Here is a 227,084-nt window from a genome sequence, read left to right on the forward strand (position 1 = left end):
GTGGTGGTGCCGGTGGCGACGGTATCGACACCGGGCATGTCATCGCCAGTCGTGGCGATGTCGCCCTTCTCGACTGCGACGTCACCGCCGGCGAATGCGGCCGCGCGCGGAGCCGCGATGGTCAGATCCGCGACCGGCGCCGGGGCACTTGCCACTGGTTGCACCCAGCTCGGGGTCCGCTGGATCTGGATCCCGCCGGTCGGCGCGACGATGGGGGGCGCCGAGAAGCGGTCGGCCGGAAGGCGGGTGAGATCCTGGGGGGCCGGCTCGTTCTGGCGGGCGTGGAAGCGGGTCGGGGGCGGCAGGAGCTGCGGTGCGGTGAGCGTGAGCGGCGAGCGGGCCGGAAGCTGCTGGGCCTGGGCAGGCGCGGCGGCGAGCAGGGCTGCGCCGGCACCCGAAAGGGCGGTGCCGAGTGCAAGCGCCCGGCGCAGGGCACCCCGGCGAGACAAGAGGGTAGGGGATGCGATCCGGGTTCGGCGATTCTGCTGCAAAATCTGGCTCCCTGTCATATATTTGAAGGGCGCTGCTGCTACCGGCCGATCCGTCGGAACTCGTTCTTCTCGCGTCCCGCCGGCACGGTTTCGGCGCGCCCTCATTGACTGGAGGACGTCACCGGAAAGCGGACACCTTATGGGCGGTTCGTTTTTTTCGTCGCGCCGTGGTGCGGCGCATCAAAATTTCGCGTCGAAGCCCAGGCGGACAGTGCGCGGCTGTTGCGGCGTCGCTTGCGGATCGTAGATCCGATAGGGCGTGCCGAGCGCGAACCGGTTGGCGTGGCCGTCCTGGAGGTTGGTCACCTGCAGGCTGAATCCGCGCCGGGCATTGCCCAGCCGCAGCAGCACCCGGTCATCGAGATAATTGCCCTGCGCGGCGTCGAGCAGCGGTCCGGCTCCGATGTGCGAGCCGCCGAAATAGCGCAGGTTCGCCGAGAAGCTCAGCGCAATGCCGGCCGCGACCGGCGCGGAATAGTCGAGATTCGCCTGGGCGCCGAGCCGCGCGACATTGGGCAGCGCCTGGCCGCGAACCACTACCGAGGCGACACGCGCATCGGTGAGCCGGCTGCGGTTGAGGAAGATGCCGGCCCCCAGCCGCAGCCCGGCATGCGGGCGCCAACCCAGTTGCCCCTCGGCTGAAAGAATATCGCCATCGCCGATATTCTGGGTGACCGGATCGCCGCCGAGCGACACCACTTCGGCCAGGATATCGTTCCAGCGGGTCCAGGCGCCGCTCAAGGCCATATCGAACGTGCCGCCGGGCGTGTGGTAGCGCAGCCCCCCTTCGATCGCGCCGATCCGGTCGCCGTCATAGGACCGGCCGCGGACTCCGCTGATCCCGAAGCCGCCCGGGCGAAAGCCATGCTGGTAGCGCGCGAACAGCAGGAGGCCGCGGGCAGGTTTCCAGGCGAGGGCGAGGCTGGGAAGCGCCCGCTTCTCGACATGCCGGCCGGCCACCGAAACCGGATCGCCGAAGATCGGGATCGTGCTCGGCCCGGTATAGGCCCGTGCGGCGCCCTTCACCTCGGCGATAGTCAGGCGCGCGCCGGCGGTGGCGACAAGGCCCGGTGCGAGCGGCAGATCGGCTTCGCCGAAGAACGTGGCCTCGCGCACGCGATTGTCCGCCTGTTCGCGCGGCGAGGTTCCGCCGTCCGGAGCCGCGCCGATGCGCCCCAGGCGGCTGCTATTGTCGAGCAGGCTGATGCCGAGCAGCCAGCCCGAGCCATCGGCATGGCGGGCGGAGAGCCTGGTCTCGTTGACCAGCATGGTCGTGCGTCCGCGCTGCGCCACCAGGAAGCCCATGCCGCCATTGCCGGCGTCATAATGTTCGGTGACGTGCTGGAGCACGCTTGCCGTCGAGGATATCAACGACAGATCTCCCCAGCGCCGGAGGAGCGTCAGGTCGGCGAGCCGGTAATCGTCGACATAGCCCAGCCGATCGGGTGTCGCCCTGCTGAGGGCCGAGGGGCCGCCAGCCGCATCGATCCACGGGCTGTCGTCGCCGCGGATCGTCTGCGCGACGCCGCCGATATCCACTGTCCAGTCGCCAAGCACGGCACGCACGGTGGCGCGGCCGCCCAGCGTGGTGATCCCGTTGATATCGTCCTTGTGCAGCAGTGGATTATCGACATAGCCGCCCTCGAGTTCGGCATAGCCGACCAGGCGCAGGCCGATGCGGCCGGGGACCAGCGGCAGGTTCAGCATCGCCGCGGCGTCGCCCCCGGGATCGCCGTGCCGCGTGCTGCTCAGGCCGGCCGCCGCGCTTCCCGCGATCCGGTCGAGTTCCGGGCGGGCCGTGACGATGTGGATCACACCGCCCAGCGAACCGGCGCCGTAGAGCGTGCCCTGCGGGCCTTCGAGCACCTCGATCGAGGCGATGTCATAGAGGCGGAGATCCGGATCCGGTGCGTTGTAGGTCAGGCGGGTTTCGTTGAGATACTGGCCGGTGGTCGCCTGGCTGGGGCCGGTGAAGCCGGAATCGATCACGCCGCGCACGAACAGCTTGTTGCGCCCCGGCCCGAAATGCGTCGTTCCCACACTGGCCAGCCGGTGGACCAGCGCCTCGCTGCCCTGTGCCGCGGTGTCGAGCCCGATCCTTTCGGGGGACAGCATCGCTACCGTGCCCGGATAGGCGTCGAGACGGGTGGCGCGCTTCGATCCAAGCACCAGGATCTCGGCCGGTGGCGCCGCTTCCGGCACCGGTGAGGGGGTGCGCGCCGGAGCGGGTGATTTCCGCGGTGCGGGGCGCCGCTCGATGCGCCACAATCCGCCGCGCCGGTGCGCTACCGCAATGCTGTCCCGCAGCAGCCGGTCGAGGGCCTCGGCGGCGGTCATGCGCCCGCGTATGCCCGGCACGCGCAGCGATTGCAGCGCCGGGTCTGCGGTGCCTATGTCGATATTTGCCTGTCGCGACAGCAGCGCGAGCGCCTGGCCCAGCGTGCCTGCCGGCAGATCGATCATCATCTGGCGGTCGCCGGCATGGGCGATGCCGGAGATGCAGAGGATCGGGACCAGCGGCGCGCCGAGCTTCACCGTTCGGAGAGTCTCCAGCCGGTGCCGTCGCGCCGTGCCCGCACGCCCATCAACGCGGCAGCGCGCGCAATCACGGCTTCTGGCGGTGCGTCGAGATGAAGGCCGCCGCTGAAGCGCCGTCCGGCCAGCCCGGTATCGAGCGTCACCGGCACGCCGGTTGCGCGTGCCAGGTCGGCGGCGACCAGCTCCAGGGGAACCTGGTCGTAGGTCAGCCGCCGGGCGCGCCAGGCTGCCACGTCCGCCGGCGCGATCCGGGCGGTACGGATCGTGCCGTTCGCCCCACGCGTCAGGCTGTCGCCCGGATTGAGCCGAAGCGAGGTCGCGTCTTCCCGATACTGCACGGCGCCTTCGGCCACGGCGACGCGCACCGCGGCGCCATCGCGAACCACATCGAACACCGTGCCGATATCGTGCAGTTGCGCCGCGCCTACGCTGACGACGAAGGGGGCATCGGCACGGTGGACGACCGCGAAGCGGGCCTCTCCCCGTTCCAGTCGGACCCGGCGCGGATCGGCGCCCTCGAGGACGAGCCGGGTGTCGCCGTTGAGCGCGACGCGGGTGCCGTCGGGCAGGCTTGCCTCGCGCGTCTCCCCGGCGCGCGTTTCGAACACCGTGTCCGGTATAGCGCCCGGCGCCAATGTCCACCAAAGCCCGACGGCAAGCGCGATCGATGCCGCAATCGGCAGCAGTGCCGCCGCCAGCCACCGCCGCTTCCGAACCGGCTCGAGCGCAATCACCTCGGCAGAGGGCAGGGGCTGGGCGAGGGCTGCGGCCACGTCCGCATCCGCCGTGGCGAGCGGCCAATAGGCATCGGCATGGGCGCTGTCCGCGCCCAGCCAGGCGTCGAACGCCGCCCAGTCCGCCGCATCGGCATGCCGCAGGCGGATCACCCAGTCGAGCGCCTCCTGCCGGATCCGGTTATTGGCGTCCGTCATGACCATGTCCTCAAGACGTCACCGAAACCGCTACGCCTCATCGCGCATGCTCCGCCAATCAAGGAGCGCGGCATAAGCGCGCCGCAGATGTTTTTCGACGGTGCTGACGCCCAGCCCGAGTTCCTCGGCGATGCGCCGCTGGACGATCCCGTCGATCCGGTGGCGGCGAAAGATGGTGGCGGTGGGCTCGCCCAGCGCCGTGACCGCGGCGTGGACCGCGCGGATCTCTTCCTCGGCGATCATCCGCCGGTCCGTGTCGGGTTCCTCGGACGTGCCGGGCACGCTCCCGCCGGAGATGTCGGCCCATTCCGTATCCCGCCTCGCCGAGCGCACTTCGCTCCGCCTGCGGTCGAGCATGAGATTGTGAAGCAGCCGGTAGAGATAGGAGAGGGGCTGATCCGGCTCCTCGCGGCCGCGCTGGCTTTCGATCCGAAGCCAGGCCTCCTGCATCAGGTCCTCCGCCTCGGCGCCGGCCCCGGCCCGCGCCAGAAAGCCGAGCAGCCGCGCGCGATCGCGGAGAAAAACGGCTTCCAGCGTTTCCGGAGCAGCATTCTTCGCGTTCATACGCAGTGGCACGACCGATTTGGGATTCCGCTTGCGCGAAGGTGAAGTCGGAAAGGCTAGTTGGACTGTTCGGTCTTGTCCACTGTGTGTCCGAATGCCCCTCGCCAGGTGCCGGGCGAAGTCGAGGCTCGTCATTTCGCCGGCATGCGATAAGAGGAGCCATGAAGCGGTCGATCAACATCGTCGGACTGGCGCGGCATCTGGGATTATCGGTTTCCACCGTTTCCAAGGCTCTCAACGCGCGATCGGATGTCAGCGAGGCGACGCGGAAACGCGTCCAGGAGGGCGCGGCGGCGCTGGGCTTCTCTCCTGACCCTGCCGCGCGACGCTTGCGCCGCCAGACATCGGAGACGATCGGCTTCGTGCTGTCCGCTCCCCAGTCGAACTTCGTGAACCCGTTCTTTCTCGACCTGCTGATGGGGATTGAGGACGGGTTGGAGGGCACGCCCTTCCAACTGGTCATGGTCACCGGCCGGAATCCCGAAGCCGAGATGGAGAGCTTCCGGCGCCTCGTGGAAGTCCAGCGCGTCGATGCGGTGATGTTCGGACGGACCCGCAGGGAGGATCCGCGGATCGCCTATCTCCAGGGACGAGGCGTGCCCTTCGTGACCCTGGGCAGGAGCGAGACCGGCGATCCCTTCCCCTATGTCGACATCGACCGGAGCGTTGCCGGGCGAGATGGGACGGCGCGTTTCGTCAGCCTGGGCCATCGCCGGATCGGGCTGATCTCGACCCCCGGTGCTCTCATGATGAGCAAATATCTGTTCCAGGGCTACCGCGCGGCGCTCGAGGCCGCGCATTTGCCGTTCGATCCCGACTTGGTCCTGGAGGCGGAACTCGCGGAGAAGGGCGGGCTGGATGCGGCGCGGCGCCTTCTGGCGCTGGAACAGCCGCCCACCGCCCTCATGTGCGGGCACGACCTGATCGCGACCGGTGCCATGCAGGCAATATCCGAAACCGGCAAAAGGCCGGGTAGCGATGTTGCGGTCATCGGCTGCGACGACCACCCGCTGGGCCCTTATCTGCGCCCGCCCCTGACCACCTTTTCCGCGCCTGCGCTCGAGGCGGGCCGTCGAATGGCCGAACTGCTTTTCGCGCACCTGGATGGCGCACCCGCGGAGACCCTGCAGGAAGTCTGGGCTCCCGAAATTATCCTGCGCGCCTCGGATGGGCTTCCGCTCGATTCCGGTGTGGCGGCTTGAACCTTCGCTTCCTCTAGCGCTCGGGGTGGCGGTCGTTCCTGAGCAAGGGCGCTTTCTCGTTGGTTCGAAAACGTTTTCGTTTTGCTGCCAGATTTGATGAGATTGGCGAGGGTGGATAGGTAAGAGCGGCTGTGCCGGCTTCTTGACAAGCTCGGGCCCGATACATAATTCACGAAAACGTTTTCGAATAAATGTCTACCATCCCCTGCGCCGGCGAATGCCGTCGCTGCGGATGACCCCTGGCGCTTTCCAGGCGTGGTTGCCTGTTCAGCGTGAACCAGACTCAAGGAAGCATATCATGACGAACCGAGAAGGCGGCTGCTTGTGTGGCGCCGTCCGCTACAGCCTGGCAGCGAAGCCAGGCTTCACCGCGATCTGCCACTGCCACCATTGCCAGAAGCAGAGCGGCGGAGCCTTCTCCGTCAATCTGTTCGTCTATGCAGGCGATTTCGAGATCAGCGGGACGACCCAGGTCGTCCGGACCGTGGGCGATAGCGGCCAGGCATCCGATCGCTTCTTCTGCCCGGCCTGCGGGTCCCCGATCATGACGCTCGCGCCGAATCTTCCCGGCGTCGTGCTGGTGAAGGCGGGGACGCTCGACAGCAGCGAGGGGATCGTACCCCAGGCCGAGATCTACACCGATTTCGCGGTGCCCTGGCACCTGCCGGTCGAAGGTGCCGCGCTCTCGGCGCGCGCGCCCGATCCCGCCGGGGCCGAGCTCTGACCAGCACGATCGCCACCGACATTCTATCTTCACAACCTTGTAAGTACAGGATCCCGCAGTGAGCTTTCAAAGCATCAACCCGGCGACGGGCGAACCCGGAACGCCCTATCCCTTCATCACCGATACCGAATTGTTCGACGCGCTCGGGACGGCGGATCGGACCTTCCACGACGACTGGCGCGGGCGCCCGATCGCCGAGCGTGCCGGAATCGTGGCGCGCGCCGCCCAGATCCTGCGCGAGAAGCGCGACGAGTATCAGGGCTATCTGACCCGCGAAATGGGCAAGGTCACCCGCTTCGGTTACGTGGAGGTCGATCTCGCCGCCGATATCCTCGACTATTACGCGAAGCACGGTGAGCGTTTCCTGGCGCCGCAGCCGCTGCCGGAGGCCCCGGGCGCGACGGTTTTCGCCGAGCCGATCGGCGCCATCCTTGCCATCGAGCCGTGGAACTTTCCCTATTACCAGCTCGCTCGCGTGGCGGGGCCGCAGCTCGTCGCCGGCAATGTCGTGCTGATGAAGCACGCGCCGAACGTCCCGGAATGCGCGCTTGCCTTTGCGCGGCTGTTCGAAGAGGCGGGCGCCCCGGCGGGCGCCTATACGAACCTCTTCTGCAGCGTCGAGCAGGTCGCCGCGCTGATCGACAACAGTCGCGTCCGCGGCGTCGCCCTGACCGGCAGCGATCGCGCCGGCGCCGCAGTGGCCGAGCGTGCCGGACGTAATCTCAAGAAGGTGATCCTCGAGCTCGGCGGAAGCGATCCCGCGCTCATCCTGCCGGGAGCGCCGCTCGACTATGCCGCCGACCAGGTGGTGATGGGCCGCACCTTCAATTCGGGCCAGGGCTGCGTCAACATCAAGCGCGTGATCGTCGTCGGCAAGGCGCGCGGCGCCGAGATGCTGGCCAAGCTCAAGGCGCGCTTCGACGCGCTCAAGGTGGGAGATCCGACGGACGAGGAGACCAATCTCGGCCCGCTGGTCAGCGAACGCCAGCTCGAGACCTTGCTGGGCCAGGTCGCTGCCGCCACCGCAGCGGGCGCCGAAATCGTGCGCGGCGGCACGCGGCTCGATCGTCCCGGCTTCTTCCTCGATCCGGCGATCATCACCAACATCACGCCGGACAATCCCCTGTTCAACCAGGAGGCGTTCGGCCCGGTGCTCTCCTTCTATGTGGTCGATACCGAGGAGGAGGCAATCGCGCTCGCCAATGCCACGCAGTTCGGCCTGGGCGGCTATGTCTTCGATGCCGACACCAGGCACGCGCAGGAAGTCGCAGCCCGGATCGACTCAGGCATGGTCTACATCAACACCTGTTTCAGCGACGCACCGGAAACGCCGTTCGGCGGTGTGAAGAATTCGGGCTTTGGTCGCGAGCTTTCGGAAATCGGGATCGGTGAGTTCCTGAACCGCAAGCTGGTCAGGACGACCGAAATCGCCTGATAGCGCGAGCGGGCAGGGCGATGCGCACAGCCATGGATCGACAGTGTCGCCCATGGCTGTGCGTGCGTGGCGACCCGTTCCGATGGCCGACGCGGCTCATGCCCGCTTCAGAAGATGGAACGGCAGGCGGTGCGAAATCCAGCCGGCGGTCGACCCGATGGCGCCGGCACCGAACAGATGTGCGACGCTTTCGAGCGAGGGCTCGAGATGCGCGGCGAACCACGCCACCAGGCCCAGGAAATAGCCCAGCAGATTGTTCAGGATGGGAAGGCCGCGCAGCGCCACGACCGACAGGGCGACAACGAAGACCACGACCGGAAGCGCCAGCCCCGCTCCCGCGACCGCCGCCAGCGGCGGAATGACCAGCGAGGCGAGCAATCCGATCGTCAGTCCGAAGCCTACACATGCAAGGTTCTCCAGGGCCCCGCGCGTGTCGAGGCCGCGGGTGAAGAAGGCGATCCAGCCGACGAACATCGCCCAGACAGGCACCGACAATGCAAGGCTGGCGGCGGCGGCGAGGGCGGCAGTGGTGGCTGCCACCATGGTGGTTATGACGAAACCGTACCGAGAGGGGGTGGCGGCCGGGTGGGCCGGATGGATGCTGCTACTCATGATGATCTCCTTGTGATGGCGGCTGCGTGCGCCAACCGGAGCATGACCTCTGAGGGGCCAGGGATAATCATGTATCCTTGGACATCACCATTCTGTCGCGGCGAACAATTGGGATATACGGAAGAGACACCGCCGCCCAGGGCTCGCTGTGCGTGCTCCTAGACGCCAAGGCTGCCCAGGAGAATCTCGGTCTGCTGCTCGAAGCGGCCGCGGTCATAGTCCACCAAGGCCATCCGCCACAGGCCCTGCACATAGGTTGTCAGGATCGCAGCGAGAGCGCCATCCTCGATGCGCGCCGACGGACTCTGCGGGTCCCGGGCGAGGCGCGAGGCGAACTGGGCTTCGAGATCCTTCAGTCCCTTCGCGGCCCGTTGCCGCAGTTCAGGATCGACCAGCACCTCCTCCTCGACGGTCGCCGCGATCATGCAGAGTTTGGATGGGGCCTTCGCGTCGTCGAGATAGTCGAACATATGCGTGAAGAAAGCCCTGATGCCGGCGCCCGCGTCCGGCGCCGACGCCATCAGCCGCATCCGCTTTGCAACCACTGTCTCATCATACCGCGCCAGGCACAGGAGGAAGAGGTGCCTCTTGCTCTTCAGGCTATGGTAGAAGGAGCCCTCGCCAATCTCCATCTCCTTCAGGAGATCGCGGATTCCGGTGCCCGCATAGCCCTTCCGCCAGAACAGCTCGGTGGCCCTGTCGAGGGCCTGATCATAGTCGAACGTCAGTTTGCGCGCCATTCCGCCGAGCTAGGACAACTGTAGCAGTCGTTAAAGAAAAATCTTGACCGCGACGCGGCTCGCTCGCAATTGTAGCGAGCGCTACAGAATCGCTGGGCAGCGACATGCCTGCGGGCGCTCCCGCTCATCCTTGTTTGGAGTTGAACATGACCGTTCCCGCCGATCCGTCCGTCCAGATAGAGGGGGCCGCGTCCTACGGGCTGCCTCCGGCGACCGAGGCGATCAGTCCCTTCCAGGTCGACGTGCCGCAAGCTGCGCTGGACGATCTGCGGGCGAGGCTGGCCCTGACCCGTTGGCCCGAGCGCGAAACCGTGAACGGCTGGTCGCAGGGGGTGCCGCTCGCCTCCGCGCGGGCACTGATCGACTATTGGCGCGAGGATTATGACTGGCGCGCATTCGAAGCGAGGATCAATCGCTTCCCTCAGTTCCGGACGCTGATCGATGGCGTGGGCATCCACTTCATCCATGCGCGTTCGCCGCACCCCGGCGCGTTGCCGATCCTGCTTTCGCATGGTTGGCCAGGGTCGGTCGTCGAGTTCCTCGACGTCATCGACCGGCTGACCGACCCGGTGCGCTTCGGCGGCAAGGCCACTGACGCCTTCGATGTCGTGGTGCCGTCGATGCCGGGCTATGGCTTCTCGGATCGCCCCTCGGGCACCGGATGGAATCCGGGCCGCATCGCGCAAGCCTGGACCACGCTCATGCGCGACAAGCTTGGATACAGGCGGTGGGTGGCCCAGGGCGGGGACTGGGGCTCCGCCGTGACGCACGCCCTGGCGAGCCAGCGCCCCGAGGGCCTGCTCGCCGCGCATGTGAACCTGCTCTTCGTGGTGCCGGAGGTCCCGCCCGCCAATCCGACTGCGGAGGAGCGGGCCGCACTTGATGCGATCGAGCGCTTCGTGAGCGACAAGGCCGGATATGCCGACCAGATGAATACGCGTCCCCAGACGATCGGCTATGGATTGACGGACTCTCCAGTGGCGCTCGCCACATGGATGTACGAAAAATTCCAGGAGTGGACCGACAATGAGGGGCGACCGGAGGATGCGCTGAGCATGGACCAGATGCTCGACGATATCTCGCTCTATTGGTTCACCGGGACGGGTGCTTCGAGTGCCCGGCTCTACTGGGAAGGTGTCGGGGCGACGATCCGCGATCACGGCTTCTTTTCCGCTGCGCGCGGCACCGGTGCACCCATAGAATTACCGATGGCCGCGACGATCTTTCCGGCCGAGACCTTCCTCCCGCCGCGCGCCTGGGCGGAAGCCGCGTGGCCCCAATTATTCTACTGGAATGAAGTGGAGAAGGGCGGCCATTTTGCTGCATTCGAGCAACCGGCGATTTTCGCTCAGGAGATGTGGAAGGTCTTCCGGGGTTTCCGGGGCTAGAAGCCAGATCAGGCGCGTGGTCTTTGCTTGCCCGTCGCTCAGTCGGCCGTGATCGTCATTCGGGCAATGCGCCCGTCATGCATCGAGAAGGCGAAGCGGCTCGGCCCGGTAAAGCCATTGCCGCCCACCTGAACGCGCATCCAGGCGGTATCCCCATGCTCCCCGGTATCTTCCAGGGTGAAGTTGGCGGCCACGCCGATCAGTTCGCGGTCCGACCAGGCCCGGATCGCTTCATGCCCGCGATAGATCGAACCCCAGTCATCGACCACGCCCATGGTATCGAACAGGTCGAGAAACCGCGAGACGTTTCCGTCGTTGACGGCGGCAATCACGGCGGAAACGATCGCGGGCGTGGTCATGACATTCCTTGCGGCGACTGAACTGCTCAGCCTCGATCTCGGGGCGTGACCAAGGGTGGACCATCACGCCGATCCTGTCGCGAATATACGGAACCACGCCCGCAAAAAAGCGGAGCCACGGGTGCGCGGAGGCGCGCAACAACAGCGAGAGTCGGAAATGGCAGGCCATCGTGGATGAAATTCGAACTTCGTTATGGGAACAGGCGGACGATATTGCGGCCCGAGTTCTCAGCTTACGGCTGATTGGCCTTTTATCCGGCGGCGCCACCAAAACTGCATGGCGATAGCTGAGCCGGCGCGCATCGCCGTTGGCTCGCAACCGCTGGGCGAAGCTGGCTCAGGCCAGGCTATGCACTGCGGGTTGGTCCCTGCGGTCGATGCAAAGCCATTGGCCCGTAGTCCGTCCAGCGCATTCGGAAAGCAGGAATGCGGCGACATTGGCGACTTCACCGGCGTCGGTCGGGTGCGGAAGGGGCGGCGTAGTAAAGCGGGTGTTGCGATCGGCTTGCTGGAGGGGAGCAGCAGCTACTCCACCTGGAATCACGGCGTTTACGCGGATATCATCTTTCGAGAGGAGGGCCGCCCATTCCTGCGTAAGTCCGATCATGCCTGCTTTGGCGGCGACATAGCTGGCCGATTCGTCGAACTCAAAGCCAACCCGTTTCGCGATGCTCACGATGGAGCCGCGCGTTCGGCGCAGATGCGGCAGGCAGGCCTGGGTCATCAGATGATGGTGCGCCAGGTTGCGGGTGACCGAGGCGAAGGCAGGTTCCATCTCTTCCGTTTCCGGCTCGCCGCGGGCGCCGTTCACCAGCGCATCGATGCGGCCGAACCGGCTTGCGACCCGCTGGACCGCCGCGGTGCAAGCGGCTGAATCCGCAAAGTCGACGATCTGTGCCGGAGCCCCGGTGCGCGCGAGCAGCTCGGCGGGGGGAAGGGTGCTGTCCAGAACGAACGGGATCGCGCCTTCGCCGGCGAGAACGCTCACCACCGCGGCGCCGATGCCGCTGGCACCGCCGGAGACGATCACCACCTTGTTGTCGAGGTCGAGGTTCATTGGGCACGTACCTGCGCCGCAGCCAATGCATCCGTCCTGGCCAGTCGGTTCAACGCGCATTTCCCCGTTGGAGGGCGGATATCACCCTCGCCGATTATATTGTAGGACTATTGAAACTAGTTTCAAGCGCGACCCTCGTCCCTGTTTCCTCATGCGTCTAGTGATGCTGCGTATGGCGACTCTGGCTTGACCGCTGATTTTGTCAGACTAAGATTCTGAGGAGGCTGTGTGCTGAGCACTTCGTCCAGCGTCCACTTTCGCCTGAGAACAGATCAGAACAGGGAGGATTAATGATCGACCTCGTCCGTCCGGGCGCCGCCGTTGCGCTCCTGCTGGCCTCCGCGTCGCCGGCTCTTGCGCAGACCGACGCGTCCGCGCCGGTGGAAATGGTGGTGGATACCGCCAAGCCCGGCAGCAAGATCGACCGCAACATCTTCGGCCAGTTCGCCGAACATCTCGGCACCGGCATCTATGGCGGCGTCTGGGTCGGCAAGGACTCCCCGATCCCCAATGTGCGCGGCATCCGCAAGGACGTGGTCGCGGCGCTCCGCGCGATCCGCGTGCCGAACGTGCGCTGGCCGGGCGGCTGCTTTGCCGACGAATATCACTGGCGCCACGGCATTGGCCCGGCGAAGGACCGCAGGGTTTCGATCAATTCGAACTGGGGAGGGGCGACGGAGCCAAACAGCTTCGGAACCGACGAATTCATGGACTTTGTCGACCAGATCGGCAGCGACGCCTATGTCTCGGTCAATATCGGCTCGGGTACGGTGGCGGAGGCCGCCGAGTGGCTCGAGTACATGACCGCCGATCCCGCGACGACGGCGGGCAGGGAGCGCGCTGGGAACGGACACGCCGCGCCGTACAAGGTGAAGTATCTCGGCATCGGCAACGAGAGCTGGTCGTGCGGCGGCGCGATGACCGCCGACCATTATGCCGATGTGATGAAGCCCTTCGCCCGCTTCGTGCGCAACTACAACCCGGCCCAGGCCGCCGACAGCCCCGGCGCGATGCAGCGTATCGCCGTGGGTCCGGGCGACGACAACCTGTCCTACACCGAAAGCGTGATGAAGGCATGGAAGGCACATGACTGGGCGTGGAGCATCGAGGGCCTCTCGCTCCACCGCTACACCACCGGCGGCGGCTGGCCGGTGACCCAGCCGAGCACCGGGTTCGACGAGGGCCGCTACGCGCGCATGCTCAAGGAAACGCTGGGCATGGACGAGACCATCGCGAAGAACGCCGCGATCATGGACAAGTACGATCCCGAGAAGAAGGTGGCGATCGCGGTCGACGAATGGGGCGCCTGGCTCGCGCCCAATCCGGGCAGCAACCCGGGCTTCCTGCAGCAGCAGAACTCGATGCGCGACGCGATCCTGGCGGCGCTCAACCTCAATATCTTCGCGCGCCATGCGGACCGGGTGCGGATCACCAACATCGCCCAGATGATCAATGTGCTCCAGGCGATGATCCTCACCGACAAGGAGAAGATGGTCCTCACCCCGACCTACCACATCTACAAGATGTACCTGCCGTTCCAGGATGCGACCTATATGCCGGTGAAGTTCGACGGCGGAACCTACACCCAGGGCGACATCAAGCTGCCGCGGGTCGATGCGGTCGCGGTGCGCGACACGGCGGGCAAGCTCTGGCTGGCCGTGACCAATCTCGATCCGAACCGGCCCGCGAAGATCGTAGCCCGCTTCCCCGGCGTACAGCCACGCGCCGCGCGGGGCGAGATGCTGACTGCTCCGCGGGTGGACTCGGTGAACAGCTTCGAGGCGCCCAATGCCGTGGTGCCCAAGCCGTTCACGGGCAAGGCCGGCAAGGCCGGCGTGGCGCTTGAGCTGCCGGGCAAGTCCGTGGCGGTGGTGCAGATCGATCTCTGAACGGGCAGCCGGGCGGGGACCAGCGTCCTCGCCCGGCCCACACTTGCGTCAAACGCAACTTGCAAGCGCGGTCCCGTGCACGGATAAGGATCCTTAACTCAGACAGGGGCGGTCATGGGATGGGATCACGGGAAGAGAAGGCTTCAACGGACGCGGGAGTCCCTGCAGAACGATTGACCTCCTCTCCCAGAGGGACCGGCCGCCGCTTGCGCGGCGCGGTCGCCCATTATCTCGGTACCGCGATCGTCTCCGGTGAAATCGCCCCCGGCGAACGACTGACCGGCGAAGTGGCCAGTTCCGAAGCACTCGACGTATCGCGTAGCGCCTATCGTGAAGCGGTGCAGGTGCTCACCGCGAAGGGACTGGTCGAGAGCCGGCCCAAGGCAGGCACGCGCGTATTGCCGCGAAGTCGCTGGAACATGCTCGATCCGGCGGTCCTGGCATGGGCGTTTTCGGGGGAGCCGGACCTCGATTTCGTCCGCGACCTATTCGAGCTGCGCGCCATCGTCGAACCCAATGCGGCGCGCCTGGCCGCGGAGCGCCGGGACAAGGCCGACATCAAGGTGATGAAGGACGCCTTGGCGGCGATGCGGCGCCATACGCTTGCGACCGAGGCTGGACGCGCCGCCGATCGCGATTTCCACGATGCGCTGCTGCGGGCGTCGCACAACAATGCGCTCATCGCGCTCAGCGCTAGCATCGTCGCGGCGGTGACTTGGACGACCCAGTTCAAGCAGCGCGCCCGTGCCCTGCCGCGCGATCCGCTGCCCGACCATGTCCGCGTGTTCGATGCGATCGCGGCAGGCGATGCCGAGGGAGCAAGCGAGGCGATGCGCGTGCTTGTCGACCTTGCGCTCGAGGACACGCGCTCGTCGATGTGACCGGGGGAGGGAGGTCAGTGCCGAAGCGCCGCCTCCGCCCAGGTCACGGGATCCGGGAAGCGCGGCTTGCCCGGGGTCCGCGCGACCAGCTCGATCAGCGCCTTGCCGGCGACATTCGCTTCGAGCGGAGCGGCGGCCTCGCCGAAGCGTATCGGGCGCGAGCGCGCGAGCAGCTTGCCGTCGCCATAGATCTCGAAGGTCACCGGCTGGCTGCGATCGCGCGCGGAATCGTCGACGCCCACCAAAGTGGTGAAGCGTGCATAGCCCTTGTTGCGTACTTCGAGCCGCGAGTTGGCGAGGATGCCGATCCCGGTGTCGAAGCGCTTGCCGGCGACGCCGATCTGCTCGGACCAGGGCGTGCTGTCCGGCTGCGCGCCGCCCCAGCCGCCATAGCGCGGCGGCTCGCGCGAGATGCGCGTGCCGGCCCAAGGAAGGATCGCCCGGTGGACGAGCGGATCGACTTCGGGGGCGACCACCCCGTCGATCGCCGGGTTCACGCTGCCCGGCATCTCGGAGAGATAGAGCCCGTCGGGCAGCACCCGCTTGCCGGTGGCACGGAACAGTAGGGTCTCGCGCGGCGCGAGCGTCAGGTCCTGCCGATCGCGGAATTTGGACTGGGCGCCGGTCCAGATGTCGGTCAGCGAGATATCGGCGTCCGCCGCATATTTCAGGTGCGACGCCATCAACGAGGCGGTGACCGGATCGGAGGTGCGGTTGAGCACCGCAACCGCCTTGTCGCCATTGGCGAGCGTCTTCACCAGGATGCTGACATCGTCGGAATCATAGGCGAGCACCGCCTGGTTGCCAGCTGGATCCTGATCGAGCGCGATGACTTCGCTCTTGCCGAGGATCGCCATCAGCGCCGGGTCTGCGCTCCGCAGGTCGTAGCCGATCATCAGCGGCGCGTTGAGCATCGCCCAGAGGCTGAAATGCGAGCGCGCCTCGGTCAGGTGCTTCGCGTCGAAATCGCCCGTGCCGATATAGAGCATGTCGGGATCGTTCCACGAGCCGGGATGCGCGTAGAGCGGGCGGCGGATCGAGGTGTCCATGTTGTGGAGCATGCGGCCCCAGATCGGGAAGATGTCCTCGCTGGTCCGCGAGATGCTGGCCATCTGCCGCGCCCAGGAGCGCACGTCCGCGGCGCCCCACAGGCAGAGCGAGAAGATGAAGTCATTGTCCGGATTGTTGCGCTCCAGCGCCTGGCGGACCCGGTCATAGAGCGCCTTGGTCGCGGCAATGTCCGTCGTGCCCAGCGAGCCGCTGTCGACCAGCGGGGTCAGCGCGCGGAACTCGCCGGACAATACCTTGGGCGAGTCGGGCCAGAGCCCGCGGATGCCGCAACCGTCGACCTTGATCAGGTCGAAGCCCCATTCGCCGAAATAGAGCGCGATGTCCTGGTCGACATGGCCGTACAGACCGACCTCGCGCTCGGCGACGGTGCCGCTCGGCTTGTTGGGGATGTCGTCGCTGTGGATCTGGCCGCAGCTGTTGCGGCCGATGTCCGAATAGATGCCGGCCTTGAAGCCCATGCCGTGCAGCTTGTCTGTGAGCGGGCGGAAGCTGGTCCGGCCGTCGGACAGCAGGGCGGAGGGGAATTTGTCAGTGCGGATTACCATCCGGCCATCGGCGGCGCGGCGCGCCCACCAGCCTTCGTCCAGATCGATATAGCGATAGCCCTTGGCGGCCAGACCCGACGAGGCGATGATCTGGGCGGAGCCGAGCAGCTTCGCCTCGCTGATGTCGAGCGCGAACGCGTTCCAGCTGTTCCAGCCCATCGGCGGCAGCTGGGCGGCGCCGCGCGTATAGGCGCTCCAGCGGCCGGTGGGCGCCAGCGGATCGGACTGGGCGGCCAGGGGCGGAGTCCAGAGCGCGGCGAGCGCGACCAGCGCGGTGGCGGCGGCGCGCTTCACCTGCTGGCCCCGAACGCGAGGTTCTTGCTGAAGAACGGGATCACATAATCCTGGAAGCGCATCGCCACCCCGCTGACATGGTCGCCGGAATATATCTCGAAGCTGTTGGCGATGCCGTGGCGATCGAGCGTTTCGTGCAGCTTGCGGGCATCGTCCTTCAGTCCGTCCCGGTTGCCGACATCGATGGCGATCGCGCGGTAGCGCCGCAGGTTGCCGATATATTGGTCGACAAAGGCAAGCGGGGCGTTCGCCGCCCATTTCGCCAGCACCTGCGGTTGCACGGCGCCGTCCTCCACCGGCAGGTCGAGGAAGAGCGGCGGTTTCTGCGGATTGGGCGACCAAGCCGCCGCGCTGGCGAGCTGCGCGCGCTCGCCCCAGCCGAGCTTCGTTGCCTCTTCGATCGACTTGAGCTTCTCCAGCGCCGCGCCGCTTGCCGCATTGAACTGGGAAGGATCGCGCGGCGACAGGCAGCAGGGGCTCATCATGTAGATGGCGCCGAACACGTCCGGATGTTTCATCCCGATCCGCGAGGTTCCGTAGCCGCCCATCGAATGACCGGCCAGGCCGCGGCTCTCACGTACCGGCAGCGTGCGGTAATGCGCGTCGATGTAACGGACCAGGTCGTGCGCCACGAAGCTCTCGAAATCGCCGGTGGTGACCGAGCTCGAATACATCGAGCCGTTGTGGACCGTCTTGCTGTCCGGGAAGACGACGATCATCTCGCGGGCGCCCTTGGCGAAGCCGCCCTCGACCGTCTGGGGCACGTGGATCTCCTTCGTCCACTGCTCTGCGCCGATTGAATAGCCGTGCAGCGCTTAGAGCACCGGATAGCGCTTGTGCGGATTCTTCGCATAGCCCGGTGGCAGGAGCACCAGCACATCCCGATCGGCTGATTCGCCTTCTAGATTGCCGGCGATCGCGGAGGAATGGACCTTGATCCACTGCGTGGTGGCGGGAAGTGCACCCTGCACCGGCGCCGGTGCGTTGGTGGTGACCTGCGCCGATGCCGGCAGGGCGGTACCCGTGGACGTTAGCGCTACCAAAACTGCCGCCGCACGGGCCGATATTCTTGCCATGATCCGGGATCCCCTCTTTGCGGATCGTTGTCCGCCTGGCTTATTAGTCAGCTTAATAATGCTGGAGTCAATTGCCGAAATCTCGGAGTGATGCGCCGATCCAGCAGCAATTGCGGGCGGGAATCGGCTGTTTAATCCAGCTATCCTTTTGGAAATAAGTACGAGTAATAGGCGGGCTAGCCACCGCGCAGGATCTGCATGATCGTCGCGCGGATCCGGCCGTAATTGGCGCGCAGCGGCCCGAGGATGCCGTGCCGTTCCTCAGGCAGGTGTGCGAGCGGATGGCCGTCAGGGCGGAACACATAGTGGTCGAAAAACGCCCGCCACGCCGCGCGTTCGGCGGCGGGGCGTTCGGCGATGGCGATCATCGCGAGCAGCATCGTCGTATAGGGTGCGTCCGGCCCGGCGTTGAACCCGTCCCACCAATAGTTGACGAGCAGGTTGACCGGTTCGGTCGCCTCGACCTGGTGCCACCAGAGTTTCGGGACGTAGAGCGCGTCTCCCGGCTCGAGTTCGACGACCAGCGCGCGTTCGCGTGCCGCCTCGAAGCGCGGATAGCGCGGATCGTCGGGACCGGAGCCGGCGGCCAGGCTCGTCGGCTGGCCGGCCATGGTGTGGTCGATCGGGCCGACATAGAGGTCACCGATCGCGTCGGGTGGGTAGAGGGTGAAGCGGCGCCTGCCGGCAACGACGACCGCGAGATTGTCATAGGTGTCGTAGTGGCAGGCCACCCGCGAGGCATTTCCGAGCCAGATGCGCGGCTGCACGCCGGGGCGGAGGAGGAGGGTGGTATTTTCTTCCGCGAAGCCCGGGAAGTGCAGCTCCGCTGGCAGGGAGCCGAGGTAGAGCGAGGGGAGGTCGGGTCGGTCTGCGGCGGCGGTGATGCGTGCCAGCGCCGCGGGTAGGGTCAGCGTCTCCCGGTCGAAATTGAACCCGCCGGCGCCGTCGCCATAGTCGTAGCGGCCGCCGATCGCAGGCGCGCCGACAAAGGCCTGGGCGGTGCGTCCGCTGTCGAAGCGGAGCAGATAGGTGAAGAGCGCTTGTCGTGACTCGCGCGCCGCTGCGACGGCGGGCCAATCCCTTGCGAGGCCGCGGAGAACCAGCGGTGCGCAGGGTTGCGCAACGGTGCGGGCGAAGGCTTCGGCATCGAGCGAGCTGGCCGAGCCTATCTCAGGAACGCTTGCGGGCATTAGTCTGAGTTTATTGTCAGGAGTCGATTGCGCAGATGTGCCAGCGCCGAGACCTGCTTGAGGGAATCGACCATACAATAGGCGAGCTGGAGATAGCCGTTGCGGAACAGCGCGAGGGCGGCGCCGTCATCGAGCTCGCCGAGGCTGTCCAGGCTGATCGTGTACAGCCCCTGCAGCGTGACGGTTTCGCCGTCGTCGAAGCGCAGCGATATGTCGATCGGCTCGACCAGGCGATGGTCGAGCATCGCCTTGATGAAGCGGTCGGTTTCCTCGACTCCGTGCTTGAGCTGTCCGAGCACCTTCTGGATGTAGCGGAGGCGCTCCGCCGGCTGGCCATCGGCTTCAAAGAGCGGCTGCCCTTCCTGGTCACTAAAGCGCGGACTTTCACGGTCAATCGCGATGTTCTCGCCCGAAATGAAGAAGCCCTGGCGTTCCAGATCAAGCGGCCGATAGGGGGCAGGGCCGTCCGGCTCGTCCAGCAGGTTCTCGCCCGGCCTGAAGCCGTACATCGCGCCCGTGTAGAACTGGCCGGTCTCGGCGCTCTTGGTCAGCAGGATCGGGCAGCGTGTCGCCGCCGTCGAGAATTCCGCCGCAACGACTTGCACGAAATGCGGCGTCTCCAGTCCGCTGGTCCGCACACGTAGGGTGCGGTGCGCTTCCAGGTCGAGCAGTTCCAGTTCGCGTGCCATTCCCATCCCACTCCAGGGCTTGCTGCGCCGGCGCATTCGATGATGCGCGCGTCCGCAGGTCAAGTCGCCATATTTGCCTGATAATTACACCGACAAAATATTCTTGATAGCGCTAACTTTATATGATTAGTTATTGTCAGATTCGCAGAAGATGAATCGGGAGGATAGCCATGCCACCTTGGTGCAAGCCAAGGGTCGTTGAGCCCTGTTCCGGATAAAATAGCGGTATTTCAACCGCCTGACTGCGGATCACGCGTCGAGGATGCTCGGCGTGACAACGAGCCCATACTCTGGAGGGGGTATCGAAATGAAGGCTTTTAATAAACAGACAAATACTGTCCGGGCGCGCAATGTGGCCAGATTGGCGCTCGTCGGCGCAACAAGTTTGTTAGCGCTAACGGCTGCTTCTCCTGCCTTTGCGCAGGACCAGGGTGGTTCCGCGCAGACCGGCGAGATCAGCGAGGCACAGGGCCAGGAGATCATCGTCACCGGTATCCGCGGTTCGCTCCAGCGCAACCTCGACGCCAAGCGTGAAGCCTCGGGCGTCGTCGACGTGATCTCGTCGGAAGACATCGGCAAGTTCCCCGATTCGAACGTCGCCGCGTCGCTGCAGCGCCTGCCGGGCGTCTCGATCCAGCGTGACGGTACGCGCGGCGAGGCCAATGGCGTCACCATCCGCGGCTTCGGCGGCGACTTCAACGAGACGCTGATCGACGGGCGCCGCCTGTCGACCGCGACCGGTGGCCGCTCGATCGACTTCAGCACCGTCGGCTCCGACTTTGTCGGCGCACTGACCGTCTACAAGACGCCGGACGTCTCGGTCGGCGCCAACTCGATCGGCGCGACGATCAACATCTCCTATCCCAAGCCGCTCGACCGGCCGGGCTTCCACATCGCGGCCTCGGCCTCGGGCTCGTACCAGGACGAATCCAAGCGCGTCGTGCCGACCGGCGGCCTGCTGATCAGCCACACCTTTGCCGATGACACCTTCGGCATCCTCGCGGACGTGATCTACACACGTCACGACACGCGGGTGAACAACGTCTTCGTGCACGGCTTCCCGGGTGGCCGCTACGCGCCGTGCCAGCAGGCCGGAAATGCTTCGGCCGCGACCTGCTCGCCGACCAGCGATCCGACCAGCGCTGCCTGGGCCGACGTGAACAACCGCCAGAGCGTGGTCGGCTTCTTCGAGCAGCAATATGGCGCGCAGCAGTCCTACACCAAGGATGAGCGCATCGACGGCCGCATCGCGCTTCAGTGGAAGCCGACCGACGGCCTGCTGCTCACCCTCGACAACAATTATTCCGACCAGCGCATCAACGCAGACACTTTCGGCTTCGGCATCTGGTTCAACCAGGGCTCGCTGCGCAATGTGAAGCTGGACGCCAATGGCGTGCCGCTCGACTTCACCCAGGCAGGCTCGCAGACCGACTTCACCGCGGCGCGCGACAGCAACTGGCGCAAGACCAACCAGACCGGCCTCAACGTGAAGTGGAATGCCACCGAACATCTCGAGATCGAGGCTGACGGCAGCATCTCGACCAGCTGGCTGAACCCGGACGGCCGCGTCAACTCGCGCGGCGCCGATATCGGCTATGGCTTCGGCATCGGCCCGTCGCTCGGCATTCAGATCAACGGTGACAGCGACAAGGTGCTTCCGTCGCTGGTGAACTATGGCGCCGGCGGCAACGCCAGCCGCTGGGCGGACCCGACAGTGATTGGGTCGCACGTGACCGTCAACATCGCCAACAAGAACACCGACTCGATCAAGCAGGGCAAGCTGCAGGCGAAGTGGTCGCAGGACGACCTGACGCTCACCGTCGGCGGCACCTATCTCGACGACAATTTCAAGTTCCGCAGCGCGAACACCTTCGCCAACAATTACTGGCAGGCCTATTCCGGCTATGGTCCGGCGTCGGGCACCAGCGGTGGCGTGGCAATCCCGGCCAGCCTGTACAAGGGCATGGTGAGCACGTCGAACTTCATCCCGGGTTATACCGGGGCGCTGCCGCCGACGCTGATCAACTTCTCGGCGATCGACTATCAGAACTATCTGACCGGCCTGGGCAATCCCCAGACCGCGGTGATCCCGGGCTACAATACCGGCTGCTGCACGGGCTTCACCGGCACGTTCGACGTGATGAACGATGTCGGCAGCTATCGGAACATCAGCGAGAAGACCTGGGCGCTCTACCTGTCGGCGCAGTTCAAGACCGAAGTGGCGGGCATGCCCTTCCACTTCAACGCCGGCGTCCGCCAGGAATCGACCGACATCTCATCGACCGGCATCGGCCGTCTGCCGACGTCGATCACCCCGAGTCTGACCGACCCGACGCTGCTCACGGTGAATTTCGGTCCGTCGCAGCAGGTCACCACCAAGAGCAACTACAGCTTCCTGCTGCCTGCGGTGGACGCCAAGCTCGAGCTGACCAAGAACCTGATCCTGCGCTTCGACGCGTCGCGCACGCTCACCCGTCCGACGCTCAACCTGCTGACCCCGGTGCTAAACATCGGCAGCGGCCAGCGCGTCGGCGCGCTGACTGCGGACGGCGGCAACCCCGCGCTGAAGCCGTACCTGGCGGACAATTTCGATATCGCCGCCGAATGGTACTATCAGCGCAATTCCTATCTGGCGGTGAACTTCTTCCTGAAGAACGTCTCCAACTTCATCGTGCAGGGCACGCAGCGCCAAACGATTAACAATGTGACCGATCCCTCGACGGGGCAGGCGGCACAGTTCGCGGTGTCACAGCGGATCAACGGTCCGGATGCGACGGTCCGTGGCGTCGAAGTTGCGCTGCAGCACACCTTTGGCAATACCGGCTTCGGCTTCATCGCCAACGGTACGATCGTGGGTACCAACAAGCCCTATGATCCGAAGGACATCAGCACGAGCGGCTTCGCCGTCACCGGCCTCGCCAATTCGGCCAACTTCGTCGGATTCTTCGACAAATACGGATTCGAGTTCCGTGCCGCGGTCAACTGGCGTGACGAATATCTGCTCCAGTTCGGCCAGGTGCAGAACACCGGTGCCTTCGGTTCGGAGCCGACCTTCGTCAATGCGAGCACCCAGGTCGATCTGAGCGCGAGCTATCAGATCACCAAGGAGTTCAACGTCTTCGGTGAAGCGCTCAACGTCAACAATGCGACGATGAGCACGCGTGGCCGGTTCAAGAACCAGCTGCTCGACGTCTATGGCTATGGCCGGCGCTTCACGGCTGGCATCCGCTACCGTTTCTGACCTTCCTCCTCACCTGGGGATGTCTTTTGACATCCCCAGTCCTTTTTTGCTGAAAATCGGAAATGATGCGCCCGGTCAAAAACATCGTGATCGTCGGCGGCGGCACCGCGGGGTGGCTGACGGCCGGCGTGATCGCGGCGAAGCATCGCAGCCGGATGGCGGCGGGCTTCACAGTTACTCTGGTCGAATCCCCGAACACGCCGATCATCGGCGTAGGCGAGGGGACCTGGCCGACGCTGCGCACGACGCTGGCCAAGATCGGCGTTTCCGAGACGGATTTCTTCCGGGAGTGCGATGCGGCCTTCAAGCAGGGCGCCAAGTTCGCGCGCTGGACCACGGGCGCCGAGGACGACGCCTATTACCACCCGCTGATGCTGCCGCAGGGCTTCCACCAGCTCAACCTGGTGCCGTACTGGCTTTCGGACAGCGGCGCGCGCAGCTTCTGCGACACGGTGACCCCGCAGGGGCGTATCTGCGACGACGGGCTGGCGCCCAAGACGATCGCGACGCCCGAATATGACGCGGTCGCCAACTATGCCTATCACCTCGATGCGGGGAAGTTCGCTCCCTTCCTGCAGCGCCATTGCTGCGAGAAGCTGGGCGTGCGGCATGTGCTTGCCGATGTGCGCCAGGTCCTGCTCTCCGAGGATGGCGACATCCGCGCGATCGATACCGAACAGGCGGGCGAGATCGAAGGCGATCTATTCGTCGACTGCACCGGCTTCCGCTCGCTGCTGCTCGGCGAGGCGCTGGGCGTACCGTTTAAGGACTGTAGCGACGTGCTGTTCTGCGACACCGCGCTCGCCGTGCAGATACCCTATGAGCAGGAGGACAGCCCGATCGCCTCGCACACCATCTCCACCGCCCAGTCGGCGGGATGGATCTGGGACATCGGGCTGCCGACGCGCCGCGGCACCGGCCATGTCTTCTCCAGCAACCATATCTCGGACGACGAGGCGGAGCGCGAGCTGCGCGCTTATCTCGGCGCGGCGGGCAAGGACCTGGCCGTCCGCAAGATCAAGATCCGCTCGGGGCACCGCGAGACCTTCTGGAAGCGCAACTGCGTCGCCGTCGGCCTGGCCGCGGGGTTCCTCGAGCCGCTCGAGGCGTCGGCGATCGTGCTCATCGAACTGTCGGCCAAGCTGATCGCCGAGCAGATGCCGCGCTGCCGCGAAGTGATGGACGTCGTTGCCTCGCGCTTCAACGCGACGACCCATTATCGCTGGGGCCGGATCATCGATTTCCTCAAGCTCCACTATGTCCTGACGAAGCGCACCGACAGCGCCTTCTGGCGCGACAATGTGCTGCCCGAGACGATCCCCGAGCGGCTGCAGGAGCTGATGCTGCTCTGGAAATACCAGTCGCCCTGGTTCCATGACGAGTTCGACCGGGTGGAGGAAGTCTTTCCCCCGGCCAGCTATCAATATGTCCTCTATGGCATGGGTTTCCGCACCGAAGTGGAGGCCGAGGCGCTCGCCGGCGACATGCGTCTGGCCGAGCGTGCGATGCGCGAGAATGCGGCGCAGACCGAGCGGCTGCGCGCGGGGCTTCCCCGCCACCGCGACCTGATCCGCAAGATCCAGGAACATGGCCTGCAGCCGGTCTGACCGGCAGGCCAACAGAAACTAGGAAAGGCACGACAATGACCCGTTCCGCGGCTGCTTTCGGCGCGCTCCTGCTTGCGGGCACCGCCTGCATTTCGCTTCCTGCGATGGCTCAAGACAGCGGCCCGTCGCCGGTGGTCGCGCAGGCGGACAAGCTGGCGGGCGATCTGGTCGGCCGGATGACGATCGACGAGAAGATCGACCAGCTGCTCAACACCGCGCCGGCGATCCCGCGGCTCCAGGTTCCGGCATATAATTGGTGGACCGAATCGCTGCACGGCGCGCTGGGCTCGCTGCCCACCACCAATTTCCCCGAGCCGATCGGTCTCGCTGCGACCTTCGACGCGCCGCTGGTCAAGCAGGTCGCCGGATCGATCAGCACCGAGGTGCAGGGACTGCACGCACTGGCCCGCCAGACCGGCCGGATGGGGCGGATCGGCACCGGGCTCGACACCTGGTCGCCCAACATCAACATCTTCCGCGATCCGCGCTGGGGGCGGGGCCAGGAAACCTATGGCGAGGATCCGTTCCTGACCGCGCATATGGGCGTGGCCTTCGTCACCGGCATGCAGGGTCCGAACCCGGACCTGCCCGCCGTGGTCGCCACACCCAAGCATTTCGCGGTGCATAGCGGGCCGGAATCGACGCGCCACAGCGCCAATGTCTTCGTCTCGCGCCACGACCTCGAGGACACCTATCTCCCCGCGTTCCGCGCGGCGATCGTCGAGGGCAAGGCGGGTTCGGTGATGTGCGCCTATAACCGCATCGACGGCCAACCCGCCTGCGCCAGTGACGAGCTGTTGAAGGAGCATCTGCGCGGCGCCTGGGGCTTTGACGGTTATGTCGTGTCGGACTGCGACGCCGTGAAGGACATCAGCGACAACCATCATTATGCGCCCGATCCCGCTTCGGCGGTCGCCGCGGCGCTGCGGGCCGGCGTCGACAATGAATGCCATACCGCGACGCTCTCAGACACCGACGGGCTGGGCGATCGCTACCGCGAGGCGCTGAAGCGCGGGCTGATCACCGAAGGGGACATCGACCGGACGCTCGTCCGCCTGTTTTCCGCCCGCTATCGCAATGGCGACCTGTCCGGGGTCCGCAAGGCGGCTGGCGATCCGGCTGCGGTCGGCGCGCCGGCGCATGGCGCGCTGGCGCTGTCGGCGGCCGAGAAGAGCCTGGTGCTGCTCAAGAATGACGGCATCCTGCCGTTCAAGCCCGGCCTGCGCGTCGCGGTGATCGGGCCGCTCGGCGATGCGACGCGCGTGCTGCGCGGCAATTATTCCTCCTCGCTCTCGGCGCCGCCGATCTCGGTGGTGGACGGCCTGCGCCGCGCGATGCCGGGCGCGCGGGTGGACTATGTGCCGTTCGGCGAGACCTATACCGATGGCGATCCGATCCCGACGAGCGCGCTGCGCTCGCCCGACGGCCGGCCGGGCCTGCTCGCCCGTTACTACAATGTGCTCGGCACGCTGCCGGCGCGTTTCGCACCGGGCGCGCTGGCCGACTATGTGCGCACCGCGAAGTTCGCCGACACGCCCGCCGCGAGCCGGATCGAGACGAGCGTCGACGGCCGCAGCCTCGATCTCGCGCAGGTCTCGGATCATCACCGCGTCGTCTGGACCGGCTTCATCGTGCCGCCGGAGAGCGGCAGCTACCGGCTCGGCTTGTCCGGCTTCATGAGCGGGACGATGAAGTTCGAGGGCAAGCCGTTCGTCGACCTCAAGGACGCCCCCTGGGGTAGCCTGCCGACAATGAAGACGGTTCGGCTGGAGAAGGGCAAGCGTTATCCGGTCGAGGTGAACGGCGACGCGCATACTGGCACTGCCGGTGTCGGGCTGGTGTGGAAGCGGGTCACGGCGACGCCGGAGCGGGACCTCAAGGCTGCTGCTGCCAATGCGGACGTGCTGGTCGCCGTGGTCGGCCTCACCTCCGATCTCGAGGCGGAGGAATCGCCGGTCCAGATCCCGGGCTTTAAGGGTGGCGACAAGACCACGCTCGACCTATCGCCCGACCAGCAGGCTCTGCTAGAACAGGCGAAGGCGACCGGCAAGCCGATTGTCCTGGTCGCGATGAACGGGAGTCCGATCAACCTCGCCTGGGCGAAAGACAATGCCGCGGCGGTCATCGAGGCCTGGTATCCCGGCCAGTCCGGCGGCCTCGCGATCGGCAATGTCCTGTCGGGCAAGACCAATCCCTCGGGTCGCCTGCCGCTGACCTTCTATCGCAGCATCGACGACCTGCCGCCCTTCGGCGACTATGCGATGCAGGGGCGTACCTATCGCTACTTCGCGGGCACCCCGGTCTACCCGTTCGGCTACGGGCTCAGCTACACCAGCTTCGATTATGCCCCGATCGAAGTGACGCCCACCGGCGGCAATGCGGCTAAGGGCATCCGCGTCGCCACCACGGTCCGCAATACCGGCGGCCGCGAGGGTGACGAGGTGGTGCAGCTCTACCTGAACTTCCCCAGTGACCCCGGCGCGCCGCGCGTCGCGCTGCGCGGCTTTCAGCGCGTCATGCTGAAGCCGGGCGAGGCGCGGACGATCCGCTTCGACCTATCGCCGCGCGACCTGAGCGCCGTGACGGTGGACGGGGTGCGCAAGGTGCTGGCCGGCGATTACCGCGTCACGGTCGGCTCGGGCCAGCCGGGCACCGGCGTGGCGGGCCAGAGCGCAGGTTTTGCCGTTCCGGCAGCGGTGGTGCTGCCGAAATGACCGCTTACCGACCCGGCTTCAGCGCCGGGCCGACAAGCCGCAAGGGCTGACCTGCCTTCAGCGTCACCGCGACGCGCTGCCCGCCGAGCCGCACGATGCGCCTGCCGCCCAGGGGGCTGGCCAGCGTTGCCTGGGCGAGCTGGCCATTCCGCCACTCCAGGTCGATGGTGCAGGCGCCGGGCGCACGCAGTCCGCGCACCGATCCCGTCGGCCAGGCGCTGGGCAGTGCGGGCAGCAGCAGGATCTGCTCGCCATGGCCCTGCAGCAGCATCTCGGCGACCGCCGCGGTGCCGCCGAAATTCCCGTCGATCTGGAAGGGGTTGGCGTTGAGCAGGTCGGGATAGACCCGCGCGCTGCCCAGCAGCAGCATCAGTTGGCGATGCGCGCGGTCGCCATCGCGCAGCCTTGCCCAGAGATTGGCTCGCCATGCGGTACCCCAGCCGCCGGTATCGTCCCCGCGTCGTTCGAGCGAGCGCCGTGCCGCGGCGGCCAGCTCCGGGGTTTCGTCGAGATCGATCTGGTGGCTGGGGAACACGCCATAGAGATGCGAGACGTGGCGGTGATTTTGCTCAGGTGCCGCGGCGTCCCAATCCGCCTGCCATTCCTGCAGCTGGCCCTGCGCGCCGACCTGGTTCGGCGCGAGCTTCGCGCGGGTCGCGAGCAGTTCGCGCGCGAAATCCGCGTCTAGGCCGAGGGTTCTCGCCGCCTGCGCAGTCTGGGCGAACAGGTCGCGCAGCAATTCCATGTCCATCGCCGGCCCGGCGCAGATGGTCGGTCCGTTGAGGCCGCCGGAATGCGAATTCTCGGGCGACATCGACGGGTTGGTGACGAGATGGCCGGTGTTCGGATCGGCTTGCAGCGTGTCGAGGAAGAACAGCGCCGCGCCGCGCATCAGCGGGTAGACGCTGCGCAGATAGGCGAGGTCGCGGCCATAATCGTAGCGTGCCCACAAATGCGTGCAGAGCCACGCCCCGCCCATCGCCCACATGCCCCATTGCGCGCCGTCGATCGGCGCCGTCACGCGCCACAGATCGGTGTTGTGATGCGCCACCCAGCCGCGCGCGCCGTACATCTCGCGCGCCGTCCGCGTGCCCGTTTCGGCGAGGTCGCGGACCAGCGCGATCAGCGGCGCGGTGCATTCGGCGAGGCCGGTTGGCTCGGCCGGCCAGTAGTTCATCTCGGTGTTGATGTTGATCGTGTATTTTGAGCCCCAGGGCGGCTGGCCGCTGTCGTTCCACAGCCCCTGTAGGTTGGCCGGCTGGCTGCCGGGCCGCGACGAGCCGATCAGCAGATAGCGGCCATAGTTGAAGTAGAGCGTGGCGAGCGCCGGATCCTCGGCCGTTCCTACCGCGGCGATGCGCGCGTCGGTTGGCTGCTCCGCCGCAGGGCTGGTGCCGAGGTCGAGCGCAACCGCACGGTAGAGGCGCCGGTGTTCCGCGGTGGCTGCCGCAGCGATGCCCGCGAAGCCGATCTTCGCCGCAGCGTCGATCTGCGCGTTGGTGATCACCAGCGGATCGCCGCGCAGATCGTCGTAGCGGCGATAGTTGGTGGCCATCGCGACCAATATCGTCACCGAATCCGCATCGCGAACCCCGATGCCGCCCGCACGCGGCTCAAGCCTGCCGCCTTCGTGCAGCACCTCCACCCGTCCGGCGAACCGGAGTGCAGCGGCAATGCCGTGCTCGTCGCGATTGGTGCCCGTCACGATCAGCGCGTTACGCTCCACCGCAAGCGAGCCCGGCTGGACCGCGCGCAGCGTGATACCGCAGTCGATACGCCCGGGTTTGTCGGCGCTGATCCGGACGGCGATCACCTGATGCACGGGGCAGGCGATCACCTCGCGCCGGAAGGTCGCGCCGCCCACGGTGAAGACCGTGGTCGCGATGGCAGAGTCGAGATCGAGCTCGCGTCGATACTCCCGCGCCCAGAAATCCGGGATCTCGGGCATGTCGATCAGCAGCTCGCCGAACGACTGGTAGCTCATCTGCGACAGCGGCTTGGCCATGAGCGTCGCATCGGCCAGCTTCTGCGCTTCGGAATAACGGCCCGCGAAGACCAGCCGGCGAACCTCGGGCAGCGCCGCGCGCGCCGCCGGGTTCACCGACTCATAGGGGCCGCCGGTCCAGAGCGTATCCTCGTTGAGCTGCAGCTTTTCGTTTGAGATGCCGCCGAACACCATCGCGCCGATGCGGCCATTGCCCACCGGCAGCGCCTCCACCCATTCGCGCGCCGGCTTGCGATACCAGAGGCGATGCGCACCGGTCATCTGCGCCTGTGCCTGGCTCGCGGAGGGCAGCGAAAGCCCGGCGGCTGCGGCCGCCGAACCCTGCAGAATCTGTCGCCGCGTAATGTGCAAGCCGTCCGACAAGGCCATTCCCCGGATCCTCCCCATGTCCCGCATTTTCAGCCGTTGCTCTTTGCTTTCTAGTCTGACTATTTAACCTATGTAGAGAGGTCAATGGCCGTAAAACCGTCATACAAATGGCGCGGTCGGGAGAGGGATGATCATGACCAAATGGATGCTGATGGCGCTTGCCGCCCTGCCGGTAACGCCCGCGCTGGCCGCGCCCCGGCTCGATGGGGTGCTGACGGATCATGCGGTGATCCAGCGCGACAAACCGATCCGCATTTCCGGCAGCGCCGAGCCTGGCGAGGCGGTGCGGATCAGCCTGGCCGGCCAGTTGGTCGCCGTGAAGGCGGACCGCGCGGGCCGCTTCAGCGCGACGCTGGCGCCGCTGCCCGCGGGTGGCCCCTATGAGATGCAAATCAGCGCGCGCAGCGGCCTCGCGATCGTCCGCGACCTGCTTATCGGCGACGTGTTCCTCTGCTCGGGTCAGAGCAACATGGAGATGTCGGTCGAGCGATCGCAGGACAGCTATTCCGTCTATGCCGCGACCGACGACCAGCTGCGCCTGCTCACCGTGCCCAAGGCGACTGCCTTCACGCCGCAGACCGGGTTCGCGGCACAGCCCGGCTGGGCAGCGACCACCCCGGCCACGGCCAGCCCCTTCTCAGCCGCTTGCTTCTACATGGCCCAGGCGCTGCGCAAGTCGGCGAAGGTGCCGATCGGCGCGATTCATTCGAGCTGCGGCGGGTCGCGCATCTCCGCCTGGATGGACGAGCCGGGGCTGCGCGCCGCCGACATGGGCGACGGCGTCGACGCGCTTCGTCTCTACGCTCGCGATGTCCCTACCGCGATTGCCCGGACCAGCGCCAAATGGGAACAATGGTGGCGCGACCAGTCGGGCAATCGGCCGGGCACCGAACCCTGGCAGTTCCAGGCCTCGCTAGACTGGCAACCCGTACCACGGATCGGCGCGTTCAATCGCTGGGGTATCCCCGCGCTCGCCGACTATGTCGGCATGCTGTGGTTCCGCAAGGAGGTGACCCTCACCGCCGGGCAGGCGCGCCAAGAAGCGGTGCTGTCGATCGGCGCGGTCGATGATGCAGACGTCACCTGGGTCAATGGCAAGCCGGTGGGCGGCAGCAGCAATGCCGCCACGCCGCGCAACTATCTGCTGCCGGCGGGCACGCTGGTTGCGGGCAGCAACGTGATCACGATCAACGACGACAATGTCTGGGCCGAAGGCGGGATGATCGGCCCGGCCGAGGCGATGCGGCTCAGCTTTGCCGATGGCACCAGTATCCCGCTCGATACGGGCTGGCGCTATGCCATTGCCGGCAAGCCGCGCACCAACGCCCCGCGCGCGCCCTGGGACGACATCAACGGCGCCGGCACGCTCTACAATGCGATGATCGCGCCGCTCGGCCCGATCGCACTGACCGGCGTCGCCTGGTACCAGGGCGAGTCCGACACCGATCTGGCCGGATATGACAAGCGCCTCGCCGCGATGATGCGCGACTGGCGCCGCCAGTTCGGCCTGCCCGAGCTTCCCTTCGCGATCGCCCAGCTTTCCGCCTATGGCGACACGGCGTCCCGGCCACGCGAAAGCGGCTGGGCAGGGCTGCGTGACACCCAGCGCCGGGTGGCCGAAAAGGACGGGCATGCCGCTGTGGCGGTGACGCTCGATCTGGGCGATTCGCTCGACATCCATCCCGGCGAGAAGCACGAGGTCGGGCGCCGGCTGGCCCGGGTAATGCGCAGCCTGGCCTATGGCGAGGCGGTCGCGTCGTCAGGGCCGCGCGTCGTGCGGGCGGGCAGGGGCGCGGACGGCGCGGTCACGCTCGGCTTTGCGGATGTGGGCGGCGAACTGGCAACGCGGGGTGCCGATCGGGCAATCGGGTTCGAGCTGTGCGCCGCGGAACAGGGAAGCTGCCGCTATGCCGATGCCCGAGTGAACGGCAATCAGGTGGTGATTACGGCAGATGGCCGTCCGGTGACCCGCGTCCGCTATGCCTGGGCGGACAGCCCCACCGTCAATCTGTTCGACCGGGACGGGCTGCCGGTCGGCAGCTTCGAGATATCCGTGCCCTGACCCAGCGGCCAGGGCACGGACGGGGCCTCGCTCAGTGCGCGCGCTTGAGCAGGCCGTGCATGCCGAGCCAGCGGGCATAGGCATCGAACCAGCCGGTGCTGGTGGTTTCCTTCGGATACATGCCGAAGCCGTGCCCGCCCTGTTCGTAGAGGTGGAACTCCACCGGCCGCTTCGCCGCCTTCCAGCTCTCGATCAGCCCGAAGCCGCTATTGGCGAAGAAGGGATCGTCCGCCGCCAGCGCGACAAAGGCGGGCGGGGCGTCGGCGGGCACCGTCACCGAGGCGAGCGGGCCATAGATCAGCCCGATAAAGGCGGGCTTGGCATCCTGCCCGGCGAGCGTGGTTGCCAGCGTGAGCATCGCGCCGGCCGAGAAGCCGACCATGCCGACCCGGTCGGCATCGACATGCCATTCGCCGGCACGCTTGCGGACGAGCGCGAACGCGGCGCGGGCGTCGGCGATCTGGGGCGCAAGGCCGGCCATCGCCTGTTGCGGGTCCATCCGCGGCGCGGTGCGCGCCACGCCCGAGAACATCTCGCGCATCGACTGTTCGAAGGCAGGCATTTCCTGCGGCGTCGGGTTCAGGCGATATTTGAGGACGAAGGCGGCCACGCCCCTGGCGGCGAGCGCCTTGGCGACGTCCCAGCCTTCATTCTCCATCGACAGGGTGCGGAAGCCGCCCCCGGGCGCCACGATCACCGCGGCGCCGGTCGCCTTGGCGGGATCGGGCAGGAACGGGGTGAGCGTCGCGACGGTGACGTTCCGCGCGAAGACGCTGCCATATTGGCTGTGCCATGCCTCGGGCGCGGTCGCGCCGGGCAGGGGGCCGGTATCGAGCGTGATGGCCCTGGGCTGGGCCGGAACGGGGATGGGGGTCATCTTGTCGTTCTGCGCCTGGGCTGGTGCGGCCAGCGCAAGACCGGCGGCGATGCTGGCCATGGCCAGGCTAAGTCGTGCCGGTTTCAGAGCCTCCGTGAAAAGCTTCATTGCACCTCTCCCTTTCATTTCCTCTCGGTCCAAATATAATTGTCTTACTAAATAGTGACTCGGATATGGCTATCCATGCCATAATTAGGAGAGGAAATGCCAATAGTATCGAGGAGGATTTGTAGATAAATTGTCTGTCTATTTATCTGCTGGAAACTGCGGCCTCGACGAGGCCTTGGTCCAGCACTCGGCCGCCCCTGCGTGCAGGTGCGAAATGTTGCGGCCGGCTGCCTAATGGGCTTGCCAAGCAACCCGCATTCTTCCAGTCTATGATAGCGCTACCATAAATGATCTTGTCAGTCTATATGGCTGCGTCGGTGCTTAGAAGAAATCGATAGGGCACTGTTTTCATTAAATAATAGCCTTGGCTTCCAATAGGAGGGGAGTTGCATGCACGAGATTCGCGGCATCGGACTATTCTTGGCCACCTGTTCGTCTCTGGCCGTCGCCGGCGCGCAGGCGCAGACGCTACGGGTCAGTCCTGATCAGACGCTCGAAACCCAGGGGTTGAGCGTGATCGTGGAGCAGAACCAGTTCAGCCCGATCTTCTTCGATGAGAAGAATGCGGGCATCCAGATCGTCCTGCACGGCGAACGGATCGCTACCGATGGCGAGATCCGGCTGAATCCGACGCCCGAACAATGGGATCCGGTGCCGACCTTCGGTGACCGCACGCTCGGGGAGCCCGGCCAGATCGTCGTGCGCTCGAGCTACCCCAAGGCCAATCTGAAATATCGCGTGAAGGTGACCGCGGAAGAGGGCGGGTTCCGGATCGCAGTCGATCTCGACGCACCGCTGCCGAAGGAACTGGTGGGCAAGGCCGGGTTCAATCTCGATTTCCTGCCGACCGCCTATTTCGGCAAGACCTATCTGATGGGCGAGCGTCCGGGCCTGTTTCCGCGCAATGCGAGCGGGCCGATGGCGACGGACGGTTCCGGCGATCCCCAGCCCCTGGCCTCGGGGGCGCAGACCGTCACGCTGTCGCCCGAAGATCCCGCTACCCGCGTCACCATCACCGCCAACGCGCCGCTTGCGCTCTATGACGCGCGCAACCGGGCGCAGAATGGCTGGTTCGTCGTGCGCTCGCTGATTGCCGAGGGCGCGAAGGACGATGCCATTGTCTGGCACGTCCGCCCGAACGTGATCCCGGGCTGGACGCGTGCGCCGGTCGTGTCGTTCAACCAGGCCGGCTACACGCCTGCGCGCGACAAGGTGGCGCTGATCGAGCTCGATCCCGCCTTCAAGGCGCCGAGTGAGGCGGTGCTGGTCAAGCTCACCGCCGATGGCGAGAAGCCCGTGTTCCGCGCGCCGGTCCAGCAGCGCGGCAAATGGCTGCGCTACAACTATGCCGCGTTCGATTTCTCGAGCGTGCGCGAGCCGGGGATCTACGCCATCTCCTATGCGGGACAGACGACCAATCCGTTCCCGATCGCAGCCGATGCCTATGCGCGGATCTGGCAGCCCTCGCTCGACACCTATCTGCCGGTGCAGATGGACCACATGACGGTGCGCGAGCAGTATCGTGTGTGGCAGCGCGCCTCGCATCTCGACGATGCGCGCCAGGCGCCGCCCAATATCACGCACTTCGACGGCTACCGCATGGGCCCGAACCTCGATTCTCCCTTCAAGCCGGGCGAGCATATCCCGGGCCTGGCGGTCGGCGGTTTCCAGGACGCGGGCGACTACGATATCCAGACGCCGCAGAACGCCGATGTGGTCCGAGATCTGGTCTGGGCGCGCGAGCTCTTCGGCCTCGACTGGGACGAGACCAGCGTCGACGAAAAGGCGCGCGAAGTGGAAATCCGCAAGCCGGACGGCGTGCCCGACGCGATCCAGCAGATACGCCACGGCACGTTGCAGCTGCTCGCCCAGTACAAGGTCTTCGGCCACGCGATCGTCGGCATCGTCGATCCGAAGCTCCGCCAATATGCGCATCTCGGCGACGCCGGGTCACAGACCGACGGCAAGCTCTACGACCCTGCCATGGCGCCGGACCAGAGCGATGCGGGCCGCTCGGGCATCGACGATGACCGCTGGGCATTCACCACCGCCTATCCGGCGAACGACCTGAGGGTGGCCGGAAGCCTCGCCGCCGCGAGCCGCGCGCTCAAGGACTCGGATCCCGCCATGGCTGCCGAGGCGCTGGCCGCGGCCAAGGCGCTCTGGACCGCACGTCAGGGCCAGACCGCCAATGCCAGCGATGGTCGTGACGACAACGGTTTCATGGCGCGCTTCCTCGATCTCGCCAAGGTCTCCGCGACGGTGGAACTGATCCTCACCACCAAGGGCGAGGCCGTCTATACCGATCGCCTGCGCACCCTGATGCCGGCGATCGAGGCGAATTTCGATCGGATCAGCGGCGCTGCAATCCTCGCGCTGCCCTATATGGATGCGGCCTATCGCGATCGGATCAAGGCGCTGGTGCGTGCCGCCAAGCCGAAGATCGACGCGGAGCTGACCAATCCCTTCGGCGTGCCGGTCGCCATGGGTTCCTGGGCGGGATCCGGAGAAGTCGCCAGCTTCGGCAGCAACATGTATCTGATGCACCGCGCCTTTCCGGACCTGATCGGATCGGAATACACGCTCCGTGCGCTCGATTACATGCTCGGTCGCCATCCGGCGAACAACCTGTCGCTTGTCTCGACCGTCGGCACACGCTCGAAGCTGATCGGCTATGGCCACAACCGCGCCGATTACGGCTTCATCGCCGGCGGGATGGTGCCAGGTGTGCTGATCATCAAGCCCGATTTCCCCGAGCTGAAGGCCGATTGGCCATTCCTGTGGTTCGAGAGCGAATATACGGTGAGCACCACCACGGCCTATATCCTGGCCGCCAAGGCTGCGTTGGCCGTGGCGGCGGAGCAGCATTAGTTATTGGCATTAAGTCCGCACCGGCACGGTGGGCACCAGCCTGCCGTGCCACTCCGGCCTGGCGTCGGGTAATTCAGGATTTGGCGCTTTGAGCGTGGTTACGAGATCAACCGGCTAGAGGTTCGATCCAATCAGGATTGGAACTGATGTGCTGAGTGATTCCGCACTATTTCAAAGAGTTACATTGATGGCGCAAAAATGGAGGCGCAACTCATGGCGTTCGAACCCTCCCGTAAGTTACTGAAATTATAGGGGGAGGTGGTGCGAAACGCGAAATGGCAGGCCATTATGCACGATATTCGAACTTGCCTTTGGGAAGACGCCGATATCATCGCGGCAAGTGTGCTCAGCCTTCGGTTAATCGGTTACTTGCCGCCAGCGGCGAGGCGGGATTGAGGGTGGCAGCGCTCTTACCATCAGCGCCGCCAATATCGTATTGGACGACGCTACCGCGCCGGAAGGCGTGCTTCCGGGGCAATATGTCGCGATTGCGGTCAAGGACAGCGGGTGCGGCATGTCAACGGAGACGGTGGTAAAGGTGTTCGACCCGTTCTTCACGACCAAGGAGGTAGGCAAGGGCACCGGGCTCTCGATGGTCTATGGCTTCGCCAAGCAATCGGACGGGCATGTCTAGATCGAATCGGCCGAAGGCGAGGGGACGACCGTCCGCCTGCTCCTCGGCCGCGAGTCCAGGCAGCTGGGCGCCGACGAATATGGGCTCGTGTAGTCGATGGAAGCTGAAGGCGGATCGGAGACGGTGCTCGTCGTCGAGGATGACGGCGAAGTTCGTGCCTACACCGTCGGCATCCTCCGCGAACTGGGCTATCGCGTGGTCGAGGCGCATGATGGGACACTCCGCGGTGCGCCTGCTCGAGCGCGACGATTTTTCGATCGATCTGCTGCTTACCGATGTCGTGATGCCCCAAATGTTCGGCGAGGAACTCGCGCATACCACGCGGTCCATGCATCCAGACCCGAAGGTCCTGTTCGCCTCGGGCTACACTCGCGACGCGATCATGCGGGACGATTGGCTCGAAGCCGGCTCAGATCTGATCACCAAGCCATTCACATACGCCGCGCTTGCGGCCGAGGCGCGCGAAGTGCTTAGACGCTAGAGTGCCGGCGCGCGATTACATCGTCGCCAGCGCGTCCCCGGCGACCTTCCGCACCAGCTCGACAACGGAGGTGGCGGCGAAGCGCTGCATGATCCGCGCGCGGTGAAATTCGACCGTTCGCGGGCTGATGGCCAGGCGCAATGCGATCGCCTTGTTGCTGGCGCCTTCCTGCAACGCGAGCATCACCTCGCGCTCGCGCGCCGTGAGCTTGCCGGACAGGGCGATAAGCTGGGCGTCGGTTAGCGAAACGGGTGCGGCGCGCTCGACGTACCTACGCGCAGTGATCAGCCAGCCGGCCGCGTTGTTGGCGCCATCGAACGGCTCGACCGTGACGTACAGCTCGACGTTACCGAGTGTGTCGACGTCGATCACCCCGGCCCAGCTGCCCTGCGAGGCGATCTCCGACATCGCCACGTCCACATCAACGCCAAGCACGCCCAGAATCGCCAGCCCATGGGTGGCGTCGGCCCCGCCACTAAGGAACCGGTTAATCGCGGGGTTGAGGAAATGTACGGTAAAGTCGCGGCCGCACACGGCGACACCGATAGACGAACGATCAATCGCGGCGAGGACGAGGTCATACGAGGAAGTTCCGAAATCGCGTTCCGTGGATAGTTGCGAAACTTTCAAAATATAAATTCCTCTTGCTGTGGAGCTATCGACTATATTTTCTTCAGTAGATCAATTGTTTGACCTGGTAGTCATACGAGTATCTACGTTGAAAGGTTGCGGCTAAGCGAAACTAATCCCGGGGGGCCTGATTCCAGGAGACCGGTTTAGATGTTCGTTTCGCACGTGATGGCGTCCGCCACCCCGGCTACCAAGTTGCGCCTCGCGCTTCTCGGCAGCGTATCCACCGCCGCAGCAATGCTGCTTCTGCCCACCAGCGCCGCTGCGCAGGCGACGACCTGCTCGCAGACCGGCACCACGATCACCTGCGTCGATGGCGCGGCCACCGTGCTGACCGGCACCACCACCGCCGGCAATGCAACGGTTGCGGGTCCCGGCCTGGTGACCGTCGATACGACCGGCCCGGCAACGACGACCTATACCGCCACTGGCCCGATCGCGACGACCGGCGTAACCGCGGTCCACCTCACCTCCACGGGCGGCGCACTCAGCCTTACCCCTGCCGGCGTCAGCGCGCCGGTGAACATCAACGTCACCGGCGGGGTCGCTGCCAATGGCGTCACGCTCAATACGCTCGCCCAGCCGGCCACCTTCACGGTCGGCAACATCGCGACCAGCGGCGCTAATTCCTTCGGCGTGCTGTCGACGGCCGGCGGCGACCTTACGCTGCGGACCGGCAACATCAACGTCACGGGTGCGAACAGCACCGCGATCGACGCGGGCGCCCAGACCGGCGCCATCTCGACCACTGCGGGCAACATCACCGCGACCGGCCGCGGCATCCGCACGGTTTCGGCGACCAACGGCGCGAACACCGTTGTCGCCGGCAATGTCGTGACGGGCGATCGCGCGATCCTCGCCAATGGAGGCACCGTGTCGGTCACCGCCGGCAACATCACCACCTCGACCAACGGCGCCACCACCCCCGGCGGCTACGGCATCGCGGCGCAGGGCTTCACCGGCAACGTCACGGTCCGCACCGGCACCGTCAGCACGGTTAACGGCGGCGGCATCATCGCCAATGCGTTCAGCCCGACCGGCGCGATCGACATCGGCGGCTGCCCAAGCGTCACCACGACTGGCGACAACGCAACCGCGGTCTCGGCACAGGCCGCTGGCACCGGATCGGTGACGGTTAATTGCGGCGCGCTCTCTACGACCGGCCTCAACAGCAATGGCGTGTTCGCGACATCGGTCGGCGGCAACATGGCGGTCAACATCGCCTCGGCGACCACCTCGGGCATCGGCTCCTATGGCGTCACCGCCAACACCATCGGCGCCGGCACGGTCACCACCAATGCGGGGGTGATCACCACCACCGGCAATGGCGGCACGGGCCTGTACATCCGCGCGGCCACCGGCGCGATCGATGCCGGCTACGGCAACATCACCACGTCGGGCATCGCGGCCGGCGTTAACAGCGCCAGTGCTCTAGATCTTGCCTCAACCGGCACGATCAACCTGCGCGGTAACGGCTCGACGCTTCGCACCAATGGCGCCGGCGTGACCGCCGCGCTCGTCACCGGCGCGGGCGTCACGGGCAATCTCGGCAACGTCACCACCACGGGTCTCGGCGCGCAGGGTGCGATCATCACCTCGACCGCGCCGATCAACCTGACCGTCGGCACCGTGGCGACGACCGGCAATGGTCTGATCGTCAACGCCGGCACCAACGCCGTCACGCTTACCACCGGTGCCGTAACCGCGACCGAGGCGGGCGCGACCGGCACGGTCGTCAATAGCACCGGCGCGGTGACCTTCACCGGCGGCAGGCATGCGGCCAATGGCGCGAACGCGCTTCGCATCACCGGTGGTGCTGGGGCGATCAACGCTTCTGTCGCCGGCGCCGGGACCACCGGCACCGGAACTGCGGTCGTCATCACCGGCACCGGCCCGGTGACGTTCGTCAACAGCGGTACGATCACCACCACCGGCGCCACGTCTGACGGCATCAACATCGTTACGCCGGGCACCATCGCCATCACCGGCGGACAGGTTGCCACCACCGGCGCCAACAGCCGAGGCATTGTCGCCAATGGCGGCGGGGCAGTCACCATTTCGGCGACCGGCGTCACCACCACGGGCGCGACGTCGAATGCGATCGTGGCGAACAGCACGGCAGGCTCGGTTGGCGTCTCGCTCAGCGGCACAAACAACTCGGCAAGCCTTGACGGCGTGAGCATCGCGGCGGCGACCACCGCCAATCTCGCCCTGACCTCAGGCACCCTCACCGGCCTCAACAACGGCGCAACGATCACGTCGGGCACGGGCACCACGGTGACCAACGCCGGTACGCTCGGCGGCGGCAACTATGCCCTCGCGGTCACCGGCGGCGCGGCGACGGTCAACAATAGCGGCACGATCAACGGCCGCATCCTGCTGACCGCCAATGGCGATACGGTGAACAACACCGGCACCTTCAACGCGAACAGCAACAGCGACTTCGGCGCGGGCGCGGACGTGTTCAACAACAGCGCCACGCTCCGCGTACTCGGCCTGGCGACGACCGCCGGAACGGTCACGCTCACCGGACTGGAGACGTTCAACAACAGCGGCTTGGTCGATCTGCGTAACGGCCATGTCGGCGATGTGCTGGTTCTGCCGGGCAGTTATGCCGGCAACGGCGCGGCGCAGCTCGGCGTCGATGTCGATCTTATTGCTTTCACCGGCGACCAACTGCGCATCGGCGGCGCGGCGACGGGCACAACGATCGTCTCGGTCGCCGCGCTCAATAATGTGCCGGCGGTGCTCAGCACCAGCGCAGGCGCAGTGGTGGCGCAGGCCGGCGCGGCCTCGTCTGCAACGGCGTTCACGCTCGACGGCGGCAGCGTCGATCAGGGCCTGATCCAGTATGGCATCGTCTACAACCCGACGACCTTTGCCTACAGCCTAGTCGCCACGCCCGGCGTCGGGGTCTATCGCGCATCGCTGTTCGCCGAAGGGGTGCGCAACCTCTGGCTGCAGTCGGGCGACAGCTGGTCGGGGCATATGCGCGAGTTGCGCGACAATGTCGCCGCCAATGGCCCCGGTGGTGCCGGCGGGCGCGTCTGGGCCCAGGTGCTTGGTCAGGTCGAGCATCGCGGCAGCAACCGCAGCTTCGCCTTCAACGGCGTCACTACCCCGGTCGATTTGAGCTACAAACAGGACTATTTCGGCGGCCAGATGGGCGTGGATCTGGGCGCTCCGGTGGGTGAGGGCGGCTTCGCCTTCGGCTTGACCGGCGGCTATCTCAACTCCAACCTGAACTTCGCCAACTCGCCTGACCGGATCAACTTCGATGTGGTCAATGGCGGCGTCTATGCCAGCCTCAACGCCGGCAGCTTCTTCGTCAACGCGCTCGCCAAGTACGACTATTATTGGGGTGACAATGTCAGCATCTCGGGTCGCTACACTCAGAAGCTGAAGGGTTCTATCTATGGCGGCAAAGCTGAGGTAGGCGTCCGCTTCGGCAGCAAGCTCTGGTTCGAGCCGGCGGCAAGCGTTTCCTACACGCATTCAGATTTCGACAATTTCGGCAATGCGTCGGGCAATTTCGCCTTCAACGACCAGGACGGCGTGCGCGGCCGTGGCGGCGCGCGGATAGGCTTCACCAGCGATATCGGTCCCGCCAAGATGACGCTCTATGGCGGCGGCAACTATGTCCATGAGTTCAAGGGCCAGGACCAGGTCACCTTCACCAGCGGCGGACAGACGGTGCGCTTCGGCAACCAGCGGCTGAGCGACTATGGCGAAGGGCTGCTGGGTCTGAACATCGGCTCGCAGCGCGGAGCGATCAGCGGCTTCTTCGAGGGCCGCTATGCCGATGGTGGCGATTATGAAGGCTATGGCGGCCGCGCCGGGGTTCGTTTCCGCTTCTGATCTTGCGAGGGGTGTTCATGGGTCGTCTCGCAAGAGACGGCCCATGCGCATTTGGACGTGTGTCGTTATGCCAACGCTGAAGCAGGGAAACCGCATCGGTCGCCCGGTTTCCATCTCAGTGGGGCTGAAACTCGAGCGCGCGGTGCCATGCCATGCCATGCACGGTGAATGCGTCACCCCCCAGGCGAAAAAGCTTTGCCATTGTGGCTTGCGACGATCGCGCCTTCGCGGCGAGCCTTCGAGTCAATCCACAAGCGCCGGCAGATCAGTATACGGCATCACGGAGATTGCCGAACATGGTAGCGATCCTTCGATCGCCGATGCGGTCCCGCAGAAGCCCGATTTCGCGGCCTGATCGAGGCTAAGGCGAACGCGGAGCCGACGGGCTGCGGCGCTACGCATTTCCCGGGTCAAGCGCGGCGTGCCTCGACGCGGCTTGCAGGTCGCGGGAGCCGCGGCCCTTGAGGCGCGTTCAATCGCGATGCCGCGCAAACTCAAGGTCTTCCGAACTGCAATCGGCTTTCACGATGCCTATGTTGCCGCCGCCAGCCAAAAGGCGGCGCTTGAGGCCTGGGGTGCTGCGGCAAACTTGTTCGCGCGCGGTGCCGCCGAGCTGGTGAGCGATGCCGAGTTGTCGAAGGAGCCGCTTGCCCATCCAGGCAAGGTCATCAAGCGCCTCCGAGGTAGCGAAGCCGAGCATTTCGCCGCCCTTGAACGGGCGAGTGCGGCAGATAGCCGGCGAGAACCCCGAGCATCGGCTGCGCCAAAGAGAAAGCCTCGCCCCCGGCCCGATCGTAAGCCGCTCGACGATGCCGAGGAAACCCTGGATGGCGCGCAGCGTGCGGCCGAGCAGCTAGAGCGGGACTTCCGCGAACGGGAGCGAAGGCTTGCACACGAGCGCCAGGCGGCCGAGCGCGCGGCAGGCGAGCTCGTGCGAAAAGCCCGATCGGCGCGCGATGCCGAGAAGCTGCGCTACGAAGAGATACTGGCGCGCTGGCGAGCGTAACCTCGTACGCGAGAAGCGCTAGGCGGCCCACCAAGGCGGGGAGGGAGGTTGTGATCCTTGCGATCAGGCGTCTCTGCCGAGACGCAGATCAACGGCGTCGCAGAATTTCACAGTCGTCAGCTTGAGGCCGTCCGCCGCTTCGATATCCACATGCCCTCTCAAGTCGAGCAAACCCTTGCTCGTCACTTCGTCCGCAAGGATGGCCCGGACGCTCGCGATGGCAACGCGTTCCGCCTCTGCGAGGCTGCCGCAACCTGGCCTTCTTCATCGAGGACAGTTCCGAAGCCGTTGTGCACATGCAGGTGATACCTTGGCATGCTGCCAAAACTTACCGGATCTCGAACAGTTTCCGGCGCTCTAGTGGTTGAGGTGTACCTTGGGCCACAATGAGTCCCATAGGCACATGAGCATCCTGACCTGCGGACAGCGCTCATCCCCGCCAATTCCGCTGCGCGCCACGTGGGGCGGAAGGAAGTGCGGGTTACCCGCCGCCCGTTGCAGGCAGCTTCGATGTCCAGAATGAACGACAGGGGCCGATCGCGCGCATCATGCTCGCGGACCGGGCTCGGCAACTATTCTGGATAGCGCAGGCCAGCGCGGCAGTCCGGGCGTAAGCCCAGCCACTAACTATCTTAGCCGCATACCGATGCCCGGACGGTTACCCGGTACTACAGCGGGCATGCAGCCGTTCGACACTCGGGCGCGGTTCTGGCTGTTCTGCGTCAGGAACACCGCAAAGAAGGGAGGCATTGTGGCCGCGGTGCATGATGGGGAAGGGCTGCCGAAGCTGAAATCGGTGGGGCGGAAGCGTTGCAGCCGCGGAACAAAGCCGACCAGTATGGATTGCTCTGTCAGGTCTTCAGACAGGGAGAATTGAAGTGGGTTGGATCATCGCACTGATAGTGGGCGGCATTGCCGGCTGGCTGGCCAGCATGGTGATGGGTCGCAACGCCTCTATGGGCATCGTCCTCAACATCATCGTAGGCTGTGTGGGCTCGATCATCGGCAATTGGCTTTCCGGTCCGCTCTTCGGCGTCCGCGGCAGCGTGCAGGAATTCTCGCTGACCGGGCTGATCATCGCATTCATCGGCGCCGTCGTGTTGCTCGGGATCTTCAATCTGGTGCAGCGCAGCCGCGTTCGGTGAGGTTTGACGTACCGTCTGCTGCACTGAGCAGCAGGCGGTACGCACCATCCAGGTAAGGGGCATTTGATGCGGACGAATATTCCTGACCTACGACCCGGGTCGTAGAGACGGCATCACGGAATGCCGGATCAGTTGATCTCCCGCTCGCGTGCTACAAGCCCATCCTCTTCAGCTTTGCTTCGATCTCTCCGGCCACGGCTTTGTTGCGGCTGACCTTGTTCAGAAGCGTCCAAAGCCGGGATGCGGCGTTGCGATAGGCTTGCCGCCTCGTGCGCCGCGCTGTGCGCGTGACATAAGGGGCGGGCAAATCGAGCTTGCGTTCTTCCGCTTCCAGGAGTGCCTCTACGACCGCCAAGGCGGCGCGAACGCCTTCGGCCCGACCGGCCCGAAACTCTGTGCTTTCCATCCTGCCCTTCACATCGATCCGCGAGAGACTCGCTTCAGCCCCCGCCTCGCCATGCAGGTTGGGGAAGCTTTCCGCCAGCGCCGCCCTGCGAAACGGCGAGATCAAACGCATGCGCCGATGATATGATGAGGCGCTGTCAGCTGGCCTCGTCGCGGGCTTCCGGAGGTCAGGGAGGAAGGTAGATTGGGCTGCGGCAGTGCCGCGGCCGCGGGAAAGCGCTTTGATGGCTTTGCCCCCGGGTGGGTTCGGCGCTAGAGCCGGCGGAATTCAGCAAGCGCCGCACCAGTTGGAAGCCAACCAAGCATGCAGATCATCGTTCGCGACAACAATGTCGATCAAGCGCTCCGCGCGTTGAAGAAGAAGCTGCAGCGGGAAGGCGTCTATCGTGAGATGAAGCTGCGCCGGCATTATGAGAAGCCTTCTGAAAAGCGGGCGCGTGAGCGCGCCGCGGCGATCAGCCGCGCGCGAAAGGCCGATCGCAAGCGGGCAGAGCGCGACAAGTAACAAGGGACGACACGCGCTGTCGTCTTCGACAAGAGGGTAGGGCACTGAATTGTCCGCTCTTCCCAGCGAAAGGATTTCCGTGTCGTTTGACGGCCCCCGCCTCGCTCCTCTCTCCGGTGCAAAACCGGATGCACTTGTCATTCTGATCCACGGATATGGGTCGAATGGGGACGACCTCATCTCCCTGGCTCGGATGATCCAGCCAGCGCTCCCCCACGCCGCCTTCGTGGCGCCCAACGCGCCAGCGCGGATGCCGGGGCTCGCCGAGGCCTATCAATGGTGGCCGATCGACACCTTTTCGATGGCGGAACGCGCCGCGGGGGCCGACGCGGCCGCGCCGGGGCTCGATGCCTTCATCACGCAGGAGTTGAAAGATGCCGGCCTGCCGAGCGGTCGGGTCCTCCTCATTGGTTTCAGCCAAGGGACAATGATGGCCTTGCATGTAGGGTTGCGTCGATCGGAGGCGCTGGCGGGGATCATCGGAATCTCGGGCATGCTCGTCGCGCCGGAGCGGCTTCCGTCGGACATTGCAAGCCGTCCGCCCGTGCTTCTCATTCACGGTACCGAGGATGACGTCGTACCGTTCCGCTCGATGAGCCTGGCATCAACGGCTCTTGCTGAGGCTAGCGTCCCGGTAGAGGCCCATGTTTCCCCAGGCGTGGCGCACAGCGTAGCGCAGGATGGCCTCGCGGCCGCAGCGGCATTCGCTAGCCGCCTCCTAGGCTAATGTCCCTGCGCGACGGGATCAATCCGGCCTGCGAACTATCGAGCCAAGTAGGCCGGGTGCGCCAATGTGAAACGCGCGCGCATGTCAGATGAAGCCACTGATATAAAGGAAAGCGGGTCAACTATGCTCGCCAACTATGGCGATACGGATCTTGGTCGTCGCTCGAGCATGGCACCTTGAAGGAAGCGGCACGTCCAACGACGTCACTATGAGCTTGAGCTACTCGCCCTCAAGCCAGATCGTCAGTCAGGTCCGCACCAACGACGCCTATGCGCGGGGTGGAGCATCTCAACGTCAATCGCCGCTATACGTCGAACGGCTTCAACCGGCTTGCCGCTTCCGGTGGCGTGGGCTTCAGCCGTGACTTGCGTGGCCATCTGACGTTCTCCCGGACTGATAGCTCGGATATTCCTCGGAGAATCTGCTGCTTATAATTTGTAGCCGCCCCGACGCGAATTGCTGTCCGTGGCCGGGGCGGCCCCTCACCGGTGTCGTCCGGGTGAGGACTTGCACCGGCATAGATGGAACCAGCGGGCGCGCTCATCGTTCCCTCCGCGTTCCGAAAGGGGCGCTGGGGCGCGCGCTGCTCTCGTCAAGTTTCTCGCGTCCCGGCTCTACCTTGACACGAATATGAGCTGCTTCCTGCACCTGTCAGCGAGATCGGCCGAGTTTCTGCGGTTGTGGCCGCCCGGTCCGCTATTATGGCTGGTCACTGCGGGCACCGGCGGACTCCTCATCTTATTTCCACGATAGGGAGACGGCACCGCAACTGGCCCGCCGTTGCCGAGCGCCCTCGGCGCCCAGCAGACAGCTTGCGGCGACGTTCCGGGCTCTACAGCGACTAGCGTGCCGCACGGCTCGCGGCTGCCAGGATCGCCGGCGCTGCCACGATCCTGCGCTGATGATAGCGAGTGAGCTGTCTGACGAGCAGGGCGGGCGGCTCAAGGCTGGGCGCGGCACGAGGAGCCGTTAGCCTCCGCTTGATCGGCTACTTGCCGAAGGCGTCAGAGCGAGACTGCCATCGACAGCAATAGGCCTATCCCAACGCCTTCCTGGTAGTGATTTTGGGACCCCCGCAAATCGTGCAGACATCGCTGAGTCGTTCAAAGTCGTCGCGCCCGACCAGCTCGCGCGCAGCCTGGTTTGCCTGGGATTTCCAAGAAAGGCTCAGCTTCTCGGAGATGCACTCGTCGCAGATCGGGGCCGGCGCCAGCCTCTCGATCAGGCTTCGGACGCGCTCCAAAATCGTGGGTGTTCCCTGCATTCCTCCCCCTATGAAGGGGATCCGACGCACGAGCAACGGACGCTCCGGAATGGACACACACAACCCGGAACCTGCGACGTCGCCGATGCGCGAACGCAGTTGGGCGATGACGGCGGGCTGACCCATGGATTGGCAAGACTCGGAAACGAGGTGATTCGTTCCTTGTTTGTTCCTAATGGGATGAACGAGTCAAGCGAGCGGCCGCCGGACGCTCGAAATCGGGCCTTGCAAGACGGGACGGTCAGGGGCCTTCGTGCAGCGGGTCGGTGCCGGGCTCGGGCGCGTCTCCCGGGCTCGAGCGCAGATCGTCGACGGGCTCGCCGAGCGCGGCCGCGATCATCCGCTGCCAGACCGCGATGTCGCCGGCGCGCTCCATCTCCGCATCGGGCTCGCGCAGCGTCTTGAGCACCGCGATCGCATCGCCCTCGAATTCGTGCCACCGGTCGTCGATCGCGCCTGCCGCATGGGCATCGTCGCCGTCGGCATTGGCGCTGAGACGCTGTCCGGCCAGCACCCGCGCGATCCGTTCGACCGCGCCCGTCGTTGCAATGTCCATATCCTGCTCCTCCACCGCGTTCCAACGATTGCCGCGCCCGGCGTTGCGGAGAGCCGGGCGCGCAAGCACGGGCCGCGATCTAGTCGCCGCCGCCCTGGCCGCGCAGATAGGTCTGGACCGCAGGATCGTGGAGCCGTCCAGCGAGAGGATGTTGCACCCGAGCTTGCGCGACTCCGCCTCCAGCGCCGGAAGGACCCGGATGCCGCGTGCCGCGAGCGCGGACAGGAACCCCTCCGGGAGCGCGTCGATGCATGCAAGCGCGGTATGCGCGTCGAGCATGCAGAAGATCGTATCGAGATGGAGGTGGTAGGCGTCGAACGGGCACAGCAGGACTTCCCAGCCATGGCCGCGAAACAACTTGCCCAGTACCTGTGCGCCGGCAAGGCTGGTCCGCTCGCCGGACCATCCGATGATCGCGAGCCCGTCGCGTGCGACACAGACGTCGCCGCCCTCGACGGTGCCGCCTTCGATCTGCAGCAGCGGCCCGCCGCCCCGATTGCCGAGATAGCGCGCTACATGGTCCACCTCGCGCTGCCGATGCGCCATCGCCGGATTGAGCAGCACCGGTCCCCACGGGGTAGCGACCGCGCAGTCGCGCGTGAAGCACAGGTCGGGAAGGTGGGGGAGCGGGTCGAGCACATGGCAACGCGTCCCGAGCTGCTCCAGCAACGCCTGCAACTGCCGGTGCTGCGCGAGCGCCTTGGCGGTATCGGTTTGATGGCCATCGCCCAGGCTGCCGCGCGTGACCGAGCAGCATGGCACCGGAGCGAGATAGGCGGGTCCGCACAGCAACACCTCGGATAGCGGATCGCTTTCGCTGCGGACCGACCAGCGCTCCGGATCGCGACGCGTGATCGCATGGGTTGGGTTGGTCAGGAATTCGGGTTTCATAGATCCTCGTCGAAGGCCCTCGCGGGTGCCTGCGCGCGCCGAAGCCGACGCGCGCCTGCGACCGGGGCCACCGTTCATAGGGCGGGCGCCCGCGCGCGATCGGGATCGTACGTGTTCGGCTACCCAACGTTCTGGTCACCGCCAACCCACAGGATCGCGCAAGGTTGCGGCCAAGCTCTGCAGTTTAACGTGCGTTAGGACGATTGGCTCGACGGAGCCGCATCGAGTATCATTTGCTTCGATGGTGAAGACCCCGAAGATCGACCAGAGACCTTTTCTACGCCCGATTTCATGTGGAAAATGCCGAGCAAAACAAAAGCTTGTTAAGGTGCGGCCTGTTCGAGGCTGCTAGTGTCGACGGTGATTGGAATATTGCCATGGACGACAAGCGAGTTTTGGTAGCGCAGGCCGCGCGCGGAGTCCCGGTTCGGCGCGCACAAGGCGATCGTGTACGATATTGGAACTTCTCTATGGGAAGCCGCCGACATAGTCGCGCGAGCGTGCTTAGCCTCCGATTGATCGGCTATCTACCGCAAGCTGGCGGAGGAGGCTAAACTGGCGGTGGCGCGTTGGTCCGGCGCCTGCTGCGCGTGGCCAGAAGCTAGTCCGCAGTCCGGCGGCCCAGTCGGCGGGTATCGAGCGGCCGTGCGCCCTGCACCTTGGAACTATGCTCTTTCATCCAGGTCTCGGCGAACAGGTCGCGCTTCGCGATATGGTCGCTCAAGTCCTTCGTAACCCGGGTGAAGGCGCCGATCAGCGTGCCGGGCTCGAGGAACGTGATGTCGTCGCCCAGCGTCTCGTTGAGCTCGCTCATCGCGATCATCAGAATCGTCATCAACTTATTGTCCGCGCAGCGCAGCGCAAATTCAGGGGACTTGAGCGCCAGCACTGCAATGATCGCGAATGGATCGCTGTTGGTGACTTCCGCGAACCGCACCAGCCGGTCGAAAGTGATGCGGCCGCGACCGGATTCAAAATGCTCATAGGAGCGGAGCGGCATGCCGAGCGCGCGGGCCACCTCGCTCGATCGCATGCGACGATCCATGCGGATCGCCTTGAGCGCAGTCGAAAGCAGGCTGATATCGGCGCGCTCCTCGGTGCTCTTCATATGCCTCCACGCTCTCCGTCTTCAATCGCGGTCGCGATTTCCGGAAGCCTAATTCTCGCACCCAATTGTTGCGTCGGGCTGTCGGCCAGTTCGCCCGGGAACAAGCGGGGTGGCATCAGGGAATGATACGCATTCTGCCAATATTTGTACGCTTTTCCATGCGGACGCGGCAACATTCCCGTAGAATTGGCGCACGCTGTGCCGATACAGGATCGGTTTTTGGTTCTTTGGCCGGAGCGGTGCAGCAGTTCTACCCATTTTGGAGGATATTGCTGGACGGGTTGTACTGCGAACCGATGCTGGCCAGGTGCAGGAGAAGTGGGGGATCGAACGAGGCGGGCGGGGCGATCCGTATGAACGTGCCTATCGCGGGCTGCGGCGGGATGTTGTCACCGGGGCAGTCCTGCCCGGCGACCAGATCGTCGTCATCGAGGCGGCGAAGCGGCTAGGCATCAGTCCGACGCCTGTGCGCGAGGCGCTCGCGCACCTGGCGGGCGAGCGCCTGATCGAGGACCGGCGCCGGCACGGCTATTTCGTGCCGCTGCCCTCCTGGTTCGACCTGGTCGAGCTCTATGATCTTTGCGAGCTGCATCTCGTCGCCGCGCTTCGCGAGGCTGGGCGCAGCGGTGCGTCGGCGCCGGTAGGCGCGACGGAGGTCGAGGCGACGAGCGTCCAGATGGATCCCCTGGGCGAAAAATTCGTAGCGGTGATGTGCTTGTCGCGAAACACCCGGCTCGTGCTTGCCGGTTGCAGTTTCATCGACTGCCTGGCCGCGGCGCGGCGCTTCCAGGTGGGGATCTATGGGGAGGACGAAGGGCTCGCCACTCTATCCGCATTGCTTAGCGCCGAAGACTGGCGACAGGCGGTCGCCGTCCTCTGCCGGATCCTGCGCCGGTGTCGTGGCCATGCCGAGCCGGTGGCGCGCGCGATGGCCGCGGCGCATCGCGCAAGAAATAGAGCCGATATAGTTTGAGAATAGAAAGGCAAGGGCATCTGCTGGGCCTGTCGCAATTCCGCGGCACGACAGTGGAGATCTATATGCAGACCAAGTCAGCACGGCTCGTCCACGTCGGGCAGGTGAGCAAGCTCACCAAGTCCGTCGTGCTCGTCCAGCCGAACGAGCCGGGCAGCATCCTGCTCGGCATTCCCACGCCGTAACGGCAGGTCTGGGGGCGACCGGTTCGGCCGTCCCCATTTTCCGGGTGCCGCCATGTATTATGGTCTCTCTCCCGACGTCTATCTCGCGGAGGTGGACGGCGATATCGTCCTGCTCGATGCGCGTGCCAATGCCTATTTCTGCCTGCCTCGCGTCCATACTCGCGGCGTGAAGGCGGCGCTGCTCGGGAACCACCGTTTTCGCCCAAGCGCCGACCTGCTGGATGAGCTTGAGGCAGCGGGGCTGTTCGGGCTGATCGACACGCCTGCTGATGCGCCGCCCGTCGAGAGCCGGGCGCGACGCGACCTATTTCGGCTGCCCGGTGCGCGTGCCCGGCTTACCCCTTGGAGGGCCTGGCTGCTTGTTAGGGCTGCGGTGCGCACGCGCCTGCGCCTCTGTCTGTTTCGCCCGCGCCGCTGGCTCGCGGTGGTTGCGCGCCGCAACGCGCATGGGCGAGAGGACGATGGCGAGTGCCTCCTAGCGCTGGCGCGCCTGGCGCGCGACATCCAGCCATTTGCGCCGGCGATGTCGAGCTGCCTGCCGAGCTCCTTATTCCTGCTGGATCTGCTCCAGCGCCATGGTCTGCGGGCGCGATGGGTGTTTGGGGTGCGCACCTATCCGTTCGAGGCCCATTGCTGGGTCGAGCATGATGATATTGTCCTCAACGACAGCCTCGAGCATGTCCGCTGGTTCACACCCATTGTCGCCGTCTGACGCCTATTCGGCGCTCGGTTATCTAGGGCTTTGCTGGGATCCGGTAGCCGAATCAGCCTCTCTTCGCCGCATCCTCGCAGCGCTGGCCGTGGAAGCACCCAGGCTAAAGCTACAGCTGTCGCATCCCGGGCTGATGGTGTTCGGCGAAGCGGACGCGCCGCGCTGGTCGGTAGATGGCGACCGTGAAGGGACCTTGGCGCTGATCGGCACGGCCTTCGATACGGCCAGCCTCGGCGAAGCCGGTGCTGCGGGTGCGCAACCGGACGGCCTGGCGGGCATGACTGACCTCGGGTTGCTGCGCGCCGCCTGGGGCGGGTTCGTTGCCATTCGCCGCCGTGGCGGAGGCTCAGGTTGGACCTTTCTGCGCGAGCCTGGCGGGACGGCTCCGGCGCTGATTGCCGAAGGCGCCGGGCTGGTTCTGCTCGCGCCCAGTCTGCCGCGCTGGTTGCGCGAGGCAGCCGGGATCGCGCCGCGGATCGATGTGCCGATGCTGGCACGCGCGCTCTTCAACCCCTTGCTCCCCACCTGGCGGTCGCTCCTTCAAGGCGTGCACCAATTGCCGGCGGGCTGCGCGATCGATTGGGACGGCCATGGCATCGGCGCGGCGCGAACGCTCTGGCCGGGCCACGAAGTGCTCAGCGATCCCGTGCCTGAGGATCCGACCGCCCCGGCGCACTTGCGCAGCACAGTCATCGGCTGCGTACGCGCGCTGGCGGCGCGTCACCAACGCGTGACGCTGGAGCTTTCAGGCGGCCTCGATTCTGCGATAGTGCTCGGCGCGCTGGCGAGCGCGCCCGAGCCTATCGATATCAGCTGCGTCAACTTCGCGGTCGCGCATGCTGGCGGCGACGAGCGGTCCGAGGCGCGTGCCGTCGCCGATCGCTGGGGCGTTCGGATGATTGAAGTCGCCGCCGATGCCAGGGAGCTGCGCTTCGAGGATTTGCTTCTGGGTGAGCAGCCGGTCGAGCCGGTCCTGTTCGGGCTCGACCCGATTCTAGAGCGTGCCAGCGTCGGGGTCGCCCAGGCGTTCGATTCGCACGCGATCTTCACCGGCCAAGGCGGGGATGCGATCTTCTGCAACTTGCCGACGCCGCTGGTCGCGGTCGATTATGCACGCGCGATGGGCTGGCGCGCCTTTGGGTCGCGCGTCGCCTATCATGCAGCCCAGCGCGCCCACTGCTCGATCTGGCGGGTGCAGGCGCTGATGCTTGTCGATCGCTTCGCGCCCTTGCGCCCGCCGCCGCAGTCGCTGCCGGGCATGCAATTGGGCGCGCGCGCCGCTGCGCTGGCTGGGCCATTGTCGCGCCATCCCTGGTTGGCCGGCGATGCCGGCATGGCGCCGGCCCGCCGGATGCAGCTCGGCGCGATCGCCAATTGCCAGCATTTCCATAGCCCGACCTGGCGAAGCGGCGCCGCAGCACTCGTTCATCCGTTGCTTGCCCGGCCGATCGTCGAGGCCTGCCTCGCCATACCCACCTACCGCTTGGCCCAAGGCTCGGGCAATCGTGCGCTGGCGCGCCAGCTCTTCGCCGACTGGCTGCCGGAGTGCGTCCGCACCCGGCGCGACAAGGGCGACGCCACCAATTATTATCGCCGGGCGGTCGCCGAGAACGTCCCATTCCTGCGCGAGCTGCTGCTGGACGGCGTGCTGGTCGCGCATGGCCTGCTCGACGGCGCCGGAATCGACACGGCGCTCAGCGATGCGAGCCTGATCTGGAGCTACGAGTCCCGGCTGATCGTTGCCTATGCGAGCTTCGAAGCGTGGGCGCGCTATTGGGGCTTGGAGCGTTCCGGTGACAGCGGTGCTTTTCGGGTGAGATCCATTTAGCGCCGGGCAGTAAGGCCTGCCAAGGGGAGGATTTGGGCAGGGTCTTATGAAGCTGCCCGCGCCCTTTGGAGCCTGCCTTCGAACAGGGGGCGTCCCATATTGGAGTCTTAGCCGGCGGCGTGCGCTCGCTGATTTTGTCGGTGTTCAGCTCCACATAAGCGAGGTTAGCGAACCGCCCAGGATGGATGGCTGCCAGGCCCATGCAACATCTCGTACGTGCTGCATGGATGGCGCTTGCCCCGGTACCGGACAGGTCTCAGGGCAAACGACGAGATCCTGCCCGGCCTTCGCATAACGCTTTTCGCTCGACTCGGTTTCCCAAGTAGAACGCGGGGACAGTGGCGCACGCCGGGCCTTGTTGCGAATGCGATAGGGCGTGTGTCTTGATTTGATATTGTCTCGGACATAATCTCCGAGAACGGCAGATTTCTGTCGTTTTCGCCGCTCGAGCTTTAGTCGATTGCTCGCTGGGGAGACCCAGCCTCCCCAACTCCTCCAAATGAGTTGTCGTCCCACTGGGACAGCGACAAACGCGCGATTCTCCTCCGAGATGCAATGTGGAACCGGCCGCACGGGCGGGTCGGCTGTATTGTCGGCCTGTTGGTGCTCATCAGGCTGCTTGCTGCTGCACTGTCTGGCGCCGGGCAACCAAAGAGAACAGGTCACGTGGGTCGTTCGGTTCGACGATCAGGTCGAGCCGGCGCAGGTCCTCGCGGCCCTCGATCAGTTCGTGGAGATAGGAAAGGGCGGAGAAGTCCTCGATCCCGAAGCCGACCGAGTCGAAGATGGTGATCTCGTCCGCCGTTCTGCGTCCTGCCGCTTCGCCGACGAAGACACGCCATAGCTCGGTTACCGGGAAGTCGGCCGGCATCTGCTGGATCTCGCCTTCTATCCGGGTCTGTTCGGGATATTCGACGAACACGGTGCCGCGCGACAGGATCGCCGGGGCGAGCTCGGTCTTGCCCGGGCAATCGCCTCCCACTGCGTTGATGTGGATGCCGGCGCCGATCATGTTGTCAGAGAGGATCGTGGCCTGCGCCTTGTCGGCGGTTACGGTGGTGACGACGTCGGCCCCCAGTACCGCCTCGGGTGCCGAAGCGGCCGCGACGATCTCGAAGCCCTGGTCGGCCAGGTTGACGCGGAACTTGGCGGTCGCCGCGGGATCGACGTCCCAGACCTGCAGGCGCTCGATCCCCAGCATCGCGCGGAAGCCGATCGCCTGGAACTCGGATTGGGCACCCAGCCCGATGATCGCCATCGTCCGGCTGTTCCGCCGGGCGAGATAGCGCGCCGCCAGTGCCGAGGTCGCCGCGGTGCGCAGCGCGGTCAGCAGCGTCATCTCGCTCAACAGCACGGGATAGCCGGTGTCGACATTGGCCAGCACGCCGAACGCCGCCACCGTCTGCAGGCCCAGCTTGGTGTTCTTCGGATGGCCGTTGACGTATTTGAAGCTGAAGCGTGCGCGGTCCGCCGCGGGCATCAACTCGATCACCCCGTCGGGCGAGTGGCTGGCATAGCGCGGCGCCTTGTCGAACTCTTCCCAGCGACGGAAATCGCTCTCGATCCGGTCGGCGATGCCGAGGATGAACGGCTCGACCCCAACCTGCTCGACCAGCCTGCAAAGATCTTCCACACCCATATAGATCGTCATGCCGCTGCCCTTCCTGTTCGCGTTCCGGGGAAATTAGCTCCGCATAGTGTCGAAAAAAATTGCCATAGTGCGCAGTTGATGGGTAAGCATTCGTCAAAATGACGGGTTGTGCTAGGCAATTTGCATGATTTTGCTCGACTCGCTCGATCGCCAGCTGATCTCGCTGCTCCGGGCCGATGGCCGCGCCCCGGTCTCGCGGTTGGCCGAGGCACTCAAGGTATCGCGCGCCACCGTGCAGGCGCGGCTCGACCGGCTAATCGAATCGGGCGCGATCCTGGGCTTCACGGTGCGCGCCGAGGAGCGGGGGGCGGGCGAGGGCGTGCGCGCGATCACCCTGATCGAAGTCGCCGGCGCCTCGACCAGCGCCGTGATCCGTGCGCTACGCGGCCTGCCGGAGATCACCGCCCTCCATACCACCAACGGCGCCTGGGATCTGGTCGCCGAGGTCCATGCGGATTCGCTCGTCGATCTTGATCGCATCCTGCGCGAGATGCGCACGGTCGAGGGCGTGCTCAACAGCGAGACGAGCATCCTGCTGCGCTCGGTGCAGTAATCCATTTGACCGTCATCCCGGCTTTCGCCGGGATGACCGCTAGAAACTAATCCCGCCCGCGCAGCAACCCGATCGCCACCGCCGCGATAACCCCGCCCGAACCCATCACCAGCGACACCGTCAGCAGCCCATGGCCCCCGGCGAACAGCGCCCCCGCAAGCAGCGGCCCCAGGATCGACCCACCACGCCCGACACCGATGACGAAGCCCGTCCCGCTCGCGCGCAGCTCGGCCGGATAGGTCTTGGCTAGCAGCGGGTAGATGCCGACCACGCCGGCGTTGATGAAGAAAGCCGCAACCGCGACGCTCAGCGAGAGCAGGGTCAGGTCGCGGAAACCGAGCCCGAACACGCCGATCGCCGCCACGCCGACCAGCATCGCGCCACCGATCAGCGGCCGGAGCTGCAGCCGCTGCGTGGCCAGGCCGATCACCAGCGCGCCAAGCAGGTTGCCGACATTGGCCGCCACCAGCACGCGCCCGGCCTGCGCCGCGTCGAAGCCCATGTCGACGATGATCTTCGGCACCCATTTCTGGATGTAGTAGAAGAATGTGATCTGGGCGAAATAGGCGATCGTCAGCAGGATCGTGACCGCACGATAGTCGCGCGAGAACAAGGCGAGGATCGACGGCCGGGCACGCGCTGCATCGGCCGGCGGCAGCGCCGTGATCGGTGCGCGGCGCAGGCGGGCGAGGGCGCGGTTGATCGCGTCCAGCGCCCCCGCCGGCCGCCGCGCCAGCAGCGAGTCGATCGATTCCGGCAGCAGGAACCAGGCGAGCGGCAGCGCCACCAGCGTCATCGTCCCGCCGAACAGGAACACGCTGCGCCAGTCGCCGCTGCCCGCCAGCAGCGACGAGGCGACCAGCCCGCCCAGGATCGCTCCGGTCGAATAGCCGGCGATGTTGAGCACCGTGTTCAGCCCGCGCCGTCGGCTGTTCGAGAATTCCGCGACCATCGCGCTGGTCGCCGAGAGCATACCCCCGATGCCCAGCCCGGTGAACAGCCGGATCGCCGAGAGCATCTCCACGCCGCTCGCATGCGCCGCCGCGAACATGCCGATCGCCATCACGCAGAGGCAGGCAAGGATCGTCGGCCGCCGCCCGATCCGGTCGGCCAGGTTGCCGAGCAGCACCGATCCCGCGGCCATGCCGATCAGCTCCATCGACAGCACCACGCCGAGCGTCGCCTTGTCGACACCCCATTCCCTCGCGATCCCGGGCGCGGCGAAGCTGATCGCCAGCACGTCGAAGCCGTCGAGCGCGTTCAGCGCGATGCAGACCGCGACCACCGCGATCTGCGCCAGCCGCATCGGTTCAGCGGCGATCGCCGCGCGGGGATCGTGGGACATGGCATTCCTCTCGTTGGAAACCGCGCCCCTGCCTGCATGGGCGGGGCATCGGGGGTGTTGTCGGTGGGTACTGCTGTTCCCCTCCCTTGCAGGGAGAGGAGTAGGCTCAGCCCAGCATCCCCACCTGCCGCTGCAGCACCGCGGCCATCTCCGGCCGCCGCTCCAGGCAGCGCGACACCGGCCCGACCACCACGATGGACAGCCGCCGCCCGGCCACCGGCAGCGGCAGGGCGACGCCCGCCAGGTCCGGGGTGTATTCGGCATTGCTCTGGTGCCAGCCACGCGCCGCCGCCTCGGCCAGGTCGGCCTCGATCCGCTCGGGGCTCATCGGCGTGGTCGGCGAATAGCCGGTGAAATCCACCTTGCGGTACAGCGCCTGGCGCTCCTCGGCCGGCATCTGGGCAAGCAGTGCGCGCCCCGCCGAGCTGGCATGGATCGGTACCCGGTCGCCAACCTGCGCGAAGTAGCGCACCGCATGGCGCGATTCCTTCACCGCCACGAACATCGCGAAGATACCCGCCGGTGCCGAGATCGCGGTGGTCTCGCCGGTCTCCACCGCCACGTCCTGCACCAGCTTGAGCACCTGCGGCGGCAGTGGATCGGCCTGCGCCACCTGCTCGGCCTGCTCCAGCCAGCGCGGGCTGGGATAGTGCCCGCCGCGCCCCTGCGGCTCGTAGAGATAACCCCGCGCCGCCAGCGTGCCAAGCAGCTTGAACGTGCTCGATCGCGGCCAGCCGAGATCGTCCGCAATCTCCGCCGCCGTCGCCGGCCGTCGCCGCTCGGCGAAATATTCCAGCACCTGAAGCGCGTTCTCCGCCTGCCGTACCGTCATCGATGCTGTCCGTCACAAAATGGAAGGGGCCGCGATATGACGCCACTTGCTGCGCGGCAACTGCGGGGCCTTCCATCCTCCCCCTCCGGGGGAGGATCTTGGAGGGGCGCCCCAAAATCACCGCGCGGTAAACCCGCCATCCACCGGCAACGCCACGCCGGTCACAAAGCTCGCTTCGTCCGAAGCCAGCCACAGCGCCGCGTCCGCCACTTCGCCCGGCTTGACCAGCCGGCCCATCGGCACCGCGCCGATTACCTTGGCTTCGTTCGCCGCCGCCTCGGCCGGATCGCCACTGCGCCCGGTGAAGCCGATCTTCATCGGCGTGTCGGCCAAGCCCGGGCACACCACGTTGACGCGGATATTGTCGCCGGCCAGCGCCAGCGCGAGGCTCTTGCCGAGACCCACTACGCCCCATTTCGCCGCCGAATAGATCGGGCTCATCATCGAGCCGACCAGGCCCGAGATCGACGAGGTGAAGATGATCGAGCCGCCGCCGCGCGCGCGCATGTGCGGCGCGACCTGCCCAGCGCCGAGCGCTGCGGACGTGATGTTGAGGTCGATCGCCTTGCGATAGGCATCCATGTCGAGATCCTCGACCGAGGCGGGGCCGGGCATGCCGGCATGCGCCCACAGGATATCCGCTCCACCCAGCGCTTCCACCGCCTGGTCGATGCTGCCCCGCGCCCCCTCGGGCGTTGAGAGGTCGGCGACGATCGGCACCACCTTGTCCGGTCCGAACTCGGCGACCAGCGCGTTCAGCGCTTCCGAGCTGATGTCGATCGCGGCCACCCGCGCCCCTTCGCGCACGAAGCGGCGGACGCCCTCGCGGCCCATGCCCGATGCGGCGGCGGTGACGATGGCGAGCTTGCCCTGCAAACGCATGACTTCAGTTCCTCAGTTGGCGAAGGGATCGGCGAACTTGCCGGTGGTGGAAATGACGGTGGTCTTGGTCTCGAGATAGGAATCGAGCGCCTCGATCCCGTTCTCCCGGCCCCAGCCGCTCGACTTCACCCCGCCATAGGGGGTGGACCAGCGGATATAGCGATAGGTGTTGACCCAGACGATGCCCGCCTCGATCCGGTTGGCCACCCGGTGGGCGCGGCCGACATCGCCGGTCCACAGGCCGGCGGCCAAGCCATATTGCGTGCCATTGGCGATCGCGACCGCTTCTTCCTCGCCGTCGAACGGGATGATCGCGGCGATAGGCCCGAAGATCTCCTCCTGCGCGATCCGCATTTCCGGCGCTACCCCGGCAAACACGGTCGGCGCGACGAAATAGCCGTCTCCGTCCAGCCGCGCGCCGCCGGACACCAGCTCGGCACCCTCCTCCTTGCCGATCGCGACATAGGAGAGCGTCTTGTCGAGCTGCAGCTGGTGCGCTTGCGGGCCCATATGCGTCGCCTGGTCGAGCGGATTGCCCACCCGTACCCGCGCGGCATTACGGCGGAAGCCTTCGACGACCTGCTCATAGATCGGCCGCTCGACCAGGATGCGGCTGCCTAGCGCGCAGCTCTGGCCGCACAGCGCCCAGGCCGATCCGGTCGCGGCGTTGAGCGCATTCTCCACGTCGCAGTCCGCGAACAGGATATGCGGCGCCTTGCCGCCCAGCTCGAACGAGAAGCGCTTGAGCGTGTCGGCCCCGGTCTTGAGGATCGTCTTGGCAGTCGCGCCTTCGCCGGTGAATGCGATCTTGTCCACGTCCGGGTGCGAAACGAGATGGGCGCCGGCGACCGGCCCGTCGCCTGGCACGACATTGACCACGCCTGGCGGGAAGCCGGCTTCCTCGAACAGCTTCGCCAGTGCCAGCGACGAGGCTGAAGTTTGCTCGGCAGGCTTGAGGACCAGCGCGCAGCCGGCGGCGAGGGCAGGGCCCAGCTTCCAGGCGGCGGCCATCAGCGGCACGTTCCACGGGGTGATCGTGCCGACAACGCCCACCGGAAGCCGGGTGGTGAAGGCATGGACGCTGTCGTCCATCGGGATCGTCCGCCCGCCCAGCTTGTCGGCCAGCGAGGCGAACCAGTGATAATATTGCGAGTGCAGCCCGATATCGCCGCGCGATTCCCGGATCGCCCGGCCATTGTCCTGTGATTCGATGCGGGCGAGCGCGTCGACCTGCGTCGCGTAGAGGTCGGCGAACTTGCGAATCAGCGCCGCGCGTTCCCACGGCGCCATCTTGCGCCACGGTCCTTCAAAGGCTTCGCGCGCCGCCGCGACGGCCCGGTCGATATCCTTTTGGCCGCCATAGGCGACCTTGCCCCAGGGCTTGCCGGTGGCAGGATCGATGCTGTCGCGAACGCCCCCGTCCAGGGGGGCGACCCATTCGCCGCCGATGAATAGGCGGTCGAAGCGATATTCCATGGCGGCCTCTAAAGTTTCCTATGCTGGACTAATTTGTCCACATATGGAAATCTGAGTCAAACGAATTTGTGGAGAGTTGCCGTGCTTCCCCTGCTCGAAGGCGTGCGTGTGATCGAAGTCGGCGCGGTGGTGCTTGGCCCCTATGCGGGCCAGATCCTCGCCGATCTCGGGGCCGAGGTGATCAAGGTCGAGCCGCTGGAAGGGGACATCGCCCGCCACGCCCATCCGCAGGGACCGGGGGGCGGGGCGCTGTTCGTCAACAATAACCGCAATAAGCGGATGCTGGCACTCGACCTCAAAAAGCCCGAGGGGCGGGCGGCGCTGGCAAGGCTGGTTGAGAGCGCCGACGTGCTGTTCCACAATATGCGACTGGACGCTTCCGAGCGACTTGGACTCGGATATGAACAGGTCATCGCGATCAACCCGAACATCGTCCATTGCGCGGCCACCGGCTTCGGCCGCGGCGGGCAGTATCGTGACCGTCCGGCCTTTGACGACATCATCCAGGCGGCGAGCGGTCTGGCCGGGCTCGCCGCCCTGCAGAACGGCACTCCGGCCTTCGCGCCGACCATCGTCGCGGACAAGGTCGCTGCCTTGCACGTGGTATACGGTATAGTTTCGGCCCTCTTCGCGCGCGAAAGGGGACGGCCGGGACCCTTCCGCGTGGAGGTGCCGATGTTCGAGGTGATGGTCGCCTTCCTGATGAACGAGCATCTCTCCGGCGCAACCTTTGCCAACAACGGCGTACCCGGGTATCCGCGCCTGCTCTCCCCCGATCGCCGGCCCTTCCGCACCGCCGATGGCTGGATCGCGGTGCTCCCCTATACCGAGCCGCAATGGCGCCGCTTCCTCGCCGCGATCGGCCGGGCCGAGGTCTGCGAGGAGGCTTGGTTCAAGTCCCCGGCCGAGCGCCAGGCCCATATTGGGGACCTCTACGCCATCGTCGCCGCCAGCCTTGAGGCGCGCGGCACCGATGCCTGGATCGAGGCGCTGGAGGCGATCGACATCCCTTGCTCGCGCGTGTCGATGCCCTTGGAATTGCTCGACGATCCGCACCTCAAGGAGATCGGCTTCTTCGACGTGCCCGAAGGTTTCCCGGTAGCCCGCATGATCCTCCAGCCGGTCCGGTTCACCGGTATCCCCCAGAACCCAGACACCCCGCCCCATGCCCTGGGCGAGGACAGCCGGGCCGTGCTGCTGGGCTGCGGCTATGACGACGCGGCGATCGACGCGCTGGTCGCGGCCGGGGTGGTCGCGGTCTAGCTACCCGAAAATCCTCCGCCTTACCCGCCGCACCCGATGGCAGCACGGCGCCAGACGGCGTTCAATCCCTCCCAAATCAGGAGGACAGGATGCCCAGATTGCTCGCCACCAGCGCCCTCGCGCTCTGTCTGCTGGCCGCCGCGCCAGCCGTTCATGCCCAGACCGCACCGCTAGCGGCACCCGGCTATGTTCTCCCCGATACCGAGACTTGGGAGCTCAAGAGCGCCGACGGTTATCCCTACCAGATCTTCGTCTCCAAGCCCGCTGGCCCGGCTCCCGAGGGCGGCTGGCCGGTGCTCCTCGTGCTCGACGGCAATGCGATGTTCGCCGGCTTCGCCGAGACCCGGCGGATGCACGAGTACATGAAGGCCGATCCCGGCAAGACGATCATCGTCGGCGTGGGGTACAAGACCGACAAGGCCTATGACATCCGCCGCATCCGCGACTTCACCGGCGGCCCGCCGCCGCCGCCCTGGGACGTCTCGCTCGCCAAGGCGCCCTATGGCGGCTGGGACCCGTTCCTCGATTTCCTCACCGGCCCGCTGCGCAGCGAGCTCGACCGTCGCTACACGATCAACCGCGATCGCCAGGCGCTGTTCGGCCATTCGCTGGGCGGCCTGTTCGCGATCCACACGCTGTTCACCCGGCCGAGCGCCTTCCACGCGCTGATCGCCGCCAGCCCCTCGCTGTTCTGGCATGACCGCGAGATGCAGCAGGAGGAACGCGCCTTCGCCACCGCGCTGCAATCGGGCAAGACCCCTAAGGTCGGCCGGCTGATGGTCGTCTGGGGCGAGCGCGAGGAGACGATCCTTGAGCGCTGGGATGCCGAGGCGTTCGTCCGCCGGATGGACCCGCTATCGGCCTATGGCCTGCGCCTTCGCCACGAAGCTTATGACGACGAAGTCCACATCACCGTGCCTGCGCGCGCGGTGACCTCTACGCTGCGCTTCGCGTTCGCCTGGCCTTGAGCAGCACCCCGTAGATCGCCGCGGCGACGATCGTCGCGTCGAGCGCCGGCACGGTGGTGAGCGTCCAGCCCTTATAGGCGCCGAGCACGCCCACCACCACCGAGATCCCCCAGGTCGCGATCGCCCGCCAGTCGAATCTGGGAAGACCGAGCAGCGATTCCGCCGCGTCGGCAGTGCGGTAGCGCGTCCAGGCGTCGATCACGTAGATCGCGGCGATCGGCGGGATGATCAGACCGAGGAACAGCACGAAGGGAATGAACGCCTCGAGGATGCCCATCAGCGCCAGGATCGTGCCGATCACACCGCCCGCCACGGTGAACACCCATTGCCGCACCTTGGGAAAGGTGCTGCCGAGCGACAGGCTCGACGAATAGAGGTTGAGCGCGTTGATCGTCCAGGTCGGCAGCAGCAGCAGGAACAACACCGGGGTACCGAAGCCATAGGCAGTCACCAGCTTCATCACGCTGGTCTCGTGCGTTGCCAGTGCCGGGATCGCGGCGGCGGTCATCATCAGCGGCGTCGCGATCGGGAAGGACAGCGCCATGCTGGCAATCGCCCCGCGCCGGGTGCGGGTGAAGCGCGACAGGTCGGGCATCGTCGCCACCGCGAGCATGTACGCGCCGATCAGCGCCGAGATCGCGATGCCGAGCGTCATCGGCTCGGGCGGATTGGGATCGGCCGCGGTAACGAAGCCGTGCGTCTGCAGCGTCATCACCACTACCGCCAGCAGGATCGCGGCCAGCACGGGTACCGCGACCAGCGCCAGCCGGTCGAGCGCACGGAAGCCGATTACGGTCGATCCCATCATCAGCACGCTGCCGAGGATGACGAAGGCAGTGAAATTGCCCGGCAGGCCATTGGCCTTTGCCGCCTCGACCATCGCCTCGCCGAAGAAGGAGGCGTTCACCCCGAACCAGCAGAAATGGATCAGCGCGATCACCGTGTTGATCAGCGCCGCCCCGCCGGTGCCGAACGAGCGGCGGACGAGGAGGTAGGTGGAGAGCCGGGTGCGGACGCTGACGATCGCGGTCATCGAGCCGCCGACGCACAGGATGAGGCCCGCGATCACCGCGGCGATCACCGCGCCGGAAAAGCCCAGCGCCAGCGCGTTATGCGAGCCGTTGAGGAAGTCCGGCAGGCCGATCGAGAAGCTGGCGACGATCAAGCCCACGCGCCATCCGGGAACGGTGATGCCCTGGGGCACCGGCGAATGGGCATAGGCGTCGTCAGCTTCGTGGCTCATCCGCGGTTCCAGCCGTTGAGGTCCTCAATGAGACGATAGGGTTCGCTAAAGCCGAAGGCACTCGGCCCGACAAAGGTCAGCGCCCGCTCGGCACGCAGCACCGCCGGCGCGGCGGCGCCGACCACCTTGACGCGCTGGCCGAATTTCAGTCGCTCGGTGACGATGCTGTCGGCGGTCTCGCGGTCCATCACGGTGATCAGGTCGGGCACCATCGCGCGAACCTCGCCGTTTACCCGGGCAATCAGGTTCTCGTTCTGGAATTCCAGATCCATCCGCCCTTCGCCCCCGAACCCCTCGATCACGACATGGCCGACCGAGAAGCCGCCCTTGGTCTCGCGCTCGACATCGACGACCTTGCCGTCGAAGATCGTGCCGGCAAAGGGATACAGCCCGCTGGCCATCAGCGCCTTGTGCAGCGCCTCGAACGGGTCCTCGCCCGCCGCGCGCGCGATGCGCACCGTCGCGCCGATCGCCACCGCCGCCGAGATGCTGCCGCCGATCGCGTGGCGCTTGGCCTGCGCGCCGGTCAGCGGATATTCGACCATATGGGCGTTGCCGCCGAACTCGATCGAGAGCTGCCGCGCCACGCGCTCATGCTCCAGATTGTCGTCGGTCTCGATCAGCCGCAGCTCGCCATTGGCCGAAGTGACGACGGAGGGGCAGGCGGAGAGCCCGTCGATGCTGAACACCGTCATCTGCGATTCCGGGAAGGCCCGGCCCATGCCGTCGGCATCGACTACCGGGATGCCCAGCTCGGCCGCGGCGAGCAAAGGCGCCAGGCCGTTACCGCCGCCGATCTCGATCGGCATCACCGCATCGATCGGGCGACCGTAGATCCGCTCCAGCTCGCGCAGGCCGAGCGAAGCCTCCTGGCCATTCGGCAGTTTCTCGGCCGACACCGTAGGCGCGCCGATCCAGCCGCACGGTGCGATCAGCGCATCATCGGCCAGTGCATCGAGCGCGACCAGGTTGAACGGGCCCCGCCGTGCGATCTCGGCCTCGCCGAGCAGCTGCGAATAATAGGGATCGCCGCCGCCGCCCGAACCGAGGAAGGCGGCGCCGGTGGCGAGGTCGAGCAGCGCCTGGCGATCAATGCGCATGGGCGGCCAGGGCAGGGGTGCCGGCAAGATCCGCGACGGCGCGGACACGGACCTGCGCGGCGCGGCCGGGCAGATAGCTCAGATACACTTCGTCCATCTCCACGATTTCTACGGTCTCGGGAATGCCGCCGGCTGCGATCGCCTGATCGCGCGCTTCGGTCTGCAGCCGTTCCAGCGCAGCCTCGCGCGGCTCGCGATCGAACGACACGACCTGGTCGACCATCGCGCCGACCTGGGCGATCGCCGCACCCACGGCATTGGCGACGGCGGCGTGCGGCGGGCGCACCACCCGGGTGGCGCCGTGCAGGCTGTCGGGCACCAGGAAATTGCCGCCGCCCACGGTCAGGAGCACGACTTCGCCGCGGCTGGTCTTCATCCGGTCGACCGCTTCCTCGAGCATCGCCTGCATCCGCGCCCACACTGCGTCGCGCACGCTCTCGGAGAGCGCCGGCAGCTTGGCCGGATCGCCGAAGCGCGCGCGCCCGGCGGCGACCGCGACATCGCTGGCGGTAAGCGTGGTGCCGCCGAACAGCCGGGCCTGCTCGGTGATGCTGAAGCCCACCGAGTCCGGCCCGACGCGCAGCTCCTCCGCGTCGATCCCCTCGGCGCCATAGCGCGCCGGATCGAGATGGATGCGCGTGCCGCCGCCCAGGCCGAGCGCCAGGATGTCCGGCATGCGGAAGTTGATCCGCACCCCGCCGATATCGACCGCGACCGAGGATTCGCGCGGAAAGCCATTGGCGAGCACGCCCAGATCGGTGGTGGTGCCGCCGACATCGAGCACGATCGCGTCGCGCACCCCGGTAAGGAACGCCGCGCCGCGCATCGAATTGGTCGGCCCGGATCCGATCGTCAGCACCGGATAGGCCGCGGCATGGGCTGCGGAGATCAGCGTGCCATCATTCTGCGAGAGATAGAGCGGCGCATCGATGCCGATCTCGGCCAGCGCCCGCTCGAACGAAGCGACGACATGCGCCGCGAGGCTTCCCAGCGCGGCGTTGAGGATCGCGGCATTCTCGCGCTCGACAAAGCCGATCCGGCCCAGCGTATGCGACACGGTGACCCGTGCCTCCGGATGCTCTTCCGCTACCAGCGCGGCGGCACGTTCCTCCATCGACGGGTTCACCGGCGCGAATACGCTGCTGATCGCGATCGAGTCGATGCCCATCGCGCGCAGCTCGCGTGCCGCATTCCGCACCGCCGACTTGTCGAGCGGCGCGATCTCGCGCCCGTCGAACTCGAAGCCGCCGGGCAGGAGATAGGTCTTCGCGTCGATCTGTGCGGACAGTGCCTCGGGCCAGCCAGTCATCGGCGGCAGCGCTTCGCCGGCGGGGCTGGCGAGCCGCAATATGCCCACCCGGTCGAGCTTGTTGCGCTCCACCAGCGCGTTGGTGAAATGGGTGGTGCCGATCATCACTGACGCCACTGCCTCTGGGGCGACACGCCCATCGGCCAGCACCGCGCGGATCGCGGCGGCAACGCCCGATCCGACATCGGCCGTCGTCGGCTGCTTGGTCCAGGCGACCACCTCAGCCCCGTTCATCAGCACGGCGTCGGTATTCGTTCCCCCGACATCGACCCCAATTCGCACGCTACACCAATCCTTTGGCACGCCCCATAATCCTTGCGAGCTAAGGGCCGGCAGCTTCGCCGCGCAATGCGGGAAACGGGTGCGCGGGGTCGGCGAACGGGTAATCGGGGCGCCCGGACGGGTAAGTCGCTCCCGCGCCTGCCATCTTCTTGTACCGTCTTCGGTCTAGCGAATCGGCATGGGTGGAGTAGCCGCGATAGACGAACTGATTCCGACCAAGGTCGCGCCGCCATTGTGGATGGGCGACCAGATCCGCCGCGATGCGCTGCTCGACCGGCTCGACGGCGCGCTCGGGCGGCGGCTCACGCTCATCCATGCGCCGGCGGGTTATGGCAAGACCAGCCTGCTCGCCCAGTGGCGCCGCCGTTTCGAAGGTGGCGACCGGCTCGTCGCCTGGCTCACGCTCGAGCGCGACGATGCCGATGCCAAGCGCTTGGCGCAGTACATCAGCTATGCGATCAGCGGCGAAGGCGAGGAGGAAGGCGAGCCCGCTTCCTCCGGCATGCCCGCGCGTGCGGCGCTGTCGGCGATCATCAACCGGCTGGCCCGCGATCCGCGCCAGGCGGTGCTGATTCTCGACGATCTCCACTGCGCGGAAAGTGTCGAAGTGCTCGATTTCCTCCAGTCGCTGATCCGGCTGGCGCCGCGCAACTGCCACTTCATCATCGCCTCGCGCGATTATCCTCGGCTCGGCCAGGCGATGCTCGCCGCCGAGGGGCAACTGCTCGAACTCTCCGCCGAGGACCTGAAATTCTCCAGCCCCGAGGCGGAGGAGATGCTCGCCCGCGCCGAGGGCATGCCGCTGGGCGACGACGATGTCCGCAGCCTGATCGAGCGCACCGAAGGCTGGCCGATCGCGCTCCAGCTCACCCTGTTCTCGCTCAAGCGCGGCATCGACCGGAGCAGCTTTGTTGGCGGGGCAGGGGGCTCCGGCTCGGAACTGGCCGGCTATCTCTCCGAACAGGTACTGATGTCGCTGCCCGAGGATGTGCAGGAAGTGGTGTTGCGCACGTCGCTGCTCGGCCAGGTGACCGGTGAGGCGCTCAACCTGATCTGCGATCGCCAGGATGGCGGGCTGCTGCTCGAGCGGCTGGAGCAGCAGGGCGTGCTGCTTTCCCCGCTGTCGCCAGCGCGCGATGCCTGGCGCTATCACCAGCTCTTCGCCGAATATCTCCGCCAGCGCCTCGCACGGCGCGACATCGGCCAATATCGCATGCTCCATCAGCGGCTGGCGCTGTGGTTCGATGCGCGCGGCGAGACCGCGGACGCGATCAGCCACGCGATCGAAGCGGAGGACAGCGCGCTGCTCGCCGGGGTGCTGGAGGATGCCGGCGGCTGGCGGCTGATCCCGCAGGGACAGCTTAACCTGGTCGAGCGCGGCCTTGCCCGGCTGAGTGCCGCCGAGATCGATGCCAGCCCGGCGCTGGTGCTGGCCAGGCTCTATCTCGACATGAAATGCGGCCGGATGGACGCGGCGCGCCTCGCCTATGATCGCCAGGTCGCGCGATCGGAGCAGGAGGACACTTCGCCCGATCTGTGGACCGAGATCCGCGTCGTCGGCGACATCCTGGCCGAATATGAGAACCAGCCGATGGTGCTGGAAGACCTGCTCGCCCGCGAGGCGCTGCTGCGCACTCTGCCGGCCGACGATCACCTGATCCTTGCCAATGTCAGCGAATCGCTGGCGTCCAAATATTATGAGGGCGGCTGGCTGGAGCGCGCGATGGAGCCGACGCTGGCGGCCCGCGCGCATTACCAGGCGATGGGCTCGCCCTATAGCGAGCTGTTCACCCGCTTCCACGAAGCGCGCATCCGCGAGGCGCAGGGGCGGCTGAAGGATGCGGTGACGGTGCTCGCGGTGGCGCGCGGCGAGATCGAGGCGGATTTCGGCGCGCGCTCCGATCTCGCCGCCAATTGCGCCGCGTTCGAAGCGGAGCTGCTCTACGAGCAGGACCGCGCCGGCGAGGCCAATGCGCTGCTCGAATGGGCGCTGCCGCACATGGAGCAGTCGGACGGCTGGGTGGACGTCTATGCCGCCGCCTATTTCACTGCGGCGCACAGCGCGGCCGATGAGGGTTCGCTCGATGTCGCCCGTGCGCTGCTCGCCCGTGCTCGCGGCGTCGCCCAGCGCCGTCGCCTGCGCCAGTTGGAATTGCTCGCCGAGCTGTGCGAGCTCGAACTGCTCCTGCGCGACCCGGCCTCGCTCGGCGAAGCCCGCGCCTTCGCCGCCACGATCGGTCTCGATGCCCAGGCCGATGCGATGGCCGAGGAATCGCCGATCTATCGCCCGGTGGCCGTCGCCGCCGCGCTCTGCCGGGTCCGCCTCCAGCTGTTCGCCGGCGCCCACCACAGCGCGCTCGACGAGCTGGTCGTGATGGGCCGCTGGGCCCGCCAGCATGGTGCCGGCCGGCTGCTGATCGATCTCAACCTGCTCAAGGCCGAGGGCTATCGCGCGATCGGCGAGGCGGGGAAGGCGCAGGCCTGTTTCGATGAGGCCGTAGGCACCGCGATGTTCCAGGGCATCGTGCGCCCGTTCCTCAATGCGCGCGCCTTCGTCCAGCGGGCGCTGGAGGAAGCGCTCGCGGCCACGCCGGACCGGTTCCGCGCCCAGTTCCTCAAGACCCTGTCCAAGGCGATGGGCAGCGCCCGCGCGCCCGCGCCGGCCCCCGACGCGCTCAACGATGCCGAAGCGGCGATCCTGCGCCATCTCAGCCAGGGCTACTCCAACAAGGAGATTGCCCGGCTGATCGGCATGTCGCCCGATACGGTGAAATATCGGCTCAAGGCGGTGTTCCGGAAGATCGGGGTCAACAAGCGGCGCGATGCGGTTCGGGTGTCGCACGAGCGCGGGCTGATCGACGGGGGCGATGTGGGCTCGGGCGCGTTCTGATCGGGCCGTTCCTCCAGACAGGGTAAAGCCTTACCCGTCTTGTGCCCGGAATTACCCTGAAAACCGCGTGACGGTTTTGCGACGCTGGCTGTTCAATGCCCCTGCAAACAAGCCGGCTGTCGTCACGGGAGGCGACATCCACGAGGCCGGCGCAAAGAGCAAAGGGTGGGCGGCCATGACACACGAACTTTCAGGGAAACTGGTAAAGCAGACGCGGCTCGCGCTGCTCTCGGCATGCGCGGTGATCGGCTGGTCCGGCGCGGCGATGGCGCAGGACAGCGATGCGGCGCCGAAGGAATACGAAACGATCGTCGTCACCGGCGAGCGCGCGCTTTCGGGCACCAAGACGGATACGCCGGTCACGGAGATCCCGCAGTCGGTGAGCGTCATCACTGCCGAGGAGTTCCACGATCGCGCGGCGGTCAATCTCCAGGACGTCATCCGCTACAGCGCGGGCGCCTCGAGCGAGCTGAACGGCGTCGATACGCGCGGTGACTTCCTCGCGGTGCGCGGCACCGGCGCCGAGCAGTATCTCGACGGTCTCAACCGCATGCCTGGCTTTATCTATGGCGGCCGTCTCGAGATCTTCACCGTCGAGCGCGCCGAGCTGCTGCGCGGCCCGTCCTCGACGCTGTACGGCGGCGGCGGCGCCGGCGGCATCCTCAATTCGATCAGCAAACGCCCGCGCGAAAGCTTTGGCGGCGAAGTCGGCGTCACCTACGGCACCGACGACTACAAGCAGTTCCAGCTCGATGTGACCGGCCCGATCGTCGACGGCGTCTCGGCGCGCCTCGTCGGCCTCGTCCGCGATGCGGACCTGCAGCAGAAGGGCCAGAAGAACGATCGCATCGTGGTGATGCCGGCAGTCACGCTCAAGCCGGGCCCGGACACCGAAGTCACCTTCATCGGCCTGTACCAGCGCGACCATCTCGGCAGCCAGACCTATCTGCCGACCAGCAAGACGGTCGACGGCAGCGGCGCGACCAAGATCTCGGACGATTTCTACCTGGGCGAGCCGGGCTTCAACCACACGCTGGCCAGCCATTATGCGCTTTCGCTGCTGGTGACGCATCGCTTCAGCGACAACCTGACCTTCAGCAGCCGCAACCGCGCGTTCGAGCAGGATACCGACTATCAGGAGGTGTTCGGCTATACCGGCTTCGGCGGCGCCTATGCCGATGCCGGCCGCACCATCGCCAACCGCGCCTGGTATCTGAACCGCGCCAAGTACACCGGGCTCAACAGCGACAACAACCTGGTGCTGAGCTTCGCCACCGGGCCGCTGGAGCATCAGATCCTGGCGGGCTTCGACTATACCGAGTTCCGCGAGGACAAGCAGGAAGGCTTCGGTCAGGCGCCGGGGCTCAACCTCTACAATCCGGTGTACGGGGTGCCGTTCGCGTACGGCGTGGGCTGGACGACCGACACCAAGAACTCGCAGACCGGCTTCTATGTCCAGGACCAGATTCGTGCCTGGGATCGCGTCTCGCTGGTGTTCGGCGCGCGGCACGACAATGTGAAGTCGAACGTCAACGGCACTGAGCTGGCGGCCAACCAGGCCTGGACCTTCCGCGCCGGCATCATCGCCGACGTCGTGAAGGGCGTGTCGCCCTATTTCAACTATTCGGAATCGTTCCTGCCGGTGTTCGGCTCGAACTTCTTCGGCGTCGCCTATGTGCCGCGCACCGGCCGGCAGTACGAGGCGGGCATCAAGTTCCAGCCCTCGAAGCGCATGCTGTTCACGATCGCGGCCTATGACATCAAGGAACAGAATGTCCTGATCGCCGATCCGAACGAGCTGCAGAACTTCATCCAGGGCGGCTCCACCGGCTCGCGCGGGATCGAGGCGGAAGCCAATGTGAAGCTGCCCGGCGACTTGGACCTGACCGCGGCGTACAGCTACACGCGCGCGCAATATCTCAAGGTTGATGGCCGCCAGCGCGGCGACCGGCGTGAGAACCTGCCCGAGCACCAGGCCTCGGTCTGGGCCTCGAAGCGGTTCGACCTGGGCGGCGAGCTCGGCCTCAAGCTCGGCGCGGGCGTGCGCTACCAGAGCGACAAGGTCAGCTTCGACCAGCTCTACCGCATCGCGCCGGTCACCTTGGCCGATGCGATGGCTGAGCTGAGCTACGGCAAATGGTCGCTGTCGGTGAACGGCGCGAACATCTTCAACGAGCGCGTCTACACCAATTGCACCTACAGCGCCGCGGTGGCCGAGGGCTATTGCTATCTCGGCAAGGATCGCACCGTGCTCGCCACGCTGCGCCGCCGCTTCTAACCTTGCCTCATGGGGCCGGAAGGGAAGACCCTCCGGCCCCCTTATTGTTCAAGCTTGCACAGGAATTGCCCCTCATGGCCCCTCGGTTCGCTCGTCATTCCCTGTTCCTCCGCTCCGCGACCGCCGGGTTGCTCCTTGCCGCCACTGCCAACAGCGCGCCGCGGCTGCCGGCACTCGAGGCGGCGGACCTGATCCTCACCAATGGCCGGGTCTATACGGTGGAGGAGGGCAAGCCCTGGGCGCAGGCCGTGGCGATCAAGGATGGCCGCATCCTCGCCGTCGGCAGCGTCGCCGAGATCGCGAAGCGCAAGGGCGCGAAGACCCAGGTCGTCGATCTCCACGGCCGCTTCCTGATGCCCGCCTTTGGCGATGCGCATGCCCACCCGATCTTCGGCGGGATGAGCCATGCCCGCTGCTCGCTCCACGCCGGCAAGACGCTCGACGATTATCGCCGGATCATCGCCGAGTGCGTGAAGAAGACCTCGGGCACCGGCACGATCTTCGGCTCGGGCTTCAACCAGACCCTGTTCCCGCCCAACGGCATCCCCAACAAGCAGCTGCTCGACGAGATCTCGAAGGATCGCCCGCTGATCTTCGAGTCCGACGGGCACACGCTCTGGGTGAACTCCAGGGCGCTCGAACTGGCCGGCATCACCAAGGATACGCCCGACCCCAAGAACGGGACGATCGACCGCGATCCGAAGACCGGCGAGCCGGTTGGCGGGCTCGAGGAATCGGCGATGGCGCTGGTCGACAAGCTCGTGCCCGCGCCCACCGACGCAGACCTGCAGGGCGCAATCCGCTACACGGTCAGGTTCTTCAACTCGATGGGCATCACTTCGTGGCACGATGCCGCGGTCGAGTGGGACAAGGGCGGCACCAGCCGTGCGATCGACGCGTACGAGGCCGTGAAGGCCCGTGGCGAGCTCACCATGCACACCGCGATGGACCTGCGCTGGAACAATGAGCGCGGCATCGAGCAGATGGGTGACATCCTCAAGCTCTCCGCCCGCGCGAAGCAGATCGGGCTCGCCGCCAACGGCGTGAAGTTCTTCATCGACGGCGTGATCCCGCAGCGCACCGCCGCGATGCTCAAGCCCTATGAGGGCACCAGCGAGAAGGGCGCCACCCAGATTGGCCTCGACACCTTGTCCGAAGCCGTGGCGGCGCTCGATGCCAGGGGCATGCAGTCGCACTTCCACACGATCGGCGACGCTGCCGTGCGCGAGGCGCTGGACGCCGTCGAGCGCACCCGCGGCAAGGACGGCATGACCGATACTCGCCCGATGATGTCGCACATGAACGTCATCGATCCGGCCGACCAGCCGCGCTTCGGCAAGCTCAACGTCACGGCAGTGTTCCAGCCGCTCTGGGCCTGCAACGAAGCCTATATGGACCTCACCAAGGAGCAGATCGGCCCGCTCCGCTCGACCTATATCTATCCGGCGGGCAGCCTGCTGCGCGCCGGCGGTCGGCTGGCCTATGGCGCCGACTGGTCGGTCGCCTCCGCCAACCCGTTCGAGGGGATCGAAGTCGCGCTCACCCGCGTTGCGCCCGAAGGCGACAGGCTGCCGCTTGAGCCAAACGAGGCCGTCACGCTCGCCCAGGCACTCAAGGCCTATACGCTCAACGTGGCCTATGTGAACCACCTCGAGAAGGAGACTGGCTCCATCCTGCCGGGCAAGAGTGCTGACCTGATCGTGCTCGATCAGGACCTGTTCAAAGTCCCCGCCAGGCGCATCCACGCAACCCGGGTGGTGCTGACCATGTTCCGGGGGCGGACAGTCCATGGCAGCCTTGACGGGCTAGGGCGCTAGGATCTGGTGCGACGATGAGCCGTTTTGCGCCGCGCCGTAGCGGAGACGTCGCGAGGATGGTGCGGCAAGAAGTGCTGGGCCTCGTTACGACGCATGACTGCGGAGGCTTCATCTCGACCCCTTTGCCGCTGTTCGCGGAGCTGGACGAAGCGGGGGAGGTTCGCATGCTGGTCGGGCATTTCGCAAAGGCCAATCCGCATGTTGCACGCGTGGTTACGACGCCGCGCGCCCATGTCAGCTTCTTCGGCCCGCATGCCTATATCTCGCCTTCGATGGTTTCAAAGACTGATTGGGGACCGACTTGGAACTATCGTCTGGCGCAGTTCGAAGTCGATATCATGTTGGAGCCTGGCAACGAGGATCGTGTGATCCGCACGCTTGCCACCCTATTGGAGGGAACCGAAGAGGGAGGATGGACGGTCGAACGGATGGGCCCGCGTTATGCAGACCTCGTCGCACACGTCGTTGCCTTCCGGGCCAAGGTGGTGCGATCGAGCGCGCGCTTCAAGCTCGGACAGGATGAGAGCATGACATCCTTCCAAGAGGTCCTTGCCGCACTTGGAGATACGCCTCTTTCGAGGGCGATGCGCGAACAGCGTGATTGACGACGGGGTTAATGCAATGTCGGCGCTCGCCTATAGAGGAAATCAGCAGGGCTCAGACAGTGAAGATCTCGATGGAAGCTGAAACCAGAAGTCACGCCTCGGCGGTGCCTGGCGAGCGTTCTCGGGCAGCCCTGATCATCGGAGTGGAAGATGAAGGCATCGTTTTCCTATCAAGCGCTGCTCCTGGTGCTGATGTCGACAGCCGTGCATGTCGACGTTTCGTCGGCAAAGTCTGGTAACAATGGCGATCCGCGCACCTGGAGTGTCAGCGGTGCTGAACTGATCGAAGCGCTCGAAGGAAAGTCCGATACGGGCGAATTGGGAGGCGAAGCGGATCGCATCAAATTGGCCATCAAGGCGAGCGCCTATATAGCCGGAGTGGCGGATGCTACCAGCGCGACGGCCTGGTGCGGAGCGGGATCGATCCTTCCCCATGAACTCGCCGATCGGGTCTACACCTATCTTCGCACTGCCCCGCCAGAGCTGCTCAAGGGGAGGGCATCGACCTTAGTGATCAAGGGGCTCGCCAAAAGCTTCCCTTGTGCTGGTCAGAGATGAGCGTTTTCGAGCCGACTAGGAGAAAAGCTATGGTGCGTTCGACTGATGATATCGTGCCGCTGGGATAACAAGACGCGGGAATTGGCTTTCGGGGCACGCGTCGAGTGATTCATATTCCGAGCCCTTCCGGTCGTCCTCGACGGCAATATCCAACGGTGCCGCGCCCGTCTTCGGGACCACGGACGCTTGAGGCTGCAGGAGTCGAGCTTGTGACGCGGTTCGACGGAGTCTGGAGTCGGTGCGGCGGTATTGCCTTTGCCTAGCGCACGAGTACAATCGAGCCATCTGATCGCGGTGACCTGCGGGACATGCGCGAGCGCCTCACAGCCGATGCACGCGAACGGCAGGCCGTACCAGTGGCCGGTATTATACCGCTGCTCCCGCCCACCCAACCAAGGGATAGCCTAACATCGACAGGTCGGGCGCGAGCGGAAGCGCAGCGAACAGCCCCCGTCCAGATCGGCGTAAGCCGTCAGTGCGACGACGGCGAGCGGTAGGCTTTAGTGCGCGGTAGGCACTCGGGGCACTCCGGTGACGATGCCAGGCGTGGTATCCTTTGAGATTCTGTTTGCGTACATCAGGTCGCCACTTGTGCAGGACTCAAGTGATTGCAGCAATCGATGCTGCTGTCGGGTGACCTCACATTTGGACACCTCGAAAAGACCAGTGGTGCTTGATAGGGCGAGTAATTCATTGAAGTGCGCCGGGATATTGCTGGCGCCTCTCCCGGATCTGGTCGACGAACGAAGCGAGCATGGGGTCTCGACGATGTCTTGGCCATTGCGCCACAATCTGGTTCGGACGTCTGGCAAAGGGCGCCGTGACAACCTTCAGAGGCATCATCGATGCATAATGTTGGAACAGCCACATGCTGCCGGTCGCCACCAGATCGCTGCCTATTATGATAGCGGGCAGTGTCGCCTGCGAACTCGCGCGGATGCAGATATGGCGGGCACGCAGCATTTCGGCGCCAGCTGCGTCAAGCGGGAAGCAAGAGAATGCCGCCTGGTCCGAGCCGCTTGCGGACAAGCTCGGTGATGATGGATTGGTTGTGCTCACTTATCCAGCTCCAGACACCGTGCAGGACGATGACATCGAATAAGGGGATGTCGTTTCGCCGGGCGAACTCTTCGAATGATTCGTCGAATAAGGATAGCTCGGCGCCCGAAACATCTGCCAGCCCGGACGCATGTGCCACCTGCCCAGGATTCAGGTCGGTTCCCCAGAATTCTCCCTCGGATGCTGCGGCGTGCACGTTGAGCGAGACACCCTGTCCAAAGCCAAGTTCCAGATAGGTCGGGCTTTCGGAATAGGGAGGCACGACTCCCGCCGCGAGACAGGCGATGCGCAACATGGCCGGATTGAGTTCGCGATAGTAGCCGAAAGTGTAGTCAAGGCCCGTGAAATAGCCTTCTGCCCAGTCCATTGCCGACGACCTCCTATTGGCGCGAGGGCCATCGCGGCGAGCGCGCTGTGACAATCCCGCAGACTGACCATGGGGACTCCCTGCAAGACGTCCATGCCGAAAGGCCCGGAAAACGTGCCTGATCCTATCGACCGGCCGGCTCGAGCTGGCGTTCTTCGGCCTCGCCCTGGCAGTGACGGCCCATGATAGGACCCCCTCCACGCGAAACCCTCTCGGCCCGCTCGCGAGATTTCTGTCCGCGCGCCGAGCCGAATGAGCATTACCCATCCTCACCTTTGAACGGATACACGATATGACCCGTATCCTGTTCGTCGGCCAGAAGCCCGGAACCGTCGATTTCTCCGATCCGGCGCTGCCGCCGGGCTTCGACGCCGCCAAGATCAACGCCGGTATCGCCGTCGCGGTCGACAAGATCGCCGAACGCGGATGGTAAAGGCGCTACCTGCATGATCACGCCCGATGACGCCGGACGCGCCATGCTAGAACGGCAAAGGCCGAGGTGTATGACTGCGTCGTGATCGGCGCCGGGCTCCGGCTCCCGCCCAAAAGCCTGGCGTTGTTCGAGGCGGTTGTGAACATCGTCCATCACGCTGCACCGGGCGCGGCGATCGCCTTCAACACCAAACCGGAAGACACTGCCGCCGCCGCCGCGCGACAGCTAGGTTTGGGGCGATGATCGCTGCACGTCCCTGTCGCATGGGATGGGATGAAGGCTTTCCAGGTCACGCGAATGGCACATCCGGATGAAGGGATTCGGGATCAGGGCCAACTGGCTGGACGGCGATAATTGGGGTGTGAGCTGCCGTTCGGGCGGAGCCAGCGGCGAATGGCAGCAATCGAGATCGCCGGACTGAAAGCGGACTGTCAGCTTTGGGTAAGTTCAGCTGCTCGATTGACAGTCGAGAGGTTGATCGCTTGATGACAGCTTTCTGGGACCTGGTACCAAAAGCCGCCTGACCGCAACCGGCCCAAAAACCGCTGGCCTGCTCTCGTCCAACCTGCCGGTCGGGAGTGGGCCCGATCTCGCCCGATTCCGAAACGAGGTTTGAGCACATAAGCTGGCCGTTCGTTCGAGACGCTCGCGACGGCCGCATGAATGCCGGAGTTTGCAAACGCCCAGCCTGTCAGCCTTAGCCTACAAATCGCCAAACTCCGCGCCGGCTAGTGGTCATGATATTTTGCAACCAAACAAACTATCTTTTCCTAGGGGGGAAATTCTCTTCCCATGTCTCATAGATTGCAGAACGGGAGTTAATCTCGGCAGGGGAGGGGTTTACGCAAGGGGCAGCGGACAAGCAGCTCGCGCAGCGGCGCCGGATTGCGACCTGGGTCGCACGCGAGATCGTTCCCCATGCGGGGCGAATTCGTCGATGGCTGGCGCGCTCGCGCCTTTCGCCTGAGGATGTCGACGAAGTTATGCAGGAAGCCTATTGCCGCATCGCCATGCTGCCCTCGGTCGATCATATCGATCAGCCGCTCGCCTATATGTTTGCGACTTGCCGCAACCTGCTCGTGCGCCGCCTCAAGCGCCAGCAGATCGTCGTGCTCGAGGCGCTGAGTGAGATCGAATCTTGGGAAGACGAAACCAGCCCCTCGCCTGAAGAGCAGGCGGCGCGTCGGCTGAGCTATGAGCGCGTACTGGCAATTATCGGGGCGCTACCCGAGCGCTGCCGCAAGGTCATCGAGCTGCGCAAGATCGAGGGATGGTCGCAGAAGGAAATCGCCGCGCATCTGGGCATGACCGAAAAGGCCGTCGAGAAGCAGGTCTGGGTCGGTGTCCGCGCGATCAGGAGCGCCTGGGTTAGGGCCGAGACGCGGAGTGAGGACCTCATGCTGAGCATCGAGCGCAAGGAGGCGTGGCGATGACGGCATCCTCCATGGCCGAGGCTCGGGACATCGCGGCGCATTTTATAGCGCGCATGGATTCCGGCACGTGGAGCGAGTCTGACGAGGCCAAGCTTCAAGCGTGGCTTTCAGAAGATCTGAAGCGCCACGGGTTGTTTCTCGAGATGCAGGCCGAGTGGTTGGCGCTCACGCCCTCTGTGGAAACGTCAGCCCTGACAGCTCCGGAAGATCTAGGCGAGCCGGAGGCGGGGTCGCGACGATGGGCGCGGCGCGGCATCCTCGGCGGGATCGCGGCTTCCGCCGCAATCGTTTTCGGTTGCACGCGATGGGCGGAGGGGCCGTCCGAATTCTCCACGCGTCTGGGCGAGATCCGCCGCCTGCCCCTCTCCGATGGATCGGTGATGACCATCAACTCGGGCAGCAATCTCAGTGTCGCCATGGAGAAGCGGTCGCGTCAGGTGGAGCTGGCCCAGGGAGAAGCCTGGTTCGAGGTTGCCAAGGACGCGCACCGGCCCTTTGTCGTGACCGCGGGCAATGTTCGGGTTCGCGCGGTCGGTACGGCCTTTTCCGTGCGCCGCCGCGAGACGGGCGTGGAAGTCCAGGTCACGGAGGGCGTGGTGGAGACCTGGTCCGACGGGGACCGCAGCCTGCGCATGCGATTGAAGGCCGGCGACCGCGCCATGCTCAGTGCCCATGCCGTACTCGACTATGAGACGGACATTTCTTCTTCGGTCGACCGCTCGCTCGCCTGGAGAAGCGGAATGATCGATCTGGATGGCCGCACGCTCGCCGACGCGGCCGAGGAGTTCAACCGCTACAACACACGCCAGATCATCATCGCGGATTCGCGGGTTGCTCGGGAGGAACTCTCGGGCCTGTTTCGTATCAATGATCCCGAAGGCTTCGCCGAGACCGTGAAGACCAGTCTCGGCGTGTCGGTCGATATGACGCAATCGGAGATCATCCGGATAAAATGAGGAAATAAATTCGAGGCGGCGGGAAGGATTTTTCCATAAATCGTCTCAAATACAAGTGCGGGGACAATACTCCGCCAGAAAAAATATGGGGGAGGAAGATGAATATTTCCACTGTTCGTGGAGCCCTGCTCGTGTCTTCGGCAATCGTCTGTGCGGCTGTGTCGCCGGCGCGCGCTGAGGCCCAGGTCCGCCAATTCTCGATTGAGGCGCAGTCCGCCGATACTGCGATCAGCCAGCTTGGGCGCCAGGGCGGTATCCAGATCGTGGCGGCGCGTCGCGTGACCCGCGCGGTGCGTACCAATGCCGTGCGCGGCGAGATGCGTGCGGAAGAGGCGCTGACCCGGCTGCTCGCCGGTACGGGGCTGACGGCGCGGCGCACGGGCCCGACTTCCTTTGCCATCATTTCGAGGACCCCGTCGCCGACACCGCCGGGCGGCGGCGTGCCGACAAGCTCTGCCGCGGCAGCTCCGAGCCAGACCGCTCTTGCCCAGCGCGTGTCGGCGCCCGGCGCGGCGCCGCAGGACGCCGGGCAGGAGGCATCCGCCGCGGAAGAGGCCATCGTGGTCACTGGATTCCGCGGCAGCCTTGCCAAGGCACAGGACCTGAAGCGCAGGGCCATCAACGTCACCGAGAGTATCTTGGCCGAGGACATGGCCAAGATGCCCGATCTCAATCTCTCGGAGTCGATCCAGAGGCTGCCGGGCGTGGCGATCTCTCGCGAAGGCGGTGAAGGCCGCAACATCACGCTGCGCGGCTTCTCGCCGGATTTCACCCGCACCACGCTGAACGGGATGGAAGTGCCGGCCAGCAGCGACGGCCTCGATTCCGGCGGGTTCACCATCAATGCCGGCCGCGCGTTCGACTTCCACGTCTTCGCCTCGGAACTGTTCAACCGGATCGACGTCCAGAAGACCCAGCGCGCCTCGATCGAGGAAGGCGGCATCGCCGGCACGGTCGATCTCTATTCGGCCAAGCCGTTCGACTTCAAAGGCTTCCACATCGTCGGGTCGGCCCAGGGCGGCTATAACCAGATGACGCGCAAGGTCGATCCGCGCGCGACGCTGATGATTTCCGATACCTTCGCCAATGATACGATCGGCATCCTGCTATCCGCGGCCTATTCCAAGCGCACGGTTTATCAGGAGGGTTTTGCCAGCGTCCGCTGGACCTCGCCCTTCGTCAATGGCGACAGCTGGGCAGACACCAATCCGACGGTTACCGGCACGCCGACCAATTGCGGTGCGGCCGACCGGCTCGATTGCCTCTGGGCGCCGCGGCTGCCGCGTGCGGATTTTTTCGGCAATGACCAGAAGCGGCTTGGCCTGACCGGCTCGCTCCAGGTGAAGCCCGTCGACGGCATGAAGATCAGCTTCGACGTGCTCTATTCCCAGCTGGACAACGACCGGTATAATTACAATTCGATGGAGTGGCTGCTGACGCACGGCACGGCGGGCAACTTCGTCGGCCAGACGCCACTGTCCTTCACCATTGCGCCTGACGGCAAGCAGCTCATAGCGGCGGCCTTCAACGACGTGACCTCCTGGTATGAGAGCCGGCACCAGACTTCGACCTCGAGGTTCCAGCAATATGTGCTGTCGGGAGATTATCAGCTCTCCGATACGCTCAAGTTCGACGCCATGGTGGGCACCGCGCGCGACGCTGCCGACCGTAGCGAGCTGCGCTTCTACGCGCGCTCGGTCCCCCATTATTATGCCTATGACTATCGCGACAGCGTCGATGTCGCGAAGGTCAGCTTTGGGAATTACGACCCGAACAACGTCGCCAATTTCATCGATGCGACGACAGCTGCGAACCGGCTAAACAATGTCGTGAAGGACAATTTCACGGCCAAGGCCAATCTCACGTTCGAAAAGGGTGCATTCACCGCGCAGCTGGGCGTCGCCCATAACCGCCGGCTGGTCCGCTACTCCGAAGCGCAGGGCGACCTGCCGGGCTTCGCGCCGCAGAAGTACCTGACCAGCTTCCCGATCGAACATTTCGGGGACGGCGTCGTCGATGGCGGCCTGCCCACCTTCGCGGTGATCGATTTCGACAAGATCGCGAGTTCGGGGCTGATCTCGTCGAACTATCCGACGAACCTGGGCGCGGGTTGGGAGGTCACCGAGAAGACGACGGGCGGCTATGGCGAAGTTAGCGGCGAAATCTCGATCGGTGCGATGAAGCTGCGGCTAGATGGCGGCGTGCGCTATGTGCGGACCGATGTCGGCTCCAGCGCCGTGATCGGGACCTCGCCGGTCACGGTCGATCGTCACTATGACAATTTCCTGCCGTCTTTCAACGCGGCGCTCAACATCACGTCGGATCTGGTAGCGCGCTTCGCCTATGCCCGCTCGATGACGCGGCCGGGCCTCGCGGCACTGAACATTGCCGCACCGGTGTTCGAGTATACGACGCGTACAGTGAGCAATCTCGGCGACCCCAACCTCAAGCCGTACCTTTCGAACGACTTCGACCTCGGCCTCGAATGGTATTTCGGCAAGGGCGGCCTTATCGCGATCGGCGGCTTCAAGAAGAATATCGTGAGCTCGCTGACAACCTCGGTCGTCCAGCAGGCGGTGCCCACCGAGTTCTGGGCCGCGATCTATGCCGATCCGCGCTACAGCCCGTCCTACAATGCCGATCCAAAGACCGCGCAGTACACCTTCTACAAGACGGTGAACTCGCCCGGCGGCAACAGCGTCACCGGCTTCGAGGCGACGCTCAACCTGCCGTTCACCTTCCTGCCGGGGCTGCTCTCGAACCTTGGTTTCGCCTCCAACTACACCCATGTCTCGGCGCGGGATTCGACGGGCCTTTCGCCCAATTCGTATAATTTCACCGGCTATTACGACACCGGCAAGATGGGCCTGCGCGTCTCGGTCAACAAGCGCGACGACTATCTGCTGAGCGAGCCAGGCGGCAACGGCCATGTCCAGGAGCGCAAATACGGCCCGACCCAGGTCGACCTCTCGGCCTATTACAACCTCACCAAGCGGCTGAGCCTCAACGTGCAGGGCATCAACATCACCAACGAGAAGGAGCGGATCTACGGCACCGGTGACGGGTCGCAGTATCTGGTCCGCGAATTCTCGAAGACGGGCGCGCAGTGGTTCGTGGGCGCGCGCTACCAGTTCTGACACCTTCGGGGCCGTCGGGCGCCTCCCGCCGACGGCCCTCTTTTTCGCTTCTTCGGGGTATTTTACATGCCGAACCTGAGCCTGTTGCCGCTGGCGCTCCTGGCCGCTGCCATGATGAGTGCCGGCGGCGTTCCGTTGCGTGATGTCGATGACAGCTACACGATCGGCCAGCGCTTCGAGCAATATCGCGACAAATATCCTGGCATCGCTTGGGCTCCGGTGACCTGGCGGGAAGGGCAGTCGGTGCTGTTCGACCGGCCGTACAAGAACAGCGGCATGCGTGACCTGCATATCGACATCTTCAAGGCGGCTCCCGAATCGCCCGCCAGGCATCAAGGCATTGTCCTGGTTCATGGCGGTGGCTGGAGTGCCGGCAACAAGAACCATTTTTACGCGCTGGCCAATTTGCTGGCCCAGCGCGGCTACACCGTGTTCCTGCCCGAGTTCCGGCTGTCGCCCGAGGCACCCTATCCGGCGGGCATGATCGACATTGGCGACGCGCTTGTCTGGGCACGAGAGCACGCCGCCGAGCTAGAACTCAGTCCCGACAGGATTGCGATCGCTGGTGCGTCCTCGGGCGGGCAGATGGCATCGCTGCTCGCCTATGCCGGCCCCTCCGGCTTGTTCGGCGAAGGCCGGGACCGGCGCGCAAACGCCCTGATCGATCTGGACGGCGTTCTCGACTTCACGCTTCCCGAGACGCTCAAATATGAGGATGCCGCCAAGGAGGCTTCCCCGGCCGCGCGCTGGCTGGGCGGATCCTATGGGTCGGCAGCATCGCGCTGGCGTGAGGCGAGCGCGGCCAGTCATGTCGGCCCGAACGCGGTGCCGACCCTCATTCTCGGCAGCGGCATTCCCCGCTTCACCCAGGGCAAGGACGAGGTGTTCGCCGCTCTGGACCGATACCATGTCGCGCACCGCGAGTTTCACTTCGAGAACGCGCCGCACGACTTCTGGTTGTTCGAGCCTTGGCTTCCGCGAGCAGCCAGCGAGATCGACAGCTTTCTCAGTCAGGTCGTTGCGAAGAAGGGGAGGGCGAAGTGATCCGGACGGGCTTTCTTGGGCTGGCGGCGGCGGCGATCTTTCTTCCTGCTTTTACCCCGGTGCCGGGGCCGCGCGAACTGACCGTCAGGCCGGTCTGCGGCAAGGCGGCGCGATCCTGCTATCCCTCGATCGCGGCGGCCCTGAAGGCTGCGACGGCCGATCGTTCGGGACGCTGGGTGACGATCGGGATCGCGCCCGGCGACTATCGCGAGAAACCCGTCGTGACCCGTGACCGGGTGCGACTGATCGGAAGCGGGCAGGGTAAGACACGGCTGCATTTCGATGCGGTGGCCCAGACCGCCAAGGCCTATCATCGCGCCGGCTGGGGGACTCCGGGCTCGGCGACGCTCACCATAGATGCGCAGGACGTGACCGTTACCGGGATCACGGTCGAGAACCGCTATGATTATCTCGCCAATGATCGTTTGCCGGACGGCGATCCCGCGAAGATCGGAAATCCCCAGGCCGTGGCCCTGCTGCTCGACATCCATAGCGATCGCGTGCTGCTCGATCGGGTCGATCTGCTCGGCTATCAGGATACGCTGTTCGCGAACGGGGGACGCGGGCTGATCCGAAACAGCCTGATCGCGGGGAACATCGATTTCATCTTCGGCAACGGGCAATTGCTGATCGAGGACAGCGAGATCCGCTCACGCCGGCGCAGCGCCTCCTACACGCCCGGCGAATTCCAGTCCTTCATCGCCGCACCCTCGACCCAGCTCTCGCAGGAACATGGCATTATATTCTATCGCGCGCGCCTGACGCGCGAGGCGGGGGTACCGGACGGCGCGGTGGCGCTGGCACGGCCCTGGCACCCGACAACAAGCTTTGCCGATGGCCGCTATGCGGATCCCCGTGCGGTGGGGCAGGTCTCGTTCATCGACTGCATCATAGGCCCACATATCCATCCCGACCATTGGACGGAGATGAAGGGCACCGCGCGCGACGGCACGATGCGCGACGTATTCCTCGCCCAGGATTCGCGCTTCCTGGAAGTCGGGTCACGTGGCCCCGGGTCCCGGAAGCGGGATATCGGTCTGACCTGGAATGGCGAGGTTGATATTCACAGGATCCGGGCAGCGTTTTTCCGCGGGTGGCGCTTCTAAATCTAAGCTGGCAATCGCATATTGGATTTCTGCACCTGGCCTTTGAAAAGCTGTGGGAGATCGCCCCATGCCGCCGCTCGCGCCCGGCGGCGATCGTGTGGCTACGTGAGATATGCCCCTCGACACGCCATGCAAATCCGAGGTTTGCGGCCGTTCCAACCGACCCCGAGGCTGGAACAGCTGCCCGCCTTGGGAAAGGTGCTGCGCGGGTTGGCGGGTTCCGTGGCGCGCGAGAAATTAGCGTCATTGCTCCCTAAGTGACGAGGGATAGCGTGCGGCCTGGCGGCATGGCCATCGCTCTCTGGCCGCACCGTTCCTTACAGGGATTGATTTCCCTCGCCCGCTCCCCGTTGTGACCCACCGATGCGAGGGGCACGCTGTCCGGCTTGCCAAAGGGTTTGCTATATAAGGGGATGAAGGCGCCTATATCCCGAGAGAAGAGAAATTGGTGACGGCATTTGCGAATATCTTGCATGCTGGAACGTTGCTGGTGGTCAATGCGATCCTGGCACTGCTGTCAGCGGCGATTTTCATCGTTCTATATGCAACGCGGCCGAAGGTCGCTGCATCCAAAGGCGTCCTGCTCTGGGGGCTGGGATATGGCGCGATTGCGCTTGGTTTCTGCATCCTCATTCTGCCTGCATTCAAAGTCGAATTTCTTATTTCGTTCTCCTTGCCAACCTCTTGATTGATGCCGGGACAATTCTCACCCTGTTCGGCGTCGCGATCTACCTGCAGCGTTGGGGGTGGGAGCTCTGGGCATTGCTCCCGGCGGCTATTCTCGGATGTATCGAGATCGTCCTCGTTATAGCGGGCGGCGAAAGCTACCGCGTGATGGTTCCGCTGGGTGCTGGATTGCGCGCGATTGTCACGATTGCGACGGCCATCGCCCTTTGGCGATGCGCGGATGACGCACGCCAAATGGCGGCCCGCTTGGCCAGCGTTTTTCACTTGGTCTGGGCGGCCATGCTGGGTTTGCGCATCATCTGGTGGCTCGGGCACCCCATCGCCGATACGGCGATGGATCCGACTTCGACTTTCGGACTTCTGTCACGCCTGTTGCTGACCTGGGCGATTACGCCAAGCTACTTATGGATGCTAACGCGGGAATTGGATGCAGAGCTCATCCGGCAGGCGCGTCAAGATCCTCTCACCGGCGTGGCAAATCGGAGGGTGATCTGGGCCGAAGGGGAAAAATGGGCAGGAACGGGCAGCCGAAAGCGTCAGTATCTGGCAGTCCTGATTATCGACATCGACCATTTCAAGGCTGTGAACGATAATTGGGGGCATGGTGTGGGCGACGAAGTGCTGGTCGGGGTTGCGCATAGCTTGGCACAGCATATGCGGGACGAGGATCTGTTGGCCCGCATCGGAGGGGAAGAGTTCATGGCCCTGGTACGCCATGACGGCCCGAGCATCGACCAAGCCACAGATGCCATCAGGGCGATAGCGGAAAGGCTTCGTCAGGCCATTGAGAAAGACGCATTCGCTTTGCCTTCCGGTGGGAATCTGGTTTGTACGGCCAGCATCGGCTACGCGATATCGTTGCGCGGCCAATATCAATGGAAGGATATTGTGGAGGCCGCCGACGGAGCGCTCTACGACGCGAAGAGGAACGGGCGTAACCAGGTCATGGGCAGCGTTTACGAACCGAAGGCGGTACACGCGAAAGCCGACTGACTCCATGGCTGGCTACGCGGCATCGGGCTGATCGAAATCGGCCGAGCGAACAGGATCCGGCATCGCCTGAAGCTATGCGGAGCTGCCTATCGCCGGGGTAAGGCACGGACCGGTACTTCCAGAAGCGCTACCTGGCACACTCCCTTGTGAAGCCCTCGCCTGGCTCCGATGTGCGTGCCGTCGGTCGCTTCAGACCACAAGTCTTGCTGCTTACGCTTGGTGGAGGCTCCTGGACCGTTGGCAGGCGCACGGTGGGCGCGTAGAGTCGGGACAGCGCCAATTTCCGATGTTGGGACTGGATAGCATGTCTCGGTCTATCAACCTGCGGACGGTCCAGGCATTCATGGCCCTGGCCTATGGGCTGCTCGCCGCCATCGCGGTTGCACGCGAGCCGAGCCTTGTCTCCGCGTTCCTTGCGGTCGGGATGGCGGTCGGTGCCTATTTGACCGGAAGGGCCGTGCCCGATGTCCATATACCCGCGACGATGATCCTGCGTGTTTGCGGCATTGGCGCAGTCGTTCTGGTTGTGGGTCTGGCAACGGATCTGTTCGGCAGTTCGCATGCGCTTGGCTGGGCGACGGCGGTGATGGGATATTGTGCGGGCAACAGGCTGAAAGCCGCGGGTGTCCGCGTGCCAGCCTAACACTCGGGAGGCCTCCGGGGCTCAAGGGTCGATGGGAAGGGCGCGCTGCGTCCCTTTGTTGGTTCAGCGATGCTCCCTTACCTGGCACGTCAGCCTCGAGCGGATTCATGGGTCCATTGGCGATATCGTCCCTCGCGATGCGGCATTTTTCGATTACAGTTCCGGGGACCGTGATTGTCTTGGTTCAGCGAAGCTGCCGCATTCCGTGGCGCAGATCGGATTTGACCATTTGGACAGGGATGCGGCAGTCCGAGCCTGGTTCTGCGAAGAGGTGCTCCCTCTGGAGGGGGCGCTGTTGCGCTTCATCCGGAGGAACTGGCCGACGGCCGACGATGCGACCGATCTGATGCATGACGTCTACGAACTTGCGATCACAGGTGCCAGGACCGCCATTCCGCAAAACACGCCGGGATATCTGTTCACGGTCGCGCGCAATCACCTGATCAACCGCGCAAAGCGGGCGCGGATCGTGTCCTTCGATCTAGTTGCCGACCTCGAAGCCGTAGCGGCGGGCATAGACATGTTCGAAGCCGAACGACAGCTGCATGCACGCGATGCGTTGCGGCGGGTTCAGGCCGGAATGGAAAAGCTGTCGCCTCGCGTGCGGGAGATCGTGCTGCTGCGCAAGGTCGAGGGTCTCGATGTTGCCGAGACCTCGCAAAGGCTTGGCATTGGCAAGGACGCGGTCAATCATCAACTGGCGATGGGCATGAAGGCACTCGCCGACCATATGCTGGGAGGTGCCGGAAAGATCGTGCGGCGCAGATACACCGCGCGGCGGACAGGAAGGGGTGAAGCGTGAGCGACGCCGGTTCCGCACGCGATCGCGCCGCCTCCTGGGTCCTTGCGCGAGAACAGGATGGCTGGTCCGACCAGGACCAGGCGGCGCTGGATGCCTGGCTCGAGGAATCGGACCTGAACAAGGCTGCCTATTGGCGCCTGGAACATAGCTGGCGCCAGGCCGACCGTATTGCCGCGCTCGGGGGCGATCGTCCCGCAACTCCGCGTCGGCGCACATTCGTTCCGCGGCTGGGACTTGGAACTTGGGGAAGTCTGGCTGCCCTGGCTGCCTCGGTGGCGGCGATCGTCGGCATGGGCTCCCATGGCGGACATCGGGATATAGCGGGAGCCGACAGCGTCGCGACTGCGACGTTCGCGACGGAAGTGGGCGGGCACCGGCTGCTCGGGCTGTCCGACGGCAGCCGTGTCGAGCTGAACACCGACACCAAGGTCAGAACCGCGATCGGCGGAGGACGCCGCGCGGTCTGGCTCGACAGGGGAGAGGCATTCTTCGAAGTCGCGCATCGCGATGGCCTGCCATTCGTCGTGCATGCAGGCTCACGCGAGATCACGGTCCTGGGTACCAAGTTTTCCGTACGCCGCGTCGGCGACAAGGTCACGGTCTGGGTGCGCGAAGGCCGGGTGCGTGTCGACAATGTGGAGCATGCGAGCGCTGCACGTTCGTCGATCGTCACTACCGGGGGCGTCGCGCTGAGCGATGGGGCGGCGACGCTGATCACGGCGGCTTCGCCCGAACGTGTCGAGCAGGCACTGTCCTGGCGTGACGGCATGCTGGGGTTCGATCATGAGCGGCTCGGGGACATCGCGCTCGAGTTCAACCGCTACAACCGAAAGAAGATCATCATCGACGATGCAGCGGCAGCGAACATTCGTATCGGCGGCACTTTCCCCGCCTCGGAGCCGCGTGCCTTCGCGCGATTGCTTCGCGACGCCTATGGACTCGAAGTCGCCGAAACGGACACGGAAATCAAAATTCAGAAAACGGGATTACAGCTGCCGGATCGTTGATTGTCTTATTCCCCAGAGACGGGCGGCTATGGAGCACCCGCACATTAGGGGGATGAGGATGAGGTTCACCAGCCTCGCTGCAGCGCTTGCTGCCAGCACCTGCATGTTTGCGATCGCGGCGCCAGCCCAGGCGCAGCAACGAAGCTTCGACATACCGCAAGGCAGCCTGAAGGGTGCCCTTGACGCGTTTGGAAGGCAATCGGGCAGGCCGGTCATCTACCGGGTGGAGGATGTCAGCGGCATCAGCACCGCCGGGTTCCGCGGTGCGGCATCTCCCGAACAGGTTCTGGCCGCGCTGCTGCGCGGCACTGGCCTGGGAAGCCGGAACGGCGAAGCCGGAGCTTTTGCGATCGTCCGGGTGGGAAACGGACAATCAACAGGCGCTAGTTCTCCGTCCCAGGCAAGCGTCCAGGCCGGGCCGTCGGACGAGGCGCCGGAACAGGAGATCGTCGTCACCGGCATCCGGGGATCGTTGCAGCAGTCGATCAATGTGAAGCGCGGTGCCGACAGCATCGTCGATGTGATCACGGCGCAGGACATCGGCAAGCTGCCCGATCAGAATGTCGCGGAATCGCTGAGCCGGGTTACGGGCGTCCAGATCAGCCGACGCGAGGGCGATGGCTCCACTTTCACCATCCGCGGCATCTCGCAGAACCGGCTCGAGATCAACGGCCGCAACTTCATCGGCCCCGGCAATGGCGGCAACGCGGCGCTGGAATCAATCAGCCCGGAGATCCTCTCGTCCATCGTGGTCATCAAGTCGCCCACCGCGGACATGCCAGAAGGCGCGCTCGGCGCCACCGTCAATTTGCGGACCAAGCGGCCGCTTGAACTCAACGACCTGGTTGTTGCCGGGCGAATCCAGGGCGCCTATGCCGATCAGGCCGACCACGTCGGCTATCGCGGGTCGGCTTTGGTCTCGAGCAGGCTCAGCGACCGCTTCGGCATCCTCGCCAGTGTCGCCTATTCCGATACGAAAACGCTCGGATATACCTTCGACAGTGGCGGATGGACCCAGACGGGAGCAATCGACGGCAATGGCGATGGGATCGACGATCCCGGGCTGTTTCGTCCGAACCGCTTCATGGCTCGCGTTTTCGATCGCACCGAGAAGCGGCTGACCCTCAACGGCACCGCGCAGTGGCGGCCGACCGACGAGCTGGAGATTATCCTCGACGCCACCTACAATCATCTCACGCGGCGCCGGAACAGCGTCAACTATCAGGTGCTGTTCAACAACAACGATACCGCCGCAACCGTGAACGACAAGGGAACCGTCGTTGCCGGGACCTTCTCCGGCGTGACGGTGCGCCCGCTCATCTATGATGAGCCGACCGACCTGAAATCGACGCTCCTGGGTGGATCGGTGAAATGGGAAGATGATCGCGCGCGCGTCACTCTCGACATGTCCTACAGCCGCGGCAAGGGCAGCGATGGCGGGCCAGGCGCGTCCTTCGCTTATGTGGTCGTCCCGCGCGCGGGCAATGTTGCCAATGCGAGCTATGACTTCCGTCGCGGAAACCCCGTGCCGGACCTGTCTATCTCCGCCAATTTCAACCCGAACGATCCGACGCGATATCAGCTGCTGTCGATCTTCGACTATGATGCCGTGACCGACAACAAGGGCTACGACGCTAGGCTGGACTGGAAGTACAAGACCGAGTGGGGCATCCTCGCCTCGGTCGAGACAGGCATGCGCTATGAGCGCGTGGAGCTGCTCGCCGCCGATCCGCAGAACCTGCCGGTCGCGGCGAGCCTCCTCGCCAGGGGGGACCGTAACGGCGATGGCATCCTCACCGTCGACGAACTCCCGGGCCTAAGCTACGGCAAGGACTATGGGCCGTTCTTCCCGAGCGCGACCGGCAGTTTCCCGCGCGATCTTCTCGGCGGCACGCTCGACAAGCAGGCGGCGCGTGAAGGGTTGGGACTGGCCGCGCCCAATCCCTACGACACCAGCATCACGGTCGGGCCCACCTCCATCAAGGACGTGACGCAGGAGACGCTCGGCGCTTATGTGAAGGCAAATTTCGAGGGTGCCCTGGGCGCTGTGGACTATACCGGCAACGCCGGCCTCCGCTATATCGAGACCGCCCGCTCCACGCTGGGCTATCTGTCGGCGACCCAGACCAACGTGATCAAGTCGGACTTCGGCTATTGGCTGCCGAGCGCCAATCTAGCGGTCAATTTCAACAAGGACCTTACCCTGAGGCTCGCCGCCGCCAAGGTGGTCTCGCGGCCGAGCCTCAATCAGGTGAGTGCCAGCTTCGTCCCCAACACCGTCTCGATGACCGGATCGCGCGGCAATCCCGGTCTGCGGCCGTTCGAGGCCATGCAGGCCGATGCCACGCTCGAATGGTACTTCGCGCAGGCGAGCTCGCTGACCGGCGCGGTCTTCTACAAGAAGGTCGATTCCTTCACGGTGAACACGGTCAGCCGCGAATTCGTCGCGGGCTTTTCGGAGCGTTTCGGGCTATTCGACATCTCGCAGCCCCAGAATGGCGAGGATGGCAGCATCAAGGGGTTCGAGCTTGCCTATCAGCAGGCCCTGCGCTTCCTGCCGGCGCCGTTCAACGGCCTCGGCATCCAGGCCAACTATACCTATGTCGACAGCCGCACGCCGCTCCGGGACGCGATCACCGGCGCGCGCCTGCCGCTTCCGGGGCTCTCGCGCGACAGCTTCACGCTGATCGGCTATTTCGAGGACAAGATTTTCTCGCTGCGGGCGGCCTATACCTATCGCAGTGCCTATCTGAACAGCGTCGGCGCCGCCGCGAGCGGCGGAAACAACTATGTCAACGGACGCGGGCAGCTCGACGCATCGGTTCAGGTCAACCTGACCCCGAATTTGCGCCTGACGCTCGAGGGGATCAATCTCACCAAGGAGATCGACTCCCAGTATCTGGGGGAACGCGATCGCCTGACCTTCTCGGCGCGCGAGGATCGCCGCATCTTCTTCGGCCTGGCCGCGAGCTTCTGAACAGGGACGAGAGGGGAACATGATCGAACGCACACTTCGCCGCGTCCTGGCTGTCGCCTGTGCCGCGCCTTTCGCCCTGGCCCTGGGCGTGCCGGATGCGGTGGCGGCGCCAAGGCGCGCCGATATCGTGATCTATGGCTGCACCTCCGGGGGCGTGATCGCCGCCATCGAGGCACGGCGCCTGGGGCGATCCGTGCTGCTGGTGTGTCGAGAGGACTATCTCGGGGGCATGTCGACCAACGGCCTGGGATGGTCGGATACCGGCAATCATCGCGCGATCGGTGGCCTGTCGCTCGAATTCTATCGCAAGGTGAAGCGCCATTATGACGACCCGAAGATGTGGGTGCACGCGCCCCGGCCGGCGCGCGCCGAGAACTTCGTCGACGGCGAGGCGATGTGGCAGTTCGAACCCGGGGTCGGCGAACGGATCTACGAAGACTGGGCGCGCGCGGCGGGGGTGACGATCGTCCGCAACCAGCCGCTCGACCGCTCGAAGCGCGGGGTCGAGGTCGCGAACCGGCGCGTCGTCGCTTTCCGTTCGAAGACGGGGCAGCGGTTCGAAGGCAAGGTCTTCATCGACGCGACCTATGAAGGCGATCTGATGGCAGGCGCCGGGGTCCGGTTCACGGTCGGCCGGGAGGCCAATGCGGCCTATGGCGAGACGCTGAATGGCGTGCAGCTGAAGAACACCACCAACCACCAGTTCACGCTCGACATAGACCCCTATCGCGTTGCGGGGGATCCTTCCAGCGGCCTGCTGCCGCGGATCAGCGCGGAGCGCCCGGCGCCGGATGGCAGCGCGGATGCCAGGATCCAGGCCTATACCTACCGGATGTGCCTGACCGACGTGCCGGCCAATCGGGTGCCCTTTTCCAGGCCGCGGGGCTACGACGCCGGCCAATATGCGCTGCTCAAGCGCTACATGGATGCGGGCTATCGCGACTTCTTCCGCAAGTTCGACCGGATTCCGAACGGCAAGACCGACACGAACAACTTCGGCGCCTTCTCCTTCGACAATATCGGGATGAACTATCGCTATCCCGAGGGTAGCGACGCCGAACGACAGGCGATCGCGCGCGAGCACACGCGCTATCAGCAGGGACTGCTCTGGTTCATGGCGCATGATCCCGGCGTGCCGGCGGATATGCGCGCGGAGATGTCGAAATGGGGCCTCTGCAAGGACGAGTTCACGCGTAACGGCCACTGGCCCCGCGAAATGTACGTGCGCGAGGCGCGCCGCATGGTGTCCGACTTCGTGATGGCGGAGCCGCACCTGCGAGGCACAAGCCCGACGCCGCGGCCGATCGGGATGGGCTCGTACAACATGGACTCGCACAATGTGCAGCGGATCATCGACGCGCGTGGTTTCGTCCGCAATGAAGGCAATATCGAGATCAGTCCCGGCCGGGCCTATCCGATAAGCTATGACGCGATCGTCCCGCGCAGAGGCGAGGTCACCAACCTGCTCGTACCTGTGGCATTGTCGGCCTCGCATATCGCCTATGGGTCGATCCGGATGGAGCCGGTCTTCATGATCCTGGGCCAGTCGGCATCGGTCGCAGCCTCGATCGCTATCGATGACCAGTTGCCGGTGCAGGATATCGATTACTCGAAACTCCGCGCGCAGCTTACGCGTGAAGGGCAGATCCTCGAACTGGTGCAATAGGGCCGACACGGCATCAGGTCGGCCCTGAATCTGTCCGGGTTCGATTGATGCCCTCGTCAAGCCGGAAGGCGTCGCCTCCGCCAATCGCTGCCAAAGGTCGAGGCGGCAAGGTGGGGCCGAACATGCAATATTCGGCGATGGCCTGGCGAGGTTCGGACGGCCGTTCCCGGGACTTCGGAGCGCGCGTTGCGCCCTGGGGCGACGGAAAGCAGTGGCCCTGAGCGACGGTGCTCTCGTCAGGCGACCTTGGTCGACTCGCAGTCTTTTGCTGCCCCTTTCTAGCCTTGCGGGGGAGGTGTCCACATCTGTCTTCCACAAAGCGCCATGTGCTCAATCGAGAAAGACCGCCAGCTCCTCCGGGTGGCCCTGCGGGGACAGCTTCGCCAGATAGGCGAGGAACGCAGAGACCCGGGGGCTCAATAGCTGGCGCGAGGGATAGAGCCGCCCATAGGGCAATGTCCGGACCTTCGACATCGCCCCATTTGACCAGCCAGCCTGCGTCCAGGTCACGGCGGACCAGCGACAAGGACAGGCGACCGGCCCCGACACCCTGCAATATTGCATCGCGAACCATAGTCATCGAGGCGAGCGATAGTCGGGCACGACCGGGATCGTGCTCGCCGTTCCATTCCTCCTCAGCGTCCAGCCGGTTCGCGGATCGGCGGATCCTCGCGCCACTATCGGTGCGGGCGCACTCGTCTCGGGAAAGGCGAGGGAGGGCGCCGTCACGACCAGCCGCCGATCGTGCAGAAAGGCCCGGCTGATCAGGCTCTCATTGGGAGGCGGGTTGACGCGGATGACCAGGTCATAGCCTTCCTCGATCATGTCGACGGGGCGGTCGTCGGTCGTCACCTCGAGCCGGACCTCGGGATATTCGAGCGCGAAGCCTGCCGCGATCCTGCCCATCGCGATCTGGGGAGAAGAGGAGGGGCGCGCTGATCCGTAACGGTCCGGGCGGACTGTCGCCGCCCGAGGCGATCGTCGCGGCGGTTTCGTCGAGTTCGGTGAGCAGCGCGCTGGTCCACGCATGAAGCAGTCGAACCTCCTCGGTGAGCTTCAGGTCGCGCGCGCCGCGTTCGAACAGGCGCAGGCCGAGACCGGCTTCCAGCTCGGACACGCGCCGCGACAGGGTTGCCTTGGGCCGGAGCCGAGCAGGGTCAGCAGTATCAGGATCGACCCGGTTGAGACGACAAGATCGCGCGAGCACCGTCGAATTGCCCCTTAGTCTCGGGCGCAAGCGGCGACTGGAGTGCCACCGCTTGCGGATGTGTTCGATGAAACCGCGGTCGGGCGGGCGCGGTGTCTCAGGAAGTGACGGTGTGAGCAGCTTAGCGCGACGACTTGCGCTCCTTGCGTGCAGCGTAACGCGCATCGCGCGCGGCCTTGCGGTCGGCCTCCGTCCGCTCCGGCGCCACCGGCGTCGCGGCGATCTGGGCCGCCTCAGCCTTGCTGGCCTGCTTATGCACTGCGGCCAGAGCACGCGCGGCACGTGCAGCCGTCCGCTTTTCGGCCTCGGTAGCTTCCCGTGCTGCGCGCCGCGCAAGGGCGGCAGCTACCGTCGTCGCATCGGCCTGCGGCTTCGATCGCAGTAGGGCGAGCGCTCTACTCCTGGCCGTTGCGGCAGCCGCGGTACGTTCCTGAAATGTCGGGGTCTTAAATGCGGGCATAATTTCTCCGATATCCGTTACAGACGGCCCAGGCGCGTGGCGGTTCGGACAACCTTGCCCGTGAGTACCTTCGACCCGTAGACCTTGGCGATTTCCGCGGCATCCTCGACATTGTTCATCACAAGACGCGTTCCGCCGGACTGAAGGGTTTCGATTGCGCTGATGCCGATCTTGCGCTTGGCGCAAGCGGCGATGACATGGTCTTGCGTCGCGTTCAGGTTGATCGCTCGGGACATGGCATTCCTTCATGAGTCAGGCCACACCCTTGCGCGACCTGCGGTTGGCTGGGCGAGCGCTAGGCTCGCCCGAACCGTCAGGCGGACTGCAGGTTCACAGCGGAGGTCTTGCCGCGGCGATCGGTCTCCAGCTCGTAGGTAACGCGCTGGTCCTTATCGAGCGTGCGCAAGCCCGCGCGCTCGATCGCGGAAATGTGGACGAACGCATCATCGCCGCCCGTCTCGGGCGCGATAAAGCCGAAGCCCTTGTCAGGGTTGAAGAATTTTACAGTTCCGGTGATCATATGGGTATCCTTTGTCCCATGTATGGCGGGCATGCGCCAAAAGCAGCGCATCCCGGCTTCGAGAGCTAGAAAGGGACAAGGGGAGAGCCGAAGCGGCCCGATATCCGTCGCACGCGACGTCAGCAGATCACATATAAGGATGAGAGGCTGGGTTTATAAGGGCGCTCGCACGAAGAAATAGAACCCGCCTCCTTGGGCGGTTTCACCCTGCACCGCCCCTCCACCGAACCGTCTTGTTCTTTCGACGGTCGCGAATGGTTTGCGCCCTATCAGCGCTTCCCCGATGCGCCGGCCGCGCGCAGCCCGGGCCATTGGTCCTCGAAACGGACGAGACCTCCGAGGGACACCGCTTCACGCCGGTCGAGGGGCCTCGACTTCTAGCAGTCAAAGGAGGCGAACATCCATTGACTGCTTTCCGTTTCATCCACCGCCATCGATGGCCATGCCGAAAGGCCCGCATTTATTGAGTTCTCCGTCGGCGATCGTTGCCTATGCGTTGGAGGCTTGGCGCTATTGGGGGCCGGCATCTTCAAGTGGATTCCGAGACGCATCGAGGAACGCAAAGACATGTGCCCAATAGTCGCGTAGGTTCGCCGGGCTGATCAGGCTGTGGCTCTCGCCCTTGTAGCGCAGCAGCATCGCGTCCTTGCCAAGGCGGTAAAGCGCCAGGAACATGCGCTCGGCCTGTGCCGCCGGCACATAGTCGAGGTCGGAGGTGACCAGCAGCACCGGCACCCGGATGTCCTCGACATGATAAAAGGGGCTGTTCTTCGCATAGCGCGCGAGCGCGGCCCAGGGCGGCACACCCATCCGGCCCTGGCCGCCTTCCGACCAGCCGATCGGGATGGTCAGAGAGATGCCGTTATCTCCATAGTCGATGCGCGGGTCCATCGCGCCATAGACACTGGTGAGGTCATAGATGCCATTGGCGGCGACGACGCCGGCGAAGCGGTCGCTGAGCGCAGCGGTGCCGAGCACCGTATAGCCGCCATAGCTGTGCCCAACTAGAAGCGGCTTGGCGCGCGATATGAGGCCGCTTGCCTGCGCCGCATCGACCGCCTGGGCGATTTCCGCGACGATCGTGGGGAGCGGGTCGCCCGGGCCGGGCGCGAGCGGGATGCTGGGTTGGAGCACCGCATAGCCATGGCCGACCAGCAGCTGCGGATGGGTCATGATCGTCGGCATCGCGGGCCGGGAGTCGGCGGGGGGCGTGGTGCCATAGGGATAGCCGGGGTAGGGGACGACGATCAGCCGGGGCGGCGCGTCGGATCTGGGCGGCAGCAACAGCCAGTGATTGAGGGTCGTGCCGTCCGCGGCCTTGCTGTGCAGCAACACGCGCTTCGGCGGCTCGACCGCAGATAGATGCTGGTTGATCCGGTCGAGCACGCGCTCAGTACCACGCTCGCTCCAGCACAGCGTGCCGACGCCGTGATCGTCCTCCCCATAGCTGAGGAGCCCGCCCGAGGGCGTCATCGCCAGCATCATGCCGCCGTGCGCGATCCTGTCGCTCTGAAGCCGGCCCGTCTGGTCCTCGACCAGGACATGGGCGGCATCGTTGGTGCCGAGCAATGCCATGGCCCGCGCCGGGATGGCATTGATCCAGCGGCGGGTGCCGAGGCTATGGCCATCGAACAGCAGCGGCCGTACCGTGCGGACCGGGCCATCGGCGACGCGTTGGAGCCCGCCGTCCCAGTTGCCGCGCCACAGCCCGCGTACATCGCCGGCATAGAAATGTGCCGTATCGGCGGCGGCCAGTTCGGCAGGCGCCGTCGGAAAATCGGCCGTAATCGCCCGCGCGCCGGTCTTGCCCTCGATACGGTACCAGTCGCGCCGATGGTCGGTGCTGCGCTCGGCGAAGACCAGGGGGCGGTCGCCAGCCCAGCCGGCGGGTACGAACCGCGCGCTGCCGCCGGCGATCTGCGGCACGGCACGGAGCGTCGCCGGCAGCGGCGTGGAGATGGTGTCGCTGCGCGCATCGAACCGGTAGAGCTGGCCTTGTGCCCAGGATTCGCCATCGGCGCGGGCATAGAAGAGCAATTGCGCGCCGGTTGGGGACCAGTGGAGCAAGCTCGGCAGGATATCGCATCCCGGGCAAGGCTGCCGCGGCGTGCCGCGCGCCAGGTCGAGGATCGTCAGGCGCTGGCGGCGTGGCTCGAATGCCGGGTCGATGGCAAGTGCCGGATCGGGCTGGACTGGCCCGCCCTTGTCCAGCAGCGCGAGCTGACGATGGTCGCTCGAGAGCGCGAGGTCGAGCACATCGCCCTGGAAGCGGGTGCGCGTGGCGCCCGTTGCGAGGTTCAACTCGACGACCCGGCGGTCGCGATAACTCGTGCCGCGCGCCAGGAAACGGCCGCTGCCGAGCAAGGTCGAGGCTGGTTTCTGTCCGCGAGCGGTCTTCGCCCAGCCGGCGGCGGCGAAGCGCTGGGCGTTGACGGGGTTCTGGAACAAGGCGGGCAACCCGCCATCTGCCAGCGTCACGACGAGCAGCCGGTCATCGTCCAGCCAGAGCGGGGCCGGATGCGCGTCGGGCAGGTCCGGCACCAGGTCGAGCCAGCGCACTGCGCCGCTCGCCAGTTCGACCACGCCGAGCTGGAGGCGGTTCTCGGCGAAGCGGAAGACCGACAGGCGGCGGCCCGAAGGCGAGAAGTCGCCTGCCCAATAGCCTGTCTTTGGGTCCTGGGCGAAGAGCGGGCGGGCAGGCGCCTTGCCAGCCAGGTCGATCACGAGCAGCTTCGAGACCAGCCGCTTGACGTTCCAGTCATAGCGAAAGTCCGGCGCGCTGTCGAAGCGCGCGCGCCGCTCGACGACCGCGAACTGGCCGCCGGGCTCGACCAGCACTTGCCCATAGCTTTCCAGCCGCAGCAGGTCGTCGATCGTATAGGGCCCGGCTGTCGCCGATCGACTCAGTGTCGGGCACAGCATCAGGCATAGCGCGGCCATCCAGGTGAAGCGCATGGTCGATTATCCAGGTTGGTGAAGGGAAGGCGCGCGGGCCGCTAGGACTGCGTCACCATTTCTTGACGACCTGCAGCGACACGAACCGGCCGATCGGGTCGGCATTGGCCGCGCCATAGCCGAACCCGCTCGGCTGATCGACGAAGGGCGGATCGGCATCGAGCAGGTTTTGCGCATTGAGCGCGAAGCTGAGCCCGATGCGCTCGAACGCCTTGGGCTGAATGCGCAGCTGCGCGTCAAACGTCGTCCAGCTGCCGACCGGGCGCGCCGGGCTGCTCACATCATCGAGGTAGCCGCTGACATGGTTGAGCGTTACCGAGACGCCCCAGCCTTGCCTGTCCCAGCCGGCCGAGGCCCGCAGCCGCCAGGCCGGCGGGTTGGCGATCGTGCCGACCTGCTCGATCCGCGGCGCCAGCGGCGTGATGCGGCGCTGATAGTCGAACATGTGCGAGGCATTGGCGCTGAGCGTGGCGGCGCCGCCGGCCAGGTCGAACGATCCCGCTGCCAGCAGGTCCATGCCCCGCACCACGAGCTCGCTCGAATTGACCAGCCGTCCGTCGAGGATCGCCTTGTAGAATTCGGGCGGGAAGAGCCCTGCGATCAACGAGCCGGGCGCGTTGATCAGCGCCAGCAGCCGTTCGCGGTCGGCGGGGTTCGCGACGGGATCGACCCGGCTGATATAGGGCGAGAAGATCATGTTGGAGAGTGCGTCGCTCAGATTGTCATAGGCTGGCCGCTCGATCCGGTTCTTGAACTTGGTCTGGAACCAGGTCGCCTCGACATGCCAGCGGCGTGCCCAGTTCGGCTGATAGCGCAGATTGAGCGTCAGCGAGCTTGCGGTCTCGGGCTTGAGATCGGGGTTGCCGCCGTAGAGGGTCACGACCGGGGTCAGCACGCCCGCCGCGTCGCGCAGCTGGACATAGGAGACGCTGAGCGCATCGCGTACCTCGCGCAGCACCGGTGCCCGGAACGAGGTGCCCCAGCTCGCCTTGAAGCCGAGCTCCGTGCTCGGTTCCCAGACCAGGCCGAGCTTGGGATTGGTGGTGCCGCCAAAGTCGCTGTAATGTTCATGGCGCACGGCAGCGGAGAGCGTCAGCCGCCTAAGGCCCGGCCGGCCATTATCGGGCCCGAACAAGGGCACCGCCAGTTCGGCAAAGGCCGCGGTGATGTCGCGCCCGGCATGGGTGCCGGTCAGCGCGGTCGGCTTGGTCCCGGAGAAGAAATTCTCGCCGCTGCGCTCGAAATGCTCATGCCGGAAATTGACGCCGAAGGCCGCCTTGATCCGCCCGCCGGGCAGGCGGAACAGACTGCCGTCCGCCTTCAAATTGGCGGTATCCATCACGCTGATCGTGGTGTTGCGCGCGAAACCCTGGCCGATGAAGTCGAGGATCGCCTGGCTGTTGACCAGACCATCGCCATAGGGGTTGAAGAAGCCGTTGGTCGCTGTGCTGAATGCGGTACCGGGATCGTCCGGCAGCGATCCGACGGCTTCCGCGAAATAGGTCGAGTTCACCACATTCTCATAGGCGGTATAGGTCCGCTCCCGGGCGTGGCTGGCATAGGTCTCGGCTTGCCAGTCGCCAAAGGGCGCAACCGTCGCCCCCGCCGTGGCGCTCCACGACGTCACCGAGCCCGGTTGCCGGATCGGGCCGATCTCGCGGGTGAAGGAATAGGCGATCAGGCTGTAGGGCGACCCGTCGGGGCTGACGAAATAGGGGTTGCGGGCATCGACCTGGGCCAGCCCGGTCGAGGCCTGGCCGTTGCTCTCGAAGGACCGGTGCGCATAGCGGCCCTCGGCGAATAGCTGCAGCGTGCCCAGATCCTGCTCGGCGCTGAGATAGGCCGCGTGTCGGTCCTGGCGCGGCAGCAAGTCGGTGCCGACACGGAAATTCTCGAGGTTCTGGCCCGCGAGGAAATCCTTTGGGCTAAGGCCGGTGCCGTTCTGGCCGGTGGGAATGGCAAAGGCCGGCTCGATAGCGCCCGCCGGTGTGATGGTCAGGATTGTGCCGGGATTGGAGAAATAGGAGCGCCAGTCGCTGCCGCCGAACGGCCGCAAGTCGGGCGATCGCGTATAGGCACGCTGGTCGGTGCGCAGGCGGCCACGGTGCATATATTCATAGGCCGCGAGGACATGGCCCGTCGACCAGCTCGCGCCGAGCACCTGGCCGATCTGGACCTCGCTGGCGCCGCCCTGCGTCGCAGTGCCGAGCCGCAGCCGCGTCTCGCCGCCGTCCAATGTCTTGCGCAAGAGGATGTTGACGACGCCGCCGACCGCGTCGGAACCATAGAGCGCCGAGGCGCCGTCGGTGAGGATCTCTATCCGCTCGACCGCCGCGAGCGGGATCAGCGAGATGTCGGCAAAATCGCCTTGCCCGCCCGAGCCCGGCAGGCGGCGGCCATTGACCAGCGTCAGCGTCGCGTCGCTGCCGAGCCCGCGCAGATTGGCGCTGGTGCCAAGGCCGATATTCTGGGTGGTGCGGTCCGCCCCGGTCAGGCTGGTGTCCTCGGTGCCGGTGCCACCGAAATTCTGCGGGAGCGCTGCGATCGCCTCGCCGACCGAGCCATGGCCAGCCCGGTCGATGTCGAATCGGTCGAGCACGACCATCGGCGACGCCCTTTCCGAAATCCCGCGGATGTTCGACCCAGTCACCAGGATCTTGGTGTCGCCATTTTCCTCCTGCGCCGCGCGCGGCGCGGGTGCCGATATGGGCGTGGCGGGCATCGGCGTGGCGCGTTGGGGGCGCGCCGGCTTGGCGGCTGTCCGGGGCGCAGGCACCCGCCGCTGGAACAGTACATAGGCGTTGCCCGCGCGCCGGACCGCGATGCCGGTCCCGCGCAGCAGTTGCGCAAGCGCTTCGTCATCGCCGTAGCGGCCATCGAGTGCCTGGCTGGTTAGACCGGCGACGAGCGTGCTAGGATAGAGAAGCTGGCGATGGGTGATCCGCGCATAGGTGGCCAGCGCCTGGTCGAGCGGTCCCGCGGCGATGTGGAATTCCTGCTGCGCGCGGGCCGACCAGGCCGGGCCCGGTGCGATCATCGCGATCGCCGCCGCCCCCATCAGGCTGAATCGCGTGCTCCCGGCGATGATCGGTTCTTTCCTCACGGTCTTCTCCCCTGCGCGCCGGTATTCCCGGTCGGTCACTCAAATCGCGCGTTTGTGCAGCGATCGAGGAAGCAACGCGGCGGGGAAGGGGTGACCCTGGCTGCTTCGCAGAATAAATTTTGCGGGACGGCTGGGCATGTCAATTACGCGACAGAAGAATCCGATTCTCCTGTGTTCTTTTCTTCAGGTCGAACAGCGCGGAGACCGCCGCGACGAACGAGTCCATGTCGCCGGTCTCGAAGCTGCCGTTGACCTTGGCCCCGGCCAGCGACGGGTCCTCCAGTTCGATCCGGGTCCGGCTATAGCGGTTGGCCTCGGCGATCGCATTGGCGAGCGGTGTGGCATGGAAGACGAGCCGGCCGGTGGTCCAGCTGGTCGCCGCCTCGACATCGACATGGCTGACCGCCAGCGCGCCCGCCGGGCCGATCGTCGCGCATTCGCCAGCGGCCTTGAGCAATGTCGGGGGAACGCCGGCACCGGCATCGACCGAGACGCTGCCTTGCGTGAGCACGACCTGCACGGCTTCGTCGCTGCGGTGCACGTCGAACTGCGTCCCCGCGGCGCGGATCGCGGCCTTGCCGGCGCGGACCTCGAAAGGCCGCGCCGGATCATGCTTCACTTCGAAAAAGGCCTGTCCGCGCTCAAGCGTCACCCGGCGCCCGGTATCGCCGGCATCAACGTGGAGTCGGCTGTCGGTGTTGAGCCGGATCCTCGAGCCATCGCCCAGGCTGACCACCAGTTGCTCGCCGGTCGCGGTCTGATAGGCGCGCGCCATCGGCAGCAGCAGCCAGCTGGCCCCTGCCGCGACCGGTGCCAGGGCGGCGCCCGCCAGCACCGCCCGGCGGCTCGGCCGCCAGCCGCGCGCTTCCGATTCCATCCGCTCGAGCCGGGGCCGGGCGAGCGCGTCGCGCGCCGCCGCGGCGATGTCGGGATCGTCGCCGAGCGCGCGTGCCTGGCGCCATAAGCTCTCGATCTCGGCATAGCGTGCGGCATTGCCGGGTTTGCGGCGCCAGCGATAGAATTCCTCGAGCTCCTCGGTGGTGACCGAACGGTTGTTGAGCCGTGCCAGCCATTCGGCTGCCTGCTCGTCTGCGCGCTCCTCGTCCGTGCCCATGACGTCCCGCCGTTTAGTCGCGCAGCCTGGCCGCGCACATCGCCAACGCTCGGGTCATCCGCCATTCGACGGTCTTGACCGAGATGCCAACATGGCTTGCGATCTCCTCATAGGTCAAACCGGTAAAGCGGCTGAGCACGAACACGTCGCGATAAATCGGCGGCAAGGCGAGGATCGCCTGCTTCATCTCGAGCGCCTCGTGCTGCTCGGGCAGGACCGAAGCGAGGCTCGCCTCGCCTTCCTCGTCGAGCGGCTCGGCCAGGCCGCCACGCACGACATTGCGCCGCATCTGGTCGCGTGCCAGGTTGACCGCGATCCTGAGCAGTAGCGCCTTGGGGTGGCGCGCCGCATCTGCCGGCGCATAGCGCCCCATGCGGACATAGGTCTCCTGGACAATGTCGTCGACATCGAGCGCGGTGGTGCGCAGCCGCCAGGCGAGCACGCGGTTCAGCCAGCCGGCATGGCTGCGATAGAGATGTTCAAGCAGGCTTGCCTGCACCGCCTCGGGCACCTGCGCGTCCTGCTTGTCCGGGCCTGGACCGGCCATGGCATCCTCTCCCCAACGAGACAGGGGCGACGGCCATGCCAAAAATGGAAATCCCGGGCAGCCGCGGCGCGCGGTCATGAACCGGCACGCCGTTGCGGACCCGCGGCCAGCATTGGGCGCGCGGGTCTCGTCGATCTTGCACAGGGGTTTCCACGCCCCTGCCGCCGATGCGTCGGCGGCATGCCCATGCTGGCGCATTGGCGGACTCCTGGCAACTCGTGCCGGAAAGGGAAGGGGCCGGGTGTTGGAACCTCCTGTGCAAAAAGGCCCGCTTGTTGTGGCCGCCCCACGCCCTGCCGCATGTGCGGCGCCCTGGGCTCGAGGACGGTCCCTATTGGGCGGCACCCGGCATCCCGGCCTAGGATGGGATGCCGGGGGGCAGCAAGCCACAGAAGGGGTCGGGTGTTGGAAACCTTTGTGCAAAGGCCCGCTATTTAGGACTGACCCGCTGCCATTACCCTGGCTCCTGGGAACGCCCCTGATTCACGGCACCCGACCGTGTGACCCTGCGCAATTCGGCGATGTGCGGCAAGCGCGATCTTGGCGCGCGCGGACCAGCCGACTCATGCGCGAAAGCTGCCAGGGCCTTGGCAGCGTCATTCCGCGCCAACGGAAGGATTTGCTGGGAGTGCGCCGAATTTTGGCGGGCGGTGCGCAGAAAGTTGCGCATCGTATCTCCGCTCCGAGTCGCGCACGGGCCGCGGCGCGACAAGCCCGCTGCCGCATGCTGCGTTCGCCGCTTGAGGATGGCGACGGGCAAGCATCGCGATGTCTTCGGCTATGGGTGAGGATTGGCGTGACGCCGAGAGCTATCGGCCGCTGCTTGCGCTTGATCGCCATGGCTTCGCCTGGGAGTTCCTGCGCCGCAATCCCGCCTATCGCGCCGAAAGCGCCGCGCCCTCGGTTCTGTCGCGATCTCGCCTTGGTGGGAGCCTTGAGCATTTGCACGCGCCGGCGGGAGGTGCGGCGCGCTGGGGGCTGTGGTTTCCAGGAGGCGCCGGAATGCGACGCGCTCCATGCGCGGATACTCTGGCGCGCCGAGCATGATCGCGGTGTCGTCACCGTGGATGCGATCCCGGCGGAGCAGGGGAAGGACAGCCTCGATATTCGCCGTGTCGGTGTCGATGTGCTGTTGCTGTCGCCCGATGGTGGATCCCGCCAACTGCTGCTCAGCGATGGCCCGCGCCATATCCACCTCGCGTTGCGCGAGGGCAGCTTGCTCGATGGTCCGGTCCGGTTGCGTTACGCATTGGAGGGGCTGGTGGATATCGAGCCCAAGCTGCTCACCGTGCGGCGCTTGGCGGGGCTCTGGCGCCTTGGGCGAATGCCGGCCGAACTGTTCCCGCGCGATCCCCGTGCCCGGCGCTGGATCGAGATGCTGCGCGCGCTTGACGCATCGCGGGACGGCGCCAGTCAGCGTGACATCGCCGCCGCGCTGTTCGGGGCCGCGGCCGTGCGCCGCGATTGGCGGGCCGCTTCCGACTATCTGCGTCTGCGTATCCAACGCCTGGCGCGAAACGGCGAGGCTATGTTGGATGGTGGCTATCTTCGATTGGTGGCCGCGCGTGTCGGTTGAGTGCGGCTTTGAGCTGGAGGACTGCGGTTAGCGTGTTAGGCGCCCGTCTGACGTCGGTCGGACATCCAGCCGCGCCTGCGGCACAGCTACGGCAGTCGCCAGCGCAGGTGACTTTGGCCGCAGGTGACGCTATCCCGGCACGCATGAGGGAACCGCACCAGACGGCCCTGCGCATGCGAGAGGACGGCGCAACATTCCAGGCGATCGGCGAGGCCCTGGGCGTCAGCTCCAGCCGGGCGAACGTGATCTATCAACGCGCGCTGGAAGTGCAGGCGGAAGAGGCGGCCGGGATGGGCGTGCGGGCGATCAGGATCCTGCGGCACTATCGAGGCGATCTGCACGAGCTCGCTCCTTCGCCGCGCGAGACCCTCGTGGCGCGTACACGCTGCTGATCCAAGAGCCGAATTGCCTCCGCCGGCACGCGTACCAAATCATCGCCTGGCTCAACGCCGGAAACCGTGTGAAGCTCTAGGTCGCAGACCCGTAAAAGCCGTCAGTCTGCAACCGCCCCAATGTAAGGCGTTAGGATGGGCAAGCGGGCGATCCCGAAAGCTGCCGTTTGTCACCTTCCTAGTGGCAGCAATTGGGAACGACCGAGATTGAGGAGGCAATAGGAAGGGAGTTGCTGCGAGTTATGAAGCGGGCCCTCCGCGAGCGGTGCAGTGGTTCCAAGGCGGACTTTGGCAAACCACGCACTGCTGCGCCGCCGGCACGAGCGCGGTGGGATTCAAGGCAGCATCAGCTCCGCGAGGTGGGCATGACAGTCTGCCAGTTCGAGATGGCGTTCGCGCAAAGCAGCCTGGGTCGCCCGCTTTGCAAGCTGCCGCTCGCGGTCAGCCGGCTGTATATGATATTTCCGATCTTTCCGACACTTGGGCGTCGCGCACGGAATCATAGTTACCGGCACGCGGTCTTGAAGGAGGGCTCATACGGAAACGCTCCCTTTACGGTACTCGGGGCTATGATTTTGGCCCCTGAGATGAACGTCTGCAGTGTCGTTAATCTTGTCAGTGCTGCGCCGTAGTCGGGCGCCTTGGTAACAAGTAACCAGACTGGAACTGTTCTTGTGAATAAGGCAATCACGGGTAACTTTACAATGGATGGGCCGGCGAGTGACCAAGCGATGATCTTGACCAGCATGCACAATCCCGTGCTCGTGTGCATCTCGATCCTGATCGCCATCGCCGCCTCCTACACGGCGCTCGACCTCGCGAGCCGGGTGCGAGCATCGGAAGGTTGGCTGCGACAGACCTGGCTCTGTACCGCCGCGATCGGCATGGGGGGCGGCATCTGGGCCATGCACTTCGTCGCCATGCTCGCTTTTAGCATGCCGGGCATGGAGGTCGGCTATGACGTCGAACTGACGGTCGCGTCGCTGCTCGTCGCGGTACTGGTCACCGGCATAGGCTTCGCGGTGATGAGTCATGCCCGTGGTGCTATCGCGCCCCTGATCGCGGCAGGCCTGTTCATGGGTCTCGGGATCGTTGCCATGCACTACATAGGCATGTCGGCGATGCAGACACGAGCTACGCTGCGCTACGACCCCGTCTGGCTGACCCTCTCTGTCCTGATTGCGATCGTCGCGGCAACCGCGGCGCTGTGGTTGGCGTCGCGCGAAAGCAAGAGCGTCGTTCGCCTTGGGGCAGCGGTCTTGATGGGCACGGCAATCGCCGGAATGCATTTCGCGGGCATGCGCGCCGCGACCTTCACTATGACCGCAGGCGCGGGCATGGAGCACTCGGACGCCAATGCGACCCAGGCGGGCCTGGCGGTGAGCGTGTCCGGCGCTGCCTTTCTCATCCTGGCGCTATCGCTGGTCGCGGCGATGTTTGATCGGCGATTTGCCCTGCTCGCCCAACGCGAGGCCGAGGCGCTCCGCCAGAGCGAGGAGCGGTTCCGGTCCTTGTACAAGGGCACGCCGCTCCCCCTCCATGCACTCGACCGGTTCGGAGTCATCGAGCATGTCAGTGACGCCTGGCTCGAGCTGATGGGCTACACGCGGGACGAGGCGATCGGACGCCGCTTCGTCGATTTCCTCACCGAGGCCTCGGCGAGCCAGTTTCAACGAGACTGGCCAGAACTGATGCGCAACGGCTCGGCCCACGCGCGCGAATATCGCGGGGTCACCAAGAGCGGCGCGCTTCTTGAGCTCGTCTCCGCCGCCAGGGTGGAGCGGGACGGCGCCGGCAACTTCCTGTACGTTGTTGGCGGGCTGACCGACGTGACGGCGCGCCATCAGGCCGAGCAGGCCCTGCGCCAGGCGCAGAAACTTGAGGCGATGGGGCAGTTGACCGGCGGCATAGCCCATGATTTCAACAATCTTCTCGCGGTCGTGCTCGGCAATCTGGAGTTGCTCCGCAAGCGCGTGCCCGAGGATGCCAAGGCCTTGCGGCTGCTGACGAGTGCTTACGAGGGGGCGGAACGCGGAGCGGCGCTGACCCAGCGGCTACTCGCCTTCGCCCGCCGCCAGGACCTGCGGCCGGAGCCGGTCGACGTCCCCGCTCTCATCCGCGGCATGGCCAATTTGCTGCAGCGCTCGCTGGGGCCGCGCGTGAAGGTCGACACCCAATTCTCCGCGAGCCTTCCATTGGCGCGCGTGGACGCCCATCAGCTCGAGATGGCATTGCTGAACCTGGCGGTGAACGCCCGAGATGCGATGCCGGACGGCGGCTACCTCGACATCGCAGCGTTCGAGGCCGTCCTCGCCGAAGGCGAAATCGCCAACCTGCCAGCAGGGCTCTATGTTTGCCTGATCCTGACCGACACCGGCGAGGGCATGGACCCGGAAACCCTAGCCCGCGCGACGGATCCGTTTTTCACGACCAAAGGCGTGGGCAAGGGCACCGGCCTTGGCTTGTCCATGGTACAGGGCCTTGCCGCCCAGTCGGGCGGCAGCCTTGTGCTGCGCAGCGCGATCGGCCAGGGCACCTGTGCCACTCTCTACCTTCCGACCGCCGAGCGAACGGCAAGGCAAAAGGCAGAACCGGTGCGTCGCGAGGACGCCGAAGCAACCTTGCCGCCCATGACCATCTTGGTGGTTGATGACGATCCGCTCGTACTCGCCAACACGGCAGCGATGCTCGAGGACCTTGGTGCGATGGTGATCCCGACTGCTTCCGGAAGTGCAGCACTGGCCGAACTGCAATGCAGTGCCGTCGATATTGTCGTCGCGGATCAGCTGATGCCCGGGATGACCGGCCTGGAGCTGGTCGAAATGATCCGGGAGGAGCGGCCCGAGATGCCCGTGCTGCTCGTTAGCGGATTCGCTGATATCGATCGCGATGCACTCAAGGATATTCATGTGCTCGCCAAACCATTCACGCAGGAGGCTCTGGCCCGCGCGGTCCTCCTCGTGAAGATATCGACGCTCAATTTCCCGGTGCAAGCGAGATCGCCGACATCGCTGCCGCACGAGCCCAAAGCGTAAGAGACAACGACGGGAGCGCGCTGACTGTGACCGGATGGTATTCGGACCGCCTCAGATCTCTGTTTCCCATGGCAGCCGCCTGCAATCTCGCGAGGTGGCTAGCCCTATGGTCTCCGTCATGCTGGCCTAGCATCTCACCGCAGCTGCCGAAAAATGCAACGGCAGCTAACCACCCAATCTCGGACGCTCGCCTCAAAAGCTGCCGTCTATGGGTTCGGGCCCGGATCACGCGCCCCACATCCCGGGATCTGGGTCCGGCACGAAATCGTCATTGGCGCCGCTTGGCTGTCGACGTGGCGGCAGCGTTGCCCTGCAGGCGCTCATCGCCAGCGCTGGTGACATCGGTACAGCGGATGCTATCGCCCTCACATGAGGGAACGGCACCAGACGGCTCTGCGCATGCGCGAGGAGGGCGCAACATTCCAGGCGATCGGCGACGCGCTGCACGTTAGCGCCAGCCGGGCGAACGTCATCTATCAGCGGGCGTTGGAGATCCAGGCGGAAGAGGCAGCCGGGATGGGCTTGGCGGCGATCCGGATCCTGCGCGACTATCGAGGCGACCTGCACGAGCTCGCCTCCTTGGCTGAGCGAGATCCGCATGGTGCGTGCACGCTGCTGATCCAGGAGCCCAATTGCCTCCGCCGGCACGCGTATCAGATCATCGCCTGGCTCACGGCCGGCAACCGCGAGAAGCCTTGATCAGGCGCGTGCGCGAGATCGCTGCCACCGCGAGGTGAAGTTGCGAGCAGGGCCACCGCTTACCATATATCCGCGTCGCAGAGACTGCATAGCTCTACTTGAAGAAGGAGGGTGAACTCGATGCTAGTGGCGGCGCAACAGGCTATCGTGCGCAAGGCCGGAGCTGCGAAAGCCGTGGTCCAACTCGTCGGCCAGTCCGAATGTCTGAACTTAATCGTCAAGGCAGCTGATGAGTTCGGTATTTCAGCCGAACCTGCTGACGGGGATTTCCACATCATTGTTATCCCGTGGTCGGCGATCACGACGCTATCGTTCGACAGATGAAACTCGGTGCGTCGCCGTGAGCGCCGCGGCGCTCTCCGGCGGCGCTTTCCAAAGCCGGCCGTTCCGCTTTCACCCCAAAGCCTGCCATTGCGCTGCTCGGATCAGCGCCGGAAAGGAGGCGCCTCTTAGTTGATCAAGGGCGGCTGGGTTTGCATTTTCCGGTTATCGACCAACCGCCATCGAGACCACCTCCGGAAGCTTTGAAGATCAGGCTCTTTCGATCGATGTGGAAGGTGGCCGAGTAACCCGGGTCATGGTGAGGAACGCTTCGAACCTGAACCTGCACAAACTCACTGCCAACTGCGACCGCACAGGTGGCTCCTTGAATGCAGAATTCATTGTCTCCATTGCGAATGGAGACCTGCGGACCTTCACCTTCGACGCGGTACCTGGTCTCACGGATCTTTCGAACGCCCTCGTTGCCCTGTGAGCTACCAGTTCCCACGCAGGTGAATATGAAGGATTGCGAATGTGCCGCTTTGCTGCCCGTAGCTCCGGCCAAGGCGGCGACAATCCCGATAAGCGTTTTCACCCACCCTCCGCGCAGTTGTGCGTCAGCTTGTTCGGCAGCATGCCCAAAAGCGGCCCGTCTGCAAACCACCCAATCTCGGACATTCAGCGGCCCGTTTCCGTTGGCTCAACGCAAACGGCGGCTATTGGGTGGAAAGCAGAATAGCAGATTTGCCTTTCGCTAGCCGAAAAGCTGCCATCAAACGGCGCCCGTGAGCTACTTATCTCACCGCGATGCACCTTCTCCTTTGCTGGTTATTGGCACCGTAGGCGGAGATGCGGTCGCTGGCGCCCCCAAGAAGATCTTTGTAGAGTATGGTGATGACCTCGACTGCTTATGAATTGCCTTCTCTGTGAACGCTTGCAAGGGAGGTAGTTAACTGGCGAGCCGGTAAGGGAAATTTTCGGATACATCTATTTTCGATCTTTTGGACGTCAAAGATAACCATTTGAGACGTGACTGCGAATTTGCAATTCGGTAATCTGTTATAATGCCGCCTATTTCACCCACCGGCGCCACCACGGTTGACCGCCGGGCTCCTGCAGATTTGCTAGCGGCATTTGTGGAGAAGGTCGCAGACCGGGCATTGATCCTGTTCGACGCGAGTGGCCGGGTGACGGGGTGGAACAGCGGCGCGGAACTGCTGACCGGCCTGCCGAGAGGCGCTGCGCTGGGTCGGGACCGGGCCTTTCTCTACAGCAAGGAAGATCGCGAAACCGGCAAGCCCGCGCGCGATCTTGCTGAAGCGGCGCAAAGCGGTGGTCGGCGCGAGGAAGTGCACCGCGCCCGCAGCGACGGCTCGGAATTCCTCGCCGATGTGTCGCTTACCGCGCTGCGCGGCGAAGACGGCGCTTTGTTGGGCTTTGGAGAGGTCTTCCACGATATTTCCGAGCACAGGGCCGCCGAGGCCGCTGAACGCAAGGATGCCGAGCAGGCCCTGCAACGCAGCGCGCTACATCTGCGCTCCATCCTTGCCACCGTGCCCGATGCGATGATCGTGATCGACCAAGTCGGCACCATCCTGTCGTTCAGCGCCGCCGCCGAGCGGCTGTTCGGCTACACTGAAAGCGAAGTCATCGGCCGCAATGTCAAGATGCTGATGCCGCAGCCCGATCAGTCGCGGCATGACAGCTATCTGGAGCGCTACAGGACGACGGGCGAACGCCGGGTCATCGGCAATGGGCGCATCGTTGTAGGGCAGCGACGCGACGGCACCGATTTTCCGATGGAGCTAGCGGTCGGCGAGGCCCGGTCCGAAGGCCATCGCATCTTCACCGGCTTCATCCGCGACCTGACGGAAAAGCAGCGTGCCGAACTCAGGTTGGAAGAACTCCAGTCCGAGTTGATCCACGTCTCGCGCTTGTCGGCGATGGGCACCATGGCATCGACCCTCGCGCATGAACTCAACCAGCCTCTGACCGCGATCGCCAACTATCTCGAGGCCAGTCGGGCATTGATCGATCGAGACGCAGCGCAGTACAAGGATATGCTGCGAGAGGCGGTAGATGAATCCTCGAAGGAAGCGCTGCGCGCCGGATCCATAGTCCGCCGCCTCCGCGACTTCGTCGCGCGCGGCGACGTGGAAAAGCATGTCGAGAACCTGCCCAAGCTGATCGACGAGGCCAGCCGCCTCGCGCTGATCGGGGCGAAGGAGCGCGGCGTGAGCGCATCCTTCGCCATCGACGAACGCGCCGACAGTGTCCTGGTCGATCGCATCCAGATCCAGCAGGTGCTGGTCAACCTGATCCGCAACGCGATCGAAGCGATGGCGGAGAGCGATATACGCGAGTTATCCATCACAACCCATGCCGCGCCGAAGGGCATGGTCCGGGTCTCGGTCGCGGATAGCGGCACCGGGATTGCGCGTGAAGTGATGCCGCAACTCTTCCAGGCGTTCACCAGCACCAAGGATCGCGGAATGGGACTGGGGCTATCCATCTGCCGCACCATCGTCGAAGCGCATGGCGGCCGCATCTGGGTCGAGGCTCGTCAGGGCGGCGGCACCATCTTTCATTTCACCTTGATGGAAGCGAGGGCTGAACTCGAATGAAGAATGGACGCGTCGTCCATCTCGTCGACGACGAGGATTCGGTGCGGCGCGGCATCCGCTTCCTGCTGCGCACCGAGGGTTTCGAGGTGGAGACCTATGAGACCGGCGTCGAGTTCCTGAGCAGGGTGCATGAGATCGAAGCAGGTTGCGTCCTGCTTGATGTACGCATGCCCGAGATGGATGGCCTTGCTGTGCAGCGATCGCTGAAGGAGCGCCGGATAACGATGCCGGTTATCGTGATGACGGGTCATGGCGACATCACTACCGCGGTGGCCGCGATGCGGAACGGCGCGGTCGATTTCATCGAAAAACCATTCGAAAAAGCCGTGCTGCTCGCAGGCATCGATGCCGCCTTCCACCGCCTGGATCCGTCGGCATCCCGTTCCTCGCCGCAGGAAGCGGCGCGAGCGCGCCTGATCGCGCTCACCCCACGCGAACTCGCCGTGCTGCGCGGCTTGGTGCGCGGCCTCCCCAACAAGACAATCGCCTATGACCTGGGCATTTCTCCGCGCACGGTGGAACTGCACCGCGCCAACCTGATGAGCAAGCTCGACGCCCGCAGTCTTTCCGACGCTTTGCGCGTGGCCTTCGCAGCGGGTATCGAAGACGATACCGAAGCGACATAGATGCGCCGAACCTCGGAGGTTTCCGGAAGGACGACGACGCGAATTTCCGGCATGGCCTTTTCATGCCCACTGCATCTCCTCCGCATCGCCGCATATTGCTGCTCGAGAACGATGAAGCTGTGCGCCGTTCCCTGGCGATGCTCTTGAAAATCAGTGACTTCGAAGTGCGCGGCTACGATCGTATCGCATCTCTCATTGCCGATCCCATGATTACCCAGGCGGAATGGCTCATTGCAGGCGATTCGGTGTCCGACGGTACTGCGATCGAGGCCCTTGCCGCGTTGCGCGAGCGCGGCTGGTTCGGGCGGGCAGCGCTGATGACGGCGACCCATTCCGTCGAATTCGAACATGCAGCTCGCGCATGCGGCTACGGGACAGTGCTGGCCAAACCAATTCTGCAGCGGGAATTGCTCCACCTGCTGACCGATGGTGACCGGATGCCTATTGCGGCCGGCATTGCGGCGCCCCGACAATCACAGCCCGCGTCACGAGTCTGAATCGGAATATCCACCTGCGATCAGGTTGAGCTGCGGCGTTGCTGTTTCGCCACAGGGGCTCACAGTCCTCGCCTGTCCGCACCGACAGCCTCAAGCGCTGGCATCGCCCGTCAAGTCAAATCCCCGACAAGTGGCGATCGATCCCGCTGCCCCCCGGGCCGCCGGATAACCGCATCCCGCGGCTCAGCTTGATAGCCACCGCCGCCAAGAGGCTGCTTTCAAATGGCCCCGATCCTTGTGGAGCGGTGATTGGGGCTTCTCCGTGCGGAAAGAGATATCGCTAACAGATGTTAGATATGATAAGTATTGATCTATTCAATACCAGTTGTGCTTCCCCTCCGGATAAATGCGATCCGCACTATCTCTGGCTACCGACCTTCACATTGCCATGATTGTATAAGGGCAAGGGAGGCTTGAATGCTCGACACACATGATGCTCGCTTGCTGGTCGTAGACGACTCGCGAATGATACGCCGTATCGTCGTCGGCATGATCCACGAATTCGGCATAGCCCAGGTCGATCAGGCAGGCGACGGCAACGAAGCGCTCGAGATGCTGCGTCGCCGTCGCTACGATCTCGTCATCTCCGATTGGTGGATGGAGCCGGTCAGCGGCTTCGAGTTGCTCCTCGCCGTTCGCCTCGACTCTGCTCTGGCCAAAATACCTTTCCTGATGATCACCGCCGAGCGCGATTTCGGCGAAGTCATCAACGCCAAGAGCGCGGGCGCCACGGACTATCTGTTGAAGCCGTTCACCACCGAGACCCTGAACCGCAAGCTCACGCGCTTCGTCTCGAGCGACGCCCAGAACCTGGCGGTATTGCCGGCAGCGGCACGTCGCGTGGGATGGCGCGAGGACGCCGACGAGATTTTCTGACACAAACTGGAAACAATTCGAATTCGCCCCCTATAAACTGAAGAGCTGCAGCGCGCCGACGCGAGAGGGGGGCAGCATCCACACAAACAATAGTGAGAGGCACCCATGCTCTGGTTTCGCGAAAAGGCCCCGATCAGACAGAAGACGCTGGTCGCATTCGGATCGCTCGTCGCGCTCATCGCCTTCCTCGGATTGGCAGCGCTGGCGCGAGGCGACTTCGTCATGGCTGGTCTTGGCGTCGGCGCTGCGCTGGTTGCCGCGACGATGTCGGCGAGCTACCGCAAAGCGATCTGCGATCCCTATGTGAACACGGTGGTTCGCATGGAGGGGCTTGCCGCAGGCGACCTGACCAGCCCCATCGCCTATACGAACCATGAAGACTGTGTCGGGCGGATGACGCGCGCCATGTTCACCTTTCGTGACACCGCCGAGAAGCAGATGCGCGACGCCCAGGAGCAGGCGCAGATCGTCGAAATCGTCGGGGAAAGCCTGGCACGGCTCAGCACCGGCAATCTGACGGGTGAGATCGTCGCGGACTTCCCTGCGGCCTATGCCAGCCTCAAGACCAACTTCAATTCCGCGCTCGGGAGCATGCGCTCGCTGATCGGAACGGTGCTCGAGAACGCGCAGACGATCCGGACCGGCTCCGGCGAGATCGCGCAGGCCTCGGAAGACCTGGCGCGGCGGACCGAGGCAAATGCCGCCAGCCTGCAGGAAACCTCGGCGTCCGTGACGCAGATGGACGAACGCCTCAAGGAAAGCGCCGGTGCGGCAGCCCGGACGCTGGTCCGCGCCGATGATGCGATCGCGACGGTGTCAACTGGGCGCAGCACCGCAGACGAAGCCGTACAGGCAATGAACCGGGTCAGCGAGAGCGCAAAGGGTATCGACAGCGTGATCGAAGGCCTCGACAAGATCGCGTTCCAGACCCGCGTGCTCGCCATGAACGCCGCCGTCGAAGCGGGCCGCGCCGGCGAGGCCGGGCGGGGCTTCGCCGTGGTTGCCGATCTTGTCTCAGCGCTCGCCATGCGCGCGGAAGAAGAAGCGGGCCGCGCCCGCGAGCAACTGACAGCGACTCAGACCGATATCCTGGCCGCGGTCGACATGGTCCAGAAGGTCGATACCGCGCTGGTCGATATTTCCCAGAATGTCGAAGAGGTGCATGACCTGTTGGGCTGCATGGCGAACGACAACCAGGCGCAGTCGGCTGCCATCACGCAGATCAATGTCGCCATTGGCGAAATGGACCAGGCTACGCAGCAGAATGCCGCCATGGTCGAGCAAACCTCGGCAGCCGCCCGCAACCTGAGCGGACAAGTGGTCCTCCTTGCGGAACAGGCCGGCAGGTTCGAGATCGGAACTCCGAAGGCGGGGTCTACCCATGCTGCGGAAGCCTCTGCGTCGTCGGCAATGCGTGGACTGTATGCGCGTCCACGCCCAACTCACCACCGAGCGGTAGCCAGTCATGCTCAGAATCATGATCGGGTAGCCTCGTGACGGAAACGTAGCGGAATACGGCTCGCTACTCCCGCGCACATTCAGATAGTCGCGGTCTGCGGTCGGGGTAAGTGGCGAGCCGACCATTGTGGAGCGTGAAGTGGACATACCTCTCGCCGACAATATCCTCTGGGGGCGCATAATCTCGGGCATCTCCAACCCGGACATAAGGACCCTGGCCACCCGGTTGCTCATCACCCGACTACGGATATCCGTAAGAAATCGGGAGACGAGCCTACCGGATGCTGTCGCGGAGTTGCACAGCTTCTTCCTTAACAACAAATTTGCGCTTCGCGACCTTGCCGCAATTACGGGTGCCTGATCCATGAAGAATGCGTTTCTCACCGTCGAGGCGACCGAGGCTCTAATCACCTCCGGCGCCACGCTCTTCATATCAGGCCCAGAAAGCCTGCTACGCCGGTTGCCGCGCGGGAAATGGACCGGTGCCACGACGGTCTATTTCATCCTTGAGGACGGCGGAGCTTCACGAGAGGATCGGTTGTTTTGCACCCATTTTGACGAAGCTGCGGCGGTTCGCACCGCCATCCTATCGGGCGATGAACTCGCCGGGCTGATCGAGCGTCGCTACGAGCACGGCATTACCTGCGTCGTGGTGCCCGCTTTCAGCGCCACGCTGCAGCGCTACGCCGCCGAGGGACCCCGCCTTTCCGGTCTCTACAACCAACCGGTTTTCGGCTGGGTCGCCGGCGTTCATCTGGATCGCGTCGGCATAGATAGCGCTAAGGTATTTGATGGTGTGACCGGCACAATTTCCGAAGATGGTCTGGCGGCGCTGTGGATCGCGCTCCCCGACACGATCGAAGCCGATCTCAACATCGTCAATCTGTTCACCGCCGGCGAGGGGAGCGAGTTCAGTTTCGCTGACGGCGGCTTCGAGATAGCGGACTGCCTGATCGATGGAACTCCCGCCAATCTGGCCTGCCATATCGTCGAACAGGGGCTCGATACCAGGCTGCCACTTGTCGCCGACTATGCCGGAGCGATGATCAATGTCTCGTTCCAAACGGTCGATGCAGATAATGGCAAGGTTCATTTTTACGCGCCAGTCGTGCCAGGCGTGACCTATCGCCAGGCAAGCCCCGTCGCCGATTATGCCTCAACTTATGCTGAAGCAGCGAACGGCAGAAGCGCCGAGGGCATGCTATCCTGCAACTGCATCCTCAACTATCTCTATGCAGGCCTTGAGGGACGCTCGACAGGCGGCTTTGTCGGGCCGGTCACCTTTGGTGAATTCGCTTACATCTTGCTGAACCAAACCCTATCCTGCCTTTCACTCCAAGAAGCGCCGACTGGAGGGGACCATGCCCATAGAAGTTGAAGAGCAGGCGAAGGCAAAGAACGGATTGTTCGTGTACGTCATTCCGCCAATCGATCTTTGGTTTGGCTGGAAGAACCTCGCTAAAGTTCGCGCGGACGGGCATTTCCCCGACGAAGGAATGAGTTCTATCCGGCACAACCAGAGGAAAAAGGCCTGGCGGATCGAAACCGATCGTCTCCTTTTCGAAGGGCGGAAGTGGGCTCAACAGAATCTCGGCTATGCCGGGGACATCGAGCGCGGGCCATTTTTGAGTTTTCTGCCGGGGAAGGCGGAGATCGTGCCGCTGGTCGCCTGGGAAAGTGTCGATCGAGAATTGGTGTTTGTCGCCTCTCCAGTGCCCCTTCCTCATCTGGATGAGCTGCAGAAAGAGGTCGCGGAAGTTCGTGCGGCACCGCCAGCTCAGAAGGACAACAGCCCGTTCGGCCGGTCACCTTTTCCCCGCGAGGAATGACGTGTTCCCGCAGGCCTCGTTTGATTGGCACCAAGCAGTCTGAACGTCCGAAATTGAGGCACATTCCCGACCGGCGAGTTGCTCCAAGAGCTGCCAAGCTGCTGTTGGGCCGTTTGCAGCCTGACCGCTTTTGGATCGGCCGTCTCACCGCTGAGCGGCCTCTAGTGGGTGGCTTTCAGACCGACAGCTTTTTGAGAGCGGGAATTGCAATAGCTGTCCGTAGGCGTCGCCGGCCGCGAATGACCGCTAACGACCCGGTTTGCGCTATCCGATGCCAGCTTCCAGGCACGCGATGACAGCAAACACCGGATCCTCGCCGCACGCCTCGAGCAACCGATCAAGATGATTTCAAAGGAGGTCGCTCCTTACCTGCCTTTGCAGCAGCAAGCATCTCTTACAAACCTGCGAGCCACTCCCCATATTGGCGTTATCGCGCGCCTTGCCTGAGCACCCGCGCGACTGAGAGACCTCGTGCTCCCGCTTCGTGGGACACCGCGCATGGACATCAACTATATTCTTCGTCGGGAGCAGATCTCCCTTTACAACGCGTCGGTGGCGAAGTCTGCGTCAGCGCGGATAGCCCATGAAGGTTTGGCCAGAGAGTATGGCCGCCTGTTGGAAGGAAGCACCTTCCCCCACCACAATCCGCTCAAGCTACGGTTTAGGCCCGTGCCCGCCGACGACGCAGGTCGATGGGACGACGACGGGGGAACTATATCCTCGAAGTGAACGGCATGAGGATGGGCCTTGACGGCGGAGCGGGGCAGAAACCGCGCCCGATGTCCGCAAACGACCGGACCAGGTTATTCGCCGGCCATTAGGTGTTCCCTGCAGGCTGCCGGGAATGGCGAATTGATCTCGGACAACCCGGATCGGTGGCATGAAGGCATCCCGCGCTTCGAAACTGCAAGCGACAGGTTACCGAGAGATCCGGCACTCTCGCTTGCCGCAATGGAGCGGCCCGATGACAGTTCAAACATTCCGCGCGTCCGATTGGACCCATACGGCAGTTGAGTTTGCAACCAGAGCCTTTCGCAGAGATCCGTTCAGGTGGACAAGAACGCGGCGGCGGGAGCTTCACGATGCCATCGATGCATGGAGTCATGAGGGCGTGCGCGCACCGAAGTTAACGGCAGGACCTGCCCATTCCGAAGATTCGCGCGACGTTCCAGAATATCTGAATGATGTCGGCGCGAGCACAATTTGGATCGGTGCGCTCGCTTTTTCCTGCGTCGGCGCATCGCCGCCGAACGATCATCCGCACGTCTATCTGAACATCAAAGGTGCACGAGATATCCCCTGTCCATATTGCTCAACCCATTTCTCATATCGCGCAGGCCTTGGTCGGTGTGAGACCGATCCGCCGGGTTGCTATCGAAACATGCTGGGTAACAGTGCCAAATCGCAGTTGCCTCGCTAGATCCTGAGCGCATTCCCTTCTGATATCGCATGCGACGATTTCACCTGGAAACTAGCGGTGGGTTGGACCGCAGGATTGTGAGCTCGAGAGCAGTGACATTCGGACTGAACGTCCGACATTGGGGCGTTTGCCGCCTGTCGGCTTCCGGATCGGCCGTCTCACCGATGAACGGCCAGCTATTGGGTGGTTTCCTGCCTGGCTGGTTTGGGGAAGGCTGAAAGTGATAGCTGCCATGGCCTCGATCGCGGCGGCGTGGCAGCTATCGACCTACTTCTTGCCGTTCGCTCCCGCCCAGCGCGGCACCTTAGATCAGCCGTTAAATTGCCTGGACGGTTCCTGGATAGGGCCTGGCAGCGCGGCGTTCTTTAGCTTTCCGACGGCCTAGGGAAGGCGCCGTCAGCGGGTCTGGGGAAGTCCAAGCAGGTTCCGACCAGCTGAGGCTTGCTCGCTTGCAGGCCGTCAGAGCAACTGCTGCTCAGCCGCGTGGAAGACGGTCCGGACCGTCGGCCGGAAACCGAGACTGCGCGCGAGCGCGGTATCGACCTGCATGGCCCAGGGCTCGGCCAGCGGCCGGGCTGATGCCGTCATCTCGCCCCGGCTGAGTGCAATCAGGTCGAGCATCGATGCGGGGACGTCGTCCGCAATGTTGACGACATGTCCGTCGAATTTACCGTCGAGAGCCAGCGCCATCGCCGTTGCGATATCGCGATGGTGGATCGTGCTCATCCGCATCGCGGGATGCCAATTCGCGGACAGTAGATGCGCGGGCAGCTCTTCGAGATGCCCATCGCCATCGCCGTAGACGAACGGGAACCGCACCACCGTCCAGGTCAGTCCGCTTTCGCATAACGCCCGTTCTGCGGCCACCTTGCTCGCCGGATAAGCCTGTGTCGGGGCGACGGCATCGCTCTCGCACCCTGGTCGCGCCTGGCTCTTGTCATAGACGTTGCTGGTGCTGGCGAGAATGAACCTGGCGTGCGGCGCATGGGCGCTAGCCGCCGCCATCAGGTTACGCGCGCCATCGAAGTTACTCTTCCAGATCAGCGCCTCGTCCCCTGTGCGAAACACCGCAGCCAGGTGGATGATCGCGGTCACGCCCTCTACCGCCCGGGCAAGCGACTCGGTATCGAACAGGTCGCCTTCTACCGCATGCGCGCCGGCGGGCTTCGGTCTTCCGCCACGAACCATCGCCCGGCAATCATAACCTGCTTCGAGAAGGCGCTGAAGAAGACGCGAGCCTACAAGCCCGGTGGAACCGGTGATCAGGATAGTCATGGGATGCGTTCCCCCTTTGTGAAGGCGTCCAGCCGTTCCGTTGCGAGACGCAGCACACGTACGGCGGCTTCGATATCGGCGTCGCTGACACCGCCAAAGGCAGTCTCATTAATGACTGTGGAAAGCTCCGGAAGGGTGTCCCACAGCTCCATGCCGGTAACCGTCATGCGCAACAACTTGCGACGCTGGTCCGCCTCGTCGATAACCTGCTCAACCCATCCCTTGCGAACAAGTGCCCTGACAATGACCGTCAGCGTTGAGCGCTCGATCTGGAGAAGCCGCCCCAGATCGCGCTGCATGGTGGGACCATGATGGACGAGCTGGTGGAGAATATACCACTGCGTCGATCCCAGCCCGGATGGCCGCAGCATGGCTTCCATCGCCGCGCGCGCCGCGAAATAACAGCGCTTCGCCCATGCTCCAGCTGCCCCATGATGATCTTCGATTATTCTGCTAGCCATCTAGCTAAAATGCTAGACAGCTAGCGGATTGTCAATCCGTCGGAGCTTGTCGCTGCGAGGGCTGCTGCTCGCCGCATTGTCGAACGGGATGCCGGCCTTATTCCTAGCGATCGCTTTGTTTGATCGCGATGCGCAGCACGCTGATGCCCGTGTCCGGGTCTTCGTCGATCGGTCCTTCGGAGCGCCCGTCCGATGACGGCAACCTCATCCGCATACATCGCCTTCGGACTCTACTGACCGGCGGCAATTTCCAGGAAATCGACGGGAAGTCGATCGTGAGCATATTCGCCGCCTCACCCTGGCTGGAGCAGGTCTGAGATCGGAGATTGCGCGGATGCGCGACGCCGAGCTCAAGATCCTGGCGAGCGACGATCTCCTCAAGAGCGGCTGGGCCAGATTCACGCACTGGCTCGACGAGCGGCTGGGCGTTCCAGACGCGCCTACATGATCGTTCGCGAGGGCCCGGACATCGATCGATTATCTCTAGATATTCGGATGGGCGGAATGACGAGCGGGCTAGCAGCCGGTCTCACTTTCAGATGGGTATTCTGATCTTCCCGGTGGGCCGATCCTTGGTCGAGTAATTCGAAGAGGGGAAGGCCTTCCCCTGACGCCGAATCCTGCGGTTTCGGCCTATCCCTTCAGCGGGGCCGAGCCCCGCAACGCCCGGCAAGAAGCGGAGCGGGGCTGAGGACGCACACTGCCGGTGCTGCGCACCGGACAGGGTGCGGCGCTTGATCGCGGCCCCGCGGCACTCCGGCGACGCGGACGGGCGGCGCGCCCGGTTTCGGCGCGGACGACCTGGCGCCCGTCCGTCGCTCGAAGCCCGGTTCGACGCCGCTGATCCGCCCGCTCTGCCGGTGGGCCCGCCTTTGTTGGGCGGCTGCGCCGCCGGGGAGATGCGGGCGCCGCCGGCGCGGCGGCGTTGTTCGTGTCGCTCCCGGAAGCGGGATGGTCGGCGCTCCCGTCTAGGCCCGCCGCGGGCGGCGGCAACCGGCGCTGCGCGCCGGTCCTCCACTTCGTTCCGGCCCTTCGGGTGCCTCCGTCCGCCTAGAGCGGGCCTCTCTGGTCGCTGTCGCCGCCCACCCCGCTTCCGGGGTGCGGTGTGCTTTGAGGACAGGGAGGCGGACGATGGCGACCAGAGGCAGAGGGGATCGTGACAGGGCCAGGTCGGACGGACAGGCCATCGAAGCCGCCAGGGCGCCGACACCGGTGGAGTTTGCGGCATGATCGTCCTGCCCGATGCGCTTCACGCCGCGCTGCTCGCCAATGGTGCCGAGCGGCCCGCCGATCCGGTGCCGCTGCTCAAATTGTTCAACCCGCTGGGACCTGCGACCTGGCTGGCGACCGAGATGGACATGGACGGCGATACCTTGTTCGGCTTGGCCGATCTGGGGTTCGGCTCTCCCGAGCTGGGCAGTTTCAGCCTGCATGAAATCGGCGCGGTTCGCTTGCCTTTCGGGCTGGGCATCGAGCGCGACCGTCATTTCGAGGGTGGGTTCCCACTCTCGGTCTATGCCGAGGCCGCCCGCCAGAGCGGCAGCATCACCGAAAGCCCGCAGGCGCTGGAACGCGCCGCCGCTGCGCTTCGCCAGCGCCGCCGAGACGATCCCGAGCTTCCGCCACGAGGCGGTTGACGCGCGCGCCCGTTTCGGCGTGCACATCCGGCTCCGTCTCCCGGAACTGGCGACGGGGCCGGTCCACCACGGAAGGATGGACCCATGGAACTGACTCATATCCCGCTCGGCAAGCTCCGCATTGCCGCCGTCAACATGCGTGAGGGCAAGAAGCCGCCCGACATCGCCGATATCTTGCCTTCGGTGCGCGCGCGCGGCGTGCTCGTCCCGCTGATCGTGCGGCCCTTGGCGGAGGCGCCCGATGCGGAGGCGCCCGACCTCTTCGAGATCGTCGCGGGGCGCCGCCGCTATTTTGCCGCGAGGACCCTCGCCGAAGAGACGGGCGCGCCGTGCGAACTACCTTGCGCCGTGATCGCGCCGGGCGACGATGCCGCCGCGCTGGAGGCCTCGCTCATCGAGAATTTCGCGCGCGAGAATCCGCACGAGGCCGAGCTTTGGGCGAGCTTCACCAAGCTGGTCCGCGAGGGCCGGACCCCCGACGCACTGGCCGCGACCTTCGAGTTTTCGGAACGGCAGGTCGCCCAGATCCTCGCGCTCGGCAACCTCATGCCGCGCATCCGCGACCTGTACCGCGCCGAGAAGATCGACGTGGCGAGCGTCCGGTTCCTGACCATGGCGACCAAGGCGCAGCAGCGCGAATGGCTGGCGATCCTCGCCGACCCCGCGTGCCACGCACCGACCGGCCTCCAGCTGCGCCAATGGCTGTTCGGCGGCCAGTCGATCTCGACCGAGCATGCGCTGTTCGACCTTGCCGGCTATCGCGGCACCATTGTCGCCGACCTGTTCGGGGGCCAGGGCTATTTCGCCGATAGCGGCCAGTTCTGGGAGGCGCAGCGCGTAGCGGTCGAGGAGAAGCGGCAGGCCTATCTCGCCGATGGCTGGGGCGAGGTGGTCGTGCTCGAGCCCGGCCAGCACTTCAACAGCTACGAACATCAGCGCACCCCCAAGCGCAAGGGCGGGCGGGTCTATATCGCGCTCAGCCCGCGCGGCGAGGTCGTGTTCCACGAGGGCTATCTGACCGGCAAGGAAGCCCGCAAGCGCGCCAAGGGCGAGGAAACGGGAACGGGCGAGCGGCCCACGCGCCCCGAACTCACCATCGCGCTCGGCAATTATGTCGACCTGCACCGCCATGCGGCGGTGCGTGCCGCTTTGATCGACCGGCCCGCCGTCGCGCTGCGCCTGCTGCTCGCCCATGCGATCTCGGGCTCGTATCTGTTCCGGGTAAGCGCCGATCCGGTGCATGCCGCGAGCGACGCGATTGGCGCCAGCGTCGCAGCGAGCGAGGCGGCGGGCGTGTTCGCCTTGCGGCAACGGGCGGCGCGCGTCGTGCTCGGCTTCGAGGACGGCGAAGGCGCGATAGCCGGAGCGGGCGAGGGCGGCACCGCCGCGATCTTCGTGCGGCTGCTGGTGCTCGACGATGCCGAAATCCTCGTGATCCTCGCGGTGGTGATGGCCGAGAGCATGGCGTCGGGAAGCGCGGTGGTCGAGGCGGCTGGGCATCATCTCGGCCTGGGTTCGGCGGCGCATTTCATGCCCGACGACTGCCTGCTCGACCTGCTCAAGGACCGCGAGGTGCTGGTCGAAATGATCGGCGAGGTTGCCGGCGCGGAGGTCGCCAAGGCCAATGCGGGAGAGAAGATCGCGGTGCTGCGCGCCCTGCTGCGCGATTGCCTGTCGGGCGCCAATGGCCGGACCAAGGCTAAGGACTGGGCGCCGCGATGGCTGGCGTTCCCGCCTGCCCATTATACTGCGCGCGGCGGCGCCAATGCGGTGCGCAACTGGGAGCGGGTCGCCGCGTCGTTCGCGCCCCAGCCGGTCGTGGGCGGGGTCGATGGCGATGGCGGAGCGCCCGCGTCCGAGGGGCTGGCGCCGACCGGCGCCGGAGGCCCGACGGAGACAGAGCGGGAGCCCGCCGCACAGGCGGGCGAGGACGCATCCGAGCGCGATCTCGACCGGCTGGTTGCCTGAATCGAAGGGCGGGTGGCGGCCTGGCCGCCGCCCGCCTGGGCTCCGAAATTTCGCCGCGCACCGCCGCCCGCTGGGCGCCGGCGCGCGGCCTCTGTCATGCCGTCCTCGCCGCCCGAGCGCGGTGCCGAGCGTTCTCGCGCGTCATGATATGGTATGAGCGCGACGCATGTCGGGAGGGTGACGCAAGGGGGAGGATGCGACATGCGGGGCCGGCATGATGCCGGTCGTGCCGGGCGGGTTGCTGGCGCGGTCGGGCCTCTGCACGGTCGGCGAGCCTGCCGAGACCTTGGGCGGCGTCGCGACGATGCCGGCCGAGACCGGGCCGGAACCGCGAGGCCGTGCCGCCGATATCGGCAGCTTCGCGCACAAGGCAGTGGTTCAGGCGCGCTCCGCTACAACATATTCAGGCACGCGGCAGCGCTCTGCGGATGACATTCCCGTCTGACTCTCAGCCGAGCCCCTGGGCCTTTGCCCAGGTGACGAACATATCCTTCCAATGCCGTGCCGGCTCTCCAGCCGGGCCCGGCAGGCCGAGGCCATGTTGGCCAGAAGTGAACAGGTGCGTCTCCACCTGGACGCCCGCCGCCTTCAGAGCGGCACGCATCTCGATGCTATTCTCGACCGACACCACCGTATCGTCCTCGGCATGGGCCATGAACACCGGCGGCGTGCCGGCGGAGACGTTATGAGCGGGGCTGCGCGCGCGCTGCGTCTCGGGTGTGGGGTTCTGCCCCAACAACATGTCGCGCGACCCGCCATGGGCGAGCGGGGCATGCATGGACTGGACGGCGTAGATGGGGGCAGCGATCGCCGGCCGCGCGCTCAGCCGGTCGGCGGCGTCGATCGGATCATAGACCTTCACGTCATATCGGGTGGCGAGGTCGCCGCAGACGTGACCGCCCGCGGAAAAGCCCATCGCTCCGACCTTTTCGGGATCGAAGCCATACACCGCCGCACGCGAACGGATCAGTCGCATGGCGCGTTGCGCGTCGGCCAGCGGCACATCCGCGCGGTTCGACCAGCCCTCGCCCGGCAGGCGATAATAGAGGACGAAGACCGTCCAGCCGCGTTCGGCGAGCCAGGGCCCGATCTGATAGCCTTCGACGTCGATCATGATCACCGAGTAGCCGCCGCCGGGCGTCACCAGCAGAGCTGCGCCATTCGGCCTGGAAGGTCGGAACACCTTCATGCGGGGACGGGCGATGCCCTTGACCATCCGGCCATGGCGCTCCTCCGTCCCGGTCTCGATCACCTGCTCGACCGGCAGGGCGGCGGGCGCGCCAGGCGGCGTGCCGGGCCAGAGGTCGATCTCCTCGGCCGGATATGCGGGCCAGGTGCCGTCCTGCCGTGCTGCACGCGCTTCCGTACCAAGCAAGCTCGTAGCCAATCCTGCCAGCAGCGCTTCACGGCGGTTCAACATGGCAATCCCTCTCCTTCGTCCGCAACGATGATCAGCGGAATGATGGTGATGTCAAAGCTTGATCGAAATTGAGCTGGCCTTTGCGTCCGTGGAATCGTCGGCGTCCATGGGCCACGTTCACGAGAGGGTCGTTCCGGAATAATCCCGTAAAACCAAATTGTTGACCCTTGATTGCCGTGGGCGTTGCCTCGGGACGGACTGGTCGCACGCAAGTCGATCACCCTTAGGTAGAGGTTCAGTCTCCTTGTGCTTTTTGCACTTGCGAACGCTATCGCTGCATTGCACAAGAAACTGCCTTTCAGGCATCCTCTCCTAATACTTTCAGGCCGGCGCCGCGCCGGCCTTTCTTTTTGGGCGCGCGGGCCATGATCGGAGGCCTGACTCGGCGGTCGACTTGTCTCGCCGATCGAGAAGAATTGGAGCGGTGCCGCTGGTGGCATGTTCCGGTTGCTGCTGTCGGGTCGGACGAAAGACGTCCGCGCACCGGATTGACGGCGCCGTCATGCGGTCGCGTTCGCGAGATGGTCGGATACCGTCGAGATGAATGCGCGGAGACGTTCAAGACGCCGTAGGTCCCGGTGGTACCCCATCCAAATGTCTCGCGCCGGCGGCGGCTTCGGCGGCTCCAGTCTGCGAATACCCGGGATCTGGTCGCCGACCAAGCGGGGCAGGACCGCGATGCCGACGCCCTGCCTGCACATGCGTGCCTGGACGTTGCGGTTGTTCGATCGCAGGACCGCTCTCGCGTTGGGAAAACTCTCGGTGAGCCACGCGATATCGGGGAAATGGCCCGTGGAGGTGTCATGGGTGATCAGCCGGAAACCGGCCCCGTCGCCATATTTGGGATCAGCGGCCTCCTCGGCGATATAGACACCGTATTCGAGCCGGAAGAGCCGCCGCTGAACGACATCGGCGGTGTCGAATGGAACGATGCGGAATGCGATGTCGGCCTCGCGCTGCGCAAGGTTGAACAGGCGTGTGCCGGTCAGGATCTCGACATTGACATTGGGGTAGGCTTTCGAAAAATCCGCCAGGATAGGAGGGAGGACATAGGCCCCAAACCAGTCCGCTGACGAAATGCGCAGACTGCCTTTGAGGTTCTGCTCCTGCCCAGCAAGCCGGCGCTCCATGGCCAGCGCGCCTTCTTCCATTTGCTCGGCCAGCGCGATGATCCCATGGCCCTCTTCGGTCAGAACCAGACCGTCCGCTGTACGCTGGAAGAGCGTGTGACCGATCGCTTGCTCGAGTGCACGAAGGCGCCTGCCGACGGTCGGATGGCTTGTCTGAATCGAACGGGCCGCGCCGCCAAGCGTGCCGGATCGCGCAACCGCGAGAAAGATCCTGACGTCACTCCATTCCATCGCGGCCACCCACACAAAAATGAACGCCGAGAATACAGATATGTCAGTTCAAGAACAAATCTAAACACCTAGATTCCAGCCCTCGTCTGAACGCGGTTTGGAGGAATAGGTTGTGAAAACATGGCTCATTACGGGTTGCTCGAGCGGCTTCGGCCAGCGGCTGGCGCGCGCTGCGGCACAGCGCGGCGATCGCGTGGTTGCGACGGCCCGCGACGTCTCGACGATCGAGAAAATGGCCGAGCCTTTCGGCGGCCGCATGATCACCTTGCCGCTCGACGTGACCGATGCGGCGGCAGCGCAGGCAGCGGTCGCAAAGGCGGTCGAGACCTTTGGCGGGTTCGACGTGCTCGTGAACAATGCTGGCTACGGACTGTTCGGCGCCATCGAGGAAGGTACGCCAGAGGAATATCGGCCGATGTTCGAGGTGAACGTCTTCGGTCTGATCGAGACGACCAGAGCTGCTCTGCCTTTCCTGCGACGCTCCGGTGGAACGATCGTCAACATGTCGTCGGGCGCGGGAATCGCGGGCGGCGGCGGCGGCGGATATTACAACGCGGCCAAGTTTGCCGTGGAAGGGATTTCCGAGGCGCTCGCCGGCGAGCTGGCGCCGTTCGGCATTCGCGTGCTGATCGTCGAGCCTGGCCCGTTTCGCACCGATTTCCTTGGCCGTTCGATCACGATCGCCGCCAACGAGATGCCGGAATACGCCGCGAGTTCGCGCAAGCACTACCGCGAGACCAACGACGGCAATCAGGCGGGGGACCCCGACAAGGCCATCGCGGTGATCCTGCAGGCGGTCGATGCCGATGATGCTCCCCTGCATCTGCCGCTCGGCCCGGTCGCGCATGCGATCGCCGAGCGAAAGCTGGCTGCCTTCCGCAGCGATATCGACGCCTGGCGCGACATCTCGATCGCCACGGATTTCGACCAGCCCTGAGCGCTGGTCAAGGCATCTGTTTGAACGTCCCCATCGGATTGGAAGCGATGATGATCGCAGCTTTGAACGGGTTTACCCAGCAGTTGGTGCCGGTGAATGGCATCAAGATCAACGCCGTCACGGGAGGTTCCGGCCCGGCGGTCCTGCTACTTCACGGCTGGCCGGAAACCTGGTGGGAATGGCACAAGGTGATGCCGCTCCTTGCCGAGCATTTCAGCGTGGTGGCCATCGATCTGCGGGGCGCGGGCTTTTCCGACTGTCCGCTGGACGGCTATGACAAGGCGACCATGGCGCGCGACGCCCACGAAGTCATGACTGCCCTCGGGCATGAACATTACGCCGTGTGCGGACATGATATCGGCGGAATGGTCGCCTTGCCGCAGGCGGCCATCTATCGGGAAGCGGTCACTCACTTGGCCGTCCTCGACGTTCCGCTTCCCGGCTGGACCAAATGGGAGGCGACGACCGCGAGGCTCTGGCACTTCAGCTTCCACATGAACCGGGATCTGCCCGAGCGCCTGATCCATGGCCGTGAATATGACTATATTTCGACCTTCATGGCTGAGCGGTTCTACGATCACAGCACCTTCAATCCGGCAGACGTAGAGATCTACGCCAGGGCGATGGCGCTCCCTGGCCGCACCCGCGGCGGCATGGAATGGTACCGCACCCTGGATGCCGACCGCGCGGTCGCGCTCGAATACAAGAAGCAACCGCTCGAGATACCGGTGCTGGGCCTCGGTGGGGATCAGCGCTTCGGTGCGCAGATGGTGCCGATGCTCAAGGAGTTCGCCACCAATGTGACGGGCGGCTCGATCGCACGGTGCAGCCACTATGTCGCGGACGAACGGCCGGCTGAAGTCGCAGCCGCCCTGATCGAGTTCCTCAAGGCCGATTGAAATTCGGCGCCCGGGCAATCGAGGCCCGGTCGGATCGCGAGGCCGCGGGCGAATCGCACCGGCGGCGATCGCAATGGATCGAGCAACAGCAAAGGAGACTGTCATGACCGCACCTGTCATTCGCGGCGTCAATCATATCGGCATCACGGTGCCCGATATCGAAGCAGCAAAATCGTTCCTGGTGGAGGCTTTTGGCGGCCAAGTGATCTACCAGTCTTTCGGCCCCCAGGATCCGCCGCGGCAGGGCCCGGAATTCGAGCGGGCGGTCGGCGCTTTCCCTGGAACGGTCGTCCGTGGTCAGGCTATGGTGAAGATCGGGACCGGGCCGGACATCGAGCTGTTCGAGATGCATGGGCCGGAACAAGCCCAGCCGATCCGGGCGAGTGATTTCGGCATCACGCACTTCGCGCTCTACACCGACGACATCGACGCATCGGTCGAGCGCTTCGAGAAGGCGGGAGGTACAGCTCTCACCGCGCCGCGCGCTATTCCCTACGCAACGGAGAAAGGTCCTGGAAACAAGGTCTGCTACTGTCGCATGCCTTGGGGCACGACGATGGAATTCATCACTACGCCCGATCGCATGGCCTATCATGACCAGACGGATTTGCGCCGGTGGCAGGACGAGGACTGAGCGGGGCCAAAGCCGCCCGAGCGCTTCCGGCCCAGGAGTTGCCGGACCGCGTTTGGAGAAACCTGCCAGTCGGGAATGCGCCCCAATAGATGCCGTTCGGCAGAACTGACGTCGATCCCGAAAGCGGTCGTTGAATCGAGGTCGCAACGCAGGTTTTGCGGCGTTGATGCCCGTCGCCTGTCCAGCCGCAATTCTTCGGTGTCGGCGGTGTCCGAATAGTAGCAAGGGTAAGCGCATGCCTGTGCTACAATGCGCGCAAGGTCGAGTCCGCCAAATTCATGCGTACGGCCGCGCGCTCTACATGGGACTTCATTCCGAGGAACCTGGGGGCCGAAAGGACTCCACATGTCAGCCGCAGCACCTGAAACTCCTGAGCTGAGCCTCAATCTCGCCATGGCCGTTGTCGCGTCATCGCATGCGCCAGTGTTGCTGCTGGACGAGAATCGCGCGGTGGTCGGTGCCAGCCAGGCCTTTTGCGATGCCTTCGGCGTTGAGGCCGGCACCATCACGGGCCGCGAATTCTCCAAGCTCGGCGCGGGCGAATGGGCTGTTGCTCAGCTCCAATCCCTGCTGAAGGCGACCGCCTCTGGCCTCGCCGAAGTCAAGAACTATGAGTTCGACCTGAAGCGGGAGGGCCGCGCGCCGCGCTGTCTGGTCCTGAACGCCCACAAGCTCAATTACGGCGAGGGCGAACCGGTGCGGCTGTTGCTCGCCATTGCCGACGTCACCGACGCACGGATCGCGGAGAAGATGACCGAGGATCTGATCCGAGACAAAGGGACGCTGCTTCAGGAGCTGCAGCACCGCGTCGCCAACAGCCTGCAGATCATCGCCAGCGTATTGATGCAGAGCGCGAAGCGGGTGCAGTCCGAGGAGGCGCGCACGCATCTGCACGAGGCCCATCACCGCGTTATGTCGGTCGCCGCCATCCAGAGGCAGCTCGCCGTCTCCTCGATCGACCGCGTCAGCCTCAAGCCCTATTTGACTCAGCTGTGCGAAAGCATCGGCGCATCGATGATCCACGATTCTGGCCAGATCAGCCTTGAGGTCAAGAGCGACGAGAGCCGCGTCAACGCCGAAGTGTCGGTCAGCCTCGGTCTCATCGTGACCGAACTGGTCATCAATGCGCTGAAGCATGCCTTTCCCGAAGGGCGGCAGGGCAAGATCGTGGTTGACTATGACAGCCATGGCCCCGCCTGGACACTCTCGGTGGTGGACAACGGCGTCGGCATGCCGAAGCGGCCGACCCGAACTGCGGCCAAGCCGGGCTTAGGCACCAACATCGTCCAGGCGCTCGCCAAGCAACTGGAAGCGCACATTACGATCTTCGACGCGGCACCCGGAACGGCAGTACTGCTGGAGCACGGCAAGACTGAGGCTGAGGATACGACGCCTGCCGACGCCGTCTAAGGATGGCGAGGCCTTAGCAGAACTGCGACAGGCTGTCGTTCAAAGGCAGGCGTCAGGCCCTGTCGCGCGAGGCGAGCATCCGGCGGATGCGATCCAGTACCAGTTGATGGTCGTACGGCTTCGCAATAGCTGGCCCTTGTTCGCAAAGATCGCCGGCCTTTTCGGCCGCCTTATCCACTGAACCGGCGAGAATCACCGCGACACCCGGGTGGGCATCACGCACCCAGCTCGCGAGCGCAAACCCGCCGTCGCCAGCCGCATCCGCGAGGATGACATCTATCGATGTCGCGGCGGCTTCGACATGCTGCCGGGCCTCCGTCGCGCCGCTCGCCTCCAGGACGTGATACCCGCATTCCCGAAGATATTCCGAAAGCGGGCTGCGGATGAGGATATCGGATTCGACCACGAGAACGATGCGCTTTTCTTCGTCCATCATTGCTCCTCGGGCCGGGGTGCGACTCCAAGCGTCTTGAGTACCAGCGAGACCGCCTCCGCCAGCCGATAGGGTTTCGGGAGAAATGCGCTCAGGTCGGTTGATGTGTCGGGCACGACGTTGCCCGAGGTAAGGATGACCGGGAGCGCCGGATTGGCAGCGCGAAGGCTGGCGGCCAAACCGATCCCGTTCAGCGAGCCTGGCATCTGGATATCGGAGAATACGAGATCGATGTTGCGGTTGACGTGCACATAGGCGAGCGCCTCGTCCGCGCTGGCGGCCTCGACGACGTTGAAACCCACATCACGCAATTCATCAGCTAGGAGAGATCGGAGAAGTGGCTCATCCTCAACGACGAGAACGTAGATCGGCCAGACCTCGTCATCCGGTTCCAGCGCCTGCATTTTTCCGACCCCTCTGGGACTTAAGACTCCCGGCGAGCGGGAGTGTTCCTTCACTCTTACACGATCGTGCAGCGGACGTAGGCCGCAGAATTGCGATATGCGCCGGCCGAACGCTAGGCGCCATCGCCGTCGAGCATCGTCAGCAGCCGCCGGGCACTCCATGAATCACGCAGAACCAGCCGTCGTTCAGCAGTCTGCGGGAACCGAGTTCGTCCAGCGGCGCGGCAAAGAGATAGCCGTGGCCCACCAAGCAGCCCAGCATCCGCATGATTGCCCGTTCCGCCTCGGTCTCGATGCCTTTACCGACGACGCGAATGTCTAGCGCGGCTCCGAGTTTCACGATGCTCTCGACGATAACGCGCTTGGCGAAGCTGTGGGCGGCATCGTGAGGGGCGCCGGTGATGGCAGATTTGCGCCCTAATCCCGGTCGTTCCGTTTGAAGCGGTAGGTCCGCGAAAGCTGCCGAGCGTTCATTCAGCTCGGCGTTGTCCGTACCGGCCAAAAATGGGACCAGTTAGACCCGTCTGTCAACGGTCGTCCTCCAAGATTGAGGGCCAAATATGAGCAAGTTTGTCGGGATTTTTGACTATGTAAATCGCAACGATCTTACCGTCCTCCATCTCGAGCGCCGTTGTTTGCAATGCGCGACCCTGATCGGCACTGATGTAGCCGGGCAAACCATCGATTATCACGGTGCGAACCAGCGTTGGCGGTGGCGCATTCTTGCGACGCACCGCGGCGAAAACACGAAGTGCAAACTCCATGCCTCGTACGACATTCCGGAAGGCGAGCACCTTGCCACCGCCATCGGTATGGATCTGGACGTCCTGCGCCAGGATTTCCGAAAGTCGGGCCGTGTCTCCATCCCGCGCGGCGGTGAAGAAGGCGCGTGCAAGCCTGTCCGCTTCGGCTGCCTTGATAATGAATCTCGGCCGAGCCGCCTGAACATGTTTGCGGGCTCGTGACGCGAGCTGACGCACGGCGGCAGGCTCTCGTTCCAAGGTCACGGCTACCTCGGGCAGGGAAACGTCGAACACGTCGTGAAGAAGGAATGCCGCCCGCTCAAGAGGTGACAGGCGCTCCATCGCCAGCATAAGCGTGAAAGTGACGTCGTCCTCGAATGTCTCGTCCTGCCAGATGGAGTCGATCAGCGGATCGGGCAGCCACGGCCCGATGTAGGTTTCACGCTTTGCGTGCGCCGATTTCTTGCGGTCAAGGCACAAGCGGGTAACGATCCGGGTCAAATAGGTCGCAGGGAAGCCGATATCATCTTCGACCGCTTCCCATCGCAGCCAGGCATCTTGGATGACATCCTCGGCATCGCTGAGCGAGCCGAGCATTCGGTAAGCGAGCCGGTTCAAGCGGCTGCGTTCGGCCTCGAATATGGAGGTGCGCTGTTCACGTCGCTCCTTCCGTCGATCGGCGGCATTTCCGCTGATGCCCGTCGGCACCAATGTCTCCTTCATAATCATGCCCACAAGACGAAGCAGCGTGCCCGGTAGTGACATGCACTCCGCCCCGCACGGAAAAATTTCGCCGGAGATGTCACACTGGTCCGTCCTGTTTCGTCAAGTGCGGGAGCGCCGCTGAGTGGCGCCGCAGGCTAAGGACATGATCATGAGCGAGACGAAAAGGTTGATCTGGCACGAGGTCGCGCCACAGGGCGCTAAGGCTCTCTTCGGTATCCACCACTACATCACAACCGGCACCAACCTACCGGAGGAGCTGATACATCTCGTGTTCCTACGGGTGTCACAAATCAATGGCTGCGCGCATTGCATAGACCTCCACACGCGCGACCTGCTGAAGACGATGTCGGTCGACAAGGTCGCCTTGGTCCCGGTCTGGGCGGAAGTGCCGCATCTTTTCCCTGAGCAATATCGTGCTGCACTGGCTTGGGCCGAGGAGGTTACACTCGTAAGCGAAACCCATGCTTCGGACGAAGCCTATGCGGCCGCATCGGCAGCATTTGAACCGAAGGATCTGGTGGATCTCACCATCGCAATTGCAGCGATGAATGCTTTCAATCGCCTTGGCGCACCGTTTCGGCTGCCCGTTAAGGCGAAGGCCTGAGTCGGTCCGGAACGGTTGGCCCGATCAGTGAAAGATCCGACCGGCTATCGGGGGATTTGGACGGGGCTGCTGGATATCTCGGTCCAGCGGCTTCGGTCCTGAAAGGATGAACGCGCAACGGCCGCTTTAGCCAGCTGCCGGTCCCAAACCTGCCGGTCTGCAACCGGCCCAATTTCAGTCGACCCCTAGTCGATAAATCGCTCCGTCGGGCGAGGGCGGGGGACGGCGGTCCTAAAGGCCGTAAGAGATTCTGATCGACCGGCTCAGTGTTGGCTCACCGGCCGCGCGCCTTCGCGCCGCCGAGCGAGGGCCTCATGACACCGACCAAGCTCCTTATCGGCCAGATTCTGATCGTGTTCGCGATCATGATGCTGGGCGTCTGGGCTGCGACGCAGTGGGCTGCGACGATGCTGGGCGATCAGCCCGAGCTCGGTCCGGCCTGGTTCAGCCTCGATGGCTATCGCTTCTACAAGCCCTGGGCACTGTTCGGCTGGTGGTTTCGCTATGACGCCTATGCCCCCCATATCTTCGACAAGGCAGGGATGCTTGCCGGCGCGAGCGGCTTTTTCGGCTGCGCTGCGGCCGTCGCGGGATCGCTGTGGCGGTCGCGCCACGCGAAGAATGTCACCACCTATGGGTCGGCGCGCTGGGCGACGCCGCGGGAAGTTCATGCCGCCGGACTTCGCGGTGATGCCGGCGTGTTCCTGGGACGGCTGCGCGGGCGTTACCTGCGTCATGACGGTCCCGAGCATGTCATGGCGTTTGCGCCGACGCGCTCGGGCAAGGGCGTCGGCCTGGTCGTGCCGACCTTGCTCAGCTGGACCGGCTCGGCGGTAGTCCACGACATCAAGGGGGAGAACTGGCAGCTGACCGCAGGCTGGCGGTCGCGCTTCTCCTACTGCCTGCTGTTCAACCCCACCGACACACGCTCGGCGCGCTACAACCCGTTGCTCGAGGTCCGCCGCGGCGACCATGAGGTGCGCGACGTCCAGAATATCGCCGATATCCTGGTCGATCCCGAAGGGGCGCTCGAGCGGCGCTCGCACTGGGAAAAGACCAGCCATTCGCTGCTGGTCGGCGCGATCCTTCATATCCTCTATGCCGAGGAGGAAAAGACGCTCGCCCGGGTCGCGACCTTCCTGTCAGATCCGCAGCGCTCCTTCGTCGACACGCTGAAGCGGATGATGGCGACCAACCATCTCGGCACCGCGGATGCGCCGCGCGTCCATCCGGTGGTTGCATCCGCCGCCCGCGAACTGCTCAACAAATCGGACAATGAACGCTCGGGTGTGCTGTCCACCGCCATGTCATTCCTTGGGCTCTACCGCGACCCGACCGTCGCGCTGGCCACCTCGACCTGCGACTGGCGGATCGCCGACCTGGTGGAGGCGGCGCATCCGGTATCGCTCTATCTGGTCATCCCGCCGTCCGATATCTCGCGGACCAAGCCGCTGGTCCGCCTCATCCTCAACCAGATCGGGCGCCGCCTGACCGAACGACTCGACGCCGATCATGGCGGCCACCGGCACCAGCTGCTGATGATGCTCGACGAGTTTCCGGCCCTGGGGCGGCTGGACTTTTTCGAGACTGCGCTCGCCTTCATGGCCGGCTACGGCATCCGCGCCTATCTGATCGCCCAGTCGCTCAACCAGATCTCCAAAGCCTATGGCGAGAACAACGCCATCCTCGACAATTGCCATGTCCGCGTGGCGTTCGCGACCAATGACGAGCGGACTGCCAAGCGGATATCCGACGCGCTCGGCACCGCGACCGAGCAGCGTGCGATGCGCAACTATGCCGGGCACCGTCTCGCACCCTGGCTCGCCCATGTCATGGTCAGCCGCCAGGAGACCGCCCGGCCGCTGCTGACTCCCGGCGAGGTGATGCAGCTGCCCGCCGGCGACGAGCTCGTCCTGGTCTCGGGGCTCGCCCCGATCCGCGCCAACAAGCTGCGCTATTTCGAGGACCCTGCCTTCAGCGCGCGGATCTGCCCGCCGCCCCCGCTTGCCGACACCGGCCATGGCGACCGTCCGGCGCCGCGACCCGACGACTGGGGCGACGACGCGCGGGGGACCGACATCCGCTTGCTGGCCGACGCCGAGGGTGCGGCCGAGGCCGGGAATTCCGATGCCGATGCCGAGGGCGCGACGGAAGCGAACAATTCGGGCGCAGCCGAAGCTGCCGCCGCCGCGGACGAAGGCGGTGTCCAGCAGGAGCGGCATCCCGGCCTTGCCGTGGAGGCTCCGGTCGCACGCGAGCCTGCCGGTACCGGCGACCCGCTCGGGCTGGGCGAGGAAGAGGAAGACGGCGCTGTCGACCGGCGCGCCATGGATCGCGTGCGCGGTCTGGACGCAGTCACCCGGGCGCATGCCCTCAACGAAGGCCAGGGTCGCGATGACGACCTCGTGCCGAGCTTCTGAGCCGGCGATGAAACCGCGCCACCATCTCTATCTCGACGAGGGGCTCACCGAGCAGCTCGAGGCGCTCGCGCGGAAGCCGGGCGGATCGAAGTCGGCGATCGTCAGTGCCGCGCTCAGCGCCTATTTCCTGCGCCAGGGCGCCCGCGAGGTCGACGACCTGCTCAAGGTCCGCCTCGACCGGATCAGCAACCAGCTGGCGCGGATCGAACGGGATGGGCAGGTGCTGCTCGAATCCTTCGCGCTGCTCGTGCGCTATTTCCTCAACGTCACGCCGCCCTTGCGGGAGGACGACAAGGCCGGCCGGGCGCTCGGCCGCGACCGCTTCCACGCCTTTGTCGGCCAGGTCGGCCGGCTCATCGCCGAGGGCAAGCGCACGCTCGACCCGGAGGGCGAGCAATGAGCGCGTCCGGCACCGAGTCCGCCGATCGCCGCCGGGCGATGCTCCACACCGCGATGGGGCCGGGGATCGCCGCGGCGCTCGAAGACAGCCGCGTGCTGGAGGTCATGGTCAATCCCGACGGGGCGCTCAGGCTCGACCTGCTCGGGGAGGGGCGGATCGACACCGAGGTTCGCGTCGAGCCCGAACAGGTCGAGCGGATTATCCGGCTGGTCGCGACCCATGCCCGCACCGAGGCGCATGACGATGCGCCGATCGTCTCGGCCGAGCTGCCGCCGCATGAGAGCGGGGGTGGGGAGCGCTTCGAAGGCCTGCTCCCGCCGGTGACGCTCGGGCCCTGCTTCTCGATCCGCAAGCCTGCGACCCGGCTCTACACGCTCGCCGACTATGTCCGTGACGGCATATTGTCGGGCGAGGGCGCAGCGTTGCTGGCGCTCGGGGTCCGCGAGCGCCGCAACATCCTTGTGGCCGGCGGCACCAGCTCGGGCAAGACCACCCTTGCCAATGCTTTGCTCGCCGAAATGGCTTCGCTCGACGAGCGCGTCATCCTGATAGAGGACACGCGCGAGCTGCAATGCCCGGCGCCCGACACCGTGGCGCTGCGCACCCGCCCGGGCATCGTGACGATGGCCGATCTGGTCCGGTCGACGCTGCGCCTGCGCCCCGACCGGATCATCGTCGGCGAGGTGCGCGGGCCCGAGGCGCTCGACATGCTCAAGGCCTGGAACACTGGCCATCCCGGCGGGATCGCCACCGTCCATGCCAACAGCGCGTTCGCCGCGCTCTTCCGGCTCGAGCAGCTTGTCCAGGAAGCGGTCGTCACCGTGCCGCGCCGGCTGATCGCCGAGGCGATCGACCTGGTCGTGTTTATCGCCGGCCGCGGTGCCGCGCGCCGCATCGAGACCATCGCCGCGCTCTCCGGGATCGACCCGGACGGCAACTACGCGGTCCGCGATTTTGCCCCGTTCACCCAAGCGAAGGAGTATCCTAATGAAAATCAGTAGCATGAAATCCGCGCGCGTGCCGGGAGCCGCGATAGTTGCGGCGGCGATGCTGGCGGCGGGCGTCGCGCAGGCGTCGGGCGCGGGGATGCCCTGGGAGGAACCGCTCCAGCAAGTGCTGGAATCCGTCCAGGGGCCGGTCGCCAAGATCGTCGCGGTGATCATCATCATCACTACCGGCCTGACGCTGGCATTCGGCGAGACCGCCGGCGGGTTCCGGCGCCTCATCCAGATCGTTTTCGGCCTGTCGATCGCCTTCGCGGCGTCGAGCTTCTTCCTCAGCTTCTTCAGCTTCGGCGGCGGGGCCCTGCTGTCGTGAACGCCGCCGGCCAGCCTATCGAGGGGTTCGAGGTCCCGATCTTCCGTTCGCTGACCGAGCCGATCCTGCTGGGCGGCGCGCCGCGCGGCCTGGCGATCATCAACGGCACGCTGGCGGCAGCGGTAGGCCTCGGGCTCCAGCAATGGTTGGCCGGCGTCGCGCTTTGGCTCCTCGGCCATAGCGTCTCGGTGTTCGCTGCGCGCCGCGATCCCGAATTCCTGCCCATCCTGCTCCGGCACCTCCGCCAGAAGGGACGCTTCGCATGTTGAACCTGCGCGAATATCGGCACCGTGCCGATCGGCTCGCCGACCATCTGCCCTGGGCGGCCTTGGTCGCGCCGGGCGTGATCCTCAACAAGGACGGCAGCTTCCAGCGCAGCTTCGCCTTTCGCGGGCCCGATCTCGAAAGCGCGACCGAGGCCGAACTGATCGGCATCTCCGCCAGGACCAACAACGTGCTGCGCCGCCTGGGCTCGGGCTGGGTGCTCTATGTCGAGGCCGAGCGCCGCGAGGCGCTGGGCTATCCCAAGAGCGACTTTCCCGATCCCGTGTCGGCCCTGGTCGATGCCGAACGCCGCGCCGGCTTCGAAGGCGGCCGCGCCCATTTCGAGAGCCGATACCTTCTGACCCTCCAATATCTGCCCGAGCCGGATCGCACCGACGCGGCAAGCCGGGCGATGCTCGATCGCGGGGAGGGGAAGGGGCGCGACTGGCACGAGGCACTGGCCCAGTTCGTCGGCGAGACCGATCGCATCCAGGATCTCCTGTCCGGGCTGCTCCCCGAGATGCGCGCTTTGGAGGACGGCGAGACACTGACCTATCTCCACCGCGCCATCTCCGAGCGGAGCCATCCGGTCGCGGTGCCCGAGACCCCGCTTTATCTCGACGGCCTGCTCGTCGATACCGAATTGACCGGCGGGCTCGAGCCGATGCTTGGGCAAGCCCATGTCCGCACGCTGACCATCGCCGGCTTTCCGACCTTGAGCCGGCCTGGGCTGCTCGATGCGCTCAACCATCAGGACTTCGCCTATCGCTGGGTCACGCGCTTCATCGCGCTCGACAAGACCGAGGCGACCAAGGCGCTGATCCGTATTCGTCGGCAATGGTTCAACAAGCGCAAGTCGATGACCGCGATGCTGCGCGAGGTGATGTATAATCAGCCGGCCCAGCTCACCGACAGCGACGCCGACAACAAGGCCGCCGACAGCGACGCGGCACTGCAGGCGCTCGGCCAGGACCATGTCGCTTTCGGCTATCTGACCGCGACCGTGACGGTGATGGATCGCGATCGTGCCGCGGTCGAGGCCAAGGTTCGCGCGGTCGAGCGCATCGTCAACGGTCTGGGCTTCACCATTCGTCGCGAAGGCGTCAACGCGGTCGAGGCCTGGCTCTCCTCGCTGCCCGGCCATGCCTATGCCAATGTCCGCCAGCCGCTGATCCATACGCTGAACCTCGCGCACCTGATGCCGTTGTCGAGCGTCTGGGCTGGGCCCGAGCGCAATGACCATCTGGACGGTCCGCCGCTTCTCTATGCCGAGACCAGTGGTGCCACGCCGTTCCGGCTCTCCACCCATATCGGCGATGTCGGCCATATGCTCGTCGTGGGGCCGACGGGTGCGGGCAAATCGGTGCTGCTGGCGCTGCTCGCCTTGCAGTTCCGCCGCTATCCAGGCGCGCAGGTCTATATCTTCGACAAGGGCCTATCGGCGCGTGCGGCGGTGCTGGCCTGTGGCGGCGGTCATCATGCGCTGGGGCTGGACGGTATTGGTGACAACCTCGCCTTCCAGCCGCTGCGGCGCATCGACCGCGCCGCCGACCGCGTCTGGGCGAGCGACTGGATCTCTGCGCTGATCGCGCATGAAGGCGTCGCGCCCACGCCCGAGATCAAGGACATGATCTGGTCGGCGTTGCAGAGCCTCGCCACCGCGCCGGTCGAGCAGCGCACCCTGACCGGTCTTGCGCTGCTGCTCCAGTCGGCGGCGCTGCGGGTGGCGCTCGCGCCCTATACGCTCGAAGGGCCCTATGGCCGGCTGCTCGATGCGGCCGAAGACGATCTCGCGCTTGCCGACCTGCAATGCTTCGAGACCGAGGCGCTGATGGGTCAGCCGAGCGTGGTCGCGCCGGTGCTGCACTATCTCTTCCATCGTCTGGAAGCGCGCTTCACCGGGAGGCCGACCTTGCTGGTGCTCGACGAGGCCTGGATCTTCCTCGACCATCCGCTTTTCGCCGCGCGTATCCGCGAATGGCTGAAGGTGCTGCGCAAGAAGAATGTCGCGGTGGTCTTCGCGACGCAGAGCCTGGCCGATATCGCCGGCTCGTCGATCGCCCCGGCGCTGCTCGAGAGCTGCCCACAGCGGATCCTGCTCGCCAATGACCGCGCGGTCGAACCGCAGCTGCGCGAGACCTATCAGCGCTTCGGGCTCAGCGACCGCCAGATCGAGCTGATCAGCCGCGCCACGCCCAAGCGGCACTATTACCTGCAATCCGCGCGCGGCAACCGGCTGTTCGAGCTTGGCCTCGGGCCGCTCGCCCTGGCGCTCTGCGGCGCCTCCGATCCCGACAGCCAGAAGCGGATCGATGCCGCGTTGGCGTCCGGTCTCGGCTTAGACTTCGCTGCCCGTTTTCTCCAATCCGCCGGCCTGGATTGGGCAGCCGAGATCCTCGCCGGCACCGCCAGCATCCTGCCCCAGGAGTGACCATCATGTCCCGCTTCGCCTTTGCCTTGCTCCTCCGTGCCGCGCTTCCCGTCGGCGTCGCTGCGATGGTCGTGCCCGCGCCCGTCCAGGCCCAGATCGCGATCGTCGATGTGGATTCCTTCGCCAATGCGGCGCGCACGCTGAAGATCATCGACCAGCAGATCCAGCAGCTCCAGAACGAGGCGCAGATGCTCCGCAACCAGGCGCTCGCCATGGCGCGGACCGACTTTCCAGACCTTGCCGAGCTGACCGCGCGAATGAAGGAGATCGGCCAGCTGATCCAGCAGGCACAGGGCGTCGCCTTTCGGGTCGGTCAGGTCGACCAGCAGTTCGGCAAGCTCTTTCCCGACTTCGACGCGCGGGCTGGAGCCAACGCACTCGCGGCGCAGGCCAAGGCGCGGCTCGACACGGCGATGGCGGGTTTCCGCCACACGATGAAGGTCCAGGCCGACATCGCCGAAAATGTCGAGGCCGACGTCGCCACGCTCGGCAAGCTCTCGGAGAGGAGCCAGAACGCGGTCGGTGGGCTGCAGGCCGCACAGGCGACCAATCAGCTACTCGCGCTCGCCGCCAAGCAGCAGCTGCAGATCCAGCAGCTGCTCGCGGCCCAGTTCCGCGCCGAAGCGACCGACAGTGCGCGGCGCGCCCAGGCCGAACTCGATGCACACGCGACGACCACCAAGTTCCTCGGCTCGGGCACGGCCTACACGCCGCGCTGACCACATTGCTCGGCGACGGTGCCTCCCCCGACGCCGAGCGCCGCAGGGCGCAAGCGTGCGCCCCCGACGATGCGCCCTGCGGCACCCTTTGAGGATGTGACGCGATGAACGACCTCAATGTGATCGACCGGTTCCTGGCGGACTTCATCCGCTATATCGACCACGGCTTCGGGCTGCTCGGTCCCGACATCGGCTTCCTCACCAGCACGTTGATCGCGATCGACATCACGCTGGCCGGCTTGTTCTGGGCGATGGGCGGCGAGACCGATGTTCTCGGCAAGCTGCTCAAGAAGATCCTTTATGTCGGCGCGTTTGCCTTCATCCTGAACAATTTCTCGCGTCTCGCCGACATCCTATTCCGCTCCTTTACCCAGGCCGGGCTGACCGCTGCCGGGGGGACGATGACCGCGGACCAACTGCTCCAGCCTGGGCGTTTGGCGGGCACCGGTTTCGCTGCGGCCTGGCCGCTGCTCGACCAGGCCAAGGACCTGCTCGGCTTCACAAGCTTCTTCAGCAACTTCATGACGATCATGGTGCTGCTGATTGCCTGGGCGATCACGATCATCGCGTTCTTCGTGCTGGCGGTGCAGGTCTTCATCACCATCCTCGAGTTCAAGCTGACCACGCTCGCAGGCTTCATCCTGGTGCCGTTCGCATTGTGGAATCGCACCAGCTTCCTCGCCGAGCGCACGCTTGGATCGGTGGTCAGTTCGGGCATCAAGATCATGGTGCTCGCCGTCATCATCGGCATCAGCTCGGGCTTCTTCACCGAGTTCGCCGAAGCCGCGAAGGGCACCGAGCCCGATCTCGGCCAGGCGATGAGCCTCGTGTTGGCGAGCATGACCTTGCTTGGCCTGGGCATCTTCGGACCGTCCGTCGCTTCCGGCTTGGTCGCTGGCGCGCCCCAGCTCGGTGCAGGCGCCGCGATCGGCACCGCTGCGGCGGTGGCCGGCGGCGCGATGCTGGGCGGCGGCGCCGTGGCCGGGGCCGCCCGGATGGCGGGCGGCGCAGGGCTGGGCGCGATCCGCGCGGGCACCTCGATGGGGAGCGCTGCCTCGACCGCCTATAAGCTCGGCCAGGAGACTTCGGGTTCCAGCTCCGTGAGTGCTGGCATGTCGGGGGTCGTGACGGCCGCTGCCGGGGCGATGCGCCAGCGTGCGGGCGCGGCGCTGGGTCTCGGCCGAGCCGCCGAGCGCGGCGGCAACGCCGCCTGGACTGCCGGCAACACCGGAGGCGGGAGCGGCGGGTCGCCGCCGGCTTCCGACGGGCAGGGTGGCGCTATGCCCGGCTGGGCGCGCGACCTGCGCGCGCAGCAGACCGCCCGCCATCACCGTCAGGCCGCGCTGCAGACGCTCAAGGAGGGCGATCGCGGCGGCGCCTCCGCCACCCCCGACATCAAGGAAAGGGACGAATGATGCAGTTCCGAAGGAGCAGCCAGCGCTTTGGCACCACCCCCGAGCCCGAAACGCGCTATCAGCGCGCGGGACAGCTTTGGGACGAGCGGATCGGCTCGGCGCGGGTTCAGGCGCATAGCTGGCGGCTGACGGCGCTTGGCGAGCTGGTGGTGATCGGCGGCTTGTCCGCTGGCCTGATCTGGCAGTCGATGCAGAGCCGCGTCGTACCCTATGTCGTCGCGGTCGATCAGCTCGGTCAGGCCCAGGCGGTATCGCCGGCCGACACCGCCTACACGCCGACCGATCCCCAAATCGCATGGTTCCTCAGCCGGTTCATCCTCGACGTGCGCTCGGTGTCGCTCGACCCGGTGCTGATGCGGCAGAACTGGCTCCAGGCCTATGACTTCGTGACCGAGCGGGGCAACGTCCAGCTGAGCGAATATGCCCGCGCGGCCAATCCGTTCGCTCAGGTCGGCGACAAGTCGGTGTCGGTTCAGGTGACCAGCGTCGTGCGCGCCTCGCCCAGTTCCTTCCAGCTGAAGTGGACGGAGAGCGCATTCGCGCGTGGCAATCTCGCGGGCACGACGCGCTGGACCGCGATCCTGACGGTGCGCCTCCGGCCGCCCAAGAGTGCTGACGTGCTCCGGCGCAATCCGCTCGGCCTCTATGTCGATGCGGTCGACTGGAGCCGCGAGCTCGAGGCCCCGGCACCGCCTGCGCCCACCGCACCTGCTCCGGTGGCCACCCCGATCCCCGAACCCAAGACGGAGTCCGTACAATGATCCGCCATTTTCTGCCCATGCCCGGCCTGCTGCTTGCCGGCACTCTCCACGCCCAGACCGTCCCGGCGCCCGGTCCCGCGCCGGTATCGGCGCCGTCCTCGGGCGTCACGCCGCCCGCCCAGGTCGCCGCACCGCCGTCCGCGGCCCTGCCCGTCGAGCCACGGCGGCCCTATCGGCTACCCAAGGCGGCGGGTCGTGTCGCTGAGGCCAATCGCGCGGCGACCCGCGAACCGACCGCCGCCGGCTATCTCGGGGCCGTGCAAATCTACCCCTATGTCGAGGGCACGCTCTACCGCGTGTTTGGGGCCCCCGAGCGCGTCACCGACATCGCACTCCAGCCCGGCGAGGCGCTAGTCGCGATAGCTGCGGGGGACACCACCCGCTGGACGATCGGCGACACCAGCAGCGGAAGCGGGGAGGGCAAGCGCACGCATATCCTCCTGAAGCCGTTCAGCGCGGGGCTCGCCACGAACCTGGTCGTGACCACCGATAGGCGAAGCTATCACCTCGAACTCGCCAGCACTCCGGCGACCGCAATGGCGGCGGTGTCCTGGACTTATCCGGCCGATGCCCTGATCATGCTCCGGCGTGAGGCGACCGCTGCCGAAGCCGCGCGGCCGATTGCCGCAGGCGTCCCGCTCGAGGCGCTACGGTTCAGCTATCGGATCAGCGGCGACAATCCCGCTTGGCGGCCGTTGCGCGCCTTCGACGATGGCCACCAGACCTTTGTCGAATTCCCCGCCGGCATCGCCCAGGACGATGCGCCGCCGTTGTTCTTGATTGGTCCGGACGGCGCGGCCGAACTCGTCAATTACCGCGTCGCCGGGCGCTTCTACATCGTCGACCGGCTTTTCGCCGCGGCCGAGCTCCGGCTCGGCGGTAAGAAGCAGCAGGTGGTGCGGATCACGCGTGACGACGGGCGCAAGCACCGCGGAGGGCGCCATGACTGAAGCCGCCCCGGAAGCTGAGGCTGTGGCAGCACCCGCTCCAAAGGCCGATCCTGAGACTTTGGTGCTGCGGGCGCGACCGCGGCCGGTGGTGCGGTTCCGGCGTGGCGTGATCGTCGGAGCCGCACTGCTTGGCTCGACCGCGGTCGCCGGCATCGCCTGGCTTGGCCTCAAGCCGATCCATCTTGCTCCCAGCGCTCCGACCGAGGCCAGCGCGGACCCGCAGCCGGGAAGCGCGGAAGACGCGCTCGGCAAGGTGCCCAAGGGCTATGGCGATATACCCAAGCTCGGGCCGCCGCTGCCGGGAGACCTTGGCAAGCCGATCCTCGACCATCAGCGCAGCCTCGCCGAGCCTATGGCGCCGATCGATCAGGACGCCGCGCAGGCGGCGCAGGCCATCGAAGCCGAACGGCAGCGCGTGGCGGCCGAGCGCAAGGCGGCGCGCGAAGCCGGGGTGATGGTCGCGACGAACCATGCTCAGGCCGGACTCGACCCGATGGCACCGGCCGCGGCGCCGGTACCTGCGTCGCCGGGGAGCGCTCCCGCCGGCCAAGGCGGAAAGCTCGCCTTTCTCGAACGGAGGGCGGGCGACGAGGTCGTCGATCCCGGCCGCCTCCAGCCGGCGGCGGCGTCCACGGTGCTGAGCGCGGGCAGTGTAATCGCAGCCAGCCTCATCACCGGCCTCAATTCGGACCTGCCGGGTTTCGTCATCGCGCAAGTGAGCCAGCCCGTTTTCGACAGCCCGACTGGCAGGACGTTGCTGATCCCGCAGGGCGCGAGACTTCTCGGCCGCTACGACTCCGTGGTCGCGTTTGGTCAGACCCGGGCGCTGGTCGTCTGGCAGCGGATTCTGATGCCGGACGGAAGTTCGATCAGCGTCGACAATCTGCCCGCGACCGACACGCAGGGCTATGCTGGGCTCGCCGACAAGCTCGACCTGCATAGCTGGCAGCTCTTGAAGGGCGTCGGCCTCTCGACGCTTCTTGGGGTCGGCACGCAGCTTTCGCTCGGCAACGACGAAAGTGATCTGGTTCGTGCGATCCGCGAGTCCGCTCAACAAGGCGGTGCGCGCGCCGGCGACAGGCTGGTGGAGCGCGCGCTCGACGTCCAGCCGACCATCCGCGTGCGGCCGGGTTGGCCGCTGCGCGTCATCCTGCACAAGGATCTGCTGCTGCCGGCCTGGACGGGAACAAGGCCGTGACCGGCTTGCGCCTCGCCAAGCTGCCTGATCGTACGCCGGTCAAGCTGGCGGTTTCGATCTCGCCTGATCTGCACCTGGCTCTCTCCGAATATGCCGCGCTCTATGCCGAGGCCTATGGGCGCGAAGAGCCGGTGGCCGAACTTGTGCCCGCGATGCTCAGCGCATTCCTCGACAGCGATCGGGAGTTCGCGAAGCGGAGGCGGGCACCCGCGACGGCCAGCTGACATGGCACGAAGGAAGGAGGCGCCTCGGCATTGGACGGATCCCGGCCCGATCGAGAATCCCGCCGGTGGGCGCGGTCCTGGCGTCCGCAGGCGCTATTCGCGGACGCTCATCGAGCAGACGATCAAGGTATGGCAGCCCTATTACCCGAAGCCGCTCAGCGAGCTCGATGCCCATGAGATCATCGAGAACATGACCATGTTCGCGGGGGCGTTGATGGGCCTTGGCGGGATCGTCCGTCCCCGCGCCGAAACCATCTCCAAACCGGATAAGTCTCGCCCTTGACCTCTTGCCATTTGCGACTTCGCGGCCAGACTGGAGGGCGGCCAGCGGTGCCCTCACGCGTGTGCGGCTGGCGATCATGTCAGCGAGTATGCGTCCATGAAGCGAATGAAATCGAACCGCCGGCAACCGGTGCAGAAGTCCAAGCGCGCCGTGCTCTACGCGCGCGTGTCCTCGAAGGAGCAGGAGCGCGAAGGCTTCTCGGTTGAGTCGCAGATCAAGCTCCTCAAAGCCTATGCCGAGGAGCAAGGCTATCGGATCGTCCGCGAGTATATCGACATCGAGACCGCCAAGGCGAGCGGGCGGACCTACTTCGGCGAGATGATCGCGTATCTCAGGAGCCATCCGGCGACGGACACGGTCCTGGTCGAGAAGACCGACCGCCTTTACCGCAACCTTCGCGACTGGGTGACGATCGACGATCTCGATCTCAGCATCCATTTCGTGAAGGAGAACATCGTTCTCGCGCCCGACTCGCGCTCCTCGGAGAAGTTCCTGCACGGCATCAAGGTGCTGATGGCCAAGAACTATATCGACAATCTCTCCGAAGAGGTCCGCAAGGGGATGCTGGAGAAGGCGGAGCAGGGGATCTGGCCGTCCGTAGCGCCAACGGGCTATCGCAATGTCCTCGGCTCGAACGGCAAGCGGGTGATCGAGGTCGAGCCCGACACGGGTCCGCGCGTGACCCGGCTCTTCGAGTGGTACTCGACCGGGATGTATTCGCTGAAACAAGCCGCCGCCCGTGCGCGGGCGGATGGAATGACTTTCCGGGGCAGCGCCAAGCCGATCAGCACGAGCAGCGTCCACAAGATCCTGCGCTCGCGCATCTACACCGGCGAGTTCGAGTGGATCGGCAAGCGTTATCAGGGCTCCCATGAACCCTTGGTGTCGATCGAGACCTGGGAGCGGGTCCAAGGCGTCCTTGACGGGCGCCATACCGCTCGCGTTCGGGGCATCGAAAAGGACTTCCTGTTCACCGGCATGATCAGCTGCGGCCATTGCGGCTGCGCGTTGGTCGGCGACATCAAGAAGGAGAAATACATCTACTATCGCTGCAGCCACGCTAAGGGGAAGTGCCCGGAGCCCTATGTGCGCGAGGAGGTATTGCTCGAGCAGATCGGCGACATGCTCGATCGCGTGTCGCTGTCGCCCGAGATGTTCGAGTGGCTCAGGAACGCACTCCGGGAGAGCTTCGCGCACGTCCACAAGGAGCATGATGCGGCGGTCACCCGGCTCCAGACGGAGAGGGAACGGCTGCGGGAGCGCATGAAGCAGATCTACATGGATAACCTAGATGGCCGTATCGAGGACGAGATCTACAGCGCACTCACGGCGCAGTTTCGGGATCAGGAACGGAAGGTCGCGAAGGAACTGGAGCGGCGCCACGATGCCGACCTGAGCTATTTCGACGACGGAATCGCGCTGCTGTCGGTTGCCCAGGATTCGAAGCGAAGGTTCCTAGAAGCCGATTTGGCCGCCAAAAAACACGTGCTTTCTGTGGTACTTTCGAACTGCTCGTTTCGAGATCGAACGCTTTCAGCTGAGTACCGTAAACCCTTTGATCTTCTTGTGGAAAATCCACCAAAGGGCGACGCCGCCAGCAAGCGGATGCGCGGAAAAAACAGCGAGAGTCCGAAATGGCAGGGGCGCTCGGATTCGAACCGAGGGCCTTCGGTTTTGGAGACCGACGCTCTAACCAGCTGAGCTACGCCCCTGTGCGGACGGTGCCCTTAGCGCGGCATTGATAGCGGGGCAATAGCCAACGCCGGCCGCTGCGCCCTCGATCGGCTAAAACTTGAGGCCCAAGCGAAAATTGTGCCGCATCGCGCATCCATGCTGCCTGGCGGGCAGCATGGATGCGGCGGGCGACCGTTTCCGGGAGCGGTTCGCTGGCAGTGCCGGGCAAAGCGCCCGGAGGCCTGTTGGCCGTGGAGGCGATACCGTCGAGTTCCGGCAGCCGCCCCCGCCAAAGATCATCTGCCGGCTTCAATCCTGGCGAACCGATTTGCGGCGATCATGCTGGCGATCAATGCAATTACCGAGCCTATGATGATCGCATAGTCGGTCTTGGAAATGTATATGGCGCCGCCTTTCCCCAAAAATGGATAGACATATCCAAGTGACGCAACGGGAGCATATGGGCGGTTAATCATCAGGAAGTTGCCATATATGAATATCGATGCCGATGCGCATACAAAGGCGACTACGAATAGTATCTTGAATATTCTTGCGTAGGGCCGGGGAGGGGTATTGTTTAGCATGTTGGCTTGCCCAGAAGATTCAATGAAGGCGATACAACGGTATCGGTGACGCCGCCGAAGGATGTTTCGCCGCCACCTGCTCCTCCGGTCACGCCTCCACCAACGATCGGCTGCCCGCTGCGGTCATAGCCGGCAAAGCCATCGACCGTTCCCCCGATGCCTAGGCCGCCGCCGCCGCTGCCGTTGGCGAAGACGCCGCCCAGGTCCTGCACGGTGGGTGCATTGGACGCCTGAATCGACAAGCCCGCCGCGCCCCCGCCGCCTACGCCGCCACCGGGGCCTCCGCTCCCATATAGGGCGACGTTACCATGGCTGTCGAAAGCGACGCCGACAGCCACCTGATACGAGAAGATTCCCCATGTACCCTGGGCGGAAAGTCCAACTTGCACGGTGGTCCCATGGCTGACTGGTCGGCACGGGGCAGGGGTGCTTTGCGGCAGGGAAGGAAGGAAGAGGCCGCCGCCTCCCGCACCGGGAGCGCTCTCGATCAGCCCTCCGACGGGGCCCCAGGTCCCCAGGTCCCACGGAAGCCACGACCGGGCCTGTGGCGCGTTGACCGTGATGTTGCAGTCGGCATTCGAATTGCCCTGGTCGTCTACCTCGCATTTGAATCCAGTCGGGTCGCGCCTGTTTACGGGATCTCCGCCGACGTAGTTGTACCAGTTGATGCCATCCCGATATCCGATGGGGTCGGTCTGCATGAACCGGCCGAGGGTGGGCGAGTAGATGCGCGCCTTGTAGTAATACATGCCGAGCTCGGGCAGCCACGCCTGACCGGTATATTGGAACCTGCCGATGTTCGCGGCACCGGGGATGCCATATTCGTCATAGCTGTTCGTGCCGATGACGTTCCCGGCGCCGTCGCTCACGGTCACCACCGAACCGCGCTCGTCGGCGTGCAGCCAGCGCCTGTCGCTCGTGCCGGCGCCTTCGTACCACAGCAGCGCTTCGTCGGGATTGGGGCCGTACACATAGCGCCGCAGCACGGTCCCCTCGGGATTCGAGACCTCCGCGGCGATGTTCCCGCCATCATCGACGAAGCGGGTGGACGTCGCCGTGTCATATTCGAGTAGCCGCCCGAACCCGTCATAATAGAGCGTGACGCCCGGGCCCGACTTGAGCAGATTCTCGGCGCTGTAGCTGTAGCCATTGCCGCCCGAGGCGGTCAGGTTGCCGCGTGCGTCATAGCCGAAGCCGGTTCCGCCCGCTGCGCTGTACTGGTTGAGGATGTTCGGGGTGTAGCTGCGATCGGTATCGATGGCGCCCGTCCAGGCATAGGCGTCATTCGATCGGGTCGTCGAGGTGATCTGGGACGCGGCGTTATAGCCGAATCCCAGGTTCAGGTCGCTCGCAGTGCCGGCGAGGTCGATGCTCAGGCCGGACAGGCGCGAGGCGGGGTCATAGCCGTAGCTGGTGCTGGTGCCGTTCCCGCGGGTCAGGGAAGTACGGCGTCCTAGGTCGTCATAGCCATAGCTGGCCAGGGTGGCCGAGCCGTTCTCCCTGATGGCCGTCATCTGCCCGGTCGTGTCATACTCGTAGGTGACGTAGAAGCCGTCCCACCAGCTGACCCGCGTGCGGTTGCCGGCCGCGTCATATTGATAGCCGAGGGTGCCGAACGGCTGGGTCTCGCTGGTGAGGCGTGACAGGGCGTCATAGCTCCGCGTGACCGTCGAGCCCGTCTTCGCGATCGTTGTCGGGCGGCCCAGCAGGTCATGGGCGTAGTTCACCGCCGGTTCGCCTCCCGGCAGCGTCTTGGTGGTCAGCCGGTTCTGGGCATCATACGCATAGCCGATGCTCGTCCCGTCGCGGAGGCGACGGCTCGTGACGTTGCCGTCGGGATCATATCCCAGCTGCTCATAGCTGCTGTCGGAATAGGTCGTCGTCGATAGCCGGTCGAACGCGTCGTAGCCGTAGGTCGTGACATTGCCGTTCGCGTCGGTGAGCGAAGCCGTCCTGCCATTGTCGGTATAGCCGGTCGTGACGTCGTCCGAGGCGTCCGCGGTGCCATAGGCATTGGTGACCTTGGTCGGCCGGTTGGCATTGTCGTACGTGTATCTGGTTATCCGGTCGGGGCCATCGCTGCCGGTTGCCTGTGCGGTGCAGGCGGATGCGGGCAACGCGTTCCAGGCGCTGCTGTTCATGCGAACCGCGGTGCAGTCCAGCCGCCCGGCTACGTCGTAGCTGTACTGGGTTACGCCATAGGTCGATCCTCCGGCGCTCAGCGTCTCCTGTGCCTTCCTGTCCGAGGCGTCGAGCGTTGCGGAGATTTGCTGCTGCGGCGCGAATGCCGCCCAGTCCGCATCGCTGGTCCCGTTGACGATGCCGGCCTCGACCTGCGTGGGAATGCCCCTTGCGTTGTACGTCGTCCGCGTTGCCCGGCGCCTGCGCGGGCCGCCTCCGTCGGGATCGGGGGCGATCACGCCGACGGCCTCGCGGTCGGCGTCGTAGCGATAGCTGGTCGTGTCGTCGGATCCGGCCAGGGGGCCATCGACGCTGATCCGATTGCCCACGTCGTCATAGGCCATTGTCGTCGTTGCGCTCACGGCGCCGTCGCCGGACGCCTTGGTCACTGTCACCGGCAGCAGATTGTTGCCATAGGCGATCGTCGTCTTCGCCTCGTCGCCGCCTCCTGCGCAGCTCGCCCCGGTCTGGCAGGCCGAAATGCCGGTGAGCAACTGGACGCCATTCGTGGTCGTGTAGGAATAGGTGGTCTTTGGCCGTACCGCGCCCGAGGTCGCGGCCGGCGCCGTCACGGTCAGGACGTTCCCGGTGGCGGTGTCATAGGTATAGTCGGTCTGGTTGAGGTTGGCGTCCTTCGTCCAGTTGGGGCGATTGCATTTTGCCGCGCTGGTGCAGGTGGCGTCGAAGCCCGCGGTCGTCACGATATCGCCTGCGCCCGGACCCGTCTTGGCCACCGCCCGCGCTTCGGTGACGTTGCCGCGGGCATCATAGGTGTATTGCGTGTAGTTGCCCTCGGGCATCGTCACGCGGGTGACGCGGCCACTCGTGTCATAGTCCCACTGCGTCTTCTTGCTGATCGGGGCGGGTGTCGTCACGGACTTCATACGCTGCAGCGCGATGTCGAAGGTGTAGACGGTCGCGTGCCCCGCCGGATCGGTTACCGTGGTCGTCCGGATGCCGCCGGCATCGGAATAGGCATAGGTCGTCACCCCGTCGGGCGTGGTCAGGCTGGCCACCCTGCCCGAGCCGTCGAATGCAACGGTCAGATCTTCGGCGGCCTTGCCGGGCCTCGTGATGCCGAACCCGTTGGTCGCGAAGCGATAGGTGGTCGCCCGCGACATCGGGTCCGTCACCGTCGTGTAGCGCGTCGCGCCGCTCCAGGTCGTCGCGAAGGTCTGCGAGCGCGTGCTGGCGCCGGCAACGACCGTATTGGTCATGCTCACGCTGACAGCCGAGCTCCAGGTGGTGAAGTCCGGGAAGTCGCCATCCGCCTCGGACCAGGAACCGATGGCGTTGTAGTTGAACTTCAGCGTGTACCCGCCCTTGCTGGTTACCGTTCCCGGGCGATACGCATAATTGTGCTGAAGGCAGGTGTAGCGGTTCGACAGCTGCTTGTAGCTGACGCAGTAATAGAGGCTGTCATAGCTGTAGGTCAGGACCGCGCCCGACGGCATGGTCACGTCGGTGGCGAGGCCGACCACGGTCTGATCGGGATATGCACCCTGCTTGGCCTTGTCGAGATGGATGAGCGTGCCATCCCGATTGGTGTAGGTATAGATGCTGCCGCTCAGGGTCAGCGACGAGCCGTTCCCCTCGGTCGGGACGTAGCTGGTGCCCGAAAGCGTGAAGGAGTCCGACCGCCCGTTGAAATAGACGGTGGTCGTGCTGCCCGAGACATACAGCGAGGCCCAGATGTTGTCCCCGCCGGCCCCGCCGCGATACACCCTCCTGTAGCTGAGCCCCGTGGAGCTATCCTGGCCGGCGCTCAGTTCCGGGCCGTCGTAATTGTATTTGCCCAGAAACAGGTCGACGCCATTGGCATCGATGGACTCGCGAACCGGGGCGGGGCCGGTCGTCTGCGCCGATGCCGGGATGGCCAGCAGGCCGGAGCAGAGGATCGTCGTCAGGCAGAGTGCCATACGGCGCGCGCGCAAAGGTGCGCGCTCGATCTGCGTCGAGTGCGTCATGACTGTTCCACTAGTAAGGGTTGTCGGGAAACTATGCCTGGCGATCAGCGCCCGGTCCGGCCGTGCGTCAGGGCGCGCCGGTGACCTTCACGTTGGTCCGATTGCCTGCCTTGTCATGGGAATATTCGGCTTTGACGCCGTTGTTCACCGTGCCGGCGCGCTCGACCTTAACCAGCCGGCCTTTCGCGTCGTAGCTATAGGTTACCGTTTCCGACGCCGAACTGAGTGTGGGCACTGCAATCATGAGTGCCGTCGCGAATGCTAACTTCCGGGACACGCTACACCCCCTTGCGATACACCAGCGGACTTTGCCGGTTACGCTCGCAAGACATAGCAACTCCAATATGCGGCACCGCTTCAAATGAAACTTTGGTAATGTTGAAGATGAGCGCGGCCGGGGACATGCGCCGCATTCGGCTCCGGACGGAAACCATGTGTTTCCGTTCCGGCCGCTCGGCGCCGATGTGATCGGCGTGGCCGAGGCCTATCTCCTCTACGGATCACCCGGGGCAAAGGCTTGGGGTTCGATATCGGGGACGTGACATGAAGAAGATCGGCTTTCTTTCGTTCGGGCATTGGTCGGGCGCGCCCTATTCGGCGACGCGCTCGGCTTCCGACGTGCTGCTCCAGTCGATCGACCTGGCCGTCGCCGCCGAGGAACTCGGCGCGGACGGCGCCTATTTCAGGGTCCATCATTTTGCCCGGCAGCTGGCCTCGCCCTTTCCGCTGCTCGCCGCGATCGGCGCGAGGACCCGCCGGATCGAGATCGGCACCGGCGTGATCGACATGCGCTACGAGAATCCTTTCTACATGGCCGAGGACGCCGGCGCGGCGGACCTGATCAGCGGCGGACGGCTTCAGCTCGGCATCAGCCGGGGCTCGCCCGAGCAGGTCATCGAGGGCTGGCGGCATTTCGGCTATGCGCCCGCCGAGGGAGAGAGCGACGCCGATATGGGGCGCCGCCACGCGCAGGTATTCCTCGACCTGCTGAAGGGCGAGGGCTTCGCCCGTCCCAATCCCCGGCCGATGTTCCCGAACCCGCCCGGCCTGCTCCGGCTCGAGCCGCATGCGGAGGGCCTGCGCCGGCGGATCTGGTGGGGGTCGGCTTCCGATGCGACTGCGGTCTGGGCCGCGCAGCAGGGGATGAACCTGCAGAGCTCGACCCTGAAGGCGGACGAGAGCGGCGAGCCCTTCCACATCCAGCAGGCCCGGCAGATCCGGCTGTACCGCGAAGCCTGGCAGCAGGCCGGGCATGGCTGGCAGCCGCGCGTCTCCGTATCGCGCTCGATCTTCGCGCTGATGAACGATGAGGACCGCGATTATTTCGGCCGCGGCGACGATGGCGACCAGATCGGCGAGATCGACAATATGCGCGCCGTGTTCGGCCGTTCCTATGCGGCCGAGCCGGACAGGCTGATCGAGCAGCTGCGGGCGGACGAGGCGATCGCCGAGGCGGACACGCTGCTGCTGACCGTGCCGAACCAGCTGGGCGTAGCGTATAACACCCATATCCTGGAGGCCATCCTCACCCATATCGCGCCGGCGCTCGGCTGGCGCTGATCGGGAGCGGCCGAAGGCGGAAGGCCCCTTCGGCCGCGGCTCCCTAGAGCTGGTGCCAGAACAGGAAGACGCGCACCTGGTCGTCGCTCGTCGGCGCATAGCCGAGGTTGAGCGATTCATTGCCCTCTCGCCACGGCACCTGCACCGTGGTGAGCCCCGATGCCTTGCCGGGGGCCCAGTCGCCTTCGTCCGGCCCGAGGTGGAAGTTCGCATCGGCGGAGAAGGGCGGGGCATTGCCCGGCACCAGCGTGGCGCGCCAGCCGGCCCAGTCCGTTTTGCTCATCACCAGCGCGAGGCGGGCGGCATTGTCGCGGCCTTCGATCCTGTCGGCATGCTCCACCTTGGCGCCGGCCGGGAAGGTCACGCCGATCTGCCTGGCCACGGACTGCGCGTCCTGCATCGAAACCTCGCTGCTGTTGGAAGGGGAGGTGGCGGCATTGCCGTCCGCCACGTTGGAACAGGCCGCGGCGAACAGGGCCAGCAGCATGGGCAAGGAGCCTCGCATCAGCGGCCCGGCTTCTTGAGGATCGCTTCCTCGCCGGGCGTGGCGGCACCTTCCCAGGTGAAGTGGCGCTCGATCTTGCCGTGGCAGTCGAATTCCCGCGCCAGGCCCTGGCGGTGGAATTCGCCCATGAATTCGTCGGTCACCTCGATGCCGCCGATCGTGACCTTCTTGCCGCCGTCCCAGTTGTAGCGGTCATAGAAATGATATTCGAAATCGACCTCGAACCGCCGCCCGATGGTGCCGGCGGAGATCTTCGCCATGCCCTTGCCCCAATAGGTGTAGCCGCCGATCGCGAAGAACCAGTCGGCGCTTTCGCCCTTGTAGTTGTAGGCGCTCTCGCCGGAGCGTGAGGTGAAATAATGCGTGCCGTTGGGCAGCCCGCTGATGAAGCGCTGGGCCTGGCGGAACTCCGCGATCATCGCGCGTTTCGCGGTGGGCACGGAGGCGATCATGTCCTCCAGGTCGATCTCATAGTCCCGGCCGGTGTTGTTCAGATAATGCTGCATGTGCCGGGTGGCGTTGATGCCGGGATAGACCATGGTCGGCACGCCCAGCACCGCCTGGATTGCCGTGCGCTGCGCCACGGCGCCCGCCGTGATCGGCTTGGAGCGCCACGCGCCCGCGCCCGGATCGTGACGCAGCCGCGGATTGGCCGTGCCGGTCTCGTAATTGGCGTCGCTGAGGAACGGACCGGGCTGCGGTGGCAGCATGCTCGGCATCGGCGGCCGGCCGGGACGGGTGGAAGGGGCAATACCCATACGCGCTCCTCGCGATCTTCAGGTCGCCGGCAGAGTAATCGCAAGTATCGCCTGGCGGAATTGCATCCTGACGCGACTGGTCGCGAAATCAGCGCGGCGCGACGTACCTGCCGCGCGTTCCAACCTCGGGATTACATCCGATGCGGTGCATCGATGGCGACCGTCATATCCGCGGGAGCGGAGCGTGCAGTATCGTTGTGCCAAATGTGTAATATTCATGTTTACGATGAATTATGATCCAATTCAGATGTAATTGATCAAACTATATTTGGCTTCACAAAATAAGTCGGCATTCTTCCGCTGATGATTCGCGGCGATGATCTGCCGGGATCTGAGGGGCGGGGGAAGAAACATGACGATCAGGATCAGCCGCGCGGACTATCTGCGGTCGCACCCCAATGCTTCCGCATGGGCCGAGCTCGCGGAGGCGACCAATGCGCAGATGCGGATCACCCCGGGTCCGATCGAGCTGGAGGAGGGCAGCTTCAAGGGCAAGCGCGCGCTCATTCTCGGCGCCGGCGTTGCCGGGCTGACCACGGCCTATGAGCTGCTGTTCCACAAGACCGGCATGGAAGTCACGATCCTCGAGGCGCAGAGCCGGACCGGCGGGCGGTGCCTCTCGCTGCGCACCGGCGATACGCTGACCGAGGACAAGGACGATGCGCTGTTCGGGTCGGAGCCGGGCGAGACCCAGGTCGTCCGCTTCGAATGGCCGGTCGGCGATTCCGAGCCCTATCTGAACGCGGGCCCCGGCCGCATTCCCTCGGCGCACAAGCGGCTGCTCAACTATCTCCGCGAATTCGGGGTCGCGGTTGAAATCTATGTGATGAATTCGATGTCGAACCTCGTCCATATGGACACCGGGCCGCTCAAGGGTAAGCCCCGGGTCTATCGGCAGATCGACCACAATCTGCGCGGCTGGATCGCGCAGCTGGTGCATGAGCATGCGTCCGAGCTGATCGACGCGCCCAGCCTGGCGATCCCCAAGAGCCAGCAAAAGTCGCTGGCCGAGAAGCTCCAGTCGCTGATGGTGAGCTTCGGCGAGCTGGACGACGAGGGCCGCTATGCGCCCACTGCCGGCAATGCAGGCTTCGAGAATGCGATCTCGCGTGCCGGGTTCGACGTCCTGCCCGGCGTGGCGGTGGGCGAGATCGCCGAGGCGATCAAGCTCCAGGACCTGCTCGCGTCGGAATATTGGGCGCAGACGCGCTTCTATCAGCCGGTCGACTTCCTCTGGCAGCAGACGATCTTCCAGCCGGTCGGCGGCATGGACCAAGTCCAGCGCGCCTTTGCCCGCCAGGTGGCGACGCTGGGCGGGATGATCCACCTCAACAGTCCCGTGACCTCGATCGACTGGGATGCGAAGAAACGCGAGTTCGTGGTGCAGGTCGCCAAGATCGGCAGCAAGGAGACGATCGAGTATCGCGCCGACTATTGCTTCTCGAACATCGCGATGCCGTTCCTCGAGAAGCTGCTGTCCAAGGAATTGCAGGGCAGTGGCGACAAGAGCGGCTTCGCACTTCCGTTCAAGAAGGGGCTCAAGGCAGTCTATGCCGCGCAAGCCCGGCCGCGCACCAACGCTGAGGGCAAATATCAGGACAAGTTCCTCGCCGTGACCACCAAGGTCGGCTGGCAGGGCGACCGCACGCTGTGGCAGGGCAAGCTCATCACCCATGATCATGAGGACGACCTCAAGCTCAACACGCTGGTCGCGCCCGACAGCGAGGAGGGCGTCGTGCCGATCTTCGGTGGGATCAGCTGGACCTCGCATCCGATCGTCCAGATCTGGTATCCCTCGACCGGCTATCACGACCGCAAGGGCGTGCTGACCGGCGCGTATAATTTCAGCCAGACCGCCTATGAGTGGGGCAGGAAACCGGTAAGCGAGCGGCTCGACATGGCGCGCGAGGGTGCGCGGCAATTCGGCAAGCGCTTCGGCAACGGGCTGCACGACGGGCTCGCGATCGCGTGGCAGAACATGCCCTATATCAAGGGTGGCTGGGCTTATTGGCAGTCCGTCGGCAAGGACGCCGTGAAGCACTTCAACATTCTGAGCCAGGGCACCGGCGTCCATGACGCGAAGGGCAAGCTGTCCGATCCGGTGTTCTTCGTGATCGGCGACCAGCTGTCCTCGCTGCCGGGCTGGCAGGAGGGCGCGATCGCCGCGGCGCTCAACGCGCTGACCCGCATGGCCCGGCCGGACCTCGAAATCCCGTATCTCGAGAAGCTGCCCGACACCAGGCTGCTGGTCGAAGGCGTCTAGGCGCGGGGCAATTCCGTCGGAAGAGCAAGGGGAAGCGGTGATGGCATTCAGTCGGGCAACTCTCATGGCCCTGAAGGATGGGGGCCGTACCCTCCAGACGGCGCGGCGCGGAGAAAAGCTTCTCGGCCCGCTCGCGCTGCTGCCGGGCGTCTGGAAGAACGAAGGCGGGCTCGAGGGCAGGGGCTGGAACATGATTGCCCTGCCGTTCGAGACGCGCCCGGGCTCGCCGATCGATTACCGCTTGCTGCTGAACCAGTATAACGAGACGCTCGTCTTCGACCTGGTCGACAAGGGCGTGCCCAATCGCGGCCTGACCGCTGCGGGGATCCAGGCCGATCAGTCGCTGATGGCGCTCGATTATGAGCAGGTCACCGACCAGATCGCGACCGCCGATTTCCCGCACAGCAACGTCCTGGGGCCGACCAGCCCGCCCGGGAACACGATCCACCACGAGCCCGGCTTGTGGCTCAACATGCTCGACCAGGTCACCGACGGGTTCGACATCGCCCGGCTCGGCAGCGTTCCGCATGGCGACGCCGTCCTCGCGCTCGGCCGGAGCGCCCCGGTCACGGCCGGCCCGCCGGTCATCCCCGATGTCAGCGGCCTGCCGCTGAAGGTCAGGCAGGACCTCGAAAGCCCGTACCTCGCCCCCTACAAGCACTTCCATGACAATCCGTTCGAGGGCGTGTTCGATCCGGTCCATCCGGCCGAGCTGCTCAAGCGGGCCAATGAAGGCGTCGACATCCTCCGCACCACGACGCTCGCCGTCGACACCGAAGCGGAAACGGGCGGGATCCACAACATCCCCTTCATCGTCAAGCAGGCCAACGCCTCGTCGATGCGCTCGACTTTCTGGATCCAGGAGCTCGCGGAGACCGACAGCCAGGGCAAGCCGAAGCTGCGCCTCCAATATCTCCAGATCGTGATGCTCGACTTCGATCCGCGGACCAGCGGCCTGCCCGGCCGCATCGTCTGGCCGCACGTCTCGATCAATACGATGCACAAGGTCGAGAGCGCCCCGGACGACAAGGTGGAGCTGTTCGCGAGCACCACGGAGCCCTTCGCCAATCTTCCGTGAGGCGCGAGTTGTGGCCCCCTGCAACCTCAGGGGGCCTTTTCCTCATATCGCTTTAGCACCTCCACCGGTGTCGCCGGTGCCGGCCAGAGCGTGAGATGATAGCGGTCATCGCCGTCGAGCCCGTCCTCGCTCAATGTCCCGAGCCCCGCGAAGCAGGCGCGGACGCGGTAGCTGCCCGGCGCGATGTCGACGATGTCGATCGAGCCGCTTGTGCATTCATGGATCTCGAGGCGTCCCGAAGGCAGGTCGAGGCTGGCCTCGGCGACATGGTCCCAGGCGGAGAGGTCGAGCGCCGGCGCCATATCGGCGATATCCAGCGTCACGGGCACGTCCATGTTCCGTACCGGCTGGATCACCACCACGAAGGGCGCAGCCTTGATCCGGTTGCGCAGGTCCGCCTCGGCATAGTCGGTGGGCGGTTCCGGCATCGCGCCCGCGTCCCACAGATAGAACTGAAAATAGTCGGCGAAGATACTGTACTGCCTGCTCGCCATCTCGACTCTCCCGGGGATGTGGGTGCGGCGTATCGAAGCGGACCGCGCGTGAACAGGCGTCGCGTCTAAACGGTCCGATACGGTTCGATGCGCTTGCGGGGCGGGAGTGCAACGATCAGGTTCGGCGCGACCGGCATGGGAGCAGCGGAATGATCGAAATCGGGGATGTGGTGCACGATCTGCGGGTGCAGCTGCGCCAGCTGGACGGAGAAATCGCCACCCGCGTGAAGGAAGTCCGCCAGGGCCTTCTGGTCCAGCGCGAGCTCGACGCCCTGATCGAGCGCCGCAATACCGCCTATCAGCGGCTCATGACTATCCAGAGCGCCATGGGCGTGCCGGTGACCCACATGATCAATGACCTCAGCGAGTTCGGCGGCGCGCGCTAGGCCGCGGCGCTGGCCCCGCCCTGCGGACTGATGGCCAGCACGCGCGCTTCCTGCACGGGCAGCGGGCGGCCGAAATAATAGCCCTGCACCTTGGTGCAGCCGAGCTGCTGGACCATGTGGTGCTCCTCCTCGGTCTCCACGCCTTCGGCGGTGGTCGCCATGCCCAGGCTGTCGGCGAGCGCCACCACCGCGCGGATGATCGCGATCGCTTCCTTGGTGCCCTTGGATGCGCCCTGCACGAAGCTGCGGTCGATCTTGATCGAGCTGAACCTGGTGTGCGCCAGATAGCCCAGCGAGGAATAGCCGGTGCCGAAATCGTCCAGGCTCAGCCGCACGCCCAGCTCCAGCACCTTCTCCAGCACATGGATCGCCTGGGTGCCCTCGCGCATGAATACGCTCTCGGTCACTTCCAGCTCGAGCCGCTCGGCGGGCAGGCCCGACTGGGCGAGCGCCTGCGCCACCATCGTCGCGAAGCTCGGCGAATGGAGCTGCTCGGGGCTGACGTTCACCGCCACACGGATATTGGAATCCCACTTCGCCGCCTCGTCGCAGGCGGTGCGCAGCACCCATTCGCCGATCTGCGGGATCAGCCGGGCATCCTCGGCCAGCGGCACGAACTTGGCGGGGGAGACCACGCCGAACTCGGGATGCGTCCAGCGCAGCAGCGCCTCGAAGCCCATCAGCCCGCCCGTCGCGGCGCTCACCACCGGCTGGTAGTTGAGGTGCATCTCGCCATTCTCGACCGCGCCGCGCAGCGCGATCTCGAGCACGCGGCGCTCCTCGGCCGCCATGTGGAGCTGCGGCTCGTAGCAATGGAAGGCGCCGCCGCCGGTATCCTTGGAGCGATAGAGCGCCAGGTCGGCCGAGCGGATCAGCATCTCGGCGGTGCGCCCGTCGCGCGGGCCGACGGCCAGGCCGACCGAGGCGCCGATGAACAGCGTGTTCTGGTCGATCTCATAGGGGCGCGAGACCGTGTCGATGATCGCCTGGGCCAGCCGCTCGATGCCGGCGGTGTCGGTCGCGTCGCGTACCACCACGGCGAACTCGTCGCCACCGAGCCGCCCGACCATCTCGTTCTCGCTCATCAGATGCTTGAGCCGCTCGGAGACGCGCATCAGCAGCCGGTCGCCCACCGGATGGCCCAGCGTGTCGTTCACTGCCTTGAAGCGATCGAGGTCGATCATCATGAAGGCGCAGCGCGACCCCCATTTCTCGGCCTCGCCCATCGCCCGGGCCAGCGTCTCGTTGAGCAGCAGGCGGTTGGGCAGGCCGGTCAGGGTGTCGAAGCGCGCCATCTTGCTGATCTGGTCGGCCGACTTGCGCGCCTCGGTCACGTCCGAGCCGACACCGCGGAAGCCGATGAACGCGTTCGCATCGTCATAGCGCGGGCTCGCCGACATCTCCCACCAGCGCTCCTCGCCATGGACGAGGACGGGGAGCAGCAGGTCGTGGAACGGCTCGCGCGTCTTCAGCTTCTCGGCCAGCTCGCGCAGGCCGGCGGCGAAATTGCCGTCTTCCCAGGTCGGGCCGGCCAGCACCTGGAGGAAGGGCATGCCGTTGATCGCCTTGGGGTCGAGGCCCAGCGACTTGGAGAAGCGCGGATTGGCGCGCGCCACGCGGCGCTGCGCATCGATTTCCCACAGCCAGTCGGCTTCCCCGTCGCGCTCGCCTTCGCGCAGGAGCAGGCTCAAGGTCTCGTCGCGCTCGGCAATGGCGATCTCGCCGGCGCGGATCACCACCAGCGCCTTGCCGCGGGCAAAGGTCGCCATCGCGAGCAGCACGGTGAAGATCGCGGAGGCGGCCGCCAGCATCGGCGAGGCGATCAGCGACAGCGTCACCACCAGCGCGCCGCCGACGATCGAGACGAAAATGATGGTGGCGAGCGGCAGCGCGGCCATCGCCACGGCGCTGGCGGTCATCAGCAGCGACAGGACGATCCACAGGCCGAGCGCGGCATTGGCGTCCACCGCATGGCCGAAGGCGAGCGGCGCGATCGACCAGACCGCGCCCAGCGCGATGCCGTCGAGCACCGTATCGCGCACGTCGCTCAGCGGGGCGGTCACCGCTTCGCGGTGACGCCTGGCGAGCCGGCGAAAGGCGACGGCGGCGCCGACCGCGGCGACGATCGCGCTCCAGCTCGCCAGCTGCCACAGCGGCACCAGCGGCGCGAGGATCATCGTGACGAGCGACGCGCCGATCACATTGGCGGCAAGCATGAACAGCGCCAGCTGGCTGCCGGCATGGAGCTGGGCAGCACGGATCGGCCCCCAGTCGGTGGTGTCCGCCGGGTCGTACAGGCCCAGAAGCGCACGCGCATCGATGCGCGGCCGGGCGAATTGCGAGGTCGTCTGGCTGTTCACCCGGAGGGTGTAGCCCAGCGCTGGTTAGCGAGTGGTTAGGCCGGGAAGGGCGGAATGCGGATTTTTCTGGCCGGTCGAAGGAAGGCGGCCTCCCAAAACCAATACCGTCATCCCCGCGAAGGCGGGGATCCAGAGTGGCGGCGGGACACCCTTTATAACTCTGGATCCCCGCCTTCGCGGGGATGAGGGAAGGGGGGCACTTCCCTGACTCCCCTCCCTGCAAGGGAGGGGCTGGGGGTGGGTATTTGACCGCGTGACGGTGAGTTTATGCGGTCGGTAACAGTATCGCCCGGACCCGACCCCCCGACCCCTCCCTTCCAGGGAGGGGAGAATTATCTTCCAGTAGGGGGAGCAGCCTCACTCACCCCGCGATCCAGTTCCCATGGAACCCAGGCGGCACGCGGTGCGGCAGCCGCACGCTCGCCACCGGTTCGCCTTCGAAATCCTGCGCATCGAGGATCACCAGGTCGGTGGTCTCGTGCGGCAGGTCGATCACCAACCCGATCAGCCAGCCCTCGTCCTCGCCGGCATCGGGCCCGGCGGGGACGAAGACGAACTCGCCCGGATGCCGGCCCGCGCCGAACTCGTGGACCTGGCGGGTACCGGCCTCCAGGTCATGCTTGTAGAGCCGCGTGCCGGCGATCGCGAACCGGTCCTCCGCCAGCGCCATCGTATAGGCATAGCGATAGGGCTGGCCAAACAGGCGTTCGTCCGGCCGCGGGAATTCCTGCGGCGACGCATCGAGCATGTGCCGCTCGGCGGTGCCGGCCACTGGATCGAGGATGAAACGCTCCAGCCCGCGCGGGTTCTGGTCGGGCCCGCCGGGCTCGCCGGCGAACATGCTGTCATAGGTCACCGCGTCGAGCACCACCCGGCCATCGGGCAGGTCATAGGCATTGGCGGTGTGGAAGATGTAGCAGCGCTCGATCTCGATCCAGATCGTGTCCTCGCCGCGGCCGTCGCGGGCGAGCAGGCCGATCCGGGCGCGATGCTCGGGGTTCCAGCGATAGGGGTAGCGGGTGCCGCGCATCGCCTCGGCCAGCGAGAAGGTCACCGGGAGGTCCATCACCACCGCATAGCGCGCGGTGAAGGCGCAGTCGTGGATCGACGGGCCATGCTCCACCGCGATCGGCTCCTCGCGCACCACCTTGCCCTCGGGCGAGATCACCACGTGATGGACCAGGTTCGGCGCCATCGCCGCATAGGTGATCGCATGCTGCTCGCCGGTCCGCGGATCGCGGTGGGGATGGGCGGTGAAGGTGCCCGCCAGCGTGCCGCCGAAATCGCTGTAGGCCTGTTTCTCCATGTCGCGCGACAGCGTCACCGGCGTGCTGCCGGCCTCGACCAGCGCCAGGATCTCGCCGGCGATCTCCAGCACATTGGTGTTCACCGTGTCGAAGCCGCCATGGCGCGGGCCGGGGGCAGGGGCCTCACCCAGCGCCGCGGCGGCTGGGGTCGAGCGGATCCAGCGGTTGCGGTACCAGCTCGCCTTGCCGTCGCGGATCGCCAGGCCGTGGACCATGCCGTCGCCGATGAACCAGTGATAGCCCTTCGGATCGGGCTTCACCGGATTGGGGCCGATGCGCATATATTGCCCGTTCAGCGCCGGCGGGATCGTGCCGGTGACGGGAAGGTCGGTTAGGGTCAGCTCCGCGCGCATCGGCGTGTGGATGCCGGTGAGGAAGGGGTGGTCGGTCGTGTCGTCGAGCAATTCGGTCGCGCTTGCCATTGCCGCCTCCTGGCTTATGTTTACAGCGTTCACATAACGGGCAATGATAACAGTGTCAACATCTGAGGCTGGCAAGGCCTATCATCATGGCGATCTGCGCGCGGCGGCGATCGAGGCGGGGCTCAAGCTGCTTGAGACGCGCACCGCCGACGATCTCGGCCTGCGCGAGATCGCGCGCACCGTCGGCGTGAGCGCGACCGCGCTCTACCGGCATTTCCCGGACAAGAAGGCGCTGATGACCGCGCTGGCGGGGGAGGGGCTGCGGCGCCTGTCCGACGCACAGCATGAAGCGGCCGAGCGTGCCGGCGGCGGCAAGGCGGGTTTCGCGGCGACGGGAGCGGCCTATGTCCGCTTCGCGCTGGCCAATCCTGCGCTGTTCCGGCTGATCTTCGCCAATCCCGAGATGGATTCCTCCGCCCTGTCGCACGAGGATGGCGCGATGGCCTTTCTCAAGGAAAATGCCCGCGCCGCGGCGGCCGAGCATGGTGGCGACGCGGAGGTGATCGTCTTCCACGCCTGGTCCTGCGCGCACGGCCTGGCGATGCTGATGCTCGACAGACAGATCCCCGCGGACGACGCAATCATCGACCGGGTGGTCGGGGGGAAGTGGTGAGGGCCCCTCCCAAGCGTCATCCCCGCGAAAGCGGGGACCCATCTCCCGGACTGTCCGCGCGCGCTACGGCTGTTGTCCTCGCTGCATCTGCACGAGATGGGTCCCCGCTTTCGCGGGGATGACGGGTGTGCTTGCAATATAGGATTTCGCCTGTTTGCCTGACGCAGCCGGGCCCGGGCTCCGGCCGCTCTTTCACACTGTTGGAAAAATAGGATCACGCCCGCGCAAGGATATTGCGCGATGCGCGGCGTTCCCGGGAAAAGAGGGAAAATAAGCCCCGCAAAAACCGGCTTTTGCCGTGTACTTCGTGGACTTTGGCGAGTCGGCTGCGGCGCCCGTATAGGAAGGCCAGCAGTTCCACGGCGAAGGCAGGGGCAGAGCCTCCCCGAACGCGGGAGAAGCGGTCAGGTCTCTCCGGCGGCATTACAACTGGCCCCCGGCCTTCGCCGGGGAACAGTGTTTTGATGGATGGGTTGGCGAGCCCTTACGCGGCGAGCGCGTAGGGCTTGATCTCGCCGTTCAGGTAGAGGTTGCGCGCCTTGGCACGCGAGAGCTTGCCCGAGCTGGTGCGCGGCAGGGTGCGCGGCGGGACCAGCTCGATCACGCAGTTCATGCCGGTCACCGAGCGGACGCGCTCGCGGATCTCGTCGCGCAGGCGCAGGCGCTCGGCCTCGTCCGAGGTGCGGCACTGCACAAGCACCGCCGGCGTCTCCTCGCCGCCCGGGGTGGTGATCGCGAAGGCGGCAACGTCGCCCTGCTTGAACGCCGGCAACTGCTCCACGGCCCATTCGATGTCCTGGGGCCAGTGGTTCTTGCCGTTGATGATGATCATGTCCTTGGCGCGGCCGACGATGTAGATATAGCCGTCGCTCATGTAGCCCATGTCGCCGGTGTCGAGCCAACCGTCCTTCAGACAGGCGTCGGTCGATTCCTGGTCGCGGAAATAGCCGACCATGACCGACGGGCCCTTGCACCAGACCTTGCCGATCGCCTTTTCGGGAAGCGGCGTGCCGTCTTCCTCGCGGATCTCGATGGTCATGTCGCGCGCCGGAACGCCGCAATTGACGATCGCGCGGAAGCGCTGCGGGCGGTCGCCCCGGGCGACTTCGCCGCCCGAGAGCTGGGTCTCTTCGACCAGCTCGACGACGATGCCTTCGCCCGGCGGCATGATCGAGACGGCCAGCGTCGCCTCGGCCAGGCCGTAGCTCGGCAGGAAGGCAGAGGCCTTGAAGCCCGCATCGGCGAAGGCGTCGACGAACGACTGCATCACGTCCGGACGGATCATGTCGGCGCCATTGCCGGCGACGCGCCAGCGGCTGAGGTCGAAGCGGTCGCTGGCCTTGGTCTGGCTCGACATGCGGCGGGCGCAGATGTCATAGCCGAAGGTCGGCGAATAGCTGAGCGTGTTGCCCTGGTTGCGGCTGATCAGGTCGAGCCAGGCGAGCGGGCGCCGGGCGAAGTCCTCGGTCTTCAGGTAATCGGTCGACACCTGATTGGCGACGACCGAGAGGAAGCAGCCGACCAGGCCCATGTCATGGTACCAGGGCAGCCACGAGACGCAGCGGTCGCCCGTGGTCACGTTCATGCCGTGGCTGTGCGCGGCCAGGTTGTTGAGCAGCGCGTGATGGGTGATCACCACGCCGTGCGGGAAGCGCGTCGAGCCGCTCGAATATTGCAGATAGGCGATATCCTCGCCCTTCGATTCGGGCAGCGCCGTCTGCGTCGCGTCGCGCTGGCCGAACTCGGCCCAGTCCACGCCCGGCACGTCGCGGCCGCGCGCGGCTTCGGCGCACATCGCGCCGATCTCGGGCGGGTAGAACAGCATGCTCGGGTCGCAGCTCTGCAGCTGGACGGTCAGCTGGTCGATATACGACTGGGCGCCGCCGAAGCTGGTCGGCAGCGGCAGCGGCACCGGCCAGGCGCCGGCATAGACGCAGCCGAAGAAGAGCGAGGCGAATTCGGTGCCCGTCTCCGCGATCAGCGCGATGCGATCGCCGGGCTTCACGCCCGCGGCGACCAGGCGATAGGCCTGGTTCAGCGCGTCGGTACGCAGCTCCGCAAAGGGATAGGGGCGCACGAGGTTGCCCCGCGCGTCGTGGAAGTTGAGCCCGCGTATGCCCTGGGCGGCATAGTCGAGCGCATCGCCCAGCGTTTCGAAGTCCGCAAGGCGACGCGGCAGGCTGTCATCGGTCGGCGTGGGCGCGAGCGTTCCCGCTTCCCTTTCAGCCTCTAGCGATCCCGTAACGTCCAATACCATTCTTTATTCCGTGCCCCTGCGTGGTAGCCAACGTCGTGCCCCCACGACGAATTTTTGAGGCTAGCCTCTGCTACGCACTGTCGTTCAAAATCGGTTGCCACTGTGGCACAATCATGGCGCATGCCTGTCCCGAGACGCCCCCTGCCACCGCTGAATAGCGCCGATCTGGAGCGTTTCGCGCTCCGCTATGTCGAACGTTACGCTACGACAAGGGCCAAACTTGCCGCCTATCTGTCCCGAAAACTGCGGGAGCGGGGCTGGGACGGGGAAAAATCGCCCGATCCCGAAGGCTTGGCGGAGCGGATGGCCGGGCTCGGCTATGTAAACGACCGGCTCTATGCCGAATCCAAGGCCGGGGCGATGGCGCGGCGAGGCCTGGGCGCCCGCCGGGTCCGCGAGGCGCTGCGCTTCGCCGGGGTCGAGGAAGAGGACGCCGCCGCGCTGGCACCCTCGATCGAGGCGGGGCAAGTGTCGAGCGCGATCGCCTTTGCGAAGCGCAAGCGGATCGGTCCCTTTGGCCGCGAGGCGGCGGAGCGGCCGCTCCAGGAGAAGCAGATGGCGGCGATGATCCGCGCCGGCCATGCGCCGGGACTGGCCCGGGCGATCGTCCGGATGGCACCGGGGGATGACCCGGAAGCCATATTGGGACCCGGTTGAAACGAGCCGGTCACAAAGGCAATTCCATATGGAAAATACTATGTTAAGGTGACCCTCCGGGGGAACAGAAAATGCGTGCTGACCAACAGGTGGCGCAGAACGACTATACAGACACGCCGAACTTGGACGGGGGGATTGGCGAGGACCGGACGGACGAAGGTCAGGTCTTTGCCGGTGCCGTGAAATGGTTCGATGTAACGCGTGGCTTTGGCTTTCTCGTCGCTGACGACGTCGCCGTGGGCGACATTCTCATTCACTTCACCGTGCTGCAGGAACATGGCCGCCGCTCGCTGCCCGAGGGGGCTCGGGTGGAGTGCACTGCCGTCAAGCGCCAGCGGGGCCTGCAGGCGAAGGAGATCATCTCGATCGACCTGAGCCAGGCGGTCGAGGCGCCGAAGCGCCCGGCGGACCGGGTCGATCGTCTGCGGATGATCGATTCGGCCGGTCCGTTCGAGCCGGTGTCGGTGAAGTGGTTCAATCGGCTGAAGGGATACGGATTCCTCGTGCGCGATTCCGACTCGGCCGATATATTCGTCCATATGGAGACCTTGCGCCGCGCCGAGATCGAGGAGGTCGAGCCCGGCCAGCCGCTCGTCGCGCGCATCGTCGATGGCGAAAAAGGGCCGCTCGCGGTGGCGGTCGAAAGGACCAGCTGAGACAATGAAGTTCGTGCGTGGGTTGGGAGCGGCGCTTGCCGCTTCGGTGTTGCTCGTGCCCGGAGCGGCGCTGGTCGCCGCGGAATCCGGTCCGGCGGCGGCGCAGGCGGTGAAGAAGGCCGAGGTCACGGTCGAAAGCGCCAATGGCCCGCACGTCTTCCATGTCGAGCTGGCCCGCACCACCGAGGAGCAGGAGCGGGGGCTGATGTTCCGCACCAACATCCCCCAGGACGGCGGCATGCTCTTCACGCCCTATCCGGCCGAGGGCCCGCCGCGCGAGGCGAGCTTCTGGATGAAGAACACGCCCACCGCGCTCGACATCCTGTTCATCCGCGGCGACGGCACGATCGCCCGCATCGGCGAGAACGCGGTGCCCTTCTCGGAGGACAATGTGAAGTCGGGCGAGCCGGTGGAGGCGGTGCTCGAGATCAACGCCGGCGTATCGGCGAAGCTCGGCATCAAGGCGGGCGACAAGGTGCGCTGGGCGAAGCAGTAAGGATTGCCTCGCCCCGCGCTCCCCGCTAATCGGCGGCCATGGGTCTCAATCTCAATCCCTTCACCTGGTGGAACGGCGCCACCTTCGGCACCTGGATGGGCCTGCGCGGCAAGACGCGCGTGGGCGAGGACGATCTGGGCAACGTCTATTATGAGGGCGGCCAGGACCCCAACGGCATTCCGCGCCGCTGGGTGATCTACAGCGGCTCGAACGATGCGAGCCGCGTGCCGCCCGAATGGTTCAGCTGGCTGCACCACCAGATCGATTCGGCGCCCGACCAGGCGCTGCCGGCGCCCAAGTCCTGGGAGATCCCGGCCGAGGCGAACCTCACCGGCTCGCAGCTCGCCTATCGCCCGAGCGGCGCGCTGGAAAAGGGCGGGCACCGCGCCCGCGCCACTGGCGACTATGAGGCCTGGACCCCCGGCGCATGACCGCACGCCGCGCCGGAGCTGCCGCGGCCGGGCTGTTGCTCGCGCTTGGCGCATGCTCGGGCGGCGGTAGCGGACCGACGAACAACACGGCTTCGGACGAGATCGTAACCACCGGCGACTCGGGCGGCCAGGCGGCCGACGTGATCACCGTCGACCGTGACGGCAAGGCGATCGAGGATGCATCGGCCACCCCGATGAACGAACGCGTCGCGGTGCTCGGCATCCTCAACAAGCGCAACGGCGAAGCCCGCGAGTTCAAGATGAAGCCGGGCCAGGCGGTGCGAATCGGCGACGTGATCGTCCGCCTCAAGGCCTGCGACAAGACCGCACCCTGGGAAGCGGACCAGTTGACCGGCGCCTTCGTCCAGGTCGATGTGCTCGAAGTCGACAAGAAGTGGCACCGCGTCCATTCGGGCTGGCTGTTCGCCGAGCGCCCGGCGCTCAACGTCGTCCAGCACCCGATCTACGACGTCTGGCCCAAGAGCTGCGCGATGACCTTCCGCGACAGTGGCCCGGATACGGTGCCGGCGCCTGCGGCGGGCGGCTCGGGATCGGGCAATGCGTCGAGCGCGAAGAAGTCGCCATCGACCGAGGGCGCGCCGGTCGCGAGCCCGGCCGCCGAATCGCCGAGCGCCCCGGCCAGCAACGCGACATAGTCGTCCCGCGGGATCTCGATCGCGCCGAGCGTCGAGAGATGCTCGGTGATGAACTGGCAATCCAATAAAGTGAACCCGCCGGCCTGCAGCCGGGCGACGAGGTGCGCGAAGGCGACCTTGGAGGCGTTGGGCACGCGGGTGACCATCGATTCGCCGAAGAACGCGCGGCCGAGCGCGAGGCCGTAGAGCCCTCCGGCGAGTGTCTCGTCGTCCCAGCATTCCACCGAATGGGCGAAGCCGCGGCGGTGCAGCTCGAGGAAGACGCGCTCGATCGGGCCGTTGATCCAGGTATCCGGCCGGTCGGCGGCGCTCTCGGCGCAGAGCTGGATGATCCGCTCGAACGCCGTATCGACGGTCAGGCGGAAGCGGCCCGACTGGATGACCTTCCTGAGCGAGCGCGAGAGGTGGAAGCCGTTCAGCGGCAGCACGCCGCGCAGCTTGGGCTCGACCCAATAGACGCTGGCGGCGGTGCGGTGATCGGCCATGGGGAAGACGCCCATAGCATAGGCGCGCAGCACCAGGTCGGGATCGAGTTCCTGCTGGGGCGGCTGGGCGCGGCTCAACGTTTCTTGCCCGCCAGCCGGCGCTCGATCGCCTGCCACAGCTCGGCAAAGGCCTGGGCACCGGGGCTGCGCGGCGCGAAGCTGCCGACGGCGGCGCGGCGGACGCTCATCGACTCGACGATGCTCGCCATCGGGATCACCGGCCAGTCGGGATGCGCGGCCACGGCTTCGGCATGCAGCTTGCGCCGGCGATCGAGCATCGAATGGACCGGCAGCAGCGGCACCTTGCCACCCTTGCGGGCCAGATGCGCCGAGACTTCCTCGAAGGCACGGGTGGAGAGCGGGGAGGGGATGACCGGCACGACGATCAGGTCGGCGGCGCGCATCACCTGCTCGCTGGTCTCGGTCAGGCCCGGCGGGCAATCGAGCAGCATCCGGTCATAGGCCTTGTCGAGCTCGCCGAGCAGCTTGGCGAGCCGCTTCTTCTTGTCGAGCTCGTGGAAGGTGAGGTCGAGGCCGCGCAGCGAGGTATCCGCGCCGATCAGGTCGAGCCGGTCGACGCCGGTGTGCTGGACCAGCCGGGTGGGGGCGACGTCCTTGGTGAAGATCGCCTGGGCCTGGTCGCGGGTCTTGCCCTGCGGCTCGATCAGGAAGGTGGAGGCGGCCTGGGGATCGAGGTCCCAAAGCAGGGTGCGGCGGGAGGAAAGCGTGGCGGAGGCCCAGGCCAGGTTGACCGCCATGGTCGTCTTACCGACGCCGCCCTTCAGGCTGTAGATCGCGACCGTTGCCACCTGGATTCGCTCCCTTCCGCTTCAAGCTCGCATGAAAAAGGGCCGGCGGGAATGCCCGCCGGCCCCTGATGGAATTCTCGATGCGGCGATCAGCCGTGGCAGGCGCGCGAGCCCTTGCCCGGAATCTCGATCGTGGCGTTCTTGGCGGTGCCGGTGACCTTGAAGCCGCCATCGGCGACGAAGGGCTGGCCGGCTTCCGGCGCCTTGAGCATGGTGCCCGGACCGTCCTTGGTTTCCTTGACCAGGACCTGCTTGCCGCCCTTGTAGAAGTCGGCGAACACGACGCTGTTGTCCTTGCAACGCATCGAGACCGAGGTCTCGATCGACGGCGGCAGCTCGACCTTCGGGGCGTTCTTCAGCGCTTCGGCCTGGGGATCGGGCGCGGTGCCCGAAACTTCCTCAGGCTTGTTCTCACAGGCCGCGAGCGAAAGGAGCACGGCGGCGGCGGCAAAAATGGGGGCTTTGTTCATAGCGGGCGGGAGCTTTCGTTCACCAAGAAAGAATCGTCAAGCGATTCGTGTTATAGAGTTACATTACGATTGTGCAGCGCAGCATGATATCCGTAATGTTGCGATCCGATGACAGACACCGATGTCATTCATGGAATTCGCTCATTTCTGGAATACGTCCAAAAGCGATCTTTGTGCCTACCCGGTCGATTCTGCCGCCGTGCAGCGGCCCGACCGACACGGCATTGCGCCCGAACTTCTGGTTAATGCTGTCCATCGCGCGGCTGAGCGAGAGCGTGCGGGTCTCGCGGGCGAGCGGATCGTCGGGATCGAGCGCCGAGAACAGCGAGCCCTGTTCGCCCTCCACCGCCTCGATCTCGCACAAGGTGACCCCGACCATGCGCAGGCGGAACCCGCCGGGCCGGCCGCGTCCCGCTTCGGCCAGCCGGGGGAAGAGCTGGTCGAGCGCATGGAGCACGACGAAGCTGTCCTGCGTGCCCGGCAGCCGGATCGAGGCGCGCCAGTTGGACTTGTCGTCCTCGAACTTGCCGTGGAGCACCAGCAGCCGGGCGCGATAGCCCTTGCGGCGCAACCGGCTGGCTGCCTTGAGCGCGAGGCGGCGCGCGGTGAGGCGGGTGGGCTCGAGCCCGCGCTTCTGCGGCGACAGGACATGGCTGTGCCCGATCGTGCGGCTCTGGGTCGGCTTGTCGGGCAGCTCGACGCCGTGGAGCAGATACCAGAGCCGGTCGCCATTCACGCCGCCCCAGGCATTGCCGGCATCGCGCGGGCGGCGCGCGCAATATTGGCGGATGTCGAGGATCCCGTCCTGCGCCAGGCGCTTCTCCATCTTGGCGCCGATCCCGGCGATGTCGCGCAGGCGCAGTGGATACAGGCATTCGGGAAGGTTGCGCGCACTGAGCACGACGAGCCCGTCGGGCTTCTGCATGTCCGAGGCGAGCTTGGCGAGGAGACGGTTGGGCGCGATGCCTACCGAGCTGGTCAAACAGGCGCCGATATTCGCACGGATGCCCGCCTTGATCCGGTGGGCGAGGGCGACCGCTGCAGGTTCGTCATTCTCATTGTCGAGCAGGCGGCAGGCGACTTCGTCGATCGAGCAGACATGGGTGACCGGAACATGCTTCCAGATCTCGGCGAGGATCGCTTCATGGAACTCGACATATTTCTCGTGCCGGGCCGGCGTGATCAGCAGGTCGCGGCACAGCTGCTTGGCCTCCCAGACCGGCGTGCCGGTGGAGATGCCGTATTTCTTGGCCTCGACCGAGGCGGCAATGGCGACGGTGGTGTCGCTGTCGACCGGCGCGACGATCACCGGGCGCCCCCGCAGCGCCGGGTTCAGCTGCTGCTCGACGCTGGCGAAATAGGAATTGAGATCGAGGTACAGCCAGCGCAGCGGGCGGGGCGGAAAGGCGAGGATTGGGGCTGGAAGTTCACTAAGTTCACGACATCCACGCGCGAGGCCGTTCGCACTCGTCCCCGGACGCGGCGAAGCGTCCCCGGCCGGGCGGGGTGGCTCTGAATCGAAGGGAGTCGGATCGGCCATGAATGGAACAATACAGGAACATAATCGTGTAGGACAGCCGTAATGGGTCGAGAAATGTGCCTGCGGCTTGACCGTTGCGGTTCGGACCGCGCAGGGTCGATGCAGGAGGGATGGTCAATGCGCGCACTTGCCATTGCCGCGTTGCTCATGCTCGCGGCCTGCGGATCGGACGAGAAGGCCGGGGAGCCGGTCGCCAAGCCGAGTCCCAGGGGGCCGCATCTGGGCGAGGTGCCGCTCGACAAGCCGCTGCGCGCTACCGACAATGCGCTGACCTGGTCGCTGGAGGTTGCGCCCGGTTCGATCACGCTCACGCGTTTTGCCGGGCGCGGTGCCGAGGGCAGCGTCACCCAATTCTATCCGGTCTCGCCCCAGGTCGATGCCGACAAGGCGGTTTGGAGCACCAAGGACGTGGCCGGGGAGCCGGTGACGATCACCTTCACCAATGTCCATTGCACCGAGAGCGGCGATCCGGCGATCGAACGGCCGCTCACCGCCGATGTGCGGATCGGCGACAGGCAGTTCCGCGGCTGTGCCGGGGAACGGCCGGCGGACGGGCTGAACTCGCAGCCGGTGGAGCCGGGAAATGCGGCTGCGGGCAATGTGGCGGATGAAGTGACGAACTCCCACTGAGCTTTCCCCGGCGAAGGCCGGGGTCCAGACTTGAAGTCTGGAATGGGCGTTTCATTTGCGAGGAGCGATTTCCCGGACATTTTCGCCTGCTGCCCTCGGTAGATTCCAAATCTGGGCCCCGGCCTTCGCCGGGGAAAGAAGAGGGGGCATCGAGGGCAGGAACCGCGGCCCGACCTTTGGAGAAAAGGCCGAGCCGCGGCGGTCGGCGGCGCCCTGGATCGCCGCCGGTTGGAGGCACAGCGCGCTAAAGCGCCCGGTCTTCCGCGCGGCGCACCGATGCGGTGCGGGTCTGGGCATCCGCGCGGTCGACCAGGCGCAGGAACTCGCTCCGCCACCAGGCCTGCTGACTGAATCCCCATTGTGATCCGGCAAGGCGCTTGACGTCGGCATAGCCCCAGTCGCCGAGCAGATCGTCTCCGCGCAGCTTTTGGGCAAAGCCCGCCACCGCCACCGCAAAGGCCAGGTCGCCGCTCGGCATCGGCGCATTGCGCAGCCGGCTGGCCTCGACCGGCTGGGTGATCAGCCGCGAGGCGTCGCCATTGGGCAGCTTGTAGCGCAATCGGACCTGGGCCAGCTCACCCTTCGCGTCGCCCGTGGCTCCGCCTGCATTTTCGGGCCGACGATTGGCGGCGAAATGGCGATCGGGCAGCCAACCCTTCGATCCGGCGGGGACGATCTCGTAGATCGCGGTCACCTGGTGCCCGGCGCCGATATCGCCGGCATCGACCTTGTCGTTCTGGAAATCCTGCTCGGTGAGCGCGCGGTTCTCGTACCCGATCAGCCGATACTGGCTGACCTCGGCGGGGTTGAACTCGACCTGGACCTTCACGTCCTTGGCGATCGTGAACAGGGTGGAGCTCAGCTCGGTGTCGAGCACCTTCCGCGCCTCGTCGACCCCGTCGACATAGGCATAGTTGCCGTTCCCCTTGTCGGCGATCGCCTCCATCATCGAATCGTTGAGATTGCCCTGGCCGAAGCCGAGCACGGTGAGGGTGATGCCGTCGTCGCGGTTCCTCTCGATCAGCTGCTCGAGCTGGGACTGGTCGGTGATGCCGACATTGAAGTCGCCGTCGCTGGCGAGGATCACGCGGTTGATCCCCTCTTTGTCGAAATTCTCCCGGGCCATCGCATAGGCCAGCTCGATGCCTTCGCCGCCCGCGGTGGATCCGCCGGCGCTGAGATCGTCGAGCGCGGCGCGGACCTCGGCCGGGCTGGAGGTCGGTTCCAGCACCACGCCGGCGGCGCCGGCATAGACGACGATCGAGACATGATCGCCCGGCTTCATATTGTCGGCGACCATGCCGAGCGCGCGCTGGACCAGCGGCAGCTTGTCGGGCTCGTTCATCGATCCCGAGACGTCGACCAGGAAGACGAGGTTGGCCGGCGGGCGCTGGGCACGGCCCAGATCATAGCCGCGCAGGCCGATGCGGAGGAGCCGCGTCTCGCTGTTCCACGGCGTCTGGGCGACATCGGTGGTGACGCTGAACGGCGCGCCGCGATCGCCGGGGGCGGGGTAGTCATAGCGGAAATAGTTGATCAACTCCTCGGCGCGGACGGCGTCCCTGGGCGGCATCTGCCCCTGGGTGAGGAAGCGGCGGACATTGGCATAGGCGGCGGTATCGACATCGACCGCGAAGGTGGAGACCGGCGCCTGGGCCACGGCATGGACCGGGGAGACGGCGTTCTTCGCATAGCGCTCGGCATTTTCGGGGGCGGCGGCGACGTCGGATGCCTCCGCCATCTCCTGCGGGCCGGGCTGGTAGCTGGCGGAGCTGCCTTGCTGGCTGTTGCAACCCGCGAGCAGCACCGCCGGAAGAGCGGCGGAAATCAGGAACTTGAAGCGCATGCATTCCCTCCTTGCCTAGATATTGCCTTAATCTCGCCGCAAATGTGGCATGATTGAGGCAAAACCGACAAGCGGAAAATTCACAGGGTTTAGATGGGATTATCCGATCAGGGTGCGCAGCGCCTCCCAGTGCGGCAGCTTGTTCTCGAAGCCGATCGTGTGCAGCGGACTCGAGGATGGCAGGGCAATTATGGCGTAGAGGCCGGCGGCCTCGCCCAGCTGTTTCGTGCCAGTGCGGAAAGCGGTGCCGCCGTTGAAGGCGATGGCGCGGAGATCGGGTAGGGTGGCGGCGAGGGCGGCGATGTCATGACCCTCGACGTCGCGCAGCGCGGCATCGGTGCTTCCGGTGCGCCGGGCGCTGGCGACCACGTCCCACAGCCCGATATGCGCGTCGCGCAGCGCGGTGAGCCGGTCGGGATAGTCGAGGGCGGCCAGGTCGAGGCCGGCGGCAGGCGAGATCAGCCGCCAGAACTGGTTCTGCGGATGAGCATAGTAACGCTGCTCGGCGAGCGAGCGTTCGCCGGGGAGCGAACCGAGGACGAGGAGGCGGGTACGCGCGTCGACGACGGGCGGGAAGCTGTGCTTGCGATCGGTCACGCGGTGAGAATGTCGGTCTGCGCGAAATCGTCGCCCTTGTAGAGCAGGGGCTCGCCGGTCGCCTTGGCCAGGGCATAGGCGAAGCAGTCGCCGAAATTGAGGCGGGCGGGGTGGCCAGTTCCTCGACCGAATTTGCGATAGGCTTCAGCGCCTAGTCGCGCCTGTTCTGATGTCACCGGTTCGATCGCCATTTGCACGCGCTGAAACAACGCTTCCATTAGATTCGCTTTGGCCGGATGACGGCGGATGACGACCGTTGCGGCTTCCATCCTAGTCGCGGCCGATATCCGGCAGGGAGATGCTTGGAGGATTTTCCGGAGCATCATGTCGCTCTCGGGCTCATTCAGGATGATCGCCATAAGCGCCGAAGTGTCGACAATCACTTCGGTAACCCATCTTCGTCGTAGATCGCGTCCATCCATTCCTTCGAAGTCTTTCCGCGCATCTCGGGCGGGATCGAGGCGACGAATTCGCGACTGATCTCTTTGACTTTCGCAAGGGTCTCCTGAATCTCTTCCTCGCGCCGTTGTAGTTCGCGTTCCAATGCGTGACGGATCGCCTGGGTGATCGGCTGGCCGGTCGCCTCGGCCAGCTCCCGTGCCAGGCGGATCGTCTCGGCATCCTTGATGTTGAGCTGCGCGCCCATCTTTCTACCTCCGGTGCCGGGCTTTCTACCATGGCTTGCACGGAGGCGAAACGGGTGTAGCTTCACACCATGGCAGACAAGATCACCCGCTATCGCGACTTCTGGCCCTTCTACCTGCGCGAGCATGCGAAGCCGTGGACGCGGGGGATGCACTATGTCGGTACGATCCTGACCCTGTGGTTCCTGCTGCTGGCGCTCGGCGGCGCGGGCTGGTGGTGGTGGCTGGCGATTCCGATCGCCGGCTATGGCTTTGCCTGGGCGGCGCATTTCGGCGTCGAGAAGAACCGGCCGGCGACCTTCACCTATCCGCTCTGGTCGCTGGTATCCGACTATCGGATGTTCTTCCTGTGGTTCGGCGGCCGGCTCGACGCGCATCTCGCCCGGGCGGGCGTGGCGGCCTAGCCCTCGGCGAGCACCTTGCCGCCGAGGCGCGCCAGCGCGCCGCCGAGCGGGCTGCACGGATAGGGCATCGGCTCGGAAAGGAAGATCAGGTCGGCGGCGCCGTCATGCTCCGAGGCGAGCGCGGCGATCGGCTCGGCGATCTCGAAATGCAGGTCGGTGGAGGGGTGAGCGGCGAGCTCGGCCTGCCAGCGGGCGTGGCGGACGCCGGCGGTCCAGAGCGACACGCCGCGGCCTTCGATCGAGACGAAGCCCAGTTCGCGGGCCTTTTCGGCGGCGCGGAGGAGGCGGCCGCCATCGGCGCAGTCCAGATCGAGCATGCGGACCGAGCGGTGGCCATGGTTGCGGAATTCGGCGAGTGCCCGGGCGATGCGGGCGTCGCAGGGGCCGTGTCGCGATCCTCCGGGCTCGGTCGACAGGCCCGCGCGGCGCAGCAGGCCGCCGAGCGAGAATTGGGTGGCGGTCATTGGTCTTTCTCCTGGGAAACGGGGCGGGTCCTCAGCGACAGGGATCCCGGAATCCGGCGGTGGGATGAGGCGCTGCGCTCCGCGGCAGGCGGACGAGCAGCGCGCAGGCGAGCGCGACGATCGCGGTCATGCATCAGTGCGACAGGATCGAGTGGAGCGGCGTGGTGGCCAGCACCATGCGCGAGCCCGGAAAGGCGCGGCACTCGGACAGGGCGAAGCGGATCGCGGCATCGCGGGAGCGGAACAGCCCCTCGAGCATGCCATCCTGTTCCTGCACGACCCAATGGCCTTCGGTATCCTGGCCGACGCGCAGGATGTGTTCGGAACGCGAAACCATATGCACTCCATTTGTGAACCGGAGTGCGAGATAGGGGGCGGGGCCGTTAAGCTTCGAGACGAATTTCGGGCCCGGGCATAAGGGTTCCGTAAAGGCGAGAAGCCCGGCTTTTTCGCGACGTGCCAGCGCTTGCTTGCGGCGGGCGGGAAAGCGCTCCATCTAGGCCGCCATGCATGCGACATCCGACACGCTGGCGCTCATCGGCAACACGCCGCTGGTGCGCCTGAAAGGGCCGAGCGAGGCCACTGGCTGCGACATCTACGGCAAGTGCGAGTTCGCCAATCCCGGCGCCTCGGTGAAGGACCGCGCGGCGCTCTACATCGTCAAGGATGCCGAGGAGCGCGGGGCGATCCAGCCGGGCGGCTGCATCGTCGAGGGTACGGCCGGCAATACCGGCATCGGCCTCGCGCTGGTCGCCAATGCCAAGGGCTATCGGACGATCATCGTGATGCCCGAGACGCAGAGCCGCGAGAAGATGGACACGCTGCGTGCGCTCGGCGCCGAGCTCGTCCTGGTGCCGGCGGCGCCCTATTCGAACCCCGGACATTTCGTCCACACCTCGCGCCGGATCGCCGAGGAGACGCCCAATGCGATCTGGGCCAACCAGTTCGACAACACCGCCAACCGCAAGGCGCATATCCACGGCACCGCCGAGGAGATCTGGGCGCAGATGGACGGGCGGATCGACGGCTTCACCTGCTCGGCGGGTACTGGCGGCACGATCGCCGGCGTCGGGCTGGGGCTCAAGGCCAAGGACGAGGACGTCGTCATCGCGCTGAGCGACCCGCATGGCGCGGCGCTCTACAGTTATTATGCGTGCGGCGAGCTCAAGTCCGAGGGCAGTTCGGTCGCCGAGGGCATCGGCCAGGGCCGGATCACCGGCAACCTCGAGGGCGCGCCGATCGACACGCAGTTCCGCATCTCCGACGCGGAGGGCATGGAATGGGTCGAGCGGCTGCTCAAGGAAGAGGGGCTGTGCTTGGGCCTCTCCTCGGGCATCAACGTGGCGGGTGCAGTCAGGCTGGCGAAGCAGCTCGGCCCGGGCAAGCAGATCGCGACGATCCTGTGCGATACGGGTTTCCGTTACCTTTCAACGCTCTACAATGCCGAATGGTTAACCGCCAAGGGGTTGCCGGTGCCGGGATGGCTCGCCACTGCGTGAACGATCCATCTTGGCAATGGGTCGGTTCGGCGTTACATTTATGCAACAGATATGAGTGTGGGTTCGCCTGATACTGCCCAGACGATGCAGCGTGTACGCGTTGGTCTGACGGGGCTCGCCATGGTGGCGGTGCTGATCGTGCTTGCGAGCGCGGTCTTCACTTCTGCCAATCGCGAGCAGGCGGTCTCTGCGATCGGCGCCTCCAACTCGGCCGTGGTGGCGAACATGACCGCGATCGGCAACACGCTGGGCGAGAAGATCAAGGAAGAGCCGCTCGCCGAACTCGGCGCTGCGCCCAGCACCACCTCCACCGAGAAGGCCGATGCCGCCGAGATCGCGCGGCAGCAGGAAGCGCAGCAGAACGGCGAGGCGCGCTGAGGTAGGGCGCGGCTGGGGATTTGGCCCCACTCGGCTCCATTTCAGCCTGATCCAACTGCTTTTCCCCGGCGAAGGCCGGGGCCCAGTCTTGGAGTCACGCGCCTTGGCGCGTCTTCGCCGCGCACTGCTTAGTCTGGGCCCCGGCCTTCGCCGGGGAAAGGATAGGGGCGTGGCGCGCTTATCCACAATCTCCTTGCGATCGGGACGGAAAGCGCCTTGAATCCCGCGAAACTTGGTTAATCGGCGCCGGTTTTCCTGCGACTCGCAGGATTTCTGCGGTTCCTTGCAAGTTCTGGTCTGGCGGTGCGGTTGAGGTTCCTGCGAGGCCCTGGCGAGGGAAAACGGGGAAATTGCGCCACATGGGCCATTTTCCCGGGAGCCGGCGGGATTTGGCCCCACTTTCAGGAATTACCCCTAGCGCTTGCGGGTTCTACGGAGCGACTAACGGGAACAGATGCGAACAAAAGCTGATTCTAAGCAAAACATAGCTTGAAATTGGCGCCGAGTGGGGCAAATTCCCGCTCAATCCCCAATTCTCCCGTTGAATCCCCGAGCATTTCTGCTAAAAAGAATGCTTAAGAGGGGGCACGCCCTTTTTCCGTCAGTTTGAAAGCGCCGGAGCGGCCGTGGGGGTTGATTCCGGAGGCGGGGAAGTCGTGCCCATTGGGGTTTTGGCGTGGCGGACAGGGAGCTCTTCGAGGGATTTGCGCTCCAGGCGGTCGACCAGAAGGGTCGCGTCGCCATCCCCGCAGACCTGCGCGCCGCCGCCGAGCGCAATTCCGACATCCGCCAGATCGTCGTGGGCCTGCACCCTTACGACCCGTGCCTGTCGGCGCATGACCTCTCCTGGTCCAAGGAGAAGTATGAGCGCCTCGACCGCAAGGAGCAGCAGGCAGCCGATCGCGGCGAGGACGCCGACCCGCGCGCCAAGCGCCGCGCCTTCGGCCAGGTCGAGAAGGCCCCGTTCGACGATTCCGGCCGTTTCGTGATTCCGCCCTTCTTCAAGATGAAGGCGGGCATCCAGAAATGGGCGCTGTTCTATGGCAGCGGCGAAACCTTCGACATCTGGGCGCCGGAGCGCCTGATGAACGATCCCGACGCGGACCCCACGCTGCGCGAGATCTGCGAATATCTGTGCCAGGCCAAGGGAGTCGTGCTGTGAGCTCCCCGACCGAGCCCCATATCCCCGTCCTGCTCCAAGAAGTGGTCAACGGCCTCGCCCCTGTGCCCGGCGAGCGTCATGTCGACTGCACCTTCGGAGCGGGCGGATACACCAGCGCCATCCTCGAGCGGGGTGCCGAGGTGGCCGCCTTCGATCGCGACCCCCGTGCGATCGAAGGCGGCCAAACTCTGGTTTCCCACTCGAACGGTCATCTGATCCTGATCGAGGCACCGTTCAGCCAGCTGGAGCAGGAGTTGGAGCGCCGCGGCCTCGTGCCCGTCGACGGCCTGACCATGGACATCGGCGTGTCGTCAATGCAGCTCGACCAGGCCGAACGCGGCTTCTCCTTCCAGCAGGAAGGGCCGCTCGACATGCGCATGGCCGGCGAGGGGATGACCGCGGCGGAGTGGCTGAACTCGGCCGACGAAGGCGACATCGCCGACGTGCTGTACCAGTTCGGCGAGGAGCCGCGCTCGCGCCGAGTCGCCAGCGCGATCGTGCGTGCGCGCCCGCTGGCGACCACGACCGAGCTGGCGAACGTCGTCCGCAAGGCGCTGGGCCACAAGCCGCACGACAAGAAAGACCCGTCGACCCGGACCTTCCAGGCGGTGCGCATCTTCATCAACCGTGAGCTCGACGAGCTGGCGGAAGGCCTGGCCGCGGCCGAGCGCGTGCTCAAGCCCGGCGGCCGGCTGGCGGTGGTGACCTTCCACAGCCTGGAAGACCGGCTGGTGAAGCGTTTCCTGCGCGAGCGCAGCGGCAGCGAGCCCGCCGGTTCGCGCCACCGCCCGGCAGTCGGTCCGCGCGCCGAGCCCAGTTTCGAACCTCCCGCCAAGGCCGTGAAGCCGAGCGACGAGGAGGTTGCCCGTAATCCGCGTGCCCGTTCGGCGACGCTGCGCGTGGCGCGGCGCACTTCGGCGGCGCCGTGGCGTAGTGAAGGAGTAGCGTAAGATGGCGATTCAGAGCTTCAAGGGACTGGGGTGGCTCCTCTGCGCCGTTGTCGTGGCGCCGGCATGCTACATGGTCAATTCGCACGGCGCGGCCGAGCAGGCCAAGCTCAACGCGATGAAGGGCGCGATCCTCCAGGCGCAGAAGGACATCCGTGGGCTGGAGACCGAGTTCCAGACGCGCGCCAACCTGGCCCAGATCGAGCGCTGGAACGGCGACGTGCTGGCGCTTGCCGCGCCGGCCCCGGGGCAGTATCTGGCGAGCGAGACTGCGCTGGCCAGCCTCGACCAGCCCGCGCAGATCCAGAACGCCTCGCTGATTGTTCCGACCGGCGCGCCCGCGGCTCAGACTGCCGCAGCGGTGGCGACGGCATCGGCTGCTCCGGTGCAGGCGGCGCCCGCGCCGGTCCGGGCTGTTGCCGGCAAGAGCGTGGCACAGCAGGACAGGGAACTTCACGACCTCATGAAGAAGGCTGACAAGCGAGTGGCGATGGCCGACAAGGGTGTGCTCAGCACCTCGACCATCGACGACCTGAAGAAGCTTGCCCAGCGCGAGAAGCTGGCACTCCGTTGATCGTCGTCGTCGCCCCGCCGGCCCGCAAGGGCCGTACGGGCGATGCCCGGCAGGCGCTTGTCGCCACCGCCCAGGTGCGGCTGATGATCCTGTCGATCCTGTTCGGGTTCGGCATGCTGGTGGTGATCGGCAAGCTGGCGCTGCTCGCCATCTGGGCCGAGCCGGCGACGGCGCGCGATATCGCGACCACCCTGGTGCCGCCGCGCGGCGACATCACCGATCGCCGCGGTGCGCCGCTCGCCCGCTCGATCGACAGCTGGACGATCGCGATCCACCCGAACCAGGTGATCGGCGACAAGGCCGAGCTGGCGCAGAAGCTCGCTGTGCTGATCCCGGACCAGAGCGCCGAGAAATATTTCGCGATCCTCCGCTCGGGCAGCGGCTTCGCCTATCTCAAGCGCCGGGCGATGCCCGAGCTGGTCAAGGCCGTGAACGAGCTGGGCCAGCCGGCGATCGAGTTCCAGCGCGAGAACGACCGGCTCTATCCGCAATCGACCCTGGCCGCGCATGTGCTCGGTTATATCGATAGCACGGGCCATGGCCGCTACGGCATGGAGCGGGTGCTCGACGCGCAGCTGAGCGATCCGGCAAAGCGCGGCCAGCCGGTGGCGCTGTCGCTCGACCTGCGCGTGCAGGCGGCGCTGGAGAACGAGCTGGGCACGGCGATGACCCAGCTGCAGGCGCGCGGCGCCGCGGGCGTGATCCTGGACGTCAAGACCGGCGAAGTGATCGCGATGACCTCGCTTCCCGCCTTCAACCCCAATGCGATCGACGGCCCGCCGCCGCGCAACAACGTGACGCAGAGCGTGTACGAGCTTGGCTCGACCTTCAAGCCGCTGGCGGTGGCCGCTGCGATCGATACGGGCACGATCACCTCGATGTCGCGCCGCTTCGATGCGACGGTGCCGCTGCAGGTCGGCCGCTTCAAGATCCATGACGATCCGGGCGACGAGCAGTTCCGCTGGCTCAATATCCCGGAAACGCTGATCTATTCCTCGAACATCGCCACCGCGCGCATCGCCGACGAGCTGGGCGCGGCGAAGATGCAGGAGATCTTCCGCCGCTTCGAGTTCGACCAGCGGCCGAAGATCGAGCTCGACGCCAGCGCCAGGCCGCTCTGGCCGGCGAGCTGGGGGCGGCTAACGGTGATGACGACTGCCTATGGGCATGGCATCGCGGTGACTCCGCTGCACCTCGCCACCGCCTATGCCGCGATGGTGAATGGCGGGATCCTGTTGCCGGCGACGCTGCGCAAGGTCGATCCCGCGCATCCGCCCCAGGGCAAGCGCGTGCTGCAGCAGGCGACCAGCGACCGGATGCGCCAACTGCTCCGCCTGATCGTGCTCAAGGGCACCGGCCGCAAGGGCGACGCGCCCGGCTTCCGGATCGCGGGCAAGACCGGCACCGCGGAGGCCGCCGCCGGCGGTGGTTATGACAAGAGTCGCAACGTTTCTACCTTCGCGGCGGCTTTCCCCATCGACGCACCGCGCTATGTCATGATCGCAATGCTCGATTCGCCCAAAGCCAACCCCTCGATCGGCGTCTATCGCACGACCGCCGCCTGGACGGTGGCGCCGGTGGTCGCGCGGGTGGTGAGCCGCACCGGCTCGCTGCTCGGAGTGGTGCCGGATGCGAACCGCGATATCGACGAGCGCGAGCTGCTGCCGCTGATCTGGGCGGGGCCGGACGCCGACAAGAAGGATCCCGAATGAAACTTGGCGCGCTGACGGAGGGCGGGGGGGACGCCGTCGTCACCGGATTTGCCATCGACCACCGCAAGGTCGCACCCGGCACCATCTTCGGCGCGTTCGAAGGGGCGCGCTTCAACGGCGAGGATTTCATCGCGGATGCGGTGAAGGCGGGAGCGGTGGCCGTCGTCGCCCGGCCCGGCGTTAAGGTCGAGGGAGCGCTCCACATCGCGGCGGAGACTCCGCGCGAGACCTTTGCCCGGCTGGCCGCGAAGTTCTTCGCGCCGTTCCCGGGCACGGCCGTGGCGGTGACCGGTACCAACGGCAAGACCTCGACCGTCGAGATGACTCGCCAGCTATGGCGGATGCGCGGCTTCCATGCCGCCTCGATCGGCACGCTCGGCGTCACCACAGCCGACGACACGGTTTCGACGGGGCTGACCACGCCCGATATCGTCACCTTCCTTTCCAATGTCGCCGGTCTGGCGCGCGAAGGCGTCAGCCATGTCGCGTTCGAGGCCTCGTCGCACGGGCTCTCACAGTACCGGACCGAAGGGCTGCCGGTTAAGGCGGCCGCGTTCACCAATCTCAGCCGCGACCATCTCGACTATCATGGCGACATGGAAACATATTTCCATGCCAAGATGCGGCTGTTCGCCGATGTGCTGGACCTGGATGGCGGAACTGCGGTGGTCTGGGCCGACGATCCCAATTCGCCGCGTATCGAGGATCTGGCCCGGCAGCGCGGCAACAAGCTGGTCACTGTCGGCGAGCATGGTAGCACGCTGCGGCTGGTCGATCGCGAGCCGACCCTGCTTGGCCAGGGCCTGACGATCGAGGCCGAGGGCAAGGCGCACAAGGTCAATTTGCCGCTGATCGGCGCGTACCAGGCCGCCAACGCGCTGGTCGCGGCGGGGCTGGTTATCGCGACGGGCGGTGATGTGACGCAGACCTTGGGCGATCTCAGCCGGCTGCAGCCGGTGCGCGGGCGGCTCGAGCGGGCGGTGATCACCAAGGTCGGCGCGCCGGTCTATGTCGATTACGCGCACACGCCCGATGCGCTGGAGGCGGCGATTGCGGCGCTGAAGCCGCATACCCAGGGCAGGCTGATCATCGTGTTCGGCGCCGGCGGCGACCGCGACACCGGCAAGCGCGCGCCGATGGGGCAGGCAGCGACGGCGGGCGCGGACGTGGTGATCGTCACCGACGACAATCCGCGCTCCGAAGATGCAGCGGCGATCCGCACCCAGGTGCTCGAAGGGGCGCCGGGCGCGATCGAGATCGGCGGACGGCGCGAGGCGATCAAGGCAGCGATCGACATGGCCGGTAGTGAGGACATCGTGCTGATCGCCGGCAAGGGGCATGAGCAGGGCCAGATCGTCGGCGACATGGTGCTGCCGTTCGACGACGTCACCGTGGCGCGGGAGTGCGCGGCGTGAGGTTGTGGACCGCAGACGAGATCGCCGAGGCGACGGGCGGGACCGCTTCGGCGGAGTTTGAAGTCTCGGGCGTAGCGTTCGATTCGCGTGAGGTGGGACAGGGCGACCTGTTCCTCGCGCTGAAGGGTGAGACCACCGACGGGCACAAATTCCTCGACCAGACCTTCGCGCAGGGTGCGGCGGGAACGGTTGTCTCACAACCAACCGATTATCCGCACGTCACCGTTGCGGACACCACTGCGGCACTCGACGCGCTGGGTATCGCAGCGCGGGCGCGGATGCAGGGCAAGGTGATCGGCGTCACCGGCTCGGTCGGCAAGACCGGGACCAAGGAGGCTCTGTTCGCGGCGCTGGAGCGCAATGCGCCGAGCGAGGCGCACCGCTCGGTCAAGAGCTACAACAACCATACCGGCGTGCCGCTCAGCCTGGCGCGGATGCCGCGGAACACCCGCTACGGCGTGTTCGAGATGGGCATGAACCATGCCGGCGAGCTGGCGGCGCTGACGAAGCTGGTCCGCCCGCATGTCGCCATCGTCACCACGATCGCCCCGGCGCATATGGGCTTCTTCGCCAATGAAGAGGCGATTGCCGACGCCAAGGGCGAGATCTTCCAGGGGCTGGAGCCGGGCGGCACCGCGATCGTGCCCTTCGACAGCCCGCACCGCGACCGGTTGATCGCAGCTGCGAAGCCCCATGCGGCGAAGATCGTCACCTTCGGGCTGAACGAGGGTGCGGACTACCGGGCGGTCGAGACGATGCGTACCCGCACCGGCGGCACCTTCGTCACCGCGCGCTTCGGCCAGCGCGAGCTGAGCTTCACCCTTTCGCAGCCGGGTGCGCACTGGGTCTCCAATGCGATGGCGATCCTCGCTGCGGTCGATGCGGTCGGCGCCGACCTCGAGCTGGCCGGCCTGGCGCTCGCGGAGCTGGGCGGACTGGCCGGGCGCGGCGCGCGGCTCATGGTGCCGGCGCGGGGCGGCGAGGCGCTGGTGATCGACGAGAGCTACAACGCCAATCCCGCCTCGATGCGCGCGACGCTCGCGGTGCTGGCGCAAGAGCCGGGCCGCAAGCTGGCGGTGCTCGGCGAGATGCGCGAACTGGGCGAGCATAGCGACGCCTTCCATGCCGAATTGTCCGGCCCGATCGAGACCGCAGGCGTCGAATCCGTCATTCTCGTCGGTGAAGCGATGGCCCCGCTCGCAGAGGCGCTTGAGGGCGCCGTCGATTTCGTCCATGTGCCCGACGCGGCGACCGCGCTGGGCAGGCTCGATGACATGCTCCAGGCGGGGGACGCAGTTCTCATAAAAGGGTCGAACGGCGTGCGGCTTGGGTCGGTGGTCGCGGCGTTGGCGGAAAGGGCACCTGCCTGATGTTGTACTGGATCGCGGACCTGCTGGGCTTTCCCGGCATCCTCAACCTCTTCCGCTATCTCTCCTTCCGCACCGGCGGCGCGGTGGCGACGGCGCTGCTGCTCGGCCTGCTGATCGGCCCGCGTTTCATCGGCTGGCTGCGCGTCCGCCAGGGCAAGGGGCAGCCGATCCGCGACGACGGCCCGCAGAGCCACCTGGCCAAGCGCGGCACGCCGACCATGGGCGGGCTGATGATCCTGACCAGCATCATGCTGTCGCTGCTGCTGTGGATGGACCTGCGCAATCCCTATGTCTGGGCCTGCATGTTCGTCACCTTCGGTTTCGGCATGATCGGCTTCCTCGATGATTACGATAAGGTGCGGAAGCAGAAGACCGCCGGCGTATCGGGCAAGGTGCGGCTGATCGGCGAGTTCGCCATCGCCGGCATCGCCGCGACGATCATCTGCTCGCAGAACGGCACCCAGCTCTATGTGCCCTTCTTCAGCAGCTTCCACCCGGACATCAGCTATTTCTACATCGCCTTCGCCGCGTTCGTGATCGTCGCGTTCGGCAATGCGGTGAACCTGACCGACGGGCTAGACGGCCTGGCGACGATGCCGGTGGTGATCGCCAGCATGGCGTTCATGCTGATCGCATACCTGGCCGGCAACAAGATCTACGCCGTCTATCTCGGCATCCCGCACGTGCCCGGCGCCGGCGACCTGGCGATCTTCTGTGGTGCGATGGTCGGGGCGGGCCTGGCCTTCCTGTGGTTCAACGCGCCCCCGGCGGCGGTGTTCATGGGCGATACCGGCAGCCTCGCGCTGGGTGGCGCGCTCGGCACGATCGCGGTGACCACGCACCACGAACTGGTGCTCGGCATCATCGGCGGCCTGTTCGTGATGGAGGCGCTCAGCGTCATCATCCAGGTGTTCTTCTTCAAGCGCACCGGCAAGCGCGTCTTCAGGATGGCGCCGATCCACCACCATTTCGAGCAGCTCGGCTGGTCGGAGCCCACCGTCGTGATCCGCTTCTGGATCATCGCCTTCGTGCTGGCGCTGGCGGGCCTCGCGACGCTCAAGCTGCGGTGATCACGAGCACGTCCTGGCGCGGCAAACGCTATGCGGTGCTCGGGCTGGCGCGCTCGGGCGCTGCGACGGCGCGCGCGTTGGTGGCGAGCGGGGCATCGGTGCTTGGCTGGGACGACAATGAGGCGACGCATCGCGACCTTTGGACCCAGCTCAAGGTTGATCGGCAAGATTTCGAAACTGAACCGGGCTTTTCGACCAAGGATTGGGTCTCGTTTCCGATCGATCTGACGGGCTTCGATGCTCTCGTCGTTTCGCCAGGCGTGCCGCTGAATCGGCATCCCGTCGCGGAAAAGGCTGCGAAATACGACGTGCCCATCATCGGCGATATCGAGCTGTTCGCCGAAGCCCGCGCCGAGATGCCCGCGCACCGCGTGGTCGGGATCACTGGGACCAACGGCAAGTCGACGACCACGGCGCTGATCCACCACATCATCGAGACTGCGGGCATCCCCGTGCGGCTCGGCGGGAATATCGGGCTGCCGATCCTGGGGCAGGACCCGTTGCCCGAAGACGGCGTCTATGTGCTTGAGCTTTCGAGCTACCAGATCGACCTGACTCACAGCCTCGACTGCGATGTCGCGGTGCTGCTCAACATCACGCCCGACCATCTCGACCGCTATGCCGGGTTCGAGGCCTATGCGGCATCGAAGGCCCGGCTGTTCCAGATGCAGTCCAAGGGGCATGCTGCGGTGATCGGGATCGGCGACGAGCCCTCCGCCGCCATCGCCCGTCAGGTCGCGGATGCGGGTCGCAGCGAGGACCTCACCCGCATCGCCCCCGGCATCTGCATGGACCAGTCGCGCTGGCCGGCGCTGCAGGGGCCGCACAACGCCCAGAACGCGCTCGCTGCGATCGCCGCCTGCCAGGCGCTCGGCATCGACCAAGCCGCGATCGACAAGGGGTTGGAAAGCTTCCCGGGCCTGCCGCACCGCATGGAGCGGGTGAAGACGGTGAACGGCGTGCTGTTCGTCAACGACAGCAAGGCGACCAATGCGGACTCCACCGCGCCGGCACTCTCGGCCTATCTCAGGATCCACTGGATCCTGGGCGGCAAGGCCAAGACCGACGATCTCGACGCCTGCCGGCCCGGCTTCCCCCATGTGGTCAAGGCCTACACGATCGGCGATGCCGGCGAGATGTTCGCGGAATTGCTCAAAGGCGAGATGCCGGTCGAGCGCTCGGGCACGCTCGACGTCGCGGTGAAGGCCGCCGCCGCCAATGCCCAGCCGGGCGAGGTGGTGCTGCTGTCGCCGGCCTGCGCGTCGTTCGACCAGTTCAAGGATTACGAAGCCCGGGGCCAGGCCTTCCGCGACGCGGTGGAGGCACTGGGATGAACGACACTGTCGAAGTGCCGGAAGCTGGAAACGAGGTTCGCCGTCGTGTCCAGCAACAGCTCGGCCGTGCGAGCAAGACGCGCGCCGGCATGTGGTTCTGGGAAGTCGACCGCGTGCTGCTCACGCTGGCGCTGCTGCTGATCGCGATCGGGCTGGTCGCGGTCGCTGCCGCATCGCCCGCCACCGCGCGCCGCTATTCGGACGCCACGCACGTCATGGCACCGATGTATTATTTCTGGCGCCAGCTGGTCTGGGTCTGCATCTGCGTGCCGGTGCTGGTCACGGTGTCGATGCTGCCGGTGACGCTGGCGCGACGCCTGGCGCTGATAGGGGCAGGGGTGTTCCTGGTCTGCCTCGCACTGGTGCCGATCGTCGGGCATGAGGTGAACGGGGCCAAGCGCTGGATCGGGGTCGGCATCTCCGAATTCCAGCCCTCCGAGTTCCTGAAACCCCTGTTCATCGTCGCCACCGCCTGGATGCTGAGCTTCCGCGCCAAGGATCCGCAGTTGCCGGTGCTGTTCGTCACCGGCGCGCTCACCGCGCTGATCGGCGTGCTGCTTATGCTCCAGCCGGACTTCGGCCAGACGATCGTGTTCGGCAGCGTGTGGCTGATCCTGCTGATGATCTCGGGCATTTCCCCGGCGGCGATCGCCGGGCTGGGCGGCACCGCTGTGGCCGGGGTGATCTCCGCCTATCTGTTCTACGGCACCGCCCGCACTCGCATCGACAACTTCCTTTTCCCCACCAAGGACGCTGCGCTGGCCGAGCGCTACCAGGTGGAGATGGCGCACGACACGCTGACTGCGGGCGGCCTTACCGGCACCGGCCCCGGCAACGGCATGATGAAGTTCCGCCTGCCGGAAGGGCATACCGACTACATCTTCTCGGTGATCGGCGAGGAGTTCGGGCTGATCGCCTGCGCGGTGATCGCACTCCTCTATCTCGCCATCGTCATCCGCGTGCTGATGAAGCTGCTCGACGAGGAGGACGCCTTCCGCCTGCTCGCCGCCGCCGGGCTCGCTGCGCAGTTCGGCGTGCAGTCGCTGATCAACATGGCGGTGAACACGGGCATCGCCCCGTCCAAGGGCATGACCTTGCCCTTCATTTCCTATGGCGGATCGTCGATGATCGCGCTGGCGATCGGCTATGGGTTGCTGCTCGCCTTCACGCGCCGAAACCCGTATCTGAAGCGCTCGCCCTATACCGGCCGCTGGAGCAACGCATGACCAATTCCCGTAGCTATGTCCTCGCAGCCGGAGGCACCGGCGGGCATATGGTGCCCGCGGCCGCACTGGCGGCGGAACTGGCCGCACGGGGCCATCACGTCGCGCTGGTCAGCGACGATCGCGGCGTGCGCTTTCCTGGCCTGTTCGACGGAGTGGAGACGCATGTCCTTCCCGCCGGAAGGCTAGGCGGCGGTCCGCTGGGCTATATCCGCGCGGCGGGCAAGATCCTGGCCGGCCGCTCGATGGCGCTGCGGCTCTACAAGGAGCTCCAGCCCTCGGCGGTAATCGGCTTCGGCGGCTATCCCGCGCTCCCCTCGCTGCTCGCCGCGTTCAATGCCGACGTGCCGACCATCATTCATGAGCAGAACGCCGTGCTCGGTCGGGTGAACCGTTTCGTCGCGAGCCGGGTCGATGCGATCGCGACCTCCTATGAGCAGGTCGACCGGCTCAAGCCCGGCTGGCAGGCCAAGACCCACCTAGTCGGCAATCCGGTGCGCGAGGAAGTGCTGGCGCTGCGCAGTCGGCCCTATCCACTGCTGGAGGAGGACGGCATCTTCCGCGTGCTCGTCACCGGCGGCAGCCAGGGCGCGACGGTGCTGAGCCAGGTGGTGCCCGACGGGCTCGCGCTGCTCCCCGTCCATTTCCGCCGCCGCCTGCAGGTGACGCACCAGGCGCGCGTGGAGGATATCGAGACGGTGCGCGCCAAGTACCAGAACCACGGCATCCCCGCCGATGTCTCGACCTACATCACCGACATGGCAGACGCACTCGCCTGGTCGCACATCGTGATCGCGCGTGCCGGCGCCTCGACCATTGCCGAGCTGACTGCGGCGGGTCGCCCGGCAATCCTGGTGCCGCTGCCGACCTCGACCGACGACCACCAGACCGCCAATGCGCGGGAGATCTCGACGGCGGGTGGCGCGCGGACGATCCAGCAAAAGGCGTTCACCGCGGCGGAGCTCGCCAAGCAAATCCAGAAGCTCGGGCTCGATACCCAGGGGCTTGAGAATGCCGCGGCACGGGCGCGCAGCGTCGGGCGTCCCAACGCCACGCGCGACCTTGCCGATCTCGTCGAATCCATCGATGCGCCCGAGGCTCCGATCAAGGGCCAGCGCATCTCCATGCAGGGAAGGCCAGCGTTCGCATGAAGGGTGTCGCAAAGGACATCGGTACCATCCATTTCGTCGGTATCGGCGGCATCGGCATGTCGGGCATTGCCGAGGTGATGCACAATCTCGGCTATTCGGTGCAGGGCTCCGACGTGGCCGAGGGCTATGTCGTGCAGGGGCTGCGCAGCCGGGGCATCCCGGTGACAATCGGCCATAATGCCGAGAATCTGGGCGATGCGGCGGTGGTGGTGGTCTCCACCGCGATCGTGCGGACCAATCCGGAGGTCGAGGCGGCCTATCAGCGCCGTATCCCCGTGGTGCGCCGCGCCGAGATGCTCGCCGAGCTGATGCGGCTCAAGTCCACCGTCGCGGTGGCCGGCACGCATGGCAAGACGACGACCACCTCGATGGTCGCGGCACTGCTCGATGCGGGCGGGGTGGACCCGACTGTGATCAATGGCGGCATCATCAACCAGTATGGCTCGAACGCGCGGCTGGGCGATAGCGAGTGGATGGTGGTCGAGGCGGACGAGAGCGACGGCAGCTTCCTGCGCCTCGACGGCACCTATGCGATCGTCACCAATATCGATCCCGAGCATCTCGATCACTATGGCTCGTTCGACAAGGCGAAGGACGCCTATGTCGAGTTCGTCGAGAATGTGCCCTTCTACGGCGCGGCGCTGCTGTGTCTTGATCACCCGGAAGTGCAGGCAATCATCCCGCGCGTGCGCGACCGGCGGATCGTGACCTATGGCTTTGCCGCCAGCGCCGACGTGCGCGGTGTCAACGTCGTGCCGCATCATGGCGGCAACCGCTTCGAGGCGATCATCCGCAGCCGCGACGGCAGCACCCGCTCGATCGAGGGCATCGAGCTGCCGATGCCGGGCCGCCACAATGTCCAGAACGCGCTGGCCGCGATCGGCGTGGCGCTGGAGCTGGGCATTCCCGATGCGACGATCCAGCAGGGCTTCGCCAAGTTCGGCGGGGTGAAGCGGCGCTTCACCAAGGTCGGCGAAACGGGCGGTGCGACGATCATCGACGATTATGGCCACCACCCGGTCGAGATCCGCGCGGTGCTGGCCGCGGCGCGCGAGAGTGCCGAGGGCAGGGTGATCGCGGTCGTCCAGCCGCACCGCTTCACCCGCCTCAAGAACCTGATGGACGAGTTCGCCCAGGCCTTCAACGACGCGGACATGGTCTATGTCACGCCGGTCTATGCCGCGGGCGAGCTGCCGCTGGAGGGCGTGAGCTCGGACGCGCTGGTCGAGAATGTCCAGCGTCGCGGGCACCGGGCGGTCGCTGCGATCGAGAGCGAGGACGCACTGGCGAAGACGCTCGCCGGAGTGGTCCAGCCGAAGGACATGGTGATCTGCCTCGGTGCGGGCGACATCACGAAATGGGCCGCCAACCTGGCCGGCGCAATCGAGGAAGCCCGGGCATGAAGGACTGGCTGACCCTCGGCGTGGAGATGCAGCGCGACCTGCTCAAGGCGCAGAAGGCGCAGATGGACGCCGCGCAGAAGATGCTCGATGCCGGGCGTGATGTGATGAAATTCCAGCAGGCCGGGCAGAAGGCGGCCGAGGCCAATCTCGACGTCTGGAAGCAATGGTCGAGCATGTGGGGCTGGAAGTGAGCGCACCCTGCACCGCGCTGCCTCCGCTGCGCGGCACGGTCGAGCATCAGGGCAGCCTTGCCGACTTCATCTGGTTCCGCACCGGCGGGCCGGCCGAATGGCTGGTGCGCCCCGATGACGTGCAGGGCCTCGCCGCGTTCCTGGCCGGGCTCGACCCGGAGGTGCCGGTGCTGCCGGTCGGCGTCGGCTCGAACCTGATCGTGCGCGACGGCGGCGTGCCGGGTGTGGTGGTGCGGCTGCCCAAGGCGATGGCCAAGGTCAGCATCGAGCCGGGCAACCGGGTGCGTGCCGGTGGCGCCGCGATGGGCATCACCGTGGCGAGCGCCGCACGCGATGCGGGTATTGCCGGCCTCGAGTTCCTGCGCGGGATTCCCGGTACGGTCGGTGGTGCGGTGCGGATGAACGCGGGCGCCTATGGCCGCGACACCAGCAATATCCTGGTCGAGATCACGCTGGTGACTCGAAACGGGACGGTGGAGACCTGGCCGGCGGCCAGATTGGGCTACACCTATCGCCATTCGGAACTGCCCGAGGGCGCCGTGGTGGTCGAGGCGCTGTTCGAGGGCACGCCCGGCGACAGGGCCGAGATCGGTGCCGAGATGGACCGGATCGCGGCGGAACGCGAGGCTTCCCAGCCGCTTAGGTCGCGCACCGGCGGCTCGACCTTCAAGAACCCGGCAGGCCATAGCGCCTGGAAGCTGGTCGATGACGCCGGTTGCCGCGGGCTTCGTCGCGGCGATGCGCAGGTCAGCGAAAAACACTGCAATTTCCTGCTCAATCTGGGCAATGCTTCGTCCGCCGATATCGAGGCGCTGGGCGAGGAAGTCCGCGCCAAGGTGAAGGCGCAATCCGGCATCGAGCTGGAATGGGAAATCCAGCGCATAGGGGTCGACAAGTGAAGGCGTTGCACGTTGCCGTACTGATGGGGGGCTGGTCGGCCGAGCGCGAGGTCTCGCTAATGTCCGGTGCGGGCATTGCGGACGCGCTGGAGAGCCTGGGCCACCGGGTGACGCGCATCGACATGGGCCGCGATGTTGCGCTCAGGATGGCCGAGGCGAAGCCCGATGTGGTGTTCAACGCGCTGCACGGCACCCCCGGCGAGGACGGCACGGTGCAGGGCATGATGGACCTGATGGGGGTCAAGTACACCCATTCCGGCCTCGTCACCTCGGTGATCGCGATCGACAAGCAGCTCACCAAGCAGGCGCTGGTGCCGCACGGCATCCCGATGCCCGGCGGGCGGATGGTGAAGACCGAGGAACTGCACCGCGAAGACCCGCTGCCGCGCCCCTATGTGCTCAAGCCCGTGAACGAAGGCTCGTCGGTCGGCGTGGCGATCGTCACCAAGGAAGGCAATTACGGCAATCCGATCGCGCCCGAGGCAACCGGCCCGTGGCAGGAGTTCGACGAGCTGCTCGCCGAGCCGTTCATCCGCGGCCGCGAGCTGACCACGGCGGTGCTGGCGGGCGAGGCGCTGGGCGTGACCGAATTGAAGCCCAAGAGCGGCTTCTACGATTACGACGCCAAGTACACCGACGGGCTGACCGAGCATGTCTGTCCGGCCGAGATCCCCGACGAGATCGCCGACGCCTGCAAGCGCATCGCGCTGGAGGCGCACAAGCTGCTCGGCTGCAAGGGCACTTCGCGCTCGGACTTCCGCTGGGACGACAGCATGGGGCTCGACGGCCTGTTCCTGCTCGAGGTGAACACCCAGCCGGGCATGACCCCGCTCAGCCTGGTGCCCGAGCAGGCGCGCCATCTCGGCATCTCCTATCCCGAGCTGTGCCAGCGCATCGTCGATGAAGCGCTCCGCGAGGATGCCCAGGGATGAGCCGCGCGCCCTCCAGTCGGACGGCCACCCGTCGCGGGGGGAAGCCGGCGTCGAAGCGCAAGCCGACGGTACGCAAGAAGCAGCCCGGGCTGATGGACCAGGCGCTCGCCGCGCTGCCGTTCAGCGAGGCGACGCTCACCCGCATCGCGACCTGGGGCATCGTCGGCGTATTCACGATCGGCCTGCTGACCGTCGCGACCTGGTTCGGCGTGCCGCAGATCATCGGCACCGGCGCCGCCCAGGCGGTGGGCGAGGCGGGGCTGCGCGTCGACACGATCCAGATCAACGGGCTCAAGCGGATGAACCGCATGACCGTGTACCAGCAGGTGCTCGACCAGAATTCGCGCGCCATGCCGCTGGTCAATCTGGGCGAGGTGCGGGCCAAGCTGCTCGCCTATCCCTGGATACAGGATGCGCGCGTCTCGCGCCGGCTGCCTGACAAGCTGCTGATCGACATCGTCGAGCGCGAGCCCGCGGCGATCTGGCAGAACCATGGCCAGCTGATGCTGATCGATCCCACCGGCGTGCCGCTGGAGCCTGTTTCGCGCGAGGCGATGCCCGATCTGCCGCTGCTGATCGGTGACGGCGCCAACTCGCAGGAGCCCGCGCACCGCGACCTGATGGACAGCGCACCCGCGCTCAAGCCGCTGGTTCGCGCCGCCACCTGGGTCGGCAACCGGCGCTGGGACATCATCTTCGATACCGGCGAGAAGCTCCAGCTGCCCGAGGGCGAGAAGGAGGCGAAGGACGCGCTCAAGACCTTTGCCGAGAAGGACGGGGCCTACCGCCTGCTCGGCCGCGGCAATCTGGGGTTCGACATGCGCGACCCCGATAACCTCGTCGTCCGCCGTCCGGCGGCGATCGGGGCGCCCGCTGCGACGGGATTATGAGTAACACCGTAGTTGCCATCAGGACAAAATCCTGATTCATAAGGTGAATACGGAATTAAGCTTTTTTCGAATTGAGGGGCAGATGGCGAAGGTAGCACCGGAAGGGCTGATCACGGCATTGGACGTGGGTTCGTCCAAGGTCTCGGCGCTGATCGCGCAGAAGTCCGACGACGGCACGCTGGTGGTGCTGGGGACCGGCCAGCGCGAGAGCCGCGGCGTCAAGCGCGGCTATGTCGCCGACATGCATGCGACCGAGCTCGCGATCCGTGAGGCGGTCGAGCAGGCCGAGCGCATCGCCGGACAGAATATCGAAGACGTCTGGGTGAGCTTCTCGGCCGGCGGGTTGATCTCGGACATCGTGCGGCTTGAATCCGATCTCGGCGGCCACCGCATCGAGCAGAACGACGTGGACGAGCTGCTCCGCGCCGGCAGCGCCGCGATCGATCCGCAGGGCAAGATGGTCCTCCACGCCCAGCCGACCCGCTACACCGTCGACGGCCTTGCCGGGGTGAGGCGCCCGCTCGGGCTGCACGCCGAGCGCCTGGGCGTCGACATCCATGTCGTCGCCACCGACGGCGCGCCGGTGCGCAACCTCGATCACTGCGTCCGCTCGGCGCATCTGGAGGTCCGCTCGATCATCGCCGCACCGGTGGCGACGGGCCTTGCCTGCCTGACCGACGAGGAGCGCGAGCTTGGCGTCGCGCTGGTCGAGATCGGCGCCGGTGTGACGAACGTCAGCGTCTTTTCGCAGGGCGTGCTCTCGGGCCTCGCCTCGATCCCGATGGGCTCGGCCGACATCACCGACGACATCGCCTCGTCCTTCGGCACCGCGCGTGCCTGGGCCGAGCGCACCAAGTGCTTCCACGGCTCGGCGAACTTGAGCCCGCGCGACAATCACGAGATGATCGACGTGGTGCCGGCCATCCCGGATGACGGCAGCGAAGGCCCGCGCATCACCAAGGCGCAGCTCAACGCGATCATCCGCAAGCGGCTGGAGCGGCTGATGGGCGAGATCCAGAAGGAGCTGAAGAAGCTCTCGTTCGAGGATCCGGCCGGTCGCCAGATCGTCCTGACCGGCGGCGGTGCCGAGCTGAAGGGCGTGGCGGATTATGCCCAGCAGTTCCTCGGCAGCGCGGTGCGCGTCGGTCGGCCCAAGGGACTGGTGGCGCTTCCCGAGGCCCATGCCGGCCCGGCTTTTGCCACGCTGGCGGGCCTGGCGCGCTTCGCTGCGGCCAATCCGATCGACCTGCGCGCGCTCGAGCCGACGCACCAGATGGTCACCCGGGCGAGCCCCGGGGCGCTCATCCAGCGCCTAATCGCGGCGTTCCGGGCTAATTATTAGAAGAAATGCGTTGGTAACTTCGCGTTCCCTCTAGAGTCGCCCTCTGCGTTCGTGCAGAACGGGAGACAGATTACGCGTCCGTGACAGCTGAATGGACGCAGGGAGACCAAGGCGATGAGTATCGATTTCCTTCCGCCCGATGTGGACGAGCTGACCCCGAAGATCACCGTAGTCGGTGTGGGCGGCGCGGGCGGCAACGCGATCGCGAACATGATCCGCGCGGACGTGCAGGGTGTCGACTTCATTGTAGCGAACACCGACGCGCAGGCGCTCAAGCAGTCGAGCGCGGGCCACCGGATCCAGCTCGGTGCCAAGATCACCCAGGGCCTGGGTGCGGGCTCGCGGCCTGAGATCGGTCGTGCCGCCGCCGAGGAAACCATCGACAGCGTCCAGAAGGCGCTCGAGGGCGCCCACATGGTGTTCATCGCCGCCGGCATGGGCGGCGGCACCGGCACCGGCGCCGCTCCGGTCATCGCCAAGGCGGCACGTGACATGGGCATCCTGACGGTGGGCGTGGTCACCCGGCCGTTCGCCTTCGAGGGCAAGCGCCGCGCGGCTTCGGCCGAGGCAGGCATCGACGAGCTTCAGAAGTACGTCGATACCCTCATCGTCATCCCGAACCAGAACCTGTTCCTCATCGCCAACGCGAACACGACCTTCAAGGAAGCGTTCGAAATGGCGGACGAGGTGCTGCAGCAGGGCGTGCGCGGCATCACCGACCTGATGGTCATGCCGGGCCTCATCAACCTCGACTTCGCCGACGTCCGCTCGGTGATGCAGGAGATGGGCAAGGCGATGATGGGCACCGGCGAGGCCGAAGGCGACGACCGCGCGCTCATCGCCGCGCAGAAGGCGATCGCCAACCCGCTGCTCGACGGCGTGTCCATGAACGGCGCCAAGGGCGTGATCGTCTCGATCACCGGCGGCGAGGACATGCGCCTGCTCGAAGTCGACGAGGCTGCGAACCACATCCGCGAGCTGGTCGATCCGGACGCGAACATCATCTGGGGTTCGGCGTTCAATCCGGAGCTCGAAGGCAAGATCCGCGTCTCGGTCGTTGCGACCGGCATCGATGCCGACGCCCAGGCAGTCGCCACGCCGCGTGCTGCCGAGCAGCCGCGCGTCTTCTCCTTCTCGACTCCGCGCCGCACCACCGCCGCCGAGCCGGCCCCGGTTGCCACGCCCGAGCCGGAAGCCGCTCCGGTCGCTGAGGAAGCGCCGATCGCGCCGCCGGTGCCTCAGGCCTATGAGCCCGTCGCCGAGACGCCTGTGCCGCTCTCGCCGCCGGTTCCCGAGGCCTATGAGCCCGAGCCGCAGCCGGCCGCGCCGGTCCAGTCGAGCTGGGTCGATGACGGCAAGGACGAGGACGAGTTGGTCCTCGGTGCCGACAGCCTGGTTCCCGAGGCACCCGTTGCGCCGATCGACGAGCCTGCCCCTGCGCCGACCACGCGCCGTCGCTGGCTGACCGGTGGCGACGACGAGGAAGCCGCGCCTTCGATCCCGGCCGAGAAGCCGGCGAAGAAGAGCGGCGGCACGCTGTTCGAGCGCATGGCGATGGCCTCGCGCGGCGCCTCCAAGTCGGATGACGATGCGGACAAGGATCCGCTCGACATTCCGCGCTTCCTGCGCAGCCAGAACAACCAGTAAGCCATTCGTCGCCGGCCGGGCCCGCTTCGGCGAGCCCGGCCGGCACGGTCATTGGCGGTTCAGCGCAACAAGGCGCAGGCTGGCGGGGACATGAACCGGATACGCTTTATCGGTGCTGCGGTGCTCGCTCTGGCGACTGCCCAGGCGGTGCCCGCTTTCGCCCAGACCGAGGTCGTCGCCCAGCCCAATCCCGATGCGGACCGGCTGGCTAACGACATCCGCATGCTCGCCAGCGACCCGCGCGATCTGCGCACGCTGATCGATGCCGGCATGACCAGCGCGCGGTTGGGGGACACCTCCGCCGCGCTCGCCTTCTTCCAGCGCGCCGAGGTGATCGCGCCGGCCGATCCGCGCATTGCCGCCGGCCGCGCGATGGTGCTGGTCCGGCTCGAGCGTCCGGGCGAGGCGCTGCAGCTGTTCCAGACCGCCGAGGCACGCGGGCTCAATCCGCGCGAATATGCGGCCGACCGCGGTTTCGCCTATGATCTGCTCGGCCAGCCGGTTCTCGCTCAGCGCGACTACAAGCTCGCTCTGTCGGCCGACCGCGACGACGAGGTGCTGCGCCGCTACGCCCTGTCGCTCGGGATCACCGGCGACAGGGACGAGGCGATGCGCACGCTCGATCCGCTCCTCCGCCGCAGCGACCGCGCCGCCTGGCGTGCGCGCGCCTTCATCCTGGCGATGAACGGCGACACAGCGGGGGCGGAAAGGATCGCCTCCAGCATGATGCCGGGATCTATGGGGCAGTCGCTCTCGCCCTTCTTCCGTCGCCTTGCCGGACTGGCCCCGGCCGATCGTGCCTTCGCCGTGCATTTCGGCGAGCTGTCGCCCACCCAGGCCCGGCTGGCCGACGCCCGCCTGGCGCCGCAACTGCCGCGCTATGTGCCGGCGCCGCGGCCGGTGGAAGTCGCCGCGGCTCCGGCGGTGGCCGCTCCCGCGCCGGCTCCGGCAGGCAGGGACCGCCGCTCGCGCAGGGATCGCGATCGCGACCAGAAGCTCGCCGCCATCGCCGCCGCGCGGCCGGCACCTGCGCCCGTTCCGCAGCCTGCGCCCGACGAGAATCTCCCACCGCCGCCGCGCTTCGTCGCGCCGCCCACGCCGATCGTGCAGCCGCTTCCGGCGCCGAAGCGTGAGGAGGAGCCGACCGAGGCCAGCGAGCGTCCGGCGCCGGCACGTCCTACGCCGGCGCCAGTGCCGATACGTCCAACGCCGACTCCCGCGCCGGTGCGGGTTGCCGCGGCACCGCCCACGCCGGTTCGTAGCGAGCCTGTGCCCCAGCCGGTTCGCACTGAGCCGACACCCGCGCCGGTCACGCTCGCCCGCGCCGAACCGGTGGTACAGCCGGTGCGCCCGGCGCCGCGCCCCGAGCCGGCGCCGCCGGGGCCGGCAAAGGTGGGCCAGGAAGACTCGGTTCTCGCATCGATCGTCGGCGGCATCACCATCCCGGCGGAGGAACTGGCGACCGTCACTGCTACGCCGACCGAGCCCGTCGTCGAGCCTGCGCCGGCCCCGGAGCCGGTGCGTGTCGCCGAGGCCAGGCCGGTGGCGCCGCCCAAGCCGGAGCCGGTTGCGGCCAAGCCCAAGCCGGAACCGGCCAAGGCCGACCCGAAAAAGCCGGACCCCAAGGCGAAACCCGATCCCAAGGCCAAGCCGACGGCCGAGGACGCCAGGAAGGGCAAGCCCGACCCCAAGGCCAAGAAGCCGGACCCGAAGAAGCCCGATCCGGCCAAGGCAGATCCGAGCCGCATCTGGGTGCAGGTGGCGGGCGGCGCCAATGAGGATTCGCTCGCCAAGGCGTGGAAGGCCGTGGTCGCCAAGGCGCCGGCGGTGCTGAAGGGCAAGGCCGCCTGGACGACTCCGCTGCGCGCGACCAACCGCGTGCTGACCGGCCCGTTCAAGACCAGCGCCGAGGCGCAGGCCTTCGTCAACACGCTGGGCAAGGCCGGCGTCTCCGGCTTCGTCTTCACCAGCGAGGCGGGGCAGAAGGTGACGAAGCTCGGGCTGTAGCGTCCTGCCGCGCGCCGCAACCGTCATCCCCGCGAGAGGGTGGGATGACGGGGTGGAGTTTGGCTGATAGGAGCCGCCCGGTGAAAGCGATTTCCCCTTGGGCCTCCACCCCGGAAGCCAGCCGCGGCCGTCTCCATTCCGAGCCCGGCGGCACCGCCCGCGGCCCGCGCGATGCCTTTCAGCGTGACCGCGACCGGATCATCCATTCGATCAGCTTCCGCCGCCTGCGCCACAAGACCCAGGTGTTCATGGCGCCCGACGGCGACCATTTCCGCGTGCGCCTCACCCATAGCCTCGAAGTCGCCCAGATTGGCCGCGCGATTGCGCGTACCCTGGGCCTCAACGAGGACCTGACAGAGGCGCTGTGTCTAGCACATGATATCGGCCATCCGCCCTTCGGCCATGCCGGGGAAAAGGCGCTGGGCGAGGCGCTGGCCGGGCAAGGCGGTTTCGACCACAATGGCAACACGCTGCGCACACTGACCACTATCGAGCGGCCCTATCCGGCCTGGGACGGGCTCAACCTGACTTGGGACACGCTCGAAGGCCTTGCCAAGCACAATGGTCCGATCAGTCATCCCGAATGGGCGCTGGCCGAGGCCGACCGGCAATTCCCGCTCGAGTTGGAGAGCTGGCCGTCGCTCGAGGCGCAGGTCGCGGCGATCGCCGACGACATCGCCTATGACAATCACGACATCGACGACGGGCTGCGCGCGGGCCTGCTCCAGCTCGACAAGCTGTTCGAGCTGCCGATGGTCGCCGAGGGCTGGCGCCAGATCGAGGGGCGCTTCCCCGGCTGCGAGCGCCGCCGGCTGATCAGCGAACTGATCCGCGCCCAGATCGGCGCGATGGTCAACGACCTGATCGACGCGACCGGCAAGCGCATCGCCGAAAGCGGCGTGGAGACGGTGGCGGACGTTCGTGCGGCCGGCCAGGTGCTCGCGCATTTCTCGGATGGGATGCGCGAGGCCGAGCGCGAGCTGAAGCGCTTCATGTACGCCAATCTCTATCACCATCCGAGCCAGCTCGCCGCGGCGGACGCGGCGCACAAGGTGGTGGCGGGGCTGTTCGCCGTCTATCGCGCAGACCCCGCGCTGATGCCCGCGCAATGGACCGAGGCGCTGCCCGAGGCCGAGCCTGCGCGCAGCCGCCACATCGCCGACTTCATCGCCGGCATGACCGACCGCTACGCCATCGCCCGCTACAAGGAACTGGTCGGCACGATCGACCTGCCCGAGGGGTTCTGAACAATGAAAAGGCCGGGGCGTCGCCACCCCGGCCTTCATCGATCCCTGAAAAGGGAAGTGCGGCTCAGCGCGCGGCCAGCTGGCCGGTGCTCTTGTCCTTGGGCGCGCGGAACGAGACGCGGGTGTCGTTCACATAGCCGTCGACCCAGCCATTCTTGACGTTGAGGCGAAACTCGCCGCCCTTGTTGGTGCGACCCTCAAGGACCTGGACCTTGTCCTTGGTCGTCACGGTATAGGTGTAGACCACGCCTTCATGCGTGAAGCTGCGATCGGCAGCAAGCGCGGCGGGGGCAGTGAAAGTCAGGGCAGCGGCGGCAGCCGCGAAAAGAAACTTCGACACGATCTTTCTCCTTGATGGTTCAAGAGCCAGATCGGCATCCAATTTGTTCTGTTCTTGCCCACATAATGTTGCGCCGCAGCAAAAGCGGCAATCGCAAAGGCCGCGCTGGGCGGTTGCAGAAAACGCACGCCGATATGTGTCAGCCTGGCAAACTTCTGCGACACTCTGTGCGTAGTCCGTCACAAACGGACCAGGAGAGTCGGATGTCGGACGCCAGTATCGCGCTCAACCGCTTCGGGCTCGGCGCCAGGCCGGGCGAGGATGCGGGGAACGATCCCCGCAAATGGCTTGCCGGGCAGATCGCCGCCTTCGACCCACGGCCTCAGGCGATCGCTTCCCAGATACCAAGCACTCAGGTGGCGCGCAATCTCGCCGATTTCTACGAGCGCCAGCGCCTGCTGCGCCTCGAAAATCCTGGGCCGAGACGGCGGGCCGTCTCACCGGCCAAGCCGGCCGCCGCCCAGCCTGCCATGGCCGAAGGGGCCATGATGCAGGACATGCAGGCGACGCAACCAGCCCCGACGATGCAGCCGGCCGCCAAGCCGCTCTACCAGGGCGAGGACGCTGCGATGCTTGCCCGGCGCGAGGCGCGGCGCCAGCAGCAACAGGCCTATGTCGGCATGGTCTCGGCTCGCGCGCTCACCGCGATCAACTCGCCCACGCCCTTTGCCGAGCGGCTCGTCCATTTCTGGGCGAACCATTTCGCCGTCTCGGCCGACAAGCTCGAGCTCGTCGGGCTTTCGGGCACGATGGAGTTCGAGGCGATCCGTCCGCATGTGATGGGCAAGTTCGGTGACATGCTGAACGCGGTCGAGCGGCATCCGGCGATGCTGCTCTATCTCGACCAGGCAGTGTCGATCGGCCCGAACAGCCCGGCGGCCCAGCGCCAGCGAGGGCGGCGCGGCGGCCTGAACGAGAATCTCGCGCGCGAGATCATGGAGCTCCACACGCTCGGCGTGCGCAGCGTCTATACCCAGGCGGACGTCACCGAGTTCGCCCGGGCGATGACCGGCTTCACCGTAGCCGGGATCGGCCGGGCGCGCGGGGCAGGGGGGCTGGATGGCGAGCCTGGCAGCTTCGTCTTCGCCGACCGTCTGCACGAGCCGGGTACACGGACTATCCTGGGCAAGCAATGGGCCGGGCAGGGCGAGGAACAGGCGGCAGCGGTGCTCGGCCATCTCGCCACGCATCCCGCCACGGCGAAGCACATCGCCACCAAGCTCGCCCGCCATTTCGCCAGCGACGATCCGCCCGCGCCTCTCGTCGCGCGGCTCGAAAAAGCCTTCCTGTCGTCGAAGGGCGACCTGCCCACCGTCTACCGCGCGCTGATCGCCTCGCCCGAATGCTGGGCGCCCAAACCGGCCAAGTTCAAGTCGCCCTGGGAATGGTCGATCTCGGCGATGCGCACGCTTGGCACCCAGCAGCTGCAGCCGAACGCCGTCAACGGCCTGATGGGCCAGCTCGGCCAGCCGGTGTGGAAGCCGGGCTCGCCGGCAGGCTGGGACGATGTCGCCGGTGCCTGGGCCGGGCCCGACGCCGTAATGCGCCGGGTCGAGGCGGCCGAGCGCATGGCGCAGCGGACGAAGAACCTGATCGATGCCCGCCAGCGTGCGGCGGAGCTCTTCCCTGATGCGCTGAGCCCCGCCACTGCCCAGTCGATCGCCCGCGCCGAGAGCCCGGGCCAGGGCCTTGCCCTGATGCTCGTCTCGCCCGAATTCATGCGGAGGTAAGCCCGATGACCGCTCTTTCCCGTCGCAATTTCGTCGCGCTGGGCGCCTCGACGGTGTTCGCCAGCAGCTTCGGCGCCCGCATGGCCTTTGCCCGTGCCGCGACGAACCGCCGTTTCGTCTTCATCATCCAGCGCGGCGCCGCCGACGGTCTGCACACCGTCGCGCCGGTGGGTGATCCCGCCTATGCCGGGCAGCGCGGGAGCCTTGCCGAGGATTTCGCTACCGCGCCTAGGCTCGACGACATGTTCGCGCTGCACCCGTCGATGAAGAACATCCACGCCCTCTACGGCGCGAAGCAGGCGCTGTTCCTCCACGCCGTCGCCTCGCCCTATCGCGACCGCTCGCATTTTGACGGGCAGAACGTGCTCGAGACCGGCGGTACCTCGGCCTATCAGCTCAAGGATGGCTGGCTGAACCGGCTGCTCACGCTGCTCCCCGCCGACGACAAGGCGATCGCGCTCGCCGCAACCGTACCGATGGCGCTGCGCGGGGCCGTGGAGGTGGCGAGCTATGCCCCTTCGGGCCTGCCCGACGCTTCGGACGACCTGCTGGCGCGGGTCAGCCAGATGTATCAGGGCGACGCCCAGCTTCACGGCATCTGGGAGCAGGCGACCGCCACCCGGATGCTCACCAGCGATCTCGCCTCGGACAATGGCAGGAACGCCGCCGCCACCGGCGATCTCGCTGCCAAGATGCTCGCGGCCGAGAATGGCTCGCGGATCGCGATGATCGAGACCGGCGGCTGGGACACGCATGCCGGGCAGAAGGGGCGGCTTGCCGGCCAGCTCAACGGCCTCGACCAAATGGTCGGCGCGCTGCAGAAGGGCCTGGGGCCCTTGTGGAGCGACACGGTGGTGCTGGTCGCCACCGAGTTCGGCCGCACCGTGAAGGTCAACGGCACGCAGGGGACCGATCACGGCACCGCTTCCTGCGCGATGCTGATGGGCGGTGCGGTCAATGGAGGCAGGGTGATTGCCGACTGGCCCGGCCTTGCTGACGCGGCGCTCTACGAAAACCGCGATCTCAAGCCCACTTTGGGCCTGGACACGGTGATCGGCTCCACACTGTCGGCGCATTTCGGGCTGATGCCGCAGACCGCGGCGCGCAAGCTCTTCCCCGAAGTACAGATGGCACGGCCACTCCAGGATCTCGTCCGCGGCTGAAGCTCGGCGTCAAGCGCCCCGTGCGATCCTCCGTCTCACCTGGCGTGCGTGGGAACGCGGCTTTAACTCCCGGTCTCTATTCTGCCCGGAATCGCGCAGAGGATCATCGGGACGTGCAGCCTTCGGCCCAATCGAAACCCCTGATCATCGCGCTTGCCACCCTGGGCAAGTGTGCGCTCGCGCTTGCCGTGTTCACGACGATCTTCGGCGGCTGGCAATGGGTGATGGCGCGTCAGCCGCTGCCCGGCGCGTCGCAGCGCGAGGGCGCCTGCGTGCTGTGGTTCGTGGGCAGCTCGACGATGAGCCGCTGGACCTCGCTCCAGGACGATATGCGCCCCTGGGTCGGGCAGAATCGCGGCATCGGCGGCGCGACGATGCAGGAGATCAATCTCCATATCGCGCATGACCAGGCCAGCAAGCCGCCCCAGGCGATCGTCTATTATGCCGGGGAAAACGACCTCGCCTTCGGTCACACCGTAGATCAGACGATCGCCGATCTGCGCGAGTTCCTTGCGATCAAGTCGCGGCTGTTCGGCAGCACGCCGGTCTTCATCATCTCGCTCAAGCCCAGTCCCACCCGCTGGGACCGGCTCGCCCAGCAGGGGCAGTATAATGCCACGGCAAAGGCGATCGCCGATCAGCGGCCCGACGTCGACTATGTCGATATCGTGCCGGCGCTGCTCCAGGGTGGACGACCCGGGCCGTTCTTCATGGAGGACGGGTTGCACCTCAATGAAGAAGGCTATCGTCGCTGGAAGATCGCCGTACACGAGGCACTGGACGAGGCGATGCCGCGCAACGTGCTTCGGCGCTGCCATCCCGAAGCGCTGCTGGATCGGTCCTGATCTTTCCAAGTCGCGCCAAGGTTACGGCGAAGTTCACTTCGTTTCTCTTCTGTAAGGAACTGCCGGTTAAGCAATCTGGCGTAGGTCGATCCCGAGCGACTGCTTCCGCAGTTGCACATGGGGGCGAAGTTGCACCGCGAGCGGATTGCCGGTTTGGACAACTGGCGCGCGCTGCTGATGTTGGCGGGGATCTTCCTGCACGCGACCACCGTGCAGGAGGTCGACCGGCCCTTGTTCGTGCTCATCGCCAAGATGTCCTCCAATTTCCGCATGGGTGCCTTCTTCGCGGTCGCGGGGCTGCTCAGCCTGCTCGCGCTGCGCAAGCGGGGCGCCGAGCCCTGGCTGGCGCGGCGGAGCTTCCAGATCGGCGTGCCGATGCTGTTCGGCCTGTGTGTCCTGGCGCCGCTGATGAGCGCGCTGTCCAGCTGGCACCGGTTCGGCGTGGCGATGCCTGCGCTGCCGGAGCTGGGCTGGTGGCATTTCTGGTTCCTGGTCGACCTGCTGGTCTTCGCGCCGATCACCTTCTGGTTCTACCGCGCCGACCAGATGCACGGGCTGTTCGCCCGGATCGACAAATGGGTGGAGACAGCGCGCCCCTCGGTCACCTTGACCATCCTGGCGGTGGGCGTGCTGTCGACCGCGAGCGTGCTGCTCGTCGCCCAGCTGGCACGCGAGTCAGGGGCGCTGGCGGAGCCGGTATGGGCGGTACACCAGGTGGTCGCCTATGCTCCGCTCTATGCCTTTGGCGTGCTGGTCGCCGGATCGCCGGCATTGTTCAAACGGATCATCGCGCGCACCGGCCCGCCCTTCATCGTGCTGGTGCTGGTCCTCGCCGTCTGCTGCGCCTCTCGCCTGCTGCCGGGGGGAGGGGCGGGCCTCTATGACACGCCGGCAAGCCTGTTCAACGTGATCACCGCTTGCATGTGCCCGCCCGCCGTCACCGTGCTGATCCTGCGCTCCGCGGTCGCGATGCGCGCGACGCCGCCGCTGTTCCGCCAGATCGCCGACGCCTCCTTCACCATCTACATGGTGCATTTCCCGATCATTCTGCTGCTCGACCTGCTGTTCGATCCGCTGCGGCTCGATCCCTATCTCGCCTATGTGCTGATGGTCGGATTGTCGGGCTGGCTCTCCTATCTGGTGCATCGCGTGATCGTCCGGCGCTCCGCCTTCGCCGCGATGCTGCTCAACGGCGTCAATCCCGCAAAGCCGCGCGCGGTCGCGGCTGAGTAAACGCCTGCCCCGTCCATGCTGGTTGTAATTTACATACGATCTTGATTGTAAGTTTATGTGCACATAGGCTGGAGTCACCGGCGGAGACCGGCGGATCGGGGAGGACCATTCACGCATCGACCGTCCGGCGGGCGGCGATGCGGCCTGCGCAAAGACCAGCAGCTTTCCCGTTCGCCACTCCGCGCGGCCGAACCGCTTCGGCTTCGTGCCATTCGATTCCGGTGCGGCGCCATCGATGCGGTTCGAGGGAGAAAAACGACAAGCGCAAGGAGAGGCAGATGAAGAGACTATCCCGAGCGATATGTACCAGCCTGGTTTCCGCCACTGCATTGGCCGCCGCGTTGCCGGCAGCCGCCCAGTCCGTTCCCAACGCGCCGACCGGGCCGGTCGAGACACAATATTACGCCAATGGCAGCTATGCGACGACCACGACCCGCTCCACGGCGGCCTGCGATTCCAAGGGCAATCAGTGCGATGTCTTCTATCCGACCAACATCGCTTCGCTGAACACGCGCCTGCCGCTGGTGGTGTGGGCGAACGGCACCGACTCGACCCCGGACAATTACACCAATTGGCTGAAGCACCTCGCGAGCTGGGGCTTCGTCGTCGTCGCGACGCGTGACAAGCAGACCGGCTATGGTAACACCGTGCTGGATTCGCTTGCCTATATGCAGGCGCAGGAAGCCAACCCGGCCAGTCCCTTCTATCACCGCATCGATTTCGCCCATGTCGGCGCCGCGGGCCATTCGCAGGGGGCTTCCGGCGCCGCCAATGCGATGTTCCATTCGAACGGCGCGATCCTCACCACAGTCACCTTCGAGCTGCCGAGCCAGACCTGGTGCAACCCGGCGGACAATTGCCTGCTGACGCCGACGCTCACCGGGGGATCGGGCTCGATCTTCTATGTCAGCGGCACCGCCGACAGCCTGATCGCGCCGGACACGCAGAGCGGCGGCACCCAGCTCAATTCACAGACCGCCTATTACAACGCGACGCCGGCGGGAATGCTCAAGGCCAAGGGGCTGCTGAAGGGCGCCAATCACAACGACATCACCGGTACTCCGGGCTGCGGCCTGCTCGGCTTCCTCAAGGCCTGCTCCAACGGGGTGTACGGCTATATGGGCTTCCCGACCGCCTGGCTGGCCTGGCAGCTCAAGGGCGACGCGACCGCGGGCACCGCGTTCAAGAGCGGCACCGGCGAGTTCTTCACCGCGACTGCCTGGCAGGGGCGGGTCTCCAACATTCCGTGAGCGACTGGCCGCGCGCCGCTCTCCGGGCGGCGCGCGGCCGTTTTCTGGATATGGGAGGGGAAGAACATGCCGGCACGTCGCAAGATGCTCTTTGTTCTGGGTGCCGTCGCGGTGGCGGTGATCGCGGCGCTGATTGCCTGGCCGGCGACGCCTCCAGCTCCCGAGGCTGGTGCGGTCGTGGTCCGCCCAACTGCTCCGGCGGCCTCGCCGAGTCCGGCGCCGGTGCCCGAGCCTTCCGCCTCTGCATCTCCGACGCGCTCACCTATTGAAACCTCGATCCTCGCCTCGATCGGGGATTCCCGCGCCGAGCTGCGGGATGTCGTCGCCCGCCGCGATGCGCCGCAGATCGCCTGTGGCGAGAAGCGCACCGCACGTGATCCGGTATTCCGGCGCTTCGTCTGGCTCGGGCACCTGAAGATGCTCGCCACCGATGATGGCTCCGCGGACTTTGGCAACATCGCCGCGGTGTGCCGCGAAGGGCAGCCGGTTCCCTGAGCCCCGCTTCCGGTTACCCCTCAGAAGGCGATATCGGCCGGCCCCGCGTGTCGATCGCGCCCGCGCGGATCGCACCGTCGATCAGCAGCTTGAGGAAGTCGACCGAGCGCCGCATCTCCTCGGGGTTCGGCGCGAGCACCTGTGCGATCGACAGCCCGCGCGCCGCCCAGACGAACAGGCGGATGCCCGCGAGCACGCCGGCATCGTCGCCGCTGCCGAACTGCTGCTTGATCGCCTCGAGCGACATTTGCTCGACCCGAGCCTGCATCGGCGTGACCAGGGCGGCCAACTCGGCGTCGCTGCGCGAGGCCTGGAGGATCTCCAGCACCGCCAGGCCCGAAGGCCGGCTCAGCACTTCCCAGAGCATCTCCGGCCAGTCGGAGATATGCCCGCCGCGGCCGGTCTCCGCCGCGATCTCCTCATAGGCGAGCCGTTCCCGGTCGTAGACCGTGCCGATCACGTCCGCCATCAGCTGCGCGCGGGTGCCGAAATGATGATGAAGCGCACCGCGGGTCACGCCGGCCTCCTCGGCGATCGCCTCGGTCGAGGTGCCGCTATAGCCGTTGCGGTAGAGCAGCCGGATCGTGGCATCGAGCAGCGCCTCGCGCGTCTCCGCCGTGCGCTCCGCCTGTGTCCGCCGCTTCCTGCCCGAGGCTGTAGTCGCCACGTTCTTCCAAACCATTTCCGCGGCGAGAGCCGCCGCCACGATCCATTTGGCGGCTCGGAAGAAGGTCCGTCAACATGGGCGCGTGCAAACTTCCGTCGCGCACCCCATGTCACCGCAGTGGCGCCGCGCTCCCGCATCCGCTAAGAGCCCGCGCTTCCGCAACCACTGGAACCGTGAATGACGCTTTACGCACGCTTCGCCGCGCATCTCAATCTTGCCCTGGATGCGCTTGTCCTCGCCGGCGACCTGCCCGCGGGGCTGGAGCGACGCGCGATCACGGTGGAGCCGCCGCGCGATGCGTCGCACGGCGATCTCGCGACCAATGCCGCGATGGTCCTCGCCAAGCCGGCCGGCACCAATCCGCGCGCGCTCGCCGAGAAGATCGGTGCCGAGCTGGAGAAGTTGGACGAAGTCGCTTCGGTCTCGATCGCGGGCCCGGGCTTCATCAACCTGACGCTGACCGACGCCACCTGGCGCGGCGAGCTGATGGCGATCCTCGATGCGGGCGACGATTATGGCCGCTCGACGGTCGGCGCCGGCACGACGGTGAACGTCGAGTACGTCTCGGCCAACCCGACCGGTCCGATGCACATGGGCCATTGCCGCGGCGCGGTGGTGGGCGATGCGCTCGCTGCGCTGCTCGAGTTCGCCGGGCACAAGGTCATTCGCGAATACTACGTCAATGACGCCGGCGGCCAGGTCGACGTGCTCGCCCGCTCGGCGCACCTGCGCTACCGCGAGGCGCTGGGCGAGGCGATCGAGATCCCCGAGGGCCTCTATCCGGGCGAGTATCTGAAACCGGTGGGCGCGAAGCTCGCTGCCGAGTTCGGCGACAAATATGTCTCCGCGCCGGAGAGCGAGTGGCTGGTGCTGTTCCGCAAGACCGCCGTCGCCGCGATGATGGATATGATCCGCGCCGATCTCGCGCTGCTCGGCATCCATCACGACCTGTTCTCCTCGGAAGCGGAACTGCAGGCCGCCGGCAAGCCCGAGCAGGCCGAGGCGTGGCTGCGCGAGCGCGGGTTCGTCTATGACGGCGTGCTCGAAGCGCCCAAGGGCGAGACTCCCGAGGATTGGGAGCCGGTCGAGCTGCCGCTGTTCCGCTCCACCCAGTTCGGCGACGACCAGGATCGCCCGATCAAGAAGTCGAATGGCACCTGGACCTATTTCGGCGCCGATCTCGCCTATCACTTCCAGAAGGCGCAGTCGGCCGACCAGTTGATCGACATCTGGGGCGCGGATCACGCCGGCACGGTCAAGCGCATCGTCGCCGCGGTGCAGGCGCTGACCGGCGGGGAGACCAAGTTCGACGTCAAGCTGGTCCAGATGGTCCGGCTGCTGCGCGACGGCGAGCCGGTGAAGATGTCGAAGCGCGCCGGCAACTTCGTTACGCTCGCCGATGTGGTCAACGAAGTGGGCAAGGACGTGGTCCGCTTCACCATGTTGACCCGCAAGGCCGATGCCCAGATGGACTTCGATTTCGCCAAGGTGGTCGAGGCGTCGAAGGACAATCCGGTATTCTACGTGCAGTACGCGCACGCCCGCGTGGCGTCGCTCGGCCGCCGCACCGCGGAGGCGGGGATAGCCTGTGCCGATGTGGACCTGTCTCTGCTTGATACAAATGAGTTGAAACTGGTGAAGGCCGCCGCGCAGTTCCCGCGTATCGTCGAAGCGGCTGCCTCGGCGCGCGAACCCCACCGAATTGCCTTCCATCTCTACGACTTGGCGGCGGAACTCCATTCCTTGTGGAACCTCGGCAAGGAAGATCCCACCCGCCGCTTCCTGTTGCCGGACCAGGCGGCGCTGACGTGCGCACGGCTTTATCTGGCGCGCTCGATCGGGCAGATTGTCCGCAATGGCCTCCGCATCATGGGCGTCGAGGCCGTCCAGGAGATGTAAGGAATGAACATGCGTGGGGGGGAGGCCGGATTCGGCGACGATGACCGCCTTCCCTGGCTCGAGACGGTGGAGGAGGATTATCGCGAAGGCGTTTCCTTCGGCCGGATCCTGCTGCTCGTCCTTCTGCTCCTTGCCGTGCTCGGCGCGGGCGCGTTCGGCTATTATTGGTACCAGAAGCAGAAGAGCCTGGTCGGCAATGGCGAGCTGATCGCCGCGCCCGAGGGCGACTACAAGGTCAAGCCCGACGAGCCGGGCGGCATGAAGGTGGAGGGCGAGGGCGATACCGTCTTCGCCACCAGCCAGGGCAATAGCGGCAATTCGAGCATCGACGTGAGCGCGCTGCCCGAGGCGCCGGTCGATGGCAGGAAGGTCGTCGAGAAGGCGCCGTCGCTGACCGGTGAGAGGAACGCCAAGGTCGCGATCCCCTCGAGCGCCAGCACGGCCGACGCGCAGCCGAAGCGCGTGCCGGTGATCGCCCCGCAGGCGGGCGGCTCCGGCGCGCTGATCCAGCTCGGTGCCTTCCCGGACGAAGCCGGCGCCAACACCGCCTGGGCGCGTCTCTCGAAGCGCTTCTCGTACCTCGCGCCGCTCGGCAAATCGGTCGAGCGCGGCGAGAAGGACGGCAAGGCGCTGTTTCGCCTGCGCGTGAATGCCGGTTCGAACAGCCAGGCCAAGGAACTGTGCGGCAAGCTCAAGGTAGCCGGCGAAAGCTGCTACGTGGCGAATTGACCGTAACGACCGGGGGAGGACGGAATGGGGGTTAAACCCGGCCTTCCGCTTCGCTAAGACGACGGCATGAAGCCTGTAATCTTCGGTGTATCCGGCCTGTCGCTCACGGCCGAGGAGCGCGATTTCTTCCGGGACGCCGATCCGCTCGGCTACATCCTGTTCAAGCGCAATTGCGAGAGCCGCGACCAGATGCGTGCACTCACCGAGCAATTGCGAGAACTGAGCGGCCGCGCCGACCTGCCGATCCTGATCGACCAGGAAGGCGGCCGGGTCAGCCGGATGGTTCCGCCAGAATGGCCGGCCTTCCCGGCGGGCGAGGCGTTCGGTCGGCTCTATGACGTCGCGCCGATCTCGGCGATCGAGGCGGCGCGGGCCAATTATCATGCACTCGGGCTGATGCTGGCCGAGGTCGGTGTCACCGTCGATTGTGCGCCGCTGCTCGACGTCGTGACGCCGGAAGTCACCCAGGCGATCGGCGACCGCGCCTTCGGCAGCGAGCCGATGCGCGTCGCGGCGCTCGGCCAGGCCTGTGTCGAGGGGCTGCGCCGGGGCGGGGTTGTCGGCGTGGTCAAGCACATGCCGGGCCATGGCCGGGCCGTTGTCGACAGCCATCTCGAGCTGCCGCGCGTCAGGGTCGATGCCGGGGCGCTGGAGCAGGACATCGCGCCCTTCCACGCGCTCAAGGGTGCGCCGATGGGCATGACCTGCCATGTCGTGTTCGAGGCCTGGGACGCCGAGCGCCCCGCCACGCTCTCGCCGACCGTGGTCCAGGAGATCATCCGCGGCCGCATCGGCTTTGACGGTCTCCTCATGACCGACGACATCGACATGAAGGCGCTGTCCGGCACGCCGGGCGAGAAGGCAACCCAGGCGCTGGCCGCGGGCTGCGACGTGGTGCTCGATTGCTGGGCGCGGATGGACGAGATGGTCGAGATCATCGGCCTGCTCCCCGATGCGACGCCCGAATGCATCGAGCGCCTCGACCGTGCCATGGCCACCACCGGCGCCGATGAGCCCGATGCGGACTTCGCGGAACTGGTCGCCAGGCGGGACGAGTTGCTGGCGCTGGCGTGATTTCTCCCTCTCCCCGCTGGCGGGGAGAGGGCAGGGGAGAGGGGCGTATCGATGGCGCGCCGAATTCCCCCTCACCCCTGAAGGGGGAGGGAGTAAGCGCATGACACCACCCCTCCAACCTGCTTAACTCCGCCCATGGACGCCGAGGCACAGGAAACCCTCAAGATCGATATCGACGGCTGGGAAGGGCCGCTCGACTTGCTGCTGGCGCTCGCCCGCACGCAGAAGGTGGATCTGCGCCAGATCTCGATCCTTCAGCTCGTCGAGCAGTATCTCGGCTATGTGAACCAGGCGCGCGAGCTGAAGCTAGAGCTTGCCGCCGACTATCTCGTGATGGCCGCCTGGCTGGCATACCTGAAGTCCGCTCTCCTGCTCCCGCGCAACCCGGAGGAGACGCCGAGCCCCGAGGAGCTGGCGCTGCGCCTGCAGCTGCGCCTCGAGCGGCTCAATGCGATGCGCGACGCCGGCGCCAGGCTGATGGCGCGCGACCGCACCGGCCGCGACAATTTCTTCCGTGGCGCGCCTGAGGGACTGCGCGTGCTGCGCAAGGCGCGTTACGAGGCCGAGATCTACGACCTGATCGCCGCCTACGGCCGAATCAGTGCGCGCACCCGTCCGGTGATGCACGTCGTCCAGCAGCGCGACGTGATGACGCTGGAGGCCGCGATCGAGCGCGTCTCGTCGCTGATCGGCACGCGGATAGACTGGAGCACGCTCCAGTCCTTCCTCCCCGAGGGCGCGAGCGGTCCCTATGCCAAGTCGGCGCTCGCCTCGTCGTTCGTCGCCGCGCTCGAGTTGGCCAAGCAGGGCAGGGTCGAGCTCCGCCAGAAATCGGCCTTCGCACCGCTCTATCTCAAGGCCGCAGGATGACTCCCGAAGACGCAGCCTCGCGCGCGGTGGAGGCCGTGCTGTTCGCCTCCGAGCATCCGATGAATCTGGACGAGATCCGCGCCCATGTCGGCCCCGAGATGGACGTCCGGGCGGCGCTCGCTGCCCTTGAGGCGCTCTATGCCGGGCGCGGAGTCGAACTGGTCCGTCGCGGCGACCGCTGGCATTTCCAGACTGCCGCCGATCTTGCCCATCTGCTGCGCCGCAATCGCGAGGAGAGCCGCAAGCTCAGCCGTGCCGGCATCGAGACGCTGGCGATCATCGCCTATCACGAGCCGGTCACCCGCGCCGAGATCGAGGCGATCCGCGGCGTGCAGATCAGCAAGGGCACGATCGACGTGCTGATGGAGGCGGGCTGGGTCCGTCCCGCCGGCCGCCGCGAGGTGCCCGGGCGGCCGCTGATGTACGCCACCACTGGCGGTTTCCTCACCCATTTCGGCTTGTCCAGCCGCCGCGACCTGCCCGGGATCGACGATCTCAAGGCCGCCGGTCTGCTCGATCCGGTCGACCTCGCTTTCGAGGCGCTGGGGGAGAATGAAGGGGCCGAGGAGTCCGAAAGCGAAACTGTCACAGACGACGAATAGGGGCTCCCGGCGTCTCGGCCATTGCCGCAGGTGCCCGGCGCGCCTAGATAAAGCCGGAATCGAGGAGATTTGTGATGGGTAGTTTCAGCCTGATGCACTGGCTGCTGTTGGGCGTTGTCGCGATCCTGCTGCTGGGCGGCGGTCGCTTCTCGAACATGATGGGTGATGTCGCCAAGGGCATCAAGCAGTTCAAGAAGGGCATGTCCGAGGACGACGACGCCGATAAGCCGGCGACCCGCATCGAGGGCAAGGCGGCTCCCGAGCCGACCGTGCAGCGTGAGGCCGAGCCGGCACGCGAAGAGAAGCTCTGAACTTCCGCGCCGTTCCCGGCTCAGGGCGCCGGGAGCCGCTTCTGGCGATTGATCGATGCTAGATTTCAACGCGCCCGAGTTCGTGGTCGTCGCCATCGTGGCGCTTCTCGTGATCGGGCCAAAGGATTTGCCCAAGGCCATGCGCTTTGTGGGCAAGTGGTTCGGCAAGGCGCGCGCCGTCGCGCGCCAGTTCCGCTCCGGGTTCGACAACATGATCCGCGAGTCGGAGCTTGCCGAGCTCGAGAAGCAATGGGCGGAGGAGAACGCCCGCATCATGGCCCAGCATCCGCCGGCGGCGCTTCCCGCGCCCGCAGCGGAGGCCGAGGTGCATCATGTCACCGAGGATGCCGCTCCGGTGATGGTCGAGCAACCCGCCATCCATGACGAGACGCCCGGCGTTTCGGCGCCCAAGCCGAAGCGCGCGCGCAAGGCTCCGGCAGCTGCCGTGGCCGAGCCCGCGCCCAAGCCGCGCGCCCGCAAGGCGGCCGCACCGGTGGCAACCGCCAAGCCGGCCGCCAAACCCCGCGCCCGCAAGGCTGCACCGCCTGCCGAGGCCGCCGAATGAGGGACATCGACGACACCCAGCAGCCGCTGCTCGAGCATCTGATCGAGTTGCGCCGCCGCCTGCTCTATTGCGTGGCCGCGCTGCTGGTGACCTTCTTCGCCTCCTTCTATTTCTCGAAGGAGATCTACGGTTTCCTCGTCCATCCGCTTGCCGCGGCGGGGCAGAACAAGATCATTTTCACCCAGATCTTCGGGGCGTTCTTCGTCCAGCTGAAGGTGGCGTTCTTCGCCGCGATGATGCTGTCCTTCCCGGTGATCGCAACGCAGCTCTGGCAGTTTGTAGCACCTGGCCTCTACCGGCAGGAGAAGAAGGCGCTGCTGCCCTTCCTGCTGGCTACGCCGGTGCTGTTCATCGCCGGCGCCTCGCTCGCCTATTTCATCGCGATCCCCACCGCCCTGCATTTCCTGCTCGGCTATCAGGGCGATCTCGGCGGAGGCGTGCATCAGGAAGCGCTGCCCGAGGCCGAGAAATATCTCGATTTCGTGATGCAGTTCCTGTTCGCCTTCGGCATCACCTTCCTGCTGCCGGTGCTGCTGATGCTGCTCGAACGCTCGGGCATCGTCACCTATGAGCAGCTCAAGAGCGCCTGGCGCTATGCGGTGGTCGCCGCCTTCGCGATCGCCGCGGTGCTGACACCGCCGGATGTCGGTTCGCAGCTGCTGCTCGCCTTCCCGCTGATCGGCCTCTATTTCCTGTCGCTCGTCGGTATCTGGTTCACGCGACGGCGCCGCCGCCCGGCCGATACAGAGAACGAGACCGCCGAGGCCGCCTGACACGAAAAACCCCTCCCGCGGCTGCCGCGGGAGGGGTTTCTCTTTCCTGCCGGTTCTGGTTTATTTGGCGTCGTCGGCGGTCTTGGCGACGGTGTCGCCCGCCGAGGAAACATCCTTGCCCACGCCTTCGACCGTGTTGCAGGCCGAAACCAGCATCGCGCCCGCAAGGGCGACACAGGCGATGATCTTACGCATCACATCTCTCCAAAATACCGGACCATAAGGGTCGGAAGAGAAATGCCCGGGCACGCGCAAACGTTCCGTCTGCGCAGCAACTGCCTGAACTCGCTGGAGAAATGGAAAGGCCCAGAAAAGTTTTAGGCCCGGAGGCGTCACCGGGGGGGGGAGGGTTGACGCTTCCGGGCCCATGTCTTGGATAGCGAGAGCGGGGGGGCAAAAGGTCACTATCCGAAGTACAAAACGGACCACGCGGTCCGGGGTTCCATGCCCTTCGAACTTTTTTCGAACTTTTTATCCGGGCTGTTCAGGGGCGGCCGGTGATCGCGATCGCCGCTTCATAGGCGCCGGTCAGCGGATCGTGATGCAGCTTGGTCCGCAGCTGTCGGGCAAGCCCGCCGATCACGCGGCCATAGCGATTCTCGACCAGTTCCTCGAGCGCCGGGCTTTCCACCAGGGCAGGGGACGTGATCCGCAGCAGCGCGCGGGTATCGTCGTCCTCGATCAGCTTGATCGAGATGCGGATCTGCGCCGCCGGATTGCAGCTCATCGCCAGCTCGACGATCTCGGTCAGCAGGAAGGCGATGGCGATCGCCACGTCCTGGTTTACCAGCACCGGGGTGAGTTCCAGCGTCACGCCCAGGCCCTGCGCGCGTTCGGGAGCGGTGGCGCGGATGTTCGCGGCGAGCTCGCCGATCACCGAGCGCAGGTCGAGCCCGCGATTCTCCTCCAGCTCGGCATAATGGTGGCGATGCACCACGGCGAGCGCGTCCACCCGGCGCTGGATCGAGGCATAGGCCTCGGTCGCCTCCTCGCTCTTGGCGCTGCGGGCATGGAAGTTGATCAGGCTGGCGATCACCTGGAGGTTGTTCTTCACCCGGTGGTGCACCTCGCGGGTCAGCTTGGTTTGGCGCACCAGCCCCTCGGCCAGGTCCGCCTCATGTTCCTTCACGGTGCGGCTGATCTCGCGAAACGTATCCCCCAGCTCGCGGATCTCGGCGGCCGGCATCTCGCCGAAGCGCTTGATGTCGATCACCTCGCCCGGCTTGTAGGCGCCGACGCTGGTGCGCAGCCGGCGCAGCGGCCGGATCAGCAGAATGTCGACCACGAACCAGCTGATCCCCGCCGCGGCGAGCCACATCAGCACCAGCACCACGGTGTTGATGATCATCGGTGAGGTGATCGGGGTGCCGAGCATCGACATTTGGAGCGTCACGCCGTCTATGCCCAGGTCGTTGGGAATGGTCTCGCGCCGGTCGAGCGGTCCCGCGCCCTCCAGCTTGCGCAGCACCAGCTTGTCGCCATGCCCCACCAGCGCCGCGCCATATTCGGGCACGAAGCCGCTCGGCTGCGCGATCGAGGCCAATGTGGCGGCGGGGTAGAATGCCGTCGCCGAGCCGCCCCGGTTGCCGCCGATGCGCAGGGTCATGCCATCCTCGAGCAGCGTGGTGCGCACCTGACGCGGCTGGAGTGTCGCCGTGCCCGCCAGCGCGAAATTCTGCCCGCATATCACGCGCCCGCTGGCGTTGGTGATCGCGAAACGTGCGCCCGTGGCGGTGGCGAAGGTGCCGGCGAGCCGGGTGCAGGCGGGGGCGTCGTGCGGATCGGCCTCCAGCGCATCGAGCGCGCCGGAGAGCTGGCCGACATGGTTGACCAGCAGGTCGCGCAAGATGTCGGTGCTCTCGCTCGCGGCGACGCGCAGCCGCGCCCGCGCCTCGGTGTCGGCGTTGCGGGTGCTCTGCAGCGTGGTGAACAGCGCGATCAGCGCCAGCGGCAGCAGGCAGATGATCAGGTAGAGGAAAACCTTGGCGCCGGTCGGCATAGCCCCCAGCGTCGCCGCGGGACGGACCTTGGCGCGCGGTTCTTCTTCCGGGATCTCCATCAGCTCCGGACTAGTCGAGCTTCTTCAGCAGGTCGAGCAGGTCGTCGGGCACGGCTTCGCTCACGGCCTCGTCATAGGCCTGACGCAGCGCTTCGCCCACATTGCGGCCGGGGCGACCGGTTTCCTTTCCGCCATCTGATTTGGGCGGCTTTTTCATTTTCTCATCCGCGGAACGCACCAATTCCCCCCTGCGCCATGGCGCCAGCCGTGGCTCGGACTAAAAGCGACCTGCTCCGGATGCAACTTCCGGAAGTGAACGAAAGCCACCGGTCGCATCGGGCCGGAGACTGTGCGGCAACACTACGCAGCATGTTCGATGAAACCAATTCCCCAGTCGTTTGTTCCACAGCCGATGCAATATCCAGGGAGGGGCTCCTTCGGGTTGCACGATTGAGGATTGCAATAGCTCGGAACGGCGCCGAAACAAACCGTTCCGCACTCGTAGGAGAAAAGTTCGACCATGTCGCTTGGACAGCAACTCGCGCCGCACCTTCCGCTGCTCCGCCGCTATGCGCGCGCGCTCACCGGCAGCCAGGCCGATGGCGACCGCTATGTGCGTGCGGCGCTCGAGGCGATCGTCGCGGCGCCGGATCAGTTCCCGCGTGATGTCGATCCGCGGCTCGGCCTGTATCGCACCTTCCAGGCGATCTGGCAGTCGACGCACCTCGAGGAAGAGGATGTCGTCGAGGATACCACCAACGAGAACGAGGCGATCGCCCGCAAGCGGCTCTCCCGTCTCACCCCGCTGTCGCGCCAGGCGCTGCTGCTCACCACCGTGGAGGGCTTCAGCATCGAGGACGCCGGCTATCTGATCGAAGAGGATGCAGGACAGGTGCAGAAGCTCGTTGGAGAGGCCGTGGCCGAGATCGAGCGCCAGACGCGCACCCGCGTGATGATCATCGAGGACGAGCCGCTGATCGCGATGGATCTCGAGCAGATCGTCCGCGATCTCGGGCACGAGGTCACCGGCGTCGCGGTTACCCGTGACGAGGCAGTGGCGTTGGCGATGGAAGACCGTCCGGGCCTTGTGCTCGCTGACATCCAGCTTGCCGACGACAGTTCGGGCATCGATGCGGTGAAGGACATCCTCGCCGAATATTCGGTGCCGGTGATCTTCATCACCGCTTTCCCCGAGCGGCTGCTCACCGGCGAGCGTCCGGAGCCGACCTTCCTGATCACCAAGCCGTTCCAGCGGGAAACCGTCAAGACGACGATCAGCCAGGCGCTGTTCTTCGACCAGGCGACCGTTCCGGCCTGACGATCCGCGAAAAAACCGGCGCGGGTTCCATCAGGTACGGACCCAAAACGGTTCTCGCGAGTTGTTGATGGCATGGCTGAGAATGACGAATCCATCCATATCGACAGCGAGCAGGCCCGCGCCGGCGCTACGCCGCACATGACGCGATACGTGCTGGGTTACGGCCTGGTGCTGGTTATCGTCGCGTTCGCCGTGATCCTTCTGTTCTGAGCACGGGAACGGCGCGAAATATGCTGGCAATCGCAGACACCAAGCCTATTTCTGGAACCGGTCGCTTCGCGGCCAACGCAAACAAGCGGGAACGAATGAGTCAGTCCGAACAGCCCGAGGACAAGGGGACCGAGGCGCCGCAGGAGCATGTCTCGCTCTCCGATCCCGAGTTCAAGAAGCAGCTCGCGCTCGTCATCCCGCATCTGCGTGCCTTTGGCCGCTCGCTTTCGGGCAGCCGGGATCTCGCCGACGATCTGGTGCAGGAGACGCTGCTCAAGGCCTGGGCCGCGCGGAAGCGCTTCCAGGCGGGCACCAACATGCGTGCCTGGACCTTCATCATCCTGCGCAATCTCTATCTGAGCCAGATGCGCCGCGCCCGCTTCAAGGGCGAATGGGACGATCTGGTCGCCGACCGTCTGCTTGCAGCGCCGGCGAGCCAGGACCGGCATGTCGAGCTTTCCGACATGCAGCGCGCGCTGCTGCATCTGCCCCAGCCCCAGCGCGAGGCACTGATCCTCGTCGGTGCGGGCGGCTTCGCCTATGAGGAAGCGGCCGAGATCTGCCAGGTCGCCGTCGGCACGATCAAGAGCCGCGTGGCACGCGGCCGTGTCGCGCTCGAACATCTGCTGACCGAAGGCCAACTGCCCTCGCGTCGCATCGAGCCGGGCACTGCCGAGGGCAAGACCGCGCTCGATACGATCATGGGCGAAGTGGACGATCTTAGCCGTGATCGCGGCGATCTGCCGGTAAAGTAATCCCGGTCGGCACGAAAAATTCAGGCCGCGTTCCCTGTCGGGAGCGCGGCCTTTTCGCGTGCCGGGAATTGGATCTCAGCGCGGGCGGTTAAGCTGGCGCAGCATCGCCGCCATGTCGTCGGGCAGGCCGCTGTCGCGCACATAGGCGTCGCGAAGCGCCAGGCCGATTGCATCGCTGGCGCGGGGCGCCTCGACCCGATATGCGGGCTGGCGGGCGTCGCTGGCCGTGGCTGAAGTCGTCTGGTTCATGTTGCTAGAACAATTCAGTTCTCTTTTTGTTGCTTGACATTTTGCAACGCATCGTTTCGCGGGTGGCTGATTCTGTGACTCAATCCTCTTCCTCCGCCGATCTCGCCGACGCCATTGCCCGGGCGAGCGCGCATGCGCCCTTCCTCGAAAACCTGCTCGCACGCGAAGTCGAGCTGGTCGCCGGTCTCGATGCCGCCCTTGTGAATCCACGCGCAGCCGCGCGTGCTTTCGAAGGCGAAATGAGCGTTGGGGCGCGGCTGCGCATCGAGCGCCGCCGGCTCGCGCTCCTCGTCGCCCTGGGCGACCTGTCGGGCCGGTTCGATTTGACGAGTGTCACGCATCTTCTCACCGATTTCGCCGACGATGCGTTGGACCGTGCGATCCGCGCGGCGATCCTCGAGCGCACGCCCGATGCCGATCCGCGCGGTTTCGCTGCGATCGCGCTTGGCAAGCAGGGCAGCCGCGAGCTCAACTATTCGTCGGACATCGATCCGATCCTGGTTTTCGATCCCGGGACCTTGCCCTGCCGCCCGCGCGAGGATGTGCAGGAAGCCGCGGTGCGCATCGGCCGCCGTGTGGTGGAGCTGCTCCAGCAGCGCGACGAAAATGGCTATGTGCTGCGCGTCGATCTGCGCCTGCGTCCCTCGCCGGAGGTCACGCCGATCGTGCTGCCGGTCGAGGCCGCGATCACCTATTATGAGAGCCAGGCGCTGCCCTGGGAGCGTGCCGCCTTCATCCGCGCCCGCGCCTGTGCCGGCGATCTGGCGCTCGGCGGCTATTTCCTTGATGCGATCCGTCCGTTCGTGTGGCGCCGGGCGCTCGATTTCGGCACGATCCGTGAGATCCGCGACATCAGCCGCCGCATCCGCGATCATTATTCCCAGGCCCAGGCCTTCGGGCCCGGCTATGACCTGAAGCGGGGCAGGGGCGGCATCCGCGAGGTCGAGTTCTTCGCCCAGATACACCAACTCATCCATGGCGGCCGCGAGCCGTCCCTGCGTGCGCCTGCGACGCGCGATGCGCTAGCCGCTCTGGCCGAGGCGGGCCGGATCAGCGCGGACGAGGCGCTCGACCTGACCAATGCCTATGTCACGCTGCGCACGATCGAGCATCGCCTGCAGATGGTCGACGATCGCCAGACGCACGAGCTGCCCGAGAATCTGGCGGCGCTCGACAATGTCGCCCGGCTCCACGGGCTGGCCGACGGAACTGCGCTTACCGACCTGCTCAAGCCGCAGGTCGTACGTGTCGGCACGATCTATGACAGCCTCGCCGGCGAGGAGGAGCAGCGGCTGCCGAGCGAGAGCATCCCGCTCGAGGCGAAGCTCACCGCCGCCGGCTTCGAGCGCCCCGACGGCGCCGCGCGGATCGTCCAGGGCTGGCGCGGCGGTACCTATCCGGCGCTCCGCACGCCGGCGGCGCGCGAAGCACTGGAATCGGTGCTGCCAGGCCTGATCGATGCCTTTTCCCGCGCGCCGGACACGGTGCACGCGATCACCCGCTTCGACGCGATGCTCTCGCGCCTGCCGAGCGCGATCAACTTCTTCCGCCTGCTCGAGGCGCAACCGGGGCTCGCGCAACTGCTCGGCCAGATCCTCGCGCTGGCGCCGACGCTCGCCGAGCAACTGGGGCGCCGCGCCGAGCTGCTTGACGGGCTGATCGACGCGACCGCGCTGGAGCCGGTGCCCGATATCGATACCCTCGCCGCCGGCATGCGCCGCTGGGAGCCGGGCTCGGACTATCAGTACCAGCTCGAATTCGTCCGCCGCTTTGTCAACGAGAAGCGCTTCGCCCTGGGCGCGCAAATCGTCGCGGGGGCGGGCGATCCGCTCGAAGCCTCGGCCGGCTATGCCCGCGTCGCCGAGGCCGCGATCGAAACGCTCGCGGCCGCCACGGTAGAGGAATTCTCGCGTAACCATGGCGCGGTGCCGGACAGCGAGCTGGTGATCCTCGCGCTCGGCCGGATGGGCGGGCAGGCGCTCACCCACGCTTCGGACCTCGACCTCGTCTATCTCTTCACCGGCGACTATGCCGCGGAGAGCGACGGCGCCAAGCCGCTGGGCGCGGTGATGTACTACAACCGGCTCGGCCAGCGCGTCACCGCGGCACTCTCGGTGCCGACGCCCGCCGGGCCGCTCTACGAAGTCGATACCCGGCTGCGCCCTTCCGGCGCACAGGGACCATTGGTCGTCTCCTTGGAGGGTTTCGAGAAATACCAGCGCGAGGATGCCTGGACCTGGGAGCATATGGCGCTTACCCGCGCCCGCCCGGTCTTCGGCTCGCCCCAGGCGCGCGCCAGGGTGCAGGCGATCATCGATGCGGTGCTGAAGGGCGCCCGCCCGGACCGCGACATCCCCGCCGAGGCTGCGAAGATGCGCGCCGACATGGCGGCGCACAAGCCGCCCAAGGGTCCGCTCGACGCCAAGCTGCTCGACGGCGGGCTGGTCGACCTCGAATTCGCGGTGCACACCGTCCAGCTCGTCCACCGCACCGGCTTCGAGCCGCGCCTCGGCCCGGCGATCGACGATCTGGCGGGGCAGGGGCTGCTGCCACCCGCGATGCGTCCCGCGCACGACTTCCTCACCCGGCTGCTCGTGACCATGCGCCTCGTCGCGCCCGACGCGCAGGAGCCGCGCGCGCCCACTCAGGCGCTGATCGCCCGTGCGCTCCGGCTCGGCAGCTGGGACGAGGTGGTTGCGCAGCTCGACCGGACCCGGCAGGAGGTCCGCGATTGCTGGGCGTCGGTGCGCGGCCCGGCCTGAGGAGAAGACAATGGCAATCGAGGAAGGCGACAAGATCCCCGCGGTCATGCTCGACGGGACCGAAGGCGAGGCGATCGCGCTGGCGGACAAGCTGGGCAAGCCCTTCGTCCTCTATTTCTATCCCAAGGACGATACGTCGGGCTGCACCCGCGAGGCGCAGGACTTCTCCGCGCTGATCCCCGAGTTCACCGCGCTCGGCGCCGAGGTGCTGGGCGTGTCGAAGGATCCGCCGATCAAGCACCAGAAGTTCATCAACAAGTACGACCTCACCGTGCCGCTCGCCACCGACACCTCGGGCGCGGCGATGGAGGCGTTCGGCGTCTGGGTCGAGAAGCAGCTCTACGGCAAGCGCTACATGGGCATCGATCGCTCGACCTTCCTGTTCGATGCGGAAGGCAAGCTGTTCCGCGCTTGGCGCCGCGTGCGCGTCCCCGGCCACGCGGTCGATGTGCTCGAATCGATCAAGGAAATGCAGGCGCACTGATGTTGTGGCGGCTCGCCCTGTTTGCGGCCTTGTCGCTCGCCGGGCCAGCGCAGGCGCAGGACCTGCCGCCGGTGCCGCGCGCGCTGCTCAACACCGCCGCCTTGGTCTGCGTGAAGATCGACCGCGAGGGCAGGGTGGATGCCTTCCTGCTCGATTTCAAGGGCGATGCCGCGCGCGACAAGGCGGTGCTGGACTGGGTTCGCGGGCTCAAATGGCCGGCCGCGCAACCGGGCGAGGAGGGCGGGCGCAACCGCTGGTTCCCGATGCCGGTGCAGTTCGGCGAGGTGCCTGCGCCGGCGATGCCCCAGGGCTGCGCGCCGGGATCGGACCGCACCTGACATGGCGGCACGCAGCGTCGCCCAGGCCTGCCGCGCGGTGCTGACCGCGGCGGCGCCGATCGACAAGATCAAGGCAGCGCGTGCCGCCGCGCGCGACTGGCGGCTCGGCCGGCTGGCCTTCGAATTCGACGTCATGATGCCCGATCGTCCGGCGCGGCCGGACCAGCCCGAGCTGCTTCCGCCCAACCGCATGCCCAAGCGCGGCAAGGGTGGCTCCGAGCGCGGGCGGATCGCGCTGATCCACGCGCTCGCTCATATCGAGTTCTCCGCGATCGACCTGGCGTTCGACGCGGCCGGCCGGTTCGGCGGCGAATATCCGCGCGGCTTCACCGATGACTGGATGGGGGTGGGCGCCGACGAGGCGATGCACTTCGCCCTGCTCGATCGCCGCCTGAGGAGCCTCGGAAGCTTCTACGGTGCCATGCCCGCGCATGACGGGCTGTGGGACGCCGCCGCCGAGACCGCGCATGATTCGCTTGCCCGTCTGGCAGTCGTCCCGATGGTGCTGGAAGCGCGCGGGCTTGACGTCACGCCGGCCACGATCGAGCGATTTTCCGCGGCGGATGATGCAGTTACCACCCGCATCCTCACACGGATCGTGAACGACGAGATCCGGCATGTTCGCGCCGGAACGGTGTGGTTCGAATCGCGTTGTCGCGACTTGAATCTTGTCCCGCACGCAACATGGCATGCGTTGGTTGCACGGCATTTCCGCGGAGCAATTAAGCCACCGTTCAACGACTCGGCGCGCGACTCAGCCGGTTTGTCCCGCGATTATTACCAACCCCTTGCGGTGAACTGACTCCTCGGGTCACAAGCCACCGTCCAGAAGGCGGAGGGGCTGCTTCCTGCGACGAATGACAATAGAAGTAGGGCAACCGGGTCGCGTTTCGGTGCTTGCTTCCATGAAACTTGCCGGGGAATCATGGCTAAGGCGTCGAACTCTAAAACCGCTACCGCAGCTCAGCGGTTCCGTGCTTTCTTCACTACCCGCGATTTTATTTTTCATGACGGCCGCGACCTGAAGCGTTTCAGCATCGCCGGCCGCACCCAGGCGCTGCTCGCCGGCGTCGGCACCGTCACCGTGCTGTTCTCCGCTTATGGCGTGGCCCAGGCCGCCGTCGGCGCGATCGCGATCAGCGGCGTGACCGGCACGCCCGCCTCGCCCGAGGCGCAGGTCGCCAAGATGCGCGAGCAGGTTGAGAAGATGCAGGCCGATGTCGCTGCCGCCAAGGAGGCAGCCCGCCTCCAGGCCGCCCGCGTCGAACAGCATCAGGCCCTGATCAGCGCCACGCTCACCGGCAAGGGCGACCGCGCCGTGATCGAGCAGCCGCTCCCCAACACTTCGGCCCGCACCAGCGCCGTCGCCAGCGAAGTCCTCGCCCCGCTCAAGCAGGTCGAGGCCCGCCAGGTTGCGATGGCCGGCAAGGCTCGCGCTGCGGGCGAGGCCCGCTACAACCAGACCGCCGGCGAGCTCCGCCGCCTCGGTCTCTCGCCCGAGCGCTATGTGAAGGTGCCGGCGATGGGCGGCCCGTACGAGCCGATCGACAACGACAATGCGAACGGCAGCGATGCCTCGGCCGAGGCCGCGGACGCCCAGTTCCGTGCGCTGTTCGTCACCTGGAAGAAGCTCGACATGCTCGAGCAGACGGTGATCTCGATCCCGTCGATGCAGCCAGTCGACAAGCTGACCTTCACCTCGAACTTCGGCGTCCGCTCGGATCCGTTCCGCGGCACGGCCGCGATGCACGCCGGCGTCGACATCCCGGGCGCGCTCGGCACGCCGATCTACGCGACCGCCGACGGCGTCGTCAGCCATGCCGGCCGCCAGGGCGGCTATGGCAACCTCGTCCAGATCAACCATGGCCGCGGCATCGAGACGCGCTACGGCCACCTCTCGAAGATCATCGTCGCCGACAATGCCCGCGTGAAGCGCGGCCAGCTGATCGGCCTGATGGGCTCGACCGGCCGCTCGACCGGCAGCCACCTCCATTATGAGGTGCGCGTCGATGGCAAGGCCGTGAACCCGATCCCCTTCCTGCAGACCGGCGAGTATCTCGCCTCGGTGCAGGACCGCGTCCAGGGCGGCGTGGGCGGCCCGGCGAAGAACAAGTAACACCGACTTTCAGAGTCAGGAGAGGAGAGGGGCTGCCCGTGTAGGCGGCCCCCTTTCTTTTGTGCGTCGCTTATTATTGACTGATCTATCAATAATCGCTAGATAGCGATCATGGCAAGACCACGGGAATTCGATCGGGACACCGCGCTCGACAAGGCGATGCAGGTCTTCTGGGCCAAGGGCTTCGCCGCGACCTCCACCGACGACCTCATCCAGGCGATGGGGATCGGCCGGCAGAGCGTCTACAATGCGTTCGGCGACAAGAAGCAGCTCTATATGGAGGCGCTGGGCGCCTATCAGCGCCGCACGGTGGGCGGGCATCTTTCCCGGCTCAACGCGCCGGCCTCACCAATCCAGGGCATCAGCGACCTGCTCATCGGCCTTACCTCGGAGGAGGATGCGCGGCGTGCGCTCGGTTGCATGGGCGTCGGCTCGGTCGGCGAGTTCGGCATCAGCGATCCGGCGCTGGTCGAGCAGCGCGCCAGGATCGGCACGCTGCTCGGCACGCGCATCGCCGAGCGGATCCGCGAAGGCCAGGCGACGGGAGAGATTCTGCCGGACCTCGACCCCGCCGAGATCGCCGGCTTCATCCAGATGACCATGACCGGCCTGCAGCTCGCCGCCCGTGCCGGCGCCAGTGCCGCCGATCTCACCACGCTCGCCCGCTTCACCATCGATCGCCTGCGCCCGGCCTGAAAAGCCGGCACAGCTGGAAACTATCCTTCTTCGCCTAATTATTGACTGATCTATCAAGAAAGGAACAAAGACATGCAGAATGAGAAGAGCAAGACCGCCCTGGTGTTCGGCGGTTCGCGCGGGATCGGTGCCGCCGCGGTCGAGCGGCTTGCCCGCGAGGGCTTCGCGGTCGCCTTCACCTATGTCTCGCGGCCGGATTCGGCGGAGGCACTGGTCGAGAGGCTGACGGCGGCCGGCAGCAAGGCGTTGGCGATCCAGGCCGACAGCGCCGATCCCGCCGCAATCCGCGCAGCGGTTGAGCAGACGGCGGCGCATTTCGGCGGGTTGGACGCAGTGGTGGTCAATGCCGGCATCCTGCGCATGGGGCCGATCGAGGCGGTCAGCCTCGAGGAACTCGACCAGATGCTGGCGATCAACGTGCGCGGCGTGTTCCTTGCGATCCAGGCCGCGGCGGCGCATCTGCCCGAAGGCGGGCGGATCATCACGATTGGCAGCAACACCGCCGTGCGCACCGGCTATCCAGGCACCAGCGTCTATCAGTTCACCAAGGCGGCGGTCGCTGCGATGGTGAAGGGCATCGCGCTCGACCTCGCACCGCGCGGCATCACCGTGAACAATGTCCAGCCCGGGCCGATCGATACCGACATGAATGCCGGCGCGATCGAGATGCTCGCGGGCAAGAGCCCGATGCGCCGCGTCGGCAGCCCTGCCGAGATTGCCGGGCTGATCGCCTATCTTGCGGGCGCGGAATCGGGCTACATGACCGGTGAGAGCATCACGATCGATGGCGGCTGGGTACTGTAACGCACCGGGTGGGAAAATCCGGCGGCCCCATCTATGAGCCGCCGGATCATGGCTTCTTCATCCTCTCTCGGCTTCGATTTCGGTACCACCAACTCGGTCGCGGCGCACGCGACAGAGGAGGTGTCCGATCTCGTCCTGCTGCAGGGCCCGGAAGACGACGACGCGGTGTTCCGCTCGGCCCTGTGCTTCTGGGAAGAGGGCAATGCCCGCGGCGCGCTCGAAGTCGCGGCCGGGCCCTGGGCGATCGCCGAGTATCTCGATTCCCCCGAGACCAGCCGTTTCCTCCAGTCGTTCAAGTCGGTCGCGGCCAGCGCCAGCTTCGAGCACGCCATCGTCTTCGAGCGTCGCTACCGGTTCGAGGAGATGGGCCGGCTGTTCCTCCGGCTGATGCGGGAAAAGGCAAAGGGCGCGCTCGACGGGCAGGCGGGCCGCGTCATCGTCGGCCGCCCCGTGGAATATGCCGGCGCCCGGCCCGATGCCGCGCTCGCCCGCGCGCGCTACGACATGATGTTCGAGGGCTTCGGTGCCGAGATCCATTATGTCTATGAGCCGCTAGGCGCAGCGTTCAGCTATGCCTCGCGTCTCGACGAGCCCGCCACCGTGCTCGTCGCCGATTTCGGCGGCGGCACGAGCGACTTCTCGGTGGTGCGCATCGCCGAGCGCGGTGCCCCGCGGCGCTGCACCCCGCTCGCCCATGCCGGTGTCGGCATCGCCGGTGACCGGTTCGACCAGCGCATCGTCGATCACCTTATCCTGCCGATGCTCGGCAAGGGCGGGAAATATCGCTCGTTCGACAAGATCCTCGACATTCCCGGCGGCTGGTTCACCGATTTCTCGGACTGGTCGCGCCTCGCGCTGATGCGCAACCGCAAGACGCTGGCCGAGCTCGACAAGCTGCGCCGCGCCGCGCTCGATCCCAAGGCGAT

Annotated in this window: 208 protein-coding genes, 1 tRNA gene and 2 pseudogenes (2 of these 211 only partly in view); 136 read left to right on the forward strand and 75 right to left on the reverse strand. The window is 65.8% G+C overall.

Annotated features, from left to right (window positions below; translation table 11 throughout):
• The 4 genes from J2W22_RS22055 to J2W22_RS22070 all read right to left on the reverse strand — a co-directional run.
• Window positions 1–449: the start of a pertactin-like passenger domain-containing protein gene (locus tag J2W22_RS22055; protein WP_307120431.1), read on the reverse strand. It extends 5,356 nt beyond the left edge of the window; the window shows 449 of its 5,805 coding nt (coding positions 1–449); the start codon lies at window positions 447–449; its stop codon lies beyond the left edge, outside the window.
• A gap of 222 nt (window positions 450–671) precedes the next feature.
• On the reverse strand, window positions 672–3,026 hold the full coding sequence (locus J2W22_RS22060; protein ID WP_307120433.1) for a TonB-dependent receptor: 2,355 nt from the start codon (window positions 3,024–3,026) through the stop codon (window positions 672–674).
• Window positions 3,023–3,961 (reverse strand): FecR family protein, encoded by a 939-nt coding sequence (locus tag J2W22_RS22065; RefSeq protein WP_307120434.1) that lies wholly within the window; start codon window positions 3,959–3,961, stop codon window positions 3,023–3,025. Before J2W22_RS22065 ends, J2W22_RS22060 begins: the two co-directional genes overlap by 4 nt.
• A gap of 30 nt (window positions 3,962–3,991) precedes the next feature.
• Entirely contained in the window at window positions 3,992–4,525 is a 534-nt protein-coding gene (locus tag J2W22_RS22070) for a sigma-70 family RNA polymerase sigma factor (RefSeq protein ID WP_307120435.1), read from the reverse strand.
• A 161-nt stretch (window positions 4,526–4,686) separates the two neighbouring features.
• On the opposite strand from J2W22_RS22070, the gene J2W22_RS22075 reads away from it, so the two are divergent.
• The 3 genes from J2W22_RS22075 to J2W22_RS22085 all read left to right on the forward strand — a co-directional run bounded on the left by J2W22_RS22075 (window position 4,687) and on the right by J2W22_RS22085 (window position 7,886).
• The gene (locus tag J2W22_RS22075; protein ID WP_307120436.1) at window positions 4,687–5,727 is read left to right on the forward strand and encodes a LacI family DNA-binding transcriptional regulator; all 1,041 of its coding nucleotides are present in this window, start codon (window positions 4,687–4,689) and stop codon (window positions 5,725–5,727) included.
• Between the two features lie 298 nt (window positions 5,728–6,025).
• A complete protein-coding gene (locus J2W22_RS22080; RefSeq protein WP_307120437.1) occupies window positions 6,026–6,451 on the forward strand; it encodes a GFA family protein in 426 nt (141 codons plus the stop codon).
• A 58-nt stretch (window positions 6,452–6,509) separates the two neighbouring features.
• The gene (locus tag J2W22_RS22085) at window positions 6,510–7,886 is read left to right on the forward strand and encodes an aldehyde dehydrogenase family protein (RefSeq protein WP_307120438.1); all 1,377 of its coding nucleotides are present in this window, start codon (window positions 6,510–6,512) and stop codon (window positions 7,884–7,886) included.
• Between the two features lie 96 nt (window positions 7,887–7,982).
• Here the strand turns inward: J2W22_RS22085 and J2W22_RS22090 are convergent, their stop codons facing one another.
• Window positions 7,983–8,498 carry a DUF1097 domain-containing protein gene (locus J2W22_RS22090; RefSeq protein ID WP_307120439.1) on the reverse strand — a complete coding sequence of 172 codons (516 nt, stop codon included), beginning with the start codon at window positions 8,496–8,498 and terminating at the stop codon, window positions 7,983–7,985.
• A gap of 158 nt (window positions 8,499–8,656) precedes the next feature.
• Window positions 8,657–9,238, reverse strand: coding sequence for a TetR/AcrR family transcriptional regulator (locus J2W22_RS22095; RefSeq protein WP_307120440.1), 582 nt, complete (start codon window positions 9,236–9,238; stop codon window positions 8,657–8,659).
• Between the two features lie 146 nt (window positions 9,239–9,384).
• Here J2W22_RS22095 and J2W22_RS22100 point away from each other — a divergent pair, with 146 nt between their 5' ends.
• Window positions 9,385–10,626 carry an epoxide hydrolase family protein gene (locus tag J2W22_RS22100; protein ID WP_307120441.1) on the forward strand — a complete coding sequence of 414 codons (1,242 nt, stop codon included), beginning with the start codon at window positions 9,385–9,387 and terminating at the stop codon, window positions 10,624–10,626.
• A 38-nt stretch (window positions 10,627–10,664) separates the two neighbouring features.
• Here J2W22_RS22100 and J2W22_RS22105 read toward each other — a convergent pair whose 3' ends face one another.
• Together J2W22_RS22105 and J2W22_RS22110 are read right to left on the reverse strand one after the other, a co-directional pair.
• Window positions 10,665–10,985 (reverse strand): nuclear transport factor 2 family protein, encoded by a 321-nt coding sequence (locus J2W22_RS22105; RefSeq protein ID WP_307120442.1) that lies wholly within the window; start codon window positions 10,983–10,985, stop codon window positions 10,665–10,667.
• A 337-nt stretch (window positions 10,986–11,322) separates the two neighbouring features.
• Window positions 11,323–12,042 (reverse strand): SDR family NAD(P)-dependent oxidoreductase, encoded by a 720-nt coding sequence (locus J2W22_RS22110; protein ID WP_307120444.1) that lies wholly within the window; start codon window positions 12,040–12,042, stop codon window positions 11,323–11,325.
• Between the two features lie 290 nt (window positions 12,043–12,332).
• Between J2W22_RS22110 and J2W22_RS22115 the strand changes: the two genes are divergently transcribed.
• The gene (locus J2W22_RS22115) at window positions 12,333–13,931 is read left to right on the forward strand and encodes an alpha-N-arabinofuranosidase (protein ID WP_307120445.1); all 1,599 of its coding nucleotides are present in this window, start codon (window positions 12,333–12,335) and stop codon (window positions 13,929–13,931) included.
• A gap of 119 nt (window positions 13,932–14,050) precedes the next feature.
• Window positions 14,051–14,812, forward strand: coding sequence for a FadR/GntR family transcriptional regulator (locus tag J2W22_RS22120; RefSeq protein ID WP_307120446.1), 762 nt, complete (start codon window positions 14,051–14,053; stop codon window positions 14,810–14,812).
• Window positions 14,813–14,826: 14 nt separating this feature from the next.
• Here the strand turns inward: J2W22_RS22120 and J2W22_RS22125 are convergent, their stop codons facing one another.
• From J2W22_RS22125 to J2W22_RS22145, 5 genes are all read right to left on the reverse strand, one after another.
• Window positions 14,827–16,722: an NPCBM/NEW2 domain-containing protein gene (locus J2W22_RS22125; RefSeq protein ID WP_373423008.1), complete on the reverse strand. Its 1,896-nt coding sequence runs from the start codon at window positions 16,720–16,722 to the stop codon at window positions 14,827–14,829.
• The gene (locus J2W22_RS22130; RefSeq protein WP_373423009.1) at window positions 16,719–17,486 is read right to left on the reverse strand and encodes an alpha/beta hydrolase; all 768 of its coding nucleotides are present in this window, start codon (window positions 17,484–17,486) and stop codon (window positions 16,719–16,721) included. Before J2W22_RS22130 ends, J2W22_RS22125 begins: the two co-directional genes overlap by 4 nt.
• Before the next feature lie 51 nt (window positions 17,487–17,537).
• A complete protein-coding gene (locus J2W22_RS22135; protein ID WP_307120447.1) occupies window positions 17,538–17,798 on the reverse strand; it encodes a hypothetical protein in 261 nt (86 codons plus the stop codon).
• 176 nt (window positions 17,799–17,974) lie between these two features.
• Window positions 17,975–18,988 carry a cupin-like domain-containing protein gene (locus J2W22_RS22140; protein WP_307120448.1) on the reverse strand — a complete coding sequence of 338 codons (1,014 nt, stop codon included), beginning with the start codon at window positions 18,986–18,988 and terminating at the stop codon, window positions 17,975–17,977.
• The gene (locus J2W22_RS22145) at window positions 18,988–19,677 is read right to left on the reverse strand and encodes a SapC family protein (RefSeq protein WP_307120449.1); all 690 of its coding nucleotides are present in this window, start codon (window positions 19,675–19,677) and stop codon (window positions 18,988–18,990) included. The genes J2W22_RS22140 and J2W22_RS22145 overlap by 1 nt, the downstream gene beginning before the upstream one ends.
• A 307-nt stretch (window positions 19,678–19,984) precedes the next feature.
• Here J2W22_RS22145 and J2W22_RS22150 point away from each other — a divergent pair, with 307 nt between their 5' ends.
• The 3 genes from J2W22_RS22150 (at window position 19,985) to J2W22_RS22160 (ending at window position 27,239) form a co-directional block, all read left to right on the forward strand.
• Window positions 19,985–22,918, forward strand: a complete 2,934-nt coding sequence (locus tag J2W22_RS22150) for a TonB-dependent receptor (RefSeq protein WP_307120450.1) — start codon at window positions 19,985–19,987, stop codon at window positions 22,916–22,918.
• 65 nt (window positions 22,919–22,983) lie between these two features.
• Window positions 22,984–24,525: a tryptophan halogenase family protein gene (locus J2W22_RS22155; protein ID WP_307120451.1), complete on the forward strand. Its 1,542-nt coding sequence runs from the start codon at window positions 22,984–22,986 to the stop codon at window positions 24,523–24,525.
• Window positions 24,526–24,560: 35 nt separating this feature from the next.
• Window positions 24,561–27,239, forward strand: a complete 2,679-nt coding sequence (locus tag J2W22_RS22160; protein WP_307120453.1) for a glycoside hydrolase family 3 C-terminal domain-containing protein — start codon at window positions 24,561–24,563, stop codon at window positions 27,237–27,239.
• Window positions 27,240–27,243: 4 nt separating this feature from the next.
• Here J2W22_RS22160 and J2W22_RS22165 read toward each other — a convergent pair whose 3' ends face one another.
• Complete coding sequence (locus J2W22_RS22165) at window positions 27,244–29,613, reverse strand: glycoside hydrolase family 95 protein (protein ID WP_307120454.1); 2,370 nt, start codon at window positions 29,611–29,613, stop codon at window positions 27,244–27,246.
• Between the two features lie 133 nt (window positions 29,614–29,746).
• Between J2W22_RS22165 and J2W22_RS22170 the strand changes: the two genes are divergently transcribed.
• Window positions 29,747–31,675: a sialate O-acetylesterase gene (locus J2W22_RS22170; protein ID WP_307120455.1), complete on the forward strand. Its 1,929-nt coding sequence runs from the start codon at window positions 29,747–29,749 to the stop codon at window positions 31,673–31,675.
• Between the two features lie 31 nt (window positions 31,676–31,706).
• Here the strand turns inward: J2W22_RS22170 and J2W22_RS22175 are convergent, their stop codons facing one another.
• Entirely contained in the window at window positions 31,707–32,612 is a 906-nt protein-coding gene (locus J2W22_RS22175) for an alpha/beta hydrolase (protein WP_307120704.1), read from the reverse strand.
• A gap of 438 nt (window positions 32,613–33,050) precedes the next feature.
• Between J2W22_RS22175 and J2W22_RS22180 the strand changes: the two genes are divergently transcribed.
• From J2W22_RS22180 to J2W22_RS22190, 3 genes are all read left to right on the forward strand, one after another.
• Window positions 33,051–35,531 carry a glycoside hydrolase family 9 protein gene (locus tag J2W22_RS22180; protein WP_307120457.1) on the forward strand — a complete coding sequence of 827 codons (2,481 nt, stop codon included), beginning with the start codon at window positions 33,051–33,053 and terminating at the stop codon, window positions 35,529–35,531.
• Between the two features lie 436 nt (window positions 35,532–35,967).
• Window positions 35,968–36,165 (forward strand): ATP-binding protein, encoded by a 198-nt coding sequence (locus tag J2W22_RS22185; protein WP_307120458.1) that lies wholly within the window; start codon window positions 35,968–35,970, stop codon window positions 36,163–36,165.
• A gap of 226 nt (window positions 36,166–36,391) precedes the next feature.
• The gene (locus J2W22_RS22190; RefSeq protein WP_307120459.1) at window positions 36,392–36,646 is read left to right on the forward strand and encodes a response regulator; all 255 of its coding nucleotides are present in this window, start codon (window positions 36,392–36,394) and stop codon (window positions 36,644–36,646) included.
• 15 nt (window positions 36,647–36,661) lie between these two features.
• Here the strand turns inward: J2W22_RS22190 and J2W22_RS22195 are convergent, their stop codons facing one another.
• Window positions 36,662–37,276 carry a LuxR C-terminal-related transcriptional regulator gene (locus J2W22_RS22195; RefSeq protein ID WP_307120460.1) on the reverse strand — a complete coding sequence of 205 codons (615 nt, stop codon included), beginning with the start codon at window positions 37,274–37,276 and terminating at the stop codon, window positions 36,662–36,664.
• A 150-nt stretch (window positions 37,277–37,426) separates the two neighbouring features.
• Here J2W22_RS22195 and J2W22_RS22200 point away from each other — a divergent pair, with 150 nt between their 5' ends.
• From J2W22_RS22200 to J2W22_RS22210, 3 genes are all read left to right on the forward strand, one after another.
• Entirely contained in the window at window positions 37,427–41,134 is a 3,708-nt protein-coding gene (locus J2W22_RS22200; protein ID WP_307120461.1) for an autotransporter domain-containing protein, read from the forward strand.
• Between the two features lie 481 nt (window positions 41,135–41,615).
• The gene (locus J2W22_RS22205) at window positions 41,616–42,140 is read left to right on the forward strand and encodes a hypothetical protein (RefSeq protein WP_307120462.1); all 525 of its coding nucleotides are present in this window, start codon (window positions 41,616–41,618) and stop codon (window positions 42,138–42,140) included.
• An 878-nt stretch (window positions 42,141–43,018) separates the two neighbouring features.
• A complete protein-coding gene (locus tag J2W22_RS22210) occupies window positions 43,019–43,285 on the forward strand; it encodes a GlsB/YeaQ/YmgE family stress response membrane protein (protein ID WP_116842202.1) in 267 nt (88 codons plus the stop codon).
• A gap of 151 nt (window positions 43,286–43,436) precedes the next feature.
• Here J2W22_RS22210 and J2W22_RS22215 read toward each other — a convergent pair whose 3' ends face one another.
• Window positions 43,437–43,802 (reverse strand): hypothetical protein, encoded by a 366-nt coding sequence (locus J2W22_RS22215; RefSeq protein ID WP_307120464.1) that lies wholly within the window; start codon window positions 43,800–43,802, stop codon window positions 43,437–43,439.
• 192 nt (window positions 43,803–43,994) lie between these two features.
• Between J2W22_RS22215 and rpsU the strand changes: the two genes are divergently transcribed.
• Window positions 43,995–44,195, forward strand: a complete 201-nt coding sequence (gene rpsU / locus J2W22_RS22220; protein ID WP_116842203.1) for a 30S ribosomal protein S21 — start codon at window positions 43,995–43,997, stop codon at window positions 44,193–44,195.
• 79 nt (window positions 44,196–44,274) lie between these two features.
• Window positions 44,275–44,922, forward strand: a complete 648-nt coding sequence (locus J2W22_RS22225; protein WP_307120467.1) for an alpha/beta hydrolase — start codon at window positions 44,275–44,277, stop codon at window positions 44,920–44,922.
• Window positions 44,923–46,427: 1,505 nt separating this feature from the next.
• Here the strand turns inward: J2W22_RS22225 and J2W22_RS22230 are convergent.
• Together J2W22_RS22230 and J2W22_RS22235 are read right to left on the reverse strand one after the other, a co-directional pair.
• Complete coding sequence (locus tag J2W22_RS22230) at window positions 46,428–47,633, reverse strand: dimethylarginine dimethylaminohydrolase family protein (protein WP_307120468.1); 1,206 nt, start codon at window positions 47,631–47,633, stop codon at window positions 46,428–46,430.
• A 601-nt stretch (window positions 47,634–48,234) separates the two neighbouring features.
• Window positions 48,235–48,741, reverse strand: a complete 507-nt coding sequence (locus tag J2W22_RS22235) for a helix-turn-helix domain-containing protein (RefSeq protein WP_221262736.1) — start codon at window positions 48,739–48,741, stop codon at window positions 48,235–48,237.
• Window positions 48,742–49,048: 307 nt separating this feature from the next.
• Between J2W22_RS22235 and J2W22_RS22240 the strand changes: the two genes are divergently transcribed.
• From J2W22_RS22240 to J2W22_RS22250, 3 genes are all read left to right on the forward strand, one after another.
• The gene (locus J2W22_RS22240) at window positions 49,049–49,714 is read left to right on the forward strand and encodes a GntR family transcriptional regulator (RefSeq protein ID WP_184168412.1); all 666 of its coding nucleotides are present in this window, start codon (window positions 49,049–49,051) and stop codon (window positions 49,712–49,714) included.
• Between the two features lie 237 nt (window positions 49,715–49,951).
• Window positions 49,952–50,611 (forward strand): lasso peptide biosynthesis B2 protein, encoded by a 660-nt coding sequence (locus J2W22_RS22245; protein WP_184168411.1) that lies wholly within the window; start codon window positions 49,952–49,954, stop codon window positions 50,609–50,611.
• Window positions 50,544–52,439, forward strand: coding sequence for an asparagine synthase-related protein (locus tag J2W22_RS22250; protein ID WP_307120469.1), 1,896 nt, complete (start codon window positions 50,544–50,546; stop codon window positions 52,437–52,439). Before J2W22_RS22245 ends, J2W22_RS22250 begins: the two co-directional genes overlap by 68 nt.
• 610 nt (window positions 52,440–53,049) lie before the next feature.
• On the opposite strand, the gene J2W22_RS22255 is transcribed toward J2W22_RS22250, so the two are convergent.
• The gene (locus J2W22_RS22255; RefSeq protein WP_183998592.1) at window positions 53,050–54,090 is read right to left on the reverse strand and encodes an ornithine cyclodeaminase; all 1,041 of its coding nucleotides are present in this window, start codon (window positions 54,088–54,090) and stop codon (window positions 53,050–53,052) included.
• A 124-nt stretch (window positions 54,091–54,214) separates the two neighbouring features.
• Here J2W22_RS22255 and J2W22_RS22260 point away from each other — a divergent pair, with 124 nt between their 5' ends.
• Complete coding sequence (locus J2W22_RS22260) at window positions 54,215–54,643, forward strand: Lrp/AsnC family transcriptional regulator (RefSeq protein ID WP_183998593.1); 429 nt, start codon at window positions 54,215–54,217, stop codon at window positions 54,641–54,643.
• Window positions 54,644–54,689: 46 nt separating this feature from the next.
• On the opposite strand, the gene J2W22_RS22265 is transcribed toward J2W22_RS22260, so the two are convergent.
• The 4 genes from J2W22_RS22265 to J2W22_RS22280 form a co-directional block, all read right to left on the reverse strand.
• Window positions 54,690–55,988: an MFS transporter gene (locus J2W22_RS22265; RefSeq protein ID WP_307120470.1), complete on the reverse strand. Its 1,299-nt coding sequence runs from the start codon at window positions 55,986–55,988 to the stop codon at window positions 54,690–54,692.
• Window positions 55,989–56,094: 106 nt separating this feature from the next.
• Window positions 56,095–56,820 carry an IclR family transcriptional regulator gene (locus J2W22_RS22270; protein WP_307120471.1) on the reverse strand — a complete coding sequence of 242 codons (726 nt, stop codon included), beginning with the start codon at window positions 56,818–56,820 and terminating at the stop codon, window positions 56,095–56,097.
• 117 nt (window positions 56,821–56,937) lie between these two features.
• Window positions 56,938–57,702, reverse strand: a complete 765-nt coding sequence (locus J2W22_RS22275) for an SDR family NAD(P)-dependent oxidoreductase (RefSeq protein WP_307120473.1) — start codon at window positions 57,700–57,702, stop codon at window positions 56,938–56,940.
• Window positions 57,703–57,714: 12 nt separating this feature from the next.
• Window positions 57,715–59,178: an aldehyde dehydrogenase gene (locus J2W22_RS22280; RefSeq protein WP_307120474.1), complete on the reverse strand. Its 1,464-nt coding sequence runs from the start codon at window positions 59,176–59,178 to the stop codon at window positions 57,715–57,717.
• 81 nt (window positions 59,179–59,259) lie between these two features.
• On the opposite strand from J2W22_RS22280, the gene J2W22_RS22285 reads away from it, so the two are divergent.
• Both J2W22_RS22285 and J2W22_RS22290 read left to right on the forward strand, forming a co-directional pair.
• On the forward strand, window positions 59,260–60,441 hold the full coding sequence (locus tag J2W22_RS22285; protein ID WP_307120476.1) for a CaiB/BaiF CoA transferase family protein: 1,182 nt from the start codon (window positions 59,260–59,262) through the stop codon (window positions 60,439–60,441).
• Between the two features lie 89 nt (window positions 60,442–60,530).
• Window positions 60,531–61,409 (forward strand): alpha/beta hydrolase, encoded by an 879-nt coding sequence (locus tag J2W22_RS22290; protein WP_307120477.1) that lies wholly within the window; start codon window positions 60,531–60,533, stop codon window positions 61,407–61,409.
• Here the strand turns inward: J2W22_RS22290 and J2W22_RS22295 are convergent.
• From J2W22_RS22295 to J2W22_RS22305, 3 genes are read right to left on the reverse strand one after another with little or no spacing between them, the layout of a single operon-like run.
• Entirely contained in the window at window positions 61,378–62,652 is a 1,275-nt protein-coding gene (locus J2W22_RS22295) for a purine-cytosine permease family protein (RefSeq protein WP_183998601.1), read from the reverse strand. The two genes, J2W22_RS22290 and J2W22_RS22295, sit on opposite strands and share 32 nt — an antisense overlap.
• The gene (locus tag J2W22_RS22300) at window positions 62,649–63,752 is read right to left on the reverse strand and encodes a DUF917 domain-containing protein (RefSeq protein WP_307120479.1); all 1,104 of its coding nucleotides are present in this window, start codon (window positions 63,750–63,752) and stop codon (window positions 62,649–62,651) included. Before J2W22_RS22300 ends, J2W22_RS22295 begins: the two co-directional genes overlap by 4 nt.
• Window positions 63,742–65,343, reverse strand: a complete 1,602-nt coding sequence (locus tag J2W22_RS22305; protein WP_307120480.1) for a hydantoinase/oxoprolinase family protein — start codon at window positions 65,341–65,343, stop codon at window positions 63,742–63,744. The genes J2W22_RS22300 and J2W22_RS22305 overlap by 11 nt, the downstream gene beginning before the upstream one ends.
• Window positions 65,344–65,521: 178 nt before the next feature.
• Here J2W22_RS22305 and J2W22_RS22310 point away from each other — a divergent pair, with 178 nt between their 5' ends.
• The 5 genes from J2W22_RS22310 to J2W22_RS22330 all read left to right on the forward strand — a co-directional run bounded on the left by J2W22_RS22310 (window position 65,522) and on the right by J2W22_RS22330 (window position 73,491).
• Window positions 65,522–68,233: a helix-turn-helix transcriptional regulator gene (locus J2W22_RS22310; protein WP_307120481.1), complete on the forward strand. Its 2,712-nt coding sequence runs from the start codon at window positions 65,522–65,524 to the stop codon at window positions 68,231–68,233.
• A 175-nt stretch (window positions 68,234–68,408) separates the two neighbouring features.
• Window positions 68,409–70,511: a TonB-dependent siderophore receptor gene (locus tag J2W22_RS22315; protein WP_307120482.1), complete on the forward strand. Its 2,103-nt coding sequence runs from the start codon at window positions 68,409–68,411 to the stop codon at window positions 70,509–70,511.
• Window positions 70,512–70,585: 74 nt separating this feature from the next.
• Window positions 70,586–72,328 carry an amidohydrolase gene (locus J2W22_RS22320; protein ID WP_307120483.1) on the forward strand — a complete coding sequence of 581 codons (1,743 nt, stop codon included), beginning with the start codon at window positions 70,586–70,588 and terminating at the stop codon, window positions 72,326–72,328.
• A gap of 14 nt (window positions 72,329–72,342) precedes the next feature.
• Window positions 72,343–72,933, forward strand: a complete 591-nt coding sequence (locus J2W22_RS22325; protein ID WP_183998607.1) for an FMN-binding negative transcriptional regulator — start codon at window positions 72,343–72,345, stop codon at window positions 72,931–72,933.
• 150 nt (window positions 72,934–73,083) lie between these two features.
• Window positions 73,084–73,491 (forward strand): Rap1a/Tai family immunity protein, encoded by a 408-nt coding sequence (locus tag J2W22_RS22330; RefSeq protein WP_307120485.1) that lies wholly within the window; start codon window positions 73,084–73,086, stop codon window positions 73,489–73,491.
• A gap of 690 nt (window positions 73,492–74,181) precedes the next feature.
• On the opposite strand, the gene J2W22_RS22335 is transcribed toward J2W22_RS22330, so the two are convergent.
• Both J2W22_RS22335 and J2W22_RS22340 read right to left on the reverse strand, forming a co-directional pair.
• Window positions 74,182–74,454, reverse strand: coding sequence for a hypothetical protein (locus J2W22_RS22335; protein ID WP_307120487.1), 273 nt, complete (start codon window positions 74,452–74,454; stop codon window positions 74,182–74,184).
• Window positions 74,455–74,470: 16 nt separating this feature from the next.
• A complete protein-coding gene (locus J2W22_RS22340; RefSeq protein WP_307120488.1) occupies window positions 74,471–74,917 on the reverse strand; it encodes a class I SAM-dependent methyltransferase in 447 nt (148 codons plus the stop codon).
• A gap of 292 nt (window positions 74,918–75,209) precedes the next feature.
• Here J2W22_RS22340 and J2W22_RS22345 point away from each other — a divergent pair, with 292 nt between their 5' ends.
• The 13 genes from J2W22_RS22345 to J2W22_RS22405 all read left to right on the forward strand — a co-directional run bounded on the left by J2W22_RS22345 (window position 75,210) and on the right by J2W22_RS22405 (window position 91,801).
• Complete coding sequence (locus J2W22_RS22345) at window positions 75,210–75,350, forward strand: hypothetical protein (RefSeq protein WP_221262749.1); 141 nt, start codon at window positions 75,210–75,212, stop codon at window positions 75,348–75,350.
• A gap of 941 nt (window positions 75,351–76,291) precedes the next feature.
• On the forward strand, window positions 76,292–76,783 hold the full coding sequence (locus tag J2W22_RS22350; protein ID WP_307120705.1) for an RNA polymerase sigma factor: 492 nt from the start codon (window positions 76,292–76,294) through the stop codon (window positions 76,781–76,783).
• Entirely contained in the window at window positions 76,780–77,739 is a 960-nt protein-coding gene (locus J2W22_RS22355; protein ID WP_307120489.1) for a FecR family protein, read from the forward strand. The genes J2W22_RS22350 and J2W22_RS22355 overlap by 4 nt, the downstream gene beginning before the upstream one ends.
• A gap of 131 nt (window positions 77,740–77,870) precedes the next feature.
• Window positions 77,871–80,876 carry a TonB-dependent receptor gene (locus tag J2W22_RS22360; RefSeq protein WP_307120490.1) on the forward strand — a complete coding sequence of 1,002 codons (3,006 nt, stop codon included), beginning with the start codon at window positions 77,871–77,873 and terminating at the stop codon, window positions 80,874–80,876.
• A gap of 66 nt (window positions 80,877–80,942) precedes the next feature.
• Window positions 80,943–81,920 (forward strand): alpha/beta hydrolase, encoded by a 978-nt coding sequence (locus tag J2W22_RS22365; RefSeq protein WP_307120491.1) that lies wholly within the window; start codon window positions 80,943–80,945, stop codon window positions 81,918–81,920.
• A complete protein-coding gene (locus J2W22_RS22370) occupies window positions 81,845–83,026 on the forward strand; it encodes a pectinesterase family protein (protein ID WP_307120492.1) in 1,182 nt (393 codons plus the stop codon). The genes J2W22_RS22365 and J2W22_RS22370 overlap by 76 nt, the downstream gene beginning before the upstream one ends.
• Window positions 83,027–83,474: 448 nt before the next feature.
• Window positions 83,475–83,714 carry a hypothetical protein gene (locus J2W22_RS22375; RefSeq protein ID WP_307120493.1) on the forward strand — a complete coding sequence of 80 codons (240 nt, stop codon included), beginning with the start codon at window positions 83,475–83,477 and terminating at the stop codon, window positions 83,712–83,714.
• On the forward strand, window positions 83,711–84,706 hold the full coding sequence (locus tag J2W22_RS22380) for a GGDEF domain-containing protein (RefSeq protein WP_307120494.1): 996 nt from the start codon (window positions 83,711–83,713) through the stop codon (window positions 84,704–84,706). The genes J2W22_RS22375 and J2W22_RS22380 overlap by 4 nt, the downstream gene beginning before the upstream one ends.
• Before the next feature lie 343 nt (window positions 84,707–85,049).
• The gene (locus J2W22_RS22385) at window positions 85,050–85,349 is read left to right on the forward strand and encodes a hypothetical protein (RefSeq protein WP_307120496.1); all 300 of its coding nucleotides are present in this window, start codon (window positions 85,050–85,052) and stop codon (window positions 85,347–85,349) included.
• A 205-nt stretch (window positions 85,350–85,554) separates the two neighbouring features.
• Window positions 85,555–86,151 carry an RNA polymerase sigma factor gene (locus J2W22_RS22390; protein WP_307120497.1) on the forward strand — a complete coding sequence of 199 codons (597 nt, stop codon included), beginning with the start codon at window positions 85,555–85,557 and terminating at the stop codon, window positions 86,149–86,151.
• Complete coding sequence (locus J2W22_RS22395) at window positions 86,148–87,158, forward strand: FecR family protein (RefSeq protein ID WP_307120498.1); 1,011 nt, start codon at window positions 86,148–86,150, stop codon at window positions 87,156–87,158. Before J2W22_RS22390 ends, J2W22_RS22395 begins: the two co-directional genes overlap by 4 nt.
• Window positions 87,159–87,216: 58 nt before the next feature.
• Entirely contained in the window at window positions 87,217–90,135 is a 2,919-nt protein-coding gene (locus tag J2W22_RS22400; RefSeq protein ID WP_307120500.1) for a TonB-dependent receptor, read from the forward strand.
• A 19-nt stretch (window positions 90,136–90,154) separates the two neighbouring features.
• Window positions 90,155–91,801 (forward strand): FAD-dependent oxidoreductase, encoded by a 1,647-nt coding sequence (locus tag J2W22_RS22405; protein ID WP_307120501.1) that lies wholly within the window; start codon window positions 90,155–90,157, stop codon window positions 91,799–91,801.
• Window positions 91,802–92,131: 330 nt separating this feature from the next.
• On the opposite strand, the gene J2W22_RS22410 is transcribed toward J2W22_RS22405, so the two are convergent.
• The 10 genes from J2W22_RS22410 to J2W22_RS22450 form a co-directional block, all read right to left on the reverse strand.
• Window positions 92,132–92,275: a hypothetical protein gene (locus J2W22_RS22410; RefSeq protein WP_246426095.1), complete on the reverse strand. Its 144-nt coding sequence runs from the start codon at window positions 92,273–92,275 to the stop codon at window positions 92,132–92,134.
• Window positions 92,276–92,377: 102 nt separating this feature from the next.
• Entirely contained in the window at window positions 92,378–92,707 is a 330-nt protein-coding gene (locus J2W22_RS22415; RefSeq protein WP_246426096.1) for a LysR substrate-binding domain-containing protein, read from the reverse strand.
• Window positions 92,607–93,173: a LysR family transcriptional regulator gene (locus J2W22_RS23515; RefSeq protein ID WP_373423010.1), complete on the reverse strand. Its 567-nt coding sequence runs from the start codon at window positions 93,171–93,173 to the stop codon at window positions 92,607–92,609. Before J2W22_RS23515 ends, J2W22_RS22415 begins: the two co-directional genes overlap by 101 nt.
• Window positions 93,130–93,468 carry a DUF6481 family protein gene (locus tag J2W22_RS22420; protein ID WP_183998684.1) on the reverse strand — a complete coding sequence of 113 codons (339 nt, stop codon included), beginning with the start codon at window positions 93,466–93,468 and terminating at the stop codon, window positions 93,130–93,132. The genes J2W22_RS23515 and J2W22_RS22420 overlap by 44 nt, the downstream gene beginning before the upstream one ends.
• Window positions 93,469–93,485: 17 nt before the next feature.
• Complete coding sequence (locus J2W22_RS22425) at window positions 93,486–93,704, reverse strand: hypothetical protein (protein WP_183998685.1); 219 nt, start codon at window positions 93,702–93,704, stop codon at window positions 93,486–93,488.
• A gap of 77 nt (window positions 93,705–93,781) precedes the next feature.
• Complete coding sequence (locus J2W22_RS22430) at window positions 93,782–93,988, reverse strand: cold-shock protein (RefSeq protein WP_183998686.1); 207 nt, start codon at window positions 93,986–93,988, stop codon at window positions 93,782–93,784.
• A 510-nt stretch (window positions 93,989–94,498) separates the two neighbouring features.
• On the reverse strand, window positions 94,499–96,943 hold the full coding sequence (locus J2W22_RS22435; RefSeq protein WP_307120502.1) for a S9 family peptidase: 2,445 nt from the start codon (window positions 96,941–96,943) through the stop codon (window positions 94,499–94,501).
• Window positions 96,944–96,995: 52 nt separating this feature from the next.
• A complete protein-coding gene (locus J2W22_RS22440) occupies window positions 96,996–100,046 on the reverse strand; it encodes a TonB-dependent receptor (protein ID WP_307120503.1) in 3,051 nt (1,016 codons plus the stop codon).
• Window positions 100,047–100,185: 139 nt separating this feature from the next.
• Window positions 100,186–101,160, reverse strand: a complete 975-nt coding sequence (locus J2W22_RS22445) for a FecR family protein (protein ID WP_307120504.1) — start codon at window positions 101,158–101,160, stop codon at window positions 100,186–100,188.
• Between the two features lie 13 nt (window positions 101,161–101,173).
• A complete protein-coding gene (locus tag J2W22_RS22450; protein WP_307120505.1) occupies window positions 101,174–101,707 on the reverse strand; it encodes an RNA polymerase sigma factor in 534 nt (177 codons plus the stop codon).
• A 780-nt stretch (window positions 101,708–102,487) separates the two neighbouring features.
• On the opposite strand from J2W22_RS22450, the gene J2W22_RS22455 reads away from it, so the two are divergent.
• From J2W22_RS22455 to J2W22_RS22480, 6 genes are all read left to right on the forward strand, one after another.
• A complete protein-coding gene (locus J2W22_RS22455; protein WP_307120506.1) occupies window positions 102,488–102,754 on the forward strand; it encodes a transcriptional regulator domain-containing protein in 267 nt (88 codons plus the stop codon).
• A complete protein-coding gene (locus tag J2W22_RS22460; protein ID WP_307120507.1) occupies window positions 102,642–103,283 on the forward strand; it encodes a DNA -binding domain-containing protein in 642 nt (213 codons plus the stop codon). The genes J2W22_RS22455 and J2W22_RS22460 overlap by 113 nt, the downstream gene beginning before the upstream one ends.
• A 173-nt stretch (window positions 103,284–103,456) precedes the next feature.
• Window positions 103,457–103,675 (forward strand): hypothetical protein, encoded by a 219-nt coding sequence (locus J2W22_RS22465; protein ID WP_307120508.1) that lies wholly within the window; start codon window positions 103,457–103,459, stop codon window positions 103,673–103,675.
• Between the two features lie 731 nt (window positions 103,676–104,406).
• A complete protein-coding gene (locus tag J2W22_RS22470) occupies window positions 104,407–106,710 on the forward strand; it encodes an MHYT domain-containing protein (protein ID WP_307120509.1) in 2,304 nt (767 codons plus the stop codon).
• Between the two features lie 399 nt (window positions 106,711–107,109).
• Complete coding sequence (locus J2W22_RS22475) at window positions 107,110–107,409, forward strand: hypothetical protein (protein WP_307120510.1); 300 nt, start codon at window positions 107,110–107,112, stop codon at window positions 107,407–107,409.
• A 120-nt stretch (window positions 107,410–107,529) separates the two neighbouring features.
• Window positions 107,530–107,733, forward strand: coding sequence for a hypothetical protein (locus J2W22_RS22480; RefSeq protein ID WP_307120511.1), 204 nt, complete (start codon window positions 107,530–107,532; stop codon window positions 107,731–107,733).
• A 133-nt stretch (window positions 107,734–107,866) separates the two neighbouring features.
• On the opposite strand, the gene J2W22_RS22485 is transcribed toward J2W22_RS22480, so the two are convergent.
• Window positions 107,867–108,265 carry a hypothetical protein gene (locus J2W22_RS22485; RefSeq protein WP_307120512.1) on the reverse strand — a complete coding sequence of 133 codons (399 nt, stop codon included), beginning with the start codon at window positions 108,263–108,265 and terminating at the stop codon, window positions 107,867–107,869.
• A 469-nt stretch (window positions 108,266–108,734) separates the two neighbouring features.
• Between J2W22_RS22485 and J2W22_RS22490 the strand changes: the two genes are divergently transcribed.
• The 8 genes from J2W22_RS22490 (at window position 108,735) to J2W22_RS23520 (ending at window position 117,000) form a co-directional block, all read left to right on the forward strand.
• Window positions 108,735–110,294 carry a PAS domain-containing sensor histidine kinase gene (locus J2W22_RS22490; protein ID WP_307120513.1) on the forward strand — a complete coding sequence of 520 codons (1,560 nt, stop codon included), beginning with the start codon at window positions 108,735–108,737 and terminating at the stop codon, window positions 110,292–110,294.
• On the forward strand, window positions 110,291–110,920 hold the full coding sequence (locus J2W22_RS22495; RefSeq protein WP_183998702.1) for a response regulator transcription factor: 630 nt from the start codon (window positions 110,291–110,293) through the stop codon (window positions 110,918–110,920). Before J2W22_RS22490 ends, J2W22_RS22495 begins: the two co-directional genes overlap by 4 nt.
• A gap of 62 nt (window positions 110,921–110,982) precedes the next feature.
• Window positions 110,983–111,417, forward strand: coding sequence for a response regulator (locus J2W22_RS22500; protein WP_307120514.1), 435 nt, complete (start codon window positions 110,983–110,985; stop codon window positions 111,415–111,417).
• 417 nt (window positions 111,418–111,834) lie between these two features.
• Entirely contained in the window at window positions 111,835–112,293 is a 459-nt protein-coding gene (locus J2W22_RS22505; RefSeq protein WP_307120515.1) for a response regulator, read from the forward strand.
• Between the two features lie 105 nt (window positions 112,294–112,398).
• The gene (locus J2W22_RS22510) at window positions 112,399–113,790 is read left to right on the forward strand and encodes a methyl-accepting chemotaxis protein (RefSeq protein ID WP_307120516.1); all 1,392 of its coding nucleotides are present in this window, start codon (window positions 112,399–112,401) and stop codon (window positions 113,788–113,790) included.
• A gap of 325 nt (window positions 113,791–114,115) precedes the next feature.
• A complete protein-coding gene (locus J2W22_RS22515) occupies window positions 114,116–115,129 on the forward strand; it encodes a DUF6976 family protein (protein WP_307120517.1) in 1,014 nt (337 codons plus the stop codon).
• A complete protein-coding gene (locus J2W22_RS22520) occupies window positions 115,113–115,580 on the forward strand; it encodes a hypothetical protein (protein WP_307120518.1) in 468 nt (155 codons plus the stop codon). Before J2W22_RS22515 ends, J2W22_RS22520 begins: the two co-directional genes overlap by 17 nt.
• Window positions 115,581–116,544: 964 nt before the next feature.
• Window positions 116,545–117,000, forward strand: a complete 456-nt coding sequence (locus tag J2W22_RS23520) for a zinc-finger domain-containing protein (protein ID WP_373423011.1) — start codon at window positions 116,545–116,547, stop codon at window positions 116,998–117,000.
• A gap of 459 nt (window positions 117,001–117,459) precedes the next feature.
• On the opposite strand, the gene J2W22_RS22525 is transcribed toward J2W22_RS23520, so the two are convergent.
• The 3 genes from J2W22_RS22525 to J2W22_RS22535 form a co-directional block, all read right to left on the reverse strand.
• On the reverse strand, window positions 117,460–118,275 hold the full coding sequence (locus J2W22_RS22525) for an NAD-dependent epimerase/dehydratase family protein (RefSeq protein ID WP_307120519.1): 816 nt from the start codon (window positions 118,273–118,275) through the stop codon (window positions 117,460–117,462).
• Window positions 118,272–118,655 carry a MarR family winged helix-turn-helix transcriptional regulator gene (locus J2W22_RS22530; RefSeq protein WP_307120520.1) on the reverse strand — a complete coding sequence of 128 codons (384 nt, stop codon included), beginning with the start codon at window positions 118,653–118,655 and terminating at the stop codon, window positions 118,272–118,274. Before J2W22_RS22530 ends, J2W22_RS22525 begins: the two co-directional genes overlap by 4 nt.
• Window positions 118,656–118,839: 184 nt before the next feature.
• Complete coding sequence (locus J2W22_RS22535) at window positions 118,840–119,019, reverse strand: hypothetical protein (protein WP_307120521.1); 180 nt, start codon at window positions 119,017–119,019, stop codon at window positions 118,840–118,842.
• Window positions 119,020–119,962: 943 nt separating this feature from the next.
• Here J2W22_RS22535 and J2W22_RS22540 point away from each other — a divergent pair.
• The 3 genes from J2W22_RS22540 (at window position 119,963) to J2W22_RS22550 (ending at window position 122,786) form a co-directional block, all read left to right on the forward strand.
• Window positions 119,963–120,373, forward strand: coding sequence for a DUF2958 domain-containing protein (locus tag J2W22_RS22540; RefSeq protein WP_307120522.1), 411 nt, complete (start codon window positions 119,963–119,965; stop codon window positions 120,371–120,373).
• An 84-nt stretch (window positions 120,374–120,457) separates the two neighbouring features.
• Window positions 120,458–122,341 carry a ParB/RepB/Spo0J family partition protein gene (locus J2W22_RS22545; RefSeq protein ID WP_307120523.1) on the forward strand — a complete coding sequence of 628 codons (1,884 nt, stop codon included), beginning with the start codon at window positions 120,458–120,460 and terminating at the stop codon, window positions 122,339–122,341.
• Window positions 122,342–122,555: 214 nt separating this feature from the next.
• Window positions 122,556–122,786 (forward strand): hypothetical protein, encoded by a 231-nt coding sequence (locus J2W22_RS22550; protein WP_183998714.1) that lies wholly within the window; start codon window positions 122,556–122,558, stop codon window positions 122,784–122,786.
• 3 nt (window positions 122,787–122,789) lie between these two features.
• Here J2W22_RS22550 and J2W22_RS22555 read toward each other — a convergent pair whose 3' ends face one another.
• Together J2W22_RS22555 and J2W22_RS22560 are read right to left on the reverse strand one after the other, a co-directional pair.
• On the reverse strand, window positions 122,790–123,761 hold the full coding sequence (locus J2W22_RS22555; RefSeq protein ID WP_307120524.1) for an alpha/beta hydrolase: 972 nt from the start codon (window positions 123,759–123,761) through the stop codon (window positions 122,790–122,792).
• Window positions 123,762–124,261: 500 nt separating this feature from the next.
• Entirely contained in the window at window positions 124,262–125,122 is an 861-nt protein-coding gene (locus J2W22_RS22560) for a LysR family transcriptional regulator (RefSeq protein WP_307120525.1), read from the reverse strand.
• A gap of 112 nt (window positions 125,123–125,234) precedes the next feature.
• On the opposite strand from J2W22_RS22560, the gene J2W22_RS22565 reads away from it, so the two are divergent.
• The 4 genes from J2W22_RS22565 to J2W22_RS22580 all read left to right on the forward strand — a co-directional run bounded on the left by J2W22_RS22565 (window position 125,235) and on the right by J2W22_RS22580 (window position 129,002).
• Entirely contained in the window at window positions 125,235–126,059 is an 825-nt protein-coding gene (locus J2W22_RS22565) for an oxidoreductase (protein WP_184170862.1), read from the forward strand.
• 20 nt (window positions 126,060–126,079) lie between these two features.
• Window positions 126,080–126,958: an alpha/beta fold hydrolase gene (locus tag J2W22_RS22570; protein ID WP_307120526.1), complete on the forward strand. Its 879-nt coding sequence runs from the start codon at window positions 126,080–126,082 to the stop codon at window positions 126,956–126,958.
• Window positions 126,959–127,061: 103 nt separating this feature from the next.
• Window positions 127,062–127,592: a VOC family protein gene (locus J2W22_RS22575; protein WP_183998719.1), complete on the forward strand. Its 531-nt coding sequence runs from the start codon at window positions 127,062–127,064 to the stop codon at window positions 127,590–127,592.
• Window positions 127,593–127,937: 345 nt separating this feature from the next.
• A complete protein-coding gene (locus J2W22_RS22580) occupies window positions 127,938–129,002 on the forward strand; it encodes a sensor histidine kinase (protein ID WP_307120527.1) in 1,065 nt (354 codons plus the stop codon).
• A 52-nt stretch (window positions 129,003–129,054) separates the two neighbouring features.
• Here J2W22_RS22580 and J2W22_RS22585 read toward each other — a convergent pair whose 3' ends face one another.
• The 4 genes from J2W22_RS22585 to J2W22_RS22600 all read right to left on the reverse strand — a co-directional run bounded on the left by J2W22_RS22585 (window position 129,055) and on the right by J2W22_RS22600 (window position 131,347).
• A complete protein-coding gene (locus tag J2W22_RS22585; RefSeq protein WP_307120528.1) occupies window positions 129,055–129,435 on the reverse strand; it encodes a response regulator in 381 nt (126 codons plus the stop codon).
• Window positions 129,435–129,839 carry a response regulator gene (locus J2W22_RS22590; protein ID WP_307120529.1) on the reverse strand — a complete coding sequence of 135 codons (405 nt, stop codon included), beginning with the start codon at window positions 129,837–129,839 and terminating at the stop codon, window positions 129,435–129,437. The genes J2W22_RS22585 and J2W22_RS22590 overlap by 1 nt, the downstream gene beginning before the upstream one ends.
• Before the next feature lie 139 nt (window positions 129,840–129,978).
• Complete coding sequence (locus tag J2W22_RS22595) at window positions 129,979–130,341, reverse strand: EAL domain-containing protein (RefSeq protein ID WP_307120530.1); 363 nt, start codon at window positions 130,339–130,341, stop codon at window positions 129,979–129,981.
• A 25-nt stretch (window positions 130,342–130,366) separates the two neighbouring features.
• Entirely contained in the window at window positions 130,367–131,347 is a 981-nt protein-coding gene (locus J2W22_RS22600) for a sigma-70 family RNA polymerase sigma factor (RefSeq protein WP_307120531.1), read from the reverse strand.
• Window positions 131,348–131,456: 109 nt separating this feature from the next.
• On the opposite strand from J2W22_RS22600, the gene J2W22_RS22605 reads away from it, so the two are divergent.
• The 15 genes and pseudogenes from J2W22_RS22605 to J2W22_RS22675 form a co-directional block, all read left to right on the forward strand.
• Window positions 131,457–131,912: a carboxymuconolactone decarboxylase family protein gene (locus tag J2W22_RS22605; protein ID WP_269575796.1), complete on the forward strand. Its 456-nt coding sequence runs from the start codon at window positions 131,457–131,459 to the stop codon at window positions 131,910–131,912.
• A gap of 314 nt (window positions 131,913–132,226) precedes the next feature.
• Entirely contained in the window at window positions 132,227–134,332 is a 2,106-nt protein-coding gene (locus J2W22_RS22610; protein WP_307120532.1) for a conjugal transfer protein TraG, read from the forward strand.
• A gap of 7 nt (window positions 134,333–134,339) precedes the next feature.
• Window positions 134,340–134,732: a CopG family transcriptional regulator gene (locus J2W22_RS22615; RefSeq protein ID WP_307120533.1), complete on the forward strand. Its 393-nt coding sequence runs from the start codon at window positions 134,340–134,342 to the stop codon at window positions 134,730–134,732.
• Window positions 134,729–135,733 (forward strand): P-type conjugative transfer ATPase TrbB, encoded by a 1,005-nt coding sequence (trbB, locus tag J2W22_RS22620; protein ID WP_307120534.1) that lies wholly within the window; start codon window positions 134,729–134,731, stop codon window positions 135,731–135,733. The genes J2W22_RS22615 and trbB overlap by 4 nt, the downstream gene beginning before the upstream one ends.
• A 46-nt stretch (window positions 135,734–135,779) precedes the next feature.
• The gene (locus J2W22_RS22625) at window positions 135,780–136,049 is read left to right on the forward strand and encodes a TrbC/VirB2 family protein (RefSeq protein ID WP_444875423.1); all 270 of its coding nucleotides are present in this window, start codon (window positions 135,780–135,782) and stop codon (window positions 136,047–136,049) included.
• Window positions 136,046–136,318, forward strand: coding sequence for a VirB3 family type IV secretion system protein (locus J2W22_RS22630; RefSeq protein ID WP_184170924.1), 273 nt, complete (start codon window positions 136,046–136,048; stop codon window positions 136,316–136,318). Before J2W22_RS22625 ends, J2W22_RS22630 begins: the two co-directional genes overlap by 4 nt.
• Window positions 136,312–138,744: a conjugal transfer protein TrbE gene (trbE, locus tag J2W22_RS22635; protein WP_307120536.1), complete on the forward strand. Its 2,433-nt coding sequence runs from the start codon at window positions 136,312–136,314 to the stop codon at window positions 138,742–138,744. The genes J2W22_RS22630 and trbE overlap by 7 nt, the downstream gene beginning before the upstream one ends.
• A gap of 5 nt (window positions 138,745–138,749) precedes the next feature.
• Window positions 138,750–139,463, forward strand: coding sequence for a P-type conjugative transfer protein TrbJ (gene trbJ / locus J2W22_RS22640; protein WP_307120537.1), 714 nt, complete (start codon window positions 138,750–138,752; stop codon window positions 139,461–139,463).
• A 104-nt stretch (window positions 139,464–139,567) separates the two neighbouring features.
• Complete coding sequence (gene trbL, locus J2W22_RS22645; protein ID WP_307120538.1) at window positions 139,568–140,878, forward strand: P-type conjugative transfer protein TrbL; 1,311 nt, start codon at window positions 139,568–139,570, stop codon at window positions 140,876–140,878.
• Window positions 140,878–141,639 carry a conjugal transfer protein TrbF gene (gene trbF / locus J2W22_RS22650; RefSeq protein ID WP_307120706.1) on the forward strand — a complete coding sequence of 254 codons (762 nt, stop codon included), beginning with the start codon at window positions 140,878–140,880 and terminating at the stop codon, window positions 141,637–141,639. The genes trbL and trbF overlap by 1 nt, the downstream gene beginning before the upstream one ends.
• Window positions 141,636–142,589 carry a P-type conjugative transfer protein TrbG gene (gene trbG / locus J2W22_RS22655; RefSeq protein WP_307120539.1) on the forward strand — a complete coding sequence of 318 codons (954 nt, stop codon included), beginning with the start codon at window positions 141,636–141,638 and terminating at the stop codon, window positions 142,587–142,589. Before trbF ends, trbG begins: the two co-directional genes overlap by 4 nt.
• On the forward strand, window positions 142,582–143,787 hold the full coding sequence (locus J2W22_RS22660; RefSeq protein ID WP_307120540.1) for a TrbI/VirB10 family protein: 1,206 nt from the start codon (window positions 142,582–142,584) through the stop codon (window positions 143,785–143,787). The genes trbG and J2W22_RS22660 overlap by 8 nt, the downstream gene beginning before the upstream one ends.
• A complete protein-coding gene (locus J2W22_RS22665) occupies window positions 143,784–144,011 on the forward strand; it encodes a DUF2274 domain-containing protein (protein WP_184000626.1) in 228 nt (75 codons plus the stop codon). Before J2W22_RS22660 ends, J2W22_RS22665 begins: the two co-directional genes overlap by 4 nt.
• Window position 144,012: 1 nt before the next feature.
• Window positions 144,013–144,294, forward strand: a complete 282-nt coding sequence (locus tag J2W22_RS22670) for a hypothetical protein (protein WP_307120541.1) — start codon at window positions 144,013–144,015, stop codon at window positions 144,292–144,294.
• Window positions 144,295–144,399: 105 nt separating this feature from the next.
• Window positions 144,400–145,410: pseudogene (locus J2W22_RS22675) on the forward strand (recombinase family protein); the annotation flags it as partial.
• A gap of 519 nt (window positions 145,411–145,929) precedes the next feature.
• Here the strand turns inward: J2W22_RS22675 and J2W22_RS22680 are convergent.
• The 4 genes from J2W22_RS22680 to J2W22_RS22695 all read right to left on the reverse strand — a co-directional run bounded on the left by J2W22_RS22680 (window position 145,930) and on the right by J2W22_RS22695 (window position 150,935).
• Window positions 145,930–146,006, reverse strand: a tRNA-Trp gene (locus J2W22_RS22680).
• A gap of 258 nt (window positions 146,007–146,264) precedes the next feature.
• Entirely contained in the window at window positions 146,265–146,552 is a 288-nt protein-coding gene (locus J2W22_RS22685) for a hypothetical protein (protein ID WP_307120542.1), read from the reverse strand.
• Window positions 146,546–150,700 carry an RHS repeat domain-containing protein gene (locus J2W22_RS22690; RefSeq protein ID WP_307120543.1) on the reverse strand — a complete coding sequence of 1,385 codons (4,155 nt, stop codon included), beginning with the start codon at window positions 150,698–150,700 and terminating at the stop codon, window positions 146,546–146,548. The genes J2W22_RS22685 and J2W22_RS22690 overlap by 7 nt, the downstream gene beginning before the upstream one ends.
• Before the next feature lie 67 nt (window positions 150,701–150,767).
• Entirely contained in the window at window positions 150,768–150,935 is a 168-nt protein-coding gene (locus J2W22_RS22695) for a hypothetical protein (protein ID WP_307120544.1), read from the reverse strand.
• Between the two features lie 308 nt (window positions 150,936–151,243).
• On the opposite strand from J2W22_RS22695, the gene J2W22_RS22700 reads away from it, so the two are divergent.
• On the forward strand, window positions 151,244–152,260 hold the full coding sequence (locus J2W22_RS22700) for an LLM class flavin-dependent oxidoreductase (RefSeq protein WP_307120545.1): 1,017 nt from the start codon (window positions 151,244–151,246) through the stop codon (window positions 152,258–152,260).
• A gap of 43 nt (window positions 152,261–152,303) precedes the next feature.
• On the opposite strand, the gene J2W22_RS22705 is transcribed toward J2W22_RS22700, so the two are convergent.
• Together J2W22_RS22705 and J2W22_RS22710 are read right to left on the reverse strand one after the other, a co-directional pair.
• Complete coding sequence (locus J2W22_RS22705) at window positions 152,304–152,747, reverse strand: hypothetical protein (RefSeq protein WP_307120546.1); 444 nt, start codon at window positions 152,745–152,747, stop codon at window positions 152,304–152,306.
• A 17-nt stretch (window positions 152,748–152,764) separates the two neighbouring features.
• Window positions 152,765–153,523, reverse strand: a complete 759-nt coding sequence (locus J2W22_RS22710; RefSeq protein ID WP_307120547.1) for a hypothetical protein — start codon at window positions 153,521–153,523, stop codon at window positions 152,765–152,767.
• Window positions 153,524–153,875: 352 nt separating this feature from the next.
• Between J2W22_RS22710 and J2W22_RS22715 the strand changes: the two genes are divergently transcribed.
• Window positions 153,876–155,786 (forward strand): flavin monoamine oxidase family protein, encoded by a 1,911-nt coding sequence (locus J2W22_RS22715; RefSeq protein ID WP_307120548.1) that lies wholly within the window; start codon window positions 153,876–153,878, stop codon window positions 155,784–155,786.
• 64 nt (window positions 155,787–155,850) lie between these two features.
• Window positions 155,851–156,864, forward strand: a complete 1,014-nt coding sequence (locus J2W22_RS22720; RefSeq protein WP_307120549.1) for a heme-binding protein — start codon at window positions 155,851–155,853, stop codon at window positions 156,862–156,864.
• A 26-nt stretch (window positions 156,865–156,890) separates the two neighbouring features.
• Here J2W22_RS22720 and J2W22_RS22725 read toward each other — a convergent pair whose 3' ends face one another.
• A complete protein-coding gene (locus J2W22_RS22725; protein WP_307120550.1) occupies window positions 156,891–157,358 on the reverse strand; it encodes a hypothetical protein in 468 nt (155 codons plus the stop codon).
• A 149-nt stretch (window positions 157,359–157,507) separates the two neighbouring features.
• Between J2W22_RS22725 and J2W22_RS22730 the strand changes: the two genes are divergently transcribed.
• Window positions 157,508–157,744, forward strand: coding sequence for a hypothetical protein (locus J2W22_RS22730; RefSeq protein WP_307120551.1), 237 nt, complete (start codon window positions 157,508–157,510; stop codon window positions 157,742–157,744).
• Here J2W22_RS22730 and J2W22_RS22735 read toward each other — a convergent pair.
• Window positions 157,741–160,104: a putative bifunctional diguanylate cyclase/phosphodiesterase gene (locus tag J2W22_RS22735; protein WP_307120552.1), complete on the reverse strand. Its 2,364-nt coding sequence runs from the start codon at window positions 160,102–160,104 to the stop codon at window positions 157,741–157,743. The two genes, J2W22_RS22730 and J2W22_RS22735, sit on opposite strands and share 4 nt — an antisense overlap.
• Window positions 160,105–160,465: 361 nt before the next feature.
• The gene (locus J2W22_RS22740; RefSeq protein WP_307120553.1) at window positions 160,466–161,833 is read right to left on the reverse strand and encodes an 8'-apo-carotenoid 13,14-cleaving dioxygenase; all 1,368 of its coding nucleotides are present in this window, start codon (window positions 161,831–161,833) and stop codon (window positions 160,466–160,468) included.
• A gap of 43 nt (window positions 161,834–161,876) precedes the next feature.
• Between J2W22_RS22740 and J2W22_RS22745 the strand changes: the two genes are divergently transcribed.
• Complete coding sequence (locus tag J2W22_RS22745) at window positions 161,877–162,446, forward strand: TetR/AcrR family transcriptional regulator (RefSeq protein WP_307120554.1); 570 nt, start codon at window positions 161,877–161,879, stop codon at window positions 162,444–162,446.
• Between the two features lie 484 nt (window positions 162,447–162,930).
• Here J2W22_RS22745 and J2W22_RS22750 read toward each other — a convergent pair whose 3' ends face one another.
• Window positions 162,931–164,703, reverse strand: coding sequence for a fatty acyl-AMP ligase (locus tag J2W22_RS22750; protein WP_307120555.1), 1,773 nt, complete (start codon window positions 164,701–164,703; stop codon window positions 162,931–162,933).
• Between the two features lie 303 nt (window positions 164,704–165,006).
• Here J2W22_RS22750 and J2W22_RS22755 point away from each other — a divergent pair, with 303 nt between their 5' ends.
• The 5 genes and pseudogenes from J2W22_RS22755 to J2W22_RS22775 all read left to right on the forward strand — a co-directional run.
• Window positions 165,007–165,360 (forward strand): RecX family transcriptional regulator, encoded by a 354-nt coding sequence (locus J2W22_RS22755; RefSeq protein WP_307120556.1) that lies wholly within the window; start codon window positions 165,007–165,009, stop codon window positions 165,358–165,360.
• A 71-nt stretch (window positions 165,361–165,431) separates the two neighbouring features.
• Entirely contained in the window at window positions 165,432–166,016 is a 585-nt protein-coding gene (locus tag J2W22_RS22760; RefSeq protein WP_307120557.1) for a cold-shock protein, read from the forward strand.
• Window positions 166,017–166,020: 4 nt separating this feature from the next.
• Entirely contained in the window at window positions 166,021–166,512 is a 492-nt protein-coding gene (locus tag J2W22_RS22765; protein ID WP_307120558.1) for a DUF192 domain-containing protein, read from the forward strand.
• 38 nt (window positions 166,513–166,550) lie between these two features.
• Complete coding sequence (locus tag J2W22_RS22770; protein WP_307120559.1) at window positions 166,551–166,943, forward strand: NADH:ubiquinone oxidoreductase subunit NDUFA12; 393 nt, start codon at window positions 166,551–166,553, stop codon at window positions 166,941–166,943.
• Between the two features lie 260 nt (window positions 166,944–167,203).
• Window positions 167,204–167,371: pseudogene (locus J2W22_RS22775) on the forward strand (DUF2155 domain-containing protein); the annotation flags it as partial.
• Window positions 167,372–167,406: 35 nt separating this feature from the next.
• Here J2W22_RS22775 and aat read toward each other — a convergent pair.
• From aat to J2W22_RS22795, 4 genes are all read right to left on the reverse strand, one after another.
• Window positions 167,407–168,162 (reverse strand): leucyl/phenylalanyl-tRNA--protein transferase, encoded by a 756-nt coding sequence (gene aat / locus J2W22_RS22780; RefSeq protein ID WP_307120560.1) that lies wholly within the window; start codon window positions 168,160–168,162, stop codon window positions 167,407–167,409.
• Entirely contained in the window at window positions 168,159–168,893 is a 735-nt protein-coding gene (locus tag J2W22_RS22785; protein WP_307120561.1) for a ParA family protein, read from the reverse strand. The genes aat and J2W22_RS22785 overlap by 4 nt, the downstream gene beginning before the upstream one ends.
• Before the next feature lie 89 nt (window positions 168,894–168,982).
• On the reverse strand, window positions 168,983–169,363 hold the full coding sequence (locus tag J2W22_RS22790; RefSeq protein WP_307120562.1) for a hypothetical protein: 381 nt from the start codon (window positions 169,361–169,363) through the stop codon (window positions 168,983–168,985).
• Between the two features lie 124 nt (window positions 169,364–169,487).
• Window positions 169,488–170,777, reverse strand: a complete 1,290-nt coding sequence (locus J2W22_RS22795) for a Y-family DNA polymerase (RefSeq protein ID WP_307120707.1) — start codon at window positions 170,775–170,777, stop codon at window positions 169,488–169,490.
• 243 nt (window positions 170,778–171,020) lie between these two features.
• On the opposite strand from J2W22_RS22795, the gene J2W22_RS22800 reads away from it, so the two are divergent.
• On the forward strand, window positions 171,021–171,533 hold the full coding sequence (locus tag J2W22_RS22800) for a hypothetical protein (protein WP_307120563.1): 513 nt from the start codon (window positions 171,021–171,023) through the stop codon (window positions 171,531–171,533).
• Window positions 171,534–171,777: 244 nt separating this feature from the next.
• On the opposite strand, the gene J2W22_RS22805 is transcribed toward J2W22_RS22800, so the two are convergent.
• From J2W22_RS22805 to J2W22_RS22820, 4 genes are all read right to left on the reverse strand, one after another.
• On the reverse strand, window positions 171,778–173,379 hold the full coding sequence (locus J2W22_RS22805; RefSeq protein ID WP_307120564.1) for a vWA domain-containing protein: 1,602 nt from the start codon (window positions 173,377–173,379) through the stop codon (window positions 171,778–171,780).
• 99 nt (window positions 173,380–173,478) lie between these two features.
• Window positions 173,479–173,976 (reverse strand): DNA-deoxyinosine glycosylase, encoded by a 498-nt coding sequence (locus J2W22_RS22810; RefSeq protein WP_307120565.1) that lies wholly within the window; start codon window positions 173,974–173,976, stop codon window positions 173,479–173,481.
• On the reverse strand, window positions 173,973–174,359 hold the full coding sequence (locus J2W22_RS22815; RefSeq protein WP_307120566.1) for a type II toxin-antitoxin system VapC family toxin: 387 nt from the start codon (window positions 174,357–174,359) through the stop codon (window positions 173,973–173,975). Before J2W22_RS22815 ends, J2W22_RS22810 begins: the two co-directional genes overlap by 4 nt.
• Window positions 174,356–174,622: a type II toxin-antitoxin system VapB family antitoxin gene (locus J2W22_RS22820; RefSeq protein WP_307120567.1), complete on the reverse strand. Its 267-nt coding sequence runs from the start codon at window positions 174,620–174,622 to the stop codon at window positions 174,356–174,358. Before J2W22_RS22820 ends, J2W22_RS22815 begins: the two co-directional genes overlap by 4 nt.
• Window positions 174,623–174,691: 69 nt before the next feature.
• Between J2W22_RS22820 and J2W22_RS22825 the strand changes: the two genes are divergently transcribed.
• Window positions 174,692–175,024, forward strand: coding sequence for a DUF962 domain-containing protein (locus J2W22_RS22825; RefSeq protein WP_307120568.1), 333 nt, complete (start codon window positions 174,692–174,694; stop codon window positions 175,022–175,024).
• Here the strand turns inward: J2W22_RS22825 and J2W22_RS22830 are convergent.
• Complete coding sequence (locus J2W22_RS22830; protein WP_307120569.1) at window positions 175,021–175,488, reverse strand: hypothetical protein; 468 nt, start codon at window positions 175,486–175,488, stop codon at window positions 175,021–175,023. The genes J2W22_RS22825 and J2W22_RS22830 overlap by 4 nt on opposite strands.
• Window positions 175,489–175,621: 133 nt before the next feature.
• Window positions 175,622–175,825 (reverse strand): RAG2 PHD domain containing protein, encoded by a 204-nt coding sequence (locus J2W22_RS22835; RefSeq protein WP_184000603.1) that lies wholly within the window; start codon window positions 175,823–175,825, stop codon window positions 175,622–175,624.
• Between the two features lie 169 nt (window positions 175,826–175,994).
• Here J2W22_RS22835 and J2W22_RS22840 point away from each other — a divergent pair, with 169 nt between their 5' ends.
• From J2W22_RS22840 to J2W22_RS22940, 21 genes are all read left to right on the forward strand, one after another.
• On the forward strand, window positions 175,995–176,987 hold the full coding sequence (locus J2W22_RS22840) for a cysteine synthase A (RefSeq protein ID WP_307120570.1): 993 nt from the start codon (window positions 175,995–175,997) through the stop codon (window positions 176,985–176,987).
• A 57-nt stretch (window positions 176,988–177,044) separates the two neighbouring features.
• Window positions 177,045–177,365 carry a hypothetical protein gene (locus tag J2W22_RS22845; RefSeq protein ID WP_373423012.1) on the forward strand — a complete coding sequence of 107 codons (321 nt, stop codon included), beginning with the start codon at window positions 177,045–177,047 and terminating at the stop codon, window positions 177,363–177,365.
• Window positions 177,366–178,041: 676 nt separating this feature from the next.
• Window positions 178,042–178,527 carry a division/cell wall cluster transcriptional repressor MraZ gene (locus tag J2W22_RS22850; RefSeq protein ID WP_307120572.1) on the forward strand — a complete coding sequence of 162 codons (486 nt, stop codon included), beginning with the start codon at window positions 178,042–178,044 and terminating at the stop codon, window positions 178,525–178,527.
• Window positions 178,524–179,477: a 16S rRNA (cytosine(1402)-N(4))-methyltransferase RsmH gene (gene rsmH / locus J2W22_RS22855; protein WP_307120573.1), complete on the forward strand. Its 954-nt coding sequence runs from the start codon at window positions 178,524–178,526 to the stop codon at window positions 179,475–179,477. Before J2W22_RS22850 ends, rsmH begins: the two co-directional genes overlap by 4 nt.
• A gap of 1 nt (window position 179,478) precedes the next feature.
• Window positions 179,479–180,048, forward strand: a complete 570-nt coding sequence (locus J2W22_RS22860; protein ID WP_307120574.1) for a hypothetical protein — start codon at window positions 179,479–179,481, stop codon at window positions 180,046–180,048.
• The gene (locus J2W22_RS22865; protein ID WP_307120575.1) at window positions 180,045–181,760 is read left to right on the forward strand and encodes a peptidoglycan D,D-transpeptidase FtsI family protein; all 1,716 of its coding nucleotides are present in this window, start codon (window positions 180,045–180,047) and stop codon (window positions 181,758–181,760) included. The genes J2W22_RS22860 and J2W22_RS22865 overlap by 4 nt, the downstream gene beginning before the upstream one ends.
• On the forward strand, window positions 181,757–183,175 hold the full coding sequence (locus J2W22_RS22870) for a UDP-N-acetylmuramoyl-L-alanyl-D-glutamate--2,6-diaminopimelate ligase (protein WP_307120576.1): 1,419 nt from the start codon (window positions 181,757–181,759) through the stop codon (window positions 183,173–183,175). The genes J2W22_RS22865 and J2W22_RS22870 overlap by 4 nt, the downstream gene beginning before the upstream one ends.
• On the forward strand, window positions 183,172–184,545 hold the full coding sequence (locus J2W22_RS22875) for a UDP-N-acetylmuramoyl-tripeptide--D-alanyl-D-alanine ligase (RefSeq protein WP_307120577.1): 1,374 nt from the start codon (window positions 183,172–183,174) through the stop codon (window positions 184,543–184,545). The genes J2W22_RS22870 and J2W22_RS22875 overlap by 4 nt, the downstream gene beginning before the upstream one ends.
• Window positions 184,545–185,615: a phospho-N-acetylmuramoyl-pentapeptide-transferase gene (gene mraY / locus J2W22_RS22880; RefSeq protein WP_307120578.1), complete on the forward strand. Its 1,071-nt coding sequence runs from the start codon at window positions 184,545–184,547 to the stop codon at window positions 185,613–185,615. Before J2W22_RS22875 ends, mraY begins: the two co-directional genes overlap by 1 nt.
• Window positions 185,612–186,949 (forward strand): UDP-N-acetylmuramoyl-L-alanine--D-glutamate ligase, encoded by a 1,338-nt coding sequence (gene murD, locus J2W22_RS22885; RefSeq protein ID WP_307120579.1) that lies wholly within the window; start codon window positions 185,612–185,614, stop codon window positions 186,947–186,949. Before mraY ends, murD begins: the two co-directional genes overlap by 4 nt.
• Window positions 186,946–188,175: an FtsW/RodA/SpoVE family cell cycle protein gene (locus J2W22_RS22890; protein ID WP_307120580.1), complete on the forward strand. Its 1,230-nt coding sequence runs from the start codon at window positions 186,946–186,948 to the stop codon at window positions 188,173–188,175. Before murD ends, J2W22_RS22890 begins: the two co-directional genes overlap by 4 nt.
• Window positions 188,172–189,323 carry an undecaprenyldiphospho-muramoylpentapeptide beta-N-acetylglucosaminyltransferase gene (gene murG / locus J2W22_RS22895; protein WP_307120581.1) on the forward strand — a complete coding sequence of 384 codons (1,152 nt, stop codon included), beginning with the start codon at window positions 188,172–188,174 and terminating at the stop codon, window positions 189,321–189,323. The genes J2W22_RS22890 and murG overlap by 4 nt, the downstream gene beginning before the upstream one ends.
• Window positions 189,320–190,726, forward strand: a complete 1,407-nt coding sequence (gene murC, locus J2W22_RS22900) for a UDP-N-acetylmuramate--L-alanine ligase (protein WP_307120582.1) — start codon at window positions 189,320–189,322, stop codon at window positions 190,724–190,726. Before murG ends, murC begins: the two co-directional genes overlap by 4 nt.
• Window positions 190,723–190,917 carry a hypothetical protein gene (locus J2W22_RS22905; protein WP_307120583.1) on the forward strand — a complete coding sequence of 65 codons (195 nt, stop codon included), beginning with the start codon at window positions 190,723–190,725 and terminating at the stop codon, window positions 190,915–190,917. The genes murC and J2W22_RS22905 overlap by 4 nt, the downstream gene beginning before the upstream one ends.
• Entirely contained in the window at window positions 190,890–191,816 is a 927-nt protein-coding gene (gene murB, locus J2W22_RS22910) for a UDP-N-acetylmuramate dehydrogenase (RefSeq protein WP_373423013.1), read from the forward strand. The genes J2W22_RS22905 and murB overlap by 28 nt, the downstream gene beginning before the upstream one ends.
• Window positions 191,817–191,821: 5 nt before the next feature.
• Window positions 191,822–192,748, forward strand: a complete 927-nt coding sequence (locus tag J2W22_RS22915; protein WP_373423020.1) for a D-alanine--D-alanine ligase — start codon at window positions 191,822–191,824, stop codon at window positions 192,746–192,748.
• Entirely contained in the window at window positions 192,745–193,638 is an 894-nt protein-coding gene (locus tag J2W22_RS22920; protein ID WP_307120586.1) for a cell division protein FtsQ/DivIB, read from the forward strand. Before J2W22_RS22915 ends, J2W22_RS22920 begins: the two co-directional genes overlap by 4 nt.
• 82 nt (window positions 193,639–193,720) lie before the next feature.
• Window positions 193,721–194,980 carry a cell division protein FtsA gene (ftsA, locus tag J2W22_RS22925; protein ID WP_307120587.1) on the forward strand — a complete coding sequence of 420 codons (1,260 nt, stop codon included), beginning with the start codon at window positions 193,721–193,723 and terminating at the stop codon, window positions 194,978–194,980.
• A gap of 114 nt (window positions 194,981–195,094) precedes the next feature.
• Window positions 195,095–196,627: a cell division protein FtsZ gene (ftsZ, locus tag J2W22_RS22930; RefSeq protein WP_307120588.1), complete on the forward strand. Its 1,533-nt coding sequence runs from the start codon at window positions 195,095–195,097 to the stop codon at window positions 196,625–196,627.
• A 90-nt stretch (window positions 196,628–196,717) separates the two neighbouring features.
• On the forward strand, window positions 196,718–198,634 hold the full coding sequence (locus tag J2W22_RS22935) for an SPOR domain-containing protein (RefSeq protein WP_307120589.1): 1,917 nt from the start codon (window positions 196,718–196,720) through the stop codon (window positions 198,632–198,634).
• An 80-nt stretch (window positions 198,635–198,714) separates the two neighbouring features.
• On the forward strand, window positions 198,715–199,881 hold the full coding sequence (locus J2W22_RS22940) for a deoxyguanosinetriphosphate triphosphohydrolase (RefSeq protein WP_307120590.1): 1,167 nt from the start codon (window positions 198,715–198,717) through the stop codon (window positions 199,879–199,881).
• A gap of 64 nt (window positions 199,882–199,945) precedes the next feature.
• On the opposite strand, the gene J2W22_RS22945 is transcribed toward J2W22_RS22940, so the two are convergent.
• Window positions 199,946–200,221, reverse strand: coding sequence for a hypothetical protein (locus J2W22_RS22945; protein ID WP_307120591.1), 276 nt, complete (start codon window positions 200,219–200,221; stop codon window positions 199,946–199,948).
• Window positions 200,222–200,424: 203 nt separating this feature from the next.
• Between J2W22_RS22945 and J2W22_RS22950 the strand changes: the two genes are divergently transcribed.
• From J2W22_RS22950 to J2W22_RS22975, 6 genes are all read left to right on the forward strand, one after another.
• Window positions 200,425–201,951: a DUF1800 domain-containing protein gene (locus J2W22_RS22950; RefSeq protein ID WP_307120592.1), complete on the forward strand. Its 1,527-nt coding sequence runs from the start codon at window positions 200,425–200,427 to the stop codon at window positions 201,949–201,951.
• Window positions 201,952–201,956: 5 nt separating this feature from the next.
• A complete protein-coding gene (locus J2W22_RS22955; RefSeq protein ID WP_307120593.1) occupies window positions 201,957–203,114 on the forward strand; it encodes a DUF1501 domain-containing protein in 1,158 nt (385 codons plus the stop codon).
• 113 nt (window positions 203,115–203,227) lie between these two features.
• A complete protein-coding gene (locus J2W22_RS22960; RefSeq protein WP_307120594.1) occupies window positions 203,228–203,959 on the forward strand; it encodes a GDSL-type esterase/lipase family protein in 732 nt (243 codons plus the stop codon).
• A gap of 117 nt (window positions 203,960–204,076) precedes the next feature.
• Entirely contained in the window at window positions 204,077–205,192 is a 1,116-nt protein-coding gene (locus tag J2W22_RS22965; protein WP_307120595.1) for an acyltransferase family protein, read from the forward strand.
• Window positions 205,193–205,470: 278 nt separating this feature from the next.
• Window positions 205,471–206,442, forward strand: coding sequence for a poly(ethylene terephthalate) hydrolase family protein (locus tag J2W22_RS22970; RefSeq protein WP_307120596.1), 972 nt, complete (start codon window positions 205,471–205,473; stop codon window positions 206,440–206,442).
• A 66-nt stretch (window positions 206,443–206,508) separates the two neighbouring features.
• Window positions 206,509–206,937, forward strand: a complete 429-nt coding sequence (locus tag J2W22_RS22975; RefSeq protein WP_307120597.1) for a hypothetical protein — start codon at window positions 206,509–206,511, stop codon at window positions 206,935–206,937.
• A 13-nt stretch (window positions 206,938–206,950) separates the two neighbouring features.
• On the opposite strand, the gene J2W22_RS22980 is transcribed toward J2W22_RS22975, so the two are convergent.
• Entirely contained in the window at window positions 206,951–207,604 is a 654-nt protein-coding gene (locus J2W22_RS22980) for a TetR/AcrR family transcriptional regulator (protein WP_307120598.1), read from the reverse strand.
• A gap of 177 nt (window positions 207,605–207,781) precedes the next feature.
• Here J2W22_RS22980 and argS point away from each other — a divergent pair, with 177 nt between their 5' ends.
• The 8 genes from argS (at window position 207,782) to tatC (ending at window position 214,427) form a co-directional block, all read left to right on the forward strand.
• Complete coding sequence (argS, locus tag J2W22_RS22985; RefSeq protein ID WP_307120599.1) at window positions 207,782–209,503, forward strand: arginine--tRNA ligase; 1,722 nt, start codon at window positions 207,782–207,784, stop codon at window positions 209,501–209,503.
• A 9-nt stretch (window positions 209,504–209,512) separates the two neighbouring features.
• On the forward strand, window positions 209,513–210,232 hold the full coding sequence (locus J2W22_RS22990; RefSeq protein WP_307120600.1) for an SPOR domain-containing protein: 720 nt from the start codon (window positions 209,513–209,515) through the stop codon (window positions 210,230–210,232).
• 66 nt (window positions 210,233–210,298) lie between these two features.
• Window positions 210,299–211,306 (forward strand): beta-N-acetylhexosaminidase, encoded by a 1,008-nt coding sequence (gene nagZ / locus J2W22_RS22995; protein WP_307120601.1) that lies wholly within the window; start codon window positions 210,299–210,301, stop codon window positions 211,304–211,306.
• Between the two features lie 135 nt (window positions 211,307–211,441).
• Window positions 211,442–212,176, forward strand: a complete 735-nt coding sequence (locus J2W22_RS23000) for a segregation and condensation protein A (protein WP_307120602.1) — start codon at window positions 211,442–211,444, stop codon at window positions 212,174–212,176.
• Window positions 212,173–212,778 (forward strand): SMC-Scp complex subunit ScpB, encoded by a 606-nt coding sequence (scpB, locus tag J2W22_RS23005; RefSeq protein WP_307120603.1) that lies wholly within the window; start codon window positions 212,173–212,175, stop codon window positions 212,776–212,778. The genes J2W22_RS23000 and scpB overlap by 4 nt, the downstream gene beginning before the upstream one ends.
• A gap of 74 nt (window positions 212,779–212,852) precedes the next feature.
• Window positions 212,853–213,089: a twin-arginine translocase TatA/TatE family subunit gene (locus tag J2W22_RS23010; RefSeq protein WP_307120604.1), complete on the forward strand. Its 237-nt coding sequence runs from the start codon at window positions 212,853–212,855 to the stop codon at window positions 213,087–213,089.
• Window positions 213,090–213,144: 55 nt separating this feature from the next.
• On the forward strand, window positions 213,145–213,654 hold the full coding sequence (gene tatB, locus J2W22_RS23015) for a Sec-independent protein translocase protein TatB (RefSeq protein WP_307120605.1): 510 nt from the start codon (window positions 213,145–213,147) through the stop codon (window positions 213,652–213,654).
• Entirely contained in the window at window positions 213,651–214,427 is a 777-nt protein-coding gene (gene tatC / locus J2W22_RS23020) for a twin-arginine translocase subunit TatC (protein WP_307120606.1), read from the forward strand. Before tatB ends, tatC begins: the two co-directional genes overlap by 4 nt.
• 60 nt (window positions 214,428–214,487) lie before the next feature.
• On the opposite strand, the gene J2W22_RS23025 is transcribed toward tatC, so the two are convergent.
• The 3 genes from J2W22_RS23025 to J2W22_RS23035 all read right to left on the reverse strand — a co-directional run bounded on the left by J2W22_RS23025 (window position 214,488) and on the right by J2W22_RS23035 (window position 216,643).
• A complete protein-coding gene (locus J2W22_RS23025) occupies window positions 214,488–214,622 on the reverse strand; it encodes an entericidin A/B family lipoprotein (protein ID WP_184000565.1) in 135 nt (44 codons plus the stop codon).
• A gap of 289 nt (window positions 214,623–214,911) precedes the next feature.
• On the reverse strand, window positions 214,912–216,486 hold the full coding sequence (locus tag J2W22_RS23030; RefSeq protein WP_307120607.1) for a sensor histidine kinase: 1,575 nt from the start codon (window positions 216,484–216,486) through the stop codon (window positions 214,912–214,914).
• A 10-nt stretch (window positions 216,487–216,496) separates the two neighbouring features.
• Complete coding sequence (locus tag J2W22_RS23035; protein ID WP_307120608.1) at window positions 216,497–216,643, reverse strand: NepR family anti-sigma factor; 147 nt, start codon at window positions 216,641–216,643, stop codon at window positions 216,497–216,499.
• Window positions 216,644–216,946: 303 nt separating this feature from the next.
• On the opposite strand from J2W22_RS23035, the gene J2W22_RS23040 reads away from it, so the two are divergent.
• The 3 genes from J2W22_RS23040 to J2W22_RS23050 all read left to right on the forward strand — a co-directional run bounded on the left by J2W22_RS23040 (window position 216,947) and on the right by J2W22_RS23050 (window position 218,709).
• The gene (locus J2W22_RS23040) at window positions 216,947–217,744 is read left to right on the forward strand and encodes a response regulator (RefSeq protein WP_307120609.1); all 798 of its coding nucleotides are present in this window, start codon (window positions 216,947–216,949) and stop codon (window positions 217,742–217,744) included.
• A gap of 72 nt (window positions 217,745–217,816) precedes the next feature.
• Window positions 217,817–217,954, forward strand: coding sequence for a hypothetical protein (locus J2W22_RS23045; RefSeq protein ID WP_307120610.1), 138 nt, complete (start codon window positions 217,817–217,819; stop codon window positions 217,952–217,954).
• A gap of 95 nt (window positions 217,955–218,049) precedes the next feature.
• The gene (locus J2W22_RS23050) at window positions 218,050–218,709 is read left to right on the forward strand and encodes a sigma-70 family RNA polymerase sigma factor (RefSeq protein ID WP_307120611.1); all 660 of its coding nucleotides are present in this window, start codon (window positions 218,050–218,052) and stop codon (window positions 218,707–218,709) included.
• Between the two features lie 75 nt (window positions 218,710–218,784).
• On the opposite strand, the gene J2W22_RS23055 is transcribed toward J2W22_RS23050, so the two are convergent.
• Window positions 218,785–218,958 carry a hypothetical protein gene (locus J2W22_RS23055; RefSeq protein ID WP_307120612.1) on the reverse strand — a complete coding sequence of 58 codons (174 nt, stop codon included), beginning with the start codon at window positions 218,956–218,958 and terminating at the stop codon, window positions 218,785–218,787.
• A gap of 113 nt (window positions 218,959–219,071) precedes the next feature.
• Between J2W22_RS23055 and J2W22_RS23060 the strand changes: the two genes are divergently transcribed.
• The 8 genes from J2W22_RS23060 to J2W22_RS23095 all read left to right on the forward strand — a co-directional run.
• The gene (locus J2W22_RS23060; RefSeq protein ID WP_307120708.1) at window positions 219,072–221,720 is read left to right on the forward strand and encodes a bifunctional [glutamine synthetase] adenylyltransferase/[glutamine synthetase]-adenylyl-L-tyrosine phosphorylase; all 2,649 of its coding nucleotides are present in this window, start codon (window positions 219,072–219,074) and stop codon (window positions 221,718–221,720) included.
• Between the two features lie 10 nt (window positions 221,721–221,730).
• Window positions 221,731–222,204: a peroxiredoxin gene (locus J2W22_RS23065; RefSeq protein WP_307120613.1), complete on the forward strand. Its 474-nt coding sequence runs from the start codon at window positions 221,731–221,733 to the stop codon at window positions 222,202–222,204.
• On the forward strand, window positions 222,204–222,542 hold the full coding sequence (locus tag J2W22_RS23070) for a hypothetical protein (protein WP_307120614.1): 339 nt from the start codon (window positions 222,204–222,206) through the stop codon (window positions 222,540–222,542). The genes J2W22_RS23065 and J2W22_RS23070 overlap by 1 nt, the downstream gene beginning before the upstream one ends.
• Before the next feature lies 1 nt (window position 222,543).
• On the forward strand, window positions 222,544–223,344 hold the full coding sequence (locus J2W22_RS23075; protein ID WP_307120615.1) for a ferritin-like domain-containing protein: 801 nt from the start codon (window positions 222,544–222,546) through the stop codon (window positions 223,342–223,344).
• A 123-nt stretch (window positions 223,345–223,467) separates the two neighbouring features.
• Window positions 223,468–224,658, forward strand: coding sequence for a M23 family metallopeptidase (locus tag J2W22_RS23080; protein ID WP_307120616.1), 1,191 nt, complete (start codon window positions 223,468–223,470; stop codon window positions 224,656–224,658).
• Window positions 224,659–224,769: 111 nt separating this feature from the next.
• Window positions 224,770–225,354: a TetR/AcrR family transcriptional regulator gene (locus tag J2W22_RS23085; RefSeq protein ID WP_307120617.1), complete on the forward strand. Its 585-nt coding sequence runs from the start codon at window positions 224,770–224,772 to the stop codon at window positions 225,352–225,354.
• A 72-nt stretch (window positions 225,355–225,426) separates the two neighbouring features.
• Window positions 225,427–226,158: an SDR family NAD(P)-dependent oxidoreductase gene (locus J2W22_RS23090; protein WP_307120618.1), complete on the forward strand. Its 732-nt coding sequence runs from the start codon at window positions 225,427–225,429 to the stop codon at window positions 226,156–226,158.
• A gap of 48 nt (window positions 226,159–226,206) precedes the next feature.
• On the forward strand, window positions 226,207–227,084 hold the 5' portion of the coding sequence (locus J2W22_RS23095) for an Hsp70 family protein (RefSeq protein ID WP_307120619.1). The gene runs 412 nt beyond the window's last position; the window shows 878 of its 1,290 coding nt (coding positions 1–878); it begins with the start codon at window positions 226,207–226,209; its stop codon lies beyond the right edge, outside the window.

Origin of the sequence: Sphingomonas kyeonggiensis, from assembly GCF_030812785.1 — a bacterium.
GTDB lineage: Bacteria > Pseudomonadota > Alphaproteobacteria > Sphingomonadales > Sphingomonadaceae > Sphingomonas > Sphingomonas kyeonggiensis_B.

Excerpts from the sequence above, each read along its gene's own strand:
- J2W22_RS22065 (WP_307120434.1), bottom strand. The coding sequence starts at position 3,961 with ATGACGGACGCCAATAACCGGATCCGGCAGGAGGCGCTCGACTGGGTG.
- J2W22_RS22070 (WP_307120435.1), bottom strand. The coding sequence starts at position 4,525 with ATGAACGCGAAGAATGCTGCTCCGGAAACGCTGGAAGCCGTTTTTCTC.
- J2W22_RS22075 (WP_307120436.1), top strand. The coding sequence starts at position 4,687 with ATGAAGCGGTCGATCAACATCGTCGGACTGGCGCGGCATCTGGGATTA.
- J2W22_RS22080 (WP_307120437.1), top strand. The coding sequence starts at position 6,026 with ATGACGAACCGAGAAGGCGGCTGCTTGTGTGGCGCCGTCCGCTACAGC.
- J2W22_RS22090 (WP_307120439.1), bottom strand. The coding sequence starts at position 8,498 with ATGAGTAGCAGCATCCATCCGGCCCACCCGGCCGCCACCCCCTCTCGG.
- J2W22_RS22095 (WP_307120440.1), bottom strand. The coding sequence starts at position 9,238 with ATGGCGCGCAAACTGACGTTCGACTATGATCAGGCCCTCGACAGGGCC.
- J2W22_RS22100 (WP_307120441.1), top strand. The coding sequence starts at position 9,385 with ATGACCGTTCCCGCCGATCCGTCCGTCCAGATAGAGGGGGCCGCGTCC.
- J2W22_RS22105 (WP_307120442.1), bottom strand. The coding sequence starts at position 10,985 with ATGACCACGCCCGCGATCGTTTCCGCCGTGATTGCCGCCGTCAACGAC.
- J2W22_RS22110 (WP_307120444.1), bottom strand. The coding sequence starts at position 12,042 with ATGAACCTCGACCTCGACAACAAGGTGGTGATCGTCTCCGGCGGTGCC.
- J2W22_RS22115 (WP_307120445.1), top strand. The coding sequence starts at position 12,333 with ATGATCGACCTCGTCCGTCCGGGCGCCGCCGTTGCGCTCCTGCTGGCC.
- J2W22_RS22120 (WP_307120446.1), top strand. The coding sequence starts at position 14,051 with ATGGGATCACGGGAAGAGAAGGCTTCAACGGACGCGGGAGTCCCTGCA.
- J2W22_RS22135 (WP_307120447.1), bottom strand. The coding sequence starts at position 17,798 with ATGGCAAGAATATCGGCCCGTGCGGCGGCAGTTTTGGTAGCGCTAACG.
- J2W22_RS22140 (WP_307120448.1), bottom strand. The coding sequence starts at position 18,988 with ATGCCCGCAAGCGTTCCTGAGATAGGCTCGGCCAGCTCGCTCGATGCC.
- J2W22_RS22145 (WP_307120449.1), bottom strand. The coding sequence starts at position 19,677 with ATGGCACGCGAACTGGAACTGCTCGACCTGGAAGCGCACCGCACCCTA.
- J2W22_RS22150 (WP_307120450.1), top strand. The coding sequence starts at position 19,985 with ATGAAGGCTTTTAATAAACAGACAAATACTGTCCGGGCGCGCAATGTG.
- J2W22_RS22155 (WP_307120451.1), top strand. The coding sequence starts at position 22,984 with ATGCGCCCGGTCAAAAACATCGTGATCGTCGGCGGCGGCACCGCGGGG.
- J2W22_RS22160 (WP_307120453.1), top strand. The coding sequence starts at position 24,561 with ATGACCCGTTCCGCGGCTGCTTTCGGCGCGCTCCTGCTTGCGGGCACC.
- J2W22_RS22165 (WP_307120454.1), bottom strand. The coding sequence starts at position 29,613 with ATGGCCTTGTCGGACGGCTTGCACATTACGCGGCGACAGATTCTGCAG.
- J2W22_RS22170 (WP_307120455.1), top strand. The coding sequence starts at position 29,747 with ATGACCAAATGGATGCTGATGGCGCTTGCCGCCCTGCCGGTAACGCCC.
- J2W22_RS22175 (WP_307120704.1), bottom strand. The coding sequence starts at position 32,612 with ATGGCCAGCATCGCCGCCGGTCTTGCGCTGGCCGCACCAGCCCAGGCG.
- J2W22_RS22180 (WP_307120457.1), top strand. The coding sequence starts at position 33,051 with ATGCACGAGATTCGCGGCATCGGACTATTCTTGGCCACCTGTTCGTCT.
- J2W22_RS22200 (WP_307120461.1), top strand. The coding sequence starts at position 37,427 with ATGTTCGTTTCGCACGTGATGGCGTCCGCCACCCCGGCTACCAAGTTG.
- J2W22_RS22205 (WP_307120462.1), top strand. The coding sequence starts at position 41,616 with ATGCCGCGCAAACTCAAGGTCTTCCGAACTGCAATCGGCTTTCACGAT.
- J2W22_RS22215 (WP_307120464.1), bottom strand. The coding sequence starts at position 43,802 with ATGCGTTTGATCTCGCCGTTTCGCAGGGCGGCGCTGGCGGAAAGCTTC.
- rpsU (WP_116842203.1), top strand. The coding sequence starts at position 43,995 with ATGCAGATCATCGTTCGCGACAACAATGTCGATCAAGCGCTCCGCGCG.
- J2W22_RS22230 (WP_307120468.1), bottom strand. The coding sequence starts at position 47,633 with ATGAAACCCGAATTCCTGACCAACCCAACCCATGCGATCACGCGTCGC.
- J2W22_RS22235 (WP_221262736.1), bottom strand. The coding sequence starts at position 48,741 with ATGAAGAGCACCGAGGAGCGCGCCGATATCAGCCTGCTTTCGACTGCG.
- J2W22_RS22245 (WP_184168411.1), top strand. The coding sequence starts at position 49,952 with ATGTATTATGGTCTCTCTCCCGACGTCTATCTCGCGGAGGTGGACGGC.
- J2W22_RS22250 (WP_307120469.1), top strand. The coding sequence starts at position 50,544 with ATGATGATATTGTCCTCAACGACAGCCTCGAGCATGTCCGCTGGTTCA.
- J2W22_RS22255 (WP_183998592.1), bottom strand. The coding sequence starts at position 54,090 with ATGACGATCTATATGGGTGTGGAAGATCTTTGCAGGCTGGTCGAGCAG.
- J2W22_RS22260 (WP_183998593.1), top strand. The coding sequence starts at position 54,215 with ATGATTTTGCTCGACTCGCTCGATCGCCAGCTGATCTCGCTGCTCCGG.
- J2W22_RS22265 (WP_307120470.1), bottom strand. The coding sequence starts at position 55,988 with ATGTCCCACGATCCCCGCGCGGCGATCGCCGCTGAACCGATGCGGCTG.
- J2W22_RS22270 (WP_307120471.1), bottom strand. The coding sequence starts at position 56,820 with ATGACGGTACGGCAGGCGGAGAACGCGCTTCAGGTGCTGGAATATTTC.
- J2W22_RS22275 (WP_307120473.1), bottom strand. The coding sequence starts at position 57,702 with ATGCGTTTGCAGGGCAAGCTCGCCATCGTCACCGCCGCCGCATCGGGC.
- J2W22_RS22280 (WP_307120474.1), bottom strand. The coding sequence starts at position 59,178 with ATGGAATATCGCTTCGACCGCCTATTCATCGGCGGCGAATGGGTCGCC.
- J2W22_RS22290 (WP_307120477.1), top strand. The coding sequence starts at position 60,531 with ATGCCCAGATTGCTCGCCACCAGCGCCCTCGCGCTCTGTCTGCTGGCC.
- J2W22_RS22295 (WP_183998601.1), bottom strand. The coding sequence starts at position 62,652 with ATGAGCCACGAAGCTGACGACGCCTATGCCCATTCGCCGGTGCCCCAG.
- J2W22_RS22300 (WP_307120479.1), bottom strand. The coding sequence starts at position 63,752 with ATGCGCATTGATCGCCAGGCGCTGCTCGACCTCGCCACCGGCGCCGCC.
- J2W22_RS22310 (WP_307120481.1), top strand. The coding sequence starts at position 65,522 with ATGGGTGGAGTAGCCGCGATAGACGAACTGATTCCGACCAAGGTCGCG.
- J2W22_RS22315 (WP_307120482.1), top strand. The coding sequence starts at position 68,409 with ATGACACACGAACTTTCAGGGAAACTGGTAAAGCAGACGCGGCTCGCG.
- J2W22_RS22320 (WP_307120483.1), top strand. The coding sequence starts at position 70,586 with ATGGCCCCTCGGTTCGCTCGTCATTCCCTGTTCCTCCGCTCCGCGACC.
- J2W22_RS22325 (WP_183998607.1), top strand. The coding sequence starts at position 72,343 with ATGAGCCGTTTTGCGCCGCGCCGTAGCGGAGACGTCGCGAGGATGGTG.
- J2W22_RS22330 (WP_307120485.1), top strand. The coding sequence starts at position 73,084 with ATGAAGGCATCGTTTTCCTATCAAGCGCTGCTCCTGGTGCTGATGTCG.
- J2W22_RS22335 (WP_307120487.1), bottom strand. The coding sequence starts at position 74,454 with ATGCTGCGTGCCCGCCATATCTGCATCCGCGCGAGTTCGCAGGCGACA.
- J2W22_RS22340 (WP_307120488.1), bottom strand. The coding sequence starts at position 74,917 with ATGGACTGGGCAGAAGGCTATTTCACGGGCCTTGACTACACTTTCGGC.
- J2W22_RS22345 (WP_221262749.1), top strand. The coding sequence starts at position 75,210 with ATGACCCGTATCCTGTTCGTCGGCCAGAAGCCCGGAACCGTCGATTTC.
- J2W22_RS22355 (WP_307120489.1), top strand. The coding sequence starts at position 76,780 with ATGACGGCATCCTCCATGGCCGAGGCTCGGGACATCGCGGCGCATTTT.
- J2W22_RS22365 (WP_307120491.1), top strand. The coding sequence starts at position 80,943 with ATGCCGAACCTGAGCCTGTTGCCGCTGGCGCTCCTGGCCGCTGCCATG.
- J2W22_RS22385 (WP_307120496.1), top strand. The coding sequence starts at position 85,050 with ATGGCCCTGGCCTATGGGCTGCTCGCCGCCATCGCGGTTGCACGCGAG.
- J2W22_RS22400 (WP_307120500.1), top strand. The coding sequence starts at position 87,217 with ATGAGGTTCACCAGCCTCGCTGCAGCGCTTGCTGCCAGCACCTGCATG.
- J2W22_RS22405 (WP_307120501.1), top strand. The coding sequence starts at position 90,155 with ATGATCGAACGCACACTTCGCCGCGTCCTGGCTGTCGCCTGTGCCGCG.
- J2W22_RS22410 (WP_246426095.1), bottom strand. The coding sequence starts at position 92,275 with ATGTCGAAGGTCCGGACATTGCCCTATGGGCGGCTCTATCCCTCGCGC.
- J2W22_RS22415 (WP_246426096.1), bottom strand. The coding sequence starts at position 92,707 with ATGGGCAGGATCGCGGCAGGCTTCGCGCTCGAATATCCCGAGGTCCGG.
- J2W22_RS23515 (WP_373423010.1), bottom strand. The coding sequence starts at position 93,173 with ATGCGCGTTACGCTGCACGCAAGGAGCGCAAGTCGTCGCGCTAAGCTG.
- J2W22_RS22420 (WP_183998684.1), bottom strand. The coding sequence starts at position 93,468 with ATGCCCGCATTTAAGACCCCGACATTTCAGGAACGTACCGCGGCTGCC.
- J2W22_RS22425 (WP_183998685.1), bottom strand. The coding sequence starts at position 93,704 with ATGTCCCGAGCGATCAACCTGAACGCGACGCAAGACCATGTCATCGCC.
- J2W22_RS22430 (WP_183998686.1), bottom strand. The coding sequence starts at position 93,988 with ATGATCACCGGAACTGTAAAATTCTTCAACCCTGACAAGGGCTTCGGC.
- J2W22_RS22435 (WP_307120502.1), bottom strand. The coding sequence starts at position 96,943 with ATGCGCTTCACCTGGATGGCCGCGCTATGCCTGATGCTGTGCCCGACA.
- J2W22_RS22445 (WP_307120504.1), bottom strand. The coding sequence starts at position 101,160 with ATGGGCACGGACGAGGAGCGCGCAGACGAGCAGGCAGCCGAATGGCTG.
- J2W22_RS22450 (WP_307120505.1), bottom strand. The coding sequence starts at position 101,707 with ATGGCCGGTCCAGGCCCGGACAAGCAGGACGCGCAGGTGCCCGAGGCG.
- J2W22_RS22455 (WP_307120506.1), top strand. The coding sequence starts at position 102,488 with ATGGGTGAGGATTGGCGTGACGCCGAGAGCTATCGGCCGCTGCTTGCG.
- J2W22_RS22465 (WP_307120508.1), top strand. The coding sequence starts at position 103,457 with ATGCGAGAGGACGGCGCAACATTCCAGGCGATCGGCGAGGCCCTGGGC.
- J2W22_RS22470 (WP_307120509.1), top strand. The coding sequence starts at position 104,407 with ATGATCTTGACCAGCATGCACAATCCCGTGCTCGTGTGCATCTCGATC.
- J2W22_RS22475 (WP_307120510.1), top strand. The coding sequence starts at position 107,110 with ATGCGCGAGGAGGGCGCAACATTCCAGGCGATCGGCGACGCGCTGCAC.
- J2W22_RS22480 (WP_307120511.1), top strand. The coding sequence starts at position 107,530 with ATGCTAGTGGCGGCGCAACAGGCTATCGTGCGCAAGGCCGGAGCTGCG.
- J2W22_RS22490 (WP_307120513.1), top strand. The coding sequence starts at position 108,735 with ATGCCGCCTATTTCACCCACCGGCGCCACCACGGTTGACCGCCGGGCT.
- J2W22_RS22495 (WP_183998702.1), top strand. The coding sequence starts at position 110,291 with ATGAAGAATGGACGCGTCGTCCATCTCGTCGACGACGAGGATTCGGTG.
- J2W22_RS22500 (WP_307120514.1), top strand. The coding sequence starts at position 110,983 with ATGCCCACTGCATCTCCTCCGCATCGCCGCATATTGCTGCTCGAGAAC.
- J2W22_RS22505 (WP_307120515.1), top strand. The coding sequence starts at position 111,835 with ATGCTCGACACACATGATGCTCGCTTGCTGGTCGTAGACGACTCGCGA.
- J2W22_RS22510 (WP_307120516.1), top strand. The coding sequence starts at position 112,399 with ATGCTCTGGTTTCGCGAAAAGGCCCCGATCAGACAGAAGACGCTGGTC.
- J2W22_RS22515 (WP_307120517.1), top strand. The coding sequence starts at position 114,116 with ATGAAGAATGCGTTTCTCACCGTCGAGGCGACCGAGGCTCTAATCACC.
- J2W22_RS22520 (WP_307120518.1), top strand. The coding sequence starts at position 115,113 with ATGCCCATAGAAGTTGAAGAGCAGGCGAAGGCAAAGAACGGATTGTTC.
- J2W22_RS23520 (WP_373423011.1), top strand. The coding sequence starts at position 116,545 with ATGACAGTTCAAACATTCCGCGCGTCCGATTGGACCCATACGGCAGTT.
- J2W22_RS22525 (WP_307120519.1), bottom strand. The coding sequence starts at position 118,275 with ATGACTATCCTGATCACCGGTTCCACCGGGCTTGTAGGCTCGCGTCTT.
- J2W22_RS22530 (WP_307120520.1), bottom strand. The coding sequence starts at position 118,655 with ATGGAAGCCATGCTGCGGCCATCCGGGCTGGGATCGACGCAGTGGTAT.
- J2W22_RS22535 (WP_307120521.1), bottom strand. The coding sequence starts at position 119,019 with ATGCTCACGATCGACTTCCCGTCGATTTCCTGGAAATTGCCGCCGGTC.
- J2W22_RS22540 (WP_307120522.1), top strand. The coding sequence starts at position 119,963 with ATGATCGTCCTGCCCGATGCGCTTCACGCCGCGCTGCTCGCCAATGGT.
- J2W22_RS22545 (WP_307120523.1), top strand. The coding sequence starts at position 120,458 with ATGGAACTGACTCATATCCCGCTCGGCAAGCTCCGCATTGCCGCCGTC.
- J2W22_RS22550 (WP_183998714.1), top strand. The coding sequence starts at position 122,556 with ATGATGCCGGTCGTGCCGGGCGGGTTGCTGGCGCGGTCGGGCCTCTGC.
- J2W22_RS22555 (WP_307120524.1), bottom strand. The coding sequence starts at position 123,761 with ATGTTGAACCGCCGTGAAGCGCTGCTGGCAGGATTGGCTACGAGCTTG.
- J2W22_RS22560 (WP_307120525.1), bottom strand. The coding sequence starts at position 125,122 with ATGGAATGGAGTGACGTCAGGATCTTTCTCGCGGTTGCGCGATCCGGC.
- J2W22_RS22575 (WP_183998719.1), top strand. The coding sequence starts at position 127,062 with ATGACCGCACCTGTCATTCGCGGCGTCAATCATATCGGCATCACGGTG.
- J2W22_RS22580 (WP_307120527.1), top strand. The coding sequence starts at position 127,938 with ATGTCAGCCGCAGCACCTGAAACTCCTGAGCTGAGCCTCAATCTCGCC.
- J2W22_RS22585 (WP_307120528.1), bottom strand. The coding sequence starts at position 129,435 with ATGGACGAAGAAAAGCGCATCGTTCTCGTGGTCGAATCCGATATCCTC.
- J2W22_RS22590 (WP_307120529.1), bottom strand. The coding sequence starts at position 129,839 with ATGCAGGCGCTGGAACCGGATGACGAGGTCTGGCCGATCTACGTTCTC.
- J2W22_RS22600 (WP_307120531.1), bottom strand. The coding sequence starts at position 131,347 with ATGTCACTACCGGGCACGCTGCTTCGTCTTGTGGGCATGATTATGAAG.
- J2W22_RS22605 (WP_269575796.1), top strand. The coding sequence starts at position 131,457 with ATGAGCGAGACGAAAAGGTTGATCTGGCACGAGGTCGCGCCACAGGGC.
- J2W22_RS22610 (WP_307120532.1), top strand. The coding sequence starts at position 132,227 with ATGACACCGACCAAGCTCCTTATCGGCCAGATTCTGATCGTGTTCGCG.
- J2W22_RS22615 (WP_307120533.1), top strand. The coding sequence starts at position 134,340 with ATGAAACCGCGCCACCATCTCTATCTCGACGAGGGGCTCACCGAGCAG.
- trbB (WP_307120534.1), top strand. The coding sequence starts at position 134,729 with ATGAGCGCGTCCGGCACCGAGTCCGCCGATCGCCGCCGGGCGATGCTC.
- J2W22_RS22625 (WP_444875423.1), top strand. The coding sequence starts at position 135,780 with ATGCTGGCGGCGGGCGTCGCGCAGGCGTCGGGCGCGGGGATGCCCTGG.
- trbE (WP_307120536.1), top strand. The coding sequence starts at position 136,312 with ATGTTGAACCTGCGCGAATATCGGCACCGTGCCGATCGGCTCGCCGAC.
- trbJ (WP_307120537.1), top strand. The coding sequence starts at position 138,750 with ATGTCCCGCTTCGCCTTTGCCTTGCTCCTCCGTGCCGCGCTTCCCGTC.
- trbL (WP_307120538.1), top strand. The coding sequence starts at position 139,568 with ATGAACGACCTCAATGTGATCGACCGGTTCCTGGCGGACTTCATCCGC.
- trbF (WP_307120706.1), top strand. The coding sequence starts at position 140,878 with ATGCAGTTCCGAAGGAGCAGCCAGCGCTTTGGCACCACCCCCGAGCCC.
- trbG (WP_307120539.1), top strand. The coding sequence starts at position 141,636 with ATGATCCGCCATTTTCTGCCCATGCCCGGCCTGCTGCTTGCCGGCACT.
- J2W22_RS22660 (WP_307120540.1), top strand. The coding sequence starts at position 142,582 with ATGACTGAAGCCGCCCCGGAAGCTGAGGCTGTGGCAGCACCCGCTCCA.
- J2W22_RS22670 (WP_307120541.1), top strand. The coding sequence starts at position 144,013 with ATGGCACGAAGGAAGGAGGCGCCTCGGCATTGGACGGATCCCGGCCCG.
- J2W22_RS22685 (WP_307120542.1), bottom strand. The coding sequence starts at position 146,552 with ATGCTAAACAATACCCCTCCCCGGCCCTACGCAAGAATATTCAAGATA.
- J2W22_RS22690 (WP_307120543.1), bottom strand. The coding sequence starts at position 150,700 with ATGACGCACTCGACGCAGATCGAGCGCGCACCTTTGCGCGCGCGCCGT.
- J2W22_RS22700 (WP_307120545.1), top strand. The coding sequence starts at position 151,244 with ATGAAGAAGATCGGCTTTCTTTCGTTCGGGCATTGGTCGGGCGCGCCC.
- J2W22_RS22705 (WP_307120546.1), bottom strand. The coding sequence starts at position 152,747 with ATGCTGCTGGCCCTGTTCGCCGCGGCCTGTTCCAACGTGGCGGACGGC.
- J2W22_RS22710 (WP_307120547.1), bottom strand. The coding sequence starts at position 153,523 with ATGGGTATTGCCCCTTCCACCCGTCCCGGCCGGCCGCCGATGCCGAGC.
- J2W22_RS22715 (WP_307120548.1), top strand. The coding sequence starts at position 153,876 with ATGACGATCAGGATCAGCCGCGCGGACTATCTGCGGTCGCACCCCAAT.
- J2W22_RS22720 (WP_307120549.1), top strand. The coding sequence starts at position 155,851 with ATGGCCCTGAAGGATGGGGGCCGTACCCTCCAGACGGCGCGGCGCGGA.
- J2W22_RS22725 (WP_307120550.1), bottom strand. The coding sequence starts at position 157,358 with ATGGCGAGCAGGCAGTACAGTATCTTCGCCGACTATTTTCAGTTCTAT.
- J2W22_RS22730 (WP_307120551.1), top strand. The coding sequence starts at position 157,508 with ATGATCGAAATCGGGGATGTGGTGCACGATCTGCGGGTGCAGCTGCGC.
- J2W22_RS22740 (WP_307120553.1), bottom strand. The coding sequence starts at position 161,833 with ATGGCAAGCGCGACCGAATTGCTCGACGACACGACCGACCACCCCTTC.
- J2W22_RS22745 (WP_307120554.1), top strand. The coding sequence starts at position 161,877 with ATGATAACAGTGTCAACATCTGAGGCTGGCAAGGCCTATCATCATGGC.
- J2W22_RS22750 (WP_307120555.1), bottom strand. The coding sequence starts at position 164,703 with ATGGTATTGGACGTTACGGGATCGCTAGAGGCTGAAAGGGAAGCGGGA.
- J2W22_RS22755 (WP_307120556.1), top strand. The coding sequence starts at position 165,007 with ATGGCCGGGCTCGGCTATGTAAACGACCGGCTCTATGCCGAATCCAAG.
- J2W22_RS22760 (WP_307120557.1), top strand. The coding sequence starts at position 165,432 with ATGCGTGCTGACCAACAGGTGGCGCAGAACGACTATACAGACACGCCG.
- J2W22_RS22765 (WP_307120558.1), top strand. The coding sequence starts at position 166,021 with ATGAAGTTCGTGCGTGGGTTGGGAGCGGCGCTTGCCGCTTCGGTGTTG.
- J2W22_RS22770 (WP_307120559.1), top strand. The coding sequence starts at position 166,551 with ATGGGTCTCAATCTCAATCCCTTCACCTGGTGGAACGGCGCCACCTTC.
- J2W22_RS22790 (WP_307120562.1), bottom strand. The coding sequence starts at position 169,363 with ATGAACAAAGCCCCCATTTTTGCCGCCGCCGCCGTGCTCCTTTCGCTC.
- J2W22_RS22800 (WP_307120563.1), top strand. The coding sequence starts at position 171,021 with ATGCGCGCACTTGCCATTGCCGCGTTGCTCATGCTCGCGGCCTGCGGA.
- J2W22_RS22805 (WP_307120564.1), bottom strand. The coding sequence starts at position 173,379 with ATGCGCTTCAAGTTCCTGATTTCCGCCGCTCTTCCGGCGGTGCTGCTC.
- J2W22_RS22820 (WP_307120567.1), bottom strand. The coding sequence starts at position 174,622 with ATGGGCGCGCAGCTCAACATCAAGGATGCCGAGACGATCCGCCTGGCA.
- J2W22_RS22825 (WP_307120568.1), top strand. The coding sequence starts at position 174,692 with ATGGCAGACAAGATCACCCGCTATCGCGACTTCTGGCCCTTCTACCTG.
- J2W22_RS22830 (WP_307120569.1), bottom strand. The coding sequence starts at position 175,488 with ATGACCGCCACCCAATTCTCGCTCGGCGGCCTGCTGCGCCGCGCGGGC.
- J2W22_RS22835 (WP_184000603.1), bottom strand. The coding sequence starts at position 175,825 with ATGGTTTCGCGTTCCGAACACATCCTGCGCGTCGGCCAGGATACCGAA.
- J2W22_RS22840 (WP_307120570.1), top strand. The coding sequence starts at position 175,995 with ATGCATGCGACATCCGACACGCTGGCGCTCATCGGCAACACGCCGCTG.
- J2W22_RS22860 (WP_307120574.1), top strand. The coding sequence starts at position 179,479 with ATGGCGATTCAGAGCTTCAAGGGACTGGGGTGGCTCCTCTGCGCCGTT.
- J2W22_RS22870 (WP_307120576.1), top strand. The coding sequence starts at position 181,757 with ATGAAACTTGGCGCGCTGACGGAGGGCGGGGGGGACGCCGTCGTCACC.
- mraY (WP_307120578.1), top strand. The coding sequence starts at position 184,545 with ATGTTGTACTGGATCGCGGACCTGCTGGGCTTTCCCGGCATCCTCAAC.
- J2W22_RS22890 (WP_307120580.1), top strand. The coding sequence starts at position 186,946 with ATGAACGACACTGTCGAAGTGCCGGAAGCTGGAAACGAGGTTCGCCGT.
- murG (WP_307120581.1), top strand. The coding sequence starts at position 188,172 with ATGACCAATTCCCGTAGCTATGTCCTCGCAGCCGGAGGCACCGGCGGG.
- murC (WP_307120582.1), top strand. The coding sequence starts at position 189,320 with ATGAAGGGTGTCGCAAAGGACATCGGTACCATCCATTTCGTCGGTATC.
- J2W22_RS22905 (WP_307120583.1), top strand. The coding sequence starts at position 190,723 with ATGAAGGACTGGCTGACCCTCGGCGTGGAGATGCAGCGCGACCTGCTC.
- murB (WP_373423013.1), top strand. The coding sequence starts at position 190,890 with ATGGTCGAGCATGTGGGGCTGGAAGTGAGCGCACCCTGCACCGCGCTG.
- J2W22_RS22920 (WP_307120586.1), top strand. The coding sequence starts at position 192,745 with ATGAGCCGCGCGCCCTCCAGTCGGACGGCCACCCGTCGCGGGGGGAAG.
- ftsA (WP_307120587.1), top strand. The coding sequence starts at position 193,721 with ATGGCGAAGGTAGCACCGGAAGGGCTGATCACGGCATTGGACGTGGGT.
- ftsZ (WP_307120588.1), top strand. The coding sequence starts at position 195,095 with ATGAGTATCGATTTCCTTCCGCCCGATGTGGACGAGCTGACCCCGAAG.
- J2W22_RS22935 (WP_307120589.1), top strand. The coding sequence starts at position 196,718 with ATGAACCGGATACGCTTTATCGGTGCTGCGGTGCTCGCTCTGGCGACT.
- J2W22_RS22950 (WP_307120592.1), top strand. The coding sequence starts at position 200,425 with ATGTCGGACGCCAGTATCGCGCTCAACCGCTTCGGGCTCGGCGCCAGG.
- J2W22_RS22955 (WP_307120593.1), top strand. The coding sequence starts at position 201,957 with ATGACCGCTCTTTCCCGTCGCAATTTCGTCGCGCTGGGCGCCTCGACG.
- J2W22_RS22965 (WP_307120595.1), top strand. The coding sequence starts at position 204,077 with ATGGGGGCGAAGTTGCACCGCGAGCGGATTGCCGGTTTGGACAACTGG.
- J2W22_RS22970 (WP_307120596.1), top strand. The coding sequence starts at position 205,471 with ATGAAGAGACTATCCCGAGCGATATGTACCAGCCTGGTTTCCGCCACT.
- J2W22_RS22975 (WP_307120597.1), top strand. The coding sequence starts at position 206,509 with ATGCCGGCACGTCGCAAGATGCTCTTTGTTCTGGGTGCCGTCGCGGTG.
- argS (WP_307120599.1), top strand. The coding sequence starts at position 207,782 with ATGACGCTTTACGCACGCTTCGCCGCGCATCTCAATCTTGCCCTGGAT.
- J2W22_RS22990 (WP_307120600.1), top strand. The coding sequence starts at position 209,513 with ATGCGTGGGGGGGAGGCCGGATTCGGCGACGATGACCGCCTTCCCTGG.
- nagZ (WP_307120601.1), top strand. The coding sequence starts at position 210,299 with ATGAAGCCTGTAATCTTCGGTGTATCCGGCCTGTCGCTCACGGCCGAG.
- J2W22_RS23000 (WP_307120602.1), top strand. The coding sequence starts at position 211,442 with ATGGACGCCGAGGCACAGGAAACCCTCAAGATCGATATCGACGGCTGG.
- scpB (WP_307120603.1), top strand. The coding sequence starts at position 212,173 with ATGACTCCCGAAGACGCAGCCTCGCGCGCGGTGGAGGCCGTGCTGTTC.
- J2W22_RS23010 (WP_307120604.1), top strand. The coding sequence starts at position 212,853 with ATGGGTAGTTTCAGCCTGATGCACTGGCTGCTGTTGGGCGTTGTCGCG.
- tatB (WP_307120605.1), top strand. The coding sequence starts at position 213,145 with ATGCTAGATTTCAACGCGCCCGAGTTCGTGGTCGTCGCCATCGTGGCG.
- tatC (WP_307120606.1), top strand. The coding sequence starts at position 213,651 with ATGAGGGACATCGACGACACCCAGCAGCCGCTGCTCGAGCATCTGATC.
- J2W22_RS23025 (WP_184000565.1), bottom strand. The coding sequence starts at position 214,622 with ATGCGTAAGATCATCGCCTGTGTCGCCCTTGCGGGCGCGATGCTGGTT.
- J2W22_RS23030 (WP_307120607.1), bottom strand. The coding sequence starts at position 216,486 with ATGGAGATCCCGGAAGAAGAACCGCGCGCCAAGGTCCGTCCCGCGGCG.
- J2W22_RS23035 (WP_307120608.1), bottom strand. The coding sequence starts at position 216,643 with ATGAAAAAGCCGCCCAAATCAGATGGCGGAAAGGAAACCGGTCGCCCC.
- J2W22_RS23040 (WP_307120609.1), top strand. The coding sequence starts at position 216,947 with ATGTCGCTTGGACAGCAACTCGCGCCGCACCTTCCGCTGCTCCGCCGC.
- J2W22_RS23045 (WP_307120610.1), top strand. The coding sequence starts at position 217,817 with ATGGCTGAGAATGACGAATCCATCCATATCGACAGCGAGCAGGCCCGC.
- J2W22_RS23050 (WP_307120611.1), top strand. The coding sequence starts at position 218,050 with ATGAGTCAGTCCGAACAGCCCGAGGACAAGGGGACCGAGGCGCCGCAG.
- J2W22_RS23055 (WP_307120612.1), bottom strand. The coding sequence starts at position 218,958 with ATGAACCAGACGACTTCAGCCACGGCCAGCGACGCCCGCCAGCCCGCA.
- J2W22_RS23065 (WP_307120613.1), top strand. The coding sequence starts at position 221,731 with ATGGCAATCGAGGAAGGCGACAAGATCCCCGCGGTCATGCTCGACGGG.
- J2W22_RS23070 (WP_307120614.1), top strand. The coding sequence starts at position 222,204 with ATGTTGTGGCGGCTCGCCCTGTTTGCGGCCTTGTCGCTCGCCGGGCCA.
- J2W22_RS23075 (WP_307120615.1), top strand. The coding sequence starts at position 222,544 with ATGGCGGCACGCAGCGTCGCCCAGGCCTGCCGCGCGGTGCTGACCGCG.
- J2W22_RS23080 (WP_307120616.1), top strand. The coding sequence starts at position 223,468 with ATGGCTAAGGCGTCGAACTCTAAAACCGCTACCGCAGCTCAGCGGTTC.
- J2W22_RS23085 (WP_307120617.1), top strand. The coding sequence starts at position 224,770 with ATGGCAAGACCACGGGAATTCGATCGGGACACCGCGCTCGACAAGGCG.
- J2W22_RS23090 (WP_307120618.1), top strand. The coding sequence starts at position 225,427 with ATGCAGAATGAGAAGAGCAAGACCGCCCTGGTGTTCGGCGGTTCGCGC.